Source organism: Halobaculum sp. EA56 (genome assembly GCF_051195075.1).
Lineage (GTDB): Archaea > Halobacteriota > Halobacteria > Halobacteriales > Haloferacaceae > Halobaculum.
The window spans coordinates 215,995-398,777 of record NZ_JBNTJX010000004.1 but is presented as its reverse complement, the minus strand read 5'-3'; the positions used below and the strand labels follow the sequence as shown (position 1 = coordinate 398,777).

178 protein-coding genes, 3 tRNA genes and 3 pseudogenes (1 of these 184 running past the window's edge) are annotated in these 182,783 nt (G+C 71.8%); 102 read left to right on the top strand and 82 right to left on the bottom strand.

Annotation, left to right across the window (positions count from 1 at the left end):
- Positions 1-305, bottom strand: a pseudogene (locus ACQUQ1_RS09915) (hypothetical protein); the annotation flags it as partial.
- 342 nt (positions 306-647) lie between these two features.
- On the opposite strand from ACQUQ1_RS09915, the gene ACQUQ1_RS09910 reads away from it, so the two are divergent.
- The 4 genes from ACQUQ1_RS09910 to ACQUQ1_RS09895 all read left to right on the top strand — a co-directional run bounded on the left by ACQUQ1_RS09910 (position 648) and on the right by ACQUQ1_RS09895 (position 4,480).
- The gene (locus ACQUQ1_RS09910; protein WP_435064118.1) at positions 648-1,238 is read left to right on the top strand and encodes a DUF7344 domain-containing protein; all 591 of its coding nucleotides are present in this window, start codon (positions 648-650) and stop codon (positions 1,236-1,238) included.
- A complete protein-coding gene (locus ACQUQ1_RS09905) occupies positions 1,238-1,687 on the top strand; it encodes a hypothetical protein (RefSeq protein WP_435064117.1) in 450 nt (149 codons plus the stop codon). Before ACQUQ1_RS09910 ends, ACQUQ1_RS09905 begins: the two co-directional genes overlap by 1 nt.
- A gap of 138 nt (positions 1,688-1,825) precedes the next feature.
- On the top strand, positions 1,826-3,352 hold the full coding sequence (locus ACQUQ1_RS09900; RefSeq protein ID WP_435064116.1) for a replication factor C large subunit: 1,527 nt from the start codon (positions 1,826-1,828) through the stop codon (positions 3,350-3,352).
- A gap of 72 nt (positions 3,353-3,424) precedes the next feature.
- Positions 3,425-4,480 carry a zinc-dependent alcohol dehydrogenase family protein gene (locus tag ACQUQ1_RS09895; protein ID WP_435064115.1) on the top strand — a complete coding sequence of 352 codons (1,056 nt, stop codon included), beginning with the start codon at positions 3,425-3,427 and terminating at the stop codon, positions 4,478-4,480.
- An 80-nt stretch (positions 4,481-4,560) separates the two neighbouring features.
- Here ACQUQ1_RS09895 and ACQUQ1_RS09890 read toward each other — a convergent pair whose 3' ends face one another.
- The 4 genes from ACQUQ1_RS09890 to ACQUQ1_RS09875 all read right to left on the bottom strand — a co-directional run bounded on the left by ACQUQ1_RS09890 (position 4,561) and on the right by ACQUQ1_RS09875 (position 7,899).
- Positions 4,561-5,301 (bottom strand): amino acid ABC transporter ATP-binding protein, encoded by a 741-nt coding sequence (locus tag ACQUQ1_RS09890; RefSeq protein ID WP_435064114.1) that lies wholly within the window; start codon positions 5,299-5,301, stop codon positions 4,561-4,563.
- Positions 5,298-6,128 carry an amino acid ABC transporter permease gene (locus ACQUQ1_RS09885; RefSeq protein ID WP_435064113.1) on the bottom strand — a complete coding sequence of 277 codons (831 nt, stop codon included), beginning with the start codon at positions 6,126-6,128 and terminating at the stop codon, positions 5,298-5,300. The genes ACQUQ1_RS09890 and ACQUQ1_RS09885 overlap by 4 nt, the downstream gene beginning before the upstream one ends.
- A gap of 6 nt (positions 6,129-6,134) precedes the next feature.
- Positions 6,135-6,947 carry a basic amino acid ABC transporter substrate-binding protein gene (locus ACQUQ1_RS09880; RefSeq protein WP_435064112.1) on the bottom strand — a complete coding sequence of 271 codons (813 nt, stop codon included), beginning with the start codon at positions 6,945-6,947 and terminating at the stop codon, positions 6,135-6,137.
- 76 nt (positions 6,948-7,023) lie between these two features.
- Complete coding sequence (locus tag ACQUQ1_RS09875) at positions 7,024-7,899, bottom strand: COX15/CtaA family protein (protein WP_435064111.1); 876 nt, start codon at positions 7,897-7,899, stop codon at positions 7,024-7,026.
- Between the two features lie 164 nt (positions 7,900-8,063).
- Here ACQUQ1_RS09875 and ACQUQ1_RS09870 point away from each other — a divergent pair, with 164 nt between their 5' ends.
- On the top strand, positions 8,064-8,213 hold the full coding sequence (locus ACQUQ1_RS09870; protein WP_435064110.1) for a hypothetical protein: 150 nt from the start codon (positions 8,064-8,066) through the stop codon (positions 8,211-8,213).
- Positions 8,214-8,339: 126 nt separating this feature from the next.
- On the opposite strand, the gene ACQUQ1_RS09865 is transcribed toward ACQUQ1_RS09870, so the two are convergent.
- The gene (locus tag ACQUQ1_RS09865; RefSeq protein WP_435064109.1) at positions 8,340-9,428 is read right to left on the bottom strand and encodes a tubulin/FtsZ family protein; all 1,089 of its coding nucleotides are present in this window, start codon (positions 9,426-9,428) and stop codon (positions 8,340-8,342) included.
- A 156-nt stretch (positions 9,429-9,584) separates the two neighbouring features.
- Between ACQUQ1_RS09865 and ACQUQ1_RS09860 the strand changes: the two genes are divergently transcribed.
- The 12 genes from ACQUQ1_RS09860 to ACQUQ1_RS09805 all read left to right on the top strand — a co-directional run bounded on the left by ACQUQ1_RS09860 (position 9,585) and on the right by ACQUQ1_RS09805 (position 23,175).
- Positions 9,585-10,160, top strand: a complete 576-nt coding sequence (locus ACQUQ1_RS09860) for a DUF7310 family coiled-coil domain-containing protein (RefSeq protein ID WP_435064108.1) — start codon at positions 9,585-9,587, stop codon at positions 10,158-10,160.
- Positions 10,161-10,164: 4 nt separating this feature from the next.
- Entirely contained in the window at positions 10,165-10,722 is a 558-nt protein-coding gene (locus ACQUQ1_RS09855) for a DUF7311 family protein (RefSeq protein ID WP_435064107.1), read from the top strand.
- Positions 10,713-12,707: an ATPase, T2SS/T4P/T4SS family gene (locus ACQUQ1_RS09850; RefSeq protein ID WP_435064106.1), complete on the top strand. Its 1,995-nt coding sequence runs from the start codon at positions 10,713-10,715 to the stop codon at positions 12,705-12,707. The genes ACQUQ1_RS09855 and ACQUQ1_RS09850 overlap by 10 nt, the downstream gene beginning before the upstream one ends.
- Entirely contained in the window at positions 12,704-14,527 is a 1,824-nt protein-coding gene (locus ACQUQ1_RS09845) for a type II secretion system protein (protein WP_435064105.1), read from the top strand. The genes ACQUQ1_RS09850 and ACQUQ1_RS09845 overlap by 4 nt, the downstream gene beginning before the upstream one ends.
- Positions 14,528-14,626: 99 nt before the next feature.
- Positions 14,627-15,109 (top strand): DUF7283 family protein, encoded by a 483-nt coding sequence (locus tag ACQUQ1_RS09840; protein ID WP_435064104.1) that lies wholly within the window; start codon positions 14,627-14,629, stop codon positions 15,107-15,109.
- Positions 15,084-15,485 carry a DUF7285 family protein gene (locus ACQUQ1_RS09835; RefSeq protein ID WP_435064103.1) on the top strand — a complete coding sequence of 134 codons (402 nt, stop codon included), beginning with the start codon at positions 15,084-15,086 and terminating at the stop codon, positions 15,483-15,485. The genes ACQUQ1_RS09840 and ACQUQ1_RS09835 overlap by 26 nt, the downstream gene beginning before the upstream one ends.
- On the top strand, positions 15,482-16,288 hold the full coding sequence (locus tag ACQUQ1_RS09830) for a DUF7284 family protein (RefSeq protein ID WP_435064102.1): 807 nt from the start codon (positions 15,482-15,484) through the stop codon (positions 16,286-16,288). Before ACQUQ1_RS09835 ends, ACQUQ1_RS09830 begins: the two co-directional genes overlap by 4 nt.
- A complete protein-coding gene (locus ACQUQ1_RS09825) occupies positions 16,285-19,416 on the top strand; it encodes a DUF7286 family protein (RefSeq protein ID WP_435064101.1) in 3,132 nt (1,043 codons plus the stop codon). Before ACQUQ1_RS09830 ends, ACQUQ1_RS09825 begins: the two co-directional genes overlap by 4 nt.
- Positions 19,417-19,450: 34 nt before the next feature.
- Complete coding sequence (locus tag ACQUQ1_RS09820) at positions 19,451-19,885, top strand: DUF5791 family protein (protein ID WP_435064100.1); 435 nt, start codon at positions 19,451-19,453, stop codon at positions 19,883-19,885.
- A gap of 9 nt (positions 19,886-19,894) precedes the next feature.
- Positions 19,895-20,785, top strand: coding sequence for an SDR family oxidoreductase (locus tag ACQUQ1_RS09815; protein ID WP_435064099.1), 891 nt, complete (start codon positions 19,895-19,897; stop codon positions 20,783-20,785).
- A 42-nt stretch (positions 20,786-20,827) separates the two neighbouring features.
- On the top strand, positions 20,828-21,994 hold the full coding sequence (locus ACQUQ1_RS09810; RefSeq protein ID WP_435064098.1) for a DHH family phosphoesterase: 1,167 nt from the start codon (positions 20,828-20,830) through the stop codon (positions 21,992-21,994).
- Positions 21,995-22,074: 80 nt separating this feature from the next.
- Positions 22,075-23,175 carry an aldo/keto reductase gene (locus ACQUQ1_RS09805; protein WP_435064097.1) on the top strand — a complete coding sequence of 367 codons (1,101 nt, stop codon included), beginning with the start codon at positions 22,075-22,077 and terminating at the stop codon, positions 23,173-23,175.
- A gap of 214 nt (positions 23,176-23,389) precedes the next feature.
- On the opposite strand, the gene ACQUQ1_RS09800 is transcribed toward ACQUQ1_RS09805, so the two are convergent.
- Positions 23,390-23,560, bottom strand: a complete 171-nt coding sequence (locus ACQUQ1_RS09800) for an HVO_0758 family zinc finger protein (RefSeq protein WP_435064096.1) — start codon at positions 23,558-23,560, stop codon at positions 23,390-23,392.
- A gap of 107 nt (positions 23,561-23,667) precedes the next feature.
- Between ACQUQ1_RS09800 and ACQUQ1_RS09795 the strand changes: the two genes are divergently transcribed.
- On the top strand, positions 23,668-24,843 hold the full coding sequence (locus ACQUQ1_RS09795; protein ID WP_435064095.1) for an MFS transporter: 1,176 nt from the start codon (positions 23,668-23,670) through the stop codon (positions 24,841-24,843).
- 102 nt (positions 24,844-24,945) lie between these two features.
- Positions 24,946-25,806: a VOC family protein gene (locus ACQUQ1_RS09790; RefSeq protein WP_435064094.1), complete on the top strand. Its 861-nt coding sequence runs from the start codon at positions 24,946-24,948 to the stop codon at positions 25,804-25,806.
- A 203-nt stretch (positions 25,807-26,009) separates the two neighbouring features.
- Here ACQUQ1_RS09790 and metG read toward each other — a convergent pair whose 3' ends face one another.
- Positions 26,010-28,112: a methionine--tRNA ligase gene (metG, locus tag ACQUQ1_RS09785; RefSeq protein WP_435064093.1), complete on the bottom strand. Its 2,103-nt coding sequence runs from the start codon at positions 28,110-28,112 to the stop codon at positions 26,010-26,012.
- A 300-nt stretch (positions 28,113-28,412) separates the two neighbouring features.
- Here metG and ACQUQ1_RS09780 point away from each other — a divergent pair, with 300 nt between their 5' ends.
- From ACQUQ1_RS09780 to ACQUQ1_RS09765, 4 genes are all read left to right on the top strand, one after another.
- Positions 28,413-28,913, top strand: coding sequence for a YbaK/EbsC family protein (locus ACQUQ1_RS09780; RefSeq protein WP_435064092.1), 501 nt, complete (start codon positions 28,413-28,415; stop codon positions 28,911-28,913).
- An 84-nt stretch (positions 28,914-28,997) separates the two neighbouring features.
- Entirely contained in the window at positions 28,998-29,309 is a 312-nt protein-coding gene (locus ACQUQ1_RS09775) for a hypothetical protein (RefSeq protein ID WP_435064091.1), read from the top strand.
- 80 nt (positions 29,310-29,389) lie between these two features.
- Complete coding sequence (locus ACQUQ1_RS09770; RefSeq protein WP_435064090.1) at positions 29,390-29,737, top strand: winged helix-turn-helix transcriptional regulator; 348 nt, start codon at positions 29,390-29,392, stop codon at positions 29,735-29,737.
- Between the two features lie 97 nt (positions 29,738-29,834).
- Entirely contained in the window at positions 29,835-30,950 is a 1,116-nt protein-coding gene (locus ACQUQ1_RS09765; RefSeq protein WP_435064089.1) for a DNA-methyltransferase, read from the top strand.
- A 14-nt stretch (positions 30,951-30,964) separates the two neighbouring features.
- On the opposite strand, the gene ACQUQ1_RS09760 is transcribed toward ACQUQ1_RS09765, so the two are convergent.
- From ACQUQ1_RS09760 to ppsA, 3 genes are all read right to left on the bottom strand, one after another.
- Positions 30,965-31,513: a YqaA family protein gene (locus ACQUQ1_RS09760; RefSeq protein ID WP_435064130.1), complete on the bottom strand. Its 549-nt coding sequence runs from the start codon at positions 31,511-31,513 to the stop codon at positions 30,965-30,967.
- Between the two features lie 219 nt (positions 31,514-31,732).
- Positions 31,733-32,884 (bottom strand): tyrosine decarboxylase MfnA, encoded by a 1,152-nt coding sequence (mfnA, locus tag ACQUQ1_RS09755; RefSeq protein ID WP_435064088.1) that lies wholly within the window; start codon positions 32,882-32,884, stop codon positions 31,733-31,735.
- An 85-nt stretch (positions 32,885-32,969) separates the two neighbouring features.
- Positions 32,970-35,315 carry a phosphoenolpyruvate synthase gene (gene ppsA / locus ACQUQ1_RS09750; RefSeq protein WP_435064087.1) on the bottom strand — a complete coding sequence of 782 codons (2,346 nt, stop codon included), beginning with the start codon at positions 35,313-35,315 and terminating at the stop codon, positions 32,970-32,972.
- Positions 35,316-35,484: 169 nt separating this feature from the next.
- On the opposite strand from ppsA, the gene ACQUQ1_RS09745 reads away from it, so the two are divergent.
- Complete coding sequence (locus tag ACQUQ1_RS09745) at positions 35,485-36,000, top strand: hypothetical protein (protein WP_435064086.1); 516 nt, start codon at positions 35,485-35,487, stop codon at positions 35,998-36,000.
- Positions 36,001-36,090: 90 nt separating this feature from the next.
- Here the strand turns inward: ACQUQ1_RS09745 and ACQUQ1_RS09740 are convergent, their stop codons facing one another.
- Both ACQUQ1_RS09740 and ACQUQ1_RS09735 read right to left on the bottom strand, forming a co-directional pair.
- A complete protein-coding gene (locus ACQUQ1_RS09740; protein WP_435064085.1) occupies positions 36,091-37,074 on the bottom strand; it encodes a PhzF family phenazine biosynthesis protein in 984 nt (327 codons plus the stop codon).
- Positions 37,075-37,263: 189 nt separating this feature from the next.
- Positions 37,264-37,773 (bottom strand): nucleoside deaminase, encoded by a 510-nt coding sequence (locus ACQUQ1_RS09735; protein WP_435064084.1) that lies wholly within the window; start codon positions 37,771-37,773, stop codon positions 37,264-37,266.
- A 211-nt stretch (positions 37,774-37,984) separates the two neighbouring features.
- Here ACQUQ1_RS09735 and ACQUQ1_RS09730 point away from each other — a divergent pair, with 211 nt between their 5' ends.
- Positions 37,985-38,482, top strand: coding sequence for an NYN domain-containing protein (locus tag ACQUQ1_RS09730; protein ID WP_435064083.1), 498 nt, complete (start codon positions 37,985-37,987; stop codon positions 38,480-38,482).
- Positions 38,479-38,952 carry a PUA domain-containing protein gene (locus ACQUQ1_RS09725; RefSeq protein ID WP_435064082.1) on the top strand — a complete coding sequence of 158 codons (474 nt, stop codon included), beginning with the start codon at positions 38,479-38,481 and terminating at the stop codon, positions 38,950-38,952. The genes ACQUQ1_RS09730 and ACQUQ1_RS09725 overlap by 4 nt, the downstream gene beginning before the upstream one ends.
- Positions 38,953-39,141: 189 nt before the next feature.
- On the opposite strand, the gene ACQUQ1_RS09720 is transcribed toward ACQUQ1_RS09725, so the two are convergent.
- Together ACQUQ1_RS09720 and ACQUQ1_RS09715 are read right to left on the bottom strand one after the other, a co-directional pair.
- Positions 39,142-40,017, bottom strand: a complete 876-nt coding sequence (locus ACQUQ1_RS09720) for a presenilin family intramembrane aspartyl protease PSH (protein WP_435064081.1) — start codon at positions 40,015-40,017, stop codon at positions 39,142-39,144.
- Complete coding sequence (locus ACQUQ1_RS09715; protein WP_435064080.1) at positions 40,014-40,937, bottom strand: presenilin family intramembrane aspartyl protease PSH; 924 nt, start codon at positions 40,935-40,937, stop codon at positions 40,014-40,016. The genes ACQUQ1_RS09720 and ACQUQ1_RS09715 overlap by 4 nt, the downstream gene beginning before the upstream one ends.
- 312 nt (positions 40,938-41,249) lie before the next feature.
- Between ACQUQ1_RS09715 and ACQUQ1_RS09710 the strand changes: the two genes are divergently transcribed.
- The 3 genes from ACQUQ1_RS09710 to ACQUQ1_RS09700 all read left to right on the top strand — a co-directional run bounded on the left by ACQUQ1_RS09710 (position 41,250) and on the right by ACQUQ1_RS09700 (position 46,090).
- Positions 41,250-41,579 (top strand): DUF7518 family protein, encoded by a 330-nt coding sequence (locus ACQUQ1_RS09710; RefSeq protein WP_435064079.1) that lies wholly within the window; start codon positions 41,250-41,252, stop codon positions 41,577-41,579.
- Positions 41,580-41,643: 64 nt separating this feature from the next.
- Positions 41,644-45,231 carry a chromosome segregation protein SMC gene (smc, locus tag ACQUQ1_RS09705; RefSeq protein ID WP_435064078.1) on the top strand — a complete coding sequence of 1,196 codons (3,588 nt, stop codon included), beginning with the start codon at positions 41,644-41,646 and terminating at the stop codon, positions 45,229-45,231.
- Complete coding sequence (locus ACQUQ1_RS09700) at positions 45,224-46,090, top strand: segregation/condensation protein A (protein WP_435064077.1); 867 nt, start codon at positions 45,224-45,226, stop codon at positions 46,088-46,090. Before smc ends, ACQUQ1_RS09700 begins: the two co-directional genes overlap by 8 nt.
- A gap of 52 nt (positions 46,091-46,142) precedes the next feature.
- On the opposite strand, the gene ACQUQ1_RS09695 is transcribed toward ACQUQ1_RS09700, so the two are convergent.
- From ACQUQ1_RS09695 to ACQUQ1_RS09685, 3 genes are all read right to left on the bottom strand, one after another.
- Complete coding sequence (locus ACQUQ1_RS09695) at positions 46,143-46,331, bottom strand: hypothetical protein (RefSeq protein WP_435064076.1); 189 nt, start codon at positions 46,329-46,331, stop codon at positions 46,143-46,145.
- Positions 46,332-46,384: 53 nt separating this feature from the next.
- On the bottom strand, positions 46,385-47,263 hold the full coding sequence (gene mtnP, locus ACQUQ1_RS09690; RefSeq protein WP_435064075.1) for an S-methyl-5'-thioadenosine phosphorylase: 879 nt from the start codon (positions 47,261-47,263) through the stop codon (positions 46,385-46,387).
- Between the two features lie 92 nt (positions 47,264-47,355).
- Complete coding sequence (locus ACQUQ1_RS09685) at positions 47,356-47,823, bottom strand: SRPBCC family protein (protein WP_435064074.1); 468 nt, start codon at positions 47,821-47,823, stop codon at positions 47,356-47,358.
- A 108-nt stretch (positions 47,824-47,931) separates the two neighbouring features.
- Here ACQUQ1_RS09685 and ACQUQ1_RS09680 point away from each other — a divergent pair, with 108 nt between their 5' ends.
- Positions 47,932-49,239: a 5'-deoxyadenosine deaminase gene (locus tag ACQUQ1_RS09680; protein WP_435064073.1), complete on the top strand. Its 1,308-nt coding sequence runs from the start codon at positions 47,932-47,934 to the stop codon at positions 49,237-49,239.
- A gap of 11 nt (positions 49,240-49,250) precedes the next feature.
- Here ACQUQ1_RS09680 and ACQUQ1_RS09675 read toward each other — a convergent pair whose 3' ends face one another.
- Complete coding sequence (locus ACQUQ1_RS09675; RefSeq protein WP_435064072.1) at positions 49,251-49,700, bottom strand: NUDIX hydrolase; 450 nt, start codon at positions 49,698-49,700, stop codon at positions 49,251-49,253.
- A gap of 100 nt (positions 49,701-49,800) precedes the next feature.
- Here ACQUQ1_RS09675 and ACQUQ1_RS09670 point away from each other — a divergent pair, with 100 nt between their 5' ends.
- Entirely contained in the window at positions 49,801-51,240 is a 1,440-nt protein-coding gene (locus tag ACQUQ1_RS09670) for an MATE family efflux transporter (RefSeq protein ID WP_435064071.1), read from the top strand.
- Positions 51,241-51,382: 142 nt separating this feature from the next.
- Here ACQUQ1_RS09670 and ACQUQ1_RS09665 read toward each other — a convergent pair whose 3' ends face one another.
- Positions 51,383-52,588, bottom strand: a complete 1,206-nt coding sequence (locus ACQUQ1_RS09665) for a sensor histidine kinase (RefSeq protein WP_435064070.1) — start codon at positions 52,586-52,588, stop codon at positions 51,383-51,385.
- A 128-nt stretch (positions 52,589-52,716) separates the two neighbouring features.
- Here ACQUQ1_RS09665 and ACQUQ1_RS09660 point away from each other — a divergent pair, with 128 nt between their 5' ends.
- Together ACQUQ1_RS09660 and ACQUQ1_RS09655 are read left to right on the top strand one after the other, a co-directional pair.
- Positions 52,717-53,274 carry a hypothetical protein gene (locus ACQUQ1_RS09660; RefSeq protein ID WP_435064069.1) on the top strand — a complete coding sequence of 186 codons (558 nt, stop codon included), beginning with the start codon at positions 52,717-52,719 and terminating at the stop codon, positions 53,272-53,274.
- A gap of 292 nt (positions 53,275-53,566) precedes the next feature.
- Positions 53,567-54,604 carry a DUF7504 family protein gene (locus ACQUQ1_RS09655; RefSeq protein WP_435064068.1) on the top strand — a complete coding sequence of 346 codons (1,038 nt, stop codon included), beginning with the start codon at positions 53,567-53,569 and terminating at the stop codon, positions 54,602-54,604.
- A gap of 79 nt (positions 54,605-54,683) precedes the next feature.
- Here the strand turns inward: ACQUQ1_RS09655 and ACQUQ1_RS09650 are convergent, their stop codons facing one another.
- The 3 genes from ACQUQ1_RS09650 to ACQUQ1_RS09640 form a co-directional block, all read right to left on the bottom strand.
- On the bottom strand, positions 54,684-55,640 hold the full coding sequence (locus ACQUQ1_RS09650) for an AEC family transporter (protein WP_435064067.1): 957 nt from the start codon (positions 55,638-55,640) through the stop codon (positions 54,684-54,686).
- A 120-nt stretch (positions 55,641-55,760) separates the two neighbouring features.
- Positions 55,761-57,923 carry a PAS domain S-box protein gene (locus tag ACQUQ1_RS09645; protein ID WP_435064066.1) on the bottom strand — a complete coding sequence of 721 codons (2,163 nt, stop codon included), beginning with the start codon at positions 57,921-57,923 and terminating at the stop codon, positions 55,761-55,763.
- 97 nt (positions 57,924-58,020) lie between these two features.
- Positions 58,021-58,728, bottom strand: a complete 708-nt coding sequence (locus ACQUQ1_RS09640; RefSeq protein WP_435064065.1) for a phosphoribosyltransferase — start codon at positions 58,726-58,728, stop codon at positions 58,021-58,023.
- Positions 58,729-59,143: 415 nt separating this feature from the next.
- Here ACQUQ1_RS09640 and dapA point away from each other — a divergent pair, with 415 nt between their 5' ends.
- The 9 genes from dapA (at position 59,144) to ACQUQ1_RS09595 (ending at position 67,257) form a co-directional block, all read left to right on the top strand.
- Positions 59,144-60,079: a 4-hydroxy-tetrahydrodipicolinate synthase gene (dapA, locus tag ACQUQ1_RS09635; protein WP_435064064.1), complete on the top strand. Its 936-nt coding sequence runs from the start codon at positions 59,144-59,146 to the stop codon at positions 60,077-60,079.
- Position 60,080: 1 nt separating this feature from the next.
- Positions 60,081-60,863, top strand: a complete 783-nt coding sequence (gene dapB / locus ACQUQ1_RS09630; protein ID WP_435064063.1) for a 4-hydroxy-tetrahydrodipicolinate reductase — start codon at positions 60,081-60,083, stop codon at positions 60,861-60,863.
- Complete coding sequence (locus tag ACQUQ1_RS09625) at positions 60,860-61,705, top strand: 2,3,4,5-tetrahydropyridine-2,6-dicarboxylate N-succinyltransferase (protein WP_435064062.1); 846 nt, start codon at positions 60,860-60,862, stop codon at positions 61,703-61,705. The genes dapB and ACQUQ1_RS09625 overlap by 4 nt, the downstream gene beginning before the upstream one ends.
- Complete coding sequence (lysA, locus tag ACQUQ1_RS09620) at positions 61,702-63,036, top strand: diaminopimelate decarboxylase (protein ID WP_435064061.1); 1,335 nt, start codon at positions 61,702-61,704, stop codon at positions 63,034-63,036. The genes ACQUQ1_RS09625 and lysA overlap by 4 nt, the downstream gene beginning before the upstream one ends.
- Positions 63,033-64,061 carry a diaminopimelate epimerase gene (gene dapF / locus ACQUQ1_RS09615; RefSeq protein WP_435064060.1) on the top strand — a complete coding sequence of 343 codons (1,029 nt, stop codon included), beginning with the start codon at positions 63,033-63,035 and terminating at the stop codon, positions 64,059-64,061. The genes lysA and dapF overlap by 4 nt, the downstream gene beginning before the upstream one ends.
- Positions 64,058-65,296, top strand: coding sequence for a M20/M25/M40 family metallo-hydrolase (locus ACQUQ1_RS09610; RefSeq protein ID WP_435064059.1), 1,239 nt, complete (start codon positions 64,058-64,060; stop codon positions 65,294-65,296). Before dapF ends, ACQUQ1_RS09610 begins: the two co-directional genes overlap by 4 nt.
- An 82-nt stretch (positions 65,297-65,378) precedes the next feature.
- Positions 65,379-66,110 (top strand): NRDE family protein, encoded by a 732-nt coding sequence (locus ACQUQ1_RS09605; RefSeq protein WP_435064058.1) that lies wholly within the window; start codon positions 65,379-65,381, stop codon positions 66,108-66,110.
- Between the two features lie 62 nt (positions 66,111-66,172).
- Positions 66,173-66,526 carry a helix-turn-helix transcriptional regulator gene (locus ACQUQ1_RS09600; RefSeq protein WP_435064057.1) on the top strand — a complete coding sequence of 118 codons (354 nt, stop codon included), beginning with the start codon at positions 66,173-66,175 and terminating at the stop codon, positions 66,524-66,526.
- Positions 66,527-66,666: 140 nt separating this feature from the next.
- Positions 66,667-67,257: a Rieske (2Fe-2S) protein gene (locus ACQUQ1_RS09595; protein ID WP_435064056.1), complete on the top strand. Its 591-nt coding sequence runs from the start codon at positions 66,667-66,669 to the stop codon at positions 67,255-67,257.
- 8 nt (positions 67,258-67,265) lie between these two features.
- Here ACQUQ1_RS09595 and purB read toward each other — a convergent pair whose 3' ends face one another.
- Complete coding sequence (gene purB, locus ACQUQ1_RS09590) at positions 67,266-68,660, bottom strand: adenylosuccinate lyase (protein ID WP_435064055.1); 1,395 nt, start codon at positions 68,658-68,660, stop codon at positions 67,266-67,268.
- A 177-nt stretch (positions 68,661-68,837) separates the two neighbouring features.
- On the opposite strand from purB, the gene purH reads away from it, so the two are divergent.
- Positions 68,838-70,433 (top strand): bifunctional phosphoribosylaminoimidazolecarboxamide formyltransferase/IMP cyclohydrolase, encoded by a 1,596-nt coding sequence (purH, locus tag ACQUQ1_RS09585; RefSeq protein ID WP_435064054.1) that lies wholly within the window; start codon positions 68,838-68,840, stop codon positions 70,431-70,433.
- 70 nt (positions 70,434-70,503) lie between these two features.
- Here the strand turns inward: purH and ACQUQ1_RS09580 are convergent, their stop codons facing one another.
- Positions 70,504-70,668 carry a DUF1059 domain-containing protein gene (locus tag ACQUQ1_RS09580; protein WP_435064053.1) on the bottom strand — a complete coding sequence of 55 codons (165 nt, stop codon included), beginning with the start codon at positions 70,666-70,668 and terminating at the stop codon, positions 70,504-70,506.
- A gap of 136 nt (positions 70,669-70,804) precedes the next feature.
- Between ACQUQ1_RS09580 and folP the strand changes: the two genes are divergently transcribed.
- The 11 genes from folP (at position 70,805) to ACQUQ1_RS09525 (ending at position 81,011) form a co-directional block, all read left to right on the top strand.
- Positions 70,805-73,393, top strand: coding sequence for a dihydropteroate synthase (folP, locus tag ACQUQ1_RS09575; RefSeq protein ID WP_435064052.1), 2,589 nt, complete (start codon positions 70,805-70,807; stop codon positions 73,391-73,393).
- The gene (locus ACQUQ1_RS09570) at positions 73,390-74,187 is read left to right on the top strand and encodes an RNase P subunit p30 family protein (RefSeq protein ID WP_435064051.1); all 798 of its coding nucleotides are present in this window, start codon (positions 73,390-73,392) and stop codon (positions 74,185-74,187) included. Before folP ends, ACQUQ1_RS09570 begins: the two co-directional genes overlap by 4 nt.
- Entirely contained in the window at positions 74,168-74,830 is a 663-nt protein-coding gene (locus tag ACQUQ1_RS09565) for a class I SAM-dependent methyltransferase (protein ID WP_435064050.1), read from the top strand. Before ACQUQ1_RS09570 ends, ACQUQ1_RS09565 begins: the two co-directional genes overlap by 20 nt.
- Positions 74,831-74,843: 13 nt before the next feature.
- Positions 74,844-75,380 carry an Rpp14/Pop5 family protein gene (locus ACQUQ1_RS09560; RefSeq protein ID WP_435064049.1) on the top strand — a complete coding sequence of 179 codons (537 nt, stop codon included), beginning with the start codon at positions 74,844-74,846 and terminating at the stop codon, positions 75,378-75,380.
- A gap of 6 nt (positions 75,381-75,386) precedes the next feature.
- Complete coding sequence (gene psmA / locus ACQUQ1_RS09555; RefSeq protein WP_435064048.1) at positions 75,387-76,142, top strand: archaeal proteasome endopeptidase complex subunit alpha; 756 nt, start codon at positions 75,387-75,389, stop codon at positions 76,140-76,142.
- A 134-nt stretch (positions 76,143-76,276) separates the two neighbouring features.
- Complete coding sequence (locus ACQUQ1_RS09550) at positions 76,277-76,750, top strand: GNAT family N-acetyltransferase (RefSeq protein WP_435064047.1); 474 nt, start codon at positions 76,277-76,279, stop codon at positions 76,748-76,750.
- A 253-nt stretch (positions 76,751-77,003) separates the two neighbouring features.
- Positions 77,004-78,065, top strand: coding sequence for a glucose 1-dehydrogenase (locus tag ACQUQ1_RS09545; protein WP_435064046.1), 1,062 nt, complete (start codon positions 77,004-77,006; stop codon positions 78,063-78,065).
- Complete coding sequence (gfcR, locus tag ACQUQ1_RS09540) at positions 78,062-78,703, top strand: transcriptional regulator GfcR (RefSeq protein WP_435064045.1); 642 nt, start codon at positions 78,062-78,064, stop codon at positions 78,701-78,703. The genes ACQUQ1_RS09545 and gfcR overlap by 4 nt, the downstream gene beginning before the upstream one ends.
- A 113-nt stretch (positions 78,704-78,816) precedes the next feature.
- Positions 78,817-79,164, top strand: a complete 348-nt coding sequence (locus ACQUQ1_RS09535; RefSeq protein WP_435064044.1) for a glutaredoxin family protein — start codon at positions 78,817-78,819, stop codon at positions 79,162-79,164.
- A 167-nt stretch (positions 79,165-79,331) separates the two neighbouring features.
- Positions 79,332-79,892 (top strand): DUF7110 family protein, encoded by a 561-nt coding sequence (locus tag ACQUQ1_RS09530; protein WP_435064043.1) that lies wholly within the window; start codon positions 79,332-79,334, stop codon positions 79,890-79,892.
- Between the two features lie 135 nt (positions 79,893-80,027).
- Positions 80,028-81,011, top strand: a complete 984-nt coding sequence (locus tag ACQUQ1_RS09525) for a phosphoadenosine phosphosulfate reductase family protein (protein WP_435064042.1) — start codon at positions 80,028-80,030, stop codon at positions 81,009-81,011.
- 89 nt (positions 81,012-81,100) lie between these two features.
- Here the strand turns inward: ACQUQ1_RS09525 and ACQUQ1_RS09520 are convergent, their stop codons facing one another.
- Positions 81,101-82,168 carry a M48 family metallopeptidase gene (locus ACQUQ1_RS09520; RefSeq protein ID WP_435064041.1) on the bottom strand — a complete coding sequence of 356 codons (1,068 nt, stop codon included), beginning with the start codon at positions 82,166-82,168 and terminating at the stop codon, positions 81,101-81,103.
- A 108-nt stretch (positions 82,169-82,276) separates the two neighbouring features.
- Here ACQUQ1_RS09520 and ACQUQ1_RS09515 point away from each other — a divergent pair, with 108 nt between their 5' ends.
- Positions 82,277-83,020, top strand: coding sequence for a diphthine--ammonia ligase (locus ACQUQ1_RS09515; protein ID WP_435064040.1), 744 nt, complete (start codon positions 82,277-82,279; stop codon positions 83,018-83,020).
- A gap of 44 nt (positions 83,021-83,064) precedes the next feature.
- Here ACQUQ1_RS09515 and ACQUQ1_RS09510 read toward each other — a convergent pair whose 3' ends face one another.
- Complete coding sequence (locus tag ACQUQ1_RS09510) at positions 83,065-84,033, bottom strand: sugar phosphate nucleotidyltransferase (RefSeq protein ID WP_435064039.1); 969 nt, start codon at positions 84,031-84,033, stop codon at positions 83,065-83,067.
- Between the two features lie 181 nt (positions 84,034-84,214).
- Here ACQUQ1_RS09510 and ACQUQ1_RS09505 point away from each other — a divergent pair, with 181 nt between their 5' ends.
- Positions 84,215-84,505, top strand: coding sequence for a transcriptional regulator (locus ACQUQ1_RS09505; RefSeq protein WP_435064038.1), 291 nt, complete (start codon positions 84,215-84,217; stop codon positions 84,503-84,505).
- A 59-nt stretch (positions 84,506-84,564) separates the two neighbouring features.
- Here the strand turns inward: ACQUQ1_RS09505 and ACQUQ1_RS09500 are convergent, their stop codons facing one another.
- Positions 84,565-85,263 (bottom strand): type 1 glutamine amidotransferase domain-containing protein, encoded by a 699-nt coding sequence (locus tag ACQUQ1_RS09500; RefSeq protein WP_435064037.1) that lies wholly within the window; start codon positions 85,261-85,263, stop codon positions 84,565-84,567.
- 169 nt (positions 85,264-85,432) lie between these two features.
- Here ACQUQ1_RS09500 and ACQUQ1_RS09495 point away from each other — a divergent pair, with 169 nt between their 5' ends.
- The 9 genes from ACQUQ1_RS09495 (at position 85,433) to ACQUQ1_RS09455 (ending at position 93,979) form a co-directional block, all read left to right on the top strand.
- Positions 85,433-85,705, top strand: a complete 273-nt coding sequence (locus ACQUQ1_RS09495; protein WP_435064036.1) for a hypothetical protein — start codon at positions 85,433-85,435, stop codon at positions 85,703-85,705.
- Between the two features lie 261 nt (positions 85,706-85,966).
- Positions 85,967-88,036 carry an ABC transporter substrate-binding protein gene (locus ACQUQ1_RS09490; RefSeq protein ID WP_435064035.1) on the top strand — a complete coding sequence of 690 codons (2,070 nt, stop codon included), beginning with the start codon at positions 85,967-85,969 and terminating at the stop codon, positions 88,034-88,036.
- A gap of 144 nt (positions 88,037-88,180) precedes the next feature.
- On the top strand, positions 88,181-89,170 hold the full coding sequence (locus tag ACQUQ1_RS09485) for an ABC transporter permease (RefSeq protein ID WP_435064034.1): 990 nt from the start codon (positions 88,181-88,183) through the stop codon (positions 89,168-89,170).
- On the top strand, positions 89,170-90,132 hold the full coding sequence (locus tag ACQUQ1_RS09480; protein WP_435064033.1) for an ABC transporter permease: 963 nt from the start codon (positions 89,170-89,172) through the stop codon (positions 90,130-90,132). Before ACQUQ1_RS09485 ends, ACQUQ1_RS09480 begins: the two co-directional genes overlap by 1 nt.
- Positions 90,133-90,148: 16 nt before the next feature.
- On the top strand, positions 90,149-91,306 hold the full coding sequence (locus ACQUQ1_RS09475) for an ABC transporter ATP-binding protein (RefSeq protein ID WP_435064032.1): 1,158 nt from the start codon (positions 90,149-90,151) through the stop codon (positions 91,304-91,306).
- Positions 91,276-92,664, top strand: a complete 1,389-nt coding sequence (locus tag ACQUQ1_RS09470; protein ID WP_435064031.1) for an ABC transporter ATP-binding protein — start codon at positions 91,276-91,278, stop codon at positions 92,662-92,664. Before ACQUQ1_RS09475 ends, ACQUQ1_RS09470 begins: the two co-directional genes overlap by 31 nt.
- Before the next feature lie 2 nt (positions 92,665-92,666).
- A complete protein-coding gene (locus ACQUQ1_RS09465; protein WP_435064030.1) occupies positions 92,667-93,149 on the top strand; it encodes a hypothetical protein in 483 nt (160 codons plus the stop codon).
- Positions 93,142-93,606 (top strand): hypothetical protein, encoded by a 465-nt coding sequence (locus ACQUQ1_RS09460; protein WP_435064029.1) that lies wholly within the window; start codon positions 93,142-93,144, stop codon positions 93,604-93,606. Before ACQUQ1_RS09465 ends, ACQUQ1_RS09460 begins: the two co-directional genes overlap by 8 nt.
- A 112-nt stretch (positions 93,607-93,718) precedes the next feature.
- Positions 93,719-93,979, top strand: coding sequence for a hypothetical protein (locus tag ACQUQ1_RS09455; RefSeq protein ID WP_435064028.1), 261 nt, complete (start codon positions 93,719-93,721; stop codon positions 93,977-93,979).
- 132 nt (positions 93,980-94,111) lie between these two features.
- On the opposite strand, the gene ACQUQ1_RS09450 is transcribed toward ACQUQ1_RS09455, so the two are convergent.
- From ACQUQ1_RS09450 to ACQUQ1_RS09380, 15 genes are all read right to left on the bottom strand, one after another.
- Positions 94,112-94,651, bottom strand: a complete 540-nt coding sequence (locus ACQUQ1_RS09450) for a hypothetical protein (protein WP_435064027.1) — start codon at positions 94,649-94,651, stop codon at positions 94,112-94,114.
- 1 nt (position 94,652) lies between these two features.
- A complete protein-coding gene (locus ACQUQ1_RS09445; RefSeq protein WP_435064026.1) occupies positions 94,653-94,898 on the bottom strand; it encodes a hypothetical protein in 246 nt (81 codons plus the stop codon).
- A gap of 118 nt (positions 94,899-95,016) precedes the next feature.
- A complete protein-coding gene (locus ACQUQ1_RS09440; protein WP_435064025.1) occupies positions 95,017-95,469 on the bottom strand; it encodes a hypothetical protein in 453 nt (150 codons plus the stop codon).
- 125 nt (positions 95,470-95,594) lie between these two features.
- Positions 95,595-96,161 carry a hypoxanthine/guanine phosphoribosyltransferase gene (hpt, locus tag ACQUQ1_RS09435; RefSeq protein WP_159665962.1) on the bottom strand — a complete coding sequence of 189 codons (567 nt, stop codon included), beginning with the start codon at positions 96,159-96,161 and terminating at the stop codon, positions 95,595-95,597.
- 48 nt (positions 96,162-96,209) lie between these two features.
- Positions 96,210-97,994 (bottom strand): Na(+)/H(+) antiporter subunit D, encoded by a 1,785-nt coding sequence (locus tag ACQUQ1_RS09430; protein ID WP_435064024.1) that lies wholly within the window; start codon positions 97,992-97,994, stop codon positions 96,210-96,212.
- The gene (locus ACQUQ1_RS09425) at positions 97,994-99,697 is read right to left on the bottom strand and encodes a proton-conducting transporter transmembrane domain-containing protein (protein ID WP_435064023.1); all 1,704 of its coding nucleotides are present in this window, start codon (positions 99,695-99,697) and stop codon (positions 97,994-97,996) included. Before ACQUQ1_RS09425 ends, ACQUQ1_RS09430 begins: the two co-directional genes overlap by 1 nt.
- On the bottom strand, positions 99,694-101,223 hold the full coding sequence (locus ACQUQ1_RS09420) for a monovalent cation/H+ antiporter subunit D family protein (RefSeq protein ID WP_435064022.1): 1,530 nt from the start codon (positions 101,221-101,223) through the stop codon (positions 99,694-99,696). Before ACQUQ1_RS09420 ends, ACQUQ1_RS09425 begins: the two co-directional genes overlap by 4 nt.
- Positions 101,216-101,572, bottom strand: coding sequence for a cation:proton antiporter subunit C (locus ACQUQ1_RS09415; RefSeq protein ID WP_435064021.1), 357 nt, complete (start codon positions 101,570-101,572; stop codon positions 101,216-101,218). Before ACQUQ1_RS09415 ends, ACQUQ1_RS09420 begins: the two co-directional genes overlap by 8 nt.
- Positions 101,569-102,099 (bottom strand): MnhB domain-containing protein, encoded by a 531-nt coding sequence (locus ACQUQ1_RS09410; RefSeq protein WP_435064020.1) that lies wholly within the window; start codon positions 102,097-102,099, stop codon positions 101,569-101,571. The genes ACQUQ1_RS09415 and ACQUQ1_RS09410 overlap by 4 nt, the downstream gene beginning before the upstream one ends.
- Positions 102,096-102,629 (bottom strand): DUF4040 domain-containing protein, encoded by a 534-nt coding sequence (locus ACQUQ1_RS09405; RefSeq protein WP_435064019.1) that lies wholly within the window; start codon positions 102,627-102,629, stop codon positions 102,096-102,098. The genes ACQUQ1_RS09410 and ACQUQ1_RS09405 overlap by 4 nt, the downstream gene beginning before the upstream one ends.
- The gene (gene mnhG, locus ACQUQ1_RS09400) at positions 102,626-103,036 is read right to left on the bottom strand and encodes a monovalent cation/H(+) antiporter subunit G (RefSeq protein ID WP_435064018.1); all 411 of its coding nucleotides are present in this window, start codon (positions 103,034-103,036) and stop codon (positions 102,626-102,628) included. The genes ACQUQ1_RS09405 and mnhG overlap by 4 nt, the downstream gene beginning before the upstream one ends.
- Positions 103,036-103,311, bottom strand: coding sequence for a cation:proton antiporter (locus ACQUQ1_RS09395; RefSeq protein WP_435064017.1), 276 nt, complete (start codon positions 103,309-103,311; stop codon positions 103,036-103,038). Before ACQUQ1_RS09395 ends, mnhG begins: the two co-directional genes overlap by 1 nt.
- A complete protein-coding gene (locus ACQUQ1_RS09390; protein ID WP_435064016.1) occupies positions 103,308-104,321 on the bottom strand; it encodes a monovalent cation/H+ antiporter subunit E in 1,014 nt (337 codons plus the stop codon). The genes ACQUQ1_RS09395 and ACQUQ1_RS09390 overlap by 4 nt, the downstream gene beginning before the upstream one ends.
- A gap of 232 nt (positions 104,322-104,553) precedes the next feature.
- A complete protein-coding gene (coaBC, locus tag ACQUQ1_RS09385; protein WP_435064015.1) occupies positions 104,554-105,753 on the bottom strand; it encodes a bifunctional phosphopantothenoylcysteine decarboxylase/phosphopantothenate--cysteine ligase CoaBC in 1,200 nt (399 codons plus the stop codon).
- Positions 105,754-105,836: 83 nt separating this feature from the next.
- On the bottom strand, positions 105,837-107,771 hold the full coding sequence (locus ACQUQ1_RS09380) for an ABC transporter ATP-binding protein (RefSeq protein WP_435064014.1): 1,935 nt from the start codon (positions 107,769-107,771) through the stop codon (positions 105,837-105,839).
- Positions 107,772-107,878: 107 nt separating this feature from the next.
- Between ACQUQ1_RS09380 and ACQUQ1_RS09375 the strand changes: the two genes are divergently transcribed.
- The gene (locus ACQUQ1_RS09375) at positions 107,879-109,105 is read left to right on the top strand and encodes a sensor histidine kinase (protein WP_435064013.1); all 1,227 of its coding nucleotides are present in this window, start codon (positions 107,879-107,881) and stop codon (positions 109,103-109,105) included.
- Between the two features lie 39 nt (positions 109,106-109,144).
- Here ACQUQ1_RS09375 and ACQUQ1_RS09370 read toward each other — a convergent pair whose 3' ends face one another.
- The 13 genes and pseudogenes from ACQUQ1_RS09370 to ACQUQ1_RS09310 all read right to left on the bottom strand — a co-directional run bounded on the left by ACQUQ1_RS09370 (position 109,145) and on the right by ACQUQ1_RS09310 (position 124,761).
- The gene (locus ACQUQ1_RS09370) at positions 109,145-110,059 is read right to left on the bottom strand and encodes an AEC family transporter (RefSeq protein ID WP_435064012.1); all 915 of its coding nucleotides are present in this window, start codon (positions 110,057-110,059) and stop codon (positions 109,145-109,147) included.
- A 176-nt stretch (positions 110,060-110,235) separates the two neighbouring features.
- Positions 110,236-111,222 carry an ABC transporter ATP-binding protein gene (locus ACQUQ1_RS09365; protein WP_435064011.1) on the bottom strand — a complete coding sequence of 329 codons (987 nt, stop codon included), beginning with the start codon at positions 111,220-111,222 and terminating at the stop codon, positions 110,236-110,238.
- A complete protein-coding gene (locus ACQUQ1_RS09360; protein WP_435064129.1) occupies positions 111,219-112,289 on the bottom strand; it encodes a FecCD family ABC transporter permease in 1,071 nt (356 codons plus the stop codon). The genes ACQUQ1_RS09365 and ACQUQ1_RS09360 overlap by 4 nt, the downstream gene beginning before the upstream one ends.
- A 153-nt stretch (positions 112,290-112,442) precedes the next feature.
- A complete protein-coding gene (locus ACQUQ1_RS09355) occupies positions 112,443-113,345 on the bottom strand; it encodes a DUF7551 domain-containing protein (protein WP_435064010.1) in 903 nt (300 codons plus the stop codon).
- A 62-nt stretch (positions 113,346-113,407) separates the two neighbouring features.
- Positions 113,408-114,619 (bottom strand): ABC transporter substrate-binding protein, encoded by a 1,212-nt coding sequence (locus ACQUQ1_RS09350; protein ID WP_435064009.1) that lies wholly within the window; start codon positions 114,617-114,619, stop codon positions 113,408-113,410.
- A 2-nt stretch (positions 114,620-114,621) separates the two neighbouring features.
- The gene (locus ACQUQ1_RS09345; RefSeq protein WP_435064008.1) at positions 114,622-115,863 is read right to left on the bottom strand and encodes an ABC transporter substrate-binding protein; all 1,242 of its coding nucleotides are present in this window, start codon (positions 115,861-115,863) and stop codon (positions 114,622-114,624) included.
- A 53-nt stretch (positions 115,864-115,916) separates the two neighbouring features.
- Positions 115,917-117,878: pseudogene (locus ACQUQ1_RS09340) on the bottom strand (ABC transporter ATP-binding protein).
- Positions 117,875-118,846, bottom strand: coding sequence for an FAD-dependent oxidoreductase (locus ACQUQ1_RS09335; RefSeq protein ID WP_435064007.1), 972 nt, complete (start codon positions 118,844-118,846; stop codon positions 117,875-117,877). The pseudogene ACQUQ1_RS09340 and the gene ACQUQ1_RS09335 overlap by 4 nt, the downstream one beginning before the upstream one ends.
- Positions 118,847-120,097, bottom strand: coding sequence for an ABC transporter substrate-binding protein (locus ACQUQ1_RS09330; RefSeq protein ID WP_435064006.1), 1,251 nt, complete (start codon positions 120,095-120,097; stop codon positions 118,847-118,849).
- A gap of 48 nt (positions 120,098-120,145) precedes the next feature.
- Positions 120,146-121,141 carry a sister chromatid cohesion protein PDS5 gene (locus tag ACQUQ1_RS09325; RefSeq protein ID WP_435064005.1) on the bottom strand — a complete coding sequence of 332 codons (996 nt, stop codon included), beginning with the start codon at positions 121,139-121,141 and terminating at the stop codon, positions 120,146-120,148.
- A 140-nt stretch (positions 121,142-121,281) separates the two neighbouring features.
- Positions 121,282-122,256 carry an FAD-dependent oxidoreductase gene (locus ACQUQ1_RS09320; RefSeq protein ID WP_435064004.1) on the bottom strand — a complete coding sequence of 325 codons (975 nt, stop codon included), beginning with the start codon at positions 122,254-122,256 and terminating at the stop codon, positions 121,282-121,284.
- The gene (locus tag ACQUQ1_RS09315; protein WP_435064003.1) at positions 122,256-123,470 is read right to left on the bottom strand and encodes an ABC transporter substrate-binding protein; all 1,215 of its coding nucleotides are present in this window, start codon (positions 123,468-123,470) and stop codon (positions 122,256-122,258) included. Before ACQUQ1_RS09315 ends, ACQUQ1_RS09320 begins: the two co-directional genes overlap by 1 nt.
- Positions 123,471-123,549: 79 nt before the next feature.
- Positions 123,550-124,761: an ABC transporter substrate-binding protein gene (locus ACQUQ1_RS09310; RefSeq protein ID WP_435064002.1), complete on the bottom strand. Its 1,212-nt coding sequence runs from the start codon at positions 124,759-124,761 to the stop codon at positions 123,550-123,552.
- Positions 124,762-124,936: 175 nt separating this feature from the next.
- Between ACQUQ1_RS09310 and ACQUQ1_RS09305 the strand changes: the two genes are divergently transcribed.
- Together ACQUQ1_RS09305 and trkA are read left to right on the top strand one after the other, a co-directional pair.
- Positions 124,937-125,479 (top strand): SRPBCC family protein, encoded by a 543-nt coding sequence (locus tag ACQUQ1_RS09305; protein WP_435064001.1) that lies wholly within the window; start codon positions 124,937-124,939, stop codon positions 125,477-125,479.
- A gap of 137 nt (positions 125,480-125,616) precedes the next feature.
- A complete protein-coding gene (gene trkA, locus ACQUQ1_RS09300) occupies positions 125,617-126,954 on the top strand; it encodes a Trk system potassium transporter TrkA (RefSeq protein ID WP_435064000.1) in 1,338 nt (445 codons plus the stop codon).
- A gap of 54 nt (positions 126,955-127,008) precedes the next feature.
- Here trkA and ACQUQ1_RS09295 read toward each other — a convergent pair whose 3' ends face one another.
- Entirely contained in the window at positions 127,009-128,103 is a 1,095-nt protein-coding gene (locus ACQUQ1_RS09295) for an iron transporter (protein WP_435063999.1), read from the bottom strand.
- 121 nt (positions 128,104-128,224) lie between these two features.
- On the opposite strand from ACQUQ1_RS09295, the gene ACQUQ1_RS09290 reads away from it, so the two are divergent.
- Both ACQUQ1_RS09290 and ACQUQ1_RS09285 read left to right on the top strand, forming a co-directional pair.
- Entirely contained in the window at positions 128,225-129,496 is a 1,272-nt protein-coding gene (locus tag ACQUQ1_RS09290; protein WP_435063998.1) for an FG-GAP-like repeat-containing protein, read from the top strand.
- Between the two features lie 67 nt (positions 129,497-129,563).
- Positions 129,564-129,857 carry a hypothetical protein gene (locus ACQUQ1_RS09285; protein WP_435063997.1) on the top strand — a complete coding sequence of 98 codons (294 nt, stop codon included), beginning with the start codon at positions 129,564-129,566 and terminating at the stop codon, positions 129,855-129,857.
- Between the two features lie 96 nt (positions 129,858-129,953).
- Here ACQUQ1_RS09285 and ACQUQ1_RS09280 read toward each other — a convergent pair whose 3' ends face one another.
- The 6 genes from ACQUQ1_RS09280 to gatC form a co-directional block, all read right to left on the bottom strand.
- Positions 129,954-131,282 carry a DUF7405 family protein gene (locus tag ACQUQ1_RS09280; RefSeq protein WP_435063996.1) on the bottom strand — a complete coding sequence of 443 codons (1,329 nt, stop codon included), beginning with the start codon at positions 131,280-131,282 and terminating at the stop codon, positions 129,954-129,956.
- 109 nt (positions 131,283-131,391) lie between these two features.
- Positions 131,392-131,895: a hypothetical protein gene (locus ACQUQ1_RS09275; protein WP_435063995.1), complete on the bottom strand. Its 504-nt coding sequence runs from the start codon at positions 131,893-131,895 to the stop codon at positions 131,392-131,394.
- Positions 131,896-131,953: 58 nt separating this feature from the next.
- Positions 131,954-132,472: a winged helix-turn-helix transcriptional regulator gene (locus tag ACQUQ1_RS09270; RefSeq protein ID WP_435063994.1), complete on the bottom strand. Its 519-nt coding sequence runs from the start codon at positions 132,470-132,472 to the stop codon at positions 131,954-131,956.
- Positions 132,469-132,792 carry a DUF7471 family protein gene (locus ACQUQ1_RS09265; RefSeq protein WP_435063993.1) on the bottom strand — a complete coding sequence of 108 codons (324 nt, stop codon included), beginning with the start codon at positions 132,790-132,792 and terminating at the stop codon, positions 132,469-132,471. Before ACQUQ1_RS09265 ends, ACQUQ1_RS09270 begins: the two co-directional genes overlap by 4 nt.
- Before the next feature lie 63 nt (positions 132,793-132,855).
- Positions 132,856-134,229: an Asp-tRNA(Asn)/Glu-tRNA(Gln) amidotransferase subunit GatA gene (gatA, locus tag ACQUQ1_RS09260; protein ID WP_435063992.1), complete on the bottom strand. Its 1,374-nt coding sequence runs from the start codon at positions 134,227-134,229 to the stop codon at positions 132,856-132,858.
- Positions 134,226-134,525: an Asp-tRNA(Asn)/Glu-tRNA(Gln) amidotransferase subunit GatC gene (gatC, locus tag ACQUQ1_RS09255; RefSeq protein ID WP_435063991.1), complete on the bottom strand. Its 300-nt coding sequence runs from the start codon at positions 134,523-134,525 to the stop codon at positions 134,226-134,228. The genes gatA and gatC overlap by 4 nt, the downstream gene beginning before the upstream one ends.
- Before the next feature lie 304 nt (positions 134,526-134,829).
- Between gatC and ACQUQ1_RS09250 the strand changes: the two genes are divergently transcribed.
- The 3 genes from ACQUQ1_RS09250 to ACQUQ1_RS09240 all read left to right on the top strand — a co-directional run bounded on the left by ACQUQ1_RS09250 (position 134,830) and on the right by ACQUQ1_RS09240 (position 138,528).
- Positions 134,830-135,822, top strand: coding sequence for a transcription initiation factor IIB (locus ACQUQ1_RS09250; protein ID WP_435063990.1), 993 nt, complete (start codon positions 134,830-134,832; stop codon positions 135,820-135,822).
- A gap of 91 nt (positions 135,823-135,913) precedes the next feature.
- The gene (locus tag ACQUQ1_RS09245) at positions 135,914-136,396 is read left to right on the top strand and encodes an NUDIX hydrolase (protein ID WP_435063989.1); all 483 of its coding nucleotides are present in this window, start codon (positions 135,914-135,916) and stop codon (positions 136,394-136,396) included.
- 200 nt (positions 136,397-136,596) lie between these two features.
- On the top strand, positions 136,597-138,528 hold the full coding sequence (locus ACQUQ1_RS09240; RefSeq protein ID WP_435063988.1) for a methyl-accepting chemotaxis protein: 1,932 nt from the start codon (positions 136,597-136,599) through the stop codon (positions 138,526-138,528).
- 54 nt (positions 138,529-138,582) lie between these two features.
- Here the strand turns inward: ACQUQ1_RS09240 and ACQUQ1_RS09235 are convergent, their stop codons facing one another.
- Both ACQUQ1_RS09235 and ACQUQ1_RS09230 read right to left on the bottom strand, forming a co-directional pair.
- On the bottom strand, positions 138,583-139,752 hold the full coding sequence (locus ACQUQ1_RS09235) for an asparagine synthase C-terminal domain-containing protein (RefSeq protein ID WP_435063987.1): 1,170 nt from the start codon (positions 139,750-139,752) through the stop codon (positions 138,583-138,585).
- 1 nt (position 139,753) lies between these two features.
- Positions 139,754-140,437 carry a PHP domain-containing protein gene (locus ACQUQ1_RS09230; protein ID WP_435063986.1) on the bottom strand — a complete coding sequence of 228 codons (684 nt, stop codon included), beginning with the start codon at positions 140,435-140,437 and terminating at the stop codon, positions 139,754-139,756.
- Between the two features lie 141 nt (positions 140,438-140,578).
- Here ACQUQ1_RS09230 and purL point away from each other — a divergent pair, with 141 nt between their 5' ends.
- Together purL and ACQUQ1_RS09220 are read left to right on the top strand one after the other, a co-directional pair.
- Positions 140,579-142,738, top strand: coding sequence for a phosphoribosylformylglycinamidine synthase subunit PurL (purL, locus tag ACQUQ1_RS09225; protein ID WP_435063985.1), 2,160 nt, complete (start codon positions 140,579-140,581; stop codon positions 142,736-142,738).
- Positions 142,739-142,786: 48 nt separating this feature from the next.
- Positions 142,787-144,154, top strand: coding sequence for a hypothetical protein (locus tag ACQUQ1_RS09220; protein WP_435063984.1), 1,368 nt, complete (start codon positions 142,787-142,789; stop codon positions 144,152-144,154).
- Positions 144,155-144,164: 10 nt separating this feature from the next.
- On the opposite strand, the gene ACQUQ1_RS09215 is transcribed toward ACQUQ1_RS09220, so the two are convergent.
- Positions 144,165-144,323, bottom strand: coding sequence for a DUF7550 family protein (locus ACQUQ1_RS09215; protein ID WP_435063983.1), 159 nt, complete (start codon positions 144,321-144,323; stop codon positions 144,165-144,167).
- A gap of 63 nt (positions 144,324-144,386) precedes the next feature.
- Here ACQUQ1_RS09215 and ACQUQ1_RS09210 point away from each other — a divergent pair, with 63 nt between their 5' ends.
- The 4 genes from ACQUQ1_RS09210 to ACQUQ1_RS09195 all read left to right on the top strand — a co-directional run bounded on the left by ACQUQ1_RS09210 (position 144,387) and on the right by ACQUQ1_RS09195 (position 148,221).
- A complete protein-coding gene (locus ACQUQ1_RS09210) occupies positions 144,387-146,129 on the top strand; it encodes an alpha-glucosidase (RefSeq protein WP_435063982.1) in 1,743 nt (580 codons plus the stop codon).
- A gap of 117 nt (positions 146,130-146,246) precedes the next feature.
- Positions 146,247-146,567: a cupin domain-containing protein gene (locus ACQUQ1_RS09205; RefSeq protein ID WP_435063981.1), complete on the top strand. Its 321-nt coding sequence runs from the start codon at positions 146,247-146,249 to the stop codon at positions 146,565-146,567.
- A gap of 119 nt (positions 146,568-146,686) precedes the next feature.
- On the top strand, positions 146,687-147,514 hold the full coding sequence (gene hisF, locus ACQUQ1_RS09200; RefSeq protein WP_435063980.1) for an imidazole glycerol phosphate synthase subunit HisF: 828 nt from the start codon (positions 146,687-146,689) through the stop codon (positions 147,512-147,514).
- Positions 147,515-147,663: 149 nt separating this feature from the next.
- The gene (locus ACQUQ1_RS09195; protein WP_435063979.1) at positions 147,664-148,221 is read left to right on the top strand and encodes a DUF1684 domain-containing protein; all 558 of its coding nucleotides are present in this window, start codon (positions 147,664-147,666) and stop codon (positions 148,219-148,221) included.
- Between the two features lie 34 nt (positions 148,222-148,255).
- On the opposite strand, the gene ACQUQ1_RS09190 is transcribed toward ACQUQ1_RS09195, so the two are convergent.
- Both ACQUQ1_RS09190 and ACQUQ1_RS09185 read right to left on the bottom strand, forming a co-directional pair.
- Positions 148,256-148,564 carry a DNA-directed RNA polymerase subunit L gene (locus tag ACQUQ1_RS09190; RefSeq protein ID WP_435063978.1) on the bottom strand — a complete coding sequence of 103 codons (309 nt, stop codon included), beginning with the start codon at positions 148,562-148,564 and terminating at the stop codon, positions 148,256-148,258.
- An 83-nt stretch (positions 148,565-148,647) separates the two neighbouring features.
- Positions 148,648-149,667: an MBL fold metallo-hydrolase gene (locus ACQUQ1_RS09185; protein WP_435063977.1), complete on the bottom strand. Its 1,020-nt coding sequence runs from the start codon at positions 149,665-149,667 to the stop codon at positions 148,648-148,650.
- 210 nt (positions 149,668-149,877) lie between these two features.
- Between ACQUQ1_RS09185 and ACQUQ1_RS09180 the strand changes: the two genes are divergently transcribed.
- Positions 149,878-151,110 carry a sensor histidine kinase gene (locus ACQUQ1_RS09180; RefSeq protein ID WP_435063976.1) on the top strand — a complete coding sequence of 411 codons (1,233 nt, stop codon included), beginning with the start codon at positions 149,878-149,880 and terminating at the stop codon, positions 151,108-151,110.
- Between the two features lie 160 nt (positions 151,111-151,270).
- Here the strand turns inward: ACQUQ1_RS09180 and ACQUQ1_RS09175 are convergent, their stop codons facing one another.
- From ACQUQ1_RS09175 to ACQUQ1_RS09165, 3 genes are read right to left on the bottom strand one after another with little or no spacing between them, the layout of a single operon-like run.
- Positions 151,271-151,939, bottom strand: coding sequence for a uracil-DNA glycosylase family protein (locus ACQUQ1_RS09175; RefSeq protein ID WP_435063975.1), 669 nt, complete (start codon positions 151,937-151,939; stop codon positions 151,271-151,273).
- Positions 151,940-151,998: 59 nt separating this feature from the next.
- A complete protein-coding gene (locus tag ACQUQ1_RS09170) occupies positions 151,999-152,361 on the bottom strand; it encodes a HalOD1 output domain-containing protein (RefSeq protein WP_435063974.1) in 363 nt (120 codons plus the stop codon).
- Positions 152,345-152,797, bottom strand: a complete 453-nt coding sequence (locus ACQUQ1_RS09165) for a DUF7344 domain-containing protein (protein WP_435063973.1) — start codon at positions 152,795-152,797, stop codon at positions 152,345-152,347. Before ACQUQ1_RS09165 ends, ACQUQ1_RS09170 begins: the two co-directional genes overlap by 17 nt.
- A gap of 148 nt (positions 152,798-152,945) precedes the next feature.
- Here ACQUQ1_RS09165 and ACQUQ1_RS09160 point away from each other — a divergent pair, with 148 nt between their 5' ends.
- Positions 152,946-153,440 carry a GNAT family N-acetyltransferase gene (locus ACQUQ1_RS09160; RefSeq protein ID WP_435063972.1) on the top strand — a complete coding sequence of 165 codons (495 nt, stop codon included), beginning with the start codon at positions 152,946-152,948 and terminating at the stop codon, positions 153,438-153,440.
- Positions 153,441-153,458: 18 nt separating this feature from the next.
- Here the strand turns inward: ACQUQ1_RS09160 and ACQUQ1_RS09155 are convergent, their stop codons facing one another.
- Positions 153,459-153,932 (bottom strand): DUF5793 family protein, encoded by a 474-nt coding sequence (locus tag ACQUQ1_RS09155; RefSeq protein ID WP_435063971.1) that lies wholly within the window; start codon positions 153,930-153,932, stop codon positions 153,459-153,461.
- Between the two features lie 214 nt (positions 153,933-154,146).
- On the opposite strand from ACQUQ1_RS09155, the gene ACQUQ1_RS09150 reads away from it, so the two are divergent.
- The 6 genes from ACQUQ1_RS09150 (at position 154,147) to ACQUQ1_RS09125 (ending at position 160,952) form a co-directional block, all read left to right on the top strand.
- Positions 154,147-154,680 carry a DUF7549 family protein gene (locus ACQUQ1_RS09150; protein WP_435063970.1) on the top strand — a complete coding sequence of 178 codons (534 nt, stop codon included), beginning with the start codon at positions 154,147-154,149 and terminating at the stop codon, positions 154,678-154,680.
- A gap of 136 nt (positions 154,681-154,816) precedes the next feature.
- Entirely contained in the window at positions 154,817-156,550 is a 1,734-nt protein-coding gene (locus tag ACQUQ1_RS09145; protein WP_435063969.1) for a type II/IV secretion system ATPase subunit, read from the top strand.
- A 4-nt stretch (positions 156,551-156,554) separates the two neighbouring features.
- Complete coding sequence (locus ACQUQ1_RS09140) at positions 156,555-158,690, top strand: type II secretion system F family protein (protein ID WP_435063968.1); 2,136 nt, start codon at positions 156,555-156,557, stop codon at positions 158,688-158,690.
- Positions 158,687-159,463 (top strand): class I SAM-dependent methyltransferase, encoded by a 777-nt coding sequence (locus tag ACQUQ1_RS09135; protein WP_435063967.1) that lies wholly within the window; start codon positions 158,687-158,689, stop codon positions 159,461-159,463. The genes ACQUQ1_RS09140 and ACQUQ1_RS09135 overlap by 4 nt, the downstream gene beginning before the upstream one ends.
- Positions 159,464-159,660: 197 nt before the next feature.
- On the top strand, positions 159,661-160,737 hold the full coding sequence (locus ACQUQ1_RS09130) for an NAD(P)/FAD-dependent oxidoreductase (protein WP_435063966.1): 1,077 nt from the start codon (positions 159,661-159,663) through the stop codon (positions 160,735-160,737).
- Between the two features lie 143 nt (positions 160,738-160,880).
- A tRNA-Gly gene (locus ACQUQ1_RS09125) sits at positions 160,881-160,952 on the top strand.
- Between the two features lie 131 nt (positions 160,953-161,083).
- Here ACQUQ1_RS09125 and ACQUQ1_RS09120 read toward each other — a convergent pair.
- The 3 genes from ACQUQ1_RS09120 to ACQUQ1_RS09110 form a co-directional block, all read right to left on the bottom strand.
- Positions 161,084-161,545 carry a universal stress protein gene (locus ACQUQ1_RS09120; protein WP_435063965.1) on the bottom strand — a complete coding sequence of 154 codons (462 nt, stop codon included), beginning with the start codon at positions 161,543-161,545 and terminating at the stop codon, positions 161,084-161,086.
- Between the two features lie 87 nt (positions 161,546-161,632).
- Positions 161,633-162,934 carry an MFS transporter gene (locus ACQUQ1_RS09115; RefSeq protein WP_435063964.1) on the bottom strand — a complete coding sequence of 434 codons (1,302 nt, stop codon included), beginning with the start codon at positions 162,932-162,934 and terminating at the stop codon, positions 161,633-161,635.
- Between the two features lie 120 nt (positions 162,935-163,054).
- Complete coding sequence (locus ACQUQ1_RS09110; RefSeq protein WP_435063963.1) at positions 163,055-163,930, bottom strand: HD domain-containing protein; 876 nt, start codon at positions 163,928-163,930, stop codon at positions 163,055-163,057.
- 193 nt (positions 163,931-164,123) lie between these two features.
- Here ACQUQ1_RS09110 and ACQUQ1_RS09105 point away from each other — a divergent pair, with 193 nt between their 5' ends.
- The 9 genes from ACQUQ1_RS09105 to ACQUQ1_RS09065 all read left to right on the top strand — a co-directional run bounded on the left by ACQUQ1_RS09105 (position 164,124) and on the right by ACQUQ1_RS09065 (position 173,313).
- The gene (locus ACQUQ1_RS09105) at positions 164,124-164,423 is read left to right on the top strand and encodes a Sec-independent protein translocase subunit TatA/TatB (protein ID WP_435063962.1); all 300 of its coding nucleotides are present in this window, start codon (positions 164,124-164,126) and stop codon (positions 164,421-164,423) included.
- 48 nt (positions 164,424-164,471) lie between these two features.
- Positions 164,472-164,544, top strand: a tRNA-Arg gene (locus tag ACQUQ1_RS09100).
- A 363-nt stretch (positions 164,545-164,907) separates the two neighbouring features.
- Positions 164,908-167,886 carry an ATPase, T2SS/T4P/T4SS family gene (locus tag ACQUQ1_RS09095; RefSeq protein ID WP_435063961.1) on the top strand — a complete coding sequence of 993 codons (2,979 nt, stop codon included), beginning with the start codon at positions 164,908-164,910 and terminating at the stop codon, positions 167,884-167,886.
- Positions 167,887-169,935, top strand: a complete 2,049-nt coding sequence (locus ACQUQ1_RS09090; RefSeq protein WP_435063960.1) for a type II secretion system F family protein — start codon at positions 167,887-167,889, stop codon at positions 169,933-169,935.
- A complete protein-coding gene (locus ACQUQ1_RS09085; protein WP_435063959.1) occupies positions 169,932-170,510 on the top strand; it encodes a DUF7287 family protein in 579 nt (192 codons plus the stop codon). The genes ACQUQ1_RS09090 and ACQUQ1_RS09085 overlap by 4 nt, the downstream gene beginning before the upstream one ends.
- Before the next feature lie 2 nt (positions 170,511-170,512).
- Entirely contained in the window at positions 170,513-171,094 is a 582-nt protein-coding gene (locus ACQUQ1_RS09080; protein ID WP_435063958.1) for a DUF7288 family protein, read from the top strand.
- Positions 171,082-172,092, top strand: a complete 1,011-nt coding sequence (locus tag ACQUQ1_RS09075; protein ID WP_435063957.1) for a DUF7261 family protein — start codon at positions 171,082-171,084, stop codon at positions 172,090-172,092. The genes ACQUQ1_RS09080 and ACQUQ1_RS09075 overlap by 13 nt, the downstream gene beginning before the upstream one ends.
- Positions 172,085-172,567, top strand: coding sequence for a DUF7266 family protein (locus ACQUQ1_RS09070; RefSeq protein ID WP_435063956.1), 483 nt, complete (start codon positions 172,085-172,087; stop codon positions 172,565-172,567). Before ACQUQ1_RS09075 ends, ACQUQ1_RS09070 begins: the two co-directional genes overlap by 8 nt.
- Positions 172,564-173,313, top strand: a complete 750-nt coding sequence (locus ACQUQ1_RS09065; protein WP_435063955.1) for a DUF7289 family protein — start codon at positions 172,564-172,566, stop codon at positions 173,311-173,313. Before ACQUQ1_RS09070 ends, ACQUQ1_RS09065 begins: the two co-directional genes overlap by 4 nt.
- A gap of 286 nt (positions 173,314-173,599) precedes the next feature.
- On the opposite strand, the gene ACQUQ1_RS09060 is transcribed toward ACQUQ1_RS09065, so the two are convergent.
- From ACQUQ1_RS09060 to ACQUQ1_RS09050, 3 genes are all read right to left on the bottom strand, one after another.
- Entirely contained in the window at positions 173,600-175,306 is a 1,707-nt protein-coding gene (locus tag ACQUQ1_RS09060) for a DUF7289 family protein (protein WP_435063954.1), read from the bottom strand.
- Positions 175,307-175,446: 140 nt separating this feature from the next.
- Entirely contained in the window at positions 175,447-175,860 is a 414-nt protein-coding gene (locus ACQUQ1_RS09055; protein ID WP_435063953.1) for a type IV pilin, read from the bottom strand.
- A 160-nt stretch (positions 175,861-176,020) separates the two neighbouring features.
- A tRNA-Ala gene (locus ACQUQ1_RS09050) sits at positions 176,021-176,092 on the bottom strand.
- A gap of 281 nt (positions 176,093-176,373) precedes the next feature.
- Here ACQUQ1_RS09050 and ACQUQ1_RS09045 point away from each other — a divergent pair.
- From ACQUQ1_RS09045 to ACQUQ1_RS09030, 4 genes and pseudogenes are all read left to right on the top strand, one after another.
- The gene (locus ACQUQ1_RS09045; protein ID WP_435063952.1) at positions 176,374-176,847 is read left to right on the top strand and encodes a 30S ribosomal protein S15; all 474 of its coding nucleotides are present in this window, start codon (positions 176,374-176,376) and stop codon (positions 176,845-176,847) included.
- Positions 176,848-176,880: 33 nt separating this feature from the next.
- The gene (locus ACQUQ1_RS09040; protein ID WP_435063951.1) at positions 176,881-178,071 is read left to right on the top strand and encodes an exonuclease RecJ; all 1,191 of its coding nucleotides are present in this window, start codon (positions 176,881-176,883) and stop codon (positions 178,069-178,071) included.
- Positions 178,068-178,346 (top strand): annotated as a pseudogene (locus tag ACQUQ1_RS09035) (KEOPS complex subunit Pcc1); the annotation flags it as partial. The gene ACQUQ1_RS09040 and the pseudogene ACQUQ1_RS09035, both read left to right, overlap by 4 nt.
- A 180-nt stretch (positions 178,347-178,526) precedes the next feature.
- On the top strand, positions 178,527-179,168 hold the full coding sequence (locus ACQUQ1_RS09030; RefSeq protein WP_435064128.1) for a 30S ribosomal protein S3ae: 642 nt from the start codon (positions 178,527-178,529) through the stop codon (positions 179,166-179,168).
- Positions 179,169-179,292: 124 nt separating this feature from the next.
- Here ACQUQ1_RS09030 and ACQUQ1_RS09025 read toward each other — a convergent pair whose 3' ends face one another.
- The 3 genes from ACQUQ1_RS09025 to ACQUQ1_RS09015 form a co-directional block, all read right to left on the bottom strand.
- Positions 179,293-179,463, bottom strand: coding sequence for a hypothetical protein (locus tag ACQUQ1_RS09025; protein WP_435063950.1), 171 nt, complete (start codon positions 179,461-179,463; stop codon positions 179,293-179,295).
- Between the two features lie 176 nt (positions 179,464-179,639).
- Positions 179,640-179,810 carry a hypothetical protein gene (locus ACQUQ1_RS09020; RefSeq protein ID WP_435063949.1) on the bottom strand — a complete coding sequence of 57 codons (171 nt, stop codon included), beginning with the start codon at positions 179,808-179,810 and terminating at the stop codon, positions 179,640-179,642.
- A 113-nt stretch (positions 179,811-179,923) separates the two neighbouring features.
- Positions 179,924-180,343, bottom strand: a complete 420-nt coding sequence (locus ACQUQ1_RS09015; RefSeq protein WP_435063948.1) for a cupredoxin domain-containing protein — start codon at positions 180,341-180,343, stop codon at positions 179,924-179,926.
- A gap of 115 nt (positions 180,344-180,458) precedes the next feature.
- On the opposite strand from ACQUQ1_RS09015, the gene ACQUQ1_RS09010 reads away from it, so the two are divergent.
- On the top strand, positions 180,459-181,235 hold the full coding sequence (locus ACQUQ1_RS09010) for a protein sorting system archaetidylserine synthase (protein WP_435063947.1): 777 nt from the start codon (positions 180,459-180,461) through the stop codon (positions 181,233-181,235).
- A gap of 32 nt (positions 181,236-181,267) precedes the next feature.
- On the opposite strand, the gene ACQUQ1_RS09005 is transcribed toward ACQUQ1_RS09010, so the two are convergent.
- On the bottom strand, positions 181,268-181,852 hold the full coding sequence (locus ACQUQ1_RS09005) for an NUDIX hydrolase (RefSeq protein ID WP_435063946.1): 585 nt from the start codon (positions 181,850-181,852) through the stop codon (positions 181,268-181,270).
- Positions 181,853-181,924: 72 nt separating this feature from the next.
- Here ACQUQ1_RS09005 and hisD point away from each other — a divergent pair, with 72 nt between their 5' ends.
- Positions 181,925-182,783, top strand: the 5' portion of a protein-coding gene (hisD, locus tag ACQUQ1_RS09000) for a histidinol dehydrogenase (RefSeq protein ID WP_435063945.1). The gene runs 422 nt beyond the window's last position; the window shows 859 of its 1,281 coding nt (coding positions 1-859); it begins with the start codon at positions 181,925-181,927; its stop codon lies off the right edge, out of view.

Below are 182,783 nucleotides of genomic sequence, written 5' to 3'. Positions count from 1 at the left end.
TCCTCGCCGTTGTTGACTACGTTCACCGCTCTGAACGTGGTCACGGCCTCGTTGTTCAATCCGGTACCGTCCGTGTCAGACGCGGCGGCCGACCCCAGATCGAAGGTCAGCGTCGTTCCACCGCCGTTGTCGTTGTATATGAACTCGTTGTCGGAATAGAGCCCGAGATACGCGGTGGCGTCGCCGGCAACGGATATCGTGACTTGCCGGGTCGCCGCGACACTCGTGAATGCATTCATTCCTGTTACGGCCGCTGCTCCAGCAGCGAGCGATCCCAATCCGGCGATCACGCTTCGTCGTTTCATGATTTGTCGCACCCCCGTGCACGCCCGTGTTGACGACCACCGAGAACCGCTCCCAGTCGGGATCGTTCTTGCGGCGTGTCCACGTGACTCATCAGTCGGACTCCGCTTTGGTATACACTCTCGGCAGTGCGAAGAGGACGGTTTCGGGTCTGAAGGGACAGTCGGCGGTGCACAAAGAGCGGTAGCGGTTCGATAGTGCTGGCTTAGCGAACTTCCGCTCAGCGGCAAGTTGAACATACCTTGGAAAGCCAACCATTCCACAGAATTGTCATATATCTAACTAAGAGGGTGTACCTATAGTCCTCCTACGGGGCTCAAACCGGTGCAAGGCTGGAGGGTAGTATGTTCGACGGCACGCTAAAACAAACGGGGGGCGCACAGCACAGCGAGAACGGCCATCTCTCGGAGGACGAGGTGTTCGAGATACTCAGCAACCGGCGACGCCGGTACGTCTTCCACTTCCTGAAGCGGCATCGCAGACGGGTCTATCTGCGGGAACTCGCGGAACACGTCGCGGCCTGGGAGAACGACAAGACCGTCCGCGAACTCTCCTCGGCGGAGACGAAGCGCGTGAAGACGGCCCTCCACCAGCATCACCTCCCGAAGATGGACGAGCGCGGGTTCGTCGAGTACGACTCGGGCCGCGAGACGGTCGTCCTCACCGAGGGGGCGGCCGACCTGGAGGTGTATCTCGACGTCGTTCCGGGGGCCGACGTCCCCTGGAGCCTCTACTATCTCGGCATCTCGGCGTTCGGCGTGCTCGCGGTCGCGCTCACGGAGTTCGATATCGGGGCCGCGTCGTCGGTCCCCGATCTGGGCATCGGGATCGGGTTCTGTGTGGCCGTCCTCGTCTCCGCGGCGGTCCACACGTACTTCAACTACTCCCGGCTTCGGCTCGGGAGTACCGCGAAGCCGCCGGAGGTACGGAAGTGATGAGCCGGGGGTGGATCGTCGCCGCCGTCGGCCTGCTCACGGTGGTCGTCACCGTGACCGCACAGACCGGCGCCTTCGTCGCCGTCTCGGCCGACCGGCCAGTCACGGTGAACGAGGTCGGCGACGACGAAGCGTACCTCGGGATCGACCGTACCTCCGTGACCGTCGACGGGAACACCAGCGACGGCGAGGCGCTCGCCACCTTCACCAACAGGTTCGCGCGGTCGGTCGACGTGGAAGTCGCCGTCGACGACCCGGACGGGTACCCGGTGCTGGAGGACGTCGACGGCCCGGGGACCCTCGGCGTGGGTGACGCGGGGACGCTCACCGCGGACGTTCGGTGCGACAACAGCACCGCGGCGCAATCGATCACGCTCGACATCGAAGCCGACGGGGGCAACGGCCTTGAGTTCGAGGCGACCCGGACTGTCGCGGTGGAGTGCGTCTGAGCCGGGTCGGACGCTCCCGGGGCGGTATGTGACGCTCCCGGGATACCTGTACGGGACGCCCCCGGCGGGCGGGCGCAGCCGAGCGACTCCCGCGGTGGCTCCGCAACCACTAAACGCGCCTCGCGCCACCCACCGACAATGACCGACTGGACGGAGACGTACCGCCCGTCCTCCCTCTCGGAACTGCGGGGCAACGACAAGGCGGTCGAGCAGCTCCGCGAGTGGGCCGACACGTGGGAGGACCACGGCGAGGCGGTCGTCCTGCACGGCTCGCCCGGGGTGGGAAAGACCTCCGCGGCGCACGCGCTGGCGGCCGACGAGGGATGGGAGACCGTCGAGCTGAACGCCTCCGACCAGCGGACCGCCGACGTGATCGAGCGGTACGCGGGGCGCGCGGCGAACAACACGACGCTGGGCGGCTCCGCCGGCGGCGACGACAGCGGCGGCCGTCAGCTCGTGATCCTCGACGAGGCGGACAACATCCACGGCAACCACGACCGCGGCGGCAAGAGCGCCGTGACCGAGTTGGTGAAGAACGCCGGCCAGCCGGTCGTGCTCATCGCCAACGAGTACTACGACATGAGCCGCGGGCTGCGCAACGCCACCCGGGACATCGAGTTCCGCGACGTCGGCAAGCGCTCCATCGTGCCGGTCCTGCGCGACATCTGCCGCAAGGAGGGGATCGAGTTCGACTCGGAGGCGCTCGACCGGATCGCCGAGCGCAACGCGGGCGACCTCCGCGGCGCGGTCAACGACCTCCAGGCGGTCGCGGACGGCCGGGACCGCCTCACGCTGGAGGACGTGATCACCGGCGACCGCGACCGGTCGATGGGCGTGTTCCCGTTCCTGGATCTGGTGCTCAAGGAGGGCGAGTCCGCGCGCGAGGCGCTCCAGTCCAGCTACGACGTGGACGAGACGCCCGACGACCTCACGAAGTGGATCGAGGACAACGTGCTGAAGGTGTACGACGCCGAGGAGGCGGTCCGGGCGTACGACCACCTCGCGAACGCCGACGTGTGGCTCGGGCGCGTGTGGGCGACGCAGGACTACTCCTACTGGCGCTACGCCGGCGACAACCTCTCGGCCGGGGTCGCCGCCGCCCGCGACGGCACCAAGGGCGGCTGGACGCGCTGGGGGCGCCCGCAGTTCTACCACTCCACCTCGAACACCGCCGACTACGTCGTCCGGGCCATCGCCGAACGGGGCGGCTTCTCGATGGACACCGCCCGCCGGGCGGTCCTCCCGTACCTCTCGGCGATGACCCACCACTGCAAGCCCCGCGACCTCACCGTCGAGATGGCCGCCGCCTACGAGTTCGAGGAGGAGCACGTCTCGTTCGTCACCGGGTCGGGCGAGACGACGAACAAGGTGCAGTCCGTCGTCGAGGACGCCGAGGAACTGCGCGCCGAGCGGATGGAGGAGCACTCCGGGGGCGCGTTCGCCGGGGTCGCCCCGAGCGACCGGGCGAGCGACGGCGACGACGAGGCCGACGGCGGCTCGGGGGGGAGCGACGGCCAGACCAGCCTCGCGGACGCCGGCGACGGGTCGGGGGGCGGGGGAGCGGAAGACGCCGCCGACGCCGAGACCGACGGGGACGCCCGGGAGGCGGACCCCGAGGCCGCCGAGGAGGACGACGGCCAGGCGGGGCTGTCGGACTTCATGTGACTCGCAGTGGCGACGCCCCGGGCCGGACCGTCACCGACCCGCTTTTTCACCCCGCGCCCCCACGGCCGAGGTATGCGAGCCGCCGTCCTCCGCGAGTACGGGGAGCCGCTCGACGTGACCGACGTGCCGGAGCCGACAGTCGACCCCCACGGCGCCGTCGTCGACGTGGAGGCGTGCGGCGTCTGTCGCTCCGACTGGCACGCGTGGATGGGCCACGGGGAGTGGGCCGACGATCAGGCGCCGACGGACTTCGTCCTCGGCCACGAGCCCGCGGGGACCGTCGTCGAGGTCGGCGACCGCGTCGAGTCGGTGACGGTGGGCGACCGCGTGGCGCTCCCGTTCAACCTCGGCTGCGGCGCGTGCCCGGAGTGCACGAACGGCCACGGGAACACCTGCCTCGACGGCCGCGCCCTCGGGTTCGAGCGCGCCGCGCCGGGCGCGTTCGCCGAGCGGGTCCACCTCCCCCACGCAGACTACAACGCGATGCGGCTCCCCGAGGGCGTCGCCGCCCGCGACGTGGCCGCGCTGGGGTGTCGGTTCATGACGGCGTACCACGCGCTGGAGCACCGCGCCCGCGTCGGCGCCGGCGAGTGGGTCGCCGTTCACGGCTGCGGGGGCGTCGGCCTCTCGGCCGTGCAGGTGGCGGACGCGCTCGGCGCCCGCGTCGTCGCCGTCGACGTGAACGCGGAGGCGCTCGACCGCGCGAGCGCCGCCGGCGCCGACGAGACCGTCCGCGGCGACGAGGCGGACGTGCCAGCCGCCATCGAGGCGGTCACCGGGCGCGGCGCGCATGTGTCGATGGACGCGCTCGGGCGGGCGGAGACGTGCCGCAACTCCGTCGCCTGCCTCCGCGAGCGCGGCACGCACGTCCAGGTCGGGCTGACGACCGACGCCGAGCGGGGGGAGGTGTCGCTCCCGACGGACGCGATGACGCGCTGGGAGGTGGACTTCCTCGGCTCACGGGGGATGCCCCCGACGCGCTACGACGAGCTGCTCGGGCTGCTAGAGGCGGGTGACCTGGACCCGAGCGTGCTCGTCGGGCGCGAGGTTGGACTGGAGGACGTGCCGGCGCGGCTGGAGGCGATGACGACCTACGACACCGACGGCGTCGAGGTCCTCACGTTCTGAGCCCGCGCCGGATCGACCGGACCGGGGCGGTCGGGAGCGGGAGCTGGACGGCGCAGGGAGACGGAATCCGCGGACGGCGGCTACAGCAACTTCGAGAGGAACCGCCGTCCGCGCTCGGTGGTCGGCTCGTCGAAGAACTGCGCCGGCGGCGTCCGCTCGACGATCTCGCCGTCGGCCATCAGGGTGATCGTGTCGGCGACCTCGCGGGCGAAGCCCATCTCGTGGGTGACGACCATCATCGTCATCCCCTCCTCGGCGAGGTCGCGCATGACCTCCAGCACCTCGCCGACGAGCTCGGGGTCGAGCGCGCTCGTCACCTCGTCGAACAGCATCACCTCGGGGTCCATCGCCAGCGCGCGGGCGATGGCCACCCGCTGCTGCTGGCCGCCCGAGAGCTCGCTCGGGTAGGAGTCGGTCTGGGCCGCGAGGCCGACCCGCTCCAGCAGGTCGCGGGCGTCCTCCTTGGCCCTCCGCTCGTCCACACCCTTCACCTTGATCGGGGCGAGCGCCACGTTCTGGAGCGCCGTCTTGTGCGGGAAGAGGTTGAACGACTGGAACACCATGCCGATGCGCTGGCGGAGCCGGTTGATGTCCGCGTCCGGGTCGGTCAGCGGGACGCCGTCGAGGCGGATCTCCCCGGACTGGATCTCCTCCAGCCGGTTCGTACACCGGAGCAGCGTCGACTTGCCCGACCCGGACGGGCCGACGACGACGGCCACCTCCCGGCGCTCGACCTCGAGGTCGATGTCCTTCAGGACGTGCGTCTCGCCGAAGTACTTGTCCACGCCGTCGAACTCCAGGAGGGCGGGGTCGGCACTCATCTGTCTCTCCCCTCCCAGTCCGCTCGTCCCTCGAGGTAGCGGACGGTCTTCCCCAGCGGGATCGTGATCGCGAGGTACCCCACCGCGACCAGCAGGATCGGCGTCCACGCGTCGAAGGTGGCGCTGTTGACGTTCTGGAAGAAGCTGATCAGCTCCGGGAACGCCAGCACCGACAGCAGCGAGGTGTCCTTCACGAGGATCACCTGGTCGTTGCCGATGGCCGCGAGGGCGTTCCGCCACGCCTGCGGGAGGATCACCTCCCGCATCGCCTGGATGTAGCTCATGCCGAGCGAGCGGGCGGCCTCCATCTGTCCGTCCGGCACCGCGTTGATCCCGCCGCGGAACGCCTCCCCGACGTAGGCCGCGTGGTTCAGCGTCAGGCCGATGATCGCCGCCGGGTACGACCAGTCCTCGAACGGGAACGCCCCCGGCGCCCACAGCGACGGGATGCCGATGTAGATGACCAGCAGCTGGAACAGCAGCGGCGTCCCGCGGAAGAACTCGATGTACCCGACCGCGACCGTCCGGGTGAACCGCGTCTTGGACACCCGGGCGAACCCGACGATCAGCCCCGCGAGGATCGAGAGCACGCTGCCGACGACGACCACCTGGATCACCCGGAACAGCGCCTGCAGGAACTGCGGGTAGACGACCTCCGCCGCCAGCGACGGGTCGACCTCGCGGACGACGATCAGGCCGATGAAGCCGACGACGAGGAGCGTGAACAGGGCCGTCCCGACGATCCCGATCCGGCGGAGCGTCTCTCCCGAGACCGCCTCGCGGACCTCGGGGTCGGCGGTCGCGTCCTCGGAGTAGGAGCCGGCCATTCGGCGTTACCCCGAGAAGTACTCGTTGTAGATCTCGTCGTAGGTGCCGTTCTCCTTGATCGTCGCGAGCGCCTCGTTCACCTGCTGGCGGAACTCGTCGTCGTCCTGCCGGAAGGCGATGCCGTACTCCTCGACGGTGAGCGTGAGGTACGGCGGGGCCTCCGAGCCCTGCTCGGCGGCCGCGCCCTCCCCCTCGACGAAGCGGACGTTGTCGTTCTGGTCGACGAACTCCGCGTTCACGGTGTTGTCGTTGACGACGGCGACCACCTGATTGTTGATGAGCGCGTCGAACGCCGCGGGGATCTGGTCGTACCGCTTGATCGTGAGGTCGCCGCCGAACTCCTCCTTCAGCGCCTCGGCGGCGTTGGCGCCGGTGGTCCCCTTCTGGACGCCGACGGCCTTCCCCTTCAGGTCCTCCTTCGCGTCGATGTCGGAGTTCTTCAGGACGACGATCGTCTGGTAGGCCGTGAAGTAGGGGTCCGAGAAGTCGACCTTCTGGGCGCGCTCCTCGTTGATCGTCATCGCGGACATGATGACGCGGAAGTTCCCGTTGTTCAGCGACCCGATGATGGTGTCGAAGCTGGTGTCCTGGAACTGGGGGTCCATCCCCAGCTGGTCGGCGAAGATCGCCTCCGCGATGTCCACGTCGAACCCGGTCAGCTCGCCGTCGGTCGTCTCGTACTCGAACGGCCGGTACGGGATGTCCGACCCGATCGTCACCGTCTCCGTCTCGCTTCCGCCACCGCCGCCGAGGCACCCGGTCACCGCGAGGGCCGCGCCGGCCGCGCCGGCGGATCTGAGGTACGTGCGTCTGTCCATGACGTCACACGATACCCCGCGAGTCTATTAGTTCCCTTCGGTGGGCTCCCGTCCCGTAAGAATTGCCGACGGCGGGTCAGTCGTCCGTCGACCCGTAGACGGGCCGCTCGACGTCCGGTTCGACCCCCCGGAGCGCCCAGGCCGCGCCGGCCGCCAGCGCCACGGCGACCGCCAGCACGAGCCAGTTCACGAACCGCACGGCCGCCGAGTAGACGACGAGGTCGCGCCCGAGGACCATCGCGACGAACAGCAGCGCGCCGGCGCCGCCGGCGGCCGCCCGGGGGATCAGTTCTCCGAGGTCGCCGAGCCACCGCGTCGCCGCGAGCAGGGCCGCGAACGCCGAAAGCGACACGGCGTAGAAGGCGGCCTGCTCGGGCGGACCGTACGAGGAGACCGGGTCGATCCGCGAGAGGACCCAGGCGACGACGAGGCCCCCCAGGCCCACGCCCACCGCGAGCCGGCTCCGCGCGAGCGCGTCGCGCGAGAACCGCCCGTCGTAGGCGGTCAGCGTGGTGTACGACAGCAGCGCGAAGATCGAAAAGCCCGTCAGGAAGTGGGCGGCGTGGACCGGCGCCGAGTAGCCGCCGGGGAGCGCGCCGTTGAGCGTCACGGTGATCGCGCCGAATATCGCCTGCAACGGGGTGAGAACCGTCGCCAGCGTGACGGCGTAGCGCGTCCGAGCGGTGAGCCGGTCGCGGGCGCGCCACGCCCAGACCGCCCCGCCGAGGATGAGGAAGCCGGTTATCATCGCCCACAGCCGGTGGAACCACTCGATGAACGAGGGGATCGACTGCGGGAGCACCCCGCCGTCACACAGCGGCCACTGCTGGGCGCAGGCCAGCCCCGCGCCGGTCGCGGCGGTGTAGATCCCCAGCGAGATGAGCGTCAGCGCCATCCCCGTCGTGAACGCCGCGTACCGACGGAAGGTGAGCCGGTCGGGTCCGCGTGTCATCGGCGGGACTGGGGGTCGCGCGCACTTAGAACGCGCGATCCGGGGCGTGACCGACCGCGGACCGGCCGGCCGTGACGGCCCGGGTCCCCGGCTCGGGGCGAATCGATTTCGAGTTCCGGACCGTAAAATATATTATATCGCCCTCCGCCTTCGTATCTAATCGAATGGAATACAGGTTCGAATGCGAGTGCGGGGCGGAGGTCGCCGACTTCACCCGCGGCGACGACATCGAGGTGAACACCGTCGCCATCTGCGACGAGTGCGGCGCTACCTACGGACTCACCATTACGGCGATCCAGAACCCGAACGCGTGACCCGGCACGCGGTCGACGGTCGCGATACTCCCCTCGCCCGCGCGGTCCGGGTTCGGTCCCCGTAGCGGCGGCGGTCGGCGGCCGGTCGCCGCCGTGTGCTCGCCGCGGACGGCGCCGGTTCCCCGCTCACATCAGGCTGTCGAGGTCGTCGTTCTGGAACAGCTTGTCCTCGTCCTCGCGCTCCTCCTGCTGGCGCCGGGCCTCCTCGCGCGCCTCCTTCGCGCGGCGCATGAACTCCTCGAGGCGTTCGGACCGCTCCACGCCGCCGAGCAGCACCAGCGCCGCGAGGCGCTCGGAGTCGATCGGGAAGTCGCCGCCGCGGACCTGCATCGAGTCCGTCTCCTCCTCGACCCACTTGCGCGCGCGCTCGACACCCTTGCGCGAGATGCGGTCGGGCTTGCCCGCCACGACGAGCAGCGCCGAGTCCGCCTCGGTCGCGTTCGGGAGGCTCGTGCCGGTGAGGAGGGCGTTTCGCGTGACGCTCGTGACGACGTTCACGTTCGTGTCCGGGTCGTCGTCCGCCTCCGCGCTCGCGTAGCCGATGGCCGCGACGCCGCCCGAGCGCAGCGTGTTGATCACCTCGCTGGAGTCGACGACCGACTCGCCGACGCCCTCTACGTTCTCGCCGGAGGCGAACAGGAGGCCGACGCGCCGGGCGATGGACTCGTTGATGCTGTCGAAGCCCTCCTCCAGGCTCTCGCCGGAGGCGTGCCACGCGTCGTTGTCGATGAGGATCGTGGCGTCGGCCTCGCGGGCGAGCGTCTTCAGCGACCGCCCGGCGTTCACCTGGTACATCGCCCCCTCGCCGCGGCCCGGGAGGATCCCGAGCGCGTACACGGGCACGTCGTACACCCGCTTGAGTTCCTTCGCGAGCACCGGCGCGCCCCCCGAGCCGGTTCCCCCGCCGAGCCCCGCGACGACGACGATGGCCTCCGCCTCCGCGGTGATCCGCCCGTCGAGCGCGGTCATGACCTCCCCGGCGTCCGACTGCATCACCTCGGCGCCGAGCTCGTTGTCGCCGCCCACGCCGTGGCCCTTCACCCGGTCCTGGCCGATCAGGACCGTGTCGATGGGGAGCGACTGGAGGTCCGCCTTCGCGGTGTTGACCGCGAGCGCGCCGCGGATCGAGTCGAATCCCATGTCGTGGTCGAACTCGACCAGCGAGGAGGTGACCTTGCCGCCGGCCTGGCCGACGCCGATGAGGACCGTCTTCATGCGAGTATCGTTCACGCACCCGACCGCTTGAATCTTCCCACGGCCGCCGATCCGACGCGGACCGGCGGCCGACGGTACCGACGAGCGGGGGTGTCGCCGGCGTTCGACACCGCCGCCGGGCGCACGTTTATATACGAATCCGCGGCCACCGGAACCATGTCACGGGACCGACCCGACGCCGGGACGACGACCGACGCAGCCACGGGGACCGACACCGCCACGTCGACCGCGTCCGGCGGGACGACCGACGCCGACGCGCCGGGGACGACCGTGGAGTCGCTCGCCGCACGCCTAGACGCGGTCGAACGCGCCGTCACCGACGGGGACGAGGGGGACTTCGCTGCCGTCGCCGCGGCGGCGGCTGCGACCGAGCGACTCGACGCCGCCGAGACGCGGATCGGCGACCTCGCGGACCGGGTCGCGGACCTGGAGGCGGCGACCGGGGCCCTCCGCGGGTACGTCGGCGCGGTCCGCGCGGTCAACGAGCGGGTCGAGCGCCGCGCCGACCGCGCGCTCGCGGCCGTCGAGCGAGCGGAGGGGGCCGGGGCGGTCGACGACGACGGCCCGGACGCCGGGACGCTCGCCGCCGCCCGCGACGACCCGGAGGTCGACGGGGGGGCGACCGGCGCCGTCGACCGGTCGTCGGAGGCCCCCGGAGGGGTTCGGGAGTCGGACGGACCGAACGCCGATCCCGACGGGTCCCTGGCCGATCGGTTCCGGGACGCGCTGTGAACCCGTGATCAGGGTCGTGTTCGCGGTCGCGGTGGCGGCGGCGTTGCTCTCGGCGTCGCTGCCGGCGGTCGAGTCCGCCCGCGCCGACCGCACCGCGGCCGCGCTCGACCGCGCCGCCGAGCGGGTCGAGCGCGCCGGGGCGTCGCTCCGGGAAACCGAACCGGCGCGCGTCGTCGAACGGTCCGGATCGGGGGGTGCCGACGGGGGCGGCTCGACGTCCCCGCCGACCGCGCGGCGCGTCGTGACGGTCGACCGCCCGCGTCGGTCGCTCCTCGCGGCCGGGGTCGACGCGCTCGCGATCTGTCCCGGAGACGACGCAACGGACGCGGTGTTCGTGTACGCGGTCGAGGGCGGGGACACGGTCCGGCGGCGACTCGCGGGCGAGTGGGACGTCCCGCCGGGCGGGATCGCGATCGACGCCTCCGCCGGGTCGCGGCTCGTCCTCGAACCGGTCACCGACCGCGGGAGCGGATGCGTCGGGATCCGCGTCCGAGCGCCGGGTCGGCGGGAGCCGCACGGAGATTCAAATACGGAGACGGAACCAGCGTCGCCATGCGACTGATGGACCGGCTCCGCGGCCGCGACGACGGCGCGACGGGGGTCGGACGCGACGGCGACGGTCGCTCCCGAAGCGACGACGCCTGCGGGTGTCGACCCGCGTTCGAGACCGTCGGCGGCGATCCGACGACGGAGCGGACGGTCCTCGCCGTCGACGCCGGCGACTGCGACGGGGGCGACCTCGCGGCCGACCGGGCGTGCAGGGCCACGGTGATCGACGCGCTCGCGGACCGCGACGCGGACCTCGTCCGCGTCCGCGACGGGGGTCTCGACCGCTTCTACGACGGCGGGGCGGTCGCGCTGCTGGTCGCCGCCGGTCGGTTCGTCGAGTCGGTCGCCCTTCGCGACGCGAGGCTGGCCGAGCGGGCGCGCGCGGACCCGCTCGGCGTCGCCCGGGAGGCGGTCGGGCGGGCCGGACCGGTCGCCCGTGTCGCGGCGGAGACCGGGCTCGCTGCGTGTGCCGAGGGGGCCGAGGGGTACGAGACCGCGTTGCGGTCGACCGTCGCGCCGACGGTCGCGCTCGGCCGCGGGGACCCCGCGCCGCCGCCGGGCGTGACGCTCCGAACCACACGGGACCTTCCGACGGGTGCGAGGGCGACGGTCTACGACCGCGATCAGCTGGGACGGAGGGGCGCGAGTCAGCCCCCGCACTACCACCTCCGTCCGAGCGACGCGGGCCTCGGATCGGACGCGCTCGACGTGCTCTCGGCGGGCTACGAGGCACTGGCGATCGGGACAGTCGAGCCGGGCGACCGCGCCGCGACGCGCGCGATCCGTCACGTGATCCGGTGCGGGCGAACGGGGTCGGACGGGTTCCCCGTCGACCTCCCGCTGGAGAGACTCGCGACGGTGCTGGAGCGGCACACACGCGGCCTCGGGGTGCTCGACGACATATTTGCTGACACACGGGTTACCGACGCGTTCCTCTCCTCTCCCGGGGACGGACGGTCCCTTCGAGTCCGCGTCGACGGCGAGGCCATGACCACGAACGTCAGGCTCTCTCCGGCGGACATCGCGGCGCTGTCGGCGCGCGTCCGCGCCGCGAGCGGACGGACGCTCTCCCGGGCCTCGCCGACGACGGACGCGGCGGTCGGCGGCGTTCGGGTCGCCGCGGTCACGGCCCCCGCGAGCGACGGTCCAGGGTTCGCGTTCCGCCGGCACGACGACGACGCCTGGACGCTTCCCCGGCTCGTCGCCGTCGGGTCGCTGCCGCCCGCGGTCGCCGGACTGCTGTCGGTCGCCGTCGAGCGCGGCGCGGCCGTGCTCGTCGCCGGCCCGCGCGGCGCGGGCAAGACCTCGTTGCTCGGCGCCCTGTGTTTCGCGGTGTCCCCCGCGGTACGGACCGTCGTCGTCGAGGACACCCCCGAACTCCCCGTCGACGGACTCCGCAGGTCGGGGCGGGACGTGCAGCGGCTCCACGTCGGAACGGACGCCGTGGCACCGCTCTCGCCGACCGAGGCGGTCCGGACGGCGCTCAGGCTGGGCGAGGGAGCGCTCGTCGTCGGCGAGGTCCGCGGCGAGGAGGCGCGCGCGCTCTACGAGGCGATGCGGGTCGGCGCGGCCGCCGACGCCGTGCTCGGAACCATCCACGGAGCGGGCGGCGCGTCCGTCCGCGAACGCGTCGTCTCCGACCTCGGCGTCCCGGCGTCCTCGTTCGCGACGACCGACCTCGTCGTCACGCTCGCGCCGGACCACCGGATCGCCGCCGTCGAGGAGGTTCGCGGCCCGGGTCCGGACGACCTCGCCGCGCTCGTCTCCCGGAACGGACCGCGTGCGGTCGCGACCGGCGTGGTCGACCGCGGGGAGAGCCGTGTCGTCGCCTCGCTCGTCGCCCCCGACGAGACGTACGCCGACGTCCGTGCGGCCGTCGACGAACGGGGGAGCGACATCCGGGCGCTCGCCGACGCCGGACGGACCGGGCCGAGAGTCGCCGGTCCTGTCGAGCACGGGGCGTCGCGTCCGAGCGACGCCCAGCCCGGGTCACGATGACCCGGACACGGCACCGCGCTCGCCTCCGACGGGTCGTCTCCGTCCTCGCGGGCGTGTGGCCCGGACCCCGATGGCCGGCGGATCCACCGCCCGACCTCGACCGCGCCTGTTCGGCGTTGGACCTCGGCGTCGACGCCGGGGAGGTCGCCGCCGCGGGGGCGACGCTGGGAGTGCTTGCCGGCGCCGGCTCGTTCGCGGTCGCGTTCGTCGCTGGAACCCTCGGATCCGTTCCGCTGGTCGCGGTCCCGGGGGTCGCGTCCGGGATCGGGGTCGCCGTCGGCTGGTCGACCGGGGTCGCCTGCCGACGGGGTCCCGTCGTCGCAGCGGCGGTCGTCCGGACACGCGCCGTCGCCGACGCGGCGGCGGTGGTGGGGTCCCTGGCGCGCTCGCTCCGCGTCGAGCCCGTCCCCGAACGCGCGGTCCGTGCGGCCGCCGGGGACGGCGACGGGACGCTCCGCCGGAGCCTCCGGGAGCACGCGGACCGTGCCGCCGTCGCCGGTGCCGCCGACGCCGGACTGACGGCGTTCGCGCGGGAGTGGTCCGAGTGGTTCCCCGCGCTGGAGCGGTCGGCGGCGCTCCTCCTGGCGGCCGTCGACGCCGAGGCGGGCGAGGACCGCGAGCGCCTGTTGGACCGCGCCGTCGCCGCCGTCGAGGAGGACCTCCGGGACCGCGCCGCGGCCTTCGCGGGCGACCTCCGCGGGCCGGTCACCGGGCTGTACGCCTTCGGCGTGCTCCTCCCGCTGGCGCTCGTCGGGGCGCTCCCCGCGGCCGTGGCCGCCGGCGTGTCGGTCCCGCCGTCGGCGTTCGTGCTGGCGTACGGCGTGGTCCTGCCGGTCGCGCTGGCGGCTGTCGGCGGTCGGCTCCTCCTGCGCCGCCCGGTCGCGTTTCCCGGCCCGCGGGTCGGCCGCGACCACCCGGACGTTCCGGACCGACGCGGGGAGAGCGCGCTCGCCGGGGCCGGGGTGGCCGCGGTCGGGTGGACGCTGGCCGCGGTCGCTGTCGGCGACTGGGCCGCGCCCGTCGCGGCGGTCGGCGCCGGCGGCGGCGCCGCGTTGGTCGTCCTGCTCCGTCCGAGACGACGGGTACGCCGCCGGATCCGCGAGCGCGAGCGGGGCCTACCCGACGCGCTCGCCCTGCTCGGCCGCCGGGTCGACGACGACGACTCGGTCGAGCGTGCGCTCCCGGCGGTGGCGGCGACGCTCCCCGGACCGATCGGCGAGGCGTTCTCCGCGGCCTCCCGGCGGCGTGAGGCGCTGGGGGTCACCGTCGAGGCCGCGTTGGCCGGCGAGGGCGCCCCGTTCGACCCGATCCGGGGCGGCGGCCCGCGGACGCGGGGGGCGATCGCGTCGGTCGCCGCCGCCGTGACGGAGGGTCGCCCCGCGGGCGACGCGATCGTGGCTCAGGCCGAGCGCCTCGACGCCCTCGCCGAGTCGGAGCGTGCCGCGCGACGGGAGCTGGCGACGGTCACGGGCACGCTCCGCGACACCGCGGCCCTGTTCGGCCCGCTCGTCGGTGGTGCCACGGTCGGGCTGGCGGCCCGACTCGACGGAATGGGAGCGCCCGGCGGCCCCGCCGGGTTCGCCGGTGCCGGCGTGGCGGACGGCGCCGCGAGTTCGGCGACCGCCCTCCCGCCAGCCCTCGTCGGCACGACGGTCGGCGCGTACGTCCTCGCGCTGGCCGCGGTCCTGACCGCGCTGGCGACGGGGCTGGAGCGCGGCATCGACGGAACAGTCGTCGGCTACCGCGTGGGTCTCGCGCTCGTCTCCGCGACCGGGGCGTTCCTCGCCGGCGTGGTGGCGACGCGGCTGTTGATCGGGTGAACGCGGAACGGTCCACGGGGGACCGCCCTCGACAGTCGGGCCGGTTCGGAACCGGGATCCCGGCGAGAGTTCAAATACGGGAACGGGACCACCCCCGGCATGTTCGACGCACCAGTCGACGTCTGGTACGCGTGGCTCGGCCTCGCCGTCGCCGGGGCGGTCGCGCTCGGCACCGTCTCGGCGCTCCCGACCGCGCCGCCGCCCGACGCGGCCGCGGTCGCGGGGACGGTCGACACCGTGACCGCCGCGGAGGCGCCGGCGGCCGCGCGGTACCGACTCCTCGCCGACGAGGTCCGCGTGACGACGCGTGGCGTCTCGCTCCGCTCCGACGGCGGCACCGCCTTCGCGGCGTTCGCGGTCGGCGCGGTCGTCCCGGTCGAGCGCGGGGGCCCGCTCGCCGGCGTGGCACTCGGCGATCCGCCCGGCCGCGCCTTCGAGACCCCGGCCTCGTTCGCCGGGGCGGTCGAGCGCGCACGCGCCGCCGGGCGGGCCGGCGACGCCGAATGGACGACCGGACGGACGCTCCACGCCCGTCACGTCTCGTGGGGGGAGACGGATGTCACGCTCGTCCTCGTCGCGTGAACGCGGCCAGGCCGAGCCGACGGTCGCGCTGGCGGCCGTGCTGGCGCTGTCGTTCGGCCTCGCCGCGTACGCCGCCGTACTCGGCGGGGTGGACGCCGTGACCGGCCCGTCCGCCGGCCCGACGCTCGAACGCGTCCACGAGGGAGTCACCGTCGGCGGCGTCGCCGACCCGGATCGGCTGGCGGACGCGACGGAGCGTGCCGGCGCCGACGCGCTCGAGATGAACGCGACCCTGACAGCGGCGGGAAGACGCTGGAGCGCGGGGGAGTCGCCGCCGACAGGGGGAGCCGGCGGAACCGCGTCTCGGGCGACCGGCGTCGCGCTCGCGCCCGGCCGCGTCCGGCCGGGGACGCTCAGCGTTACGGTGTGGCGATGACCGGGTCACTGCTCGACGTCTGTCTGGCGCTGGTACTGATCGGCGGGGCGGCGACGACGCTCGCCGGGGTCGGCACGACACCTGAGGCGGCCGCGACGGCGGGGGATAGCGCCGGGGGCACGGCGACGTCGCTCGCGACGACCACCGCCGCGGTGGAGTACACGCTCGCCACGGAGCCGGCGGAGGCGTCGCCGGAGGCCGAACGCGTCGGTCACGCGACGCTCGCGGAACACCTCGCACGGGCAGCGGTGCGGTCCGCGACTCTCGGGGGGAGGACGCTCTCGCCGGCGGCCGCCGACTACCGCCGCGCCGTACGCGCGACCGTCGCCGAGGCCATCGGACCCCGGACGGAGGTCCGTGCGGACTGGCGACCGCTGCCCGGCACCGACCTCGGCGGCGCGATACGCGTCGGCGCCGCCCCGCCGGCGGACGCCCCAGTCCGCGCGGCCCGCATCTCGGTCCCCGCTCCCGGTCCGACGGCGGCGGCGGAGCCCGGGGCAGCGAGTTCGGCCGCGCGTGCCGCGGTCGCCGCCCTGTTCCCGCCGGACCGGATCGCCGCGTCGGCACGTGACGACGCCCCCGCGTCCGACCTCGTCGTCGAGCGGTACCGGCGCGCCGGCGCCGCGTTGGACGTGGATGCGGTCGACGCGTTCCACCGTGACGGTCCACGCGGGGCGAACCGCCTGCTGGCGGACGCGCTCGCCGACAGGGCCGCGGGAGGGACGGCCGACCGGACCGCGACGGGACACGGCCGGGAACGGGCCGGAACCGTGGTCATCGTGGTCAGGACGTGGTCGGCGTGACGTCCCGACCCCGCTTCGGCGCCGCCTCCGGCGCCGTCGCGACCGGTGGATCCGGGGACGACCGCGGGCGCGTTCCGTTCGCGCTCGTTGGCGTCGTCCTCCTGCTCGGGAGCGTCACGTACGCGAACACGCTCGCGCTCCGCGGGCCGACCGCGGTCGACACCGCCGCGGACGACGCGCTCGAACGGGCCGAGGCGGCCGGCAGACCCGCCGTCCGCGCTGCGGCGACGGCCGCCGCCCGCGACGCCGCCGAGAACCCCGTCACGGCCCCCGCGAACACGACGGTCGGCGACGCTCTCGATCCGAACGCGCCGTTCCGGGACGCGCTACGCCTCCGGATCGCGCTGGCCGCCGCCGACGCGCTCGCGCGGACGGAGGCGGATGTGGGCGGCGTAACCGCGACGGCGTCGCTCCCGGCGGTCGGCTCGCCGGCGGACGTGCCGGCAGCCATCGACCGCGTGACGGTCGAGCCGCTGTCCGACGGCGCGGCGATGCGAGTCGCGGTTCGGAACGTGACGCTCACCGCCCGTGAGGGGGGCACTGTCGTCGCGACACGCCGGGTGAACTACTCCGTCGCCGTCGCCGTTCCCGTGCTCGCGATGCACGAGCGGACCCGGGCGTACGAGCGACGGCTCAACCGCTCCCCGTTCGAGGGTCGGGGGCTCGGCCGGTCGCTCACGTGGCGCCTCTGGGCGGTCGCGCAGGCGCGCGGGACCGCCCAGTACCTCGGCGCGCCCGTCACGAACGTCCTCGCGAACCGGCACGTGGAGCTGTCGACGAACGCCGCGGCCCTTCGGACGCAGGGCGCGGTGTACGGCCGAAGCGATCCGGCCGGGCGGGCCGCGATGGTCCGCGCGACCGCCCGCGTCGGCGCGACGGACCTGCTCACCCCCGCCATGGATCGCGGGCCGGCCTGGACGCGGCGCGTACTCGGCGAGGCCGGCACCGCCGGGGGAGGGGATACCGGATCGACGCTTCCCGCGGGGGTCGACGGCTCGGTCACGAACGACGGGGGAGACGGCCCGATCCGGGTCGGCGTGAACGCCACCGCCGACCGGGCGTTCCTCCGACTCCTCGACGGCGAGGCTGACGGTGGGTTCGAGGCCGCTGTCCGGGGTGCGTACAGGACGACCGCGAGCCGGCGCGTCGCCGTCGTCTCCGCGACCCCGACCTCCCCGCCGCCCCGCGACCCGCCGGACGGGAACTGGACGTTCCTCTCGGCGACGTCCGCTCGGGAGACGGTCGTCGTCGCGCGCGAGTCGGTCGCGACGCCGTCGTCGCGGGCCGTCGCCGACGAGCGTCGGACCGTCGAGGTCCGGCACCGCGAGACGAGGTACTGGCTGACGAACGGGACCGTGCGGACGACGACCGCGGCGTGGGTCGATCGCTACCGTGTCCGGATCACGCTCGACGTGACGTACGCGCCGATCGTCGGCCCGGATCGACCCGCGGACCCGGTGTTCGTCCGAGGCGGCGCCGTCGACGGACCGAACCTCGCGGACGTGCCGGCGGCCGTGCGAGACGAACGACTCCAGGCCGGGACCACCGACCGGCTCGCACGACGAGCGGTCGAGGGGGGCGGGTCGACGACGCGGACGACCCAGTACGGGGCTCGCCCCGAGAGACTCGACGAGTGGATCTATCGGGATCTGGCCGGGCTCCGCGACCGTATCCGGAACGTCTCCGTCGGAGTGTCACGGGACTCGCTCGCGTCCGGCGAGGCGAACGCGCCGGCGCGGCTGGCGGCGACGATCCGGGAGGAGCGGGCGAGGCTCGTGAACGCCCCCGACCGCTACGACGGCGCGGCGGACCGCGCCCGGGTCGCCGCCCGGGCCGCGTACGTCGACGCGGTCCTCGCGGAGTTGGATGCCCGTGCCGTCCGCGCCGGCGGCCGCAACGACGCCTACGCGGACCGCGTCGGCGACCTCCGCGCGGGGGTCGACGGCCGGCTCGACGACCTGAGCCGCGTCGCCGCCGACGCGACCGCGCCGGACCCGTCGCCCGTCGGCCGTTGGCACGCCGGCGAGGTGACGCTCACGCCGCGCGGGACGCCGGGGTACCTCCCGGTCACCGCGGTCGACGCGACGCGCGTCCGGTCGCCGGAGCGAGGCGAGTCGATCCGCCCGCTCGTCGCGCGCAACACGAACCTGTTCACGGTCCCGAGCGGCGACGCCGCGGACACGGTGACCGACGCCGCGCTCCCGGGGCGGCGCACCGCCTCGCTCGCGACCGCGGGACGGACTCTCGTCGCCGCCGAACGGACCGCCGCGGCGACGGGCGGGTCCGGAGACGCGGACGGGACCGCCCGCGAGACGCTCGAACGCCGCGTCGCGTCGGAACTCCGTTCGGTCGAGTCCCGCGCGGCGACCGTGCTCGCCCGCCGGACGGCGCTCTCGGCTCGCGAGCGCGCCGCCGCGGTCCGCCGGGCGAACGCCCGATGGCCGACGCCCGGCGCCCGCGCAGTCGCGGTCGTCGACGGTTCCTACGCGGCGGCCGTCGCGCGCGAGGCTGCCGTCGCCGGGTCGCTCGACCCGATCGACCGTGACCGGCTCGCGGTCCGTCTCCGGGTCGCGGTCGCGGAGGCGGCCACCGACGCGAGCGTCGCCGTCCCGGCGGACCTCCAGGTCGGCGTGGTCGACAAGACGCGCGAGGCCCGACGCGAGGCGCTCCGGAGGGCTGCGGCCGCCGCGGGCGAGAACGCGACCGAGACGCTCCGGAAGCGATACGGGAAGCGTGCGTTCGGCGGCGTGACGGCCGGGCTCCCGGTCGCGCCCGTGCCGGGCTACTGGTACGCGACGGTGAACGTCTGGGACGTTGAGGTCGCCGGCGCGTACCCCCGGTTCGTCGTCTCCGCGCGCGTCGGCGGGCCCGACGGCGCCGACGGTCGGATCCGGTACGTCCGCGACGGCGCGAACGTGACCGTCGACGTCGACGACGACGGGGTCGACGAACGGGTCGGACGGAACGAGCGCGTCTCGTTTCGCACCTGGACGGTCGTGATCGTGGTCGTCCCCGCGGGGAAGTCCGGCGTCGGCGACGTCGGGGGCGACGCCGACGAGCGATCGGACGGCTGGCCCTGTCCGCCCGCGGCGTCGGCGCCGGGGTGTCCGCCGCCGCCCCCGGAGTGACAACGGTTTTGGGGGCGCGGCGGGGAGGAGAGGTATGCTCTACGACGCCCTCGCGGACCCCGACGGGGCGACGCCGGCGGACCTGCTGGACGCCTACGCGGCTGAGCTGTCGGCGGCCGTCGGCGACGACGACCCCGCGGCGGTCGCCGAGGAGACCGGCGTCGACGAGGCCGTCGTCGCGGCGATGGCCGACGGCGACGCGGACGCGCTCGCGGACGTCCGTCTCACCGACGCCGCGGCGGTGCTGGAACGGTCGGCGGAGGTCCCCGCCCACGACATCGACCACGAGGTGCGCGACCACCTGATGATGGAGATGGTGACGGCCATCCTCGACGTGGACACGATCGCCGCCGAGATCGAGTCCGACCTCACCGGTCAGGAGGTCCAGCAGGCGCTGGAGGGCCGTACGAGGCTGACGCTCGGCGAACTGGCCGACATTCACGCGCTCCTGATCGAACGGAGTCCCTGATCGCCCGCCATGCACGTCACGATCGTCGGCTGCGGCTACGTCGGCCTCGAACTGGCGCGACAGCTCCGCGAACGCGACCACGCGGTCGCCGGGGTCCGTCGCTCGGACTCGGGGCTCGAAGCCGTCGAGGAGGTCGGCGCCGAGGCCGTCGACGCCGACGCGACCGAGCCGTCCTCGCTGGCCGCGCTCCCCGACACGGACGCCGTCGTGTTCGCGGCCAGCTCCGGCGGGCGCGGCGCCGACGCCGCCCGCGAGGTGTACGTCGAGGGGCTGACGAACGTGATCCGCGAGTACGGCGGGCGCGCCGACCCGCCCGAACGCCTCGTCTACACGTCGAGCACCGGGGTCTACGGCGACCACGGGGGCGACTGGGTCGACGAGGGGACGCCGTTGGACCCGACGACCGACAAGACGCGCGTCCTCGCGGAGGCCGAGCGCGTCGCCCGCGAGGTCGCCGAAGACTACGGGATCGACGGGACCGTCGCGCGCTACGCCGGCCTGTACGGCCCCGACCGCTACCGGCTGGAGCGGTACGTCGAGGGGCCGGTCACCGAGGGCTACCTGAACATGGTCCACCGCGACGACGCCGCCGGAGCGGTGCGGTTCCTCCTGGAGCGGGACCTCGCTCGCGGGGAGGTCGTGCTCGTCGTCGACGACGAGCCGGTCGACAAGTGGACGTTCGCCGACTGGCTCGCCGACGAGTGCGGCGTCGAGCGGCCGGAGAAGCGGACGAAGGCGGAACGGATCGCCGAGGGCGACCTCTCGGCGGCCGCCCGGCGACGCATCGAGACGAGCAAGCGGTGCTCGAACGGCAAGCTCCGCGGGCTGGGATACGACCTCAGCTATCCGACGTTTCGCGAGGGGTACCGGGACGCCGTCGAGCGGTTCCGCGGCGAGTGAAACGTCTGCCATCTTCATATGTGGGGACATGCAAGCGCCGCTATGGCACAGGTGGGTGCGCGGGCGTTCCAGCAGGGGTGGGACGCGATCGAGGCGAACCCGCGGCTGGTCGTCGCCGTCGCCGGGGGCGCGCTCGCGCTCGTCGCGGCGCTGGCGCTGTACCGACGGCTCCGCCGCTCGCCCGGCGAGCGCTTCCGCGCGCTCCTCGCGGGGCGTGACTCAGTCGCCGTCCTCCTGCATCCCAACCCCGACTCGGACGCGATGGCGGCCGGGATGGCCGTCGCCGAACTGGCCCGCAGCGTCGACACCGACGCGGTGCTCCAGTACTCTGGACAGGTCCGCAGACAGGAGAACCGCGCGTTCAGGACGGTCCTCGATCTGGAACTCGACCGGATCGACCACGTCTCGGACCTGGCCTCGGAGGCGGTCGTCCTCGTCGACCACAACGAGGCGCGCGGGTTCGCGGGCGCCGACGGCGTCCTCCCGTTCGCGGTCGTCGACCACCACCCGGGCGAGGGGAGCGGCGAGGCGTACACCGACGTTCGGACCGACTACGGCGCCGCAGCGAGCATCCTCGCGGAGTACTTCCGCGACACCGGCGCGACGCCCGTGCCGCCGGACGCCCACGAGTCGGAGGTGACGGGAGCGACCCTGTCGACGCGGACCGCGACCGGCCTGCTGTACGGCGTGATCTCCGACACGAACCGCCTGACTCGGGGCGCCTCCGCGGCGGACTTCTCGGCCGGCGCGTACCTCCACCCCGGCGTCGACGAGGACAACCTCGAACGCATCGCCGATCCGGCAGTGAGCACGGAGGCGCTGGACGTGAAGGCCCGCGCCATCGCCGGCCGCGACGTCCGCGGGTGCTTCGCCGTCAGCGACGTGGGCGCCGTCTCGAACGTCGACGCCATCCCGCAGGCGGCCGACGAGCTCGTCGGCCTGGAGGGCGTGACGGCGGTCGTCGTCCTCGGGGAGAAGGACGGCACGATCCACCTGTCGGGGCGCTCGCGGGACGACCGGGTACACATGGGCCGGGCGCTCGACGCCGCCGTCGGCGACGTGCCGGACGCGTCCGCCGGCGGCCACGCCCGCATGGGCGGCGGACAGATCGGCCCGCAGGTCTCCGCGGACGGCAGCGAGGAGGTCCCCGTCGTCGGCCGCGAGGAACTCCTCGACCGCCTGTTCGACGCGATGGACGGCGAGCGGTAGGTCGCGAGGGCGGCCCGGGCCGACGACTGTCACGCCCGGGGAGCGGCAGCCCTTTTCCCGTCCGCGCCGCAGTCGCCGACATGGCCACCTCGAGCGGGACGTGGGGGTACCGCGACCGCTTCGGCGACTCCTTCGGGCGGACCTACTTCCGCCGGTTCGGGCCGGGCGTCGTCTCCAGCGTCGGCGTCGGCACCTACCTCGGCGACCCGACCGACGGGGTCGACGACCGCTACCGCGAGGCGATGACGGCCGCGCTCGACTCGGGCGTCAACCTCGTCGACACCGCGAGCAACTACCGCTGCGGGCGCTCCGAGCGGGTGGTCTGCGAGGCGCTCCGGCGCGCAGAGGTCGACCGCGACGCCGTCGTGGTCGCCAGCAAGGCCGGCTTTCTCCCGTTCGACGGGGACCGCCCCGACGACCCCGCCCGCTACGTCCGCGAGGAGTTCCTCGACCCGGGCCTCGTCGACCCCGCGGACCTGGCGCGCGGGAGCCACTGCATCGCGCCCCGCTTCCTCGACGCGATGCTCGACCGCTCGCTGAGGGCCGTCGGCGTCGAGACGCTCGACTGTTACTACGTCCACAACCCCGAGACGCAACTGGCGACCCGCGACCGCGCGTCCGTGTACGACCAGTTGGAGGCCGCCTTCGAGACGCTGGAGCGTCGGCGGGCCGCCGGCGACCTGGGCGTCTACGGCGTCGCGACGTGGGAGGCGTTCCGCGTCCCACCGGACCACGACGCCCATCTCGACCTCGCGGCGGTGCTCGACCGGGCACGGACGGCGGCCGACGCCGTCGGCGTCGACGACCACGGCCTCCGGGCGGTCCAGCTCCCGTTCAACGTCCGGATGGCCGACGCGTTCACGGTCGCCGCCCACGACGCCGACGGGGCGGACGGCCCCCTCACCGCGCTGGAGTTCTGCCATCGGGAGGGGATCTCGGTGTTCGCCTCCGCCAGCCTCGGCCAGGGCGACCTGACCGAACCGGGCGCTATCCCCGCGGACGTGGACGCCAGACTGGAGGGTGACACCCCCGCCCAGCGGGCGCTCAACTTCGCCCGGTCCGCGCCGGCGGTGACGGCCGCGCTCGTCGGGTGTAGTCGCGTCGAACACCTCCGTGAGAACGTCGCCGCCGGGACGTTCGACCCGCTCGGCGCCTCGGCGTTCGACGCCGTCTTCGAGTAGGGGCGTCCTACCGGTCCGGCGGCCGCCCCCGACGTTCCGAGAAACCGAGCGACGCGAGCGGGTATCGGAGCGACCCGCCGCCGCGCGAGGGGGCGCCACCGATCCGCTCGCGAGGAGTCACCCTCGACGCGTGCGGGAGGGCCCGGGCTGTCGGTCGTCGCGGCCGGAGAACGGGTCGGGAGCGGGAGGGGCTCGGTCGGTCGCGTCGGCGCGCTCAGCGGAGTTCCTTCCACTCGCGACCGCAGTCGGGGCAGGTCCGGATCGCGTACACCTCGTCGGGGGGGTTCTCCTTCGCCAGGGTCTCGCCGCACTCGACGCACTTGACCCGCTCGTAGTTGTCCTTCTCCAGTTCTCCCTCTCGGAGCCCCTTCCGTGTGGATTTCACGCTCGCCCGTACTCGCGTGGGGCACAAAAACACGGCGTTGCGTGGGAACCGGGCGCACGTCGGACGCGAGTCGGAAGGCTTGACTCCGCCCGCGGGGAACGCCGGGTGTGTCACGGGGACGGCTGTTCGGGACGCTGTGCGGGGCGGTGTTCCTCGTCAACATGGCGCGGGTGGTGTTCGCGCCGCTGCTGTCGGAGTTCATCGACACGTTCGCCATCGGCGAGGCCACCGCGGGACTGCTCGTCTCGCTCGTGTGGGTCGGCAGCGCCGCCCCGCGCCTCCCGGTGGGCTGGCTCCTCACGCGCGTCCCGCGCCACTACGTCGTGATCGCGGCGGGCGTGGTGCTCACGCTCGCGTCGACGTTCGCGACGGTCGCCCCGAACGTGGACGTGCTGATGCTCGCGGCGGTCGGGATGGGGCTCGCGTCCGGCGTCTACTTCATCGCGGGCAACACGCTCGTCTCGGAACTGTTCCCCCGGACGGTCGGCCGCGTCATGGGCATCCACGGGACGGCGAGCCAACTGGCCGCAGTCTCCGCCGCCCCGTTCGTCACGGTCGCGCTCGGCCTCGGCATCGAAGCCGCGGCCGGTTGGCGCGCCGTCTTCGCGGTCATGGCCGTCGCCGCGGCCGTCGTCACCGCCGCGGTGGTCGTCGCCGCCCGCGGCGCGGACCTGCCGGAAGCGGGCGCCGAGGACCGCGACCTGCTTGGCGCGGCCGTAACCGAGTGGCGCACCATCGCGACCGGCGTGCTGATCCTCGGGGTCACGGGCTTCGTCTGGCAGGGCGTCTTCAACTTCTACGAACTGTACATGCTCGACAAGGGGCTCGCGCCGAACGTCGCGCGCAACGCCCTCACCGTCGTGTTCGGCGCGGGCGTCCCCGCGTTCCTCGTCTCGGGTCGCCTCGCGGACCGCCTGCCCCACGTGCCGTACCTCCTGGGCGTGCTCGCGGCGTTCGTCGCGTGCCTGTTCGCGCTCGTGTCCGTCTCCGGGCTCGTCCCGCTGCTCGTCGTCTCGGCGGTGACGGGGTACGTCATCCACTCGCTGTTCCCCGCGATGGACACGTACCTGCTCGACACGCTCCCGGACGCGACCCGCGGCTCGGCGTACGCCGTCTACTCGGCGTCGATGATGCTCGTGCAGGCCGGGGGGTCCTCGGTCGTCGGGGCGCTCCGGGGCGCGGGGCTCGGCTACGACGCCGTCTTCGGCGCGGCCGCGGGCGGACTCGCCGTGCTGCTCGTCGGGATGGTGCTCGCGCACCGCGCGTCGTGGCTTCCGGAGTGACGACGCGGCCCGTCGGGGGGACCGAGCGCCGAGCGACCCGCGATACCGGCCGAACGGTACCCCACCGCCACCGATTTCTCCCGTCGGAGACGGAGGTTACGTATGGCACGCACCCGGCTCTCTGACGGGACGCGCATCGGCCGAGTCGCCCTGACGGTGACCGACCTCGACGCCGTGGTCCCGTTCTATCGCGACGTGGTCGGCCTGCGCGTCCGCGAGCGCGACGCCGACCGCGCGGTCCTCGGAACCGACGGGGAGGACCTGCTGGTTCTCGACGTCGACCCGGCGGCGGGGCCACGACCCGCGGACGCCGCCGGCCTGTTCCACACCGCCTTCCGCGTCCCGTCGCGCGCCGCGCTCGGCGACGCCCTCGCCCGCGTCGACGCCGGCGACCACGGCCTCACGGGTGCCTCCGATCACCTGGTCAGCGAGGCCCTCTACCTCCGGGACCCGGAGGGCAACGGCGTCGAGGTGTACCGCGACCGCCCCCGCGAGGAGTGGCCCGGGACCGGCGACCGCGTGGAGATGGACACGCTCCCGCTCGACCTGGACGCGCTCCGGGCGGACCGCGCGGGCGACGCGGACGACCCCGGCGACTCGGTCCCGGCCGGGACGGCGGTCGGGCACGTCCACCTCGAAGTGACGGACCTCCACGCGGCGGAGGCGTTCTACGTCGACGCGCTCGGGTTCGACGTGCGCCAGCGGTGGGACGCGGACGCGCTGTTCGTCGCCGCCGGCGGCTACCACCACCACGTCGGCCTCAACACGTGGAACCGGCGGGGCGCCCGGGCGTCGGGGCGGGGGCTCGCGGAGTTCGAGGTACTCGTCCCCGACGGGGACGCCCTCGAGGCGGTTCGGGAGCGACTCGCCGAGGCGGGTGTGACCGTCACCGACGACGGTGAAGCGGTGGCGGTCGACGACCCGGACGGGATCGGGGTTCGGATCGCGACGGAGTCGGACTGACCCGAGGGCTCAGTTGTCGACGCGGGCCGGGCCGCTCGTTCTCGCCTGCCGTGTCCGCGAACTTCGCATGAACGGGCGTGACCGCCTGATCCGGAGGATTTGATATCGCGGTATCCGATGTATGGGCGGGATCGAGCGAGGGCTGCTCGGCGGGGGAGACAGCGACGAGCGGGCGAAAACGCGGGGACGGAGACGCGTGAGGGCTACCGGACCTTCGTCCCGAGCGGCGCGTCGCCGTGGGTGGTCAGCAGGTCGGCGTCCTCGCCGGCCGCCAGCACCATGCCGTTCGACTCGACGCCGAACAGCTCCGCCTTCTCCAGGTTCGCGACGATGACGACGCGCGTTCCGGGGAGGCTCTCGACGTCGTGGAGCTGTTTCAGGCCGGCGACGATCTGGCGCTCCTCGACGCCGATGTCGACGGTGAGCTTCACGAGTTCGTCGGCGCCCTCGATCCCCACGGCGTCGACGATCTCGCCGACGCGGAGGTCGAGCTCCTGGAACTCCTCGAAGCCGATCCGGTCTTCCGAGACGGGCGGGAGGTCGGTCACGTCTCCCCCGTCGTCGGGCTCGGCGTCATCGGTTTCGGTCCCGGCACCGTCGTCCGCCGCCGCGGCCGCCTCCGCGACGCGGGACTCGAGCTTCTCGTTGAGCTCCTCGACGCGCTCGTCCTCGATCTTCTCGTACAGCTCGTCGGGCGCGCCGATGTCCCGGGGCGGCGCCGCGAGGGCGGCGTCGGTCGTCACGTCGTGAACCGAGCCGTCCTCGTTCAGTTGGCCCCACAGCTCCTCGCTGGTCCCCGGCGCGACCGGCTCGAAGAGGACGGCGACGGCCTTGGCGATCTGGACGCAGTCGCGGATCACCTGCGCGGCGGCCTCGTCGTCCTCGCCGAGGAGGTTCCACGGCTCCTCGCGCTGGATGTACTCGTTGCCGAAGCGGGCAAGCTCGACGGTCGCGGTGCCGACCTCCCTGACGGAGTAGTCGTTCACCCCGGCGCGGAAGTCGTCGATCGCCTCCCCGATCCGGGCCTCGACCTCCTCGCTGACCTCCGCCTCGGGCGTCCCCTCGAAGTTGCGGTGTGCGAACAGCAGCGAGCGGTAGACGAAGTTGCCGACCGTGCCGACGAGTTCGTTGTTGACGCGGTCGCGGAACTTCTCCCACGAGAAGTCGACGTCCTGCTGGAAGCCGCCGTTGGTCGCGAGGTAGTAGCGCAGGAGGTCCGGGTGGAACCCCTCGTCGAGGTACTCCCGGGCCCACACCGCGCGGTCGCGCGAGGTCGAGAAGCCCTTCCCGTCGAGGGTCATGAAGCCGCTGGCCATGACGGCGCGGGGCTCCTGGAAGCCCGCGACGTGGAGCATCGCGGGCCAGAAGATGGTGTGGTGCTGGATGATGTCCCGGCCGATCACGTGGACGATGTCGCCGTCCTCGCGCCACGCCTCCTCCCAGTCGTACTCGTCGGCGCCGACGCGGTCGGTGTACTGCTTCGTCGAGGCGACGTACTCGATGGGCGCGTCGACCCAGACGTACAGCACCAGGTCCTCCTCCCCGGGGTAGTCGAACCCCCAGTCGAGGTCGCGCGTGATGCACCAGTCCTGAAGGCCGTCCTCCAACCACTGACGGGGCTGGTTCCGGGCGTTGCTGGTGCCCTCCAGGCGGTCGAGGAAGCCGTCGAGGTAGTCGGCGAGCTCGGAGACGCGGAAGAACTTGTGCGTGCGGTCGCGGTACTCCGCGGGGTTGCCGCTGATCGTCGAGACGGGGTCCTCGATCTCGCCGGGTTCGAGGTGTCGCCCGCAGCCCTCGTCGCACTCGTCCCCGCGGGCGTGCGCGCCGCAGTAGGGACAGGTCCCCTCGACGTATCGGTCCGGGAGGGGCTGCTCGTCGACGGGGTCCCACGCGACCTTGATGTCCTTCTCGTAGACGTACCCCTCCTCCTCCAGGCGTTCGACGATCTCGTAGGTGAGTTCGCGGTTCGCGTCGTCGTGCGTGTGGCCGTAGTTGTCGAAGTCGACGTCGAACTTCGGGAACGTCTCCTCGTACTGTTCGTGCCACTCCAGGGCGAACGCCTCCGGGTCGATGTCCTCCTCGATCGCCTGGACGGCGATCGGGGTGCCGTGCATGTCGGACCCGCAGACGAAGGCCGTCCGTTGGCCGAGCGATTCCAGCGCCCGCGAGTAGACGTCGCCGCCGACGTACGTGCGGAGGTGGCCGATGTGCAGGTCGCCGTTGGCGTACGGCAGCCCGCACGTCACCACCGCCGGCGCGTCCGTCGGGAACGCCTCGCGGGACTCGTCGGTGTGTTCGCTGCTCATGGATGTCGTGTCGTGCATGCGGGCCTAAAGCCCGCCGAAACGGGCGAACGCTCCCCGCCCGTGGGCGTCGTCAGTCCCCCGACGGCGCGCCGGAGTTCACGCCGCCGCCGACGCGACCCCGTTACGGGCCGCGAGGGCGGCGGGCGCTCCACCCGGCGCTACAGGACTCGCGCATGCGCATCGGGGACGCCGGGACCGTCATCGACCGACAGTCCGTTCCCGGGGAACTTCCCTCTGGCGGTCGTGCGGATCGGTGTCGGCTCCCGTAGGTACTTGCCCCTCGACGGGTTCCGGCGTGGTATGCACGCAAGCGCAGCGCGGTTCGCCGAGCGCGCCCGCGAGGAGTACGGCTTCGAGGCGGAGATCGAGGAGTTCCCCGAGGGGACCAAGACGGCGGTCGACGCGGCAGAGGCGGTGGGCTGTTCGGTCGGCCAGATCGTCAAGAGCATCGTCCTCGTCGCGGAGGACGGCGTCGCAGAAGCGGACGACGACGGCTGCGATGTCGTGGTCGTGCTCACCGCCGGAGACAACCGCGTCGACACCGAGGCGCTCGCGTCCGAACTCGGCGCGGAAACGGTGCGAACCGCGAACCCGGAGGAGGTGAAGGACGCGACCGGGTGGAGCATCGGCGGCGTCCCGCCGTTCTGTCACGAGCGGAGCGTGCCGACCTACCTCGACGAGTCGCTGCGTACCCACGACCGGATCTGGGCCGCCGCCGGGACGCCGGACGCGGTGTTCGAGCTCTCTCCCGACGACCTGCGGCGGATCGCGGACCCGGAGCCGACGGCGGCGTTCGAGTGAGGTAAACCCGATAGCGCGATACGGAATCCCGGGGGCCGGCGACGAGTCGAACCGTTGAACCCCGACCGCGTCCTCCCGACAGGTATGACCCTCATCGAGTCGCTCCCGCCCCGTCCGCTCCGGTCGGCCGAACTGGAGGCGCTCCGCGAGGCCGACAGCGTCACCGAGGCGGCGCCGCTGGGAGTCGATGACGACGCCGTCCGCGCGCTCGCCGTCCAGGCGGGCGAGACCATCCACGGCCTCGGCCACGACCCCGACGAGGGCTGGACCGTGGTGGAGAGCCGCGAGGCCGGCGACCCCGAGGACCTGGCGGCCGTCCGCGACGCCCTCAAGACCTGGGAGGCCCGACGGGCGGCCGTCGGCGATCAACCCGAGGGGGCCGACCTCGACGAGTGATATCCCCGTGACACGTGGTTGTCGTTCGTAACCCGGTTCGGATACGAACTACTATACGTCGTGACGGCGTACGGTGGCCCATGGCAGTCGAAGAGGCGCAGGCGACGGAGTCGCTCGACGCGGGGCCGTGCCCCATCGTCGACGCGCTCGAACAGGTCGGGTCGAAGTGGCGACTGGTCGTGCTCCACGACCTGCAGGACGGCGAGAAGCGGTTCAACGAGCTGAAGCGCTCCACCGACGCGAGCGCGCGGACGCTCTCTCGCGTGCTCGACGACCTCCGCGAGATGGACTTCGTGCAGAAGCGGATGGAGCCGGACTCCCCGGTGGCGACGTACTACTCGCTGTCGCCGAAGGGGGAGTCGCTGTCGCCGGTGTTCCGGGAGGTCGAGGCGTGGGCCGGCGAGTGGCTCGAGAGCTGCGCCGAGTAGGCGCTCCCGACGGACCGGGAGCCGACGGTCCCCGACCGGCGCCCGCGAACCGCCGGGGTTTATTCGCCCGCCCGCCCCGGGCCGAACCGATGCAGCGATGAGCGGCGACGGCGACCCGGCGGCGGGCACGCCCGGCGTCGACGCGACGTTCGAGACCGAGCACGCGGCGACCGTCGGCGACGCGCGGGCGCTCCCGCTCCCGGACGACAGCGTCGAACTCGTCGTCACCTCGCCGCCGTACCCGATGGTCGAGCAGTGGGACGACCTGTTCGCGGACCTCGACCCCGCCGTCGCGGCGGCGCTCGACCGTGCCGCCGACGGCGACGACACGGCCGCCGAGCGCGCGTTCGAGGCGATGCACGACGTTCTCGCGCCCGCCTGGGACGAACTCGCCCGGGTCCTCACGCCGGGCGGCGTCGCCTGCGTCAACGTCGGCGACGCGACGCGCTCGGCCGGCGGACGCTTCCGGCTGTGGGACAACGCGACGCGGGTCGCCGACGCGCTCGACGGCGCGGGGCTCGACCGCCTGCCCGGGGTGCTGTGGCGAAAGCCGACCAACGCGCCGACGAAGTTCATGGGCAGCGGCACCCTCCCGCCGAACGCCTACGTCACGCTCGAACACGAGCACGTCCTCGTCTTCCGCAACGGGAGCCGCCGGTCGTTCGACGCCGGCGACCCAGCCCGGTACGCCTCGGCGTACTTCTGGGAGGAGCGCAACCGCTGGTTCTCCGACACCTGGAGCGACCTCCGCGGGGCCGAGCAGGCGCTCGGCGAGTCAGCACCCCGCGAGCGGTCGGCGGCGTACCCGCTGGAGCTGCCGTACCGCCTGGTGTGCATGTACTCGGCGTACGGCGACAGGGTGCTCGACCCGTTCTGGGGGACGGGGACGACGATGCTGGCGGCGATGGCCGCCGGCCGCGACTCCGTCGGCGTCGAGCGCGACCCGGGGTTCCTCGCGTCCTTCCGCGACCGCGTCGGCGACGCGCCCGCGCTGTCGCGCGAGCGCGGCCGGCGCAGGCTCCGCGAACACCGGGAGTTCCTCGCCGGCCGTGACGGGGAGCCGGCGTACGAGGCGACCCACTACGACTTCCCGGTGGTGACGAAGGCGGAACGGGACGTCCGGGTGTACGAGGCGGCGTCGGTCCGGGAGACCGCCACGGGCTACCGCGTGCGCCACGAGCACCTCGACCCGCCGGGCGAGGGTCCGGAGTGACGTGACCCCTCGGCTCAGAAGAACCCGAGCGTGTACGACCCGGCGCCGAACAGCCCGAGCGTGACGAGGAGCCGTCCGACGCTGCCGACGAACGTCGCGAGCGCGAACCGCCAGTAGTCGCGCTCCAGCACGGCGAACGCGTAGATGGAGATGGTGTCCGGGAAGAAGGGGACCGACAGCGCCAGCGCGAGCCCCGCGTAGCCGTACTTGCGCGCGAGTTCGGCGGTCGTGGTCTCGGACCACTCGATCACGTCGAAGCGGGACCGGCGGAGCCACCGGATGATCGGGCCTGACTGCTTCGCCTCCTGGCCGATGTGGAACGCGAACACCGAGCCCGCGGCCTTCCCCAGGCCCGAAGCCAGCATGATCAGCGAGAGCTTGGCCCACTGCGGCAGCCCGAGGTCGAGCGGCGCGAGCAGCACCACCTCGCTCACGCCGGGCAGGGCGAACGCGATCAGGAACGAGTAGACGAAGACGATCCCCAGCCCCGTCCAGCCGGTCGCCGTCTCGACGAGTCGGGTGAGCCAGCCGAAGTCGGGCCACCACCCCGGCTCGGAGAACAGCGGGAGCGCGGCCTCCGCGAGGCCCGACGCGACGGCGCCGAGGGGGAACGCGACGAGGTCGGCGGGCGCGGCCGTCGAGAGCGCGAGCGAGGCGGGGACCAGCGTCACGTTCGAACCCCGGTGGTACCGCAGAATAAGTCCGGTGGTTCCCGGCGAGGATTCCAGTCGGGGCGGTGAGTCGTCGAAACCGTCGACCGCCTCACGTCGCCGGCGGCCTCGTCACGACAGGTCGTCCACGTCGTCCAGAAACGCCGCCAGCGACTCCCGGGTGACGTGCGGCATGACCACGACGCGCGCCTCCCCGGCTGTCGTCCGCGAGAGCCGCCACCCGCGTCCGCGGAGGGTCTCGAAGTCGTCCGTCGGCAGGTCGAACGCGACCAGCGGCAGTTCCGGGTCGACCACGCGGAGCCCGCGGCCGCGGAGTTCGTCCGCGAACCACGTCGCCAGGTCCATCGCCCGCCCGTACTCCTCGCGGTAGCCGTCGGGCCACAGCGCGTCCATCGCGGCGGCCGCCGAGGCGACGCCCGCCCCCGAGCGCGTCCCCGTCAGGCTCGCCTGCGAGGCGGTCTCCAGATACGGCGTCTCGACCGCCAGCGCGTCCAGCGCCGCGCGGTCGCGCGCGAGCAGGCCGCCCGCGGGCACCGCCGCCCGGCCGACCTTGTGGGGGTCGATCGTGACGGTGTCGACGCCGTCCACCGCGAACCCCCACTCGTGTCCGGAGAACGGGAGGTAGAAGCCGCCCCACGCGGCGTCGACGTGGAGCGGGACGCCGGCGTCGGCCGCGATGTCGGCCAGCGCGGGGACCGGGTCGACGCGGCCGTACTCGGTGGAGCCGGCGACGGCGACGACGAGCGCCGCGTCCTCGTCGAGGGCGGCCGCGACGGCGTCCACGTCCGCCCGGCCGTCGTCGTCGGTGGGGACCGTCCGGAGGTCCACGTCGAGCACCGCGGCGGCCTTGTGGAAGCTGAAGTGGGCCGACTCGGGGGCGACGACGGCCGGGTCGGCGGCGTCGGAGCGGTCGCGCGCCGAGCGCACCGCCTGCACGTTGGACTCCGTGCCCCCGCTGGTGACGTAGCCGTGCGCGGAGAGCGCATCGGCGGCGCCGTCGGGGGCGTCGGCGGCCCCGGATCCGGCGCCGCCCGCGTCGCCGGCGTCGCCGCCGAGCGCGTCCGCGAGCCCGGTCACCGCCGCGAGGCCGGCGACCGCCTCCGCCTCCAGGTCGGCGACGGCGCCGTAGGTCGCGGGGTCGCCGGGGTTCGAGGGGAGGTAGCGCTCGGCCGCACGCCGGGCCGCCGGGTGCGGCTCGGTACACATCGAGGAGAGCACCCGGTCGAACGACTGCGGGCGCCGGTCGTCCACGGGCGACTGCATTGGCGAAGGGAGGAACCGAGCGGGAGTTAGGGGTTGCGCTTTCCGGTTCCGGGTCCGAGTCCGGTTCGGGGTGTGCCGGGTCCGGTCAGCGCACGTCGTCGAGGATGAGCTTCTGCTCGGTACGTTTGACCTCGTGTTGCACGTCGCGGACGGCGTCGATGTTGGCGGAGATGCTCGTGACGCCCTGCTCGACGAGGAAGTCGACCATCCGCGGCTTCGAGCCGGCCTGCCCGCAGATGCTCGTGTCCACGTCCAGCTCGCGGCACGTCTCGATGACGTCGCCGATGAGCGTCAGCACCGCCGGGTGGAGCTCGTCGAAGCGCCCGGCGACGTTGCCGTTGTTGCGGTCGACCGCGAGCGTGTACTGCGTCAGGTCGTTCGTCCCGAAGGAGGCGAAGTCGATGCCGCACGCGGCCAGCTCCTCGATGGCGAGCGCGCTCGCGGGCGTCTCGATCATCACGCCCCAACGGCGCTTCTGGGGGTCGATGCCGACCGCCTCCATGTGCCGCTTCGCCGCCTCCACGTCGGCGGCGTCGTTGACGAGCGGGAGCATCAGCTCGACGTTGTCGTACCCCATCTCGTAGAGGCGCTTGAACGCCGTCAGCTCCTGGCGGAACACGTCCGTCTTATCGAGCGAGCGACGGATCCCCCGCCACCCCATCATCGGGTTGTGTTCGTCGGGCTCGCTCTCGCCGCCCTCCAGCTCGCGGAACTCGTCGGTTGGCGCGTCGAGCGTCCGCGCGCGGACTGGCCGAGGGTAGAACTCCTCGGCGACCTCGCGGATGCCGTCGACCAGTTCCTCGACGTACGCGTCGGCGCCGTTGTCGGCGATGTACTTCTCGGGGGTGACGCCCAGCGACAGCACCATGTGCTCGATGCGGAGGAGCCCGACGCCGTCGGCGCCGGTGGCGGCCGCGCGCTCGGCCGCCTCCGGGATGGAGACGTTCACCTTCACCTCCGTGGCGGTCATCGGCTTGACCGGCGTCTCGGGGCGGACCGCCTCGACGGGCTCGTACTCGTCCTCCTCGTCCCCGGCGGCGCGGCCCTGCCTGATCGTCCCCTTGTCGCCGTCGAGGGTGACGACCTGGCCGTCCGAGAGGACGCTCGTCGCCGACCCGGTGCCGACGACCGCCGGGACGCCCAGCTCCCGGGAGACGATGGCGGCGTGGCTCGTCATGCCGCCCTCGTCGGTGACGATGCCGACGGCGCGCTTCATCGCGGGCACCATGTCCGGCATCGTCATCTCGGTGACGATCACGTCGCCCTCGGCCACCTGGTCGAGGTGATCGAGCTTCGTTACGATGCGAACCTCGCCGGAAACGACCCCGGGCGAGGCGCCGAGCCCCCGGAGCAGCACCTCGTCGTCGTCGCCGCCGTCGGTTCCCGTCGCCGTCGCGCCGGCGGCGGCCTCCGCGTCCGACCCCCCGTTCGTGACGCTCTCGCGCTCCGTGTCGGCCGGGTTCGTCCCCGTGCCGCCTGTCGAGTCGGAGATGGTCGTGATCGGCCGGGACTGGAGCATGTACACCTCGCCGTCGTAGACGGCCCACTCCACGTCCTGGGGGTCGCCGTAGTGGTCCTCGACCCGGCGACCGAGCTCGACGAGCCGCTCGATCTCGCCGTCCGTAAGCACGCGCTGCTCGCGCCGCTCGTCGGCCACCTCGCGCTCGACGGTCTCGCCCGTCTCGGGGTCCTTCTCCATCAGGATCTTCTTGTCCGCGACGGTCACCTCCTCGACGGACGCCGTCTCGCGGTCGACGACGTAGTTGTCGGGGGAGACGGAGCCGGAGACGACCGCCTCGCCGAGGCCCCACGCCGCCTCGATGATGATCTCGGGCTCCCCGGTGGACGGGTGGGAGGTGAACATCACGCCGGACTTCTCGGCGTCGACCATCCGCTGGACGACGACCGCGATGTCGACCTCGCTGTGGGGGAAGCCCTTGCGCTGGCGGTAGTAGATGGCGCGCTGGGAGAACAGCGACGCCCAGCACTCCTTCACCCGTTCGAGCAGGGCCTCCTCGCGGACGTTGAGGAACGTCTCCTGCTGGCCGGCGAAGGAGGCGTCCGGGAGGTCCTCGGCGGTCGCCGACGAGCGCACGGCGACGAACGCCTCCTCGCCGTCGCCCATCGTCCGGTAGGCGTCGAGGATCTCCGCGCGGACCGACTCCGGCAGCTCGGTGCCGAGGATCAGGTCGCGGGCCGTCTGCTCGGCCGCCCGCAGCTCCGCGGAGTCCTCGGGGTCGATGTCCATGGCGGCGAACAGCTCCTCGTCGATGCCCGCCTCCTCGATGAAGGTGCGGTACGTCCCCGCGGTGACGACGAACCCCGGCGGCACCGGCAGCCCCGCGGCGGTCAGCTCACCGAGCGAGGCGCCCTTCCCGCCGACGGTGTCCAGGTCGTCGGCGGAGACGTCGTCCAGCCAAAGTACAGCCATTTCGTACGAGGAGGGACCGAGGACGTGACCAAGAAGGTTCCGACCGACGCAAGGGTGGAAAAATCGGTACTCGCGATCGAGTACCTCTCGACGACCCCGCCGGCCTCCCGGTGTTCGCACGCCTCCCCCGGATCGTGTGGTTTTCACCGTCCGCACGCCGACGGCCGGTATGGCAGACGCGTCCGCCGCGCCCGATGACCCCCCCGAGGAGCCGTACCTTGCCGCGGCCGCCGCCGATCGCTGGGACGTGCTCCGGTACGAGGACGACGGCGGCCCGGTCCACCGGGTCGTCCCGGCGGGCGCGGGGTCGTCGGTGGTCACCACCTACGAGCGGCGCGCGCGCTCGCGGCGGCGGATCGTGCTCGCGCTCGTCCCGCTGTCGGCGGTCGGCCTGCCGGCGGCGGGATGGCTGCTGGCGGACGCGCACGGGCTCGCGGTCGGCGCCGTCGCCGCGGCGATCACCGCCGCGATCGTCGTCCGCCGACACGTCGGCGAGGACGCGGACGACCGGACGGACGTCCCCACGGTCGTCGACACCAGCGTCGACGCTCCGACGGCCAGATCGTACGGGCTGGAGAACGGCGAGGTGATCGACGACGCGGAGGCGTACCTGGCGGCGAACCCGGACGCGACGCCGGAGCGGTCCCCCGAGGACGCGCTGGCGGCGGCTCGGCGGCGGTCCTGAGGGACGTGTACCGGTTTTCTGCAATAACAACGCGAGATCGAAACCGACAGACTGCGATACAGATCGGGGATACCGATCCCAGGCAGGCCGTCAGGCCTCGATTATCTCGTCGTCGTCGCTCGCGGGGACGCGGACCGTCCCCTCGAAGGACGTGACCGCGTCGCCGCCGACGGCCGGGTTCGCCCCGGTCGCGCGGACGCGGACTTTGCCGGGCCGGTCGACGTAGTGGCCCTGCTCGAACACCATCTCCTCGGGCGTCCCCGTCGACTCGCCCGGGCCGGCCGGGGTACCGGGCGCCTCGCTCGCGTCGCCGCCGCTGAAGGCGGCGAAGTGGTCGAGGTAGGCGCCGCAGGCGCCGCTGGCCGTCCCCGTCACCGGGTCCTCGTCGATGCCGCTCCCGGGGACGAAACACCGCCCGTGGAGCGTCGACTCGCGGTCGAGCGCGTCGAACGTGAACGCGTAGACGCCGGCGGCGTCGTGCTCGTCCGCGAGCGCCTCGACCGCGCCGAAGTCCGGGTCCATGTCCCCGAGGTGTTCGAGGAAGTTCACGGGGACGACGAGGAACGGGAGTCCGGAGGTCGCGTACGCGACGGGGAGGTCCGCGCCCACGTCGCGGAAGGCGTTGTCGTCGACGCCGAGCACGTCGCCGAGGCGGTCGTAGTCGACCTCGACCTCGTACACGGTCGGCGCGTTCTGGGTCATCCAGACGCGGCCCTCCTCGGTCACCTCGACCTCGATGACGCTCACGTTCGTCTCCAGCGAGTGCGTGCCGGCGTCGATGGCGCCCGTCTCGAACAGGCGCGCGTGGGCGGCGACGGTCGCGTGGCCGCACAGGTCCACCTCGGTCGTCGGCGAGAAGTAGCGCAGGCGACGCTCGGCCTCCCCGGAGGGGCGGACGAACGCCGTCTCGCTGGCGCCCAGTTCGCGGGCGACGGCCCGCATCTGGTCCTCGTCGAGGCCCGCGGCGTCCGCGACGACGCCCGCGACGTTGCCCGCGAGGGGGTCGGTCGTGAACGCGTCCACGAGCGCGGCGTCCCGGCGGTCGACGCTCGCCGTCTCGGTCGGGTCGGTCATCGCGTTCCCCTCGGCCGCCCCGCGACTAAACATCCGAGGGTTCCGGCGACGGGTCGCTCCCCGGGGTGCACGCGCGGGTCGCGGCCGCACGCGCGATTCCCCGGCGGAGTTCCCCGCCCCGTCGAACTCCCCCGTCCCGTCAGAGTCCTCCGATACCCGGCGGAGTCCTGCGATCCCGAACCGGTCCGGTCACTCGCCGGTGACGCCCCCGTAGTTCCGGTGGACTGCGTCGCCCTCGGCGGGCAGTACCGGGCCGGCGGCGACGACGTCGCTGCCCAGCCGCTCGTACACCTCGCTCGACGGCAGGTGCGAGTCGCGTCCGTACAGCTCCGCCCCGCGCTCGGCGGAGGTGGAGTGGACGACCGCGCCCAGGGCGACGTGGGCGATGCCGCCGGCGCACATCGGACACGGCTCGGTGCTGGTGTACATGATCAGGTCCGCGCGCTGGGCGGGCGAGAACTCCCGGGCGGCCCGGTGTGCGAGGGTCAGTTCCGGGTGGCGGCGAACGTCGTTCTCGGTGTTCACGGCGTTGCGCTCCTCCATGACGATGTCCCCGTCCGCCGCCCGGACGAGCAGCGACCCGTACGGGTCGTCCCCCCGCTCGGCCGCGCCCCGCGCCAGTTCCAGGCTCTCGCGGACGTACTCCTCGTGGTCCAGGTCGGCGAACCGCTCCGGCAGTCGCTCCGTCGACGACTCCATACCCGCTGTTCGGCGGCCGAGTCCCTGTAGCTACCGGCGCAGGAATCGTCCTCCCGCCCGACACCCGGTTCGCCGACACCTCCGCTCGGAGTTTCTCCGATTCGGACCGCAGTCCTGTGGTTTCTCGCGTTCCACCCCGCCGGCCGGGTCCTTGCCGACGGGGATGGCGTCGCCCCGACACGACTAAACGGCCCGTCCGTCACGGTCAGATATGACCGAGATACACGAGGGACAACGAGTGGCCGTGTTGGCCGACTCGCAGAACCTCTATCACTCCGCACAGAGCGTCTACTCCCGCAACATCGACTACTCGAAGATGCTGGAGAAGGCCGTGATGGGCCGCCAGCTCACCCGCGCCATCGCGTACGTCATCCGCGCGGACTCCCCGGAGGAGGAGTCGTTCTTCGAGGCGCTGCGCGACATCGGGTTCGAGACGAAGATCAAGGACATCAAGACGTTCGGCGACGGGAGCAAGAAGGCCGACTGGGACGTCGGGATCAGCCTCGACGCCGTCACCCTCGCGGACCACGTGGACACGATGGTGCTGTGTACGGGCGACGGCGACTTCTCCCGGCTGTGCTCGCACCTCCGCCACGAGGGCGTCCGCGTCGAGGTCGTCGCGTTCGAGGAATCGGCCGCGGCCGAGCTGAAGGAGGCGGCCGACTCCTTCGTCGACATGAGCGAGCGCGAGGACACGTTCCTGCTATGAGCGGCGACGCGACCCTCGCGGACCTCAGGGTCGTCGCGGACTACCAGTTCGGCGCCGGCGCCGGCGACGCGCTGTTCCCTCCCGGGGAGGACGTGACGGTCCGGCGCTCCACGAGCGGGCGCCCCCGGCAGGTCACCTGCGACGCCGGCCGGATCGTCTCCTACGGCACCGACGGACGGTTCACCCTCGGCGTCGAGGGCGGTCGCCGGCTCCGCTCCGTCCTGCCGCACCCCGAATACAGCGTCGTCGTCGGCGACGAGTCGGCGCCGTTCGTGCGCGACGGGAAGAACGTGTTCGCGAAGTTCGTGAGCGAGGTGGGCGGGGCGGTCCGCCCGCGCGACGAGGTGGTCGTCGTCCACGGGGACGGGACCGTCCTCGCGGTCGGACGGGCGGAACTGGCGGCCGCGGAGATGCGCGACTTCTCGACCGGGATGGCGGTGAAGGTGCGGTCGGGCGCCGGCCCGGAGTAGCGTACCCGGCGCCCGGGGGTGAGGTGGGGGTGGGGGTGGGGGTGCCCGCGTCCCCCGATCGGGGGCGGGATGGCGACCCAAGCACGCGGGTCCCCCACGTCCGGCGGTCGGGAGACGAACGGAATAAGACTGTCGGCGAAACCGCCGGCGGGCGGCGCGGATCGGAGGCCGAAACGGGTCGGACCCGGGCTACCAGAGCGGCGCCCCGATCGCCCACCCGATCAGCGCCCCGCCGTTGACGAACGGGAGCCCCGCGTGGATGCCGCGCCGCCGGTGGACGAACACCTGGAGCGCGGCGAGGCCGACGAGCGACCCGAGCAGGGGCGCGAGCGGGGCGAGCGTCCCGGGCGACGCGACGGCGACGCTGGCGGTCAGCATCGCGGGGAACAGCGCGTCGCCCGCACCCAGCACCGTCGCCGCGGGGCGGCCGCCGCCGGCGACGCGGAGTTCGCCGTCGTCGTACCCGTCGTCCGTCGGGACGACGAACATCGACGGGATCCGGAGGTCGGCGCTCGCGTCGGCCAACTCGCCCATGTGACCCGAGCCGTAGACTGCGTAGACGTCGTAGCCCGCGGCGACCACGAGCGCCCAGGCGGCGTAGACGGGCGCGAGGCTCGCCCCGAACAGGCCGGCGCCGCCGGCGACGCCCACGGCGGCGGCGGTGTTGCGGACGGCGGGCCGGGGGACGCGCCACGCGAGCAGCGCGCCGGCGACGGCCGCGACGGCGCCGACGACCGAGCCGAGGAACGGCGAGAGTGCGAACCACTGTGCCGTCGCCAGCGACACGAACATCGCCCCGCGAACGAGGCGTCGGCTCGCGCCGTGTCGAACGACCGCCAGCGAGAGGGCGGTCCCGACGACGAGGCCGAGCACCAGCGGGACGAGCGCGTCGCCGCCGTCGCCGTAGCTGACGCCGGAGCCGGCGAGCCGCGGGGTGACCGCGAGCGCGAGCAGTTGGACCGCCAGGAACAGCGCGCCGACGCCGAGGGCGCCGCGGACGCGCGGGTCCGCGAGCGGGCCGGACCGTCGCCCGGCGCGTCCCGGGGCGCCGCCGCGCTCGCTCACAGGTACGCCGCGACGCCCAGCGCCCGCGCCAGCGGGACGCCCGCCAGCAGCGACCCGAGGAGGTAGCCGCCGATGGCGCCGCCGTTGAGCAGCGGGAGCCCCGCGTGGGGACGCCCCTTCAGGACCATCCGGAGCAGGACGGCGAGGCCGAGGAACGTCCCGACGATGGCCAGGAGCGTGGGCAGGCCCATCGCGGGGACCACCGGGAGCCCGAAGGCGGGCGCGGGAGACCAGAACGCCGCCGAGGCGGCCATCACCGCCGGCATCACCGCGTCGCCGAGGCCGATGAAGAACACGTCGCGCTCGTCCCGGTCGGCCCCCTCGGTCGCGCCCTCGGTCGACCCCTCCGCGAGCAGCGAGTACGACCACTCCAGCGGGATGACGAGCACGACGGGGACGTTGAGGTCGAGCACGCCCTCCGCGAGGTCGAGCATGTGCTCGGTGCCGTACACCGAGACGGCGTCGTACACGGCCAGCACCGTCAGGAGGACGATGGCCGGGAGGAGGCCGAACGAGATACCGAACAGCCCCGCGGCGCCCGCGCCCATGAGGGCGCCGGCGGCGTCGATGACGTACCACTCGGGGTACGCCAGGAGCGCGACGGCGACGAGCGCCGCGGCCGCCAGCGCCGCGACCCCGGGGAGGAACACCGAGAACACGTACCACGACAGCAGCCCCGAGGCCCCGACGACGACGAGCCGGATCGCCCAGTCGAAGTCGTACTTGAACGCCGCGAGCATCAGCGCCGTGACGACGAGGATGGCCCCGACGTACAGCGCGGAGTTAGTCGGGTTCTGCGGGTCCTCGACCGTCTGGTAGCCGGCCGCCTCGAAGGTGGGCGCCAGCGAGACGGCGCCGACGTGGACGACGAGGAACAGCAGTCCCGCGAGGAGGGCGCCGCGCGCCGCACGTGTGTTCATCGCCACTGGGTTGCGCCGGCCGGCGTTTGGTGGTTGTGGTTCCGGACGACCCGACGGGCTGTCGCGCCGACCCGCCTGCCCGACGCGCGGGGGTCGCCCCGGAGAGCGGGCTCCCCGGGGCGGCATGCGGGCCCGCGAGAGTCGGTCGATCCGCCCGCCGCGATTCGGTATAGCGGTCACTGATTTACGGAACCGGCGAAGTCGTCCGGCGATTGAACGCCTGATACGTTCGAATTCGGACGACTCGGGCCGTCTCGGGAGTCATCCGTCCGTCTGACGCGGGTTTATACGGATGCGGCCACGTCTCCGTGTATGGGAAATCGGGTGGACGACCTGGAGACGCAGGTCGCTGAGCTACAGGCCGCAGTCGACGGCCTCACCGAGGAGTTGGTCGAGGCGAAGGAACGCATCTCGCAGTTGGAGCAGTCCACGTCGGTGGAGGAGCCCTCCGCGGAGGACCACAACCCGAACGCGGAGTTCGTGCCGAACGAGTCCGCGACGCAGGACGTGACCGACGACGACACGGCCGTGTCCGACGAGGAGGACGACGCCCAGAAGGCCGCCCGCGGCACCGAGGGCTCGGCCGCCGAGGAGTCCGAGTCCTCGTCGGACGACGACTCCGACGACATCATCGTCGCGTAAGCGAACCCCGGGCGCCCCCCGGAGCGGGGCGTCGCGGTCGACACACCACGCTCCAGACACACGTATGCACATCAAGGAACTCGTCCTGGACGACTTCAAGAGCTTCGGACGGCCGACGCGGATCCCCTTCTACGAGGACTTCACCGTCATCACGGGGCCGAACGGCTCCGGGAAGTCGAACATCATCGACGGCGTGCTGTTCGCGCTCGGACTGGCGCGGACGCGCGGCATCCGCGCGGAGAAGCTCACCGACCTCATCTACAACCCCGGCTTCGAGGACGGCGAGGGGCCCTCCGGCGAGCGAGAGGCCAGCGTCGAGGTGGTCCTCGACAACGGCGACGGCACGCTCGACCGCTCGCAGGTCGTGAGCGCCGCCGGCAGCGAGGACGTCGGCGACGTCGACGAGATAACGATCAAGCGCCGCGTGAAGGAGACCGAGGACAACTACTACTCCTACTACTACCTCAACGGGCGCTCGGTCAACCTCTCGGACATCCAGGACCTGCTCGCACAGGCGGGCGTCACGCCGGAGGGGTACAACGTCGTCATGCAGGGCGACGTGACCGACATCATCAACATGACCCCCCACGAGCGCCGGGGGATCGTCGACGAGATCGCCGGGGTCGCCGAGTTCGACGCGAAGAAGGAGGACGCCTTCGAGGAGCTGGAGACCGTCGAGGAGCGCATCGACGAGGCCGACCTCCGGATCGAGGAGAAGGAGGAACGCCTCGACCAGCTCGCCGACGAGCGCGAGACCGCGCTGCAGTACCGGGACCTTCGCGACGAGAAGCAGGAGTACGAGGGCTACCTCAAGGCCGCCGAACTCGAGGACAAGCGCGAGGACCTCGAGAGCACCCGCGCCTCCATGGAGTCCCGCGAGGAGGACCTCGAGGAACTCCGCGCGGAGCTCAACGAGCGGCAGGCGCGGGTCGACGACCTGGAGGCGGACCTCGACGAGATCAACCGCGAGATCGAGCGCAAGGGCGAGGACGAGCAGATCGCTATCAAGGCCGAGATCGAGGAGATCAAGGGCGACGTCTCGCGGCTGGAGGGGAAGATCGAGAACCAGCGCGAGCGCGTGGAGGAGGCCGAGACCGAGCGGCGCGACGCGTTCGTCGCGATCGACAAGAAGGACGAGGAGATCGACGAGCTGGAGTCGGAGATCCGCGAGGTGAAAGTCGAGAAGGCGAACCTGAAGTCGACGCTGACGACGAAGCGCAGCGACCTCGCGGAGGTGCAAGCCGAGATCGACAGCGTCGACACCGAGTTCGACGAGCTGAAGGCCGACCTCGCGGAGAAGAAGGAGACCCTGGAGGAGCTGAAGGCCGAGAAGAACGAGCTCCAGCGGGAGAAGGACCGCCTGCTCGACGACGCGCGACGGCGCTCGAACGAGATCGGCGACGTCGAGGAGGAGCTGCAGGAGACCCGCGAGGCGATCCCGGACCTGACGGAACGCGTCTCGAACCTCCACTCGGAGCTGGACAAGGCCGAGAAGAACAAGGCGAGCATCGACGGCGTCATCGAGGACCTCCGCGCCGAGAAGCAGGAGTTCCAGGACGAACTCGACGGCGTCGAGGAGGAGATCCGCGCGAAACAGCAGGAGTACTCCCAGCTGGAGGCCCGCGCGGGCGACTCCGGCGACACCTCCTGGCCCCGGGCGGTGACGACGGTGACGAACGCCGACTTCTCGGGCGTCCACGGCCCGGTCGGCGAGCTCGCGTCGGTCCCGGACGAGTACGCGACAGCCTGTGAGACCGCCGCGGGCGGTCGGCTCGCGAACGTCGTCGTCGACGACGACGGCGTCGGCTCCGACTGCATCGACTACCTGAAGCAGCGCAACGCGGGTCGCGCGACGTTCCTCCCGATCACGGAGATGGACGACCGCGGCCTCCCGTCCCTGCCGAACGACCCGGGAGTCGTCGACTTCGCGCGCAACCTCGTCGACTACGACCCGGAGTACGAGGGGATCTTCTCGTACGTCCTCGGGTCGACGCTCGTCGTCGAGGACATGGACACCGCCAGGCACCTGATGGGGAACTACCGGATGGTGACGCTGGACGGCGACCTCGTGGAGAAGTCCGGCGCGATGACCGGAGGATCGGGCGGCGGCTCGCGCTACTCCTTCTCGAAGTCCGGGAAGGGGAAGCTGGAGCGCGTCGCAGAGGAGATCCACGACCTGGAGGACGAACGCCAGCGGATCAAAGCCGAGATCGCGGACATCGACGAGGACCTGGAGGACGCCCGCTCTCGCGCCTCCGACGCCGCCGAGAAGGTGCGCGACATCGAGTCCGACATCGAGCGCGCCGAGGAGAAGCGCGAGGCGAAGGAGGCCCGCATCGAGGAACTGGAGGAGCGCCTGGCGGACCTCGAGGAGGAGCGCGAGTCGGTCGACGCGGAGATGACGGAGCTCGACGGGGAGATCGAGGCGGCCGACAGGGAGATAGCGACGGTCGAGGCCGACATCGAGGAGCTGGAGGCGGAGCTCGCCGACTCGAAGATCCCCGAGCTGTCGGCGGAGGCCGACGAGATCCGCGCGGAGATCGAGGACATCGAGGACCGGATGGACGACCTCGACGGGGAGCTGAACCAGCTCCAGCTGGAGAAGCAGTACGCCGAGGACGCCATCGACGACCACCACGAGACCGTCGAGGAGGCACAGGAGAAGAAGGCGGACGCGGAGGAGCGCATCGCGGAGTTCGAGGAGCGCATCGCCGAGAAGGAGGCGACCCTCGAGGAGAAGCGCGACGCGATCGCGGAGCTGGAGGACGAGCTCGCGGACCTCAAGGAGGAGCGCGAGTCCGTCAAGGAGGCGTACCGCGAGGCGAAGTCCGCCCGCGACGAGCAGGAGACCGAGGTCGAGCGGGTCGTCTCGAAGCTGGACTCCCTGCGCGAGACGGCCGAACGGCTGGAGTGGGAGATCGAGTCGCTGGAGGAGCAGGTCGGCGCCTACGACCCCGAGGAGATCCCCGACCACGACACCGTGGAGTCGGAGATCGAGCGGCTGGAGTCGGAGATGGCGGCGCTGGAGCCGGTGAACATGCTCGCGATCGACGAGTACGAGGACGTGCAGGCGGACCTGGACGACCTCCGGGAGCGACGCGACGTACTGGTCGAGGAGCGGGAGGCGATCGAGGAGCGGATCGACCGCTTCGAGTCCCAGAAGAGGGCGACGTTCATGGACGCCTTCGAGGCGATCGACGAGCAGTTCACCGAGATCTTTCAGCGGCTCTCCGCGGGGACCGGCGAGCTGGTGCTGGAGGACCCGGAGGACCCCTTCGAGGGCGGGCTGACGATGAAGGCGCAGCCGGCGGACAAGCCGGTCCAGCGGCTCGACGCGATGTCCGGCGGGGAGAAGTCGCTGACCGCGCTGGCGTTCATCTTCGCCATCCAGCGGCACAACCCGGCGCCGTTCTACGCCCTCGACGAGGTCGACGCGTTCCTCGACGCGGTCAACGCCGAGCGCGTCGGCGAGATGGTCCACGACCTCGCGGGCGACGCGCAGTTCGTCGTCGTCAGCCACCGCTCGGCGCTGCTGGAGCGCTCCGAGCGCGCCATCGGCGTGACGATGCAGTCGGACAACGTCTCCGCGGTCACGGGCATCCAGTTGGGCGACGACGGCGAGCCGGTGCCGGAGGTGCAGGCCGATGATTGAGGCGCCCGGCGACGTGAGCGGGATCGGCGCCCCGGAGGACGGCGCCGACGAGGACGAGGTCGAGCCGGTCGAACTCCTCGTCAACCTCGCGGAGGAGGGCGAGATCGACCCGTGGGACATCGACGTGGTCGAGGTGACCGACGCCTTCCTCGAACGGCTGGACGAGGCCGACCTCCGGACGGGCGGCCGTGCGCTGTTCTACGCGAGCGTGCTCCTCCGGATGAAGTCCGACGACATGCTCGCGGACGACGACCCCGACGAGGGGGAGGAACTGGAGCCGTGGGAGGCCGCCTTCGAGGGCGGGGAAGCGATGGGCGGCGCGGACGCCCACGCCGCCGACGGCTTCGACCCCGTGTCGGCGCTGGAGGACGAGATGGACCGCCGGCTGGAGCGCAAGAGCACGCGCGGGTCGCCCGAGACGCTGGACGAACTCGTCCGCGAGCTCCGGGAGGCCGAGCGGGGCACCTGGTGGAAGGAGTCGCGCGAGTACGACACCAGCGAGTCGCCGCGAGGGTTCTCCCGCGGGACCCAGACGCTGGAGTACCACGGCGCCGACGACCTCCGCCGCGAGGGCGAACCCGGCGAGGAGGACGTCACAGGGACGACCCACGAGGAGGACATCGAGACGGTCATCGAGGACGTGCGCGCGCGGCTGCGCCCGCAGTACGAGCGCGGCCGCGGCGAGGTGCTGTTCCGCGAGGTCTCGGACGTGGGCAGCACCGCCGTGATGACGTACCTCGCGCTGTTGTTCCTCGCGCACCGCGGCGAGATCACGCTGGAGCAGGACGACCTGTTCGGCGACCTGTGGGTGCGGGACGCCGGCGTCGTCGCCGCCGGCGAGGAAGCGATCGCCGACTGACGGGAGGCAGCGCTCCGTCCCCCGGCACGGTTCCGCGGGCACGCTCGGGCGCTCAGCTTTCACCGCCGCTCCGGCGGCGACGAACCACGCCCCCGAGCAGGTACCCGAATCCCGCGACGGCCGCGAGCGTCGCCAGCACGGCTGGGTCGCCAGCGGCGTTCGCGACGAGGGCGGTCGTCGCGGCCGCGAGCACCGCGTACCCGATCCCGACGGCGGCGTCGCGCGCGACGGCGTCGGACACGACGACAGATCTACGCGACGGGACGACAAAACGGAACGGGTGACCCGGGAGCCTCAGCCGTCCAGGTACTCGTCGACGAAGATCCCGACGCGCTCGCGGGTCTCCGCGGGCACGGCCTCCGCCGGGGTGTTGATCGTCCCGTCGAGCGAGCCGTGAGCCTCGCAGTCCATGTCGTCGGGGAAGGTGCGGACGGCCTCCTCGACGGTCTCCTTGATCGCCTCCTCGTTGGCGGCGGCGTTCTCCAGCACCTCCTGGAGCGTCACCTCGCTGTCCTGCTTCCACACGTCGTAGTCGGTGACGCCGGCGACGGTCGCGTACGCCATCTCCGCCTCGCGAGCGAGCTTGGCCTCCGGGATCGCGGTCATGCCGACGAGGTCCCACCCCTGCGCGCGGTAGAACTCGGACTCCGCCTTCGTGGAGTACTGGGGCCCCTCGATGCAGACGTACGTCCCCTCGTCCACCACGTCCGCGTCGGAGTCGAGGCCGTCGAGCGCGCGCTCGGCCGACTCGGCGAGGTGGTCCGCGAGCTTCGGGGAGTACGGGCGCGTGAACGGCTGGTGGACGACGATCCCGTCCCCGAAGAACGAGAGGTCTCGGTTCTTGGTGCGGTCGTAGATCTGGTCCGGGATCACGAGCGTCTGCGGCGGGAGTTCCTCCTTCAGCGACCCCACCGCGTTGCTGGCGATGACGTACTCGACGCCCGCCTGCTTCAGCGCGTGAACGTTGGCCTTGTACGGGAGGTCCGTCGGGGAACGCTGGTGGTCGGGGCCGTGACGGGGGAGGAAGACGACCTCCCGGCCGGTCTCGCCGAACTCGCCGATCTCCAGGGGCGCGGAGGGCTCGCCGAAGGGAGTCGAGACCGCCTCGGTGCGGGTGTTCCGGAGCGGGAGCGCCTCGTAGATGCCGCTGCCGCCGATGAAGCCGATCGTCATGTGCGTCAGGGTTCTGGCGGTTCCGGCTAAAGGGATGCGGATCGGTCGGCTCGGTGATCGGGCCCGCCCGGCGCGTCGGCGGCTCGCCCCGTTCAACTCGCGTTCGGGACCGGGTCGCCCGCGCGTTCGGTTGCCAGCGACTCCGCACGGTCGCGAAGCGCCTCGTTGACCGCCCGGAAGGTCGCCGTCCAGTCGTCGCCGTAGCGGCGGAACAGGACCCCCGCGAGCAGGCCGGCGAACCGCTCGTCCTGGACGAGGACCGACCGTTCGCCGTCCACGTCGCGCACGCGGAAGCCGTGCTCGCCGTCGAACAGGCCGCGCACCCACAGGTGGCCGACCCAGCGGAGCTCCCGGCCGTCCGCCTGCCGGACGGTCGGCCGGAAGGTGGGCGCGGACCCGGCGGCGGGGCCGGGCCTGACGGTCAGGCGCTCCCCCGACGCCGCCTCGCCCTGGATGCGGGTGTAGTCGTTCCACTCGGGGTAGGCGTCGAAGTCGGTGAGTACCTCGTACACGAGCGCCGCGGGGGCGTCTATCTCCGTCTCCACTCGGATCGTGTTCATGTCTCCGGTACGACGGGAGGGGACAAATACTCGTAGTGAGCCGGGCCAGCACGCGGCGACCCGGATCCGTACGCATTTACGTCCGGACGGTGGACTCCGGTCGGACCCATGCTACTCGCCGGAACCGTCGTCGCCGACCACCGGACCGTCATCGAGGACGGGGCGGTGGTCGTCGAGGGCGACGCGATCGCCGCCGTCGGCGACGGGGCGACCCTCCGCGACCGCTACCCGGACCACGAGCGCCGCGAGTTCGGGATCGTCGCGCCCGGCACCGTCGGCGCCCACGTCCACTCGGTGCAGTCGCTCGGCCGGGGCATCGCCGACGACGCCGCGCTGCTGGACTGGCTGAACGACCACGTGCTCCCGATGGAGGCCGGCCTCGGCGCCGACGGAATGCGCCTCGCGGCCGAACTCGGCTACCTGGAGTGCATCGAGTCCGGCGTCACGACCGTCGTCGACCACCTCTCCGTTCACCACGCCGACGAGGCGCTGGCGGCGGCCGTCGAGTCGGGTATCCGCGCCCGCGCCGGGAAGGTGCTGATGGACACGAACGCCCCCGACGGCCTGCGTCAGGACACCGAGCACGCCCTCGCGGAATCGGAGGTGCTGATCTGGCGGTACCACGGCGCCGGCGGCGGCCGGATCCGGTACGCGGTCACGCCGCGGTTCGCCGTGACCTGCACCGAGGAGTGCCTGCGGGGGTGTCGCGACCTCGCGGACGAGTACGACGGCGTGCGGATCCACACCCACGCCTCCGAGAACACCGACGAGGTCGCCGTCGTCGAGGAACGAACCGGCGCGCGCAACGTCGAGTTCCTCCACGAGGTGGGCCTCACCGGGGAGGACGTGATCCTCGCCCACTGCGTCCACACCGACGAGCGCGAGCGCGAGATCATCGCCGAGACCGGGACGCACGTGACGCACTGCCCGTCCTCGAACATGAAACTCGCCTCCGGCGTCGCGCCCGTCGAGGACTACCTCGACCGCGGCGTCAACGTCGCCCTCGGCAACGACGGCGCGCCGTGCAACAACACGCTCGATCCCTTCACGGAGCTGAAGCAGGCCAGCCTGCTCGCGAAGGTCGACGCCGGCGACCCGACCGCCGTCGACGCGCCGACTGCGTTCCGGATGACGACGCGGAACGGCGCGCGCGCCGCGGGGTTCGAGCGCGTCGGCGCGCTCCGCGAGGGCTGGAAGGCGGACGTGATCGGCGTCGGCACCGACGCCACGCGGGCGACGCCCCTGCACGACCCGATCGGCCACCTCGTCTTCTCCGCCCACGGCGACGACGTGACGTTCACGATGGTCGACGGCGAGGTGCTGTACGACGAGGCCCGCGGCGGCCACCGGACGCTCGACGCCGGGTCGATCCGGCGGCGCGCGCGGGAGTTCGACGTCCCCGGCGTCGAGGCCTGACCGGGTGCGCCTCAGCGACCCGCGGTCCGCGTCTCCTCCGCCGCCTCGACGTAGCCGCGGGTGAACGCCGGGACCGCGTCGTCCTCGCGCAGCCCGTCGAGGTCGTACCAGTGAACGGCGGCGACCTCCTCGGGGTCCGCGGGGTGGGGGTCGCCGGACTCGTGTTCCGCGAGGAGCACGACGTTCAGACACGGCTCGCCGGTGTCGAGCTCGAAGACGCCGCTCGTGACGAGCGTCGTGTCGCCCGCCTCCACGGCGACCTCCTCGCGGAGTTCCCGTCGGAGTGTGGATTCGATCGCGTCGGCGTCGCCGGGGGCGGCTTCGAGAGTCCCGCCCGGCAGGCCGAGCGACCCGGGCGCGTGGTCCTCGGCGGCGCCGCGCTCGATGAGGAGGTACCGCGGCTCGCCGCCGCGGAGGCGGTACACCGCGGCGTCGACGTTGACGACGTAGGCGTCCGTCATATCGGGATGTGCGCGGATCGCCGGAAAGGCGTTCGGGTGGCGTGGTCGGTGATACCACGGGTGAGAAGCGTTCATTACCGACCTTCGCTTCGTAGGTCCCATGGACGACCCTCCCTCGGGAGCGCACGCGTCGGATCTCGTCGAGGGGGACCTCCTCCGGCCGATGTTGCGCGTCGCCTGGCCGCTCGTGGTGATCCAGCTGCTCCAGGTGATGTACAACGTCGCCGACACCTTCTGGCTCGGGCGGCTGTCGGCCGACGCGGTCGGCGCCCTCTCGCTGGCGTTCCCGATCGTGTTCCTGTTCATCAGCGTCGGCGGCGGCTTCACGGCCGCGGGCGCGATCCTCGTCGCCCAGCACACGGGCGCGAGCGCCGCCGCCGGGACCGGCGACCGCGAGGCCGGCCGCGTCGCGGGCACGGCTCTCGGGTTCGTGACGCTGGTCGCGTTCGGGCTCGGCGCGCTCGGCTACGTCGCCGTCGAGCCGGCGCTGGCGCTCATCCCGGCGGACGCGCGGACGGCGACGGACGTGGTGCCGCTCGCGGCGGCGTACATGCGCGTGTTCTTCCTCGCGACGCCGTTCCTGTTCGGCTTCTACACCTTCGTCGCGCTGATGCGCGGCTACGGCGACACGCGCGCGCCGCTCCGGGTGATGGTCGTCTCCGTGGCCGTGAACGTCGTCCTCGACCCGATCCTCATCTTCGGATGGGGGCCGGTCCCGGCCTACGGGATCGAGGGTGCCGCCTGGGCCACGTTCGTCGCCCGCGGCGTCGCCACCGCCGTCGGCTGGTACGTGCTGTTCGGGACGAGCGCGGGGCCAGAGATCCGGCCCTCGGACCTGGTGCCCGACCTCGGCATCGTCCGGCGGATCCTCCGGCTCGGCGTCCCGTCCGCGCTGGAGCAGTCGGGCGTCTCGCTGGCGTTCGTCGTGCTCACGGCGCTGGTGGCGACGTTCCCTCCGGCGGTCGTGGCGGCGTACGGGCTCGGCAACCGCCTCATCTCGCTGGTGTTCCTGCCGGCGATGGGGCTGGCGCAGGCGGTCAACACCGTCGTCGGGCAGAACCTCGGCGCCGAGCGCCCCGACCGTGCGTGGCGCGCCGTCCGCGCGGCGCTGGCGGTGGTGAGCGCGGTGATGCTCCCGGTGGCTGTCGTCGCGGCCGCGTTCCCCGACCCGATCGTCCAGGTGTTCCTCCCGCCAGGGTCGGCGGGGGCGGCAGAGACGATCGGGTACGCCTCGACGTACCTGCGGGTCGCCTCGGTGATGTTCGTCTTCCTGGGCGTATTCGAGGTCGCACGCGGGGCGTTCCGCGGTGCGGGTCGGACGACCACGGCGCTCGTGCTGTCGCTCGTGGCGGTGTGGGTCGTGCGCGTCCCCGCCACGTACGCCGCGGTGTTCGTGTACGACCTCGGGACGACGGGCATCTGGTGGGCGGTCGTCGCCGGCGACACGGTCGGCGCGCTCGTCGCGCTCGCGTGGCTCGCCCGGGGGTCGTGGACGGAGGCGGTCGTCGAGCCGAAGTCGGGCGTCCCCGCGGACGATTGACCCGGCGCGAGCGATCGAGCGTTCATGGTCGAGTCGTCTCCGGGGCGTGGTCCCGACCGCCTCATACTGTCAGACGTCCGCAGTTCGAGAGTTTCGCCACCTCGGGGTGGCGAACGTCTTCACGAAGTCACGTCCGACAGTATCAGATCGCGGTGAACCAGTCGGGGTCCCCGTCGCCCCCTCGCTGCTCGTCGGCGTCGGCGCCGGCGCTCGAAGCCGGCTGCTGCCCCGTGGTCGCCTCGTCCGCGATCTGCTCCCGCTCGGGGGGAGTACGGAACTCGACGGCGAACGTGGCCCCCTCGTCCGAAGACGACACGCGGATCCGACCGCCGTAGCTCTCCACGATGTTCCTGACGTGGTAGAGTCCGTTTCCGTGGTCCGACGACGGGGACGGCTCGAACAGTTCGCCGCTGACCTCCTCGTCGATTCCCTCGCCGTCGTCGGCGACCTCGACGACCGTCGTCTCCGCGTCGGTCGTCGCCGACACCACCACCGACGGCCGCTCGCCGGCGTGTACAGCCGCGTTCTCCAGCAGGTTCGAGAACACGGTCTTGACGAGCCCGTCGGCGAGGACGACCGTCCCGGCGGGGACCCGGACGTCGATCGAGACCGAAAACGAGTCCTCGACGCGGTCTGCCTCCGCAAGCAGCACGTCCCTGACGGCGACCGGCTCGAGCGTCGGCCGCTCGGACTCGCTGAGGATCTCCCTGACCGACGAGACGAACGCCGAGATGTCGGCGCTGCGGTCGCGGATCGTCGCCAGCCGGTCCGCCATCTGGTCGTCCGACGGTGCCTCCTCGCGGAGGAGCCGGGCGTAGCCGTGGATCACGTTCGCGCTGTTGAGGACCTCGTGGCGCAGCAACGAGTTGAAGAACAGGAGCCGTTCGCGCTCGCGTTCGACGCGTACCGCCCGTAGCTCCGATCTGGTCTGGGCGCGGGCGCGACAGATCGCCTTCAGCTCCATTATCCCCACGATGGTGCCGGCGGAGACGCCGAAGCCGGAGGCAACGTTCACCAGAAGCAGTTGCTCTCCCCGGTCGAAGGAGGCGCCGACCGCGTACGCAGTGAGCCAGATCCCGACGACGCTGAGCATCGTCGACCCGCCCATCCACGGGAGCAGCCGGACGAGGAGTGCCTGGTCGATATCCGAGTTGTGCATCCACAGCACACAGCCTGTGAGGACCACCACCGGCATTGCCAACAACAGGACGAAGATGTACTCGCGCAGGGCGTCGATGTCCCCCGTCTGCTCCAGTCTGACGAAGTTGTACAGGTAAAGTCCCAGGAAGGCCAGGAGCGTCGCTACGACGACCACACGTGTCGCGACCCCCCTGTCCCGAGGATCCATTCGACACGCAAGGATTCGACAACCGTTTGTTGAACGCTGCTATGAGGACAGTAGAGTCCACTGAGAGAGTATATAGCCGACATAGAAAAGTAGATGACCCTGCTGTTGAGTCGTCAACTCGTCTGAATATGTCCCGGTCGATACACGCGGACGGAACCGCGACTGCGACCGTCGGTCGGGTACTCCTGTACGCGGTTGTTTCTGCCGTGTTGTTCGTCGTCGGGCTGCTCCCGGCCGAGAGCGTCGGGGAACTCGGGGTCGACGTCGACCTCAAGCCGTTCGTCCTCCCGTACCTCGTGATCGCGACGGCCCGGTTCGACGAGCGGACGCTCGCCGCCAGCGCCGGCGCGGCGGTCGGCGAGGGGACCCTCGACCTCCTGGAGGGGTTTGAACTCGACGACCCCTTCGGCTTCGTCGGCTATCTGGTCGGCTTTCTCGTCTTCGGCTGGGTGCTCCAGGAAGTCGCCCCCGACGCCGACGACCGCCGGTGGCAGGTGGCCGCCTGCGTCTGCGGCGCCCTCGCCCAGGCCGTGTTCGAGGGAACGGCGTTCTACTTGTTGAGCGGCGCAACGGTCACTGAGGCGGCGATCAGTGTCGCGGGAAACACGGTCACGCACGGGCTCCTCCTCGGAGCCATCCCCTTCCTGATGCTGGCTCCGGTCGTGCGAGGTCGGTTTGGCGAGTGACGGTGAGTCGTGGTCGACCGGACCCACGGTGGCGGAGTGTCGGCGTGTAGAGATACCTACCAGGTTCCGGTCACGTATTCTGAACAGTACGTTCGGTTGGATCTATATATCGATTCGGTTTTCAATGATTATAAAATAGGGTTAATTGAAATAGATATAGATCGGTCCAGATGTCCTATCTCGATTACGTCGGCGGGTCGACCGATCGTGGCAGATCGATCGCTATACTCGGGCAGAAATTCGGATCCGACGAAAGAGAAGGCCCAAACGGACCGATCGTCTAGAGTCAGTAATGACAGATGACTATCGTTCCGTCGACCACTCGTTCCTCGACGATTCCTCGGTGCTGCTCGTGGCCCCCGCCTACGACCCCCCGGACGACGAGGCCTGTATCGACCTGCTGACCCCCGTCGACCCCGGGCAGGCGAACGTGTTGAGCGTCACGCTGGAGGCGACGCCCGACGAGCGACTGTCCGTGTGGATGCGGGAGGTCGGCGGGACGCTCCCGTCGCGCGCCCGGGTGATCGACGGGGGGAGCGGGGCGACGCGGGCCTCGCAGGCGGCGGCGTCGGGGGAGTTCCCGACCGTCGACGTCGAGGTGCTTCCGGAGGACGGCGACCTGGTCGACCTCGCCCTGTCGATCGGATCCACGTTGGGCGAATGGGAGGCGACCGACGTGCGGTCGACGCTGTGTCTCCACTCGCTCTCGGCGTTGCTCGACTCCTTCCCCCGGGAGGACGTGATCGGGCTGGTGAACGGGCTGAACGACCGCTGTGAACGGCTGGGCGTGCTCGCCCATCACCACATCGACCCCGACGCCCACGACGAGGAGACGCTCGCGACGCTGCGCCCGCTGTACGATACCGTCGTCGAACACGTCCCGGACGAGGGGTGGATCGTCGCGAGCGACGAGGGCTCGTCGGCCGACCCGTCGTTCCGGGCGGCGACGACCCCGCCCGTGGGACCGGGCGATGCCGACCTCCGCGAACCGGAGGCGGTCCCGATCCCGTACTCGTTCGACACGGTGCTCGATCTGATCTCCCACCCCCGCCGGCGGACGCTGCTGTACATGCTCCGGGCGTGCCCGGACGACGAGATCGGCCTCGACCGCCTCGCGGACGCGGTTCACGAGCGCGAACGGTCGATCCCCGTGCGGGACCCGCCGGGCTCGCGGGACGCCCTGTTGACGTCGCTCGTGCACGTCCACCTCCCGAAGCTCGAAGACGTCGGCGTGATCGGCTACGACGCCGACGCGGAGGTCGTTCGGTACCACCCGAACCCGGCGCTGGAGTCGTGCGTCCGGTACGTCGAGACGCTCGAACTCGGGTGAGCGTAGCCGTCGGCGGCGACGGGCCCGCTCGGTCCGTTCGGTTGCCGGCGTCGACTCGCGTCGCCGGCGTCGACCGCCGTCAGACCAGCGTCCCGCTCTCCAGCAACGCGATCAGCCCCGTCAGCATGGGGATCGACGCGAGCGTGGTCACGAGTATCACCGTGCTCACGTACTCGGGGACCGCCACGCCGCCGACCTCGAGGTCGTCGGCGAACTCGCCGACGAGGATCATCGGCGTCACCGCCGCGGGCATCGCCGACTCGAGGACGAACACCCGCGCGACCGTCGCGTCCTGGAAGCTCACGGCGAGCGCGACGGCGACGGCGACCGCGGGCGCGACGACCATCTTCAGCACCGAGGGCGTCGCCGCCTGCGAGAGCGCCGTCCCGTAGTCGGTCCGCGACAGCTGGATCCCGAGGATGAGCAGCATCACCGGGATCGAGGAGTCGCCGACGAGCTGGAGCGTCCGCATCGCGGTCCCGTCGACCGGCGGGACGAGCCCGAGCGCCCGCGCCCCGAGCGCGACCGGGACGGCCCACACCAGCGGGATCCGGAGCACGCGTCTGACGCCCCGGAGGCCCCCGCCGCCGCCCGCCCGCGAGGCGACGTACACGCCGACGGTGTACACCAGCACCGACTGGATCGCGAGGTACAGAACCGCGGCCGCGCGTCCCCCCGCGGGGAAGGCGAAGTCCGACAGCGGGATGCCGTAGTTGCCGCAGTTGGGGAACGTCGCCGCCAGCACGAGCGCCGAGAGCCGCGGCTCCGACTCGCCGAACAGCCTGCCGACGCCCTCGGCGACGACGACCATCCCGACGATGTACGCCGTCACCGCGACCGTCATCTTCGCGATCGTGGCGCCGGAGAAGGTGGCGGTCGCGAGGCTGTGGAGCACGAGGGCCGGCGCGAGCACGTAGACGGTGACGGTGTTCAGCGGCCCGGCGTCGAGGTCGCTCGTGCGGCCGAGGACGAAGCCGACGGCCGAGACCGCGACGATGGGGAGGACGGCTCCGGCGAAGATGTCGAACAGCGCCACGTGGGCCGTTCCAGCGGGCGACGCCAAGAGCGGATCGGCTCCGGCAGGCGCCACGGCCGCCCTGACCGGCGGAGCCCGTTCGGGCCCCGGGCCGACCTCGCAGTCCCACCGCGTCGGGACTCAGGGGTCCCGCACGTCGACGCCCGCGAACTCGAATCGGGCGCCGCCCGTCCGGCTCTCGCCGACCCGGACCCGCCAGCCGTGCGCGTCCGCGATCTGCTCGACGATGTTCAGGCCGAACCCCGTCCCTTCGTCGGCGGTCGAGTAGCCGGCCTCGAAGACGGTGTCGCGCTCGTCGGCCGGGATCCCCGGGCCGTCGTCGGCGACGTAGAACCCCTCGTCGGTCCGACCCACCGACACCGTCACGTCCTCGCCCGCGTGCTCGATCGCGTTCCGGATCAGGTTCTCGACGAGCTGGCGGGTCTGGTCCCGGTCCGCCTCGACGACGGCGTCCGCTCCGACCGACAGCGACGCGTCGGCGGTCGCGACCGTCTCCCAGCAGGCGCGAACGAGCTCGCCGAGCCGGATCGGTTCGAGGTCCATCGCCTCCTCGCCCTCCCGGGCGAGCGTGAGCAGGTCGTCCGTGAGCGCGTCCATCCGGTCGAGCGCCGTCCCGATCCGGTCGACGTGCTCGCTCTCCGTCTCCTCCGCCAGCAGCGAGAGGTGCCCCTGTGCCACCGCGAGCGGGTTTCTCAGGTCGTGGCTCACGACGCTCGTGAACCGGTCGAGCCGCTCGTTGCGGTCGACCAGTTCCCGCTCGCGTGCCGTCCGCTCCGTGATGTCGCGGTCGATGGCGACGAACCGGTCCTCGCCGTCGAGGTCGAGCCTGATGAGGTGGACCTCGATGGGGAACGTCGTGCCGTCGCCGCGCTTCAGTTCGCCCTCGAACCGCCGCGGCGTGTTCGACGGCAGGTCGGCCCAGAAGGAGCGCGCGTGCTCCGGGTCGACCGTCGGGTCGAGCTCCCACACCCGCATCCCGACGAGCTCCTCCTCGTCGTACCCCAGCTCCTCGCGGAACCGGCGGTTCGCGTCTCGGACGACGCCCTCGGCGTCGTGTATCACCATCATGTCCGGGGAGTTCTCGAACAGCGCCTCCAGCCGCGCGGTGCTCGCGCGCAGGCGTTCCTCGCGCCGCTTCCGCTCCGTCACGTCGCGCTGGAACCCGACGAACTCGGTGACCTCCCCGTTCTCGTCGTGGATCGGGAAGACGTTGAGCTGGTTCCAGAACAGCTCCCCGTCGGCGTCGTAGTTGCGTATCTCCGTCGAGATCGGCTCGCCGGCGTCGACCGCCGCCCGGATCTCGGCGACCGTCTCGGGGTCGGTCTCCGCTCCCTGCAGGAACCGGCAGTTCCGGCCGACGACCTCCGACTCGTCGTACCCCGTCATCTCCTCGAACCGGTCGTTCACGTAGACGACGGGGTTGTCCTCCCGCGTCGGGTCGGTGATGACGACGCCGAGCTCGGCGGCGTCGAGCGCGTCGGTCTTGAGTGCCAGCTCCGCCTCGAGCTCGTCCTCGCGGTCCAGCTCCTGCACGATACACACGTGGCCCCCGTCGTCCATCTGCGTCAGGACGAGCCGCTCCGGGACCGGCCGGCCGTCCGCCGCGACGCCGGTCGAGCGCCCCCGCCAGGTCCCCTCGGACTCGAGCCGCGGGAGGATCTCGTCGGTGAAGCGCCGCGTCTCCTCGGGCGGGTACAGCACCTCCCAGTGCTCGCCGATCAGCTCGGCGCGGTCGCGGTCGTAGACCCCCGCGTACGCATCGTTCATGTACTGATAGACCCCGTCCTCGTCGATGATCCCGATCCCCTCCTCGGCGGACTCGATCGCCTGGAACCCCCGCCGGACCTGCGTCTCCGCCCGGTGCTTCTCGACCAGGTTCTCGACCTTGTTGGCGAGCACCGGGTACTCCTCCGGGCCGCCCTTCTGGAGGTACTCGTCGACGCCCGCCGAGATCGCCCGGCTCGCGATCTCCTCGCTCCCCTTCCCCGTGAACAGGACGAACGGCGTCTCGATCCCCTCCCCGCGGATCCCCTCGAGCAGTTCGAGCCCGTCCGTCCCGGGCATGTCGAAGTCGCTGACGACGCAGTCGTACTCCGCGTCGCGCAGCTCCCGCAGCGCGTCTTCCGGGCTCGTGAGGGTCGTCGTCTCGGCGTCCGAGAGCTCGCGCTCGAGGAACGTCGCGGACAGCTCGGCCATGTCCTCGTCGTCGTCCACCAGGAGCACCGAGATGCGCCGGTCCGGCGCGGTGAACGGGGTGATCTCGCTCAGTGGGGACGTGACCATGGGCCCACCCTTGCGTGCGCGGTCGTATAATCCAACCCATACGTTTCAACAGAGACATACTTCATCCCGGGCCGGCCACGGCCGGTTCGCACGGCGGTCACTCCTCGTCGCCGGCGTCGATCAGCCGGTAGCCGTCGGCCGTCTCGCGCACCACGTCGCGCCGTTCCATCTCCTCGAGCACCTCCCCGACGCGGCCGGGCTGGGCGATCTCCATCTCGATGCGGTCGATGCCGTGGAACTCCGCGAGGTAGTGGCGGACGTCCTCCAGCGTGAACGCCTCCTCGTCGGCCTGTTCCATCGCACCGCTCGTCAGGTCGATCATGTCCTCGATGAAGTTCCAGGGGTACACCATCCACGTCCACTCCTTCAGCTGTTCGCCGACGAAGTCGGGCTCGAACTCGGAGGTCTGAAGCAGCTGGAGGGTCGCGGTGCGCACCTCCCCGCACTCGCGGTCGGTGACGTACTCGTGGGCGCGCTCGATCGATCCGCCGGTGTCCGCGATGTCGTCGATGATGAGCACGTCCTTCCCCTCGACGCTCCCCTCGGGCATCGGGTAGCGAACGGTCGGCTCGCCGGACTTCTCGGCGGTGCCGACGTAGTGCTCCATCTTCAGGCTCGTGAGGTCGTTGAGCCCGAGGAAGTCGCAGATGCACCGCCCCGCGAACCAGCCGCCGCGCGCGAGCGCGACGACCACGTCCGGCTCGAAGTTGGCGGCCTTCACCTGGTCCGAGACCTCGCGGCACAGCCCGTAGATGTACTCCCAATTCGTGACCGTGCAGTCGAAGTCGTCCGGGAGGTCGCTCATTACCGCCCCATCGTTCCGGTGTTCGTATAAGGGTTTACAGGCCGTCTCGCGTGACCGGCGGGGCGACTGACCGCGGCGTCGGTCGCGGCGGCGCGCCGTCCGTGCGACCCCTCCCCACACGCAGCCGGGGAACCCCGACGACGACGGCGGGATCACAAAATCGGCCCACAGGGAAACGCATTTACTGGTGACGGGAGTTGGATACGGCAATGAGCGAGACGCCGGCCTCGACGCGCGCCGTGGCCGTCGAGCGTGGTGTCCGCCGTTCCTTCTCCGCGAAACCGAAACGTGTGTGAGATCGCTCCCGGCGAGGCGTAGCGTCCGATCCGGGACGAGTTCCGGTCCGCACCCGTAGACGCACCGACAGCAGACTACCCGACACGACAGCCGAACCCCACAACCACACGCGACACCCATGACGATACCACACGACACCTTCGCCGGCGTCTACCCGGCGATGACGACGCCGTTCGCCGACGGCACCGACGAGGTCGACCACGAACAGCTCGCCGCCGACGCGCGACGCCTGGCGGACGCCGGCGTCGACGGGCTCGTCCCGGTCGGCTCGACCGGCGAGGCCGCGACGCTCACCCACGACGAACACGCCGAGGTCGTCGAGACGGTCGTCGACGCCGTCGACGTTCCGGTGATCGCCGGCACCGGATCGAACTCCACCCGCGAGGCGCTCGACCTGTCCGAGCGCGCCGCCGACGCCGGCGCCGACGGCCTGCTGCTCATCTCGCCGTACTACAACAAGCCGGAGCCCGCGGGCCAGTACGACCACTACACGACGATCGCCGACGCGGTCGACCTCCCGCAGGTCGTCTACAACGTCCCCTCGCGGACGGGCCTGAACCTCGACCTCGACACCGTCGTCGACCTGGCCGGCCACCCCAACATCCGGGGATACAAGGCGGCCTCCGGCGACGCGAACCGGATCTCGGAGATAATCGAACGCACGCGCGAGGAGGCGTTCGACGTGCTCTCGGGCGACGACGGGATGACGCTCCCGCTGATGGCGATGGGCGCGACGGGCACCATCTCGGTGGTCGCGAACGTCGAGCCCGAGCGGACCGGCCGGCTGGTCCACTCCGCGCTGGAGGGCGACTTCGAGCGCGCCCGGGAGGTCCACCACGAACTCGGGCCGCTGACGCGCGCGCTGTTCCGCGAGACGAACCCGATCCCGGTGAAGGAGGCGATGGCCATCCGCGGGTACGGCCCCGCGGAGATGCGCCCGCCCCTGACGCGCGGGAGCGACGAGACGCTGCGCGTGCTGACGGAGCTGCTCGCCGAGCTGGAGGCGGCCGACGGCGGGGGCGAGGACGCCGGGTCGCCGGCGACGGAGGCCTGAAATGGGGACGGAGACGGACGCCCCGATCCGACTCGCCGTCACCGGCGCCGGCGGCCGCATGGGCCGGGAGGTGATCGAGGCCGCGCGCGAGCGCGACGACTGCGCGGTCGCCGTCGCGGTCAACCGCTCGCCGGTCGACCCGGTCGCCGGCGTGACGGTCGACGACGCCGACGACCTGCCCGCGCGGCTCGCCGAGGAGTCGCCGGACGTGCTGGTGGACTTCACCGGCCCGGAATCGAGCGTCGGGTACGTCGCCGCCGCCGCCGAGGCCGGGGTGGCCTGCGTCGTCGGGACGACCGGCTTCTCGGCCGAGCAGGAGGACGCCCTCGCCGACGCCGCCGAGCGGGTGCCGGTGCTGCGCGCCTCGAACTTCTCGCGGGGGATCGCGGCCCTCCGCAGGGCAGTCCGGGAGGCCGCGGCGGCGCTCCCCGGCTACGACGTGGAGGTCACCGAGACCCACCACAACGGGAAGGTCGACGCCCCCAGCGGCACGGCGCTCACGCTCCTGGACGACGTCGAGGACGCCCGGCCGGACCTGGACGAGCGCGTCCACGGCCGCGAGGGCGACGCTCCCCGGACCGACGGGGAGGTCGGCGTCCACGCCCGCCGCGCGGGCGACATCGCCGGCGAGCACGAGGTGCTGCTGGCCGGCGACGAGAACGTGCTCGAACTGACCCACCGCGCCGGCTCCCGGCGCGTGTTCGCCGCCGGCGCGCTCGACGCCGCCGCGTGGCTGGCCGGCCGCGAGGCCGGCGCCTACGACTTCGCGGAGGTACTCGAATGACGACGACACTGGAATCCGACATCGACGACCTGTGGCACCGCTACGACGACGGACTGACCGCCGCCGACGCCGACGCGTCCGTCCGCCGGACCCTCGACGAGTTCCTCGACGCGCTGGAGGCCGGCGAGGTCCGCGCGGCCCGCAAGACGGGCGACGGCGTCGACTCCTGGGAGGCGAACGAGTGGGTCAAGCGCGGCGTCCTGCTCAACTTCGGGCTCCGGGAGACCGAGCGCCGCGAGTACGGCGACGTCGGTTACTACGACGTGCTCCCGCTGCGCGAGACCGATGACCTCGCGGCCCGTGGCGCGCGCAACACCCCCGACGGGACGGTCCTGCGCCGGGGCGCGCACCTCGGCGACGACACGATCATGATGAGCCCGTCGTTCGTCAATATCGGCGCGCACGTCGGCGCCGGGACGCTCGTCGACTCCTGCGACACCGTCGGCTCGTGCGCCCAGCTGGGCGAGAACGTGAAGCTCGGGGCGAACACGCTGATCGGCGGCGTGCTGGAGCCGGTGGAGGACGCCCCGGTGATCGTCGAGGACGGCGTCTCGCTGGGCGCCGGCTGCCGCGTCACCTCGGGCTTCCGCGTCGGCGCGAACTCGGTCGTCGGCGAGAACACGCTGCTCACGCCGCGTATCCCGGTGTACGACCTCGTCGCGGAGGAGGTCGTGTACGGCCACCTGCCCGAGAACCGTCGGGCGTTCACCCGGTTCGTCGAGTCGAGCGTGAGCGACCACGACATGTTCGACGGCGGCGCGTACAAGCCCGCCGTCGTCGCCACCGACGTGGAGACCGAGACGCTGGAGGCGACGCGGCGGGAGGACGCGCTCCGGGAATGAGCGCCGAGGACGGGCGCGACGGGGGCGGCCGCGCGGACGGCGAGGACGCGGACCCCGCCGGCGGCGACCCGGACGGCGGACTCGCGGTCCGGCGGCTCGCCGACTGGGACGCCGACCGCCTGCGCGAGCTGGCGACAGCGCACGGCACGCCGCTGTACGTCACCGACATCGACCGCGTGGCGGAGAACTGCGGGCGCCTGCTCGACGCCTTCCCCGACGCCCGGGTCAGCTACGCGGTGAAGGCGAACACCGGCCGGGCGGTGCTGGAGACGGTCCGCGAGGCCGGCCTCGACGCCGAGTGTGCCTCCGCGGGGGAGGTGCGACGGGCGCTCGACGCCGGCTTCCCGGGCGACCGGGTCGACTACACGGCCGTGAACCCGCCCGCCCGCGACCTCGACAGCGTGGTCGAGTGGTGGGGCGACCACCCCGACCTCACGGTCACGGTCGGCGCGCGCGACACGCTCGACCGCCTCGCAGAGCGCGGCTTCGACGGCCGCGTCCGCGTCCGCGTCAACCCCGGCGTCGGCGCCGGCCACCACGAGAAGGTGCGCACCGGCGCGGCCCCCAAGTTCGGCGTTCCGTACGACCGCGCGGCGGAGTTCGTCGCGGCCGCCCGCGACCGCGTCGATGTGGTCGGGCTCCACGCCCACGCCGGGTCCGGCATCCACGGCGAGGAGGACCTGGCGGCCCACCGCGACCTCGTCGCCCGGATGGGCGACCTCGCCCGCGAGGTGGGCGACCTAGCGTTCGTGAACGTCGGCGGCGGCTTCGGCGTCCCGTACCGCGAGGACGAGCCGCCACTGGACCTCGACGCCGTCGCGGCGGCGACCCGGGAGGCGCTCGGGGACGTGGACGCCGACCTCGCGGTCGAGCCCGGCCGCTACGTCGTCGCCGACGCGTCGGTCCTCCTGACCCGGGTGAACACGGTGAAGCCGACCCCGGAGACGACGGTCGCGGGCGTCGACGCCGGCATGACCGACCTGCTCCGCCCGGCGATGTACGACGCGTACCACGCGATCCGGAACCTCGACGCGAGCGAGGACGGCGGGGAGGCGGGCGACGCCGACGACGGCCGCGGGGTCGGACCGGTCACCGTCGCCGGTCCCATCTGCGAGACGGGCGACACCTTCTGCGACGGGCGGGAGCTCCCGATCCCCGAGCGCGGCGACCTGCTCGCCGTCGGAAACGCCGGCGCGTACGGCTACGAGATGGCCTCGACGTACAACTCCCGGCCGCGGCCCGCGGAGGTGTCGCTCGACGGCGACGTCCTGCGCGAGCGCGAGACGCTCGCGGGAGTTACCCGTCTGGAGCGCGGAGGCGCGGACGAATGAGCGAGTTCGACCCGGCGGTCGACGGCGACGCCGCGAACGGCGGCGGGGCGGGGGACGCCGACGCCGAGCGAACGGTGCCCGCGACGAAGTACCACGGCACGGGCAACGACTTCCTCGTCGTCGACGCCGCGGAGGACGTCCCCGACCGCGGCGCGTTCGCGGTCCGCCACTGCGACCGCGAGACCGGCGTCGAGGGCGCCGAGCGGACCGGCGCGGACGGCGTCCTGTTCATCGACGTCACGAACGCCGGCGACGCCGGCGACGGTGCCGATTCGGTCGCCCGCGCGACGATGACGCTCGTCCAGCCGGACGCCTCCATCGCGGAGATGTGCGGCAACGGCGCGCGCTGTGCGGCGGCGTGGGTCCGCGAGCGCACCGGCGCGCGCGTCGTCGACCTGGAGACGCCCGCTGGGACCCGTCGGGCGGTCGTCCGCGACGACGCCGACGACACGGGCGAGGGTGACGCCCGCGGCGACGACGTGACCGTCGAGGTCGGGATGGGACGGCCGTCGTTCGCCCCCGCGGACGTGCCGCTCGCCGACGACCGCGACGGGCCGCTGATCGAGGAGGACGTCGAGGGCCTGACCGTCACGGCCGTCGACACGGGCGTCCCGCACGCGGTCGCGTTCGTCGACGCCGACGCGGGCGGGGTCGACGGCGTCGACCTCGACGCGGTCGCCCCCGCGGTCCGCCACGCCGCGGTCTTCCCCGAGGGCGCGAACGTCACGCTGGCGACGCAAACCGGCCCGGACTCCTTCGACCAGCGAACCTACGAGCGCGGCGTCGAGGGCGAGACGCGCGCCTGCGGCACCGGCGCGGTCGCCGTGGGCGCGGTCGCCCGTCGCCTCGGGCTGACCGAGCACGCGGACCTCGCCGTCTCTCCCCCCGGCGGGACCCTCCGGATCGCGGTGCCGGACGGCGGGCCGGCGACGCTGACCGGGCCGGCCGCCCGGGAGTTCGCCGTCGACCTCGCGGTGCCGGGTCCCGGCTCGGAGGCGGACTCGAAGCCGGAGGGCGAGGAATGAGCGAGGAGGGAGGGAGCGGCGTCGCGTCCGCGTTCGACCCGGTCGCGTTCCTCGCGGAGGCGGTCCCCGTCGAGTCCCACGAGTCGTCGGACGAGATGCGCGGGTTCCTCGTCGACACCCTCGCGGAGCACGGCGTCGAGGCGCGCGTCGACAACGCGGGCAACGTCCGCGCGACGAGGCGTGCGGACGGCGACACCGGCGCCGCGGCGGGCGAGACGCCCGACGGCGCCGCTCGGGGGCCGGCCGACGACGACCTCGACGGGCCCCACCTCGTCCTCAACACCCACATCGACACCGTGCCGCCGCACGTCGAGTTCGAGCGGGGGACGGACGATGCGGGTCGCGAGGTGTTCCGCGGGCGCGGCTCCTGCGACGCGAAGGGACCGCTCGCGGCACTGCTGGCGGGGTTTCTCGCGGTCGAGCCGGCACGGGGCGCGGTGACGCTCGCGGTCACGCCCGACGAGGAGACGCTGTCGACTGGCGCGGACGCCCTCGTTCGCGGCCGCGGCGCCGACCACCCCGACGGCCCGGTCGACCCCGTCGGCGGCGACCTGTTCCTCGTCGGCGAGCCCACGGACTGCGACGTCTGCGTCGCCGCCCGCGGACGGTTCGAGGGGACGCTGACGCTGACCGGCTCGGCCGCCCACGCCGCGGAGCCGGGCTCCGGCGTCAACGCCGTCGCCGCGCTGGAGGACGCCCTCGCGGCCGTACGCGCCTTCGACGACGGGGCGGCGACGCACCCGCTGCTCGGCGGGCCGACGCTCGTCCCGACGGGCGTCGCGGGCGGCGAGGCGACCAACCAGGTGCCGGCCCGGGCGACCGTCACGCTCGACCGGCGGTCGGTCCCGCCGGAGACCGCCGAGGGGTTCCGCGAGGCGCTCGCGTCGGCGGTCCACGGGGCCGTCGCCGACGAGGTGGGAGTGGCGTTCGAGTTGACCGACCGGCCCACGCCGTTCCTCGAGGCGTTCGACACCGACCCCGAGCACCCCCTCGCGACGGCCGTGCGCGACGCGGCGCGGGCGGTCGGCGGGTCCGGAGACGGCGAGAGACGGCCGTTCGGCGCGGCGACGGAGGCGTCGTACTTCGCGCCCGCGCCGACGGTGGTGTTCGGGCCGGGTCACCTCGCCGACGGGGACGGCGCGGTCGCCCACAGCGAGCGCGAGTACGTCCGCGTCGACCGCGTCCGCGACGCCGCCGAGGCGGTTCGCCGGGCCGTCGGGACCCTCGTGGGCTGAACCGCGGCGGTCGCGTCCCGCGCGGCCGCCGTCGCCTCCGCGACCGCCGTGGCTTTCACCTCCGGCGTGCTACGGGCTCCCCATGTGTACGCTGACGCTGGCCTGGCAGGTCTTCGAGTACGCGCCGGTGTGCGTGGCGGCCAACCGCGACGAGTCGTACGGCCGCCCCTCCGAGCCCCCCGCCGAGCGCGACGGCGGCGTCATCGCCCCGCGCGACGCCGAGGCCGGCGGCACGTGGATGGGCGTCACCCGAGACGGCCTGTTCGTCGGGGTCACGAACCGCTGGGTCGAGGGGCTCGCGGGCGAGCGCTCGCGGGGGCTGCTCGTCGATGACTGCCTGCGGGCGGGATCGGCCGAGGACGCCGCCAGGCTGGTCGAGCGGTCCTGCCGCGAGCACGAGTACGACGGCTTCAACCTCGTCGTCGCCGACGAGTCCGCGGCGATCCTGCTGGAGTGGGACGGCCACCTCTCCGTGACCCCGTTCGAGCCGGGGGTCCACGTCGTCGTGAACGTCGGCGCGGACGGAACCTACGTCGAGCCGCCGCGCCGGCCGGAGGCCGGCCCCGAGCAGGCGCACAACGCCGGTCGACTGCGCGCGCACCTCGCTCCCGAGCCGGGGGAGTCGGCCGACGAGTGGCTCGACCGGGCGGGGGAGGCCCTCGGCGACCACGAGTTCGGCGTGTGCGTGCACGGGGATGGGTACGGCACCGTCTCCGCGAGCCTCGTCCGCGTCGGCGCCGGGGGGATCCGCTACGACCACGCCGAGGGGCCGCCCTGCGAGACGGCGTTCGAGCCGGTCCCGGTCGACGCCTGAGCGGGTCGGACGCGGGAGCCGGAAGGGAAAGGGTAAACGGGGGGCACGCCGTTGGGCCGTGTATGAGCGCCTCCGACGCCGAAGCCGACCTCTCCGAGGACGAGCGCGCCGGGCTGGAACTCGTCCGCGAGAGCGGCGGCATCCACCAGTCCGACTTCTGGAAGGAACTGGACGTCTCCTCCCGAAAGGGGAGCCGGATCGCCGAGAAACTGGAGGAACTCGGCCTCATCGAGCGCGAGGACGCCGTCTACGACGGGCACAACACCTACTTCCTGGCGCCGACCGCCAAGGACCTCGACTTCTCGCTGCTGATGGCGGGCGACATGCTCTCGCCGTTCATCGGCGAGGAGGAGATCGACCCCAACTCCGACGCGTTCACGCAGTGGCTGATGAACCTCGCGTACGAGGAGTACTGAGCCGAGTCACCCCCGCCGCGCTCGAACCGCTCCCCTGTTTCTCACGTCCGGACACCCAGTCGGTAGCGTCCGAACTGCCGCATCGCCGTCCCCTCCGGAACGACACGCATATCCGCGTCGTGGGGCTACGACCGCCAGAGATGGACGACCCCGCACGCGTGACCGTCGAGTCCGACGACGAGACGACACGCGAGACAGTCTACGACTCCGAGGGGGAAGTCGAGGCCGGCGGCGCGACGTTCCGGTTCAGCGTCGGCGGCGCGGGCGACTCGGACGGCGACGACCCCGGCGAGGCCGCCGGGGGCGACGACGGAAACGCGGACGGCAACGGGAACGACGTCGACGGCGACGACGCAGACGGGGACCCGCTGTTCGTCGCGCCCCTAGAGGAGGTGCCGACCGACTCAACGATCCGGCGGACGGCGATGCGCCCGGACGGGCGCCGCGGCGTCGGGTTCATCCTCCGGCGCGACGCCGACTCCGGCGAGGTGTTCGCGTGGCGCAACTCCTGCCCGCACAAGCCCGAGGTCCCGCTGGACCCCGGCCGCGGCGCCCGGGTCGACGGCGGCGAGATCGTCTGTCACGAGCACGGCGCGCGCTTCGAGTGCGGCGACGGCCTGTGCACGTGGGGTCCGTGCGTGGGCGAGGAGCTCGACCCCGTCGGCGTCGAGGTCCGCGACGGCGCGGTGTACCTCGACGACGAGCGGTTCGCGTCGGTCCGGCCGCGCTGAGGGCGGACCTACGACCCGTCGTCCAGTTCCTCCACCAACTCGCCGCCGTAGCCGACGTAGCCGGCGGGCGTCAGCGCGCGGAGTTCCTCGCGGACGGACGCGTCCACGTCGAGGTCGTCGAACAGGTCGCGGAAGTCCGCGAGCGTGACGCGCTCGCCGCGGGTCAGCTCCTTCACGCGCTCGTAGGCGGCGGTGTCGCCCTCGCGACGGAGGACCGTCTGGACGGCCTCGCCGATCACCTCCGGCGTCGCCTCCAGTTCCTCCCGCATGACCCGCTCGTTGGGGACGACCTTCGCCAGCCCGGCGGCGGTCTTCGAGTAGCCGATGAGACAGTGCGCGAGCGCGGCCCCGACGTTGCGCTTGACCGTCGAGTCCGAGAGGTCGCGCTGGAGGCGCGAGGTGGTGACGTAGTCCGCGAGGAAGGTGAGATCCGAGTTCGCCTTCGAGAGGTTGCCCTCGCTGTTCTCGAAGTCGATGGGGTTCACCTTGTGCGGCATCGTCGACGATCCGGTCTCGCCCTCGGCGGCCTCCTGGCCGAGGTACCGGTCCGAGACGTACAGCCACACGTCCCGGTCCAGGTCGAGGAGGACGTTGTTGGCGCCGCGGAGGGCGTCGAACAGCGCCGCGAGGTCGTCGCAGGGGTTCACCTGCGTCGCCAGCGCGGTGTGATCCAGCCCGAGCGACCCGACGAACTCCCGGGAGAACGCCCGCCAGTCCACGTCGGGGTAGGCGGCGCGGTGGGCCGCGTAGGTGCCCGAGGCCCCCGCGAGCTTCCCCGAGAGGTCTCCCGATGCCGCCTCGACGCGTCCGATCGCCCGCCCGAGTCGGGCGGCGTAGACGGCCAGTTCCTTCCCCCACGTCGTCGGCGTCGCGGGCTGGCCGTGCGTCCGCGCGAGCATCGGCACGTCCCGGTGCTCGCGCGCCTCGTCGGCGAGCGTGTCGCGCAGGTCCCGCAGGTCGGGCACCAGCACCGACTCGACGGCCGGCTTCACGAGCAGGCGCTGGGCGAGGTTGTTCACGTCCTCGCTGGTGAGCCCGAAGTGGATCCAGGGGTGGACGCGCTCGGGCGTCTCCGTGCGCAGGAAGTACTCGACGGCCTTCACGTCGTGGTTGGTCGCCGCGTAGCCCTCGGCTCCCTCCGTCTCGAGGCGCTTGACGAGGCGGGCGTCGTCCGCGGAGAACTCCTCGACGACGGCGCGGAGGTCGGCGCGCTCGTCCGCCGAGAGGTCGAGGGCGACGCCCGGCTCGTCGGCCAGCGCGAGCAGGTACGCGACCTCGACGCGGACGCGGGCGCGGATCAGTCCGGCCTCGCTCGCGTAGGGGACGAGCGGTTCCGTCCGGCCCGCGTAGCGGCCGTCGAGCGGCGAGACGGCGGCGAGGGGGTCCTCCCGGGGTAGGTCCATACCCGCGCTCCCGACGCCGGCGGCAAAGCGGTTTCGGTCGGCGGAGCCCGGAACCACCACGGGCGTGCATACGTGGTGGCACTGTCTCCCGATCCTCGGCCGATTCGATGCGCGTTCGTGCATACCGATCGGGGCCGGACCGCAACGCTCTTTCCGGCGGCGCGGGAGCGTTGGCGTATGAAGATCGCGGGCATGGCGAGCAATCGCGGGCGCAACCTTCGGAACGTCGCGGACCGGGCGCCGGGCGGGGCTGAGCTGTCGGTCGTCCTGACGAACGACGCCGACGCGCCGGTGCTCGACGCGATGGCCGAGCGCGGGGTCGCGACCGAGGTCGTCGAGCGCGACGAGGACGAGGCGCGCGAGGCCCACGAGGAGCGCGTCCTCGACGCCCTCTCGGGACACGACTTCGATGTCGTCTGTCTCGACGGCTACATGCGCGTCCTGACGGACACCTTCCTCGACGCCGCGCCGACCACGCTGAACGTCCACCCGTCGCTGCTCCCGTCGTTCCCGGGGCGCAACGCCCACGAACGGGTGCTCGACGCGGGCGTGCGCCAGACGGGGTGTACCGTCCACGTCGTCACCGAGGAGGTCGACGGCGGCCCCATCGTCACTCAGGAGGCGGTGCCCGTCTACGAGGGCGACGACGTGGCCGATCTGAAGGAGCGCGTGCTGTACGAGGCCGAGTTCGCGGCGTACCCCCGCGCGGTGAAGTGGTTCGCGGACGGGCGCGTGACGGTCGACCTCGACGCCCACGAGGTGACGGTCGAGGGCGACGACGCCGGAGACGGGCGCTTCCCCGCCCGGCGGACGACGAGCGAGGACCGCGTCCGGGAGCTCCGCTACGGGGAGAACCCCCACCAGGACGCCGCCCTCTACGCCGACACCACCTGCGCGGAGGCGAACGTCGTCGCCGCCGACCAGCTCAACGAGGGCGCCAAGAAGCTCTCGTACAACAACTACAACGACGCCGACGGCGCGTGCAACCTCGTGAAGGAGTTCGACGAGCCCGCGGCGGCCGTCATCAAGCACACCAACCCCGCCGGCTGTGCGACCGCCGACACCCTCGCGCAGGCGTACGCGGACGCGCTCTCGACGGACGCGAAGTCTGCCTTCGGCGGCATCGTCGCGCTCAACCGCGAGTGCGACGCGGAGACGGCGGAACTGATCGTCGACTCGTTCAAGGAGGTCGTCGTCGCCCCCGGCTACACGGACGACGCGCTGGAGGTGCTGTTCGGGAAGGACAACCTCCGCGTGCTCGACGTGGGCGACGAGGAGTCGTTCGGCGAGCGCACCGAGGCGCTCACCGAGAAGCCCATCGTCGGCGGTCGCCTCGTGCAGGAGCGCGACCTGCAGGCGCCCGAGTGCGACGACCTGGAGGTCGTCACCGAGCGCGCGCCCACCGACGACGAGGTGGAGACGATGCTGTTCGCGTGGCGCGTGATGAAGCACGTGAAGTCCAACGGCATCCTGTTCGCGACCGGCACCGAGACCGTCGGCGTCGGGATGGGGCAGGTGAGCCGGGTCGACGCCGTCACGCTGGCGGCGATGAAGGCGGAGAAGGACGCCGAGGGCAAGTCCGCCGATGGCGCCGTGATGGCCTCGGACGCGTTCTTCCCGTTCCCGGACGCCATCGAGGAGGCGGCCGACGCGGGCATCGAGGCGGTCATCCAGCCCGGGGGCTCCGTCAACGACGACGACGTGATCGCGGCCGCGAACGAGCACGACATGGCGATGGTGTTCACCGGCGACCGCGCGTTCCGCCACGACTGAGCGGCCGGCGTGACCGCCCCGGGCGGTCGGTTCGACCCGGCGTTCGCTCCGGCTCGGCGACGCCCCCGACTCAGGCCGGCTTGATCAGGTCGCGGACGTCGTTCTCGTCCATCTCCACGCCGTGCCGCCGCTCGCCGTGCCGTTTCGCCATCTCGACGAGTTCGTCGTCGGACTCCGACTTCACGACGAACGAGCAGTCCATCCCGGCGTCCTCACAGACTATCTGGTGTACCATTCCGTGTTCACCGTCCGCCGGTTCTCGCGGAGCGGTGCTTGTTATACGGGGACACGATCCCGGTAGGGCCGCCGTACGCGACGCGGACCCGGGCGCTCCCGTTAGCCATAAGCGCGCCCCGCAAGTCCCTCCGGGTATGCGCTACCACGAGGCGGCGAACTTCCTCTTCGACCTCCGGCGCTTCCAGGTCAAGCCGGGCACCGAGTCGGTGCGGGACCTGCTGGCGCACCTCGGCGACCCCCACGAGGGGATCGACTTCGTCCAGGTCGCGGGGTCGAACGGGAAGGGGAGCGTCGCCCGGATGGTCGAGTCCGTCCTCCGCGAGGACGGCCGCCGCGTCGGCCTGTACACCTCCCCGCACTTCGAGGACCTCCGCGAGCGGGTCCGGGTCGACGGGCGGACGGTCCCCAAGTCGGAGGTGACGGCGTTCGTCGAGGCGGCGCGGCCGTGGCTCGTCGAGCGGGCGGCCGACGGCGAGCCGCTCACCTTCTTCGAGGTGGTCACGGCGCTGGCGCTGTGGCGGTTCGACCGCGCCGACGTCGACGTCGCGGTGCTGGAGGTCGGGATGGGCGGCGAGTACGACGCAACGAGCGTCGTCGACCCCGCCGCCGCGGCGGTGACGAACGTCTCGCTGGAGCACACCGCCGTCCTCGGCGACACGGTCGAGGAGATCGCGCGCACGAAGGCGAAGGTCGCGCCGGAGTCGTCGGGGAACCCCCTCGTCACGGCGACCGACGGCGCGGCCCTGGAGACGGTCCGGGAGGTCGCCGGCGACGTGTTCACGGTATCCGGCCCGACGGGGGGCCCGGAGCCGGCCCACGCCGACCTCTCGGCGACCTACGAGGGCGCGGTCAGCCCCCAGGAGTCGCTCGTCGCGCTCGTGGGCGACGGCTGGGCCGTCGAGACGCGGATCCCCCTGCTGGGGGCGTACCAGGCGACGAACGCGGGCGTCGGCGCCGCGCTCGTGCGGCAGTTGGGCGTCGCCGACGGCGGGACGCTCGCTCGCGGCCTCAGGAACGCCCACTGGCCCGGGCGCTTCGAGGTGATGGGGAGCGACCCGCTGGTCGTCCTCGACGGCGCGCACAACCCCGCCGCCTGCGCGACGCTCGCGGACACGCTGGGGGAGTTCGAGTTCGACGACCTCCACCTCGTGTTCGGCGCGATGCACGACAAGGACCACGACGAGATGGCCGGGGCGCTGCCCGACCCGGCGACGGTCCACACCTGTGCGCCGGCGCTCGACCGCGCGGAGGACCCCGCGGTGCTCGCGCGGGTGTTCGAGCGCGCCGGCGACGCGGACGTGACCGCGGGCGACGCGGTCGCGGACGCCCTCGCGGCCGCCCGCGCGGCGGCGGACGACGACGACTGCGTCCTCCTCACGGGGTCGCTGTTCTGCGTCGCCGCGGCGCGCACGACCTGGACGCGGCAGGTCGTCCCGAAGCGCATCGACGGCCCGGAGGCCGCGCGCGAGGCGCTCGCGGCCGCGGACGTCCCCGACGCGGACGCCGAGGGGGTCGCCGACGAGGCCGTCCACGAGACGGTGAAGACCCGCGTCTCGGAGGCGCAGGCGGCCGTCATCCGCCGGGAAGCCGCCCGCACGGGCGTCGCCTGCGGCGTCTCCGGGGTCGACGGCGGGGAGCTCTCGGAGGCCGTGCTGTCGGGGAGCCGAGCCGGCTTCGTCATGCTCGCGGACGCGCTCGACGGCCGGGGGCACGGCCTCTCGGGCGTCGCCGCCGATCTCCGTGAGGCGGTCGGGATCGCGGCGGGACCGGACGGCTCGAGCGGGGACCGCTCGGTCGGCGCGTCGGGGGCGTCGGGGCCCTCCGACGCCACCGACGGTTCCGCCGACGGCTACCCGTGGGAGGAGGGGACCGCCGTGATGGGGATCCTCAACGTCACGCCCGACTCGTTCCACGACGGCGGGGAGTACTTCGACGAGGCGGACGCGCTCGCGCAGGCGGAGGCGCTGGTCGACGCGGGCGTCGACATCCTCGACGTGGGCGGCGAGTCGACCCGGCCGGGGGCCGACGAGGTGCCCGCGGACGAGGAGATCGACCGCATCGTCCCGGTCATCGAGGCGGTGTCGGACGCCGACGCGCTGATCTCGGTGGACACGCGGAAGGCCGCCGTCGCGGAGGCGGCGCTGGACGCGGGCGCCGACGTGCTCAACGACGTGACCGGGCTGGAGGACCCCGGGATGCGCTTCCTCGCGGCCGAGCGCGACGTGCCGGTGATCGTGATGCACAGCATCGACGCCCCGGTCGACCCGGACAACGACCCCGACTACGACGACGTCGTCGAGGACGTGATCGCGGAGCTGGGCGAGCGGGTCCTGCTCGCGGAGAAGGCGGGGATCCCGCGGGAAAACGTGATCGTCGACCCCGGCGTCGGCTTCGGGAAGTCGGCGCGGGAGAACTTCGAGCTCCTCGGCCGCCTGGGCGAGTTCGACGCGCTCGGGTGCCCGGTCCTGTTCGGCCACTCCCACAAGTCGATGTTCGAGCTGACGGGCGAGGCCGCCGGCGACGCCCCCCACGGTACCGTCGCGGCGACGGCGCTGGCGGCGGCCAACGGCGCCGACGTCGTCCGGGTCCACGACGCCGCCGAGAACGTCGCCGCCGTGCGGGTCGCGGCCGCGGCCGCCGACCCACAGGGGTTCGACGCCGTGACCGACCGCGGCGACGGGGGCGTCGACGGCGACGACGCGACCGGCGGTGACGAGCGGTGACGGACGGCGAGTCGGCGGACGACGGGCCCGGAGCCGGGGAGCCGGGAGCCGGCCTACCGGCCGACGGCGGGCCGGAGGCCGACGGGGAGTTTCCTCCCTACGAGGCCGCCTACGCCCATCCCGACGGCGACGCGACGGTCGGCCGGCTGGCGCAGACCGCCCGGCGCCACGGCTACGGCGGCCTCGTCGTTCGAACCAGGGAGGCGGAGTTCGACCCCGCGGACCTCCGCGACCGCTACGACGTGGACGTGGTGCCGGCCGTCGAGGTCGTCGCGGACGAGCCCTCCTCGGCCAGCGGCGCGGTCGGGAACTTCCGGCCCGACTACCCGGTGGTCCTCGTGCGCGGCGGGACGGACACGCTCAACCGCTTCGCCGTCGAGCAGGACCGCGTCGACGTGCTCGCGGCGCCGCTGTCGGGCGACGGGGGCGTCAACCACGTGCTCGCGAAGGCGGCCCGCGAACACGGGACGCGCGTGGAGTTCGACCTCGGCCCGGCGCTGCGGGAGTCCGGCGGGAGCCGGGTGCGCGCGCTCAAGGGGCTCCGGAAGCTCCGCGAGATCGTCGGCCACTACGACGCGCCGTACGTCGTGAGCGCGCGGCCGGCCTCCCATCTCGAACTCCGGGCGCCCCGCGAGCTGGTCGCGCTCGGCGAGGAACTGGGGTTCGAGCCGGCGTGGATCCGGGCCGGGCTCGCGGAGTGGGGTCGGCTCGCGGCGCGCAACCGCGAGCGCCTGTCCGCGGAGTTCATTTCCCCGGGGGTCCGAGTCGACGGGTGTGAAGAAGACGATCGATGAACACGCGGCGCGGTTCTCGGAGGCCGCCGGCGACTACGACGACGAGCAGAACAGCGAGGAGTACGAGGCGTGCGCCGGCCTGGTCGTCCGGCGGGCCGCGCCCAACGGCACGGACACGGTCCTCGACCTGGGGACGGGCACCGGCGCCATCGCGCTCGCGCTCGCCGACGACGCCGCGCGCGTGGTCGGCCGCGACGTGAGCGACGGGATGCTGGAGCAGGCCGAGCGGAAGGCCGCGGAGGCGGGGATCGAGGGCGTCGAGTTCGGCTACGGCGAGTTCCGCGACCCGCGGTACGACGGCGAGGCGCAGGTCGTCACCTCGAACTTCGCGCTCCACCACCTCGCCGACGAGGAGAAGCGCGAGGCCATCGAGACGTGGGCCGCGCTCGACGGCGGGGTCACGCCCAGCCGGAGCGACTCGGTCGGCCCGCGGCGGATCGTCCTCGGGGACGTGATGTTCTTCGGGGAGCCCGACCCCGAGGAGCCGTTCTACAGCCCCGAGGTGGACGACCCCGCGACCGTCGGCACGCTCGTCGACTACTTCACCGACGCCGGCTACGCCGTGACGCAGGTGGACCGCGTCCACGACCAGGTGGGCGTGATCACCGCCGAGCGCGTCGTCTCCGGCGGCCGGGAGACGTAGGCGGGGGCGCGCAGTGAGACACCTCCCCAAACACCTCCGGCCGCGGTGGCGATACCTCGCGGTCGGCCTGGAGTCGTGGCCGGACGCCGACCTCACGCGGGGGGCGTTCCAGCGCGAGGCGTGGTACGCCGCCCAGAACCTCCTGGGCGACCCGGGAAGCGCCGACGCCGACCTGACGGTCGTGCGGTTCCGATTCGCGGACGGGCGCGGCGAGGCGCTCGTGCGCGCCCGGCGCGGCGAGGTCGACCGCGCGCGGGCCGCGCTGGCGTGCGTCGGCGAGGTAGACGGGCGTCCCGTCGGGATCAGGGTTCGCGGCGTCTCCGGGACGATACGGGCCGGTGAAGAAAGGTATTTAGGCGACGCAGGCGGACTCGTGGACGAGAGCACCGTCGAGCTCGCGGACGCCGGCGAGGCCGGCACGGGCCGCCGCCGTCGCGACGGCGCGGTCGACGTGTCGACGTCGTCGGGGTTCCTCGCGGCGACGGCCGCAGAGACCTCCGCGCCGGGTCGGTCCGACCCGGCCGACGACGCGGATTCGGACGGACACTGATACACGATGCAGGGACAAGCCCAACAACAGGCGTACGACCGAGGGATCACCATCTTCTCCCCGGACGGGCGCCTCTACCAGGTCGAGTACGCCCGGGAGGCGGTCAAGCGCGGCACGGCGAGCGTCGGCGTTCGCACGGCCGAGGGCGTCGTGCTCGCGGCGGACAAGCGCTCGCGGTCGGAGCTGATGGAGCCCGCCTCCGTCGAGAAGCTCCACAAGATCGACGACCACGTCGGCATCGCCAGCGCCGGCCACGTCGCCGACGCCCGCCAGCTCATCGACTTCGCCCGCCGGCAGGCGCAGGTGAACCGCCTCCGCTACGGCGAGGAGATGGGCATCGAGACGCTGACGAAGTCGGTCACCGACCACATCCAGCAGTACACACAGGTCGGGGGGGCGCGCCCGTTCGGCGTCGCGCTCATCGTCGGCGGCATCGAGAACGGCGAGCCCCGCCTGTTCGAGACCGACCCGTCGGGCACCCCCTACGAGTGGAAGGCGCTGTCGATCGGCGCGAACCGCGCGGACGTGCGCGAGCGGCTGGAGGAGGGCTACAGCGATGACCTCAGCCAGGAGCAGGGGATCGAACTCGCGCTGGCCGCGCTCGCGGAGTCGGGCGACGACGGGGGCCTCGAACCGGAGGGCGTGGGCCTCGCGACGATCGACGTGGACGACGAGCAGTACGTCGACCACGACACGGCCTCGATCGAGGGATACCTCGACGAGTTCGAGTTCCTCGCCGACCCCGAGGGCGAGGACGAGTAACCGCGCGGTCGACGCGTCGCCGGCGGCCGCGCGCCCGGCGTCGCCGTCCCGACGGCGTCGCTTCGGCATCCGACGACGGTGTCGCCGCCGCCGATCCGGACGGCTTTTTCTCCGACGGGAGCGGTGAGCCGGGTATGGTCGACATCGACCCCGACGACGACGGGTACGACCTGCGCGTGGGCCCGCCGACCGTCGAGGAGTTCCAGCGGCTGCGGGCGCTGGCCGACATGGCCGAGCGGCCGCCCGAGGGCGTCGAACGGGGCCTCCCGAACAGCGTGTACGCGGTCCGCGTCGTCGACACCGACCGCGACCCCGGGTCCGTTCCCGTCGCGGACGCGAGCGTCGACGACGGCGAGGTGGTCGGGATGGCGCGGGTCGTCGGCGACGGCGGCTCGGTCTACCACGTCTGCGACATGGCGGTCCACCCGGCCCACCAGCGGCGCGGCCTCGGCACGCGACTGATGCGCGCGGTCGACCGGTTCGTCGACGACCACGCCCCGAGCGGCGCGTACGTCAACCTCATGGGCGACGTGGACGGCTTCTACGAGCGCTTCGGCTACGAGGAAACGAGGCCGGCCTCGAAGGGGATGTACCGGCGGGTCGAGTGACGCGGTTCCCGGGCAGGATCGGTCCGCGACGGCGCCGACGCGTCCCGGACCGCCGCACGGAGGCGGCCCGGGCGGCCGGCACGTGGCACGGAACGCGGCGACACCCGGTGACGTGACGTGGTAGCTGTGGTGACAGACGGTCGGGCGCGGCGTCGATCGACTCGACGACCGCCCCGTTCCGGGTCCGCCGCTGGATCAACTATTTACTCAGTATAGAATAAGCCTTTTGGCGACTCGGACGGTAGCGGTGTGCATGCAAGCTATCGCGGTCCGTCGGGGGGAGGGGTCCCCGACGCTCATCGAGAAGCCCCGTCCGGAGCCGGCCGACGGCGAGGCGCTGGTCCGGACGCTCCGCGTGGGCGTCGACGGGACCGACCACGAGGTCATCTCGGGGAGCCACGGCGGCTATCCCGAGGGAGAGGACCACATCGTGCTCGGCCACGAGGCGGTGGGCGTCGTCGTCGACCCCAACGGGACCGGCCTCTCGGCCGGCGACGTGGTCGTCCCGACCGTCCGCCGCCGACCGAACGGCTCGAACGACTACTTCGCGCGGGGGGAGCCGGACATGGCCCCCGAGGGGTTCTACCACGAGCGCGGCATCGACGGCGCCCACGGGTTCATGGCGGAGTACTTCGTCAGCCCTGCCGAGCACCTGGTCCGGTGTCCGCCCGAACTCGCCGGCCTGGGCTTCCTCGTCGAGCCCGCGTCGATCACCGAGAAGGCGATCGAACACGCCCGCGCGAGCCGGTCGGCGTTCGAGTGGTCGCCGGAGTCGGCGTTCGTGCTCGGGAACGGGAGCCTCGGCCTGCTCACGGTGGCGATGCTCGACGACTCCTTCCAGCGCCTCTACTGTCTCGGCCGGCGCGACCGGCCGGACCCGACCATCGACATCATCGAGGAGCTCGGGGCGACGTACGTCGACTCCCGCGAGACGCCCGTCGACGAGGTGCCCGAGGCGTACGAGGCGATGGACTTCGTGTACGAGGCGACCGGCTACGCGAGGCACGCCTTCGAGACCATCGAGGCGCTCGCGCCCAACGGCGTGGGGGCGCTGCTGGGCGTGCCGAACGACTGGGAGTTCGAGGTCGACGGCGGCACGCTCCACCGCGAGTTCGTCCTCCACAACAAGGCGCTGGTCGGGTCGGTCAACTCGAACGTCCGCCACTTCGAGCGCGCCGTCGAGTCCGTCGCGGCGCTGCCGGAGTGGTTCACGGACGCGCTGGTGACCGGGGTGTACGGGCTCGACGAGTTCGAGCGCGCCTTCGACGACGACGACACCACTATCAAGACGGCCGTGGAATTCGGCGCACGATGAAGAACGTCGACGACCTGATCGACGACGCGGCGGAGTTGGCCGAGCGCGGGCTCTCGAAGGGGGAGATCGCCGACGAACTGAACGTCTCCCGGGAGACGGCCTCCTGGCTCGTGGACCGCTCGGGGGCACAGCCCGCCGACTCGGCCGAGGCCGCCGCGACCGGGCCCTCCGGCCCGCAGGACATCCACGTCGACTGGTCGACGATCGGCCGCGACTCCAAGCGGCTGACCCACATCGGCCGGGCGATGGCCGACCTGCTCGCCAAGGAGGGCGAGTCGGTCGACCTCACCGTCGGCATCGAGAAGGCGGGGACGCCGCTGGCGACGACCATCGCGCGCGAACTCGACACGGACATGGCGGCGTACGCCCCCGCGAAGCACCAGTGGGACGAGGGCGACATCGACGACGTGGGCGGCGGCTTCTCGCGCAACTTCGCGACGATCCGCGGGCGCGAGTGCTACGTCGTCGACGACACCGTCACCTCCGGGACCACGCTCACAGAGACGGTCGAGGCGGTGAAGGCCGAGGGCGGCCAGCCCAAGGCGTGCGTCGTCATCGTCGACAAGCAGGGGCTCGACGAGGTCGGCGGGGTCCCCGTCTACTCGCTGATCAACGTGGTCGGCGTCGGCCGGGACTGATCGAGGCCGGTCGCGTCGCCGCCGCACGGGATACCGCGGTCCCTACGCGGATCCGGCGTCGCTTCCTCGTCGCCGACGCAACGTCTATGAACCGCAGTCGCCTACCTGCTCCCATGACGTTCCAGCCCGAGAGCGAACTCTCGCCCGAGGAGGCCGAGGCGCGCGTCCAGGAGGCCGTCGCCGAGAACGACGTGGTGCTGTTCATGAAGGGGAACCGGCTGATGCCCCAGTGCGGCTACTCCAAGCGCGCCGTCGGACTCATCGCCCAGCACGTCGAGGAGTTCGAGACGGTCGACGTGCTCCCCGCGCTTCCCGAGTACCGCGCGGCCCTGGAGTCCGAGAGCGGGTGGGAGACCATCCCGCAGACGTTCGTCGACGGCGAGTTCGTCGGCGGCAGCGACGTGCTCGCCGAACTCGACGAGCGCGGCGAACTCGCCGAGACGCTCGGCGTCGAGGCGTAGCGACGGGGTACTCCCGGTCCGCCCGGGGGCGTGCCACCGGCTACCGCGGTCGGGGACAGGTGTTTTACCGATCCGGCGCGTACCGTAACCCGAGTAGGGACAACTCGACGGGTAGCCGCGGGAGGCCGCGGTCGACCCGTCGCGCCCACCCACCCCACCCCACACATATGACAGGCCGCGTATACCGACTTCACTCGACGCTCGAACTGCCGCTCGAAGACCTTCAGGACCACTTCGACAGCGATCCCGAGCTCCCGGAGGGTGTCGAGGACGTCGACATCACCAGGCGAAACAACACGCTCATCCTCAAGGCGGTCTCGGACGACGAGTCGATCGGCAAGTACACGCCGACCGCGCAGTTGAAGGCGAGCGTCTCCGAGACGCGCGTCTACGAGGAGGAGCCGCCCCGGACCGGCGGCGGCTGGATGCAGGAGGAGGAGGAGGAGATCCCCTCCGAGCTCGTGGAGTTCGCCTGCTTCAAGGGCGACCGCGAGACGGTGCTGCAGAACACCGCGCTCCAGTATCCGATGTTCCTCGTGCTCCGGGAGATCGCGCTGCTCTCGGAGAAGGGGACGCTGACGGCCATCACCGAGGTCGACAACGAACTGCACGCACACCGCATCGTCGAGGGCGAGGAGCGCCCCGCCAGCGTCGAGGTCGTCGAGACGCCCAACCGCGACGCCGAGAAGGGCGGCGTCGAGTGGCGCGACAACAAGTTCATCAGCTGATCGGCCACGCGGGCCGGGGCCGACCGTCGGGGCCGTTCGAGCGTCGCTAGGCGGCGGCTACCGGATCCGAACGGTTCGGATTCGCGGTTAGGGTCACAAGACCTTTAAGACAGTAATTATATCTCATTAACACGCATGGCAGAGACTCAGCAGGAGTTCCCGGACTACCTGGACGTGGACTACACCGACGGCGAGGGCGAGTCGCCGGCGGACTACCCGAGCATCGAGCACAAGATCGAGAAGGCGCTGGAGGTCGTCGAGACCGGCCTGCGCGAGTACGAGAACCCCGCGGTGATGTGGACCGGCGGGAAGGACTCGACGCTGACGCTGTACTTCGTGAAGGAGGTCGTCGAGCAGCACGACGAGCTGGAGCTGCCGGTCACGGTCTTCATCGACCACTACCAGCACTTCGACGAGCTGATGGACTTCGTGCGCCACTGGGCCGACGAGTGGGACCTGGAGGTCGTCTGGGCCCGCAACACGGACGTGGGCGAGTACGTCGACGAGAACGGCCTGGAGCCGGGCGACGACATCCCCGTCGACGGCCTCTCCGAGCACAACCAGCACCACATCCGGAACATCCTGGAGTACGAGGAGGAGACGTTCCCGTTCCTGCTTGACACGTACGTCGGCAACCACCTGCTGAAGACGGTCGCGCTCAACGACACGCTGGAGTCGGAGGACATCGACGGCATCATCTCCGGCATCCGCTGGGACGAACAGGAGGCGCGCGCCGACGAGACGTTCTTCTCGCCGCGCCACGACCCGGACATCTACCCGCCGCACGACCGCATTCAGCCGATCCTCCAGTTCGAGGAGGCCGACGTGTGGGACGCCTTCTGGTACTTCGTCGTGCCGGAGACGGTCGAGGGCTACCCCGACGACGGCTACGTCCCGCAGGGGTTCGACGACCTCCCGGAGGGCATCGAGATCGAGGACATCCCCGTCTCGCCGAAGTACTTCGCGGGCTTCCGCTCGCTGGGCTCTGAGATCTCGACGGACAAGTCCGCCGAGGAGCCCGCCTGGCTGCAGGACATGGAGAACACGACCGAGCGCGCCGGCCGCGCCCAGGACAAGGAGGACCTGATGGAGCGCCTCCGCGACCTGGGGTACATGTGACGACGGGCCGCTGACGCTCAGCCGCGGACGACGAACCGGCGGCCGACCGATCCCGTTCTCACCCCCGTATTCCGACGGCTAGCCGCGCGTCACCGCTCCCGGATCGGGATCCGCGTCCACCCGTCGTCCGCGCGGTTCGGCCGACCGGGTCGGAGGCCGCCCCCGGCCTGCCCGTCACCGGCGCCCGTACCGGGCGGACCGCCGGTCCGTTCCCCCGAACGACCCGCTTCCGCCGCCCGCCGACGGAGGCGCTCGACCCGCTCCTCCATCGGCGGGTGCGTCGAGAGGAGCCTGCCTATCGGGTGTTGTTCGGACGCGTCCCGCCGGTACAGCGGCGCGAGCGGGAACCCCCCCTCCCGCGCCCGGTCGATCTTCCGGAGCGCCCGCGCCAGCGCCAGCGGCCGCCCCGTCACCTCGACCGCGCGGTCGTCGGCGGCGTGCTCGCGCCGCCGGGAGTAGGCCCGCAGGAACACCGTCAGTCCGATCAACAGGAGCGTGAGCACCTGAGCGAGACCGACCCGCAGACGGCCGGGGACCGTGTGGTGCCAGCGCCCCGGCTCGCCGCGGACGAGCGCGAGGCCGCGGGCGAAGCCGCCGGCGACGAACGCCAGCGGGACCAGCGCCAGCGCGACGAGGCCGACGGCGGTGTGGACGACGCTGTGGCCGAGCGTCTGGACGAGGCCGTCCCGGCCCTCGATGTGGGCGAACTCGTGGGCGAGCACCCCCTCCAGCTCGGCGGCCGAGAGCAGCCGGAACAGCGAGTAGTCCACGACGAGCGCGGGCGGGCGGCCGCCCAACGCCAACGCGTTGGGCTCGTCCAGCCGGGCGACGTACACGCGCGGTCGGGACACGTCCATCTCCGCAGAGAGCGCGTCGACGATCCGGTGGACGGACGGCGCGCGCTCGCGGGGGAGTTCGCGCGCGTCCAGCCCCGCCAGCGTGCGGCCCGTCCCGAACCGGTAGGTGAGGTATCCCGACAGCAGCGTCGCCGCGAGGAACGCCCACGCGAGCGTGAGCAGGTCGGGACGGTTCGCCCAGACGAACCCGGCGAGGCGCGCGACGAGGGAGGCGGCGACGGCGTAGAAGGCGATGGTCGCGACGCCGGCGACCGCCATCGCCGCCCTGAGTCCCGAGCCGGTCCCCGGTGACCCGGACATACCTCGACTAGGGCGCGGAGTCTCAAACCGGTATCGCCCGTCGGGGTCCGGCGAGCCGCCGTCGGCCGAACCGTCACGGGTAAGGTCGCCTCGGGACGTACACGCGGTATGAGCGACGACGCGGACGCCGACCTCCCCGACGGGGGCGCCTACGTCGGGCTGTTCTCCGGCGGGAAGGACTCCTCGTGGGCGGTGTACCGGGCGCTGGAGCGCGGGCTCCCGGTCGAGCGCCTGCTCACCGTCCACCCCGCGGGCGACTCCTACATGTACCACGTCCCCGAGACGCGGCTGGCCGCGCTGGCCGCCGAGAGCATCGGGGTCCCGCTGATCGAGGTGGAGCCGGAGGACTTCGACGCCGCCTCGACGACGGATTCGGGGGCGCAGGGTGACACCGAACTGGAGCCGATGGAGGCGGCGTTGCGCGAACTCGCGGCGGACCTCCCGCTCGGGGGCGTCACGGCCGGGGCCGTCGAGTCCGAGTTCCAGACGAGCCGGATCGAGTCGATGTGCGGGCGCCTGGGGATCGACCTGTTCGCGCCGCTGTGGCAGCGCGACCCGCGCGCCCTCGCGGACGAGATGCTGGAGGCGGGCTTCGAGATAACGGTCCTCCAGGTCGCCGCCGCGGGGCTGGACGAGTCCTGGCTCGGCCGGACGCTCGACCGCGACGCGCTGGCGGACCTGTCGGAACTGAACGAGGAGTACGGCGTCCACCTCCTCGGCGAGGGCGGGGAGTTCGAGACGTTCGTCACCGACGGCCCGCACATGGACCGGCCCGTGGAACTGGAGTACGACACCGAATGGGACGGAACGAGGGGGCGGATCCGGGTGACTGACGCGCGGCTGGGGGAGTGAGGGAGCCGCCCCGGCCCGGACCGGCCCCGCGGGGGGACGAGTCCTCAGTCCTGGGTCGTCAGCCGCGAGTGGGCGCCCACGAGCGCGCCCGACAGGTCGAGGCCGTCGACGACCGTCTCCTCGTCGACGATGCTGCGCCGGAGGTCCGCGTTCCGGACGGTCGCGTTCGGGAAGACCACCGACTCCGACAGCGACGAGCCCGTCACCGTCGCGCCCGCCATCACGTGGACGTTCTCGCCGAGCTCGGAGTCCTCCACGGTCGCGTCCGGGTGGACGACCGTCCCGCCGTCGAGGTACCACGCGACGGCCTCGAGGTAGCTCTCGGGCGTCCCGATGTCGTACCAGGCCTCGTCGAACGTGAACGCGTGGACCGGCTGACGCGACTGGAGCCACTGGATGAACCAGCCGGGCTCGTCGGGGTTGTTCCCGTCCGAGAGGTACTCCTCGAAGTCCGGGAGCGTCTCGCGCGGGAACGCGTAACACGCGATGGAGACGAGGGTGCTGTTGGGGTCGTCCGGCTTCTCCTGGAAGTCGACGACGCGGTCGCCGTCGAGCTGGACCAGTCCGTAGCTCTTCGCGCGCTCGCGGGACCCGACGTCGTAGGCCGCCAGCGCCGGAGTCCCCTTCTCCTCGAAGAAGTCGACGAACTCCGCGACGTCGAAGGAGATGAGGTTGTCGCCGGCGATGACGACCATGTCGTCGTCGACGCCCTCGCGGTCGATGAGCTGCGCGAGCGCGCCGACGACGCCGAACTTCTCGTCCTCGGCGCTGGTGTCCTCGACGGAGACGGTCGGCTTCTCGAAGCGCGAGTCGGCGAGGTACGTCTCGAACTCCTCGGCGAAGCGCTCGTTCGTCGAGACGAACACCTCGTCGACCCGGTCGTCGGCCTCCAGGTCGGCGAATATCTCGTCGATGACGGTGTTGTCGCCGACCGGCAGGAACATCTTCGGGCGGTGGCGCGTGATCGGCCACAGCCTCGTCGCGTACCCGCCGGCGAGAACGACTGCCTTCATAGGCGCCCCGTCAGGCCCCACCGACAAGGTTCTTTCCTCTATCGAGGCGGGCGGTTCCCGGTTCGTCGTGACGGCCGCCCGTCCCACCCCGCGTACGTTCGTGGACCCGGATGCGGGGAACGGCGGGCGGGGTCGAGGCCCCGGCGAAAGGGCTTCGTCCACGCGTCCGCTCCGGGCGGGTATGCCCGACCGGACGACCCGCGAGCGGATCGCCGACGAGCTTCGGGACCGGCCGCTCGCGGGGAGCGCGCTCGCCGCCGAGTTCGACCTGACGCGCGCGGCGGTGTACGATCACCTGGACCACGTCGCGCGCTCGCTGCCCGACGACGAGGAGTTCCTCGTCGCGCCGCCGGAGTGCCGCGACTGCGGCTTCGACGGCTTCGACGACCCCGTGAACGCGCCCTCGCGGTGCCCCGAGTGCAGGGCCGAGAACGTCGAGGAACCGGCCTTCGTCATCGAGTCCGACGGCTGAGGTCCGAGCGACGGGGAGCGGCCCGCGGGCGGACCGACCGCGCGGCGGCGTGTCCGTGTCTACGCGACCGTCTCGACGCCCAGCTCCGCCAGCAGCGTCTCGGCGGCCTCGCTCGACGAGCCGGGGCCGCGGGCGGTGATCAGGTCGCCGTCGACGGCGACGCTGGTGTCGGCGTCCAGTTCGGCGTCCCAGTTCCCGCCGGCGGCGACGACCTCGTCCTCGACCCAGTAGGGGAGCTTGCGGCCCTCGATACGGTCGAGGTCGTCGACGATACCCTCCTCCCACTCGTTCGGGAAGCCGGTCACGTCTCGGCCGTCGACGAGGAACCCGCCGTCGTCGGTCCGCGTGAACGCGAGGATCCCGACCGCGTGACAGACGACCAGCGCGACGCCGTCGTCGCCCGCGACCGCCTCCCGGAGCGCCGCGCGGGCGTGGCGGTCCTGGTTCACGTCCCAGACGGTGCCGTGGCCGCCGGGGAACACGACGGCGTCGTAGTCGCCGGCCTCGACCGCCGCGAGCGGCTCGGGGTCGCGTAGGCGGTCGTCGGTCTCGTGGATCTCGCGGTACTCGGCGGCCGTCTCCTCGCCCACGTCGTCGGGGTCGAGCGAGCGCTCGTCCACCTCCGGCGGCGACCCGGACGGCGTCGCCACGCTCACGTCGACGCCCGCGGCGTCGAGCGTCGTGAGCGGCTCGATACACTCCTCGGCCCAGTACCCCTCCTCGCTGACGACGAACAGCGCCGTGTCGGGTTCGCTCATGCACGCGGAAGTCGGGTCCGGACCCCGGAAAGGGTGTCGTCGGCGGAAGCGGGATCCGAGAGCGGCACACGGGCGGTCGCGGGGATCGATCTCCGTCGGGGACCTCCCCCGCCGGCCGCCCGCGGTCGAGCCCGGGTCGCTTATCCCGGCCGCCCGACAACGGCCGGCTATGGCAGTCGGGACGCGGACGGTCCTCGCGCTCATCGGCGGCGCGGTGTTGTCGGTCGGGGTCTACCTCCACGCGACCGGCCGCGAGGAGGCCGGCTACGCGACGATGGCGCTGGGGTTCGCGACCGCGGCCGGGTGGGCGTTTCTCGGCATGGAACTGGCGCGCCGGGGGGACGTGACCGTCCCGGCGACGACGTACCTCTCGGGCGGGATGGCCGCGGCCACGCTCGCCATGTACTTCGGTCTGCGCGCACGCGGGCACGGGACCGAGTGAGGCGTCAGATCCGACGACGCGTGCCGGCGGAACCGATCCGACGGCGCGTCCCGACGGGAGGAACTCGAATTGTGTTTCCGGCCGTTTTCGCCACCTCGACGCCGAGAGAAACCCGGACGTTCGATCACTCGAGCCGGTGTGTCAGTCCTTCGAGCGCCCGAGCAGTGCGGTATCGGTTCCCTATTGTCGGATCTATCTGTCCCGGTTCCTCATGGGGGAAACCCGCACAGTTAAGTGTGGGATTCCATAACGAAGGCTCGTATGTCAGACAACCAGTCCGGATCCAGCCGGCGCCGATTCCTCCAGGGAACCGGTGTCGCTGCGGTCTCCGCGGGTCTCGCCGGGTGCTCCGGCACCGGCGGCGACTCCCAGACCACCACCTCCGCGGCGGCCACGACCACGGAAGACAAGACCCCCACAGAGAACCAGTCCGACGCGAGCGATATCCCGAAGGGCGGGACCTTCAGCTTCGGCATGGGGACCGCCCCGAAGGGGATCAACGTGCTCGCGACGTCCTCGGCGTACTCCGGCGTCATTACCGACCGCGTCTACGAGTCCGGGACGACTCTGGACCCGGTCAACTTCGGCGTCCACCCCAACGTCTTCACGGACTGGGACTTCACGGAACTCGACGAGACGGGCGACAACGACCAGCCGAACGTCCGCATCCGCTTCAACGTGCGCACCGACGGGCTGACGTGGAACGACGGGACCGAGTTCACCGTCGACGACGTGATCTGGTCGTACAACTACCTCCTCGAACAGATGCCCGGCGGGTTCACCGCGTCGCTCTCACCGATCATGAGCGTCTCGAAGGCGGACAGCGACGACTGGGACGCGCAGATGATCCTCAACAAGCCGATCGGGACGTACGCGTCCACGCAGCTGGCGCTGCCGATCCTCCCGAAGCACAAGTGGGAGGGTGTCTCCGATTTCAAGACGTACGAGCCGTACAAGAACGGCGGGCCGGTCGGCCTCGGTCCCGGCGTCGTCACCCGCTACGAGCCCGACACGTCCATCGAGATCTCCTTCGCCGAACGCAAGGGGGAGTACAACCTCGCGGACCTGTCGTGGCGGGAGGAGGTCCCGGGGATCATCAGCGGGGGACCGTTCATCGACACCATCCGGATCAAGGTGTACTCCTCGACCTCGGCGCTCACGCAGGCGTTCTTCGAGGGGGACATCGACTCGATGTACAGCGGCATCCGGACCTCGCGGATCGAGGACGTGCAGAACACGGAGGGGCTGAGCCTGATCGACGGCTTCGACACCGGCTACGGGCACTACTCGTTCAACCTCAGGCGGACGCCGCTCGACGACATCACGTTCCGTCAGATCCTCGGGTTCGCGTTCGACGACATCTACTGGACCCAGCGCCTCCAGCGCGGGTACGCCCAGGAGGGCGACTTCGTCATGCCTCCCGGGTACAAGGCGGTGCGTCCCGAGACGGGCAGCGACCAGAAGCTGCTCACCGGGAAGTCCACGCAGGCGTTCCACTTCCGACAGTCCTCGCCGGGCGTCCCCGACGTGGAGGGGATCCGCACGTTCCTCACGGAGGGGAAGTCGATCACCGGCGAGTCCGGAACCTTCGTCGGGCAGGAGTACCCCGGGAGCCTCACGGGCGTCTCCGCGAGCCAGTCCTCCTCGAAACACGACTACACCTTCGGCTCCGTCCAGTCGCAGGTGCTCAAGGAGTCCGACGCCAACCCCGACAAGGAGATCCGCGTCAACGGGCAGACGATCACCGACCTGAACGGCGGCCCGCTGACGATGTACGTCTACCCCGCCAAGGACGCGCCTCAGACGGCGAAGATGGTCGAGAACTACATCAGCGCGCTCCAGCAGATCGGGATCCCGATCAACCGGCAGGTGATGTCGTTCAACACCATGCTGACGAAGGTGTACGCCGAGGAGGACTTCGACATCTTCCCGATGGGGTGGGTGAACCTGTCGCCGTTCGCGACGAACACGCTGTACAGCCTGTTCCACTCGGATAACGCCGACGACCACTCGGTGGCCGAGAGCGAGGGCGCCGAGAAGAACACGAGCACCCTGCTCAACAACCCGATGGGCTACGGGCTGTTCGAGGACGCCGGCGCCGACGACCTCATCAACGAGGCTCAGACGACGATGGAGACACAGGCCCGCAACGAGGCCTCGCGGAAGGCCGTCGAGAAGATCTACCTCGACTTCCCGACGATGGTGACCTCCTACGACGTCACGAAGTGGCCGGTCAACTCGTCCGACTGGTCCGGCTTCGTGGGGAACATCCCCGGACCGGGGTCGACGTACCTCGGGACACAGTTCCTGCAGGTCCACCAGAAGGAGTAACGACGCCGTCGCGGTCGCGGCGACGTCGGGCACCCCGTCCCCGTCGGGGTTTCATACGGCGTCGTCGGATCCTAAACGGACGATGCAACAGGTTCATACCGTCGCCTTCACCAAATATCGGTACGCCGAGCGGTCCCACAACGCATGACCAGAATCAGTGGAAAGTACCTCGCAAAACGGATCGTCGTCTCGTACCTGACGCTCCTGGTGATCATGTCGCTTCTGTTCGTTCTCCTCCGGAGCATGCCCGGCTCGTTCATCACGAGCATGATATCGTCGGGCATGACGGCCGAACAGATCGAACGCATCCGGGAGACGTGGGGTCTGAACGAACCATTGTGGAAACAGTATCTGAACTTCATGATCAACTACCAGACCGGGAACTTCGGCCGGTCGCCCACCTACAACGATCAGGTGATGGACCTCATCGTCCGCCGGATGCCGCGGACCCTGGTCCTGTTCGGCTCCACGTTCATCATCGGGTTCATCGTCGGCCCGCTCGTCGGGATGTACCTCGGCTGGTGGCGCGGGTCGACCAAGGACAAGACCGTCTTCAGCACGTCGCTGCTGCTGTACTCGATGCCGAGCTTCTGGATCTCCTGGCTGTTCATCTGGGTGCTGAACTACGAGCTCGGGTGGCTTCCCAGCGCGTACATGTTCACCCAGTTCCCGGAGTTCGAGTGGACGGCGTTCACCGTGATGCGGGACGTTCTGTACCACATCGCGCTCCCGATCATCAGCCTCACCTTCATCGGGTGGGTCGGCTCCATGCTCATCATGCGGCCGACGATGAACCAGGTCACCGACGAGGGGTACGTGTTCCTCGCGCGGGCGAAGGGCCTGTCCGAGCGGACGGTGATGGTCAAACACGCGGCCCGCAACGCGCTCATCCCGGTGGCGACCGGCGCGGTCGTCAGCCTCGCGTTCCTCATCGACGGCTCGGTGATCATCGAGAACGTGTTCAACTGGCCGGGGATGGGACAGATCATCGTGAGCGCGGTGCTCAACCGGGACTTCCCGGTCGCGCAGGCCGTGTTCTTCATGCTCGCGGTACTGATCGTGGTGATGCGGCTGCTCACCGACGTGATATACACCTACCTCGACCCCCGGATCAAGTTCGGGGAGGGTGAATAATGGCGACGCAACAGGAATCATCGGGATCCGACGGCGAATCGTTCAAGCGCCGCTGGGAGCCGCGGATCGAACGGCTCCGGCGCGGCTGGGACCGCTTCACCGAGCACCGCATCGGCGTGGTCGGGCTGATCATCATCGTGATCTACTCGCTGTGGTCGATCGCGCCGGGCGTGTTCGCCCCCCACTCGACCGAGTGGGTCGCCTACCTCGGCGAGCCGCCGTTCGACCGACGGCTCACGGGCGAGCAGATCCGGTCGCTCCCGCACCCGCCCGCCTTCGGCGACCCGTTCTTCGCGCCCCTGGGAACGAACGCCAACGGCTACGGGGTGTTGACGCTCGTGATCTACTCCGCGAAGAACGCGATGTACATCGGCCTCGCGGCCGGGCTGCTCTCCAGCCTCGTCGGCGTTCCCCTGGGGCTCATCTCCGGGTTTTACGGCGACACGTGGATCGACGAGGCGATCCAGCGGTTCGTCGACATCATGTACGGCCTGCCGTTCCTGCCGTTCCTGATCGTCCTCGTCGCCATCCGCGGTATCACGACGACGAACATCATCATCGGCATCGCGGTCACCTCCTGGCTCAACAACTGCATCACCATCCGCGGGGAGACGCTCTCGCTGAAGGAGCGCTCGTACGTCGAGTCGGCGAAGGTGGCGGGCGCCTCGGACACCCGGATAATCTTCCGGCACATCATGCCGAACGTCCTCCCCATCTCGTTCGTGTTCCTCGCCCAGGACGCCGCCGGCGCGGTCATCGCGCAGGCGTCGCTCGCGTACCTGGGGCTCGCTGACTTCACGGCAAACTCCTGGGGGATCATGCTGGAGAACATCAAGTCCTCCGGCTACATCTTCCAGGCGTGGTGGTGGCTGCTTCCGCCGGGGATCGCGCTGATGCTGATGGCCGCATCGTTCTACTTCATCGGCTTCTCGATGGAGGACGTGACCAACCCGCAACGGTGACGAACACGAATCTCAAATGACACTACTCGAAGTAAACGACCTCTCGATCCGATACGCCGTCGAGGACGGCTCGGCGGTGCACGCGGCCGACCGGGTGAGCTTCAGCGTCGAGCGCGGCGAGACGTACGGGCTCGTCGGCGAGTCCGGGTGCGGCAAGACCACGCTGGCGAAGAGTCTGGTCCACCTGCTCGACGACAACGGCTACATCGAGAGCGGGAACGTCTGGTTCGACGGCACCCTCCCGCAGTGGGCCGACGAGAACGGCGAGGCCAAGCAGTCGGCGATCGACGACCCCGACACGCCCGTCCGGGAGGACGGCATGACCGACCTGGCGGCGCTGAGCGACAAACAGATCCGGGACGTGCGCTGGCGCGACATCGCGATCATCCCGCAGTCGGCGATGAACGCGCTGAACCCGGTGTACAAGGTCGGCGACCAGATCGTGGAGGCGATCCTCCGGCACGAGCCGGAGACGACCGCCGAGGAGGCCCACGAGCGGGCGCGCGACCTGCTCGAACGGGTCGGCATCGAGCCGGACCGGGCGGACGACTACGCCCACCAGTTCTCCGGCGGCATGAAGCAGCGGGCGGTCATCGCGATGGCGATGGCGTGCGGCCCGGACCTGCTCATCGCCGACGAGCCGACGACCGCCCTCGACGTGATCATCCAGGACCGCATCCTGGAGGAACTGGAGAAGCTCCAGGAGGAGTTCGGCGTCTCGATCCTCGTCATCAGTCACGACATCTCGGTGATGGCGGAGATCTGCGACCGGATGGCCGTGATGTACGGCGGGAAGGTCATGGAGGCCGGTCCGAAGACGGAGATCTTCGGCGAGACCGCGAACCCGTACACGCTGGGGCTGAAGAACTCCTTCCCGACGATCACCGCGACCGACCAGGACCTCGTCTCCATCCCCGGGACGCCGCCGACGCTGCGCGACCCCGACGAGGGCTGTCGCTTCCGCGAACGGTGCCCGTTCGCCATCGAGGAGTGTCACGCGAGCCACCCGCCGATGTACGACGTCGAGGCCGCCACCTCGCTCGGGCGGACGGAGGAGGCGACCGACGAGCGCGCCCACCGCTCGGCGTGCTACCGCATCGACGAGCTCGAACAGATCCGAACCGACGCACTGGAGGAATCCACATGGACCGAACAGAGGATCGAGAGCCGCTAGTAGAGATCGAGGGGCTGCGAAAGCTCTTCGACCAGTCGCAGGGTGTCATCGACACCGTGCTCGGTCGGGAGCCCCGGCCGGTCCGCGCGGTCGACGGCGTCTCGCTGGACATCCACCAGGGGGACATCGTCGGCATCGCGGGCGAGTCCGGCTGCGGGAAGACCACCCTCGGGAAGATGCTCGTCAAGCTTCACGAGCCGACCGAGGGAACGATCCGCTTCGACGGCGAGGACATCACCGACATGACCCGCGAGGAGGAGCGCGCGTTCCGCAAGCGGGTGCAGATGATCTTCCAGGACCCGTTCGAGTCGCTCAACCCGCGCATGACGGTGTACGACACCGTCGCCGAGCCGCTCAAGATCAACGACATGGTCGAGGGGTACGAGGAACGGCGCGAGCGCGTCAAGGGGGTGCTGGAGGACGTCGGGCTCGGGCCCGCGGAGGTGTACCTCGACTCCTTCCCCGACGAGCTCTCCGGGGGCGAACGCCAGCGCGTCGCCATCGCCCGCGCGCTCGTCGTCGACCCGGACTTCGTCGTCTGCGACGAGCCGGTGTCGATGCTCGACGTGTCGATCCGTGCCGGCGTGCTCAACCTGATGAAGGAGCTGCAGGCCGAGTACGACCTCACGTACCTGTTCATCAGCCACGACCTCTCGCTCATCCGGTACATGTGCGACCGCGCGGGGATCATGTACCTCGGCAACATGGTCGAGCAGGGCCCGACCGACGACATCATCGACGACCCGAAACACCCGTACACGGAGGCGCTGTTCGACGCCGTGCCCGACGTGGAACTCGGGGAGGAGCGCAGACGGGCCAACGCGACCGGCGAGGTACCCTCGCCGCGTAACCCGCCCAGCGGCTGTCGGTACCACCCGCGGTGTGCGCACATCATCCCGCCGGACGACTGGACCGGCAGCCAGGAGGCGTTCCGGCGCGCCTACCAGTTCAAGCTCAAGGTCCGCCGGGGCGACCTGAATCCCGACGTGATCGACGGGGGCGTCGCCGACGAGGCGGACGCGCTCGTGGAACACGGGCTGACGCTCGACGTGCCCGAGGAGTACCGGACCGAGACGGAGGTGGAAAGCGGCGGCAGCCGGGTCGACGTGGCCGCCATCGACCTCCCGGCGTCGGCCCGCCGCTCGCTGACGGAGGCGGCGGAGGCGGTGCTCGACGGCGACATCGACGCCGCCCTCGACGCCCTCGAGGACGAGATCACAACGCCCTGTGAGTCGCGCGAGCCGCGGCCGCAGCCGTCGGGGACGCGCGAGGTCGCGTGTCACCTCTACGACGACGGCGACGTCGGGAGCCTCGGCGGCTCCGACGGCGGGCTGAGCGCGGCGCCGGCGGAGGACTGAGCGTGGTCCGGTCCCCGCGAACCCAACGGGTCCTCCTCGCGGCCTTCGCCGCGATGCTGGCCGTCGGCGGCGCCGCGTTCGCCTCGACGGCCGGCGCCCAGTTGGCCTGGCAGGAGCGCGACGCGGTCGACGTCGACCCCGCCGACTACGAGGTTGTCGACGGGGAGCCGCCGACGATCCGCGTGACGGTCGCCGTGTCGAACCCCACCGGCGCCGCGGTCACGGTCGAGCCGTCCGCGTTCGTGGTGTTCGAGGGGAACGCCACCGAGGCCGACCGCCTCTCCGCGCCCCGCACCGCCCGGCTCGCGGGCGACCGCGCCGCGGTGACGGTGCCCGCCGGCGGGACGGCGACCGTGACCGTCGTCGCCGACGTGCCGCCGGAGCGCCTCGACCGGACGAGGGCTGCGGTCGCGGAGGGGCGCGTCGTCTCGTCGGGGTCGTTCAGGCTGACGATCAGGGGACGGAGCGACTTCATCGATGTCTGACCCGGAACCGACGCTGCTGACGGCGCTCGCGCGGCCGGCGGAGGCGTCGTTCGGGTCCCGCCGGGAGCGGCTGCTGTCGGCGGGGGTCGTGGGCACGCTCGCGGGCGCGCTTGGGGCGATGGCGACGTACGTCCTCAGGCTCCAGACGCTCGCGCCGGCGTGGGCCGGCGAGACCGCGATGGCCGCGCTCGTGGTCACCTCCGGGGTGCTCGTGAAGCTCCTGTGCGAGCAGTTGCGCACCAGCCTGGCGGCGCTTTCGGTCGCGATCGTCGCGGGCGGCGCCCTCGCGTTCGCCGCGGCGGTGGCCCCGTACCTCCTGCTCGACATCTCGACGCTGGGCGGGTTCGCGCTGCTCCCGGTGTTCAGGGACGTCGTCACGTTCCTGGTGTTCGGACAGGTCCCCCTGCAGTTCGTCGGCTACCTGCTCGCGATCGTCTACGACGGCGCCACCGCCTGATCGGCCTCGCCGTCGGGCGGGGCCGCCGGCCGCCTCCGTCCGTCCCGAGCGACCGTCCGCGGTCTCGGTTCACGACGACAAGCATTTGCCCCGTCGGTCGATATCCCGAGGTATGGCGCGGGACATCCCGACGGAGGAGAAGTCGGTGCGCGAGCGGGGGACCTACGCCAACGACGGCAACGACCCCACGCTCGCGTCGTACCTCTCGTCGCTGTTCTTCCTCCTGTCGGTCCCGACGCTCGTGACCGTCGCGTACGGGGGCTACTGGGCGGGGCTGTACGCGGAGTCGACGGTCGTGCCCGCGTTCGCGGGGCTGCTCGTGGCGGCGATCGCGGCGGCGTTCGCCGTGATGCACTACCGGACGGGCAGGTGACGTCATCCTCGCCGTAACCGGCGGGGTTCTCTCCCGCAGGAAGACAGAAGCGGAACGGAAGCCGACGGGAACGGCCCGCCGCGCCGGGGCGGGGCCGTTCCCGCGGTCAGTCTCGGGTCGTCGTCGGTACCGTCAGTACCACTTGTCCTTGTAGACGCACTGTACCGGCTCGCTCACGACGTTCGTGACGAGCGCGAGCGAGACGAGTCCAACGGCGCCGTCGACGGCCTCCGGGTCGGGGTCGTCGCCCCACTCGGCGAGGCCGACGCCCAGTTCGGTGTGCCAGTCGAACGCCGTCACCAGCCACTCGTCGGGGAGCGTCCGATCGGACTCGTCGGCCTCGTTGACCAGCCGGAAGAGGTATTTGAACGTCGTGTCCTCCCGGTCGGAGACGTCGTCGCCGGCGTCGTACCCGGGGACGTTGGGCGTGCCGAACAGCTGAACCAGGCGGTAGAGGGCGGTCCCGATGTCGTCGTGCGCCCCGCGCTCGGTGGGGTCGGGGTCCAGTTCGACGTACACGTCCTCGCGCGACTCGCGGAGGTTCGCCTCGCGGAGCTCCTCGCCGGCGTCACGCCGGTCGCGGACCTCCTCGCGTGCGACGGGGACGAGCGTGAACTCCCGAAGCTCCTCGACGGGCGGCGCCTGGGGGTGCTCCCTGATGTCGACGGCCATCTCAGTAGGCGAACCCCATGAACCCGCGCCAGCCGAGGTATCCGACGACGATGCAGGCGACCCCGGACCCGAGGACGACGAGGGACTCGGTCGGGGAGATCCCCCCGATCCCGTTCAGGTCGAAGTAGAGGGTGACCCCGAGCAGCGTGAAGATGTACCCGAGCACGAGTCCGATGATCATGACGCCGAGCGAGACGACGCCGAGGGGACCCTTCGCGGCATCGGGGACGCGGTTTGTCACGGACATTGTCGCTGTTCGCGAGTAGCGGCGGCGCGGGCCTTAATTCCCTCGCTACGCGGTCACACGGGCGGGCGAGAACGGGTCGAGGGCGGCGGGTAGTCGCCGCCGCCGACGGCCGCGGCGCTCACCGATCGGCGTCCGGACCCGCCCCGTCGTCCGCGTCCGACTCGCCGTCACCCGCGGGTCCGGCGTCACTCCCGCGGCCGCGTCGGTCCCGGGCGGCCTCGCCCGGCTCAGAGTCGCCCAGCGGGCTCATCGCGGGGTCGAACCCGTCCTCGTCGTCCGGGCCGTCGGCGTCCCCGCGGGAATCGGGCGCGTCGGAGGGACCGCGCCGTCGCTCGTGTTCGCCGCGCTCGCGGGCGTCGCTGGTGAGCGCGTACTCCTCGGCGACGGGCCTGCGGGCGCGGTAGCCGATCGCGATGGCGACGACGCCGGCGACGCCGTAGACGACGACCGGAGTGGCCGTGTAGCCGACCTGGCCGGTGACGACCGTCAGGTGGAGCACCTGCCCGATCGAGAGCGCGCCGACGACGAGCATCGACGTGCTGACGACGCCGAGGAGGCGGGTGGAGACCATACCGGCGGTGCGCGCTCGGCGGTGAAAAGCCCCGGGGACCGGCCGGGCCGAGCCGGCCGGGTCGGGAGAGCGGACGGGACCGGGGGAGAACGGACGGGTACGGGACCGGGGGTCGCGGCGACGGGCTACCCGTCGCCGTACTCGTCGACGACGACGACCTCGCCGTCCTCGACGGTGACGTTGATGAGCGTCTTCACGGAGTGGTCGGTGTCGTCGAGCTTGTTCGGGCCGGCCTTCTTGATCACCGCGACCACGTCGACCACGTCGGCGCCGATGTGGGTGAGCGCGTCGAGGATGCCCTTCATCGTGCCGCCCGTCGAGAGCACGTCGTCGAGCACGAGCACCCGGTCGCCCTCGAACACGTCGTTGATGTACATCTCGCCCTCGGAGTAGCCCGTCTCCTGCTGGAGCGCGACCTCGCCGTCGAGGCCGTACTCGCGCTTTCGGATGACCACCAGCGGGATGTCGGTCATCAGCGACAGCGCCGTCGAGATGTGGATCCCCATCGCCGCCGGGGTGACGATCTTGTCGACGTCCTCGATCTGGGCCTTCCGGATGATCCGGATGACGATCTCGCGGAGGAGTTCGGGCTCCAGCATCGGGACGCCGTCGCTGATGGGGTGAACGAAGTACTGGTACTCGCCCTTCTCGATGATCGGCGCGTCCAGCAGGGACTGGCGCAGGCGGTCCATGTCGACCCGACGGCGACGACCCCGTAAAGGTTGACGGATCGGGGGCGTTCAGATCACGAGCACGAGCGCCACGATCAGCAGGGCCGTCACGAGCAGGACGCTCGTCCCGAAGCCGGCCCGGAGACTGATCCGGTCGCCGACCTCGCCGTCGCCGTTCGCCACGGCGTCGTCGCCGACCAGCGAGCGGACCACGCCGAACTGCCCGGCGACCGCGGCCGGGTCCCGCACGCCCGCGGCGACCGCGTCGGCGGTCGCGACGACCGCGCGGTCGACGGCGGCGTACAGCTCGGTGACGCCGACGACCAGCGCGCGGGTGCCGTAGAACGCCGCGGGGTTGTATATCGCGTCCACGTCGGGGACGCGCCCCACCTTCGAGAGCGGCTTCTTGAGGACCGCGAAGCCGACGACGCCCAGCCCCGCGAGGACCAGCCCCTCCTCGACGTGGCCGACCGTGTAGGCGGTGTACTCGTAGGCACCCGTGTCAGGCAGGAGGCCGTACAGCGCCGGCGGGTAGACGCCGAGCACGACACACAGCGCCGCGACGAGCAGCATCGCCGCCTTCTGGCCGAGGTTCGCGGGCGTCACCTCGCCCTCGTACTCGCCGTGGAGGAACACGTAGTAGCCCAGCTTGATGAACGAGAGGAAGGTGCCGACGCCCCCCGCGAGCAGGAGGTACCAGATCACGTCGTAGTGCTTCTTGTGGGCGTAGGCGATCACCATCCCCTTCGAGACGAAGCCGTTGAAGCCGGGGAAGCCGGCGATCGACAGCGCCGCGATCAGGAACGCGAAGGCGGTGACGGGGAGCTTCCGCCAGAGGCCGCCGAGCTCCTCCAGGTGCTCCTCGCCGGTGCGGTAGATGACGACGCCGACCGTCATGAACAGCAGGCTCTTGTAGAGGATGTGGTTGAACACGTGGCCGAAGGCGCCGGCGGCCGCGAGTGCGCCGCCGAGGCCGACGCCGGCGACCATGTACCCCACCTGCGACTGGATGTGATACGAGAGGAGGCGGCGCATGTCGCCCTGCAGCAGCGCCATCCCGGCGCCGAACACGGCCATCAGCGCGCCCATGTACGCCACCGCGATCTCCCCGTCGGGGAACGCCCGGAACATGCCGTACACGCCGGTCTTGGTGGTGTACACGCACAGGAACACGCTGGCGGCGACGTGCGGGCGCGGGTAGGTGTCGGGCAGCCACGCGTGCAGGCCGATGAAGCCCACGTTGACGCCGATCCCGACCGCCGCGAGGACCGGCGCGACGACGCCCGCGAGGCCGGCGGTCTCCGGGCCGCCCGGCACGGAACCGAACAGGAACGTCCCCGCCTCGACGTAGTGCCAGACGATAGCCGCCAGCAGGAGCGTCCCGCCGACGCCGTGGAGCAGGGCGTACCGGAAGCCCGCCCGCACCGCCCGGCCGCCGTAGTGCCACACCAGCAGCGTGCTGGTGACGGCCATCAGCTCCCAGAAGAAGATCAGGGTGAGCCAGTCGCCGCCGAAGACGGCGCCGAGGCTCGTGCCGACGTAGCCGAGCGCGAAGGCGGTCTGACGGACGTCCGCCTCCGTCGCCCACGAGTACCCGACGGCGACCGCGCCGATGAAGCCGAAGACGAGGCCCATCAGCCGGGAGAACCCGTCGACGTTGAACAGCACGGCGTCGAAGCCGAACAGCAGCGCCGGGAGGTGCGCGCCCGCCGGGGCGAGCCACACGTACGGGACGACCGCCGCGGTGACGAGCACGCCGAGCGCGTGGCCGGCGCGCCGCCCCAGCAGGGGAGCCAGAAGCGCGGCGGCCAGCACGGGAAGGAACGGCGGGACCAGGGTCAGGGCGTCGACCATCAGACGCTCACCCCCGTGACGCCCGAGACGATCAGGCGGACGACCCTGAGGAACACCGCGGCGTCGGGAACGATCCCGAGCACGACCGACCCCAGCGCGGTGAGGAGGATCGGTCCGATCATGAACCACGTCGACTCGCCGCCGGTCCAGCCGCGGCGCTCCCAGCCGCCGGCGCCGTGGCCGTGCCCGTGCGCGTCGACGTTGCCGTGGGCGTCACCGTCGCCGTGGGCGTCCGCGTGGCCGTCGCCTCCCGCGTTCGCGCCGCCGTCGGCGACGGCGTCGGAGTCCACGTCGCCGCCGGCGAGCGCGTCCCGCCCCCACGCGAGGCGGCCGCCGAGCGGACCCTCGATCAGCGGCTTCTCGTCGGTCTCCTCCGCCGACTCGAAGAACGCGGTGTACACCACCGGCCAGAAGTAGCCGATGTTGAGCACGCCCGAGACGAGCAGCGCGACCGCGAACACGGTCTGCCCGGCGGAGACCGAGCCGATGAGCAGGAAGTACTTGCTCACGAAGCCGGCGACCAGCGGGATGCCGGCCATCCCCGCGGCGGCGACGGCGAACGCCGCCATCGTCAGCGGCATCCGCCGGCCGATGCCGGCCATCTCGGAGATGTCGTCGGTGTGGGTCTCGACGTGGATTGCGCCGGCGGCGAAGAACAGGGTGATCTTCATGAACGCGTGCGCCGGGATGTGCAGCAGGCCGCCGACGATCGCCGTCGGGTTCAGCACCGCCAGCCCGAGCACGATGTACGAGAGCTGGCTCACCGTCGAGAAGGCGAGCCGCCGCTTCAGGTTGTCCTGCCTGAGCGCGATGACGCTGGCGGTCACCAGCGTGAACGCCGCCACCGCGGCCAGCGGGAGTCCGGCGCCGAGGTCCGCGACCGTCTCGGGGCCGAACACGTCGAGGACGACGCGGGCGATGCCGAACACCCCGCTCTTGACGACCGCGACCGCGTGCAGGAGCGCGGAGACGGGCGTCGGCGCGACCATCGCGTCCGGGAGCCACGAGTGCAGCGGCATCAGCGCCGCCTTGACGCCGAACCCGCCCGCGAGCAGCGCGAACGCCAGGCGGGCGAACAGCGGGTCCGCCCCGGTCAGGCCGGCGATCCCGCCGGGCGTGAACGCCACGGTGCCGGTGAGCCAGTAGACGAGCGCGGTGCCCGCGAGGACGGCGACGCCGCCCCCGAAGGTGTACGCGAGGTACTTCCGGCCGGCCGCGCGCGCCTCGTCGGTCTCGTCGTGGGCGACGAGCGGGTACGTCGCCACGGTGAGCAGCTCGTAGAAGACGAACAGCACGAGCAGGTTCGACGCGAACGCGACGCCCACCGCCGCCGAGAGGCTCGCCGCGAAGGCGGCGAAGTAGCGCGTCTGGGCGTGCTCGTCGAGCCCGCGCATGTAGCCGACGCTGTAGCTGCTCGTGACGATCCACAGGAAGCTCGCGAGCAGGGCGAACAGGACGCCCAGCGCGTCCGCCTCCAGCGCGAAGCGGGCGCCGGGGAGGAACGCCCCCAGGTCGGTGACGTACGTGTCGCCGGCGAGGACGCCCGGGACCATGCTGGCGACGATGCCGAACTTGGCCAGCGCGGCGATGAAGGTCCACGACTCGCGGAGGTTCGGCCGGCCCCCCGACAGGAGGATCGGTCCGATCGCGACGGCGGAGACGAGCACGGCGGCCAGCGGCCTGAGTGACGTGATATCGGTCATGAGAGGAGCACCTCGATGGTCGGGGCGAGGGCGGTCTCGTACGCCGGCACGGCCGCCCCGAGGCCGACAGCGAGCAGCGCCGCCGCGACGACGGCGGCGGACATTCCGGGGGAGATGTCGGCGCCCGGGAGGCCGGCTCCGTCGCCGGCGACCGACGACCCGTCGCCGCCGTCGGCGACGGCCGCGTCGGGGGGGCCCGCGGCGGGCGCTTCCGGCGCCTCGCGGAAGAACATCCGTTCGAGCAGGCGCGCGAAGTACGCGAGCGTGAGCAGGGTCGACAGCAGGATGACGACCGCGAGGCCCCACGAGCCGGCCTCCAGCGTGCCGACGACGATGTACCACTTGCCGAGGAAGCCGACGGCGGGCGGCACGCCCACCATCCCGAGCGCGAGCGCGCCGAAGGCGGCGGCGGCGACCGGCATCCGCGAGCCGAGGCCGTCGTAGTCGCCGACGGCGCGGCCGCCGACGCCGGTCGCCACCAGCCCCGCCGCGAGGAACAGCCCGCCCTTCATCACCGCGTGGCCCACGAGGTGGACCGCGAGGCCGACGAGGGCGGTGCCGTTCGTCACCGACAGGGCCGCGACGACGAGGCCGAACTGCGAGACGGAGGAGTACGCGAGCATCCGCTTGATCTCCGTCTGGGAGACGGCCAGGAGGCTCCCGACGACGATGCTCACAGTCGCGGTCGCCGCGAGCAGGGGCCGCGCGAACGGCACGGCCTCCAGGAACTCCGGCGTGAACGCGGTGAGCACGACCCGGACGAGCGCGTACGCGCTCACCGTCGACACGAGCGAGGCGATGAGCGCGCTCACCGAGTCGGGCGCGCCGGCGTAGGCGTCCGGCTGCCAGGTGTGCAGCGGGAACATCGCGACCTTGACGAACAGGCCGACGACGACGAACGCGAACGACGCCCGGACGAGCGGCGAGCCGTAGCCGACGGCCGCCAACTCGACCGCGAGGTCGCCCATGTTGAGCGTCCCGGTCGCGACGTACGCGTAGCCGACGCCCAGCAGGTACAGCGAGGCGCCGAACGTCCCCACGAGCAGGTACTTCAGGCCCGCGACCGCCGAGCGGCCGCCCTCGCCGCTGGCGACGAGCGCGTAGGCGGTCAGGCCGGTGATCTCCAGGAAGACGTACATGTTGAACGCGTCGCCGGTGACCGACATCCCGGTGAGGCCGGTGACGAGCAGCAGGTACGTCGCGTAGAAGCGGTTCGAGCGCGGGCCGGCGCGGCGGGCGTACGCGAGCACCCCGAACGCGACGACGGCGACCAGCACGACCATCGACGCCGACAGGCCGTCGACGAGCAGCTCGATGCCGTACGGGATCGTGAAGTCGCCGACTGCGTAGCTTTCGGGGTCGCCAGAGAGGCCGTCGGCCGCGAACGCGACCGCGCCCGCGACCTGGACGGCGAGCGTCGCCGCCGCGACGGACCAGCCCGAGCGGTCCCACCGGATCCCGGTAAGCAGCGAGACGAGCGCCCCGAGGATGGGGAGGACGACCAGCAGGGCCGGGAGGTCACTCACCGTCGTTCACCTCCGTGACGAGGTCCGCCCGGAGCGTCCCGTACTCCCCGTAGATGCGGACGATGAGCCCCAGCGCCACCGCGGTGAGGCTCACCCCGACGACGATGGCAGTCAGGATGAGCACGTGCGGCAGCGGGCTCACGTACGGGCCCGGCTCCGACAGCAGCGGCGCGGAGGCGCCCTCCACGTACGCCGAGACGATGAGGAACAGGAAGATCCCCGACTGGAAGACGTTCATGCCGATCACCTTCTTGACGAGGTTGCGGTCCCCGATCAACATGTGCGCGCCGATCCCGAGCAGGAGGAACGCGACGACGAAGTACGCCCGGTCGGCGAGGAGGTCGATCACTCCTCCACCTCCTCGCGTTCGCCGTTCGAGTGGCCGGCCGCGAGCGCGAAGAACAGGCCAACGACGGTTCCCGAGACGATTATACCGATTCCGACCTCCACCAGTTCGATGCCGTACTTGCTGGAGTGGGAGACTGGGATCGCCGCGTACTCGAGGAAGGCGCCGCCGAAGGCGACCGCCGCGAGGCCGATCCCCATGAACAGCGCGACCCCGGTGACGACCAGCACCGTGAGCAGCGACGACGACAGCCAGTCGCGCGTCGGCCCGACGCCGAAGGCGATGGCGATCATGAGGATCACCGTCCCGACGATGACGCCGCCCTGGAAGCCGCCGCCCGCGGAGTCGGCGCCGTGGAACATGATGAACGCGCCGAGCGTGAACACGAACGGCGCGACGATGCGGACGGTCGCCATGATGATCGGGCTCTCGACGTACGGGCGGTCGGCCCGCCGGCGTGCGCGATCGCTCTCGCCGTCCGCGGGAGCGGCGTCCCCGATGTCGCCGTCCGTCGGGTCGCCGAAGCTCATGCGAGCACCTCCCGGTCGAGCACCACCAGCAGTCCGATCAGCGCGGCGAACACCACGACCGCCTCCCCGAGGGTGTCGAACCCGCGGTAGGCGGCCAGCACGGCCGTGACGGCGTTCTTCACTCCGGTCTCCGCGTAGGCGTTCGCCAGGTAGTAGTTCGTCACCCGCGAGGTCGCCACCGGCGTCGAGGCCGACCCGACCGGCGGCAGCGCGGAGAGCGTCGTCGCCAGCGCGGCCACGAGCAGGCCCGAGACGCCCAGCGCCCGAAGGTCCACGTCGACGAAGATGTCCTCGCCGGCCGGGCGGACTGTCTTGGCGATCGTCAGCAGGAACAGCACCGTCGTCACGCCCGCGCCGACGGCCGCCTCGGTGAGCCCCACGTCCGGCGCCCGGAGCAGGAGCCAGACGACGGCGATCCCGAGGCTGTATGCCGCGAACGCGATGATCGACGCGAGCACGTCCCGCAGCAGCGCCGTCGCCAGGGCGGCCCCGACCACGAACGCCAGGATCGCCCACTCGACGGGCGTCACCGCCGGTCACCCCCGTCGGCGACGGCGCCGCCGTCGGGGTCGTCCCCGTCGGCGGGTCCGGCGGGCTCGGCGGCGTCGCCCGCCCCCCCGTCCTCGTCGGCGTCCGCGACGGTCCACGGGTCGATACCCTGATCTGCGGCCGCCCGCGCGATCGCGTGGGCGGCGGTCGGGTTGGTGATGAACATGAAGACGATCAGCAGGACGAGCTTCAACGTGTCCACGCCGGAGTCGAAGGCGATGGCGGCCGCCCCGAGCGTGAGCACCGCCCCGAGCGTGTCGCTCTTGGAGGCGCTGTGGGCGCGGGTGTAGAGGTCCGGAAGCCGGACCAGTCCGACGGCGGCGACGAACGCGAAGAACAGGCCGCCGGCCAGCAGCGCGATCACGGCGCCCTCCGTGACCGTCGCCATCAGAGGACACCCCCGCGCTCGACGGTGAACTTGGAGATGGCGATGCTCATCAGGAAGTTCAGCAGGGCGTACACGAGCGCGATGTCGAGGGCGCCGGGCGTGTCGGTCGCCGCCGCGAACAGCGCGGCGATGACGACCGTGTTCGAGCCGACGACGTTCACCGCGATGACGCGGTCCTGCATCGTCGGGCCCTTCACGGCGCGGTACAGCACGGCGACGGAGATCAGGACGAACCCCGCGGCCGCCGTCAGCAGCGCGTCGGCGACGAGGGTCACTCCTCCACCTCCTCGCGCTCGCTCGGCGTCGGCCGTCGGGCGGCCGACCGGCCGTAGAAGACGAACCGGACCGCGCGTTCGAGCTTCCCGTCCAGCAGGTCCTCCCGGGATCCGACCGTCAGCGAGTGGATGGTGAAGTGCCGCCGCTCGACGTCGACCGTCAGCGTCCCCGGCGTGAGGGTGATGCTGTTGGCCAGCGTCGCCGCGGGCACCGTCGACCACACGTCCGCGTCGAACTCGACCAGCTTCGGGTCGATCGGCAGCGACGGGTGCAGGACCACGTACGCGATCTGGAGGTTCGCCTTCGCGATCTCCCACAGCAGGAAGACCGCGTACAGGGACAGCCTGCCGGACTGGACCGCCAGGCGCCGGGGCCGGATCGACCCCGTGAACGACACGTGCCAGAGGATCCCGGCGACCGCCCCGGCCGACACCGCGCCGGTGAGGAGGTTGTACGGCGTGAGCGACCACCCCGCGAGGAACAGGTAGAAGCCCGCGGAGACGGCGAACAGCAGGAGGAACTGGCCGGCGCCGGAGCGACGGACGAGCCGTCCACGCCGCGTCTCGCGCTCGACCGGCGCCTCCTCCACGTCGAGGCCGGTCCCGGAGATCTCCGAGGCCAGCGCGGGCAACAGCGGCGTCGCGCCGGTCGGGGCGTACTCGGGGTCGAGGACCACGTCGCCGACTCCCCGGTCCTCGGCGTACTCGGCGATCGCGTCGGCGTAGTCGCCGGGGCTGAACAGGTACTCGCCGACGCCGACGACCGCGGTCTCGACGGCGATCGATCCGTCGTCGTCCCCGCGGTCCTCCTCGACCCACAGCTCCACCCGTTCGAGGAGGTCGCTCGCGCGGTCGTACTCGTCGCCGGCTCGCCCCCGGCTGGATAGGGGATACACGAAGTGGAGCGTGGCGGGTTCCCCGGACTCGACGGCCCGACGGACGACGTACCCGACCGTGTTCCGGAGCGTGCTCGACTCCTCCACCGGGACCACCACGTCCCCGGCGGTCACGGCGGCCCCCTCGGGCCGGGTCCGTCGTCCCGGCCGGATCGGTCGAGTCGACGGTAGCTAATTGCTGTCACGGTCTGTTGTCCCTTCGTTGGGATGAGCGGATCAAAACCGTTGTGATCCGGCGGAAACGGGGACCCGCCGCCGTCTGTCGATCGTGGTCGCGGTCGCCGCCGGTTCGCGGCGATCACCCATCGCGGTCGCCCGCCGTCTCGCCGAGCGCCCGCCCCGCCGATCACCCGGCGCGGTCCGCGAGGTCGGCCGCGAGTTCGTCGGCAACCCGGAGTCCCAGGCCGAGCTTCGAGCCCTCGTAGGCGTCGAATCCCTCCCGCCGGACGACCAGGGCTCGGGTGTCGGCCGCGCCCATCACGCCTGCGTCGTTGGCGACGACGAACGCCAGATCGACCCGCTCCAGCGTCTCGCGGGCCTTCCCCGCGAGCGCGTCGTCGTCGCCGCCGGGCTCGGCCTTGAACCCCACGAGCGGCAGGTCGGGGTGCTCCTCGCGCACGGTGTCCAGCAGCTTCGGCGTCGGCGACAGCTCCAGCGTCAGCGACTCCTCGCCCGAGCGGATCTTCCCCTCGGTCGCCTCGACCGTGTAATCGGAGATGGCGGCCGCCGAGACCAGCGCGTCCGCGTCAGCGCAGGCGTCGACCGCCGCCGCGGTCATCTCCGCCGCCGACTCCACGTCGACCACGTCCACGTGCGGCAGGTCCTCGCCCACACCCCCTGCGGCGCCCGCGTCGTGGAGGAGGGTCACCTCGGCGCCGCGGGCGACGAGCGCGCGGGCGACCGCCCGGCCGGTCCGCCCGGACGCCCGGTTCGTGAGCACGCGCACGTCGTCGACGGCCTCGCTGGTCGCGCCCGAGGTGACGACGACGCGCCGCCCGGACAGCGGCCGCTCGCCGGCCGCGCGCGCCGTCGCGGTGACGACGGCGTCCTCCGCGGCGATCTTCGCCTTCCCCTCCTCGATCCGGGGGTCGACGAACTCGACGCCCCAGGACTCGACGCGGTCGATCGCGTCGAGCACGCCCGGGTGGTCGTACATCGGCTCGTGCATCGCGGGCGCGCACACGACCGGCACGCCGGCCCCGAGCGCCGTCGTCGCGCAGGTGGTGACGGGCGTGTCGTCGACGGCGGCCGCGATCTTGCCGACGGTGTTCGCGGTCGTCGGCGCGAGCAGCAGCACGTCCGCCCAGCTGTCGCGCCCGCACAGCTCGACGTGCTCGACGCGCCCGGTGATCTCGGTGACGACGTCGTGCTCGGTGGCGAACTCGACGGCCCACGGGTGGACGATCCCTGTGGCCGCGTCCGTCAGCACCGCGCGGACGGACGCCCCGTGGCGCCGGAGCTCGTGGGCGAGTTCGACGACTTTGACCGCCGCGATGGAGCCCGAGACGCCGAGGGCGACGTTGGTGTCGGCGAGGAGATCGGTCATCACCGGTTCGGTTGGGGGCTCCCCGTCGTAAATCCTCGCGCTCCGGGGGCGTCCCGGTCGCGGCCGGGCGCCGCCGGTCGAACTCAGTCGTCGCCGGCGTCGCCGACGACCGTCTCGGCCTGTCGCCGTCGGGCCCGCTCGACGAACTCCTCCGGGAGCGACTCGATCTCGCCGGCCTGCACGCCCCACAGCTTCGCGTACAGCCCGTCCCGGCTCAGGAGCTCCTCGTGGCCGCCGCGCTCGACCACCTCGCCGTCCTCCAGCACCAGCACCTCGTCGGCGTCCTTCACCGTCGAGAGCCGGTGGGCGATGACGAACGTGGTGCGGTCCGCGGCGAGCCGGTCGAGGCTCCGCTGGATCAGCATCTCCGTCTCCGTGTCGACGGCGCTCGTCGCCTCGTCCAGCACGAGGATGTCCGGGTCCTGGAGGACCACCCGGGCGATGGAGAGCCGCTGGCGCTGCCCGCCCGAGAGCTTCACGCCGCGCTCGCCGATCCGGGTGTCGTAGCCGTCCGGGAGGTTCTCGATGAACCCGTGGGCCTCGGCGGCCCTCGCGGCCTCCCGGACCGCCTCGTCGCTCGCGTCGAACCGGCCGTAGCGGACGTTCTCGGCGACGGTCCCGTCGAACAGGTACGTGTCCTGGCTGACGTAGCCCACCGACTCCCGCAGCGAGCGGACCGTCACCTCGCGCACGTCGTGGCCGTCGACCCGGACCGCGCCGTCGTCCACGTCGTAGAGCCTGAGCAGGAGCTTCAGCAGCGTGGACTTCCCCGCGCCCGTCGGACCCACCAGCGCGACCGTCTCGCCGGGGTCGACCGCGAAGTCGACGTCGCGCAGGACGGGGTCGTCCTCGCCCTCGTAGGAGAAGTCGACGCGGTCGTACTCGACCGCGCCCTCCACGTCGTCGAGGTCGACGGCGTCCTCCGCGTCGGTGACGCGTGCGGGAATGTCCTGCAGGCCGAACACCCGCTCGCAGGAGGCCTTCGCGTTCTCGTACTGGGAGACGATGTTCGACACCTCCGCCAGCGGGGTGACGAACCGCTGGGTGAGGAACAGGAAGGTGACGAACGTCCCGGCGCGCAGTTCCCCCGTCAGGGGACCGGGCGCCGTTCCCGACACGATCCACAGCCCGCCGACGACGAACGTCGCCGCGAACGCGACGCCCGCGAACAGCTCCATCCCCGGGCGGTACACGTAGTTGAGCCGGAGCATCGAGAGGGTCTTGCGGAAGTAGTTGTAGGAGGTGTCCTCGACGCGGCCCGTCTCGTAGGACTCGGTGCCGGTGGTCTTCACGAGCTGCATCCCGCCCAGCGAGTTCTCCAGGCGGGTGTTGAGGTCGGCGACGGCCTCGCGCTGGGCGGCGTACCGCGGCTCGACCGCCTTCATGAACCAGTAGGTGAACAGGACCATCGCCGGGACGACCACGAGCGTGACCGCCGCGAGTTGCGCGTTGCGCTCGAACAGGACGACGCCGATGCCGACGAGCATCACGCCGAGGCGGACGGAGTTCTGCAGGGCGTCGTCGAGGAAGCGTTCGAGGTTCGTCGCGTCGTTGTTGAGGACGGACATCACCTCCCCCGTCTGCTTGTCGTCGAAGAACCACATGTCGAGGTCCTGCATCTTCGCGTACGAGTCGGTCCGCACGTCGTGCATCACGCGGTGGGCGAAGTTGTTCGCCGCGATGCCGTACACCCACGTCAGCGCCGCCGTGACCGCGAACGCGCCGACGATCAGCCAGACGGAGAACCAGAACTGCGCCGCGTCGGGCGCGGTCGTCGGCAGCCACGCGTTCGGAACGACCGGCAGCGTGAACGGCTCGTCGCCGGTGAACGCCGAGTCGATCGCGACGCCCAGCACCAGCGGCGGGAGGAGGCTCGACCCGCGGGCGATCACGTTCGCCGTCATGCCGACGACCAGCCAGGGCCACTTGTCGAGCCCGTATTCCGTGAACAGCCGGTACAGCGGCCGGTCGACGCGGTCCCGGTAGACGTCGAACGCGCTCTCCTCCTCCGTACTCATTACGTTTCGAAACCGCCGCCCGAGACTTATGCGAACCGATGGGTGGCCGATCCATCGCTGATAGTTGGACGGCTACTCCTAAACACGGCGACCCCCTCCGGGACGACATGAACGGCGCAGCGGGCGCGAATCTGCCCCCTGCCGAATCCGACGACGGCGACGACGCCGCCCGATACGCGGACCTGCAGGCGTTGATACTCGACGCCTCGACGACGCTCGTCTCGGCGAACCCCGACGAGTTGGACACGAAGCTGGAGTGGACGCTTCGGTCCGTCGCGACGGGCCTCGACGCCGACTACGCGGCCGTCTACGACGCGGACCCGGAGGGGGCCGCGTCGACGGACCGACGGGCCGGCCCGGAGTTCGACCGGCTCCACACCTGGACCGCCGGCGGAGGTCAGGCGGACGACCCCGACCCGGAAACGGACGACGGCACCGGAGCCTCGGCGGTCGAACGGGCGCTGGACCGCGTCGGCGACGGCGAGATCGTGCGCCGGAGCGGCGGCGACGCCGCGGGCGCCCGTGACGGGCCGGCCGGCCACGAGAGCGTGCTCGCGGTCCCGATCCTCCGCGAGTACGAGCTGTGGGGCGTGCTCGTGTTCGCCGCCGAGGAGCCGCGGGGGCGCTGGCACGACCACGAGGTGGTACTCGTGCGGTCGCTGGCGGACATGGTCGCGAGTTCGCTGGACCGCGTGGAGCGCGAGCGTCGCCTCGCCGCCCAGAACGAGCGGCTGGAGCAGTTCGCCTCCGTCGTCTCCCACGACCTCCGCAACCCCCTCAACGTGCTCACCGGCTCGCTCGACCTCGCCGAGCGCACCGGCGACGCGGACCACTTCGACCGCGCCCGGCGTGCGGCCGACCGGATGGACGGCATCATCGACACCGTGCTCGACCTCGCGCGCGCCGGACGGGACATCGGCGAGACCGAGGTCGTGGACGTCGGTCGCGTCGCCCGCACCGCGTGGGAGGGGGTCGACACCCGCGAGGCGACCCTCGTCGTGGACGACCCCGGGCAATACGAGGCCGACGAGAACCGCCTGGCCGACGCCCTCTCGAACCTCTTTCGCAACGCGGTCGAACATGGGGGAACCGACGTGACCGTCACCGTCGTCGGTCGCGCGGACGCCTCGGACGGCTTCTACGTCGCCGACGACGGCGCCGGCTTCCCGAGCGGGACGGACGGCCTCTTCGAGCGCGGCCGTTCCGGGGACGTCGACGGCACCGGCCTCGGGCTCACGATCGTCGAGCGGGTCGTCGAGGCGCACGGCTGGACCGTCGAGGCGGGCGAGAGCGAGCACGGCGGCGCACGGTTCGATGTCGCCGTCGAGGAGTGAGCGCGCCGGGGCGCGACCGGCGGCGAGCCCGCTTCCCGGTCACCCGAGCACCCACAGCACGGGCAGCAGCGTCACGACCGAGAGCACGGTCGTCGCGAACACGTTGATCGACGCGAGGCCGGCGTCGCCGTCGAGCGCGGTCGCGTAGACGAACGTCGACACCGCCGTCGGCATCGCGAACATGACGACGCCCGCGCGGACGGTCGAGTGCGCGCCGCCCAGCGCCGAGAACACGACGAGCGCGTTCAGCGGCATCGCGAGCAGTTTCATCCCCGCGACGGCGCCGACCGTGGGGTAGTCGATCGAGGCGCCGTCGAGGGCGAGTGACGCCCCCACGCCGAGCAGGGCGAGCGGGAGCGCCGCCTCCGCGAGCCACGAGAGGCCGGTCACGGCGGGGGCGGGCGGCGCCCACCCGACCGCCGCCGAGCCGAGCCCGCCCCCGAGCGCGAGCAGCACCGGGTTCCGGACCAGCGACGCGGCCTCGCCGACGAGGTCCGCGTCGGCGTCGTTGGCGAGCGACAGCAGCGTGACCGTGGCCGGTACCTGGACGAGCGCCCCGACGCCGAGGATCACGCTCGCCTTCCCCGCCTCGACGGCGCCGGCGCCGAAGGTGGCGGCGACGATGGGGAGACCGAGGAAGCCGAGGTTGGAGTGATACGACTGGACGAGGGCGACGCTCCGGGCGGCGGCGTCGGGACGGCGGCGGTGGACGAGCCAGCTCAGACCGATTCCGGCGGCGAGGACGCCGGCCACGCCCGCGACGAGGCGGACCGACAGCACCTCCCCGAGCGGCTGGGCGTACGTCGAACTGTACACGAGCGCGGGCAACGCGAGGAAGAACGCGGCGTCGGTGAGGGCGTCCCGCCGGCGGGGCGTGAGCAGGCCGGCCCGGCGGCCGGCGAGGCCGACACCGAGGAGAGCGAGCATGAACGCGAGGTTCGAAGCGACGGACACGGGAGTCGTCGGCAGTCGACGCCGGGGATGGTTGACCGTTGCGTTCCCGGCGCGTGTCGCGGGGGCCGCGATATCCGGGCCCGGGAAGCGGCGAACCGCGCCGGCGACGCGTGCGGCGACGCTCGGACGGGTCGACCGTCCGGGGCGCCCCTACGCTTCGTCCGTCCCGGACGCCATCACTCCTCGTCTATCGCCCGTCGGGGGATAACGCGGGGGCCGTCGGGGCCGAAGCCGACCTCGGCCTCGACGCCGAACACGTCCCGGAGGAGCTGCTCGTTGATGACCTCGTCCGGCGGCCCCCACTCGTAGGGCTCGCCGTCCTTGAGCGCGATGAGGTTGTCCGCGAAGCGGGCCGCCTGTCCGATGTCGTGGAGGACGACGCAGACGGTCACGCCGTGGTCCTCGTTCAGCTCCCGGACGGCGTCGAGCACCCGGAGCTGGTGGTGCAGGTCGAGGAACGTGGTCGGCTCGTCCAGCAGGAGCGCGTCCGTCTCCTGCGCGAGCACCATCGCCAGCCACGCGAGCTGGCCCTGCCCGCCCGAGAGGTCGCCGACGGGCCGGTCCGCGAGGTGCTCGACGCCGACGCGCTCGATGGCGCGGTCGACCGCGCGGTAGTCCTCCTCGCGCATCCCCTCGAAGAAGCCGCGGTGGGGGTAGCGTCCGTGCGTGGCGAGCTCGCGCACCGTCGTCGAGTCCGGCGCGACGTGCTCCTGTGAGAGCAGGCCGAGCCTGCGCGCCAGCTCCGTCGTCCCGTACTCCTCCACGTCGCGGCCGTCGAAGGTCACAGCGCCGCGGTCCGGGGCGAGCTCCGCGTTCATCGACTTCAGCAGCGTCGACTTGCCGCTGCCGTTCGGGCCGATCAGCGCCGTGATCTCGCCGGCGGGCACCTCCAGCCGGTCGGCCTCGACGACGGGGTCGCCGTCCCCGTACGACAGCGCGATGTCGCTGATCGACAGCCGGGGGGAGTCGGCCGCGACGTCGCTCGCCTCCCCGGGATCGGCGTCCGGGCCGGGCCCGGGAGACGCGTCCCCGTCGCTTCCCGCCGGCTCCACGTCGGCCTCGGGCGGCTCGACCGCGGCGCCGCCGTCGCCGCGGGCGGCGTCTCCCCGGCTGTCACCGTCGTGAACGGGCTCGTCGACGTCGTGTCCGTCGTCGCGGGTCATAGGTCGCCGAGTCCCTCCTGCTTGCGCATCAGGTACAGGAAGTACGGGCCGCCGACGAGGCCCGTGACGATGCCGACCGGGAGCTGTGCGGGCGAGAGCGCGAGGCGCGCACCCACGTCGGCGAGCGTGACGAGCGCCGGCCCCGCGAACACGCACGCGACGACGAGGCGCTTGTAGTCGGAGCCGACGAGCTGGCGGACCATGTGGGGGACGATGAGCCCGACGAAGCCGACGATGCCGGCGACGGCGATGGCGGTGCCGGCCGCCAGCACCGCCACCGCCGACAGCGCGAAGCGGACGCGCTCGACGGACATCCCCAGCGACCGGGCCGTCCGCTCGCCCAGCAGGAGGACGTTCAGCTGTCTGGCCCCGACGAGCGTCAACGGCACCGCGACGAACGTCCACGGGAGCGCCATCCGCACCTGCTCCCAGTCGACGCCGGTGAGCGAGCCGGTCGTCCACGCGATGGCCGACTGAACGACGCCGAGGTCGTCCGCGAAGAAGAACAGCGCCGTCTGGAGCGACCCGAACACCGTCGAGACGATGACGCCCGCGAGGACGAGCCGGACGGGGCTGGTGCCGCCTTGCCAGGCGATGACGTACACGAGCAGGAAGGCGACCGCGCCGCCGCCGGCGGCGACCAGGGGGAGGAACGTCGCGAACCCGGTGAAGACGATGAGCGACAGGAGGATGGCCAGCCCCGCGCCCGCGGAGACGCCGAGGATGAACGGCGACGCGAGTTCGTTCCGGGTGACCGCCTGGAACACCGCGCCCGAGACCGCGAGGTTCGCGCCGACGAGCACCCCGACGACCACCCGCGGCATCCGGATCTGCCAGACGATGAGCGTCTCCTTCGGGAGGTCGACCGACGCCGTCGAGAGCCCCAGCGCGTTCGCGACGGCGTTGCCGAACCCCTCGCCGAGAAACAGCCGCAACAGCACCTGGGGATTCGTCCACACCAGCGGGTCGAACACCGCCGACCACGCCGTCCCCACAGACATGGTGAACGCGCCGAAGCTCACCTGCACGAGCCCCGAGGCGACGACGACCGCCGTGCTCGCGACCATCACGGTCACCAGCGAGGTGTCGACCCACGAGAACGTCCCCTCCACGTCCGGGACCGTCTCGCGCGTCTCACCGGCCACGGTCGACCCCCTTCCGTTGCATACGATTTAGGCTAGCCTAAGCGTTGAAAAGCGTGTCGAAGCGGGCGACGGTCGTCAGGACCGGGGACGCACGCTGGTGAGCCCGGTCGGCCCGTCGCCGCCGTTCGTCGTCAGCGCCAGCGTCCATCGACCCTCCCCCGATCGCTCGACGGACGCGATAGCGATGGAGCGGACCGACGCCCGGCGGAACAGCGCGACGACGACCGGGAGCGTCACGACCCGGTCGTCGTCCGCGAGCGCGTACCCCTCGAACTCGACCCGCCACCGCCGCGCCGCCGCGTCGATGTCGACCGACGGGGCCGACACCTCGTACGACCGGAGCATCCCGGCCGACTCGAGTTCGGCGAGCGCGGCGGCGACGGGGTCGTCGGCCTCCGCCTCGGAGTCGGGCATCCGCTCGCCCGCCGCCCGCAGCACATCGGTCAGCTCCGACGACTCCAGCCGGGCGGACAGCTCCGCGGCGATGCTCCGCAGCAGCCGGAGGCAGAGGTCGTCCGGCCCGTCGAGCTCCTCTGCCGATTCCAGGTACGTGTCCATGATGGCGTCCTGGAGGGCCGTGTGCGGCGAGTCGGCGATGGCCTCGAAGACGACCCCCGCGACGGTGTGACAGTAGTCGATCGCCGAGCGCGCGGTCGCGTTCCCCTCGGGCCGCTCCTGTCGCGGGCCGGGCCCGGGTTCGGTGCCGTCGACGGCGCGTCCCGGCGACGTGACGTCCTCCGTCACCTGACAGGCGATCACGTCGTACACGGGAAGTTGCGGGTCGTACCGGCGCAGCGCCGCACGGTACTGCTCGGTGCTCCTGGCGGCCGCCCGCGCGGTCGCCCGGCCGTCGAACGCGAGCCCGTCGGCGGGTACCGGTCGGTCGCCGGTCCGTGCGCACACCAGCCGGTAGTCGCCGTCCGGGTCGGCGAGCGATTCGATGTGCCGTCTGAGGTCGCCGAGGGTGGTTCCGATCATGGATGGGAGGACGGACAGTCGCCGGGGCGACCGCCGCGGGAGCCGCTCGGGCCGTCCCGCGGTCAGATGTCGCCGTCGATCGCGCTCGCGACGCGCTCGCGGTCGAAGAGCCGCTCGCCCTCCGGCGTCTCGCCGACGCCGCGCCACTCGCCGAACGCGTCCGGGTAGAACTGCTTGGCGGCGATCTCCGTCTGGAAGAGGTTGATCACGGGCCCCTGGTAGGAGGTGCCCCCGCGGTAGAGCCGATCGTTCTGGACCGCCGAGAGCTGGCTCCCCACCGGGTCGTCGCGCATGCGCTCCATGCGTGCCTCGAACTCCTCGGCCGAGACGTGCGAGAAGCCGTACTGGAACAGCAGCACGTCCGGGTCGACCTCCAGGAGCTGTTCGTAGTCCCACTCGGCGTAGCTCCCGTCGATCTCGTCGTCGAACGCGCCGCGCATCCCCAGGTCGCGGTACTGCTTGTGGCCGTTGCCGCCGTGGACCGGGTACGCGTAGAAGGACCCGTTCTCGAAGTCGGAGTTTACCGACAGGAGCCCCACCGACGGGCGATCCCCTTCGGGCGGGAGGTCCGCGTCGATCGTCGACTGGAGCTCATCGTGAACTGACGCGACCGCCTCGTAGCGCTCGGGCTCGCGGAACACCTCCGCCACCTTCCCGAACGCCTCGTACAGCGAGTAGTAGGGGTAGTCGTGCCAGTCGGCGCCGCGGCGGCGGATGGAGTTGCCGACGATCGGCCCGACCTCCCGTTCGACCTCCGCGAAGTCCTCGTCGGTCCAGTTGTCGTCGAGGAGCTGGATGAAGTTCGGGTCGAACAGGTGGACGTCGCAGTCCAGCTCGTAGAACGCCTCCTTGTCGATGCCGCCGTCGCCCATGAGCTGCGGGACGTCGTCGAAGTCGACGTCGACGCCGGGGAGCGCGTCGTAGAACTGGAGCGGCCAGTTCTCGGTGAAGATCAGCCCCGCGAGGCCGTCCAGCTGACCGAGCGCGATGGCCATGTCGCCGTAGGTGCTGAAGTAGGCCATCCAGCGTTTGGGGGGCGACTCGAACGTCACCTCCCCCGACGGCTCCATCGTCACGGTGTAGGAGCGGTTCTCGGTCGTCCGGGTCGGCGTGTCCGCGTCGCCAGCCGTGTCGGTGGCGGCGTCGCCGCCGCTCCCGCCGGTACAGCCGGCGAGCAGCCCGCCGCCGACGACGGCGCCGCCGTACTTCACGTAGTCCCTCCGCGTCGGTGCTCCCGTCGGTTCGGTGTTCGCGTCCTCGGTGTCGCCGTTCATCGTTAGCGGTCTCCGTTGATGACGTCGGCTACCCGCTGGTGGTCGAACAGCTGTTCCTCCTCGGGGAAGTCGGGGTAGGTGTCGCCCTCCTCGAACCGGGGCCACTCGCCGAACTGCTCTGGGTAGAGCTGCTTGGCGGTCATCTCCAGCTGGAGGAGGTTCTGCAGCGGGCCCTGGAACGACTGCCCGGACGCGTAGAATCGGTCGTTCCGCACCGCGGTCAGCTCCGAGCCGACCGGGTCCTCCGAGACGGTCGCCTTCACCTCGTCCCAGTCGTAGAACGGCGTCACCGCGAAGTTGTGGAGGATCACGTCGGGGTCGACCTCCAGCATCCCCTCGTAGTCGTAGGACGCGCCGTAGTTCTCGTCGTACGTGCGGTCGCTGTCGGCGAAGGCGTCGCGGGCGCCCATCGGCCGGGTGTGGGCCTTCCCGAAGCCCGGGCCCGAGATCTTGTACGGGTAGAACTCCCCCTCGTAGAAGGCGACCAACCCGACGCTCGGCCGCTCGCTCCGCGGCGGGAGGTTCGATCGGATGGTCGCGTACAGCTTCTCGTACTCCTCCTGCAGGGCCGCGAACCGCTCGGGCTCCCGGAACACCTGCGAGACCTTCTCCGTGATCTCCCAGATGGTGTAGTACCGGTAGCCGTCGCGCCATCCCTCGGGAGGCTGGGTGTGCTCGCGGCTGTAGCGGTTCGCGAAGAACGGCCCGACGTTCTCGACGACCTCCTCGGTGTCCGCCTTCGACCAGTTGTCGAACGCCGACAGCCACGCCGGGTCCATGAGGTGGACGTCGCTGTCGAGCTCGTACAGGATCTCCTTGTCGAACGAGCCGTTCGAGAACAGCTCCGTGAGCCCCTCGGCGTCGAAGGAGACCCCGTCGAGGTGGTCGAAGAAGTACGTCAGCGTCTCCGCGTACGAGAGGAACCCGAGGGAGTTGAGGGAGTCGTCGTGCCCCAGCGCGACGAGCATGTCCGCGTACTGCGGGCTGTAGGCCATCACGTTCGAGGGCACCTCCTCGAAGGTGACCTCGCCCACCGGCGACATCGTCACCGAGTAGCTGGTGTCCTCCGGCGTCTCCGTCGGCGTGGCCTCGTCCGTCGGCGTCTCGGTCGCCGTGGGCGAGGACTCGCCGCCGTCGCCCTGTCCCGCACAGCCGGCCAGCAGCGTCCCGCCGATGACGCCGCCGCCGTACTTCACGTAGTCCCTGCGCGTTGGTACCTCCCGTCCGGTGGCGTCGTCTGCCATGTTTTTAGGCTCGCCTAATAATACAAAAACACGTCGATCGTTGGGGGCGGGCCTCACCGCTCCGCCGACGACCCGGCGGTCCGCGCGAGGAAGTCCTCGGGGAGCGACTCGACCTCCCCCGCCTGCACCCCCCAGAGGCTCGCGTAGAGGCCGTCCGTCCCGAGCAGTTCCTCGTGGGTGCCGCGCTCGACCACCTCGCCGTCGTCCAGCACGACGATCGTGTCGGCGTCCTTCACCGTCGAGAGCCGGTGGGCGATCACCAGCGTCGTCCGGTCGGCCGCCAGCCGGTCGAGCGACCGCTGGATCAGGTACTCCGTCTCGGTGTCGACGGCGCTCGTCGCCTCGTCGAGCAGGAGTATCTCGGGGTCCTGCAGGACCGTGCGCGCGATTGCGATCCGCTGGCGCTGTCCGCCCGAGAGTTTCACGCCGCGCTCGCCGACGCGGGTGTCGTACCCCTCCGAGAGCCCCTCGATGAAGGCGTGCGCCTCCGCCGCCTCCGCCGCGGCGACGACGTCCTCGCGGTCGGCGTCGAACCGGCCGTAGCGGACGTTCTCCGCGACCGTCCCGTCGAACAGGAAGGTGTCCTGGCTCACGTAGCCGATCGCCGAGCGCAGGTCCGCGAGGCGCACGTCGCGCACGTCGTGGCCGTCGACCCGGACGGCGCCGTCGGTCACATCGTACAGCCGCAGGAGGAGTTTGGCGACGGTGGACTTCCCCGCGCCGGTCGGCCCGACGATGGCGACCGTCTCGCCCGGCTCGGCCTCGATGTCGACGCCGTCGAGGACTGGCTCGCCGTTTTCCGGGTCGCGCCGGTCCTCGCTCGAGGAACCCGGGTCCTCTCGCGTCCCGCCGTCACCGTAGGCGAAGGTGACGTCGTCGTACTCGACGCGCCCCTCGACCTCGTCCAGCGCGATGGCATTCGGCGCGTCCTCGATGCGGACGGGGACGTCCATCAGGCCGCAGATGCGCTTGCCCGAGGCCCTCGCGTTCTCGTACCAGTCGACGATGTTCGAGAGCTGGGCCATCGGCCCCGTCAGCCGCTGGGTGAGCAGCATGAACACGACGAACTCGCCGGTCGTGAGCTCGCCCTAGAAGAACAGCGGCGGGCCGGAGAACACCCACAGCCCCCCGAGCACGAACGTCGCCAGCAGCGCCGCGCCCGTGATGAGTTCCATCCCCGGCCGGTAGAAGTAGCTCAGCTTCAGCACGTCCATGTTGGCGTCGAAAACGTCCCGTGACACGCGGCGGACGCGGTCGTTCTCGTAGTCCTCGGTGCTCGTGGTCTTGACCAGCTCGATGCCGCTGAGGCCGTTCTCGATGCGGGTGTTGAGGTCGCCGATCGTCTCGCGGTGGCGCGTGTACCGCGGCTCGATGACGCGCATGAACCACCACGTGAACCCCACGAGCAGCGGCACCGCCCCGAGCGTCACCAGCGCGAGCTGCCGGTTCGTGTACACCAGCGCGCCGGTCACGCCGACGACGATCACTCCGATCCGAACCGAATCCCCGAGCGCGTTGTCGAAGAACGTCTCTAGGTTCGACGTGTCGTTGTTGAGGATCGACATGACCTCGCCGGTCTCCTTGTTGTCGAAGAAGGTCATGTCGAGGCGCTGCATCTTCTCGTAGGCGTCGACCCGGATGGCGTACATAACGCCGTGGGCGAAGTAGTTGATCGCCACCCCCCGGACCCACTGGAGGACCGCCCCGCCCAGCAGCGCGGCGGCGACGACTGCTGTCGAGAACCAGAACTGCGCCGTCCGGTCGGTCGGAAGCCACGCGTCGGGGACCAGCGGCAGGGCGTAGGCGCTCTCCCGTGCGAACACCGCGTCGATGGTCGTCCCGAGCACGATCGGCGTCACCAGCACCGTGCCGTAGGCGATCACGCTCGTGACGAGTCCGACGGCGAGCCACGCGGCGTGGCCGGGGGTGTACGCACGGAAGAGCCGCCACAGCGGCCGGTCGACCCGCTCCCGGTGGGCGTCGAGTTCCGTCTCGAAGGCGGCCTCGTCGGTCACTCCTTAGCCTCCGGGCCCGGCAGCTCGCCCCGCTCTGCGAGGTACGCGCGGACGGCGTCGTCGTCGAGTTCGTCGAGCAGGGCCGCGGGGTCGTGCGCGTCGGCGACGGCCGCGGGATCGAGGTGCTCCGCGAGCGCGACGTGCCCCCGGTGGGTCCGGTCGGCGACCTCCCCGTCGGAGACGTACTGGTCCAGGCGCTCGTCGAGGAACGCCTCGCGGACCCGCCGGAAGCGGTCGGAGTCCGCGTCGACCGGGGCGTCATCGCCGTGGTAGTCGTCGAACCACTCGCGCCAGTTGTCGCGGTCGGCCCACTCCTCGTCGCGGGCCGACTCCCGGCGCACCCAGTCGTACCCGAGCGCGACGTCCTCCCACCAGCCGTCGTCGATGCGGGCGTCCGCGACGACGCGGCGGGCCACGCGGGCGCCCCGGCCGGCCGCGACCACCGCCTGCATGTCCGCCTCGTCGGAGGGCGAGGCGACGTACAGGCCCTCGACCGGGGTGGTCCCGTCGCGGTCGGCGTAGTCGCGGACGAACGTCTCGTGGGTCTCGCCGTCGTGTTCGTGCTCCTCGAACATCGCGTCCTCGTCGTCGAGCCCCCGGAGGTACTCGCCGTCGTAGCGGGTCGCCGCGACGACGCGACGGGCCGTGACGGGGTCGCCCTCCTGGGGGCGTACGAGGAACCCCTCGCCGCCCTCGTCGCCGCCGTCGGCGAGCCGTTCCACCGACTCGACCATGTCGTCGACGACCGCGGCGCCGGCCGCCCCGACGTGGTCGTGGAGCAGGTCGTACAGCGTTCCGACGTCGATCCCCCCGGGGAACCCCGGGTAGTTCTCCAGGTGGGCACACCGGGCGATCGAGGAGCGCCCCCGGTCGAAGACGACCGTGTCGAGGCCGCGGCGGGCGAGGAACACGGCCGCCGTCGCGCCCGCCGGCCCGCCGCCGACGACCGCCACGTCCCGGTCGGGCATCTACTCCCCTCCGGCGACGACCTCGGCGACGCGCTCGCGGTCGAACAGCCGCTCCCCCTCGGGGATCTCCGGGTACGGGTCCCCGTGCTCGTACTCGGGCCACTCGCCGAACTGCTCGGGGTACAGCTGCTTCGCCGTCATCTCTAGCTGGAACAGGTTCATCAGCGGTCCCTGCACCGGGGTCCCGGACGCGTAGAACCGGTCGGTCTCGATCGCGGTCAGCTGCCCGCCCACGGGGTCGTCCGCGATCGTCTCGCGGATCGACGCCACGTCGTAGTAGGAGGCGATCCCGAACTGGTGGAGGATCACGTCCGGGTCGACCTCGAGGAGCGTCTCGTAGTCGTAGGTCGTCCCGAAGCCGGCGTCCGTCCCCGCGAACGCGTCGGTCGCGCCGAGCGGCCTGACGTGGGCGTTCGCGAACCCGGGCGCGTTGATCTTCGAGGGGTAGAACGTCCCGTCGAAGAAGATGACCGCCGCGACGGACGGTCGCTCGGACTCCGGCGGGAGACCCGATCGGATCCGGTCGAGCATCTCGTCGCGGACCGCGGCCAGTTCCCCGTACACGTCGGACGCCCGGAACACCCGCGAGACGCGCTCGGAGATGTCCCACAGCGCGTAGTACTCGTACTCGTCGCGCCACCCCTCCGGCGGCTGCCCGTGCGTGCGGCTGTAGGTGTTCCCGAGGAACGGCGCGACGTTCGCGGCGACCTCCTCCACGTCCGAGCGCTCCCACCCCTTGAACGAGTCGAGCAGCGCCGGGTCCATGAGGTGGAGATCCGAGTCCAGCTCGTAGAACACCTCCTTCTCGACGCGGATCTCCCCCGACCCCGCGTTGAGCTGGGTCAGGTCCCCGTAGTCGAAGGAGACGCCGTCGAGGCGCTCGTAGTAGGCGTCGAGGGTGTTGCCGCCCGCGGCCGCGTCGAACCCGAGCGAGTTGACGGCGTCGCCGGCGCCGTAGGCGACGGCCATGTCCGCGTACAGGAGGCTGTACACCGAGACGTCCGACGGGACGGACTCGAACGACACCTCCCCGACCGGCGCCATCGAGACGGCGTATCCGTCGGCCGCGGCGGTCGTCGCCTCGGCGCCCTCCGTCGGCGACGCGGTCGCGGTCTCCGTGGCCGGTTCGGTCGCGGTAGACCCGTCGTCGCCGCCGGTACAGCCCGCGAGGAGGCCGCCGGCGACGACGGCGCCGCCGTACCTCGCGAACTCGCGTCGGGACGGCCCGCCGTCCTCGTCTGTGTCGGTCATACGAACGGGGTTCGCCGGGCCGCGCATATGGCTTTCGGTCGGCCTAAATCACGGACGGCGCGGCGCCCCGCAGACCGGACACGTCGGCGCGTCGGGCGGGACCACGGTGTCGCAGTGGGGGCACTCGCTCCCGTCGGGCGCGGTGATCGCGTCGACGGCGTCCGCGGTGGTCGTCCGGACGCCCTCGACCGACCCGACCGCCTCGAACTCGCGGTCGGTTCCCCTCCCGTCGAGCGCCGCGAGCGCGAACGCGACGCGGTCCGCGAGGAACGCGTCGTCCGCGTCCTCGATCGCCGCGAGCCGGTCCGCGAGGGAGTCGTCGTCCGCGTCGCCGTCCCTGGCGGTCCCGGCCTGCGCGAGCACCCCGAGCGTCTCCGCCGCGCGGCCGCGGACGACGGGGTCCTCGTCGCCGAGGCGGTCGGCCACCTCCTCGCGGACCTCGGCGACCCGTTCGGGGTGCTCACACGCGAGGACCGTCAGCGCGGTGAGGAGGTGGTACCGCACCAGTTCCTCGTCGTCGTCGAGGTGTTCCGCCAGCGCCGACACCTGATGCCGGAGCCTGTCGGGGTCGCCGAGCGCGATGCCCTCCAGCGCCTTCGCCAGTTTCGTCCGCACCCCCGGCTCGTCGAACGCCAGCCCGACCCGCAGGTCCGCCAACAGCTCCGGGGAGGCGACCTCCTCGGGACGCTCGACGGCGGCGTAGCCGAGCGCCTCCGCGCACCGGGCCCGGACGTAGTAGAACTCCCCCTCGTCGGCGAGCCGGTCGGCCAGGTCGTCGCGTGCGCTGAGCACTCTGCCCGGCTCCGCCTCGGCGACCGCCGCGAACACCTTCGCCGTCGACAGCCGGACGGACCGGTCGTCGTCGGTCAGGAACGGCGCGAGGTCGTCGACCAGCGGCGCCGCGGGTGCCGGGTCGTCGTCGGTCGCGGCGCGGAGCCGTCGCAGGGCGTCCTTGCGCTCGGCGGTGGGCGCGTCCCGGAGCCCCGCCAGCCGCTCGGCCGCCCCCTCAACGTCTCCCCGTGTCACGTGCGTCGATAGGTCCATGTGTGCTCCGGCGCCGCGGGGTGGGCGCCCTCGTCGTTCGCCGGTCTGCTGCCGCGTGTATAAAATCACCGTGGCGGGCCGTTCGACGGAGTTCACCTCCCGGCCGACGGGCCGGAGTGTGGCCCCCGGTCGGGCGACGCCTACTCGTCGTCGGTCGCCCGCGCCGACTCGGCGATGTCGGACTCCGACAGCGAGGCCGCGTACTCGCGGATCACGTCGTCGTCGAGGCGGTCGAGCAGCCGGCGCTGTCCCTCGCGGTCGCGCCGCTCGCGTTCCGACCCGTCGATCTGACGGTCGAGGAACTCGGAGCACAGGTGCTCGAACGCCGCCTCCGCGAGCGGGTCGTCCGGGTCGCGGTCGCCGAGGACGCGCTTCTCGAACCACTCGCGGGTGTCCTCCCGCCAGCCGTCGCCGCCGTAGCGCCCCTCGTGGACTACCCAGTCGACGTAGTGGTCGGCGACGGCCGGCCAGTAGCGCGCGGCGAGGTCGTCCCGGACGAGCGACACCGCCGCCCGCGCGCCGTGACCCGCGGCGACGGCCGCCTGGTGGACCGTCTCGTCGGTCATCCAGCCCGCGGCGTACAGGCCCTCGACGCTCGTCCGGCCCCCGTCCGTGGCGACCATGCCGTACTTCTCCTCCGTCTCGACCCGCTCGGCGAACGGCTCGAACATGTCGCCGTCGTACGCCGTCGCCGCGAGCACGTACCGGACGAGGTACTCGCCGTCGTCGCTCTCGACGCGGAACCCGCCCCGGTCGGCGTCGACGCCGGCGACGCCGCCGTCCTCGACGCCCGCGTCCGCGAGGTCGGCGGGAGCGACGCGCTCGACGAGTTCCTCCCGGACGGCGCCCCCCTCGACCTCGACCTGGTCGCGCCCGAGCGCGAGGAAGCGGTCGGGGGCGACGCCGCCGGGGAACCCGAGATAGTTCTCCAGGTGCGCGCACTGGCCGATGGCGGACGTCCCGCGCGCGAGCACGAGCGTGTCGAGGCCGTACCGGGCGAGGAACGTCGCCGCCGAGAGGCCGGCCGCGCCGCCGCCGATCACGAGCACGTCGCGGTCGACGGCCGTCTCCGGGTCGCCCGCGGCGGTGTCCCCGACCGTGTCCGTTCCGGCCATCAACGGTCGCCCGCGACGATGTCGCGGACGCGCTGCCGGTCGAACAGCCGGTTCTCCTCGGGCACCTCGGGGAACGCCTCGGGATCGAACTCGCCGAACTCCTCCGGGTACAGTTGCTGTGCGGTCATCTCAGTCTGCAGGAGGTTCGTGATGGGGCCCTGTTCGCCGTACTGGCCGGGGTACACGCGCCCGTTCTGCACCGCGGTGAGCTGACTGCCGACGCCGTCCTCCTCCATCGGCTTCACGTACTGCTCGTAGAACGCGTCGGCGGAGAAGCCGTCCGAGTCCGGGGTAGTGGTCCCGATCCCCCAGTGAACGACGATGATCTCGGGATCCACCTCGAGCAGTTGCTCGTAGTCGATCTCGCCGGCGACGTCGTCGGGGAACGCGCTCCCCACGCCCAGGTCGCGGTACGGCTTCATCTCGTACCCCTCGGACTGGGTGTCGAGCGGGTAGAACGTCCCCTTGTCCGGCTCGGACCCGCCGTTGATCAGCCCGATCTCCACCCGGTCGCCCTCGGCCGGGAGCCGGGATTGCACCTCCGACAGCACCTCGTCGTGGAGGCTCGCGAACGCCTCGTACCGCTCGCGCTCCTGAAACGCCTCCGCGAGCCGCTCGAAGGCCCCGTAGAGGGTGTACAGTTTGTAGTCGTGGAACTCCCGCCGGCGGCGGCAGTTGTTCCCGAAGAAGGGGGCGACGTTCTCCCGGATCTCGGCAGTGTCGTCCTCCTCCCAGGAGTCGTCCCACCCCCGCTCCAGGAACTCCGGGTCGATCAGGATCACGTCCGGGTCGAGCTCGTAGAACGTCTCCTTGTCCCACCCGCCGTTCTGCCACAGCGGCGTCAGCTCCGACTGTGGGGGCACGTCCAGCCCGAAGGGCTCGAAAAAGAACCCGGGGATCATGTTGCCCGCGGTGCGGAACCCCTCGCGCTGCCCGAGCGCGAACGCCATGTCCGCCCACGCGCCGTTGTAGGTGAACCACGCCTCGGGCACCTCCTCGAAGGTCACCTCGCCGACGGGCTCGATGAACGCCGTGTAGGAGCCGTCGTCGTCGGTGTCGGTCGCGGCTGTGGTCGCGTCCTCGTCCTCCGGCGTCGCGGTCGGGTCCGCCGTCTCCGTCGACTCCGACCCGCCGCCGTCACTGGTGCACCCTGCCAGTCCGGCGCCGAGCGCGGCGCCGACCGTGCCGATGAATCGTCGTCGGTTCCGGTTCACAGTTTTAGGCTGCCCTAAAAATTGAAAAGGATGTCGGTCCGTCCCGTTTCCCGCCGGCCCGGCCGCGAGGACGCTCCCGCTACGCCTCGCCGTTGACCGCCGCCGACAGCTCCGCGCGCGAGAACAGTTCCCCGGAGAACCGGTCGGGGAAGTACAGCGTCGCGAACCGTTCGAGGTTGAACAGGTGCTGGAGCGGCCCCTGATAGATGGGGCCGCCACGGAACACCCGTCCCTCCTGTACCGCGGTGAGTTCCGACGCCACGTCGTGCTGCTTCATGAACGCGAGCACGGTGTCTCGGAACTCCGCCCTCGTCTGTCCCTCGTGGCCCCGAACGAGGATCGAGTCGGGGTCGACCTGGAGCATCGTCTCGTAGTCGATCTGGCCGCGGTCGTTCGTCGAGAGGCCCTGGATCCCGGTCCCCGCGAGCGCGTCGGAGAGCCCGAGGTCGTGGAACTGCTTCTTGTTCGTGCCGAGCCCGGAGAGCCGGTAGGGGTAGAACGCCTCGGGCTCGGTCCCCCCGGCGAACGTGAGCAGCGCGTTCGGCCGCGCGTCGGGGGCGGGGAGCTTCGCCTGCACGTCGGCGACGGTCTCGTCGTGGATCCGCTTGACCGCCTCGTAGCGGTCGTGCCGCTGGAACACCTGCGCGACCTTCTCGAAGGCGCCGTACATGGTGTAGTAGCGGTAGGTGTGCCAGGAGTCCGTCCGCCGGAAGATCGTGTTCCCGATGAACGGCCCCACGTCCTCGCGAACGTTCTCGAGGTCCGACTGCTCCAGCTTGAAGAAGCCGTTGTTGAGCAGCCACTGCGGGTCGATCAGGTGGACGTCGCTGTCCAGCTCGTAGAACAGCTCCGAGTCGATGGCGTAGGAGTCGCCGAGCAGCTGCGTGATCTTCGACTCGTCCACCGAGACGCCGTCGAGCTCCGCCAGGTGGTCCGTGTAGAACCGGCCCTTGTTCCCCACGGCGAGCAGGTCGTCGCCCTTGCCCAGCGCGATCCCCATGTCGGCGTAGCCCGACTCGTAGACGGTGAACGTCTCCGGGACCTCCTCGAAGGTCACGTCCCCGACGGGCGCCATCGTCACCGTGTAGCTGGTGTCCTCCGGCGTCGCCGTCTCGGTTTCAGTCTCCGCGGGTTCGGGAGTCGACTCCTCCGCCGTCGTCTCCGTCGACCCGTCCCCGTCGCCGGTGTCGCCCGTACAGCCGGCCAGCAGCGTCCCGCCGAGGACTCCCCCGCCGTACTTCACGTAGTCACGCCGCGTCAGCGGATCGTCGCCGCCGTTGGATCGTGCCATAGGTCCTATGGACGCGGTGGTACAAAAGACACTTTCGGTCTACCTAAACTACACAGTTCCGCCGGCCGGACGCCCGTCGGAGTGTTCTCGTCGGGTCCGCCGGCGAGCCGGCGGAGTTCCCTCGCCCGACGGCCGCCGCCCGAACGCTTACCCCTCGGCCGGCGGATCCGGGTGCATGAACGAGCTCGTCGTCTCGACGGACGTGTACGTCGCCCCGGAGGAGGCGTACGAGTTCCTCCTCGATTTCCCGCGCTACGAGCGGTACACGGAGTATCTGGACCGGGTATCGAGGACGCACGGCGACGGCGGCCCGGGGTCGCGCTACGCGCTGCGGTTCGCGTGGTGGAAGCTCTCCTACACCGCCCGCTCGGAGGTGACCGACGTGGACCCGCCGACGCGCATCGACTGGCGGATCCTGAAGGACATCGACGCGCGCGGCGCCTGGGTGATCGAGCCGTACGACGACCTCCCGGCGGACGCCCCAGACGACGCCGGGGAGGGGTGTCGGGTCACGCTGGAGATCCGGTTCGACGCCGACTCCGCCGACTCCTCGTCGGTGTCGCTGCCGCCGCTCGTGTCGTTCGGGTGGGTGCTCGACCGGGTGAAGTCGCTCGTCGCCGAGGAGGCCGAACGGGTGGTTCGCCGGGCGGTCGCGGACCTGGAGGGTCGCGAGCGGGACGTCCGCCTCGACGTCCGCGACCGGGCCGAGTCCCTGTGAAGGGCCGGATCGGGTCCCCGACCGCCGGAGACGGCCGGACGCGACGCCGATGGGCCCGCTCGCGCCGGACGTCGCGACTCCGGAACGCTCATTCGCCTCCGCCGAACACGACCCGTCATGCAACAGGTGGTCGCGCCGTGCAGGTCCTGATCATCGGCGCGGGGCAGGTCGGCGAGAGCATCGCGGCGGACCTCGCGGACGCCCACGACGTGGTGATCGTCGAGCGGGACGACGAGCGCTGTGAGGAACTGACGTACTCGCTGGACGTGCTGACGGTCAACGGCGACGGCACCGCCGTCTCGACGCTGGAGGAGGCGGGGATCGACGACGCCGACATGGTGGTCGCCTCGACCGACGACGACGAGACGAACATCGTCGCCTGCTCGACCGCGAAGGCCGTCAGCGACGCGTTCACGATCGCCCGGATCAAACACACCGAGTACCTCCGGACGTGGGAGCGCTCCCGCACGGCGTTCGGCATCGACTTCATGGTGTGTACGAACCTGCTCACCGCCGAGAACATCGTCCGCGTCATCGGCCTGCCGGCCGCCCGCGACGTGGACCCGTTCGCCGACGGGAAGGTGCAGATGGCGGAGTTCGTGGTGAGCGAGGAGAGCCCGCTGGTGGGCCAGACCGTCAGCGAGGCCGACCGCTTCGACTCACTCACCTTCGCGTCGATCATGCGCGACGACGAGGTGGTGATCCCGCGCGGCGAGACCGTGATCCGGGCGGACGACCGCGCGGTCGTCATCGGGTCGCCCGGGAGCGTCCGCGGCTTCGCCGCCGACGTCGCACCCGAGGAGCACGTCGGCACCGGCGAGGAGGTCGTCATCGTCGGCGGCTCCGAGATCGGCTACCACACCGCCCGCCTGCTCGGCGAGCGCGGGTTCTCCCCGCGGCTGATCGAGCAGGACGAGGACCGGGCACGGACGCTCGCGGAGGACCTTCCGGAGACAGTCGTCATGCAGTCGGACGCGACCGACGTGGGGTTTCTCGAGCGCGAGCGCGTCGGCGAGGCGGACGTGCTCATCGCGGCGCTCGACTCCGACGAGAAGAACCTCCTCTCGTGTCTGCTCGCGACACGCCTGGGCGTCGAGCGGACCGTCGCGGTCGTCGACCAGACCGCCTACGTCGACCTGTTCGAGACGGTCGGCATCGACGTGGGCGTCAGCCCGCGGGCGGTCGTCGCCGAGGAGATCACCCGGTTCACCCAGGAGAGCGGCGCCGAGAACGTCGCGCTCATCGAGGACGACCGCGCGGAGGTGATGGAGGTCGAGGTCGACGCCGACTCCCTGCTCGTCGACCGGCCGATCAGCGAGTCGATCCACGACTTCCCGCCCTGTCTCGTCATCGGCGCGATCACCCGCGAGGGAGAACTCGTCACGCCCCGCGGGGACACCGTGATCCGCGAGGGCGACCACGTCGTCGTCTTCTTCGAGCAGAGCGTCGTCGACGAGGTCACCGAGAAACTGTAGACCGGCGCGTCGGCCTGTTCCCCGTCTCCGGGGGCGCTACTCCTACTCCCGCTCCTACTCCACCGTCAGCGTCCGCTCGGGCATCCCGCCCATGAGCGCGCCGAAGGCCGTCTCGTACCCCTCGTGGCGGGCGATCTGCGGCCACACCGTCGGCGTCAGCGTCAGGTCGTCGCCGGACTCGACGCTCGCGCCGTCCAGCGCCGCGCCGTAGTGGTACGACAGGTCGGGGTCGATCGTGCGGGCGAGTTCGCCCGAGAACACCGCCTCCCCGTCGCGAGCGAGCGTCGCCTCCATCCCCATCGCCGGGATCAGCATGCGGTTGTACGGCGTTCGCGCCGACACCGCGAGGTACGGCCCGTCGGCGTCGATCCCCGCGGGCGGCCCCTCCAGTACCGTCGCGACGAGTATCGCGTCGTTGCTGTTCACCTCGCCCAGCACCCTCCCGGGCAGGGCGTCCACCGGCGGGGCGGTCGCGTTCGGCACCATGTCCATCTCCATCCGGTCGACAGCCCCGGGTTCACCGGCGTTCTCCAGCGTCCGGAAGGAGATCTCGTTACGCTTCTCCCGGCTGTACTCCACCTCCACCGGGACGTCCGCGGGGTCGCCGAAGCGGTCGCGGAACGACCCGGTCCGCCGGGTTCGGACGCCGCCGACGGAGACGGTGACGGTGTAGGTGCCGTCGCCGTCGAGCCCGAAGTTGCCGCCGTAGTGGGTTCCCATCGGCTGGGAGAGCATCGGATAGATCACCTCCTGAGAGACGAGCGAGCCCTCCTTCGAGACCTCGACCGACACGCCGGTCTCGGGGAGGACCGTCCCCGTCTCGGGGTCCCAGACGCTCGCCATCAGGTGGACGTCGTCGTCGGACTCGATGTCGGTCCGCTCGACGTCCTGGCCGTTGACGTTCCAGAAGCGGTGGGCGTACGAGTAGAACACGCCGACCCGGTAGTCGCCGGAGCCGCCCATCCCGCCCATCTGCATCCCCTCGACGTGGCTCGGAACGTACACCCCGTCGGGACGGTCCTCGACGATCGGCGGCGCCCGCGCGGCGCTTCCCGAGGCGAGTTCGAACCCGAGACACCCGGAGACGCCCCCGATGCCGGCGGCCGCGCCGACCGCGGCCGCGCTCCTGAGGAACGTGCGTCTGTCCATACCCGGGCTCGGGGACGCCGACGAAAGGGGGTTCTGGTACGCCCGTCGAACGCCTGGTACGACAGTCGAACGGCGTCTCCGAGGGGGAGCGCTTACTACGCTCGGACGGCGAGCCCCGACGATGGACGCACGGATCGCCGCCGCGGCCGCCGCGGCGACGCTGGTCGCGGTCGGCGTGGTCCTCGTGGCGTCGGGCGTCCCGCTCGGCGGGGGCGCGGGCGGCGGGGCCGCGATGACCGAGCGGTGGGTCAGCGACACCGGCACTGGGATCGGCGCGAACCACCACGCGGTCGCCGCGGGCGTCGTCGGCGGCGAGGGGTTCGCGTTCGCCCCCGTCAGCGGCCCCGCGGGGAGTGAGGAGTGCCGGCTGGCGGCGCTCGACGGCGCGACCGGCGAGACCCGCTGGCGCGACCCCGTGGCGCCCGAGCACTGCACGCTGCACTCGGTCGCGGACCCGGCCGTCGCCGACGCCGACGGGGACGGCGACCGCGAACTGCTCGCGGCGACGACCGCCGAGGAACTCGCCGTCTACGACGCGCGGAGCGGCGAGGTCGAGCGTCGCCTCCCGCTGAACTCCTACGGCTACAGCCGCCCCGCCGTCGGCGACCTCGCGGGCGACGGCACCCCGGAGACGCTCGCCGTCGACGCCGGCGGAACCGTGTTCGCCTACCGGGCGAACGGCACGCTCGCGTGGCGACACGCGCTGAACGGGTCCGCGTACGCGCCCCCGGGCGTCGGCGACTTCACCGGCGACGGCACCGACGAGTTCGCGGTCGGCCTCGGCACGGACCGGGTCGTCCTGTTCGACGCCGGCGGGCGGGTCGTGTGGGAGCGCGCCGCCTTCGGCGAGTCGGTCGCGTGGACGGCGACCGCGGACGTCGCCGGCGACGACGCCGCCGAGTTCGTGATCGCGACCACGGCGGGGACGGTCGCCGCGCTCGACGGCCGCACCGGCGAGGCCGTCTGGACCCGGGACATCGACGAGTTCGCGGCGGTGCGGGGCGTCGGCGACGGGGACGGCGACGGCGACCCGGAGGTGTACGCCGTCGCCCGCGACCAGCGCCTCCGCGCGCTGGACGGCGCGACCGGGGAGACGGAGTGGACCGTCGACCTCGCCGAGGGCGACGCCCAGATGACGCCGCCGCCGGCGTTCGGCGACGTCGACGGCGACGGCCACCCCGAGGTGGTCGCGGTCACGAACGGCGGCACGGTGTCGGTCGTCGACCCGGTCGAGGGGCGCGTGACGGCGACGTACGCCCGCGACGTCTCGGTGTTCACGCATCCGACGCTCGCCGACGTCGACGGCGACGGGGCCGCGGAGGTGTTCGTCATGTACGGCGACGGTCGGGTGGTCTCGATCGGGGCGGCCGGCGGCGGCGGGGGCGACGGCTGAACCGTGCGGGGCCTCGCGGAGCGCCGTGACGAAACCGTGTTATGCGACGCCCCCCTCGTACCCGGTGATGAGTAGACGGGTCGACTCAGCCGCGCGCCTCGCGGTCGCGGCGGCCGCGCTCGCCTCGCTTCCGGGGATCGGGCTCGCACATCCCGGCCACCCCGTTGCGACGCCGAGCGGGCCGCTCGCGGGGCTCTCCCCCACCGGACTCGGGGTCGGGCTGGCCGGCGCGGTCCTGCTGACCGGGGCGCTCCTGCTCGCCCGCGAGGGCGTGCTCACGGAGCGCGCGCGCAGCGCCGGCGTCGGCGTCGGCGCGGCGCTGCTGGCGGTCGGCGTCGTCGCCGCGTTCGCGCTCCCGTGACCGCGGACGCCCGCAGCCGACACGACGTTGGCCGGCGTCGCGCCGGTCCGGCTCGGTCCGTCCCGGCTCAGCCATCGCTCCCGTCGCTCGACCGCCTCACCCCGCGTCGCCCGCGGGCGTCGGCAGCGCGCGCAGGTCCCGCGGCGGCACGAGGAAGTAGCCGCGGTGGCGCAGGAAGATGTACTCGAGGATGCCGTTGTTGACGCGCTGGCGCACCGCCGGCGTCGCCTCCGTCGCGTCGACGCCGTTCATCGCGCGCCGGACCGCCTCGAACTGGTCGATCGACCGCTGGAGCGACGGGAAGTGCAGGCTCGCCACCCCCTCGTCGGCGGACTCGAAGTGCCGCCGGAGCAGGAGCGGGTTCCCATCGTCGTCGCGGTTCGCCCGTGCGGCCTTCTGGGCGTGGCCGACGCGCCCGTACTCCGTCGCGTGGTCGATCACGTCGTCGAGGAAGCGGTCGATCCCGGAGTCGTCGCCGAGGTTCGTCCCGACGCCCTCCACGAGGTCCTCCGCGGCGTGGCCCGGCGAGAACAGCTCCATCACCTGCTGTTCGTGGTCCTGCTCGCCGTACCAGTCGGCGAGGCGCTGGCGCCAGTTCCCGACGGACTTGGTCGTCCCCTCGGCGAACGGTCCCTCGCCGATGGCGACGTAGTCCTCGGTCGCCTGGTTCCCCCGGAACCCGGCGGCGAAGCCCATGAACAGCGGCGCCGCCTCCGGGATGGGGTTGGGCTCCGGGACGCCCTCCAGCCCGTCCCCCTTCTCGTGGGGCATCCCCGCACCGAAGAAGCCCGTCCGGCGGTCGTCCACCGCCAGCGCGTCCGTCAGCGCCGACGGGAAGGTCACGCCGTTCGCCTCCTCCGCCTCCCCGAGCAGCGCCTCCTCGGCCGCGAGCAGCGCGTCGGGGCGGTCGGAGGCGAGGTGGACGAGCACGTCCTGGGTGTCGAACTCCGGGGTCTCGTAGTCCGCGAGCGGCCGGGGGTGCGGGAGCGACACGTCCTCTGGGAGCGCGAGGTCGGCGTCGAACCGGTCGAAGTACGCGGGGGAGTACCCGGCCGAGTGCAGCAGGCCCCCGTGGCTCCAGGCGTACGCCTCGTCGAGCGCGTCGAGGGCGCCCCGCACGGCCTCGCGGTCGGACTCGCTCGGCGTGCCGTCCCCCGGGAGCGAGAGGTACAGGAGCGTCTGGTGGCGGGGCACCTGCCAGTTCCCGGCGTCGTCCGTGCGGAGGTAGTCGTTCCAGGCGTACTGGCGCTCGGGGTGGGCGTCCGGGCCGTCGCCGGTCGGCACCGGCTCGGGGTCCTCCAGGCGGTCGAGACACGCCGAGAGGCCGGCCGCGCCGCCGACGGCGACGGCGGCCTTCAGCGCCTCGCGGCGCGACAGCCCGTCGAGCGACGGCTCCCCGGAGTCGTCGGCGTCCGCGTCGGTCATACCCGCCCTAGCGGGGTCGCGGAGAAGGGGGTTGTGGTGCGGGCGTCGAACGCGACGGATCCCGGCCGGGGACCGCTCCGGCCCGCCGGCCGTGCCGACCCGCGCGCGGTCACCCGACCCGCCCCACCATCGCGAGCAATCCGACCCCGGCGAACGCGCCGAGCAGCGCCCACAGGCCGGCGGCGACGACTCCGAGCACCGACACGGTCCACATGACCGGGCCGAAGCCGCCGACGGCGAAGTCGGCGGGGCCCACGAGCACGAGCGGCGACGGGACGCCCCGTCCGCGCACGAGCGCGCCGAGGGCGGTTCCGAGATACCGACCGGCGACGCCGGCAGCGAGCGATCCGACGGCGACGACGCCGACGGACGGGAGGGACGGCGCGTCGCGGCGGCCGAACGCGAGCGCGACGAACGCGAACGGGACCAGCCCGTGGAGGAGTCGCCCGAGCGTCCCGGCGAGGACGGCGCCCGGGCCGACGCCCACCGGCAGGCCCCGGGCGGCCAGACCGAGCAGTTCGTCGGCGACACCGGCCACGCCGGCAGCGACGAACACGGTCACGGCGAGGAACGCCGACGGTACGCGGCCTCGGGTCGCGGCGCGGGAGGGCACGTCGACGCAGTGCGACCCGGGAATCCAAAAACGGTTCGACCGTCGGTCGCTGCTCCGGCTACTCCAGCAGCGCGTCCACCAGTCGGGTGAACCGGTCGAGCAGGCGGTCGGGGAGCGACGGCTCGATCCGCCGGAGGCTCCGTGCGGTTTCCTCCGGGTCCCGGAGCGCGAGCGTGACGCGGCCCCGCTCGTCGCGGCGCTTCTCGACCACGCCGGCGTCGACGAGGCTGTCCAGGTGCCACTCGAGGGTGCTCCGGGCCACACCGACGCGTTCGGCGACGGCGTCGGGGGGAGCGGGGCCGTCGAGGAGTTCGATCACGGCGTCGCGGGCCGTCTCCCGGCGGAACAGCGCGAGGCGGCGACGCTCGACGGGGTCGACCGCGGGGTCGAAGTAGTGGGTCCGGCCGGACACCTCCTCGCCGACGACCCGGCCGGCGCGCCGAAGGCGCCGGAGGTGGTACTGCGCCTGGCCCGGCGCGAGGTCGAGCCGGCGAACCAGCTCGTTGAAGTGGAGGCCGGGGTGCGCCGCGACGTAGCCCGCGATGCGCTCCCGGGTCGGCTCCGTCGGCGCGGTCACGACGCCGCCTCCGTGCGGATCGTCCGCGCGTAGTACACCGCCGCGACGACGAGCGTCGCCATCGCGACGTCGAGCAGGTGCTCGCCGAAGTGGTGGGCGTCGACGCCGACGAGGCCGAAGGCGGCGCCGGCGGCGAGGCCCGCCCGCGCCGCGAGCGCGCCGAGCGCGAGCGCGACGAGGAGGTACGACCGCGAGCGCCGGCGGAGGAACGCCGCCAGCCCGAGGCCGAGCAGCCCCGCGCCCGCGACGCCGCCGACCGCGACCACGAGCGCGTAGGCGACGCCGTGGGCCCCGTGGGCGACGTGGAGAACGCTGTCCATGGCCGAGCGTGACGCCGCGGCGACTTCACGGTTGCGCGCCGACCCGGCGCCCCCGCCGACGGGCTACCCCTCGACGGCGCTGCCGGCGCGGATGACCGCCTCCTCGCCGAAGGCGGGGCCGACGAACTGCATCCCGACGGGGAGGCCCTCGGCCTCGCCGGCCGGCACCGAGACGGCCGGGAGGTTCGCGAGGTTCACCGGGACGGTGTTGGCGTCCATCAGGTACAGCGACAGCGGGTCGTCGAGGCTCTCGCCACGCTTCGGGGGCAGGACGGGCATCGTCGGCGTCGCCAGCACGTCCGCCTCGGCGAACGCCTCGTCGAAGTCCCGCTTCACCCACGCGCGGGCGTCCTGGGCCTTCTTGTAGTACTTGTCGTGGTAGCCGGCGGAGAGCGCGTACGTGCCGAGCAGGACCCGACGCTTCACCTCGTCGCCGAAGCCCTCCTCGCGGGCGGCCGCGAACGACTCGTTCCAGTTCCCGTCGCCGCCCTCGATCCCGTACCGGACGCCGTCGAAGCGCGCGAGGTTCGAGGACGCCTCCGACATCGCGATGACGTAGTACGCCTGCACCGCGTGCTCGACGGAGGGGAGCGACACCTCCACCGTCTCGGCCCCCCGCGCCTCCAGGTCGGCCAGCGCGTCCTCGAACACGTCGACGACGCGGTCGTCGGCGCCCTCGACCAGCTCCGTCGGGACGCCGATCGTCGTGCCGTCCACGTCGCCGTCGGCGGCCGCGGCGTAGTCGGTCGCGTCGGCGGGGTGGACGCCGTCGGGGACGTCGGCCGCGCCGCTCGCGCCGGGGGTCGACTCGGCGGCGTCGTAGCGGGTCGTCGCATCGCGCTCGTCGGGCCCCGCGATGACGTCGAGCAGCGCCGCGGCGTCCTCGACCGTCCGTCCGAACGGACCGATCTGTTCCAGGGAGTTGGCGTACGCGACGAGCCCGTACCGCGAGACGAGCCCGTACGTCGGCTTGATCCCGACGATGCCGCAGAAGGCCGCCGGGTTGCGGACCGACCCGCCCGTGTCCGAGCCGAGCGCGAGGTCCGCCTCCCCGGCGGCGACCGCGGCGGCCGAGCCCCCCGAGGAGCCGCCGGGGACGCGCTCGGGGTCGACGGGGTTCTTGGTCGGACCGAACGCGGACGTCTCGGTGGTGCCGCCCATCCCGAACTCGTCCATGTTCGTCTTGCCGACGACCGTCGCGCCGGCGTCGAGCAGGCGCTCGACGACCGTCGCGTCGTACTGCGGGACGTAGTCCTCGAGCATGGCCGAGCCGCAGGTGGTCCGGACGCCCTCCGTCGAGATGTTGTCCTTCACCGCGACCGTCCGTCCCGAGAGGGGGCCGTCGGCGTCGCCCTCGACGGTCTCTCTCGTGAGGAAGATGTTGAGGTCCTCGGCCGCGGCGTCGCCGCCGGGCGCGTCGGCGTCGTCGGCGCTCATGAGACCGTCGGCCCCTTGAAGAAGCCCGCCTCGGACTCGGGCGCGTTCGCGAGCGCCTCCTCCTGGGAGAGGCCGTCGCGGACCTCGTCGGCCCGCATCACGTTCACGAGGTCCGGCTCGTCCTCGACGGCCGGCACCTCGTCGAGCGCCGCGAAGTAGTCGAGCACGTCGGCGAACTGCTCGGCGAACGCCGCCGCCTCCTCCTCGGAGAGGTCCACGCGCGCGAGGTCGGCGACGTGGCGCACCTCCTCGGGGTCGACGGCGTCCGACGCCGCACCCTCGTCCGTCGCTGTCATGTGCGAGGGGTGCCGCGGACCGGGAGTAAGGGTTTCGATACCCCGGACCCGGCCGTCCCCGTTCGGGCGGCCCGGACACCTTGTTACGGGATCGCGCGGGGTCGATCGAACCGATCGATTTAGGTACGAACGCCGGGTCAGCGCGTCGTCGACGCGGGGGCGAGACGGCCCGGCGCAGTCGTGCAGATTTCTCGACTGCGTCGCCGGGAAATTGCCACCAGATATAAGTTACTCCCGCTCCTGTAAACGGTACAGAGGAGCCCCCGGAGACGCGCGTCTCCGATTCCTGTTACAACCCCCAACAATGAGTGAGAACGTCCGAAGTTACACGGACGAGCGGACCCGAGGCGAGACCACCCGCGAGGCGGACGTGGAGGAGGCGGAATCCGAGGACGAACGGATCGAGTGCCCCGAGTGCGGCGGGAGCCTGGTGAACGACTCCGAACGCGGCGAGACGGTCTGTCGCGACTGCGGGCTCGTCGTCGAGGAGGACGAGATCGACCACGGCCCGGAGTGGCGCGCGTTCGACGCCGCCGAGAAGGACCAGAAGTCCCGCGTCGGCGCCCCGACCACGAACATGATGCACGACAAGGGGCTGTCGACCAACATCGGCTGGCAGGACAAGGACGCCTACGGCAACCAGCTGTCCGGCCGCCAGCGCGAGAAGATGCAGCGCCTGCGCACGTGGAACGAGCGGTTCCGCACGCGCGACTCCAAGGAGCGCAACCTCAAGCAGGCGCTCGGCGAGATCGACCGCATGGCCTCGGCGCTGGGCCTCCCGGACAACGTCCGCGAGACCGCCTCCGTCATCTACCGCCGCGCCCTCAACGAGGACCTCCTGCCGGGCCGCTCCATCGAGGGCGTCTCCACGGCCAGCCTGTACGCCGCCGCCCGACAGGCGGGAACCCCCCGGAGCCTCGACGAGATCGCGAACGTCTCCCGGGTCGAGAAGGACGAGATCGCCCGGACGTACCGCTACGTGGTGCGCGAGCTGAAGCTGGAGATCCAGCCGGCCGACCCCGAGAGCTACGTCCCGCGGTTCGCCTCGGACCTCGGTCTCTCCGACGAGTCCGAGCGCCGGGCGCGCCAGCTCCTCCAGACGGCGAAACAGGAGGGCGTCCACTCGGGCAAGTCGCCGGTCGGCCTCGCCGCGGCCGCCGTCTACGCCGCCTCCCTCCTCACGAACGAGAAGGTGACCCAGAGCGAGGTCAGCGAGGTGGCGAACATCTCCGAGGTCACCATCCGCAACCGCTACCACGAGCTGCTGGAGGCCGAGGAGCAGGTCCAGCTCGGCTGAACGGGCACGCGACCCGAACACGCCGGCCCGCGTCCGGTCGTTTCCGACCCGCTTCCGTAACCTCGAAGCCCCGGGTCCACCAGCGCCGCGTATGGAGACCACCCGCCACTTCACCGCGACAGTCTACCTGGTCAACGAGGGGGCGACCGCCCTCCACCGCCACCCGCGACTCGGGATCCGCATCCCGCCCGGCGGCCACGTCGACCGCGACGAGCTCCCCCACGAGGCCGCCCTCCGCGAGGCGCGCGAGGAGACGGGGCTCGACCCGACGCTCGTCGACGACACCGCCGAGGTCGCGGCCCCCGCCGGCCGGACGCTCCCGACGCCGCGACACACGATGCTGTACGACATCAACGTCCACGACGACGGCACGGTCGGCCACCAGCACATCGACTCGGTGTTCTTCGCGAGCGTCGACTCCCGGGCGATCGACCCCGCCGGCGACGACGAGGTCGGCGCCGACGCGTGGGCGTGGTACACGCCGGCGGACCTCCGCGCGAGCGACCTCGACAGCGATACCGTCGAGATCGGGATCGAGGCCATCGAGGCCGTCGGCGCCGTGGAGGAAGCCTGACGAACGAACGGCACGGGACTCCGGGCCGCTCGTCCCGCCGCCCCGAGGCCACTGACCGGCCGGACCGACCGTCACCAGAGCGGCGCGGATCCGCGGCGGGAGCGTATCCTCACCGAATATGTTCGTTACCGTATGACACAATTATCAGAACTCGTTCTCGGGACTCTTGTATTAAATATCCGTAGTTCGCGCCGCCCTCTATGGCACACGCTGTGGACGGGGCGGAAACGCGGGGTTCGGCGGTCGATCGGGTCCGGGACCGGATCCGATGGATCGTCCGGTACACGCCGGACGGGACGACGATCCCGGACGAACGGTGGCGGGCGCGACACCGGCGGATACTGATCTCGCTGGCGGGGCACGTGCCCCTCCTGCTGGCGCTGGGACTGTTCTCGGGCACGGAGTCGCTGGTGACGGGCGCGCGGATCCCGGAGCTTCCGACGTGGCGGGTGGGGGCCCAATTGGGCGTCCTGGTGGCGCTGACGGGGCTGGCGGCGTGGCCGCGCTTCGGCCGGCGGACCCGCACCGCGCTGGCGTCGCTCGGACTGATGTACAGCTCCGGGGTGATGGTGCAGTTCTCCGGCGGGTACATCGAGGCGCACTTCCACTTCTTCGTCGTCATGGCCGTGATCGCGGTGTACGAGGACTGGGTCCCGCTCGCGCTCGGGTTGGTGTACGTCGCGGTCGGCCACGTCGTGTTCAGCCTGATCGACGCCTCGACCGTCTACAATCACCCGGCGGCGATCGCGAACCCCTGGGCCTGGGCCGGGATCCACGCCGCGTTCATCCTCGCACTGTCGGCGGCGCTGATGACGAACTGGTACTCGATCGAGCAGTCGCGCGAGGAGTCGCGCGAACGGCTCGAACGGGTGAGCGAGCAGAAGGCGGAGATCAGCGACGCCGAGGAGGCGATGGCCGAGGCGCGGGCCCGCCGCGAGGAGGTCGAGGAACTGAACGCCCACCTGGAGGCGAAGGCCGACGACTACAGCACCGCGATGGTCCGGGCCGCCGACGGCGATCTGACCGTCCGGCTCGACGCCGACAGCGAGAGCGAGGCGATGGAACGGATCGCCCGGGCGTGCAACGAGATGCTCGCGGAGATCGAGTCCGCCGTCGACGACGTGAAGTCGGTTTCCCGGACGGTAGCTGCCGCCAGCGACGAGACGAGCGCGGGCGTCGACGCCGCCGAGGAGGCCAGCGAGTCCGTGAACGAGTCGGTCACGGGGATCGCCGACCGCGCCGACGAGCAGCGGGAACTGCTCGACGAGGTCGCCGGCGAGATGAGCGACCTCTCGGCGACCGTCGAGGAGGTCGCCTCCTCCGCACAGGCCGTCGCCGACACCTCCGAGGAGACGGCCGCCGTCGCCGACGACGGCCGCGACACAGCGGAGGCGGCGATCGACAGCATGGACGAGGTGGAGGAGACGATCGACTCGACGGTCGACAACGTCCGCTCGCTGGACGACCAGATGGACGAGATCAGCGAGATCGTCGACCTCATCGGCGACATCGCCGAGCAGACGAACATGCTCGCGCTCAACGCCAACATCGAGGCGGCCCGTGCCGGCGCGGGCACCGGCGACGGCGCCAGCGACGGGTTCGCCGTCGTCGCGGACGAGGTCAAGCAACTGGCCGAGCAGACCCGCGACGCCGCCGGCGACATCGAGGAGCTGATCGACGCCACGCAGGCGCAGACCGAGCGGACCGTCGAGGAGGTCCGGGCGGCCGAGGCCGAGATCCACGACGGCGCCGGCGCGGTGCGGGAGGTCGCGGAGGCCCTCTCCGCGGTCGCGAGCAACGCCGAGGAGACGAACCAGGGCATCCAGGAGATCAGCCGCGCGACCGACGACCAGGCCGCAAGCACCGAGGAGGCGGTGGCGGCCATCGAGCCGGTGGCCGAGATGAGCGAGGAGACCGCGGCGGACGCGGAGGCGGTCTCGGAGACGGCCGCCGACCAGGTGTCGACCATGGCGCGGGTGAGCGCGGAGGCCGACTCGCTGACCGACCAGGCCGAGACCCTCCGCCGCCGGCTCCGGGCGTTCGAGGTCGGGGACGGGTCCGCCGGCGCCGGCGACCCGGCCGCGGCGGCGGGCGGCGGCGTCGCCGTCGGCGACGGCGGACGCCCCGAGTAGCGGCCGGACCCCGATCCGGCCCGCGCGAGCCCGGCGTCCGGACGGGACCGGCCCCTATCGGCCCCGCCCGTCCTCGTACTCCTCGCCGCACAGCGACGCCACGTAGCGGCCGACGTGGTCGTCCATCCGGCGCTTGAACCCCGCCTGCCGCGCCAGCCGGTCCAGTTCCCGCGAGACGTAGGTGCCGTACTGGACGGCCTTCTTGTCCGCCGAGCGAACCGGCTCGGGGACGACTCCCTCGGCGGCCGCGCGGAGCGCGACCTTCCGTTCCCCGTCGGCGACGAGGAGGTCCCCGGGGAGCGACAATGCCGCGGCGACGACGCGGTCGTGCAATAGCGGCGCGACCGGTCCGACCCCCGCCGCGCGGAGGGCGAGCACGTCGCGCTCCAGTTGGTCCGGGAGCGTCAGCACGGTCTCCCGACGAGCGCCCCGGACCGTGTCGGCGTCGACGCGGTCGTCCCCGGCCGGGTCGACCACCTTCGCGTAGCCGCCGAACAGTTCGTCGGCGCCCTGGCCGACCGCGAGCCGGTCGTACCCGTCGGCAGCCGCCCGCTCGGCGACGAGGTACAGCGGGAGCGCGATGGCGAGGTCCATCGGGTTCCGTCGACCGGTCGCCGCGACGAGGTCCGGCACCGCCCGCTTCAGGTCGGCGTGGTCGAGGTCGACCACCCGGAGGTCGCGCCCCCGGTCCATCGCGTCGGCCGCCTCCCGGGCGGCGGCCACGTCGTGGGCGCCCTCGAAGCCGGCGACGTACAGCGGCGCCTCGGGGACGCCCGCGGCGACGACGGCGGAGTCGACGCCGCCGGAGAAGGCGACGGCGAGCCCCTCGGGGTCGACCGCGCGGGTGCTCGCGCGGACGGCGTCGGTCACGGCCGCCCGTGCGTCGCCGGGGGCGACGGGGTCGGGGTCCGGAAGCGTCCAGACGGTCCGCTCGGCGGATGCGGGGCCGTCGCCCGCGGAGTCACCGTCTGGGTCGCGGGCGGTCCCCGCCGGGAGCGACCGCGGCGAACGGAGGTCCGTCGGGTCGAAGCTCCACCCGCTTCGGTCGGGGTCGGCCTCGACGAACAGCGGCCGGCGACCGAGCACGTCGCGGACGAGCGCCCCGTCGACGAGGCCGGCGAACCCGCCGGTGCCGGGAAGCGGGTCCTGCGAGTCGAGCGCCGCGCGGACCGTCGCCGCGTCGGCGCCGTCGAGGCGCGTCGAGCGAGCGTCGGGGTCGCTCATCTCACAGGATGTCGTCGACGCGGCGGGCGATCCGGCGCTTCGCGCCGCCGGCGGCCTGCCGGAAGGAGATGCGCCACGGCGTCCGCTTGCCCACGACGCTCGTCCGTCCCGCGCGGATCGCGTCGAGGACCGCCTCGACCGAGCGCTCGTCGGCGCCGACCTCGGTGACCGCCTGGCCGACCATCTCCGCGATGTGGGCGTCGCTGCCGGCGGTCATCGGGACGCCGTGGTTCACGGCGAACTGTTCGGCCTGCCGGTTCGACCGTCCGGTGAGCAGCCGGGAGTTGTACACCTCGATGGCGTCGGCGCCGGCCAACTGGTCCTCTGTGACGTGCGGAGCGACGCCGTGGCGGGACTTCTGGAACGGATGGGGGATCACCGCGAGCCCCCCCTGGGCGTGGATGCGGTCGAGCGTCTCGTCGAAGGACAGCCCCGCCGGCACCGGCTCCTCGATGCCGAACGCGAGGACGTGGCCGGCGGCGCTCGTCACCTCCATGCCCGGGATCCCCACGAGGCCGTAGTCGTCGGCGAGGTCGGCGGCCTCGAGGCTCGCGTCGAGTTCGTCGTGGTCGGTGACCGCGAGCGCGTCGAGGCCGACGGCCGCCGCCTGTTCGAGCAGCATGTCGACCGGGTCGCGGCCGTCGTGCGAGAGCGCGGAGTGACTGTGCAGCTCGACCGATAGCACGGGCGCGGCTTCGCCCGGACCGTAGAAAAGGGGTCCGGTCCGTCGGGGACGGCGCCGCGCGGGCGGCGCGTCGTCGCCGAAGATGAGCACGTCCGTGCACATGGAAAGCCATTTGAGACCGACCGATCACCGTACACGTGAATGCCCCTCGCCGACGCGGATCGGGAACTGGTGGAGGCGGAGCTCGGCCGGGAGCCGACCCGGGCCGAGGCCGCGCTGTTCGAGAACCTCTGGAGCGAGCACTGCGCGTACCGCTCGTCGCGCCCGCTGCTGGGCGCCTTCGAGAGCGAGTCCGCGGACGTGGTGATCGGCCCCGGCGACGACGCCGCCGTGGTCGCGCTCGACGACGACACCTACGCCACCCTCGGCATCGAGAGCCACAACCACCCCTCCTACGTCGACCCGTTCGACGGCGCGGCGACGGGCGTCGGCGGCATCGTCCGCGACACGATGTCGATGGGCGCGTACCCGGTCGCGCTCGCGGACTCGCTGTACTTCGGGGACTTCGACCGCGAGCACTCCAAGTACCTGTTCGAGGGCGTCGTCGAGGGGATCAGCCACTACGGCAACTGCATCGGCGTTCCGACGGTCGCCGGCTCGGTCGCGTTCGACGAGGGGTACGAGGGGAACCCGCTGGTCAACGTCGCCTGCGTCGGCCTCACGACGCCCGACCGGCTGGTCACCGCGACCGCCGAGGAGCCCGGGAACAGGCTGGTCCTCGTTGGAAACGCCACCGGACGCGACGGCCTCGGCGGCGCCTCCTTCGCCAGCGAGGACCTCGCTGAGGACGCCGAGACCGAGGACCGCCCGGCCGTCCAGGTCGGCGACCCGTACGCCGAGAAGCGGCTCATCGAGTGCAACGAGGCGCTCGTCGACGAGGACCTCGTCGTCTCCGCCCGCGACCTCGGGGCGGCGGGCCTGGGCGGCGCCTCCTCGGAGCTCGTCGCCAAGGGCGGCCTCGGCGCCGAGATCGAACTCGACCGCGTCCACCAGCGCGAGCCGAACATGAACGCGACGGAGATCCTGCTCGCCGAGAGCCAGGAGCGCATGGTGTACGAGGTCCGCCCCGGCGACGTCGACCGCGTCGAAGCGCTCGCCGAGCGCTTCGACCTCGGCTGCTCGGTCATCGGCGAGGTGACCGACGGTAACTACGTGTGCACCTTCGAGGGCGAGATGGTCGTCGACGCGCCCGCCGAGTACCTCGCCGACGGCGCCCCGATGAACGACCTCGACCGCGAGGAGCCCGAACGGCCGGAGCGCGACCTCCCCGCGCTCGTCTCGCCGACCGCCGGATCCCCGGATCGGGGCGACCTCCGGGAGGCGTTCGAGACCGTCGTCGGCGACCCGAACACCGCCAGCAAGCGGTGGGTGTACCGCCAGTACGACCACGAGGTCGGCGTCCGGACGGCCGTCCGCCCGGGCGACGACGCCGCGGTCATGGCGATCCGGGAGGCCGAATCCGAGTCGGGCGAGCCCCTGGGACTGGCGCTCTCCTCGGGCGCGGAGCCGGGGTGGACGGCCGCCGCGCCCTACGAGGGCGCCCGAGCGGTCGCGCTGGAGAACGCGACGAACCTCGCGGCGAAGGGGGCGACCCCGCTGGCCGCGGTCGACTGCCTCAACGGCGGCAACCCCGAGAAGCCCGAGGTGTACGGCGGCTTCGCCGCGGCGGTCGACGGCCTCGCGGAGATGTGTTCCGACCTCTCGGTCCCGGTCGTCGGCGGCAACGTCTCGCTGTACAACGACTCCGTCGCCGGCCCCATCCCCCCGACGCCGACGCTCGCGGTCGTCGGAACGAGGGACGGCGTCTCGGCGCCGCCGGCGTCGTTCGCCGGCGATGGGACGGTCCTGCACGTCGGCGCCCCCGGCGGCGCGCTCGGCGGGTCGCGCTACCTCGACCACGCCGGCGGGAGCGACCGCTTCCCGGGTCTGCCGGAGAACGCCCCCGAGGTGGTCGAGACGCTGGCCGAGGTCGCCGACGCGGACGGGACGCTCGCCGTCCACGACGTGAGCCACGGCGGCCTCGCGGTGGCGCTCGCCGAGATGGTCGGCGACGACGCCGGCGCCGAGGTGACCGTCGACGACGCGCTCGCGCTGTTCGACGAGACGCCCGGCCGCGCGGTGATCGAGACGACCGACCCCGGCGCGGTCCGCGCGGCGTTCGAGGGCGTCGCGCCCGTCGAAGAGCTGGGGGCGGCGACCGGCGACGGCACGCTCTCGCTGTCCGTGGGCGGGGCTGACCTGTCGTACGACGCGGCGGGGATCCGCGACCTCCGGTCGGTCATCGAGCGGGAACTCGACTGAGGCGGACGACGGACGAACCCTTTTGCCGCCCGCGCCGAACGGCCGTCCGTGACGCGACGCGCCCTCCTGCTCGCCGCGCTGCTCGTGCTGGCCGGGTGTAGCGCCCCGACCGCGTCGCCTGCGGCCGACTCCGCCGGCGAGAGCGGGTCGACTGCCGGCCCCGCGACCGCCACGGGGCCGGCCGCGACGGGGACGGCGACGTCGACCGACAGCGGGGCTGGGGGAGCCTCGGACGACGGGACGGCGACCCCGGCGGCGACGAACCGGACGCCGGAGGACCTGGCCGACGGGTACGAGATACGGGTGCGGGGCGGCGACCTGCCCGTCGACTACCCGCTGGTGTTCGCGCGGGTCGCGGTCATGCTGGAGCGGCCCGCGGTCGAGCCGCCGGAGACGGTGCGCGTCGAGCCGAACGAGCGGATGTCGGTCGGCCGCTCGCGGTTCCCGGAGTTCTACCGGCTGCTCGGGATCCGGGTGCCGGAGAACCGCTCGTCGTCGCTGACGGCGGCGGCGTACGTCGCCACGCCGCGGACGGTGTACGTGAACCGCGCGATCCTGAACGACACCGCCGAGACGGAGTCGACGCTGGCCCACGAATCCGTCCACGTCGTCCAGTACCGGACGGGGGCGTTCGCGAGCGTCCGGGGAGCGCCCGCGGCCCCGCCGGGGTCGACGGCCGCGCGGCTGCTCCGGACCGCCGTCGTCGAGGGGACCGCGACGTACGTCCAGGGCGAGTACCGCGACCGGTACGTCCCGGCGGCCGAGCCGCCGGCCGAGTCGCTGGCTGCGGCCGCGCGGAACCGCTCGCCGGCCGCCGCGCTGGGCATCGCCCCCTACGTCGCCGGCGCCAGGTACGTCGACGGCCGCGTCGACGACCCGGCGGCGGTGCGTGACGTGTACGAGACGCCCCCGCGGACGGCCGAGGAGCTCCTCCACGGGCTCCCACCGGGGAGCGAGCCGGTCGCGGAGTTGCGGATCGAGGACGTCCCCGACGACGGCTGGGAGGCCGACGCCCGGACCCGCGACACGCACGGGGAGCTGTTCGTCCGCGTCGCCTTCGACGTGGGCCTCCCGGCGTCGACCGCGGCCGACGCGGCCGACGGCTGGGGCAACGACGTGCGGCTCCGGTTCGAGAACGAGTCGGCCGGGGACGGGACGGGCGGCGCCGGCTACGCCTGGGCGCTCGGGTTCGACGACCGGGCGAACGCAACCGAGTTCGCCGCGGCGGCCGCGCGGTGGCGGGACGCGCGCCCGCCCGACGCCGCGCCGGTCCGGGTCGAGCGCGTCTCCGCCGAGACGGTCGTGCTCCTGATCGGGGACCGGTCGTTCGTCGGGAACGCGAGCGTCGACGGGACCGACGGGTCGGTGACGGTTCGCGTCGGGGCGGAAGCGGGTGACGGGGAGGCGGGGACGTAGCGCGGCGGCCTTAGACCAGAAGCAGCGGGAGGACGAACGTGACGACGATACCCACGAGGGCGACGAGGGCGCCGATCCCCGCCTGCCTGTCGGACACGTCCTGCATGGGGGAGGTGACCCGCTCGTAGTCGAACTCCTTGAAGTGCTCGTGGTCGTGGTGGTCGGCCATGTATCCGTGTCGGCGACGACGGGGCAAAAAAACACCTATCCCGCCGGCGTCGCTGGAGCGGGTATGAACGACCAGCACCGCGCCTGGTGGAAGGAGGCGACGGTCTATCAGGTGTACCCGCGGAGCTTCGCCGACAGCGACGGCGACGGCGTCGGCGACCTCGCCGGGCTGGCGTCGCGGGCCGACTACCTGGCGGATCTCGGGATCGACGCCGTGTGGCTCAACCCGGTGTACGAGTCGCCGATGGCGGACAACGGCTACGACGTCGCCGACTACCGCGCCATCGACGACACCTTCGGGACCATGGCCGACTGGCGACGCGTGCGCGACGCCCTCCACGAGCGGGACGTCCGGCTCGTGATGGACTTCGTCCCGAACCACACCTCCGACGAGCACGAGTGGTTCGAGACCTCCCGCCGGCGCGGCCGGACGGCGGACTGGTACCACTGGCGCGACGGCGTCGACGCCGACGAGGTCGCGTGGGACGCCGAGGACGGGCCCGAGGGGGAGGCGCCGCCGAACAACTGGCAGTCGTTCTTCGGCGGCCCCGCCTGGAGCTACGACGACGAGCGGGGGCAGTGGTACCTCCACCTGTTCCACCGCAAACAGCCGGACCTCAACTGGGAGGTGCCGGCCGTCCGCGAGGCGGTCGCCGACGAGATGGCGTTCTGGGTCGACGAGGGCATCGACGGCTTCAGGCTCGACGTGGTGAACCTCCTCTCGAAGCCCGAGGGCCTCCCCCCGGGCGACCCCGACTGGCCCTACCGGGGGACGCTGCTGTCGGTGCCGAACGGCCCGCGCATCCACGAGTACGTCTCGGAGCTCCACGACCGCGTGTTCGCCGGGGAGGACCTGCTCCTCGTGGGCGAGTGCATCGGCGAGACGTCCGTCGACGAGGCCGCCCGGTACGTCGGGCCCGACGGCGACGGCCTGGGAATGATCTTCCACTTCGACCACGTGGGGATCGGCCGGGGCGAGCGCCTGTGGGACCGCACCGAGTGGTCGCTGACGGACCTCAAGTCGGTGTTCGACCGCTGGCAGGAGGGCCTCCAGGGGCGGGGGTGGAACAGCCTCTACTTCAACAACCACGACCAGCCGCGCGTCGTCTCGCGCTTCGGCGACGACGGCGCGTTCCGCCGCGAGTCGGCGACCTGCATCGCCACGCTGCTGCACACGCTCCGCGGGACGCCGTACGTCTACCAGGGCGAGGAGCTGGGGATGACGAACCCCACGTTCGAGTCGCTGGACGAGTTCCGCGACGTCGAGACGGTTCGGACCGTCGAGGAGGCCATCGAGTCGGGCGAGGTGGACTCCTTCGAGGCGGTCAGGGAGGGGCTCAACGCTCACAGCCGCGACACGAGCCGGACGCCGATGCAGTGGACTGCCGGCCCGAACGCCGGGTTCACGGAGGGTGACCCCTGGATCCGGCTCCACGAGGATCACGAGTCGGTCAACGTCGCGGTCGAGCGCGCGGACCCGGAGTCGGTGTGGCACTACTACCGGCGGCTGATCGACCTCCGCGGGAGCCACGACGTGCTCGTGTACGGCCGCTACGAGAACTACACCCCCGAGGACGAGCGGGTGTGGGCCTACGGGAGGACGCTGGAGCGCGAGGACGGTGTCGACCGGGCGTTCGTCGCGCTCAACTGGTCCGGCGAGGAGGCGCGCGTCGAGCCGCCGGAGGGGGCGGTCGGGGGGTCGGTTCGGCTGGCGCTGTCGAACTACCCGGACGCGCCCTCGGGAGCTCCCCCGGGGGAGTTCGCCGCCCGGCCGTGGGAGGCCCGCGTGTACGTTCCCGGCCGGTAGCCGGACCCCGAACCGTGACCCTCCCCCCCGCCGATCCGCTCCCGCCCGTCCTCACCGGGTTCCGGGAGGAACGTGTTCAACGGTAGCTATTAGCACGACTCGCCCGAACACCGATCCATGAGCTACACGAGGGTGAACTACCGCGACACCGAGGCGGTCAACGACGCGATGCACTTCCTGCGCGACCCGCTCGAGTGCGAGCAGCTCGGCGTCACCGTGGTGGAGTGCGACCCGGGGTGGACCGGGATGGAGCACGACCACGCCGACCGGGACCACGAGGAGGTGTACGTGCTGGTCGAGGGCGAGGCGACCGTCCGCGTCGACGGCGAGGAGGTCGACATGACGGCCGGAGACGCTCTCAGGCTCTCGCCGGACGCCACGCGTCAGATCCGCAACGGCGACACCGAGAGCACGGTCGTGCTGGCGGGGGCGCCGTAGACGCGCGGTCCGGGCCGCGTTCGCGGCGTCGCTGCCGGCCCCGTCGTCGCCCTCGTCGGTCGGACGACGGCGGCGCCGACAGGCGAAACGGTGAAACCCCGCTCGCGGCTATCGGGCGTATGACCCTCACCAAGCGTATCATCCCGTGTATCGACGTCGACATGGACGACGACGGGAACGCGGCCGTCTTCACCGGCGTCAACTTCGAGAACCTGGAGTACTCGGGCGACCCGGTGGAGATGGCGAAGAAGTACAACGAGGCCGGGGCCGACGAGTTCGTCTTCCTCGACATCACCGCAAGCGCCGAGGGCCGCGAGACGATGCTCGACACGGTCCGGGCGGTCGCCGACGAGTGTTTCATCCCGCTGACCGTCGGCGGCGGGATCCGCACGAAGGCGGACATCAAGGAGACGCTCCGGGCCGGCGCCGACAAGGTCTCCATCAACTCCGGCGCCATCGCGAACCCGAAGCTCATCACCGAGGGCGCCGACGCCTTCGGGAGCCAGTGTATCGTGATCTCGGTGGACGCACGCCGACGGTTCGACGACGGGGGCGACCACTACGTCGAGGTGGAGCGCGACGGCGAGACCGAGGAGTGCTGGTTCGAGTGCACCGTCAAGGGCGGCCGCGAGGGCACCGGCCTGGACGTGGTGACGTGGGCGCGGGAGGCGGAGGAGCGCGGCGCCGGGGAACTGTTCGTCAACTCCATCGACGCCGACGGCACGAAGGACGGCTACGACATCCCGCTCACGAAGGCCGTCTGCGACGCCGTCTCGACGCCCGTCATCGCCTCCTCGGGGTGTGGCGGACCCGAGGACATGCGGGAGGTGTTCGTCGACGCGAACGCCGACGCCGGCCTCGCGGCGAGCATCTTCCACTTCGACGAGTTCGGCATCGGCGAGGTGAAGCGCTACCTCCACGAGCACGGCGTCCCCGTCCGGCTCTAAGGCTGACCGAGCGAGGTCGTCTGTTCCCGGTGAGGGTCGGGACGGTCCGTTCGCGGTTCGCCGTCCCCCATCGCGCCGGGGAGCGCGCCGCGGCGCGGCCGGGGCACACCCGCTGAAGCTTCTTCCGCCGCGGCGACGAACCGTCGTCCATGGGCACCGACATCGACGCCGAGGCGTACGCCGACCGCGTCCGCGAACGGCGGCGGCGGAAGGACGAGTTCTTCGGAGACCACCCCCGCTCGCCGGTCCCGCAGTCCGCCCGCGACGACTTCCCCGGACTGAACTACTTCGACCCCGACCCCGCCTACCGGTCCGAGGCGGCCCTCCGCGAGCACGACGACCCCGACCGGATCACCGTCGAGACCACGCGGGACGGCGTCCGCGAGTACGACAACGTCGGCGCGTTCCGGGTCGCTGTCGACGGCGAGGACGTGACCGTGCAGGCGTACCGCTCGCCCGGCGAGACGGACCGGCTGTGGGTCCCGTTCCGCGACGCGACGGCCGGCGAGGAGACGTACCCCGCCGGGCGGTACCTCGACCTGGAGGACCCGGACGACCGGACCGACGACGGGGCGTGGGTGCTCGACTTCAACGCGGCGTACAACCCCTACTGCGCGTACAACGAGGCGTACGAGTGCCCGCTGGTCCCGACGGACAACTGGCTGGACGTGGCGATCCGGGCGGGCGAGCGGCTCCCCGACCTGTAGCGTCGACCGCGAGAACGGGCGGGGGGTCCCCGACTCAGGCTTCCGCGGCCTCCGCCTCGTCGAAGGCGGCCTCGATGTCGTCGTACAGCGACTTCAGGTTGTCCGAGACGCCGTTGGCAGCCTCCTCCAGCGCGTCGAGCGGGTCGAGCCCGTCCTCGGTCTTGACCGAGAGGATCGGCTCGGTCTGGCCGCCGGACTGCTCGGGGTTCATGTCGTACGTCGCCGCCGCGACGCCGTCCGTGTTGAGGAGCTGTCCCTTCAGCACGTTCATGAAGGTGTGGTCCTCGCCCGCGATCTCGATGCGGAGTTCCTCGTCCGTCTTGTCGATGACGCGAAGTTCCATTGCGGGAGGATTCGCCCGAGCCGGGTTTCAACCTTGTGTTCCGCGCGTTCGCGCGCTCCGTTCCCGGCTTCGGTCGCCCCGCCTCACCCCTCCCACTCGACGACGCGGTCGATGCCCGGGTCCGGGAACAGCGCGTCCACGTCCGGGTCGTCCGCGACGAGTTCGTACGCCCGCCCGTCGCGCTCGACGACCCCGGCACGGGCGAGGTGGTCGAGGTGGGCGTACGCCTCCCCGGGGCCGTGGAGCACGTGGATCCCGTGGAGGTCGCCGAACAGCGCCGCGCTCACCTCCCACGGCGTCGACGGTCCCGCCTCGGCCAGCACGTCCACGACGTTTCCCGTCCGTTCGACGTGGTGGCGGAGGATCGTCGCCGCCCGCCCCGCGGGGTCGTCGATGCGGTCGCGGTGGCCCGGCCACGCGGCCGCCGGGTCCAAGTCGATCAGGCGGAGCAGGCTGTCCACGTAGCGCCCGAGCGGGTCGTCGACGCGGACGTCCGCCCCGCCGACGTTCGGGGTGTACTTCGGGAGGATGGCGTCCCCGACGAACGCCTCGTCCGCGTCCGGGTCGTGGAACGCGGTCAGCCCGGCGGCGTGGCCCGGCAGGTGGACCGCCTCGAGCGTTCGGCCGCCGACCTCGAAGGCGTCGCCGTCGGCGAACGGCTCCACCTCGCACGGCTCGCCCCCGAGGGTCGCGTGCTCCTCGAGGAAGTCGACGAGCTCCGCGCGCGTCCCCTCGGGCATGCCCCACTCGAGGAACTTCTCGCGCCGGAGGTCGCGCTCGTCGGCGCGGCTCGTCCCGTCGCCGGAGACGAGCGGCGCGTCGGCCTCGTGGACGTGGACCGTCGCGCCCGACTCCCGCCGGATGGCCCCGGCGAGGCCGGCGTGGTCGTAGTGCCAGTGCGTCAGGAGGACGAGGTCCACGTCGGCGAGGTCGTGGCCGAGGTCCGCAAGGCCCGCGGTCAGCTCCTCGCGGACGTCGGGGAGGGCGACGCCGGCGTCGACGAGGACCAGCTCGTCGGGGTCGCCGCCGTCGTCGGACCCGTCGAGCACGTAGACGTTGTTGAGTCCCTCGAAGACGGTGTTGTGGAGGCGGATGCGGTTCACGCCGGCAGGTGACCCCCCGCCGGCAAGAACCCTTCCGACTTCCCTCGGCCGTCCGACGCGCGCGGACCCGGCGGCCCCCGCTCGTCGGTGCGTCGACCTGTCAGTCGGATAAATTTATTGCAGTTCCGTGAATACGTACACAGAAGTGGCGTCGACCAGACACGGCGGGGTCCCGTCGCCGCGGCCGCCGGACGGCGGGGTGAGAACCCCGTGAACAGGGCGTCGCTGCGCGACGCAGCGGTCGAGACGTCGAGCGACGGCGTCGTCGTGGTCGGCGACGACGGGACGGTCCTCGACTGCAACCCGGCGGCGGGTCGGGCGCTGGGCGTCGAACCGGAGGACGCCGTCGGCGAGCCGCTCCCGCGCGTGGCCCCGGACCTCGCGGCGACCGTCGACGGGGGGGAGGAGGGGCCCGATCCCGGACCTCGCGGCGACCCGGCTTCCGACGGGAGCCGGGCGGTCGACGACGATGCGGACCCCCGCGCGGAGGGCGCCGTCGTCGGCAGCATCGTCGAGAGCGGCGACGGGGGGGACCGGCAGTACGAGGTCCGCGTGTCGCGGTTCGACGCCGACGGGCGGTCGGGGCGGATCCTCTCGCTTCGGGACGTGACCGACCGGCGGCGACACCGCCGCCGGCTCGGCGTCCTCAACCGCGTCCTCCGTCACGACCTGCGCAACGGGATGAACGTGATCCTCGGCTACGCCGAGATGCTGGAGGAGCGGAGGGACGCCGGCGACGGCCGACCCGGGCCGTCGGCCCCGCTCGGGGATACCGTGGTGACGGACCCGACGGAGACACCGGACGGGTTCGAGGGGAACCGACCGCCGAAGCCGTCGGGATCCGGCGAACCGGGTGCCCCCGCCCCGCGCGGCGGGCCGGCGGCCGGACGAGCCGGGGCACCCGATCCGGTCGAGCGGATCCGCGAGGCCGCGACGGAGCTGCTCGACCTGGCCGAACAGATCCGGGAAGTGGAGGCGACGGTCGACGCGACGGACGCCGCCAGGACCGCGCTCGACGCGGTCGGGCTCCTGTCGGCGCTGACGGAGTCGCTGGAGCGGGAGTATCCCCACGCGGACGTGACGTTCGAGGCACCCGATACCGCGTGGATCTCCGCGGTGGACATCGTCGACTCGGCGTTCGACAACCTCCTCGAGAACGCCGTGGTCCACAGCCACCGCGAACACCCGTCCGTCGAGGTGACCGTCCGCAGGGAGGGCGAACGCGTCGCCGTCACCGTCGCCGACGACGGGCCGGGGATCCCCGAGCAGGAGTTGGCGACGTTCCGCGCGGACGGGGAGACGCAGCTCACCCACTCGTCGGGGTTCGGCCTGTGGCTGGTCGTCTGGCTCGTCGAGGAGTCCGGCGGGAGCGTCGACTTCGACGTGGACGAGACGGGGACCGCCGTCACGGTCCGACTCCCCGCCGCGGACCCGCCCGAGTGAGTCGCCGAGGACCGGGGGCCGGTCGCCCCGGGGGATGCCGGCCCGTGTCCCGGGGGTCCGCGGGACCGCCGCCGACGGCTCATACTGTCAGACGTACCTTCATGAAGATATTCGCCACCCCGGGGTGGCGAAATTCTTGAAGTGCTTACGTCTGACGGTATCAGCGGACCAGGTACGGGTCCGACCCGGCGATGAACCGCCCGAGGTCCGACTCCCGCCGGTAGTCGGTCGCGCGCAGCGTCTCGATGCCGTCGACGAGCCGGTCGGCGTCGCCCGGGCGCTCCACGCCCCCGTCGACCCACTCCGCGGGCTCCTTGATCGGGACGACGAGCCAGCCGGAGCCGCGGATCTCCGTGCCGTGGAGGTCGTCCATGTCGACGCGGATCTTGTGGGCCTGGGCGGTGTAGTTCTCCAGGACGTGTCGGGTCGCGCGCTCGCCGACCGGAAGGAGCACGTGGGCGGCGATCGCGCGGAGTTCGGCGTCGAAGAACCGCTCCAGGTCGCCGTAGGAGGCGGCCGTCGGCGTCCCGTCCGGGCCGGCGCGGTCGCCCTCCGGAACACACAGGTGGAGATACGAGAGGTACGTCGAGGCCACCCGGGGGGCGTCGCCGGCGGACTCGAGCAGCCCGGCGCGCACGAGGGCGTCGAGCAGTCGCTCGCCCGCGGGCGTGCCGGTGAACGGGACGCCGGTCTCGATCCCGCCGTGGACGCCCGGGTGGTCGCCGACGACGTGGAAGTCGGCGTTCGCGTCGCCGTAGCCGGGAACGAACCGCGCGCAGTCGGGATCCAGGCCGAACGGGTTCGAGACGCGGTCGGTGACGTTCTTCACGGGACTCCGTTGGCTCGCTGAGGCTCATGGCGCTTCCGGTTCGCGCGCCGGCCGCGTGGTCACGCCTGTTCGGTCCCCGACGGCTCGTGGACCTGGATCCAGCCGTCGCTCCTGACCCTGACGAGGTACTCGGCGTAGCGAAACTCGACGGCTCCGGTTCCGTGGCGGGAACGTCCGTCCGTCCCACGGTCGAAGAACGTGTTCTCGATCCCGGCCACGTCGACGGTCTCGTACAGCGGCGGGGACTTCACCTCCGTCGGGGGGACGCCCTCCGCGTCGGCGATCGCGAACACGATGGCCGTCGCGAGACCGCCGTCCCGGTCGGGGTCGTAGAGCCGCTGCGCGGCCTGCCGCAGGGTGGCCTCCCGGTCGAGGGACGGATCGTCGTCGCGTTCGGCCCCGTCCCTAGCGCTCCTCGTCATCCATCTCCTCCCGTGCGTGTGTCTCCTGGAAACTGTCGAGGCTCGCGCCCATGTTGTCGAGGACCGCCAGGACCTGGTCGGCGTTCTCGGCGGGCTCGATCGTCTCGGTCTCCTCGTCGAAGGTGATGACGCCCTCGTCGACCAGCTTGGGGACGTGCGCGTGATACAGCGACACGTACACCCGTTCCCGTTGGCGGGTCGTGACCTCGTGTTCCGGCACCTCGTTCTCCCATGCGGCGATCTTCGTCGCCAGATCGGTCAGCGACCACCTCGTGTTCTCCAGGAGCGTGTAGCAGAGGTACCGACGCCGGGGGTGGCCCAGCGCCCCGTAGACGTGATCCAGCTCCAGGATCGCTCGGGGAGGGGGTCCTCCGGAAACCGACGGGCTCTCCGAACCGGTCCCGACGTCGTCGTCCTCCGAGGAGTTGTCAGCCATGATGCAGTCCGGAGGTGGTTGTGAATATATAATCTTCTCGAATCCCATACCATTATGCGAATACTATATATATAGTATTCCGAACGACGGTACCGGAACCGGACAGAACACCCGTAACGGATAGGTCGACCGAGAGGAATGATACCGTATGACAGTGAGACGCGCGACGCCCGCCGACGTGGACGCCGTCCGGACGGTCGCGCGGGAGTCGTGGGAGACGGACTACCCGTCGATCCTGAGCCGGGAGAGCGTCGAGTCCGGGGTCGACGAGTGGTACGACCCCGACCGCGTCCGTGCGGCGCTGGGGGCCGACGACGAACTGCTCCGCGTGGCCGAGCGCGACGGCGCGGTCGTGGGGTTCGCACACGGGCTCGTGGACGGGGAGGGCGGGTCCGGCCACGTCCTCCGGCTGTACGTCCGCCCGGACGCTCGCGGCGAGGGCGTCGGGGGACGGCTGCTCGAACGGGTCCGCGACGAACTGTTCGACCGCGGCGTCGGACGGATACACGCGATGGTGCTCGCGGACAACGACCCCGGCAACGAGTTCTACCGGTCCTTCGGCTTCGAGCTGGTCGAGCGGGCGGAGACGACGATCGGCGGCGAGTCGTACCCGGAGAACAGGTACGTCCTGGAGCGGCCGTGAGCCGACGGCGCTCCGGAGCTAGAGCTCCACGCCGGAGGGAATGAGGCTCTCCCGCCGGAGGAGGTTCCCGTCGGCGTCGTACACGAGGAAGGTGTCCTTCTCGTAGGCGACGAGCGGCTCGCCGTCCACGTCGATCTCGACCCGGTAGCGGCCGTCCCCGTCGCTCGCGCGACCGTACTCGCGGGCCGCGCGGATGAACCGGAGCACGTCCTCGGCGCGCTCGTTGAGTTCGAAGACGAAGTCCCCGGTGATCCGGTTGGTCACCCCGACGACGCCCTCGGCGTCGGGGTCGCGTTCGTGGTCCTCGCGGAGCCGGAACGCCACGTCAGTCTCCTCGGCGGCGAGCAGCTCCTCGTCCGTCCCGGTGAGGCGCTCCCGAAGGAGTTCCTCCGGCCCGTGAAAGTCGATATACACGTGCGGCTTCTCGGGGTCCGCGTCGGTGTCGACCCAGTCGACGTGCTCCACGTCCAGCTCGAAGTGATCGCGCCTCATTCCGTACTGCGTCGTTGGGTACCGGTGTGTAAGTACGTAACGCCCCGCCGATCGGGAGTGGTGCACGCCGTCTCCCGGAGCCGGGCTGTGCCGGTCGCTCGTTCGGGTGCGTCGCCGAACCTCGCCACCCGCCGGCTCTTCCCCCGGAGAGTCGCGTCGGCGGCGGCGCCGACCTTCCGCACCCTTTATCTCGCCACGCCGTGGCCCGGGGAACATGGTGTGGGTCCGGTCGGAGTACGCGGGGGAGCTGGCCGTGCTGTCCACCTGGATCACGGCGCTGCTCCCGTGGAACGTCTTCTACGCGACCGTCGCCGGCGGCGCGGTCCTGTTCGTCCGGTTCCCGCTGCTGCAGGTTCGGTACGCCTTCGGCGTCCCGCTGGTCCGGGCGACGAGCCTGTCGACGCCGGTCTCGGCGTACCTCCTCCAGGGCGGGACCTCCGTTCAGGTCGCGTACGGCGTCTGGCTCGTCGGCGCCGCCGTCTACCTCGCGGCGCTGCTGATCTCGGTGTACTACTACCGGGAGGAGGAGCGCGTCGAGGCGTGGTCGGTCGACCCCGTCTCGCTGCTCGGCGGCCTGCTGGTCGCCTCCGCGGCGGCGTTCCTCGTCGCGTCCGTGCTGATGCCGGAGCGGTTCCTCGGGATCGACGTCGGGGTCGGCGGCGGGCTCCCGGGCCTGTCGGTCCCGCTCGGGGCGGCGATCCAGCTCGGCCTCGGCGTCGTGCTGCTCCGGGCCGAGCGGGTCGCCTGAGCGCGTGGCCCGGGGACGTCGAACGGCGGAGTCGACGGCGCGGGGTCGCGGTCGCTACGGCGGGTCCCGGCTATCAGCCGCGTGATCCGTGGTGGTGAAGTTAAGTACCGGACCTCCCAACGGCCGGTAGTCATCTATGTCGGGGGACTCAGCGGACGCGGGCGCCGGGGAGGGCCGGCTGTCCGCCCTCCGACGGCAGATATCCCGGACCGTCGAGGTGTTGCGCGGGGTCGACCTCGCGGTCCGACCGTTCCGCCCCGACGAGGACGGCCCGCTGGCGACGTTCACCCCGCCCGACGGACACGAGGAGGTCGAGCGCTACTGGGTGAACGCCCCGTACGCGTACGTCGTCGTCACGTACGACACCGACGACGACAACCACGTCTACCACGTCGTCGAGCCGGAGCTGGACGACTTCGAGGTGTCGCTGCTCCGGCGCGTCGTCGACGACATCCGCGACCCGCTGCTGTACCGCGAGGGCGCCGAGCGGGCCGACGAGGACACCCTCAGGACCGAACTGCGCACGTTGCTGGAATCGTACGGCGTCGACGCGGACATGTCGACGTTCCACGCGCTCCTGTACTACGTCCGGCGCGACTTCCGGGGCTACGGCAAGGTGGACGCGCTGCTGTCGGACCGTCACATCGAGGACATCTCGTGTGACGGGTACGACCTCCCCATCTTCGTCTACCACGACACGTACACCGACATCGAGACGAACGTCGTCTTCGAGGGCGAGGAACTCGACAACTACGTCATCCGCCTCGCCCAGCAGTCGGGACGGCACATCTCCGTCGGCGACCCCATCGTCGAGACGACGCTGCCGGACGGCTCGCGGGCGGAGCTGGCCCTCGGCGAGGAGGTCACCCCGCGCGGGTCGGCGTTCACCATCCGCCAGTACGCCGAGGAGCCGTTCACGCCGATCGACCTGATCGAGTACGGGACGTTCTCGGTCGAGCAGATGGCGTACTTCTGGCTGTGTATCGAGCACAACAAGAGCCTCATCTTCGCGGGCGGCACCGCCTCGGGGAAGACCACCTCGATGAACGCGGTGTCGATGTTCATCCCGCCGCGCTCGAAGGTGCTCACCATCGAGGACACACGGGAGCTGTCTCTGTATCACGACAACTGGCTCTCGTCGGTCACCCGCGAGCGGATGGGCGACGGCGAGGACATCGACATGTACGACCTGCTGCGGTCGGCGCTGCGCCACCGACCGGAGTACATCGTCGTCGGCGAGGTGCGCGGCGAGGAGGCGCTCACGCTGTTCCAGGCGATGAACACGGGCCACACCACCTTCTCGACGATGCACGCCGACTCGATCGAGACGGTGATCAACCGCCTGGAGAACGAGCCGATCAACGTCCCGCGGGCGATGGTGCGGTCGCTGGACATGCTGTCGGTGCAGACGCTCGCCCGGTTCGAGGGGGAGCGCGTCCGCCGCGCCAAGACCGTCGGCGAGATCGGCGACATCGACCAGCGGACCGGCGAACTCGACTACACGACCGTCTACGAGTGGGACGCCGAGTCCGACGACTTCCGCCGCAACGACTCCGACCTGCTCGACGAGATACAGGCGGAACGGGGGTGGAGCCGCTCGGAGCTCCTCTCGGAACTCCGCGACCGCCGGACGTTCCTGTCGCACCTGCTCGACAGGGGGGTCACCGACTACCGGCGGTTCACCGCCCTCGTCAACGAGTACTACGCCGACTCCGACCGCGTGATGGACCGGATCGCCGACGCGGACGCCGCCGACGAGACCGTCACCACGGGCGCCGGCCGCGAGGACGGGGACCGCGAGGCGACCGTCGATCGGGGCGGGGGTGCGGATCGCGACACCGACCGCCCAGGCGGCGAACCCGGCGCCTGAGCCCATGGTCGTCTCCCTCCTCCCGCTGGTCCTCGCGCTGGCGCTCCTGGCCCCCGTCGCGGCCGCGCCGTTCTCCCGCCGCGCCGACCTCGCGGTGACGCGGATCGCCGTGCGGACGTTCGGCGACTACGTGACCGACGTGAGCCCCAGAACGACCGACCAGCGCGACCGGCTCAGGGCGGCTCACACTGGCATCACCCATCGGACGTACGCATCGAAGACGCTCCTGTACGCGGCGCTCGCGGGGGTCTCGGGGAGCGTCCTCGGGGTCTACGTCGCGGCGGCCGTGCTGGCGCTGCTGCGGGTCGGCGGGGAGGCGATCCGGGCGGCGCTCCCCTCCGCGCTGGACTTCCTCGCGGACCTCACCCGCGTCGGGGACCTCGGGATCGCGGAGCTGTTCCCGCTGTTGCTGGTCTCGTCGGCCACCGTCGGCCCCGGATCGGCGGTCGCCGTGTACGCGCTGCGGTGGCAGGTGCTCGACCAGCGGGCCCACGCCCGCGCGGGCCAGATCGAGGCGACGCTCCCGCGGACGATCGCGTTCGTGTACGCCCTCTCGCGCTCGGGGATGTCGTTCCCGGCGGTGTTGAACACGCTCGCGCGCAACGAGGCGGTGTACGGCGAGGCGGCCCGCGACCTCGGGGTCGCCGTCAGGGACATGAACAACTTCGGGACGGACGTGCTCACCGCGCTCGAACGGATGTCCGCCAGGACCCCCTCCCAGAACATGGCCGAGTTCGGCGAGAACCTCGCGTCGGTGCTCGGGAGCGGGCGGAGCCTGTCGGGGTTCCTCCACGACCAGTACGAGCGCTACCAGGAGGAGGCCGAGTCGCGCCAGGAACAGTACCTCGAACTCCTCTCGACGTTCGCGGAGGCGTACGTCACCGTGCTGGTGGCCGGGCCGCTGTTCTTCATCACGATCCTCGTCGTCATCGGGATCGTTCTCCAGGACACGCTCCCCCTCCTGCGTGCGGTCGTCTACCTCGGACTCCCGCTCGCCACGTTCGGGTTCGTCGTGTACATCGACTCCGTCACCCGGTCGGTCGGCGACTCGACCGCCTACCGACAGGAGACGCGCGACCCCCGGACGTTGCGGGCGGCGACGACCACGCGGGGCGAGGCGGCGACCGCCGGCGCGCGCGCCGACGGGGGGACCGCCGACGCCGCCCCGGTCCGGGGAGGCGACCGCTGGCGGGAGAGCAGGGAACGCCTCGCGGCGTACGACCGGATCGAAGGCCTGCTCGACTCGCTGGGCCGGCCGTTCTCGCTGTTGCTGGACCGCCCGGGACTCACCGCCGTCCTCACCGTCCCGTTCGGTCTGATCTGGGTCCTGATGCGGGCCGACCCGGTCCCGCTGTCGCCGCTGGCGTTCGCGCGGGCCGTCGACTCGCCGCTCGTCGAGGCGGCGACGGTCGTCCTCCTCGCGTACGGGGTCGCGTACGAGGTCGACAAGCGGCGGACCCGCGCGATGGAGCGCGCGGTGCCGGACTTCCTCGACCGGATGGCGAGCATCAACGACGCCGGCGTGACCGTCGTCGAGAGCCTGCGGCGGCTCACCCGGTCGGACCTGGACGACCTCACGCCGGAGGTACAGCGGGCCTGGCGCGACGTGCAGTGGGGCGCGGACGCGTCGACGGCGCTGGAGCGGATGCGCGACCGGGTCGACTCGCCGATGGTGTCGCGGGCGGTCGCGCTGATCACGAACGCCATCGAGGCCAGCGGCGAGGTCGCGCCCGTCCTCGAGATCGCCGCGGACGAGGCCCGCGCGACCCAGCGGCTCCGGCGCGAGCGCCGCCAGGTGATGCTCACGTACCTCATCGTGATCTACATCTCCTTCGCGGTGTTCCTCGGGATCATCGCGGCCCTGACGGTCGCGTTCATCCCGGCGATCGAGGGCGCACAGCTCACGGCGCCGGGGGCCGACGGGACGGTCCCGGCGGGCGTCTCCACGGGCGTGTTCGGCGGGCTCCAGAGCGTCGACGTGGACCAGTACGTCGTCGTCTTCTATCACGCGGCGGCGATCCAGGCGGTGTGTTCCGGGCTCGTCGCCGGACAGCTCGGCGAGGGGAGCGTCAGCGACGGGGTGAAACACGCCGTGCTCATGCTGGTCGCCGCCTACGTCACGTTCGTGTTCATCGGATGACCCGCGACGACCCGACCCGGACGGCCGACGCGGCCCGCGACGGCGACGCCGGGGACGAGGCTGTCGACGCCACGAACGGAGCCGGCGACGCCGAGGGGTCGGACTCCCGCGCCCGCGACGCCGGCGAGGACCCGGCGGCCGCCGCGGCGACGTACGACCGGATCGCCGAGCACTTCTCGAAGACCCGCGAGCACGCCTGGCCGGAGGTTGAGTCGTTCCTGGAGGGGCGCGGCGGCGACGTCGGCCTCGACGTGGGATGCGGCAACGGACGGCACTGCGAGCCCCTGCGGGCGTGCGTCGACCGGGTCGTCGGCGTCGACGTGAGCGGCGGCCTCCTCGGGGCGGCGCGAGCGCGGGCCCGCGACCGGGGGTACGCCGACGGCGTCTCGTTCGTCCGCGGCGACGCGGCCGCGCTCCCCGTCCGGGACGGCCGCGTCGACGTGGCGGTGTACGTCGCGGCGCTGCACCACCTCCGCTCGCGCGAGCGCCGCGTGGCGTCGCTGTCGGAGCTCGCGCGGGTGCTCGCGCCCGGCGGCCGGGCGCTGGTGAGCGCGTGGAGCACCGCACACGACCGGTTCGACGCCGACGCCGACGCGGCGGCGGGGTTCGACACCGAGGTGGACTGGACGCTCCCGGGGGGCGAGACGGTGCCGCGGTTCTACCACGTCTACGCCCCGCGGGAGTTCGAGGCGGACCTCGCGGACAGCCGGCTCCGCACCGACGAGTCCTTCGTCTCCAGCGGGAACTGCTACGCCGTCGTCTCGGCGGAGTGAGGGGGTCGCTGCCGGCGTCGGCGGCACCCGACTCCGGGCGCGGGAGCGGCGCGGCAGCGCCCGCGGCCGCGGGTGCGACCCGTCCGTCGGGTACCCGTCACGCCTCGCGCGTGGTCCGTGTCACCGCTTCCCGGGGGAGTGTACCGGGCGCACGACCGGACGCGCTTTTAAGGTGAGCGGATCCTACACCCGATCAGATGACCACGGACGAGTTCGACTACGACGTGACGGTCGTCGGCGGCGGCCCCGCCGGACTGACGAGCGCGCTCTACGCCACCCGGCTCGGGCTGGACACCCTCGTCGTGAACCGCGGCGGCGGCCGCGCCGCGATGATGCGCGACACGCACAACGTCATCGGCGTCACCGAGGAGACCTCGGGCAACGAGTTCCTCCAGACGGCACAGGAGCAGGTGCAAAGCTACGGCGGCGACTACCGCCGCGGATTCGTCGAGGACGTCGAGGCGCTCGGCGACGACGCCGACGACGGCTTCCTGGTCGACACCGGTGACGAGGAACTGACGACCCGCCGCGTCGTCCTCGCCACGGGGTTCTCCGACGAGCGGCCCGACCCGCCGCTCCCGCGGACCGGGATGGGGCTGCACTACTGCCTCCACTGCGACGCGTACATGTTCGTCGACGAGCCGGTGTACGTGATGGGGACGGGCGACTCCGCCGCCTACGTCGCGATGATCATGCTGAACTTCACCGACGAGGTCGACATCCTCACCCGCGGCGAGGAGCCGTCGTGGTCCGAGGACACCGCGGAGATGGTGGAGAATCACCCGGTCGGCGTGGTCCGCGAGGAGGTCGTCGGCATGGAGAAGGACGAGGACGGCTGGCTGGAGAGCTTCGAGTTCGAGGACGGGACCGTCCGCGAGTACAGGGGCGGGTTCCCGATGTACGGCTCCGACTACCACGCGGAGCTGGCGGACGCGCTCGGCCTGGAGCGCGAGGACTCCGGCGAGGTCGCCGTCGACGACCACGGCCGCACCTCCGTCGACGGCGTGTACGCCGTCGGCGACCTGACGCCCGGCCACAACCAGATCCCCGTCGCCATGGGCGAGGGCGCCAAGTGCGGCATCGCGATCCACATGGACCTGCGCGAGTTCCCGCGCTCGACGGACGAGATCGCCGAGACCGGTCCCGTCTCCGAGTCCGACGTGCCCGCCATCTCGCCGGAGCTGATGGCCACGGCCGTCACGCACGAGGGGCACGCCGCCGGCCCCCGCGAGGACGCCGACGTGGTCGAGGGACGGGCGGCCGCGGACGACTGAGCGACCCCCCGCAGCGACCGACGGAAACGGTAAACCCCTTATTCCTCCGCCGGGAAGCGTGAGTTAGCTCGGGCGCGCCGCCGGTGAGCAACTCCGGAGGAGTTGCGAGGTACGGCGCACGGGCGAAACGGAGCGAGCGACGTGCGCCGGTGGTCTAGCTGGTATGACTTTGGCCTTCCAAGCCAACGACCCGGGTTCAAATCCCGGCCGGCGCAGTCCGCGAGGAACGCAGGTGACGAGCGGATGCGCCGTCGTCGGCGATTCGAGGTACGGCACGAGCGACCGCAGGGAGCGACGTGCAGATGGTTCAAATCCCGGCCGGCGCAGTACCCTCGGCGACGGGGACTCAGTTCTCGTCGATCTCGTCTCGGACGAACACGACCGGACAGGGCGCGTTCATCATCAGCTGTTGGCTGGTGCTCCCGAAGATGAGCTTCCCGGTCGAGGAGCGCTTCCGGCCCCCGACGAACAGCATGTCCGCGTCGAGTTCCTCGGTCAGGCGTAGCGTCCCGTCGGCGGGGTCCTCGACGCCGCTGTGGAGTTCGTAGTCGATACCTGCCTCGTCGAGTTCCTCCGTGAGGTGCACGACGCTCTCCAGCCGTTCGGCGACGGCCCCCGGATCGGGCGGGTCCTCCGGGTCGAACCCCGCCTCCTTGATCCCGTCCCGCAGCGCCCGTTCGGTGAACGCGTGATACAGCACGACGGACGCGTTCGCGGGCCCGGCGACGTCGACGACTGTCTCCGTCAGCGGGACGATCCGGGTCTCCTCCGTGGGCCCGATCGCCACGACGATCGTCTCAAGAGCCATGGCCGCCGGTTCGGCGGCCCGAAGTTAACGACTGGGGGTGGCGGCGAGTCCGTCCGTCCCTCCGGCGGGGACCGGCGTCCGTCGGCGTCAGTCGTCGGCCACGTCCGCCTCCGCGACCGCCGCCTCGCGCGCGGAGGCGCGCTGGAAGACGAACCAGAACACGACCGAGGCGACGACGATGAACCCGGCGGCGGTGTAGAAGGCGACGCTCGTGGAGACGTACTGCTTGATCGCGCCGATGCCGACCGGACCGGCGACCTGCCCCACCTTCCAGGAGATGGACCGGAGGCTCATCGCGGAGGCGACCGAGTCGTACTTCTCCCCCTCCTCGACGAACAGCGACATCGACGCGGGCAGGCGGATCGAGTCGGCGACCCCGAGCACCATGTACGCGGCGAACAGGCTGAAGAACGCGCCCCCGAGCACCTGCTCGCCGCCGAAGGCGTCGAAGCGGACGGGGGCGATCGCCCCCTCGAAGTAGTAGCTCAGGGGGATCAGCGCGGTTCCGAGTCCGTACAGGAGCGCGCCGGCGACGACGAAGTACTCCTTGTTCCCGACCCGGTCGGAGAGGTCGCCGACGTACCCCTGGGTGATCGACTTGGTCAGCTTCCCCCCAGCGAGGATCCACCCGATCGCGAAGGCCGTCGTGCCGAACTCGGTGCGCGCGAGGATGGGCAGGAAGATGATCACCGCCATCTTGCCGACCGAGAACGCCAGCCGGAAGATCACGAGCGCGCGGATCATCGGCAGGTCGAGCAGCGCCTTCAGGGTGTCCAGCCCGCCGCCGGCGTCGTTCTCGGTGCCGCCGCCGGGGTCGTCACGGAGGTTGAGGAACACGAGGACGAATGCGCCGACCGTGACGGCGCTGAGAACGACGTAGGTGAAGGTGAATCCCTCCGTGAACAGGAGGTACCCGCCGACCACGTCGCCCGCGAGGCTTGAGAACGCCGCGACCTGGTTGTACGACCCGAGCCACCGGCCGTTCTCGTCGTCGGGGGCGATGTGCCCCACGACGGTCGACCCGGTGATCCAGAGGATCGACGCGCCCACGCCCTGCAACACGCGGACGAGGACGACGTGGAACGCGCTCTCGACGAGCATGAACCCGACGAACACGACGACGTTCACCGCCAGCCCGAACAGGAGCCAGCGCTTGGCGTTGCCCGTGTCGATTTTCCGGCCCAGCGGGAGGACGATGAGCAACTGGACGACGGCGAAGGCGGTGCCGAACAGTCCCTCGACGGTGCCGGTCGTGTCGAACCGCTCGGCGTACAGCGCCAGCGCGATCAACAGCGTCGAGTACGCCTGACTGCGCGCGAACGCGGTGCCCGCCAGCGCGGCGAACTCCCGGTCGCGGAGGAGTCCGACCGAGTTGTCGAACTGCACCACTGTTACGTTCCGAAACACCCAGGGGGCGCTTAAACTCCGTCATCCCGGACGGCTTCGGGGGGGACTCTCACGGGGGGCGCGGTCAGGCTGTCGCCGTCGGACCGAACGACAGCGGGGAGTTCACAGCTCGATGCGCTCGACGAGCTGGTCGTCCTCCTTCGTGTTGATCGCGACGATTCGGACGTAGTCCTCGATGAGCGAGTCGCGGAGCTTCTCCTTCAGGAGGTTGTCGACCTGGTAGACCCCGGCGGCGTTGACCATCTCGATCTCCACGAGTACGGGGATCGCGTCGCCGTCGTGGTCGTCGGCCTCGCTGCCGGGCCTGAGTTCGACGTTGCTGATGGCCCGGGAGGAGAGCGTGTTGATGCCGCGTCCGCCCTTCTCGTAGGGGATCCGCGAGCGGCCGCGCTCCATGTCGAGCGCGTCGGCGACCCGGATGACGCCCGCCTCGCGCGTCAGGGGCGTCTCCTCGGTGTGGTGACAGAGGATCGCGTGGAGCACCTCCGCCTTCACGCGGACGCGCTCCTCGACGCCGTAGTAGTCGAACTGTCGCAGGAAGCGGTCGAGCACGTCCGCGGCCAGCGGGATCGAGTAGTAGGCGTGCTCGTCCCGGTGGACGACGTGCCCGATGTCGTGGAGCGTCGCCGCCAGCGCGACGATGACCGGCTCGTCTGCTTCGTCGAGCCCCTGCTGGCTGGCGCCGTTGAACTCGACGCCGCCCCGCTTCAGCAGGCCGTACAGGCTGAGCGCGCGGTTGCGGACGATCTCGATGTGCTTCGCCCCGTGGTCGTTGTACCCCTTCCGGGTGACGGCGTTGACGTTCTGTGCCCGGAGATACGTCTGGATCTCCGGGTCCGACTCGATCGCCTCCAGCACGTCGTTCACCCGCCGGGCGGGGAAGGCGTGGTCGGCTTCGGGGTCGTACCGCCGTCCAACGGACGGGTCCGTCCCCTCGCCCACCTGCGTTCCGCTCGAAGCGTCGGCGTCGTCGTCCATACGACCGAGGAGGGGGGGCGGTCGCAAAAGCCCATCCCTCGAACCACGGGGCCGGTCCGGAGGGGCTCCCTCGACAGTTCCACCGGTCGCGGGACCCGTTCGCCCGCGGAAACGCCGTCGTGAGGGCCCGTGAATCGCGATCCCGTTCAGTCCAAAAAGCCTATAATCGCCACAGGGTAAGCCGGGAGTAGAGATGCTCACCACCCTACCGCTGTTCGGTGCCATCCCGGGCGGGCCCGAGATGCTCATCATCCTGCTCGTGTTGGTGCTGCTGTTCGGCGCGAACAAGATCCCGAAGCTCGCGCGCTCCACGGGACAGGCCATGGGCGAGTTCAAGAAGGGCCGCGAGCAGGTCGAGGAGGAACTCCAGGAGATGCAGGAGGGCGACACGGGGGAGGACGACGAGTTCGCCGCCGACACGACGTCGACGACCGACACCTCGACGACGGAGTCCGTCGAGACCGAGACAGCGACCGACGAATCCAAGAACTGAGGGCCGTCCCGGACGGTTTTTACCGCTGCACCGGACACCCCCTCGGTGGGGCGTGTGGCCAAGCGGATACGGCGAGCGGTTCCTAACCGCTAGATCGCGGGTTCGAATCCCGTCACGCCCGCTGTCGTGTCGAACATCGCGAGACCGACCGCGTAGCGTACGGGATTCGAAGTAGAGAAGACGCGCGCAGCGGAGTGAGCACGTCTTCCCGTGGTTCGAATCCCGTCACGCCCGTCTCGTTCACTGTGTTCGCTCGACGGCCGTGACGTAGTCACACTCGCTCGGTCCCATCGCCCGCGTGACTCCCGTCCCCGCACCCGGGAGCGGATCGACCGTTCGTTTCAGTACCGGCAATTTCGGTACGAACGTGTCGACCGATCTATGAGATCGGCCGTCTCGACACGTTATTCGCCCGTCAGAAGTTTTTCTCAGCGGTGATAGAGAGGGCAAGCATTTAACGTAGCGCCCGGACAGAGTGGACCCAATGGCTACCGACGAGGCTGACGCGTCTCCGCCCGTCGGGTCGGAGGACCCGTCGGGGACGGAGGGGCGTTCGGGGGATGCGGCCGTCGTCGGGGAGTACACGTGGCCCGACTTCCTGCGCGACCACGGTCACGAGGACGCGGCGGACGACCTCGCGGACCGCGTCCGGGTCGAGGTGACCGAGGAGAACGAGCGCGGCGAGGAGGTCGTCAGGACCGAGGTCCGCGCGGCGACCGCCGAGGACCTGGAGGCGGTCGGCGTCGCCGACGAGGCGGCGGAGTCGCTGGGGACCGCACCCGGCGAGTTCCCCGCCGAGGTCGGCCGCGCCGGCGCCCTCGGCGAGTCCATCGCGGAGCGCTCCCCGCTTCTGGCGTACGACGAGACGCCGGTCTGGAAGGACATCTACACCTGGGACGACTACCGCGAGGAGTACTTCCTCGACGAGGAGGGCGAGCCCCCGACCGACGAGGAGGGCGAGCCGCTCGAGTTCACCGACGAGGACAAGGCGGAGGCGCTGGGCTTCGACCCGAACCGCGTCGAGGAGACGCTCGGGCACCTGGCGAAGCGGGCGCCGGAGGTGGACGAGGTCGTCGAGGAGCGCACGGTGAACGTCGCCGACGACGTCGACGAGGACGAGTTCTTCAGCGACGTGACCGGGGCGACGACGATCGCCAACCGCTACGACCTGGAGAAGGCGGTGCCGATACCCAAGAAGCGCCACTTCCAGGAGGTCGAGCGCTACTGGGTGAACGAGCCGTACTCGTTCGTGATCGTCTTCCACTCGACGAAGGAGAACGAGAAGAAGTACTACGTCGTCGAGCCGTACCGGAACCCGATCGAGGCGGACCTGATCGACTTCCTGGAGGGGAAGCTCCGGTCGGCGATCAAGTACGCCGACGAGGGTAAGGTCGCCGCCGACGACGACCACCGGCGGCGTACGATCCGTGACGAGACGTACGAACTGCTCGAACGCTACGACCTCTACGAGCGCGAGGCGGGGCCGGGGCTCGGCGACAAGGTGGCGGACCTGTTCGGCGTCGACGTGGACGACGAGGGCGCGGCGGGCCGGCTCGTCCGGGCGCTCGGCGTCACCGTCCCGAACACCGGCGGCGAGATCGAGGGGATCGCGGCCCGGCCTGAGCCGGCAGTCGTCGCGGAGGACCCCGACACGCTCACCGAGTACACCGTCCGGAAGGCGCTGTACTACCTCGAACGCGACTTCGTCGGCTACGAGCGCATCGACGGGATCAAACACGACATCAACGTCGAGGACATCTCCTGTGACGGGTACAACTCCCCGGTCTTCGTCTACCACTCCGACTACGAGCAGATCATCACCAACGTCTACCACGGCGAGCAGGAGCTGGACGACTTCGTGGTGAAGCTGGCGCAGCGCTCGGGGAAGGGCATCTCCAAGCGTCGACCCCAGGTCGACGCGACGCTCCCCGACGGCTCGCGTGCCCAGTTGACCCTCGGGAAGGAGGTGTCCGACCACGGGACGAACTACACGATCCGCCAGTTCAAGGACGTCCCGTTCACGCCGATCGACCTCATCAACTGGAAGACGTTCAGCCTCGACGAGATGGCGTTCCTGTGGCTGTGCATCGAGAACCACAAGAGCCTCATCTTCGCCGGCGGGACCGCCTCCGGGAAGACGACGAGCCTGAACGCCGTCTCGCTGTTCATCCCCTCGAACTCGAAGATCGTCTCCATCGAGGACACCCGCGAGGTCGAACTCCCCCAGCGCAACTGGATCGCCTCCGTCACCCGCCCCTCCTTCGCGGACGACGACGGCGGCGACGTCGACGAGTTCGACCTGCTAGAGGCCGCGCTCCGCCAGCGCCCCGACTACATCGTGATGGGCGAGATCCGCGGGGAGGAGGGGCGCACCCTCTTTCAGGTCATGTCCACGGGCCACACCACCTACACCACCTTCCACGCGGACAACGTCGGCGAGGTGCTCAAGCGGTTCACCACCGAGCCGATCAACGTCTCGAAGACGATGTTCACGGCGCTGGACCTCGTGTCGATCCAGACGCAGACGCGGGTTCAGGGGAGCAAGGTCCGCCGGAACAAGTCGCTCACCGAGATCAACCACTACGACGCCGAGAACGACGAGATCAACGTCCAGGACGTGTACCAGTGGCAGGCGGAGACGGACGAGTTCCTCCACATGGGCGACTCGAACACGCTCCAGGAGATCATGTTCGACCGCGGGTGGAACGCCGAGACGCTGAACGAGGAGCTGCTCAAGCGGCGGGCGGTGCTGGCGTACCTCATCGACCGCGGGCTCAACACGTACACGCAGGTGGCGGCGACGCTGCAGGCGTTCATCAACGACCCCGAGACGATCCTCTCGCTGATGGCCAACGAGCGCCTGGAGGCGAGCCTGGACGACCTCCGGGAGATGGAGTCGGTGCTCATCGACGTCGACCCCGACAAGGAGGAGATGGTCCCCCGGCCGGAGCCCTCGGAGGCGCAGGCGCGGGAGGCCGAGGAGATCCTCGCGGAGGCGGAGTCGATACTGGAGCCGTACCGCGGCGAGCGCACGGACAGCGTCGCCGCCGCCCTGGGCGACGTCCAGCCGGCGGGGGAGGTCGCGGCCGACCCCGGCGCCGGCGAGGAGCTGATCGACGCGGCCGGCGGGGACGCCCCCGACGCCGGCGACGCCGACACCGACGGGCCGGAGCCCGACCCCTTCGAGGGGATCGGACCGGAGCCGCTGGACGTCGGCGACGACGCCGCGGGCGACGCCGTCGGGGCGCCCGACGGGGGCGCGGACGGGGACGCCCCCAGGGGCGGTCCGGGCGACGACGCGGCGTTCGACGCCGTGGACCAGTTCGAGGACGGCGTCGATCCCGACGACGACGGGGACGCCGGGTCGGACGACGACCCGGACGGGGACGGGGACGGGGAGGCGATCGACGACTGGGGGTTCGGGGAGTTCGAGCCCGCCGACGACGGGGACGGGGACGGGTAGATGAGCCTCGACACGGACTCCGGCGCGTTCGGCGACGCGAGGGGGTTCGCGGACGCCTTCTACCCGCTGTTCCGCCGGCTGTTCGACGAGGACGGCGACTTCGTCGGGTCGGTCGGCGAGAAGCTGACCGAGGCCCGGATGAACCAGCCCGTGGAGCTGTACGTCTCGCGCGCGCTCGGCGTGGGCGTCCTCGTCGGGGGGCTGCTGTGGCTGGTCGGGACGCTCGTCGGCTGGGGCGTGTTCGCGCTGGGGCTGGTGAGCGCGGAGTCCATCGGCCTCGGGATCCCGGTCAGGTCGCCCGAACTCGCCGCGCTGCTGGAGTCGCTGAAGTTGCCCGCCGCTGTGCTGCTGAGCGGGTTGGTGTTCGGGACGATCGGGTTCGGGCTCGGGTTCGGCACCCTGCTCGCGATCCCGTACCAGCGGGCGGACGCCCGCGAGCGGGAGATCAACATGCTCCTCGCCGACGCCGTCTCGTTCATGTACGCGCTGTCGGTCGGGGGGCTCAATCAACTGGAGATCCTGGAGGCGATGGCGCAGGCCGACGACACCTACGGCGAGGTGTCCAAGGAGTTCCAGAGCATCGTCCAGGAGACGAACTACTTCGGGACCGACTACCGCAACGCGGTGCGCCAGCAGTCGATCGAGACGCCCAGCGAGGAGTTCGCGCAGTTCCTCACGGACATGCTGTCGATCATCAACTCCGGGGGCGACATGGAGCGGTTCCTCTACGACAAGAAGGAGAAGCACCTGCGCACGGCCAAACAGCAGCAGGAGCTGACGCTGGAGACGCTGGAGCTGTTCGGCGAGATGTACATGACGCTGTCGCTGTTCCCGCTGCTGCTCATCATCATCCTCGTGATCATGTCGATGCTCGGGCAGGGGCAGGACTTCCTGCTCACCGCGACCGTCTACATCCTCACGCCGCTCATCGGCGTCGGGTTCCTCGTGCTCGTCTCGACGGTGAAGCAGGACGAGCCCGGCGACGGCTACCTCGACCCCGGCGGCGTCGACGACCACTTCGCCGAGGAGCAGCGCCAGGGACTGTTCCACCTCGGGCTGGTCGAGGTGTTCACGGGCGAGTTCTCGCTGTTCGACCGCATCCGGTCGCGCGAGGGGACCTACAAGACCGGCGAGCTGCTGAAGGCGCCGCACCTGTTCTTCCGGGACAACCCCCTGTTCACGCTGGCGCTCACGGTGCCGGCGGCGCTGGTGGTGCTCGGGGTCGCGCTGGCGGCCGGCCGGGCGCCCACCACCTTCCAGGGCTTCATCGACGCCCCGGTGTGGGGGACGTTCATCTGGGTGTACGTGCCGGCGTACCTGACGCTGATCCCGCTGGTTGTGTTCTACGAGTGGCACCAGATCCGGCGCTCGGGCATCACGAGCAAGCTCTCCGACAACCTCCGGAAGCTCTCGTCGGCCAACGACACCGGCCAGACGCTGCTGGAGTCGATCCGGACGACCGCCGACACCTCGACCGGGAAGCTCGCCGACGAGTTCGACGTGATGTACGCGAAGGTGAACTACGGCATGAGCCTCCGCGAGGCGCTCGTCGAGTTCAACAACAAGTATCACATCCCGCGGCTCGCGCGGACGGTGAAGCTCATCTCGGAGGCGCAGCAGGCGTCGAGCCAGATCACCGACGTGTTGACGACGGCCGCGCAGGCCTCCGAGAACCAGGACGACATCGAGCGCGAGCGCAAGTCGCGCACCCGGATGCAGGTGGCGATCATCCTGATGACGTACCTCACGCTGCTGGCGGTGATGGCGATCCTGAAGCTCCGGTTCCTCGACGTGCTCGCGGGGCTGACCGAGCAGGCGGGCAGCACCGGCGGCGGGGGCGGGGGCGGCGGCGGACTCGGCTCCGGCGGCTTCGCCGGGGGCGTCAACGTCGACCGGCTGTCGGTGCTGTTCTTCCACGCGGTGACGATCCAGGCGGTCCTCTCGGGGGTCATCGCGGGCTACATCCGCAGCGCCGACATCGTCTCGGGGATGAAGTTCGTCGTCGTCCTCCTGTCGGTCGCGCTGGGCGTCTGGGTGGTGGTCGCATGAGCCGTCGGCGTCGGAGCGCTCCCGACGCGACCGCGGGGCGGGGGAACGACGCGTCGCGCACGCGACCGTCCGTCCGCGAGCGCGCACAGACGACGATCGACTACGCCGTCGGCGTGAGCGTCTTCCTGCTCGTCGTCGCGTTCGTGTTCTCGTTCGCCCCGTCGCTGACGACCCCGTTCACCGGGGACGCCACCGACGCGGTCGTCGTCGCGGACCGGGGAGCCGACCGGGTCGCGGCCGACCTGCTCGTCGACGACCCGGCGCGGCCGGCGGTCCTGAACGCGACCTGTACCGCGGCGTTCTTCGACACCGCGGGGCCGGACCTGTCGGGCGACTGCCGGTACGACACGGACGCATCGGACCTGAAGGGATCCCTCGGGGTTGTCTCCCCGGCGCGAACGGCGAACGTGACCGTCGTCGGCGACGCGGGGATCGCCGAACTCCCGGACGGGGGCGGGAACGACGTCACGCTCGCGGCGGGTCCCGACCCGCCCCGCGGCGCGGAGGTGTCCGTCGCGCGGCGGGCGGTCCTGCTCGACGGGGCGGACGCGACAGTCGTCGTGAGGGTGTGGTGACCATGCGCGCACAGGCACACACGCTGGAGGGATTCGCGGCCGCGATCATCGTATTGAGCGGCGTCCTCTTCGCGCTGCAGGCCACCGCTGTCACGCCGCTGACGGCGAGTACCTCGAACCAGCACATCGAGAACCAGCAGGCGGCCGTCGCCGAGGGGACGCTCGCTGCCGCTGCGGAGAACGGCACCCTCGCGCCGACGCTGCTGCACTGGAACGCGAGCAGGGAGCGCTTCATCGGGTCCGGAGGCGACGGCGTCTACGCCGGCGGCGGCCCGCCGACGGCGTTCGGCGCGACGCTGAACCGGACCTTCGGCGACGACCGGATCGCGTTCAACGTCGGAGTCGGCTACCGGACGGCGGGCGGCGGGTACGACACGACGCGGATGGTGTACATGGGGTCGCCGAGCGACAACGCCGTCTCGGCCGCCCGGACGGTCGTCCTCTACGACGACGACCCGCTCGCGGACGGGTCGGGCAACGTCTCCGCGGCGGCCGCCGACGGGCGGTTCTACGCCCCGGACGCGGACCCCGACGGGCCGCTGTTCGGCGTCATGGAGGTGCGCATCGTCGTATGGCGGATCTGAGGGGCCTCATCGAGGACGGCGACGGCGACGCTCGCGAGGACCGGGGCCAACTCGTTCTCGTCGCCGGCCTGGCGCTGGCGGTGGTGCTCGTGGCGCTGGTGCTGCTCGCGAACACGGCCATCTACACCGAGAACCTCGCGACCCGGGACACCGGCGTCGGCGAGCGGAACGCGCTCGGGTTCCGCGCGTCCGTCGTCGACGGGGTCGGCGGGGTCGTCGACCGTGAGAACGCCGCAGAGTACGACACGCGCTCCGCCCTGGAGGAGAACGTCACCGCCGGCGTCGTGGAGCTCGCCACGCTGCTGCACGAGTCCGCCGCGCGCGACGCCGCGCTCGCGCGGGTCGACCGCTCGACGCTCGCGTCCGTCGACGGCGTGCTCGTCCGCCACCGCAACGAGACCAGGGAGTTCACCTCCGCCCCTGGGACGGCCGACTGGACCATCGCCTACGACACGAACCGGACCCGGGCGTTCGCGGCGACCGTCGAGCGCTCGTCGCTGGCGAGCACGAACGCGAGCACCCTCGACGGGGCGTTCACCGTCGAGGTGACGAGCAACTCGACGGGCGCGACCTGGGAGGCGTTCGTCTACCGAAACCGGTCCACCGGCGACATCGCGGTCGCGACCAGTCCCGCGGGGGCGGCGGGCGCGACGGAGGTGTGCTCGGTGGACGCGCCGAACGCGTCGGTCGGCTTCACGAACGGGACGCTCGCGGGCGAGCGGTGCCCGGGACTCGACTGGCGCGAGGGCGTCGCGACCGCCTACGACCTGTCGTTCCGGAACGGGACGAACGCGGCCGGCACCTACGACATGACCGTCAGGGGGACCGCGAGCCTCCTGAACCTCGTGACGCTCAACGACGGCACGCTCAGCGACGACCCCGACTCGCCGTACTACGTCCCGGCGGTGTACGCGGTCGAGGCGACGATCCGGTACCGGACGGGCGAGCTGCGGTACGTCGCGGAGATCCGGGTCGCCCCGGGTGAACACGATGACTGACGCGAGCGGGGGACGGCCGTCGCAGGCGAGGGGGCGGGGCGGCCGCCGCGATCGGGCGACGTCGACCACGCTGTCGTACGTGCTCACGCTCGGCATCACGGCGGTCCTGATCAGCGGGCTCCTCGTCGCCGCCGGCGGGACCGTGGAGCGCCAGCGGGAGGACACGACCCGGGAGGCGCTGCAGGTGATCGGCCAGCAGCTCTCCGCGCGGCTGATGGCGGCCGACCGACTGGTCGCCGCGGGCGCGACCGAGGTGTCCGTCGACGTCGCGTTCCCCGGGACGGTCGCCGGCACCACCTACTCGGTCACGGTCCGGTCGGGGCCCCCGCCGACCGTCGAGGTGACCGCGACGGACGTTCGCGTCTCCGTCGTCGTCGGCGCGGCGACGCGGACCCCGGTGGCGAACGCGAGCCTCGCGGGCGGCGACGTGGAGATCGTCTACACCGGCTCGCGCCTGGAGGTGCGAGACGGGTGACCCGGGCGCAAAGCGACACGATCGGGTTCGTCCTCGTGTTCTCGCTCGTCGTCCTCACCGTCGGGACGGTGTACGCGGCCGGCTACCCCGCCCTGGTCGAGTACCGGTCTCAGGAACAGCTCCAGAACATGGAGCGGGCCTTCGTCGTGCTGGACGGCAACCTCGACGACATGGCCCGGGAGGGTGCCCCGAGCCGGGCGACCGAGATCAAACTCAACGGGGGGACGCTCTCGGTCAACGGCACGACGACGGTGACCGTCAACGCGGTCGACAACAGCACGGAGGAGGACGTCACCGTCACCTCGGCGGCGACGCCGATCGCCTACACCAGGGGGGACACGACCGTCGTCGCGGTTCACGGCGCCGTGGTCAGACGCGACGGCGACGCCGCCGTGATGCGCCGGGGACCGGGGTGGGTGTTCGACGACGACCGTGCGGTGATCTCGCTCGTGTCGGTCGGCCGCTCGGGGAGCCGGGCCGCATTCGGGGGGACGACCACGGTGGTCGTCCGGGGGAACGTCGTCGGTCGGTCCGTCCCGGGGGGCCTCCGCTCGGCCGACGGCGCCGACATCCGGGTGAACGTCACCGTCTCCTCGCCCCGGGCGGGCGCGTGGAAGCGGTACTTCGAGTCGCGGGGGCTGACGCCCGTCGACGCCGCCGCCGCCGATGGCACCGTGACGTACCAGTACGTCGCCGAGAGCGTCCTGATCCAGCAGACGACGGTCGCGGTCCAACTGGACCGGTGAGGTGAAACCGTCATCGTGATCGTTACGACCATGTCCCGGTGCGACCGCACGCCGGCGTGCGGTCGCTCCCGGACTGACTCGTCGCAATCACTATCGGATATACCGTCGTGAAGCGGGTTGCCACCCCGGGGTGGCGACAGTCGTGACGTGCGTTCGTCCGACAGCATGAATCGAGATCCGAGCGCTCCGTCGCCCGCGGCCCCGGAGCCGACGCCGACCGCCCCGGGTCCGGAGGCCGGCACCGGTCCGGCCCCCGTCGTCGTCGGTCCGCCGAGCCCCCGATCGCTCAGTCCTCCGAGACCTCGATCTCGGTGACGGAGACGTGGAGGTACGTGATCCGCGGGAGGGCCGCCCCGCCGGGGATGGCTCGTTCGTTCAGCAGCGCCCGGTCGAAGTGGAGCTCGATGCCGTTCTGGATGGTGTTGACCGCCCCGACCACGCCCCCGTACACCTCGGCCTGATTCTGGATCGTGATGTCGACCCCGCTGCCTCCGTCGCCGCCGGGTCCGTAGATGACGCCGACGAACGTCGACTCGCCCTGGACCTTGGCCTGCTTGCTCGGGTTCATGTACAACCACAGCCCCGGCGCGCGCTGGTCGGTCACGGTCACGTTCGCCTGGTCCTGGATCGTCACCTTCTCCTCGAGGTAGAAGCGCGCGACGCCCCCGCCGGTGACGTTCACGACGGCGCCGTCCTGGAGGGTGATGTCGCCGAGGACGACCACCTCGACGGGCCCGCCGCTGGTGTCGATCTCCAGCCGCTCGCTGTTCTGAAGCGTGAACCCGTGGACGTAGTAGCGGCCGGCCGTGAGGGTGCAGCCGGAGCCGCAGTCGTTCAGCGTGTCGGTGGAGTCGTCGATGGCCGTCGTCTGATCGTTGTCGTTCGAGTCGGCGAACTCCTCGCGGCGCTGGTCGATGAGCCCGTCGACGGGGTCGAGATCGTCGACCGACGCGTTGGCGGCGGTCCACCCGTCGACGGTCGCGGACCCCTCGATCGTCAGCGAGCCGGTGTAGGAGACGTTGCCACGGACCCGCGCGTCGTCCTCCAGTTTCACGTCGGCGCCGGACTCGATGTCCCCGTCGAGGTCCGCGTCGTTTTCGAGTTTCACGCCGTCGGAGGCGACGACCGTCGTTTCGAGGCCGCCCGTCGAGGCGTAGGTGCCGTTCGAGGAGTTGTAGCTGTCGATGTACGCCCCGTTCTGGATCGTGATCGACCCCGTCCCGGACCCGGAGACGACCGCCCCGGTCACCGTCTGGGTCTCCACCGGCGTCTGGAGCACGATGGTGGCCGTGCCGGCGGCGTGGTCGACGGTCACGTTCCCGCCGGTCCGCTGCTCGAAGAACCGTCCCCACGCCTCGTAGTAGCGGCTCCGCACGGTGACGACCACCCGGCCTCGCGTGAGCGGGTTCGAGCGCCCGGCGGACGCGTCGGGGAACACGGCCGTCGAGGTCCCGTTCCGCCGGATGACCACCTCCCCGTCGAGGCGCGCGTCGCCGGAGACGGTCACGAGCGGGAGCGTCAGCGTCGTCTCGCGGTAGTGGAACTCCGGCGGCGAGACCATCGTGCTCCCGTTGTCCGTCCGGCGCCAGACGCCGCCGCCCTGGTACGCGACGGTCGTGTCGCCCTCGCGGTAGACGACCGCGCCGAGCGTCGTGTTGGTCAGCACCGTCCGCACCGTGCCGTCGGTCGTGTTCCTGACGGTGACGTTCATCCACCCCGCGTCGGGGTCCACGCTCCGGGTCGCGTCCGCGCTCCCGGCGAGGGTGACGCGCTGGACGGCGCTCTCGCCGTGGGCGACCAGGCTCGTCTTGGAGTCGAACTGCGTCATCGACTGCTCGGCGGCGCCGGTCGTCGCGGCGTCCTGTATCCCCGTGATCGCCTCGCCGCCGAGCGCGACGACCGTCGTCGCGCCCGCGACGGTGACCGCGACCAGCAGGACGAGCGCGATGACGTCCCCCTGTGCCCGTCGGTCCCGACCCCCCCAAGTAGACATCGTTGCAACGAGGTCGACCAGCCTCTTAAGGGTTGGTCTCGGGGTATCAGCGTTGAATTCCGCACCAAGCTACGGATCTGTCGGTCCGTTCGGTGTCTAAAGAATCGATGTTAAAAAAGACGGTCGACCGTTCGACCGCGTTACGGCGTCGATTCCTCGGCGAGCGTCTGCGAGGTCTCGCCGTTCTCCGAGGTCCAGATCACCCGGACGGTGGTGTCGCTTGCGACGTTGTTGATCGTCTCCGAATCCCCGGCGGATACCGGCGTGTTGAACGAAGCGGTCGTACTCCCGTCAGTCAGGTTCACGCTCTCCGCGTCGGAGATCGTATCACCGCCTGTGTGGGTTGCAGTGACATTGTAGTCACCGTCCCCATCGTTGTCTTCGAAATCGAACTGGAAGTTCGCGTTCGGTGCCGTTTGCTGCACGCTGTTCCCCAGACCGAGGACGAACGAGCCGATCACAGCCGCGAGGATCACCGTGATCGCCACCATCAGGATCACGCCGATAACCGGGCTGACCGCGCGTTCGTCGTCGAGTAGTGCGTTGAAGTCCATGGCTCTGTGTGTTCACAGCCCCCCTGGAGGGTTCGCTCCCCCGGCAGTACTGTATTCGTCCGATAGACGCGGAACCCGTAATAAAGGTATTGTTCGAAAAATCAGTTATGAGAATAAGATGTCGGCTCGGGAATGAGTGCGGTGAGTCGACAGAAGACAGTGGACTCGGTGGGATTTGAACCCACGGCCTTTCCCCTGCCAAGGGAACGATCTACCACTGATCTACGAGCCCGCCTGCACCTCTCAGTATCGCGGTTCGGTAGTTAAGGGCTTCGACTGCCGCCCTCCACGGTACTCGTCACCACGCCCGCGGGGCGGATGGAAAGCCATTAGGCCCGCCGTCGAGAGGTGTCGAACGGGAACAGCACGGCCGCAAATCTGACTCGCCCGCGACGGGCTCGGGATTGCGGATGTGCCCCCGTCGGACTGCCCGGTCGCGCTAGGCGGCGCGCTCGGGAGCGACAGCCGGCGGTGGCTCGCTTCTGCGGCCGACGTTCCAACTCAGAGAACACAATGGCACGAATGCACACCCGCCGTCGAGGGTCGTCCGGTTCGGACAACCCCGCGGCAGACGAACCCCCGGAGTGGAGCGACGTCGACGCCGACGACGTCGAGGAGCGCGTCGTCGAACTGGCCGAGCAGGGTCACGACCCGAGCGTCATCGGGATGAAACTGCGCGACGAGGGCGTGAAGGGCACGCCCGTCCCGAACGTGAAGCTCGCGACCGGCAAGAAGGTCACCGAGATCCTCGAGGAGCACGACGCCGGCAACGACCTGCCGGAGGACCTCCGCAACCTCATGGAGCGCGCGGTGCGCCTCCGCGAGCACGTCGAGGAGAACGGCCAGGACGCGCAGAACAAGCGCGCGCTCCAGAACACCGAGTCGAAGATCCGCCGCCTCGCGGACTACTACCGCGGCGACAAGCTCGACGAGGACTTCCGGTACAGCTACGACGTCGCCGTCGACCTGCTCCAGGACGACCGGTAAGCCCCCCACACAGTCACGAGCCACACGTCCACGATGTCCACCGCCGCCGACACCGACGCCGACGCGACAGCCGGGGTCGACCCCGAGCGCGTAGCGTCGGCGCTGTCGGCCGCCGAGTTCGTCCGCGCGTACGCCCGTCCGACGGGCGACGCGCTGGCGGCCGCGGGGCTGCTCGCCCGGACGCTGCGCGACCGCGGAACGCCCTTCCAAGTCCGCACGACCCGCGAGCGCGTCGCCCCCGACGGCGACGGACGCGCGGTGACGCTCGGGTGGGCCGCCCCGGACGCGACGGCGATAGCGCCCGGCGACCGGCCGGTCTCGGCCGCGGCCGCGGCCGTCGTCGACGCGCTGGGCGCCGAGCCGGACCCGCTGACGGGGCTCGCCGGCGTCGCCGCCGCGGGAGCCGTCCCCGGCGACGACGGCAGCGGCGGCCTGCTGGAGGCGGCCGAGCGACGCGGGCTGGTCGAGCGACGCCCCGGCCTCGCGGTGCCGACGGACGACCTCGCGGACGGCCTCGCGCACTCGACGCTGCTGCGGGCGCCGTACTCCGGCGACACCGACGCGACGCGCGAGCTGATCGCGGACCTCGGAATCGGCCCGGAGCCGACCGAGGACGACCGCCGTCGGCTCGCCTCCGCGGTCGCGCTCGACGCGACCGGCGAACGCGACGCGCCCGAGCGGTCGGTCGGGGCCGTCGAGCGGGCGCTGCGCCCGTACGCGACCCCGACCGGGCCGTTCGCGACGCTCGGCGGTCACGCCGACGTGCTGTCGGCGCTCGCCCGCGAGCGCCCCGGCCTCGGGGTGTCGCTGGCGCTGGGCGCTGACGTCGCCGACGCGGCGCGGTCGGTCTGGCGCGAGCACGCGAGCCGCGCGCACGGGCTCCTCGACGACCCGACGACGGGCCGGTACGACGGCGCGCTCGTCTACCGCGTCGAGACGGAGCCCGGCGACGCGTCGGCGCTCGCGACCGCGGCTCGGCTGGTCCGCGACTTCCGGTCGCCCGAGCCGGTCGCGCTCGTCGTCTCAGACGACGCAGCGGCGGCCGCAGGCGACGGCGCCGCCGACGTGACCGCCGCGCTCCGCGCGGGAGTCGAGGGCGCCGGCGGCGACGGCGACGACCCGGACGGGTACGACGTGGTCGGCGACGCCCGCGCGGGCGACGCCCGGTTCTCGGGCGGCGACGTGCAGGCGTTCGTCGGCGCGTTCAGGGAGGCGCTGCGATGAGCGGGGCCGACCGCGCGGACGACGGCGTCGGTCGCGGCCGCGGCGGCGACGACGACGCCGACGCCCGCGACGACCTCGCGCGGACCGCGGTCGTGGAGACGACCCACGCCGACGCCGCGACGGCCCGGACGGTCGCCGCCGCGATCGCGCCCGACAACACCGACGACATCCGGACGGCGAGCGAGGGGTGGACGGTCACCACCCGCATCGAGCGGGGCTCGACCGGCGGCCTCCTCGCCTCCGTGGACGACTACCTCGTGAACCTCGACGTGGCCGACGACGTGGTCGCGGCGGGAGGGGAGGCGGACGACGACGCGACGACCGACGACACGGCGGCCGCGGCAGGTGCGACCGGCGCGACCGGCGCGGCCGACGCGGCCGACTCGAACGACGCGGACGGCATCCGCGACAGCGACGACGCACGCAACTCACGCGACACCGCAGACACACGACACATGAGCGAACGATCAGTCTCACGACAACGACAGGGGAAACGCTGGTACACCGTCCTCGCGCCCGAGCAGTTCGACCGCGCGGAGCTGGGCGAGACGATGGCCGAGGAGCCCGACCAGGTCGTCGGCCGCACGGTCGAGACCACGCTCGGCGAGATCACGGGCGACCAGGGACAGGACAACATCAAGCTGATCTTCAAGATCACCGACGTGGGCTCGGACGCGGCCTACACGGAGTTCATCCAGCACGAGCTGACGCGGGACTACCTCCGGTCGATGGTCCGCCGCGGCGCCTCGAAGGTCGACCTGCACATCACCGTGCGGACGACCGACGACTACCGCGTGCGCGTCAGCCCGGTCGCGTTCACCACGAAGAAGGCCGACCGCTCCCAGGAGCAGGCCATCCGCCAGATCATGATCGACCTGGTCGAGGACGCCGCCGAGGAGCGGTCCTTCTCGGAACTGGTCGACTCGGTCGTCGAGGGGCGGCTCTCGTCGGCCATCTACGGCGAGGCCAAGACCGTCTACCCGCTCCGCCGGGTAGAGGTCCAGAAGCTCTCGCTGGAGGCGCGCCCCGAGGAGATCGCCGCCGAGGAGGAGACGGCCGTCGAGGTCGACGACGACGACGTCGCCGTCGAGGAGTAACGCCCGCGCGGACCGACGATTTTTGACGGGTACGGTCGAGCGCACCTCGGGTACCGACGGGTCCGCCGAAGCCGAGGCTCGTCGGGAGGCGGACGCGAAAAACGGGGGAGCGGTCGTCGAGCGCTCACACCTTCGCACGGCGGTTGACCAGCGTGAGTTCGTCGGCGTCGCAGGCGGGACACGCGTCCGGCTCGGTGCCGACCTCGACGCGCGTGGTCTCCCCGCACGAATCACACTGGTAGACGTCTCTCCGCTCGGACGTGACCATGTCCTTGACGTTCTCGATGAGGCTCACCGGTGCTCACCCCGGCAAGCGGTCCTTCGTGACCGATTCACAAACATATTTCGCCGTGTCCGGTGGGTTCAACACGACGGTTCGACGCGAGGGGCCCTGTCGACGGGAGTACACGGCGAACGAACGGATCCCCGGCTACCGATCCGTGAGGGGCGTCCCGACGCGGTCGGCGTCGGTCACACCTTCGTCCGTCTCGTGACGAGGGCGACGTCCTCCGACCCGCAGTGCGGGCAGGTGGCGACGGATTCGCCGACGGGAGCCGACACCCGTTCCGCGCAGTCCCCGCAGCGGTACAGGTCCGCCCGGTCCCGCGCGAGCAGGTCGGCGACGCGTTCGACGATGCTCATTCGGTCCGGTGTGTGAATAGTTCACAATCGGGTAAACGTCTTGTGCCCGGCCGGCCTGTGAGCGCGTCTCTCACCGGGGCGAGGCTCCGACCGACGGTCCCGGCGCGCGACGCTCACTCCTCGACGCGGACCACGCCGACCATCCCGGCCTGCTCGTGGGGGATGCAGAAGTACGTGTAGTCGCCCGGCACCTCGAAGGTGTGCGAGAAGCGCTGACCCGCGGTGATGGCGCCGTCGCTCCCGTCCCACGCCTCCCGGGCGGCCGCCTCCGAGTCGTAGCCGCCGGTGGCGAAGTAGTCGGCCCCCTCCGGGATCCGGTCCCCGTAGGCCGTCACGGAGTGGGCGCGCGTCGAGGTGTTCTCCCAGACGACCGTCTCCCCGACGGAGACGGTGACCTCGTACGGCGTGAACGCCTGGGCGGTCATCCCGACGTCGTAGTCGTCCTCGGCCGACCCCGGGAGGACGGCCGCACAGCCGGCCAGGGGGAGCGACGCGCCGGCGCCGGCGGCCGCGAGGAAGCGGCGTCGGTTCATGGCTCGCCATAGGGGTGGGATCGGTTTATGGGGCGCGATCCGGCGCCGACTGCGGCGGCCCTACGCGCCGGTCGGGATGAGAAAACATACGGCGAGCGCTGCCGTCCGGCCGGGTATGACCGACCGCCCGCGGTTCCTCTCGCGGCTCGGGCTCGCCGACGCCGTCACCGCCGGGAACGCCGCGCTGGGGACGCTGGCGGCAGCGCTCGTCGCGGTCGACCCGACGCTCGCGGCGCGGCTCGTCCTCCTGGCCGCCATCGCGGACGGCCTCGACGGGGTGATCGCGCGTCGGTACGGCGGCACCGCGGTCGGCCCGCACCTCGACTCGCTGGCGGACGTGGCCTCCTTCGGCGTCGCGCCCGCGCTGCTGGTCGCGGCGACCGTCACCGGTGCCTACCCGTTCGACACCGCGCCGCTGGTGTACGCCGCCGGCCTGCTCGTCCCGGCGGTCTACGTCGCGCTCGCGGTCGTTCGCCTCGCCGTCTACACCGTGGAGGACTCCGGGGCGAAGACGACCCACGGCGTCCAGACGACGCTGGCGGCGACGGTTATCGCGGCGTCGGTGCTGGCGGGCCTGGGGTCGCCGGCGGTGGTGCTCGGCCTCGCGGCGCTGTCGGCGCCGCTGATGGTGACGCCGATCCGCTACCCGGACCTCCACCCCCAGGACGCGCTCGTGATGGGGGCGGTGCAGGCGCTGGCGGTCCTGCTCACGGGGATGGCCGGGGAGTCGTTCGCGTTCGCGCTGCTGTTCCTCGCGCTGGGCTACCTCGTGCTGGGGCCGCGCTTCTACTGGCGGGAGGTGACGGATGCGGACGACGGGCGGGAGGGCGGCGATCCCGAGGAGGCCGGCGACTGCGTCGCCGCGGGCGAGGACCGGGAGCTCGGCGCGTAGCCGGGTCCGGGCGGCCGTTCGGACGCCGGGGGTCATCGGATACGGTCGTACACGCGCTCGACGAGGTCGCCCCCGAACACGTCCGGCGGGAGCTCCTCGCGCCACTCGACCGCGCGGACCGTCTCGTCGTCGTCGCCGAGGCTCGCGAGGTCGTCCGGCGTCGTCGGCCGGGCCGTGCGCGCCTCGAAGTGGACGACCCGGAACGGCGTCGCCGGGACGGACCCGTCGCCGGCCCGGATCGTCTCGTCGTGGACGGCGTGCGGACGGACGGCCTCCACGTCGACGCCCGTCTCCTCGCACACCTCCCGCTCGACGGCGTCGGCCAGGGGTTCGCCGGGGAGCGCCGTCCCGCCCGGCACCGCCACCCCGCGGTCCGCCTGATCGACCACCAGCACCCGTCCCATCGGGTCCAGCGTGAGGCCGACGGCGACCCATCCCTCCCGGATCGCCTCGTTGCCCGCGCGGAGGGCGCGCAGTTCCGCTGCCGGGCGCTCGGCGTCGACCCGGTTCACGATCAGGTCGTCGTACTCGCGGCGCGGGTCCCGCGGGTCGAGGTCCCCACGGTCGTCGTCGCGTCCGCGGTCGCCGCCCGAAACCCGACCGGGGTCCTCCGTCATCGTCCGGGCCTTCGGCGCGCTCCGTATACGCGTTCCGGGAACGGTTTACCCCCGGGGCGCCACGGTCCGGGCATGGAGCCGAGACAGGTGGCCGACCTCTCGCCGGAGGAGCGCCGGGCGTTCTTCGAGCGCGACGCCGGCGTCGACGCGGTGCGCGGCGACGTACGCGACATCGTCGAGCGCGTCCGACGCGAGGGCGACGCCGCGATCCGGGAGTTCACCCGGGAGTTCGACGGCGTCGAGGTGGCGAACCTCGACGTGACCGACGAGGCCGAGCGGGCGGTCGACGCGGTCGACGACGACGTGCTCGCGGCGATCCGCGAGTCGATCGCGAACGTCCGCGAGTTCCACGAGGCACAGCTCCCGGAGGACTGGACGCGCGAGTTCGACGACGGCCGCGAGCTCGGGAAGCGTTTCCGCCCCATCGACCGCGTCGGCGTGTACGTCCCCGGCGGGACGGCGGCGTACCCCTCGTCGGCGGTCATGGGGGTCGTCCCCGCGACGGTGGCCGGCGTCGACCACGTCTCGGTCGTCACGCCGCCGGCCGATGAGATCAACCCGGCGACGCTCGCGGCGATCCACGAGGCGGGCGCCGACGCGGTGTACTCGGCGGGGGGCGCGCAAGGGATCGCCGCGCTCGCGTACGGCACCGAGACCGTCACGAGCGTCCGGAAGGTGGTCGGCCCGGGCAACAAGTGGGTCACGGCGGCGAAGGCGGAGGTCCGCGACGACGTGGAGATAGACTTCCTCGCGGGGCCCTCGGAGGTCCTCGTGCTCGCCGACGACACCGCCGACCCCGCGGCGGTCGCCGCGGACCTGCTGGCGCAGGCGGAACACGACCCGAACGCCTCCGTCGTGGCGGTGACGGACTCCGAGGCGGTCGCGAAGGCGGTCTGCGAGGAGGTCGAGGCGCGCGCGCCCGAGCGCGAAC

Coding starts and splice junctions, on each gene's coding strand:
- ACQUQ1_RS09890 (WP_435064114.1), bottom strand. CDS start 5,301: ATGAGTGCCGACCCCGCCCTCCTGGAGTTCGACGGCGTGGACAAGTAC.
- ACQUQ1_RS09310 (WP_435064002.1), bottom strand. CDS start 124,761: ATGGCACGATCCAACGGCGGCGACGATCCGCTGACGCGGCGTGACTAC.
- ACQUQ1_RS09040 (WP_435063951.1), top strand. CDS start 176,881: ATGTCCACCGCCGCCGACACCGACGCCGACGCGACAGCCGGGGTCGAC.
- ACQUQ1_RS09885 (WP_435064113.1), bottom strand. CDS start 6,128: ATGGCCGGCTCCTACTCCGAGGACGCGACCGCCGACCCCGAGGTCCGC.
- ACQUQ1_RS09860 (WP_435064108.1), top strand. CDS start 9,585: ATGTCACGGGACCGACCCGACGCCGGGACGACGACCGACGCAGCCACG.
- ACQUQ1_RS09330 (WP_435064006.1), bottom strand. CDS start 120,097: ATGACCGACACAGACGAGGACGGCGGGCCGTCCCGACGCGAGTTCGCG.
- ACQUQ1_RS09215 (WP_435063983.1), bottom strand. CDS start 144,323: ATGGCCGACCACCACGACCACGAGCACTTCAAGGAGTTCGACTACGAG.
- ACQUQ1_RS09280 (WP_435063996.1), bottom strand. CDS start 131,282: ATGACCGACGCGGACGCCGACGACTCCGGGGAGCCGTCGCTCGACGGG.
- ACQUQ1_RS09095 (WP_435063961.1), top strand. CDS start 164,908: ATGGCTACCGACGAGGCTGACGCGTCTCCGCCCGTCGGGTCGGAGGAC.
- ACQUQ1_RS09600 (WP_435064057.1), top strand. CDS start 66,173: ATGAGCGCCTCCGACGCCGAAGCCGACCTCTCCGAGGACGAGCGCGCC.
- ACQUQ1_RS09070 (WP_435063956.1), top strand. CDS start 172,085: ATGACTGACGCGAGCGGGGGACGGCCGTCGCAGGCGAGGGGGCGGGGC.
- ACQUQ1_RS09745 (WP_435064086.1), top strand. CDS start 35,485: ATGGCAGACGCGTCCGCCGCGCCCGATGACCCCCCCGAGGAGCCGTAC.
- ACQUQ1_RS09165 (WP_435063973.1), bottom strand. CDS start 152,797: ATGGCTGACAACTCCTCGGAGGACGACGACGTCGGGACCGGTTCGGAG.
- ACQUQ1_RS09675 (WP_435064072.1), bottom strand. CDS start 49,700: ATGACGGACGCCTACGTCGTCAACGTCGACGCCGCGGTGTACCGCCTC.
- ACQUQ1_RS09455 (WP_435064028.1), top strand. CDS start 93,719: ATGGCGCGGGACATCCCGACGGAGGAGAAGTCGGTGCGCGAGCGGGGG.
- ACQUQ1_RS09250 (WP_435063990.1), top strand. CDS start 134,830: ATGAGTGAGAACGTCCGAAGTTACACGGACGAGCGGACCCGAGGCGAG.
- ACQUQ1_RS09475 (WP_435064032.1), top strand. CDS start 90,149: ATGACACTACTCGAAGTAAACGACCTCTCGATCCGATACGCCGTCGAG.
- ACQUQ1_RS09235 (WP_435063987.1), bottom strand. CDS start 139,752: ATGAGCGACCCCGACGCTCGCTCGACGCGCCTCGACGGCGCCGACGCG.
- ACQUQ1_RS09510 (WP_435064039.1), bottom strand. CDS start 84,033: ATGAAGGCAGTCGTTCTCGCCGGCGGGTACGCGACGAGGCTGTGGCCG.
- ACQUQ1_RS09135 (WP_435063967.1), top strand. CDS start 158,687: ATGACCCGCGACGACCCGACCCGGACGGCCGACGCGGCCCGCGACGGC.
- gatC (WP_435063991.1), bottom strand. CDS start 134,525: ATGACAGCGACGGACGAGGGTGCGGCGTCGGACGCCGTCGACCCCGAG.
- ACQUQ1_RS09085 (WP_435063959.1), top strand. CDS start 169,932: ATGAGCCGTCGGCGTCGGAGCGCTCCCGACGCGACCGCGGGGCGGGGG.
- ACQUQ1_RS09505 (WP_435064038.1), top strand. CDS start 84,215: ATGCCCGACCGGACGACCCGCGAGCGGATCGCCGACGAGCTTCGGGAC.
- ACQUQ1_RS09640 (WP_435064065.1), bottom strand. CDS start 58,728: ATGAGCGACCTCCCGGACGACTTCGACTGCACGGTCACGAATTGGGAG.
- purB (WP_435064055.1), bottom strand. CDS start 68,660: ATGGACCTACCCCGGGAGGACCCCCTCGCCGCCGTCTCGCCGCTCGAC.
- ACQUQ1_RS09680 (WP_435064073.1), top strand. CDS start 47,932: ATGCTACTCGCCGGAACCGTCGTCGCCGACCACCGGACCGTCATCGAG.
- ACQUQ1_RS09030 (WP_435064128.1), top strand. CDS start 178,527: ATGAGCGAACGATCAGTCTCACGACAACGACAGGGGAAACGCTGGTAC.
- ACQUQ1_RS09140 (WP_435063968.1), top strand. CDS start 156,555: ATGGTCGTCTCCCTCCTCCCGCTGGTCCTCGCGCTGGCGCTCCTGGCC.
- purL (WP_435063985.1), top strand. CDS start 140,579: ATGCCCCTCGCCGACGCGGATCGGGAACTGGTGGAGGCGGAGCTCGGC.
- psmA (WP_435064048.1), top strand. CDS start 75,387: ATGCAGGGACAAGCCCAACAACAGGCGTACGACCGAGGGATCACCATC.
- ACQUQ1_RS09285 (WP_435063997.1), top strand. CDS start 129,564: ATGAGTAGACGGGTCGACTCAGCCGCGCGCCTCGCGGTCGCGGCGGCC.
- ACQUQ1_RS09645 (WP_435064066.1), bottom strand. CDS start 57,923: ATGGTCACGTCCCCACTGAGCGAGATCACCCCGTTCACCGCGCCGGAC.
- ACQUQ1_RS09020 (WP_435063949.1), bottom strand. CDS start 179,810: ATGAGCATCGTCGAACGCGTCGCCGACCTGCTCGCGCGGGACCGGGCG.
- ACQUQ1_RS09530 (WP_435064043.1), top strand. CDS start 79,332: ATGACAGGCCGCGTATACCGACTTCACTCGACGCTCGAACTGCCGCTC.
- gfcR (WP_435064045.1), top strand. CDS start 78,062: ATGAAGAACGTCGACGACCTGATCGACGACGCGGCGGAGTTGGCCGAG.
- ACQUQ1_RS09055 (WP_435063953.1), bottom strand. CDS start 175,860: ATGGACTTCAACGCACTACTCGACGACGAACGCGCGGTCAGCCCGGTT.
- lysA (WP_435064061.1), top strand. CDS start 61,702: ATGAGCGCCGAGGACGGGCGCGACGGGGGCGGCCGCGCGGACGGCGAG.
- ACQUQ1_RS09520 (WP_435064041.1), bottom strand. CDS start 82,168: ATGTCCGGGTCACCGGGGACCGGCTCGGGACTCAGGGCGGCGATGGCG.
- ACQUQ1_RS09725 (WP_435064082.1), top strand. CDS start 38,479: ATGAGCGGCGACGCGACCCTCGCGGACCTCAGGGTCGTCGCGGACTAC.
- ACQUQ1_RS09820 (WP_435064100.1), top strand. CDS start 19,451: ATGCTCTACGACGCCCTCGCGGACCCCGACGGGGCGACGCCGGCGGAC.
- ACQUQ1_RS09765 (WP_435064089.1), top strand. CDS start 29,835: ATGAGCGGCGACGGCGACCCGGCGGCGGGCACGCCCGGCGTCGACGCG.
- ACQUQ1_RS09780 (WP_435064092.1), top strand. CDS start 28,413: ATGCACGCAAGCGCAGCGCGGTTCGCCGAGCGCGCCCGCGAGGAGTAC.
- ACQUQ1_RS09880 (WP_435064112.1), bottom strand. CDS start 6,947: ATGGACAGACGCACGTACCTCAGATCCGCCGGCGCGGCCGGCGCGGCC.
- ACQUQ1_RS09460 (WP_435064029.1), top strand. CDS start 93,142: ATGTCTGACCCGGAACCGACGCTGCTGACGGCGCTCGCGCGGCCGGCG.
- ACQUQ1_RS09815 (WP_435064099.1), top strand. CDS start 19,895: ATGCACGTCACGATCGTCGGCTGCGGCTACGTCGGCCTCGAACTGGCG.
- ACQUQ1_RS09155 (WP_435063971.1), bottom strand. CDS start 153,932: ATGAGGCGCGATCACTTCGAGCTGGACGTGGAGCACGTCGACTGGGTC.
- ACQUQ1_RS09375 (WP_435064013.1), top strand. CDS start 107,879: ATGAACGGCGCAGCGGGCGCGAATCTGCCCCCTGCCGAATCCGACGAC.
- ACQUQ1_RS09665 (WP_435064070.1), bottom strand. CDS start 52,588: ATGGATCCTCGGGACAGGGGGGTCGCGACACGTGTGGTCGTCGTAGCG.
- ACQUQ1_RS09010 (WP_435063947.1), top strand. CDS start 180,459: ATGACCGACCGCCCGCGGTTCCTCTCGCGGCTCGGGCTCGCCGACGCC.
- ACQUQ1_RS09110 (WP_435063963.1), bottom strand. CDS start 163,930: ATGGACGACGACGCCGACGCTTCGAGCGGAACGCAGGTGGGCGAGGGG.
- ACQUQ1_RS09685 (WP_435064074.1), bottom strand. CDS start 47,823: ATGAACACGATCCGAGTGGAGACGGAGATAGACGCCCCCGCGGCGCTC.
- ACQUQ1_RS09605 (WP_435064058.1), top strand. CDS start 65,379: ATGTGTACGCTGACGCTGGCCTGGCAGGTCTTCGAGTACGCGCCGGTG.
- ACQUQ1_RS09850 (WP_435064106.1), top strand. CDS start 10,713: ATGCGACTGATGGACCGGCTCCGCGGCCGCGACGACGGCGCGACGGGG.
- ACQUQ1_RS09550 (WP_435064047.1), top strand. CDS start 76,277: ATGGTCGACATCGACCCCGACGACGACGGGTACGACCTGCGCGTGGGC.
- dapB (WP_435064063.1), top strand. CDS start 60,081: ATGGGGACGGAGACGGACGCCCCGATCCGACTCGCCGTCACCGGCGCC.
- ACQUQ1_RS09380 (WP_435064014.1), bottom strand. CDS start 107,771: ATGAGTACGGAGGAGGAGAGCGCGTTCGACGTCTACCGGGACCGCGTC.
- ACQUQ1_RS09320 (WP_435064004.1), bottom strand. CDS start 122,256: ATGGCCGGAACGGACACGGTCGGGGACACCGCCGCGGGCGACCCGGAG.
- ACQUQ1_RS09875 (WP_435064111.1), bottom strand. CDS start 7,899: ATGACACGCGGACCCGACCGGCTCACCTTCCGTCGGTACGCGGCGTTC.
- ACQUQ1_RS09160 (WP_435063972.1), top strand. CDS start 152,946: ATGACAGTGAGACGCGCGACGCCCGCCGACGTGGACGCCGTCCGGACG.
- mnhG (WP_435064018.1), bottom strand. CDS start 103,036: ATGGCGACGGTCACGGAGGGCGCCGTGATCGCGCTGCTGGCCGGCGGC.
- ACQUQ1_RS09790 (WP_435064094.1), top strand. CDS start 24,946: ATGGCACGCACCCGGCTCTCTGACGGGACGCGCATCGGCCGAGTCGCC.
- metG (WP_435064093.1), bottom strand. CDS start 28,112: ATGAGCAGCGAACACACCGACGAGTCCCGCGAGGCGTTCCCGACGGAC.
- ACQUQ1_RS09535 (WP_435064044.1), top strand. CDS start 78,817: ATGACGTTCCAGCCCGAGAGCGAACTCTCGCCCGAGGAGGCCGAGGCG.
- hisF (WP_435063980.1), top strand. CDS start 146,687: ATGACCCTCACCAAGCGTATCATCCCGTGTATCGACGTCGACATGGAC.
- ACQUQ1_RS09245 (WP_435063989.1), top strand. CDS start 135,914: ATGGAGACCACCCGCCACTTCACCGCGACAGTCTACCTGGTCAACGAG.
- ACQUQ1_RS09700 (WP_435064077.1), top strand. CDS start 45,224: ATGATTGAGGCGCCCGGCGACGTGAGCGGGATCGGCGCCCCGGAGGAC.
- ACQUQ1_RS09545 (WP_435064046.1), top strand. CDS start 77,004: ATGCAAGCTATCGCGGTCCGTCGGGGGGAGGGGTCCCCGACGCTCATC.
- ACQUQ1_RS09670 (WP_435064071.1), top strand. CDS start 49,801: ATGGACGACCCTCCCTCGGGAGCGCACGCGTCGGATCTCGTCGAGGGG.
- ACQUQ1_RS09515 (WP_435064040.1), top strand. CDS start 82,277: ATGAGCGACGACGCGGACGCCGACCTCCCCGACGGGGGCGCCTACGTC.
- ACQUQ1_RS09660 (WP_435064069.1), top strand. CDS start 52,717: ATGTCCCGGTCGATACACGCGGACGGAACCGCGACTGCGACCGTCGGT.
- ACQUQ1_RS09240 (WP_435063988.1), top strand. CDS start 136,597: ATGGCACACGCTGTGGACGGGGCGGAAACGCGGGGTTCGGCGGTCGAT.
- ACQUQ1_RS09210 (WP_435063982.1), top strand. CDS start 144,387: ATGAACGACCAGCACCGCGCCTGGTGGAAGGAGGCGACGGTCTATCAG.
- ACQUQ1_RS09905 (WP_435064117.1), top strand. CDS start 1,238: ATGAGCCGGGGGTGGATCGTCGCCGCCGTCGGCCTGCTCACGGTGGTC.
- ACQUQ1_RS09495 (WP_435064036.1), top strand. CDS start 85,433: ATGGCAGTCGGGACGCGGACGGTCCTCGCGCTCATCGGCGGCGCGGTG.
- ACQUQ1_RS09425 (WP_435064023.1), bottom strand. CDS start 99,697: ATGACCGATATCACGTCACTCAGGCCGCTGGCCGCCGTGCTCGTCTCC.
- ACQUQ1_RS09730 (WP_435064083.1), top strand. CDS start 37,985: ATGACCGAGATACACGAGGGACAACGAGTGGCCGTGTTGGCCGACTCG.
- ACQUQ1_RS09205 (WP_435063981.1), top strand. CDS start 146,247: ATGAGCTACACGAGGGTGAACTACCGCGACACCGAGGCGGTCAACGAC.
- ACQUQ1_RS09900 (WP_435064116.1), top strand. CDS start 1,826: ATGACCGACTGGACGGAGACGTACCGCCCGTCCTCCCTCTCGGAACTG.
- ACQUQ1_RS09295 (WP_435063999.1), bottom strand. CDS start 128,103: ATGGACAGACGCACGTTCCTCAGGAGCGCGGCCGCGGTCGGCGCGGCC.
- ACQUQ1_RS09740 (WP_435064085.1), bottom strand. CDS start 37,074: ATGACCGACCCGACCGAGACGGCGAGCGTCGACCGCCGGGACGCCGCG.
- ACQUQ1_RS09265 (WP_435063993.1), bottom strand. CDS start 132,792: ATGGACAGCGTTCTCCACGTCGCCCACGGGGCCCACGGCGTCGCCTAC.
- dapF (WP_435064060.1), top strand. CDS start 63,033: ATGAGCGAGTTCGACCCGGCGGTCGACGGCGACGCCGCGAACGGCGGC.
- ACQUQ1_RS09595 (WP_435064056.1), top strand. CDS start 66,667: ATGGACGACCCCGCACGCGTGACCGTCGAGTCCGACGACGAGACGACA.
- ACQUQ1_RS09365 (WP_435064011.1), bottom strand. CDS start 111,222: ATGACCCGCGACGACGGACACGACGTCGACGAGCCCGTTCACGACGGT.
- ACQUQ1_RS09150 (WP_435063970.1), top strand. CDS start 154,147: ATGGTGTGGGTCCGGTCGGAGTACGCGGGGGAGCTGGCCGTGCTGTCC.
- ACQUQ1_RS09840 (WP_435064104.1), top strand. CDS start 14,627: ATGTTCGACGCACCAGTCGACGTCTGGTACGCGTGGCTCGGCCTCGCC.
- ACQUQ1_RS09480 (WP_435064033.1), top strand. CDS start 89,170: ATGGCGACGCAACAGGAATCATCGGGATCCGACGGCGAATCGTTCAAG.
- ACQUQ1_RS09485 (WP_435064034.1), top strand. CDS start 88,181: ATGACCAGAATCAGTGGAAAGTACCTCGCAAAACGGATCGTCGTCTCG.
- purH (WP_435064054.1), top strand. CDS start 68,838: ATGAAGATCGCGGGCATGGCGAGCAATCGCGGGCGCAACCTTCGGAAC.
- ACQUQ1_RS09090 (WP_435063960.1), top strand. CDS start 167,887: ATGAGCCTCGACACGGACTCCGGCGCGTTCGGCGACGCGAGGGGGTTC.
- ACQUQ1_RS09910 (WP_435064118.1), top strand. CDS start 648: ATGTTCGACGGCACGCTAAAACAAACGGGGGGCGCACAGCACAGCGAG.
- ACQUQ1_RS09410 (WP_435064020.1), bottom strand. CDS start 102,099: ATGAGCTTCGGCGACCCGACGGACGGCGACATCGGGGACGCCGCTCCC.
- ACQUQ1_RS09290 (WP_435063998.1), top strand. CDS start 128,225: ATGGACGCACGGATCGCCGCCGCGGCCGCCGCGGCGACGCTGGTCGCG.
- coaBC (WP_435064015.1), bottom strand. CDS start 105,753: ATGACCGATCTCCTCGCCGACACCAACGTCGCCCTCGGCGTCTCGGGC.
- ACQUQ1_RS09045 (WP_435063952.1), top strand. CDS start 176,374: ATGGCACGAATGCACACCCGCCGTCGAGGGTCGTCCGGTTCGGACAAC.
- ACQUQ1_RS09470 (WP_435064031.1), top strand. CDS start 91,276: ATGGACCGAACAGAGGATCGAGAGCCGCTAGTAGAGATCGAGGGGCTG.
- ppsA (WP_435064087.1), bottom strand. CDS start 35,315: ATGGCTGTACTTTGGCTGGACGACGTCTCCGCCGACGACCTGGACACC.
- ACQUQ1_RS09625 (WP_435064062.1), top strand. CDS start 60,860: ATGACGACGACACTGGAATCCGACATCGACGACCTGTGGCACCGCTAC.
- ACQUQ1_RS09015 (WP_435063948.1), bottom strand. CDS start 180,343: ATGAACCGACGCCGCTTCCTCGCGGCCGCCGGCGCCGGCGCGTCGCTC.
- ACQUQ1_RS09580 (WP_435064053.1), bottom strand. CDS start 70,668: ATGGTACACCAGATAGTCTGTGAGGACGCCGGGATGGACTGCTCGTTC.
- ACQUQ1_RS09360 (WP_435064129.1), bottom strand. CDS start 112,289: ATGGTCGCGAGCACGGCGGTCGTCGTCGCCTCGGGGCTCGTGCAGGTG.
- ACQUQ1_RS09130 (WP_435063966.1), top strand. CDS start 159,661: ATGACCACGGACGAGTTCGACTACGACGTGACGGTCGTCGGCGGCGGC.
- ACQUQ1_RS09430 (WP_435064024.1), bottom strand. CDS start 97,994: ATGGTCGACGCCCTGACCCTGGTCCCGCCGTTCCTTCCCGTGCTGGCC.
- ACQUQ1_RS09895 (WP_435064115.1), top strand. CDS start 3,425: ATGCGAGCCGCCGTCCTCCGCGAGTACGGGGAGCCGCTCGACGTGACC.
- smc (WP_435064078.1), top strand. CDS start 41,644: ATGCACATCAAGGAACTCGTCCTGGACGACTTCAAGAGCTTCGGACGG.
- ACQUQ1_RS09710 (WP_435064079.1), top strand. CDS start 41,250: ATGGGAAATCGGGTGGACGACCTGGAGACGCAGGTCGCTGAGCTACAG.
- ACQUQ1_RS09490 (WP_435064035.1), top strand. CDS start 85,967: ATGTCAGACAACCAGTCCGGATCCAGCCGGCGCCGATTCCTCCAGGGA.
- ACQUQ1_RS09830 (WP_435064102.1), top strand. CDS start 15,482: ATGACCGGGTCACTGCTCGACGTCTGTCTGGCGCTGGTACTGATCGGC.
- ACQUQ1_RS09145 (WP_435063969.1), top strand. CDS start 154,817: ATGTCGGGGGACTCAGCGGACGCGGGCGCCGGGGAGGGCCGGCTGTCC.
- ACQUQ1_RS09845 (WP_435064105.1), top strand. CDS start 12,704: ATGACCCGGACACGGCACCGCGCTCGCCTCCGACGGGTCGTCTCCGTC.
- ACQUQ1_RS09775 (WP_435064091.1), top strand. CDS start 28,998: ATGACCCTCATCGAGTCGCTCCCGCCCCGTCCGCTCCGGTCGGCCGAA.
- ACQUQ1_RS09440 (WP_435064025.1), bottom strand. CDS start 95,469: ATGGTCTCCACCCGCCTCCTCGGCGTCGTCAGCACGTCGATGCTCGTC.
- ACQUQ1_RS09805 (WP_435064097.1), top strand. CDS start 22,075: ATGGCCACCTCGAGCGGGACGTGGGGGTACCGCGACCGCTTCGGCGAC.
- ACQUQ1_RS09305 (WP_435064001.1), top strand. CDS start 124,937: ATGAACGAGCTCGTCGTCTCGACGGACGTGTACGTCGCCCCGGAGGAG.
- ACQUQ1_RS09715 (WP_435064080.1), bottom strand. CDS start 40,937: ATGAACACACGTGCGGCGCGCGGCGCCCTCCTCGCGGGACTGCTGTTC.
- ACQUQ1_RS09190 (WP_435063978.1), bottom strand. CDS start 148,564: ATGGAACTTCGCGTCATCGACAAGACGGACGAGGAACTCCGCATCGAG.
- gatA (WP_435063992.1), bottom strand. CDS start 134,229: ATGAGCGCCGACGACGCCGACGCGCCCGGCGGCGACGCCGCGGCCGAG.
- ACQUQ1_RS09500 (WP_435064037.1), bottom strand. CDS start 85,263: ATGAGCGAACCCGACACGGCGCTGTTCGTCGTCAGCGAGGAGGGGTAC.
- ACQUQ1_RS09005 (WP_435063946.1), bottom strand. CDS start 181,852: ATGACGGAGGACCCCGGTCGGGTTTCGGGCGGCGACCGCGGACGCGAC.
- ACQUQ1_RS09350 (WP_435064009.1), bottom strand. CDS start 114,619: ATGAACGGCGACACCGAGGACGCGAACACCGAACCGACGGGAGCACCG.
- ACQUQ1_RS09735 (WP_435064084.1), bottom strand. CDS start 37,773: ATGGAGTCGTCGACGGAGCGACTGCCGGAGCGGTTCGCCGACCTGGAC.
- ACQUQ1_RS09080 (WP_435063958.1), top strand. CDS start 170,513: ATGCGCGCACAGGCACACACGCTGGAGGGATTCGCGGCCGCGATCATC.
- hpt (WP_159665962.1), bottom strand. CDS start 96,161: ATGGACCGCCTGCGCCAGTCCCTGCTGGACGCGCCGATCATCGAGAAG.
- ACQUQ1_RS09525 (WP_435064042.1), top strand. CDS start 80,028: ATGGCAGAGACTCAGCAGGAGTTCCCGGACTACCTGGACGTGGACTAC.
- mtnP (WP_435064075.1), bottom strand. CDS start 47,263: ATGACGATCGGCTTCATCGGCGGCAGCGGCATCTACGAGGCGCTCCCG.
- ACQUQ1_RS09195 (WP_435063979.1), top strand. CDS start 147,664: ATGGGCACCGACATCGACGCCGAGGCGTACGCCGACCGCGTCCGCGAA.
- ACQUQ1_RS09655 (WP_435064068.1), top strand. CDS start 53,567: ATGACAGATGACTATCGTTCCGTCGACCACTCGTTCCTCGACGATTCC.
- ACQUQ1_RS09610 (WP_435064059.1), top strand. CDS start 64,058: ATGAGCGAGGAGGGAGGGAGCGGCGTCGCGTCCGCGTTCGACCCGGTC.
- ACQUQ1_RS09865 (WP_435064109.1), bottom strand. CDS start 9,428: ATGAAGACGGTCCTCATCGGCGTCGGCCAGGCCGGCGGCAAGGTCACC.
- ACQUQ1_RS09345 (WP_435064008.1), bottom strand. CDS start 115,863: ATGGCAGACGACGCCACCGGACGGGAGGTACCAACGCGCAGGGACTAC.
- mfnA (WP_435064088.1), bottom strand. CDS start 32,884: ATGCAGTCGCCCGTGGACGACCGGCGCCCGCAGTCGTTCGACCGGGTG.
- ACQUQ1_RS09445 (WP_435064026.1), bottom strand. CDS start 94,898: ATGTCCGTGACAAACCGCGTCCCCGATGCCGCGAAGGGTCCCCTCGGC.
- ACQUQ1_RS09335 (WP_435064007.1), bottom strand. CDS start 118,846: ATGCCCGACCGGGACGTGGCGGTCGTCGGCGGCGGGCCGGCGGGCGCG.
- ACQUQ1_RS09325 (WP_435064005.1), bottom strand. CDS start 121,141: ATGGACCTATCGACGCACGTGACACGGGGAGACGTTGAGGGGGCGGCC.
- ACQUQ1_RS09355 (WP_435064010.1), bottom strand. CDS start 113,345: ATGATCGGAACCACCCTCGGCGACCTCAGACGGCACATCGAATCGCTC.
- folP (WP_435064052.1), top strand. CDS start 70,805: ATGCGCTACCACGAGGCGGCGAACTTCCTCTTCGACCTCCGGCGCTTC.
- ACQUQ1_RS09105 (WP_435063962.1), top strand. CDS start 164,124: ATGCTCACCACCCTACCGCTGTTCGGTGCCATCCCGGGCGGGCCCGAG.
- ACQUQ1_RS09870 (WP_435064110.1), top strand. CDS start 8,064: ATGGAATACAGGTTCGAATGCGAGTGCGGGGCGGAGGTCGCCGACTTC.
- ACQUQ1_RS09810 (WP_435064098.1), top strand. CDS start 20,828: ATGGCACAGGTGGGTGCGCGGGCGTTCCAGCAGGGGTGGGACGCGATC.
- ACQUQ1_RS09835 (WP_435064103.1), top strand. CDS start 15,084: ATGTCACGCTCGTCCTCGTCGCGTGAACGCGGCCAGGCCGAGCCGACG.
- ACQUQ1_RS09075 (WP_435063957.1), top strand. CDS start 171,082: ATGGCGGATCTGAGGGGCCTCATCGAGGACGGCGACGGCGACGCTCGC.
- ACQUQ1_RS09450 (WP_435064027.1), bottom strand. CDS start 94,651: ATGGCCGTCGACATCAGGGAGCACCCCCAGGCGCCGCCCGTCGAGGAG.
- ACQUQ1_RS09060 (WP_435063954.1), bottom strand. CDS start 175,306: ATGTCTACTTGGGGGGGTCGGGACCGACGGGCACAGGGGGACGTCATC.
- dapA (WP_435064064.1), top strand. CDS start 59,144: ATGACGATACCACACGACACCTTCGCCGGCGTCTACCCGGCGATGACG.
- ACQUQ1_RS09170 (WP_435063974.1), bottom strand. CDS start 152,361: ATGACGAGGAGCGCTAGGGACGGGGCCGAACGCGACGACGATCCGTCC.
- ACQUQ1_RS09120 (WP_435063965.1), bottom strand. CDS start 161,545: ATGGCTCTTGAGACGATCGTCGTGGCGATCGGGCCCACGGAGGAGACC.
- ACQUQ1_RS09770 (WP_435064090.1), top strand. CDS start 29,390: ATGGCAGTCGAAGAGGCGCAGGCGACGGAGTCGCTCGACGCGGGGCCG.